This window comes from Streptomyces sp. NPDC046939 (assembly GCF_040644575.1).
In the GTDB taxonomy this organism is placed as follows: Bacteria; Actinomycetota; Actinomycetes; order Streptomycetales; family Streptomycetaceae; genus Streptomyces.
Genome location: NZ_JBEYWV010000018.1, coordinates 1 through 187,503, shown reverse-complemented (window position 1 = coordinate 187,503; position 187,503 = coordinate 1). Strand labels below are relative to the sequence as shown.

General features: G+C 71.5%; 127 protein-coding genes, 1 tRNA gene, 5 pseudogenes and 1 riboswitch. Of the genes and pseudogenes, 76 read left to right on the top strand and 57 right to left on the bottom strand.

What is annotated here, in order from left to right:
- Positions 1-405 precede the first annotated feature (405 nt).
- On the top strand, positions 406-2,577 hold the full coding sequence (locus ABZ877_RS21150) for a 3-hydroxyacyl-CoA dehydrogenase NAD-binding domain-containing protein (RefSeq protein WP_361073419.1): 2,172 nt from the start codon (positions 406-408) through the stop codon (positions 2,575-2,577).
- 22 nt (positions 2,578-2,599) lie between these two features.
- Here ABZ877_RS21150 and ABZ877_RS21145 read toward each other — a convergent pair whose 3' ends face one another.
- Positions 2,600-3,379, bottom strand: coding sequence for a MerR family transcriptional regulator (locus ABZ877_RS21145; protein WP_361073415.1), 780 nt, complete (start codon positions 3,377-3,379; stop codon positions 2,600-2,602).
- A gap of 260 nt (positions 3,380-3,639) precedes the next feature.
- Here ABZ877_RS21145 and ABZ877_RS21140 point away from each other — a divergent pair, with 260 nt between their 5' ends.
- The 3 genes from ABZ877_RS21140 to ABZ877_RS21130 all read left to right on the top strand — a co-directional run bounded on the left by ABZ877_RS21140 (position 3,640) and on the right by ABZ877_RS21130 (position 6,385).
- Complete coding sequence (locus ABZ877_RS21140) at positions 3,640-5,103, top strand: amino acid permease (protein ID WP_361073412.1); 1,464 nt, start codon at positions 3,640-3,642, stop codon at positions 5,101-5,103.
- A gap of 44 nt (positions 5,104-5,147) precedes the next feature.
- Positions 5,148-5,447: a hypothetical protein gene (locus ABZ877_RS21135; protein ID WP_361073409.1), complete on the top strand. Its 300-nt coding sequence runs from the start codon at positions 5,148-5,150 to the stop codon at positions 5,445-5,447.
- A gap of 98 nt (positions 5,448-5,545) precedes the next feature.
- The gene (locus tag ABZ877_RS21130) at positions 5,546-6,385 is read left to right on the top strand and encodes an oxygenase MpaB family protein (protein ID WP_361073406.1); all 840 of its coding nucleotides are present in this window, start codon (positions 5,546-5,548) and stop codon (positions 6,383-6,385) included.
- A 251-nt stretch (positions 6,386-6,636) separates the two neighbouring features.
- Here ABZ877_RS21130 and ABZ877_RS21125 read toward each other — a convergent pair whose 3' ends face one another.
- Positions 6,637-8,112 (bottom strand): M1 family metallopeptidase, encoded by a 1,476-nt coding sequence (locus tag ABZ877_RS21125; protein ID WP_361073403.1) that lies wholly within the window; start codon positions 8,110-8,112, stop codon positions 6,637-6,639.
- Positions 8,113-8,312: 200 nt separating this feature from the next.
- On the opposite strand from ABZ877_RS21125, the gene ABZ877_RS21120 reads away from it, so the two are divergent.
- The 4 genes from ABZ877_RS21120 to ABZ877_RS21105 all read left to right on the top strand — a co-directional run bounded on the left by ABZ877_RS21120 (position 8,313) and on the right by ABZ877_RS21105 (position 15,055).
- Positions 8,313-10,280 (top strand): Xaa-Pro dipeptidyl-peptidase, encoded by a 1,968-nt coding sequence (locus ABZ877_RS21120; protein ID WP_361073400.1) that lies wholly within the window; start codon positions 8,313-8,315, stop codon positions 10,278-10,280.
- A gap of 3 nt (positions 10,281-10,283) precedes the next feature.
- Complete coding sequence (locus tag ABZ877_RS21115) at positions 10,284-11,567, top strand: M14 family metallocarboxypeptidase (protein WP_361073397.1); 1,284 nt, start codon at positions 10,284-10,286, stop codon at positions 11,565-11,567.
- 137 nt (positions 11,568-11,704) lie between these two features.
- Positions 11,705-13,324 carry a BCCT family transporter gene (locus tag ABZ877_RS21110; protein WP_361073455.1) on the top strand — a complete coding sequence of 540 codons (1,620 nt, stop codon included), beginning with the start codon at positions 11,705-11,707 and terminating at the stop codon, positions 13,322-13,324.
- Positions 13,325-13,417: 93 nt separating this feature from the next.
- Entirely contained in the window at positions 13,418-15,055 is a 1,638-nt protein-coding gene (locus ABZ877_RS21105) for an ABC-F family ATP-binding cassette domain-containing protein (RefSeq protein WP_361073394.1), read from the top strand.
- Positions 15,056-15,126: 71 nt separating this feature from the next.
- On the opposite strand, the gene ABZ877_RS21100 is transcribed toward ABZ877_RS21105, so the two are convergent.
- Both ABZ877_RS21100 and ABZ877_RS21095 read right to left on the bottom strand, forming a co-directional pair.
- Complete coding sequence (locus ABZ877_RS21100) at positions 15,127-17,481, bottom strand: Tex family protein (protein WP_361073392.1); 2,355 nt, start codon at positions 17,479-17,481, stop codon at positions 15,127-15,129.
- A gap of 102 nt (positions 17,482-17,583) precedes the next feature.
- Entirely contained in the window at positions 17,584-18,459 is an 876-nt protein-coding gene (locus ABZ877_RS21095; RefSeq protein WP_361073389.1) for a hypothetical protein, read from the bottom strand.
- Positions 18,460-18,575: 116 nt separating this feature from the next.
- Here ABZ877_RS21095 and ABZ877_RS21090 point away from each other — a divergent pair, with 116 nt between their 5' ends.
- Together ABZ877_RS21090 and ABZ877_RS21085 are read left to right on the top strand one after the other, a co-directional pair.
- Entirely contained in the window at positions 18,576-19,541 is a 966-nt protein-coding gene (locus tag ABZ877_RS21090) for a GlxA family transcriptional regulator (RefSeq protein WP_361073386.1), read from the top strand.
- Between the two features lie 22 nt (positions 19,542-19,563).
- Complete coding sequence (locus ABZ877_RS21085) at positions 19,564-20,199, top strand: DJ-1/PfpI family protein (RefSeq protein ID WP_361073383.1); 636 nt, start codon at positions 19,564-19,566, stop codon at positions 20,197-20,199.
- On the opposite strand, the gene ABZ877_RS21080 is transcribed toward ABZ877_RS21085, so the two are convergent.
- Positions 20,186-20,977, bottom strand: a complete 792-nt coding sequence (locus tag ABZ877_RS21080; RefSeq protein ID WP_361073380.1) for an enoyl-CoA hydratase-related protein — start codon at positions 20,975-20,977, stop codon at positions 20,186-20,188. The genes ABZ877_RS21085 and ABZ877_RS21080 overlap by 14 nt on opposite strands.
- A 209-nt stretch (positions 20,978-21,186) precedes the next feature.
- On the opposite strand from ABZ877_RS21080, the gene ABZ877_RS21075 reads away from it, so the two are divergent.
- Positions 21,187-21,732, top strand: coding sequence for an ATP-binding protein (locus ABZ877_RS21075; RefSeq protein ID WP_361073377.1), 546 nt, complete (start codon positions 21,187-21,189; stop codon positions 21,730-21,732).
- Positions 21,733-21,735: 3 nt separating this feature from the next.
- On the opposite strand, the gene idi is transcribed toward ABZ877_RS21075, so the two are convergent.
- The 4 genes and pseudogenes from idi to galE form a co-directional block, all read right to left on the bottom strand.
- Positions 21,736-22,329, bottom strand: a complete 594-nt coding sequence (idi, locus tag ABZ877_RS21070) for an isopentenyl-diphosphate Delta-isomerase (RefSeq protein ID WP_361073375.1) — start codon at positions 22,327-22,329, stop codon at positions 21,736-21,738.
- Positions 22,330-22,433: 104 nt separating this feature from the next.
- Positions 22,434-23,189: pseudogene (locus ABZ877_RS21065) on the bottom strand (class I SAM-dependent methyltransferase); the annotation flags it as partial.
- 182 nt (positions 23,190-23,371) lie between these two features.
- The gene (locus ABZ877_RS21060; protein ID WP_361073372.1) at positions 23,372-24,307 is read right to left on the bottom strand and encodes a cation diffusion facilitator family transporter; all 936 of its coding nucleotides are present in this window, start codon (positions 24,305-24,307) and stop codon (positions 23,372-23,374) included.
- Between the two features lie 191 nt (positions 24,308-24,498).
- Positions 24,499-25,491 (bottom strand): UDP-glucose 4-epimerase GalE, encoded by a 993-nt coding sequence (gene galE / locus ABZ877_RS21055; protein ID WP_361073369.1) that lies wholly within the window; start codon positions 25,489-25,491, stop codon positions 24,499-24,501.
- A 258-nt stretch (positions 25,492-25,749) separates the two neighbouring features.
- Here galE and ABZ877_RS21050 point away from each other — a divergent pair, with 258 nt between their 5' ends.
- From ABZ877_RS21050 to ABZ877_RS20955, 20 genes are all read left to right on the top strand, one after another.
- Entirely contained in the window at positions 25,750-27,522 is a 1,773-nt protein-coding gene (locus ABZ877_RS21050) for a DUF5941 domain-containing protein (RefSeq protein ID WP_361073452.1), read from the top strand.
- On the top strand, positions 27,519-28,271 hold the full coding sequence (locus ABZ877_RS21045) for a phosphocholine cytidylyltransferase family protein (protein WP_361073366.1): 753 nt from the start codon (positions 27,519-27,521) through the stop codon (positions 28,269-28,271). The genes ABZ877_RS21050 and ABZ877_RS21045 overlap by 4 nt, the downstream gene beginning before the upstream one ends.
- A complete protein-coding gene (locus ABZ877_RS21040) occupies positions 28,259-29,326 on the top strand; it encodes an iron-containing alcohol dehydrogenase family protein (RefSeq protein ID WP_361073363.1) in 1,068 nt (355 codons plus the stop codon). Before ABZ877_RS21045 ends, ABZ877_RS21040 begins: the two co-directional genes overlap by 13 nt.
- On the top strand, positions 29,304-30,083 hold the full coding sequence (locus ABZ877_RS21035; protein WP_361073360.1) for a CDP-alcohol phosphatidyltransferase family protein: 780 nt from the start codon (positions 29,304-29,306) through the stop codon (positions 30,081-30,083). The genes ABZ877_RS21040 and ABZ877_RS21035 overlap by 23 nt, the downstream gene beginning before the upstream one ends.
- A gap of 44 nt (positions 30,084-30,127) precedes the next feature.
- The gene (locus ABZ877_RS21030) at positions 30,128-30,973 is read left to right on the top strand and encodes a glycosyltransferase (RefSeq protein WP_361073449.1); all 846 of its coding nucleotides are present in this window, start codon (positions 30,128-30,130) and stop codon (positions 30,971-30,973) included.
- 93 nt (positions 30,974-31,066) lie between these two features.
- A complete protein-coding gene (locus ABZ877_RS21025) occupies positions 31,067-32,002 on the top strand; it encodes an ABC transporter permease (protein WP_361073357.1) in 936 nt (311 codons plus the stop codon).
- Positions 31,995-32,780: an ABC transporter ATP-binding protein gene (locus ABZ877_RS21020; protein ID WP_361073354.1), complete on the top strand. Its 786-nt coding sequence runs from the start codon at positions 31,995-31,997 to the stop codon at positions 32,778-32,780. Before ABZ877_RS21025 ends, ABZ877_RS21020 begins: the two co-directional genes overlap by 8 nt.
- Before the next feature lie 362 nt (positions 32,781-33,142).
- A complete protein-coding gene (gene hpnC, locus ABZ877_RS21015; protein ID WP_361073351.1) occupies positions 33,143-34,054 on the top strand; it encodes a squalene synthase HpnC in 912 nt (303 codons plus the stop codon).
- Complete coding sequence (gene hpnD, locus ABZ877_RS21010) at positions 34,051-35,001, top strand: presqualene diphosphate synthase HpnD (RefSeq protein ID WP_361073348.1); 951 nt, start codon at positions 34,051-34,053, stop codon at positions 34,999-35,001. Before hpnC ends, hpnD begins: the two co-directional genes overlap by 4 nt.
- On the top strand, positions 35,001-35,171 hold the full coding sequence (locus ABZ877_RS21005) for a DUF6380 family protein (protein ID WP_361073345.1): 171 nt from the start codon (positions 35,001-35,003) through the stop codon (positions 35,169-35,171). Before hpnD ends, ABZ877_RS21005 begins: the two co-directional genes overlap by 1 nt.
- Complete coding sequence (gene hpnE / locus ABZ877_RS21000) at positions 35,168-36,598, top strand: hydroxysqualene dehydroxylase HpnE (protein WP_361073342.1); 1,431 nt, start codon at positions 35,168-35,170, stop codon at positions 36,596-36,598. The genes ABZ877_RS21005 and hpnE overlap by 4 nt, the downstream gene beginning before the upstream one ends.
- A 62-nt stretch (positions 36,599-36,660) precedes the next feature.
- Positions 36,661-37,719: a polyprenyl synthetase family protein gene (locus ABZ877_RS20995; protein WP_361073446.1), complete on the top strand. Its 1,059-nt coding sequence runs from the start codon at positions 36,661-36,663 to the stop codon at positions 37,717-37,719.
- A 102-nt stretch (positions 37,720-37,821) separates the two neighbouring features.
- Entirely contained in the window at positions 37,822-39,834 is a 2,013-nt protein-coding gene (gene shc / locus ABZ877_RS20990) for a squalene--hopene cyclase (RefSeq protein WP_361073339.1), read from the top strand.
- On the top strand, positions 39,831-40,481 hold the full coding sequence (locus ABZ877_RS20985; RefSeq protein WP_361073336.1) for a 1-hydroxy-2-methyl-2-butenyl 4-diphosphate reductase: 651 nt from the start codon (positions 39,831-39,833) through the stop codon (positions 40,479-40,481). The genes shc and ABZ877_RS20985 overlap by 4 nt, the downstream gene beginning before the upstream one ends.
- Before the next feature lie 5 nt (positions 40,482-40,486).
- Positions 40,487-41,509: an adenosyl-hopene transferase HpnH gene (gene hpnH, locus ABZ877_RS20980; protein ID WP_361073333.1), complete on the top strand. Its 1,023-nt coding sequence runs from the start codon at positions 40,487-40,489 to the stop codon at positions 41,507-41,509.
- Positions 41,510-41,516: 7 nt separating this feature from the next.
- Positions 41,517-42,683 (top strand): flavodoxin-dependent (E)-4-hydroxy-3-methylbut-2-enyl-diphosphate synthase, encoded by a 1,167-nt coding sequence (gene ispG / locus ABZ877_RS20975; RefSeq protein ID WP_361073331.1) that lies wholly within the window; start codon positions 41,517-41,519, stop codon positions 42,681-42,683.
- Between the two features lie 33 nt (positions 42,684-42,716).
- Entirely contained in the window at positions 42,717-44,624 is a 1,908-nt protein-coding gene (gene dxs / locus ABZ877_RS20970) for a 1-deoxy-D-xylulose-5-phosphate synthase (protein WP_361073328.1), read from the top strand.
- Complete coding sequence (locus tag ABZ877_RS20965; RefSeq protein WP_361073326.1) at positions 44,621-46,006, top strand: aspartate aminotransferase family protein; 1,386 nt, start codon at positions 44,621-44,623, stop codon at positions 46,004-46,006. Before dxs ends, ABZ877_RS20965 begins: the two co-directional genes overlap by 4 nt.
- Before the next feature lie 67 nt (positions 46,007-46,073).
- Complete coding sequence (locus ABZ877_RS20960; RefSeq protein ID WP_361073323.1) at positions 46,074-46,700, top strand: XRE family transcriptional regulator; 627 nt, start codon at positions 46,074-46,076, stop codon at positions 46,698-46,700.
- A gap of 1 nt (position 46,701) precedes the next feature.
- Entirely contained in the window at positions 46,702-46,833 is a 132-nt protein-coding gene (locus ABZ877_RS20955; protein ID WP_361073320.1) for a DUF6126 family protein, read from the top strand.
- Between the two features lie 43 nt (positions 46,834-46,876).
- Here the strand turns inward: ABZ877_RS20955 and ABZ877_RS20950 are convergent, their stop codons facing one another.
- Entirely contained in the window at positions 46,877-47,674 is a 798-nt protein-coding gene (locus ABZ877_RS20950; RefSeq protein WP_361073317.1) for a tyrosine-protein phosphatase, read from the bottom strand.
- Positions 47,675-47,976: 302 nt separating this feature from the next.
- A riboswitch (cyclic di-AMP (ydaO/yuaA leader) is annotated at positions 47,977-48,178 on the top strand.
- Positions 48,179-48,183: 5 nt separating this feature from the next.
- Between ABZ877_RS20950 and ABZ877_RS20945 the strand changes: the two genes are divergently transcribed.
- From ABZ877_RS20945 to ABZ877_RS20865, 17 genes are all read left to right on the top strand, one after another.
- Positions 48,184-48,939, top strand: coding sequence for a LysM peptidoglycan-binding domain-containing M23 family metallopeptidase (locus ABZ877_RS20945; protein ID WP_361073314.1), 756 nt, complete (start codon positions 48,184-48,186; stop codon positions 48,937-48,939).
- A gap of 176 nt (positions 48,940-49,115) precedes the next feature.
- Positions 49,116-49,898 carry an SGNH/GDSL hydrolase family protein gene (locus ABZ877_RS20940; protein ID WP_361073443.1) on the top strand — a complete coding sequence of 261 codons (783 nt, stop codon included), beginning with the start codon at positions 49,116-49,118 and terminating at the stop codon, positions 49,896-49,898.
- 55 nt (positions 49,899-49,953) lie between these two features.
- Positions 49,954-51,138: an MBL fold metallo-hydrolase gene (locus tag ABZ877_RS20935; protein ID WP_361073311.1), complete on the top strand. Its 1,185-nt coding sequence runs from the start codon at positions 49,954-49,956 to the stop codon at positions 51,136-51,138.
- A gap of 251 nt (positions 51,139-51,389) precedes the next feature.
- Positions 51,390-53,255: an ATP-binding protein gene (locus tag ABZ877_RS20930; protein ID WP_361073308.1), complete on the top strand. Its 1,866-nt coding sequence runs from the start codon at positions 51,390-51,392 to the stop codon at positions 53,253-53,255.
- An 86-nt stretch (positions 53,256-53,341) separates the two neighbouring features.
- Positions 53,342-53,776 (top strand): roadblock/LC7 domain-containing protein, encoded by a 435-nt coding sequence (locus ABZ877_RS20925; protein ID WP_361073305.1) that lies wholly within the window; start codon positions 53,342-53,344, stop codon positions 53,774-53,776.
- Between the two features lie 2 nt (positions 53,777-53,778).
- Positions 53,779-54,150, top strand: a complete 372-nt coding sequence (locus tag ABZ877_RS20920; protein WP_361073303.1) for a DUF742 domain-containing protein — start codon at positions 53,779-53,781, stop codon at positions 54,148-54,150.
- A complete protein-coding gene (locus tag ABZ877_RS20915) occupies positions 54,128-54,715 on the top strand; it encodes an ATP/GTP-binding protein (protein WP_361073299.1) in 588 nt (195 codons plus the stop codon). Before ABZ877_RS20920 ends, ABZ877_RS20915 begins: the two co-directional genes overlap by 23 nt.
- 25 nt (positions 54,716-54,740) lie before the next feature.
- Positions 54,741-55,322, top strand: coding sequence for a GAF domain-containing protein (locus ABZ877_RS20910; protein ID WP_361073296.1), 582 nt, complete (start codon positions 54,741-54,743; stop codon positions 55,320-55,322).
- Positions 55,323-55,509: 187 nt separating this feature from the next.
- Positions 55,510-56,538, top strand: coding sequence for an L-threonine 3-dehydrogenase (gene tdh / locus ABZ877_RS20905; protein ID WP_361073293.1), 1,029 nt, complete (start codon positions 55,510-55,512; stop codon positions 56,536-56,538).
- A gap of 29 nt (positions 56,539-56,567) precedes the next feature.
- Positions 56,568-57,764, top strand: a complete 1,197-nt coding sequence (locus ABZ877_RS20900; protein WP_361073290.1) for a glycine C-acetyltransferase — start codon at positions 56,568-56,570, stop codon at positions 57,762-57,764.
- Between the two features lie 52 nt (positions 57,765-57,816).
- A complete protein-coding gene (locus ABZ877_RS20895) occupies positions 57,817-58,728 on the top strand; it encodes a LysR family transcriptional regulator (RefSeq protein ID WP_361073287.1) in 912 nt (303 codons plus the stop codon).
- A 719-nt stretch (positions 58,729-59,447) separates the two neighbouring features.
- Positions 59,448-60,041 (top strand): helix-turn-helix domain-containing protein, encoded by a 594-nt coding sequence (locus ABZ877_RS20890; RefSeq protein WP_361073284.1) that lies wholly within the window; start codon positions 59,448-59,450, stop codon positions 60,039-60,041.
- Positions 60,042-60,094: 53 nt separating this feature from the next.
- Complete coding sequence (locus ABZ877_RS20885) at positions 60,095-60,592, top strand: GNAT family N-acetyltransferase (protein ID WP_361073440.1); 498 nt, start codon at positions 60,095-60,097, stop codon at positions 60,590-60,592.
- 80 nt (positions 60,593-60,672) lie between these two features.
- Positions 60,673-61,623, top strand: coding sequence for an alpha/beta hydrolase (locus ABZ877_RS20880; RefSeq protein ID WP_361073281.1), 951 nt, complete (start codon positions 60,673-60,675; stop codon positions 61,621-61,623).
- Positions 61,624-61,712: 89 nt separating this feature from the next.
- Positions 61,713-62,072 (top strand): MmcQ/YjbR family DNA-binding protein, encoded by a 360-nt coding sequence (locus ABZ877_RS20875; protein WP_361073278.1) that lies wholly within the window; start codon positions 61,713-61,715, stop codon positions 62,070-62,072.
- A gap of 243 nt (positions 62,073-62,315) precedes the next feature.
- A complete protein-coding gene (locus ABZ877_RS20870) occupies positions 62,316-63,596 on the top strand; it encodes an MFS transporter (RefSeq protein WP_361073276.1) in 1,281 nt (426 codons plus the stop codon).
- 93 nt (positions 63,597-63,689) lie between these two features.
- Positions 63,690-63,763 (top strand) — tRNA-Pro (locus ABZ877_RS20865).
- 889 nt (positions 63,764-64,652) lie between these two features.
- On the opposite strand, the gene ABZ877_RS20860 is transcribed toward ABZ877_RS20865, so the two are convergent.
- The 13 genes from ABZ877_RS20860 to ABZ877_RS20800 all read right to left on the bottom strand — a co-directional run bounded on the left by ABZ877_RS20860 (position 64,653) and on the right by ABZ877_RS20800 (position 79,496).
- Entirely contained in the window at positions 64,653-66,074 is a 1,422-nt protein-coding gene (locus ABZ877_RS20860) for a DUF6177 family protein (protein ID WP_361073273.1), read from the bottom strand.
- Positions 66,071-70,078 carry a type VII secretion protein EccCa gene (eccCa, locus tag ABZ877_RS20855; protein ID WP_361073270.1) on the bottom strand — a complete coding sequence of 1,336 codons (4,008 nt, stop codon included), beginning with the start codon at positions 70,076-70,078 and terminating at the stop codon, positions 66,071-66,073. Before eccCa ends, ABZ877_RS20860 begins: the two co-directional genes overlap by 4 nt.
- Positions 70,075-70,995 carry an AAA family ATPase gene (locus ABZ877_RS20850; RefSeq protein ID WP_361073267.1) on the bottom strand — a complete coding sequence of 307 codons (921 nt, stop codon included), beginning with the start codon at positions 70,993-70,995 and terminating at the stop codon, positions 70,075-70,077. The genes eccCa and ABZ877_RS20850 overlap by 4 nt, the downstream gene beginning before the upstream one ends.
- Before the next feature lie 394 nt (positions 70,996-71,389).
- Positions 71,390-72,754 (bottom strand): type VII secretion integral membrane protein EccD, encoded by a 1,365-nt coding sequence (gene eccD, locus ABZ877_RS20845; protein ID WP_361073265.1) that lies wholly within the window; start codon positions 72,752-72,754, stop codon positions 71,390-71,392.
- A gap of 13 nt (positions 72,755-72,767) precedes the next feature.
- Positions 72,768-73,070, bottom strand: a complete 303-nt coding sequence (locus ABZ877_RS20840; RefSeq protein WP_361073261.1) for a hypothetical protein — start codon at positions 73,068-73,070, stop codon at positions 72,768-72,770.
- 106 nt (positions 73,071-73,176) lie between these two features.
- Positions 73,177-73,827, bottom strand: a complete 651-nt coding sequence (locus tag ABZ877_RS20835) for a hypothetical protein (protein ID WP_361073258.1) — start codon at positions 73,825-73,827, stop codon at positions 73,177-73,179.
- Between the two features lie 9 nt (positions 73,828-73,836).
- Positions 73,837-76,182, bottom strand: a complete 2,346-nt coding sequence (locus ABZ877_RS20830) for a hypothetical protein (protein ID WP_361073255.1) — start codon at positions 76,180-76,182, stop codon at positions 73,837-73,839.
- A gap of 2 nt (positions 76,183-76,184) precedes the next feature.
- Complete coding sequence (locus tag ABZ877_RS20825; RefSeq protein ID WP_361073252.1) at positions 76,185-76,583, bottom strand: DUF6507 family protein; 399 nt, start codon at positions 76,581-76,583, stop codon at positions 76,185-76,187.
- Positions 76,584-76,652: 69 nt separating this feature from the next.
- Positions 76,653-76,961, bottom strand: a complete 309-nt coding sequence (locus ABZ877_RS20820; RefSeq protein ID WP_361073248.1) for a pore-forming ESAT-6 family protein — start codon at positions 76,959-76,961, stop codon at positions 76,653-76,655.
- A gap of 20 nt (positions 76,962-76,981) precedes the next feature.
- The gene (locus ABZ877_RS20815) at positions 76,982-77,311 is read right to left on the bottom strand and encodes a hypothetical protein (RefSeq protein ID WP_361073245.1); all 330 of its coding nucleotides are present in this window, start codon (positions 77,309-77,311) and stop codon (positions 76,982-76,984) included.
- A gap of 447 nt (positions 77,312-77,758) precedes the next feature.
- Complete coding sequence (locus ABZ877_RS20810; protein ID WP_361073242.1) at positions 77,759-78,118, bottom strand: hypothetical protein; 360 nt, start codon at positions 78,116-78,118, stop codon at positions 77,759-77,761.
- Between the two features lie 324 nt (positions 78,119-78,442).
- A complete protein-coding gene (locus tag ABZ877_RS20805) occupies positions 78,443-78,634 on the bottom strand; it encodes a DUF397 domain-containing protein (protein ID WP_361073239.1) in 192 nt (63 codons plus the stop codon).
- Positions 78,606-79,496 carry a helix-turn-helix transcriptional regulator gene (locus ABZ877_RS20800; protein WP_361073236.1) on the bottom strand — a complete coding sequence of 297 codons (891 nt, stop codon included), beginning with the start codon at positions 79,494-79,496 and terminating at the stop codon, positions 78,606-78,608. Before ABZ877_RS20800 ends, ABZ877_RS20805 begins: the two co-directional genes overlap by 29 nt.
- A 134-nt stretch (positions 79,497-79,630) precedes the next feature.
- On the opposite strand from ABZ877_RS20800, the gene ABZ877_RS20795 reads away from it, so the two are divergent.
- The 3 genes from ABZ877_RS20795 (at position 79,631) to ABZ877_RS20785 (ending at position 82,638) form a co-directional block, all read left to right on the top strand.
- On the top strand, positions 79,631-80,077 hold the full coding sequence (locus ABZ877_RS20795; RefSeq protein WP_361073233.1) for a hypothetical protein: 447 nt from the start codon (positions 79,631-79,633) through the stop codon (positions 80,075-80,077).
- Positions 80,078-80,339: 262 nt separating this feature from the next.
- Positions 80,340-80,933: an ATP-binding protein gene (locus ABZ877_RS20790; RefSeq protein WP_361073229.1), complete on the top strand. Its 594-nt coding sequence runs from the start codon at positions 80,340-80,342 to the stop codon at positions 80,931-80,933.
- A gap of 1,375 nt (positions 80,934-82,308) precedes the next feature.
- Positions 82,309-82,638 (top strand): deoxyxylulose-5-phosphate synthase, encoded by a 330-nt coding sequence (locus ABZ877_RS20785; protein WP_361073226.1) that lies wholly within the window; start codon positions 82,309-82,311, stop codon positions 82,636-82,638.
- 176 nt (positions 82,639-82,814) lie between these two features.
- On the opposite strand, the pseudogene ABZ877_RS20780 reads toward ABZ877_RS20785, so the two are convergent.
- Positions 82,815-82,942, bottom strand: a pseudogene (locus ABZ877_RS20780) (DNA polymerase III subunit beta); the annotation flags it as partial.
- 191 nt (positions 82,943-83,133) lie between these two features.
- Between ABZ877_RS20780 and ABZ877_RS20775 the strand changes: the two are divergent.
- From ABZ877_RS20775 to ABZ877_RS20765, 3 genes are all read left to right on the top strand, one after another.
- Entirely contained in the window at positions 83,134-83,457 is a 324-nt protein-coding gene (locus ABZ877_RS20775) for a hypothetical protein (RefSeq protein WP_361073224.1), read from the top strand.
- A gap of 35 nt (positions 83,458-83,492) precedes the next feature.
- Entirely contained in the window at positions 83,493-85,025 is a 1,533-nt protein-coding gene (locus ABZ877_RS20770) for a hypothetical protein (RefSeq protein ID WP_361073221.1), read from the top strand.
- Positions 85,026-85,208: 183 nt separating this feature from the next.
- A complete protein-coding gene (locus ABZ877_RS20765; RefSeq protein WP_361073218.1) occupies positions 85,209-85,544 on the top strand; it encodes a hypothetical protein in 336 nt (111 codons plus the stop codon).
- Positions 85,545-85,621: 77 nt separating this feature from the next.
- Here ABZ877_RS20765 and ABZ877_RS20760 read toward each other — a convergent pair whose 3' ends face one another.
- The 5 genes and pseudogenes from ABZ877_RS20760 to ABZ877_RS20740 form a co-directional block, all read right to left on the bottom strand.
- The gene (locus tag ABZ877_RS20760; RefSeq protein WP_361073215.1) at positions 85,622-88,168 is read right to left on the bottom strand and encodes a DUF262 domain-containing protein; all 2,547 of its coding nucleotides are present in this window, start codon (positions 88,166-88,168) and stop codon (positions 85,622-85,624) included.
- Positions 88,169-88,319: 151 nt separating this feature from the next.
- A pseudogene (locus tag ABZ877_RS20755) lies at positions 88,320-88,418 on the bottom strand (FKBP-type peptidyl-prolyl cis-trans isomerase); the annotation flags it as partial.
- 385 nt (positions 88,419-88,803) lie between these two features.
- Complete coding sequence (locus ABZ877_RS20750; RefSeq protein WP_361073437.1) at positions 88,804-89,238, bottom strand: hypothetical protein; 435 nt, start codon at positions 89,236-89,238, stop codon at positions 88,804-88,806.
- Between the two features lie 296 nt (positions 89,239-89,534).
- Positions 89,535-90,644, bottom strand: a pseudogene (locus tag ABZ877_RS20745) (Hsp70 family protein); the annotation flags it as partial.
- 230 nt (positions 90,645-90,874) lie between these two features.
- Positions 90,875-91,297: a hypothetical protein gene (locus tag ABZ877_RS20740; protein ID WP_361073212.1), complete on the bottom strand. Its 423-nt coding sequence runs from the start codon at positions 91,295-91,297 to the stop codon at positions 90,875-90,877.
- Between the two features lie 39 nt (positions 91,298-91,336).
- Between ABZ877_RS20740 and ABZ877_RS20735 the strand changes: the two are divergent.
- Positions 91,337-91,710, top strand: a pseudogene (locus tag ABZ877_RS20735) (Imm7 family immunity protein); the annotation flags it as partial.
- A 961-nt stretch (positions 91,711-92,671) separates the two neighbouring features.
- On the opposite strand, the gene ABZ877_RS20730 reads toward ABZ877_RS20735, so the two are convergent.
- The 6 genes from ABZ877_RS20730 to ABZ877_RS20705 all read right to left on the bottom strand — a co-directional run bounded on the left by ABZ877_RS20730 (position 92,672) and on the right by ABZ877_RS20705 (position 98,751).
- Complete coding sequence (locus tag ABZ877_RS20730; RefSeq protein WP_361073209.1) at positions 92,672-94,525, bottom strand: ABC transporter ATP-binding protein; 1,854 nt, start codon at positions 94,523-94,525, stop codon at positions 92,672-92,674.
- Complete coding sequence (locus ABZ877_RS20725; RefSeq protein WP_361073206.1) at positions 94,522-94,959, bottom strand: lasso peptide biosynthesis B2 protein; 438 nt, start codon at positions 94,957-94,959, stop codon at positions 94,522-94,524. Before ABZ877_RS20725 ends, ABZ877_RS20730 begins: the two co-directional genes overlap by 4 nt.
- On the bottom strand, positions 94,956-95,210 hold the full coding sequence (locus tag ABZ877_RS20720) for a lasso peptide biosynthesis PqqD family chaperone (protein WP_361073203.1): 255 nt from the start codon (positions 95,208-95,210) through the stop codon (positions 94,956-94,958). Before ABZ877_RS20720 ends, ABZ877_RS20725 begins: the two co-directional genes overlap by 4 nt.
- 31 nt (positions 95,211-95,241) lie before the next feature.
- On the bottom strand, positions 95,242-97,092 hold the full coding sequence (locus ABZ877_RS20715) for a lasso peptide isopeptide bond-forming cyclase (protein ID WP_361073200.1): 1,851 nt from the start codon (positions 97,090-97,092) through the stop codon (positions 95,242-95,244).
- A 27-nt stretch (positions 97,093-97,119) separates the two neighbouring features.
- Positions 97,120-97,230 carry a keywimysin-related RiPP gene (locus ABZ877_RS20710; RefSeq protein WP_361073197.1) on the bottom strand — a complete coding sequence of 37 codons (111 nt, stop codon included), beginning with the start codon at positions 97,228-97,230 and terminating at the stop codon, positions 97,120-97,122.
- Between the two features lie 930 nt (positions 97,231-98,160).
- Positions 98,161-98,751, bottom strand: coding sequence for a hypothetical protein (locus ABZ877_RS20705; RefSeq protein WP_361073194.1), 591 nt, complete (start codon positions 98,749-98,751; stop codon positions 98,161-98,163).
- A gap of 191 nt (positions 98,752-98,942) precedes the next feature.
- On the opposite strand from ABZ877_RS20705, the gene ABZ877_RS20700 reads away from it, so the two are divergent.
- The 3 genes from ABZ877_RS20700 to ABZ877_RS20690 all read left to right on the top strand — a co-directional run bounded on the left by ABZ877_RS20700 (position 98,943) and on the right by ABZ877_RS20690 (position 102,745).
- Entirely contained in the window at positions 98,943-100,184 is a 1,242-nt protein-coding gene (locus ABZ877_RS20700) for a serine/threonine-protein kinase (protein ID WP_361073191.1), read from the top strand.
- A gap of 55 nt (positions 100,185-100,239) precedes the next feature.
- Entirely contained in the window at positions 100,240-100,935 is a 696-nt protein-coding gene (locus ABZ877_RS20695) for a DUF6308 family protein (RefSeq protein WP_361073188.1), read from the top strand.
- Between the two features lie 133 nt (positions 100,936-101,068).
- Positions 101,069-102,745 carry a hypothetical protein gene (locus ABZ877_RS20690; RefSeq protein ID WP_361073185.1) on the top strand — a complete coding sequence of 559 codons (1,677 nt, stop codon included), beginning with the start codon at positions 101,069-101,071 and terminating at the stop codon, positions 102,743-102,745.
- Between the two features lie 868 nt (positions 102,746-103,613).
- Here ABZ877_RS20690 and ABZ877_RS20685 read toward each other — a convergent pair.
- Positions 103,614-104,480, bottom strand: coding sequence for a metallophosphoesterase (locus tag ABZ877_RS20685; protein WP_361073182.1), 867 nt, complete (start codon positions 104,478-104,480; stop codon positions 103,614-103,616).
- 328 nt (positions 104,481-104,808) lie between these two features.
- Between ABZ877_RS20685 and ABZ877_RS20680 the strand changes: the two genes are divergently transcribed.
- Genes ABZ877_RS20680 through fabD form a run of 5 tightly spaced genes read left to right on the top strand, consistent with a single transcriptional unit; the run spans position 104,809 to position 131,560 of the window.
- Positions 104,809-116,241, top strand: a complete 11,433-nt coding sequence (locus tag ABZ877_RS20680) for an amino acid adenylation domain-containing protein (protein ID WP_361073179.1) — start codon at positions 104,809-104,811, stop codon at positions 116,239-116,241.
- 47 nt (positions 116,242-116,288) lie between these two features.
- The gene (locus ABZ877_RS20675; RefSeq protein WP_361073434.1) at positions 116,289-120,803 is read left to right on the top strand and encodes a beta-ketoacyl synthase N-terminal-like domain-containing protein; all 4,515 of its coding nucleotides are present in this window, start codon (positions 116,289-116,291) and stop codon (positions 120,801-120,803) included.
- A complete protein-coding gene (locus tag ABZ877_RS20670) occupies positions 120,796-129,213 on the top strand; it encodes a type I polyketide synthase (RefSeq protein WP_361073176.1) in 8,418 nt (2,805 codons plus the stop codon). Before ABZ877_RS20675 ends, ABZ877_RS20670 begins: the two co-directional genes overlap by 8 nt.
- Positions 129,210-130,274: a ketoacyl-ACP synthase III family protein gene (locus ABZ877_RS20665; protein ID WP_361073173.1), complete on the top strand. Its 1,065-nt coding sequence runs from the start codon at positions 129,210-129,212 to the stop codon at positions 130,272-130,274. Before ABZ877_RS20670 ends, ABZ877_RS20665 begins: the two co-directional genes overlap by 4 nt.
- Positions 130,274-131,560, top strand: coding sequence for an ACP S-malonyltransferase (gene fabD / locus ABZ877_RS20660; protein WP_361073170.1), 1,287 nt, complete (start codon positions 130,274-130,276; stop codon positions 131,558-131,560). The genes ABZ877_RS20665 and fabD overlap by 1 nt, the downstream gene beginning before the upstream one ends.
- Positions 131,561-131,588: 28 nt before the next feature.
- Here the strand turns inward: fabD and ABZ877_RS20655 are convergent, their stop codons facing one another.
- The 6 genes from ABZ877_RS20655 to ABZ877_RS20630 form a co-directional block, all read right to left on the bottom strand.
- A complete protein-coding gene (locus ABZ877_RS20655) occupies positions 131,589-132,590 on the bottom strand; it encodes an alpha/beta hydrolase (RefSeq protein WP_361073431.1) in 1,002 nt (333 codons plus the stop codon).
- 139 nt (positions 132,591-132,729) lie between these two features.
- On the bottom strand, positions 132,730-134,130 hold the full coding sequence (locus ABZ877_RS20650; protein WP_361073167.1) for a glucoamylase family protein: 1,401 nt from the start codon (positions 134,128-134,130) through the stop codon (positions 132,730-132,732).
- 253 nt (positions 134,131-134,383) lie between these two features.
- Complete coding sequence (locus ABZ877_RS20645) at positions 134,384-135,586, bottom strand: family 1 glycosylhydrolase (RefSeq protein ID WP_361073164.1); 1,203 nt, start codon at positions 135,584-135,586, stop codon at positions 134,384-134,386.
- A 59-nt stretch (positions 135,587-135,645) separates the two neighbouring features.
- Positions 135,646-136,506, bottom strand: a complete 861-nt coding sequence (locus ABZ877_RS20640) for a carbohydrate ABC transporter permease (RefSeq protein WP_361073162.1) — start codon at positions 136,504-136,506, stop codon at positions 135,646-135,648.
- Positions 136,503-137,483 carry a sugar ABC transporter permease gene (locus tag ABZ877_RS20635; RefSeq protein ID WP_361073159.1) on the bottom strand — a complete coding sequence of 327 codons (981 nt, stop codon included), beginning with the start codon at positions 137,481-137,483 and terminating at the stop codon, positions 136,503-136,505. Before ABZ877_RS20635 ends, ABZ877_RS20640 begins: the two co-directional genes overlap by 4 nt.
- A gap of 213 nt (positions 137,484-137,696) precedes the next feature.
- Positions 137,697-138,944: a sugar ABC transporter substrate-binding protein gene (locus ABZ877_RS20630; RefSeq protein WP_361073156.1), complete on the bottom strand. Its 1,248-nt coding sequence runs from the start codon at positions 138,942-138,944 to the stop codon at positions 137,697-137,699.
- A gap of 164 nt (positions 138,945-139,108) precedes the next feature.
- Here ABZ877_RS20630 and ABZ877_RS20625 point away from each other — a divergent pair, with 164 nt between their 5' ends.
- Complete coding sequence (locus ABZ877_RS20625) at positions 139,109-140,128, top strand: acetylxylan esterase (protein WP_361073153.1); 1,020 nt, start codon at positions 139,109-139,111, stop codon at positions 140,126-140,128.
- Between the two features lie 91 nt (positions 140,129-140,219).
- On the opposite strand, the gene ABZ877_RS20620 is transcribed toward ABZ877_RS20625, so the two are convergent.
- The 7 genes from ABZ877_RS20620 to ABZ877_RS20590 form a co-directional block, all read right to left on the bottom strand.
- Positions 140,220-141,311, bottom strand: a complete 1,092-nt coding sequence (locus ABZ877_RS20620) for a LacI family DNA-binding transcriptional regulator (protein ID WP_361073150.1) — start codon at positions 141,309-141,311, stop codon at positions 140,220-140,222.
- Positions 141,312-141,447: 136 nt separating this feature from the next.
- Positions 141,448-143,613 carry a glycosyltransferase family 4 protein gene (locus ABZ877_RS20615; RefSeq protein WP_361073147.1) on the bottom strand — a complete coding sequence of 722 codons (2,166 nt, stop codon included), beginning with the start codon at positions 143,611-143,613 and terminating at the stop codon, positions 141,448-141,450.
- Positions 143,614-143,834: 221 nt separating this feature from the next.
- A complete protein-coding gene (locus ABZ877_RS20610; RefSeq protein ID WP_361073144.1) occupies positions 143,835-148,082 on the bottom strand; it encodes a trypsin-like peptidase domain-containing protein in 4,248 nt (1,415 codons plus the stop codon).
- A 43-nt stretch (positions 148,083-148,125) separates the two neighbouring features.
- Positions 148,126-148,467, bottom strand: coding sequence for a CU044_2847 family protein (locus ABZ877_RS20605; protein ID WP_361073142.1), 342 nt, complete (start codon positions 148,465-148,467; stop codon positions 148,126-148,128).
- 153 nt (positions 148,468-148,620) lie between these two features.
- Positions 148,621-149,025 carry an FKBP-type peptidyl-prolyl cis-trans isomerase gene (locus ABZ877_RS20600; protein WP_361073139.1) on the bottom strand — a complete coding sequence of 135 codons (405 nt, stop codon included), beginning with the start codon at positions 149,023-149,025 and terminating at the stop codon, positions 148,621-148,623.
- A 176-nt stretch (positions 149,026-149,201) separates the two neighbouring features.
- Positions 149,202-149,720, bottom strand: a complete 519-nt coding sequence (locus tag ABZ877_RS20595; RefSeq protein WP_361073136.1) for an RNA polymerase sigma factor — start codon at positions 149,718-149,720, stop codon at positions 149,202-149,204.
- Between the two features lie 15 nt (positions 149,721-149,735).
- A complete protein-coding gene (locus ABZ877_RS20590; RefSeq protein WP_361073133.1) occupies positions 149,736-151,052 on the bottom strand; it encodes a condensation domain-containing protein in 1,317 nt (438 codons plus the stop codon).
- Between the two features lie 404 nt (positions 151,053-151,456).
- Here ABZ877_RS20590 and ABZ877_RS20585 point away from each other — a divergent pair, with 404 nt between their 5' ends.
- The 3 genes from ABZ877_RS20585 to ccrA all read left to right on the top strand — a co-directional run bounded on the left by ABZ877_RS20585 (position 151,457) and on the right by ccrA (position 165,328).
- Positions 151,457-160,189 carry an amino acid adenylation domain-containing protein gene (locus ABZ877_RS20585; protein ID WP_361073130.1) on the top strand — a complete coding sequence of 2,911 codons (8,733 nt, stop codon included), beginning with the start codon at positions 151,457-151,459 and terminating at the stop codon, positions 160,187-160,189.
- Positions 160,182-164,030: a beta-ketoacyl synthase N-terminal-like domain-containing protein gene (locus tag ABZ877_RS20580; protein WP_361073126.1), complete on the top strand. Its 3,849-nt coding sequence runs from the start codon at positions 160,182-160,184 to the stop codon at positions 164,028-164,030. The genes ABZ877_RS20585 and ABZ877_RS20580 overlap by 8 nt, the downstream gene beginning before the upstream one ends.
- Positions 164,031-164,092: 62 nt before the next feature.
- A complete protein-coding gene (gene ccrA, locus ABZ877_RS20575) occupies positions 164,093-165,328 on the top strand; it encodes a crotonyl-CoA carboxylase/reductase (protein WP_361073123.1) in 1,236 nt (411 codons plus the stop codon).
- Between the two features lie 44 nt (positions 165,329-165,372).
- On the opposite strand, the gene ABZ877_RS20570 is transcribed toward ccrA, so the two are convergent.
- Genes ABZ877_RS20570 through ABZ877_RS20560 form a run of 3 tightly spaced genes read right to left on the bottom strand, consistent with a single transcriptional unit; the run spans position 165,373 to position 167,826 of the window.
- On the bottom strand, positions 165,373-166,089 hold the full coding sequence (locus tag ABZ877_RS20570; protein WP_361073120.1) for an enterobactin synthetase: 717 nt from the start codon (positions 166,087-166,089) through the stop codon (positions 165,373-165,375).
- A 4-nt stretch (positions 166,090-166,093) separates the two neighbouring features.
- Positions 166,094-167,572 carry an AMP-binding protein gene (locus tag ABZ877_RS20565; protein ID WP_361073428.1) on the bottom strand — a complete coding sequence of 493 codons (1,479 nt, stop codon included), beginning with the start codon at positions 167,570-167,572 and terminating at the stop codon, positions 166,094-166,096.
- Complete coding sequence (locus tag ABZ877_RS20560) at positions 167,572-167,826, bottom strand: acyl carrier protein (protein WP_361073115.1); 255 nt, start codon at positions 167,824-167,826, stop codon at positions 167,572-167,574. Before ABZ877_RS20560 ends, ABZ877_RS20565 begins: the two co-directional genes overlap by 1 nt.
- Before the next feature lie 1,049 nt (positions 167,827-168,875).
- Here ABZ877_RS20560 and paaA point away from each other — a divergent pair.
- The 9 genes from paaA (at position 168,876) to kynU (ending at position 176,503) form a co-directional block, all read left to right on the top strand.
- Positions 168,876-169,868, top strand: coding sequence for a 1,2-phenylacetyl-CoA epoxidase subunit PaaA (gene paaA, locus ABZ877_RS20555; RefSeq protein ID WP_361073425.1), 993 nt, complete (start codon positions 168,876-168,878; stop codon positions 169,866-169,868).
- Positions 169,865-170,209: a 1,2-phenylacetyl-CoA epoxidase subunit PaaB gene (gene paaB, locus ABZ877_RS20550; protein ID WP_361073112.1), complete on the top strand. Its 345-nt coding sequence runs from the start codon at positions 169,865-169,867 to the stop codon at positions 170,207-170,209. The genes paaA and paaB overlap by 4 nt, the downstream gene beginning before the upstream one ends.
- A gap of 70 nt (positions 170,210-170,279) precedes the next feature.
- Positions 170,280-171,008: a 1,2-phenylacetyl-CoA epoxidase subunit PaaC gene (gene paaC, locus ABZ877_RS20545; RefSeq protein ID WP_361073422.1), complete on the top strand. Its 729-nt coding sequence runs from the start codon at positions 170,280-170,282 to the stop codon at positions 171,006-171,008.
- The gene (paaD, locus tag ABZ877_RS20540; protein ID WP_361073109.1) at positions 171,005-171,508 is read left to right on the top strand and encodes a 1,2-phenylacetyl-CoA epoxidase subunit PaaD; all 504 of its coding nucleotides are present in this window, start codon (positions 171,005-171,007) and stop codon (positions 171,506-171,508) included. The genes paaC and paaD overlap by 4 nt, the downstream gene beginning before the upstream one ends.
- Before the next feature lie 8 nt (positions 171,509-171,516).
- Positions 171,517-172,692: a 2Fe-2S iron-sulfur cluster-binding protein gene (locus tag ABZ877_RS20535; RefSeq protein WP_361073106.1), complete on the top strand. Its 1,176-nt coding sequence runs from the start codon at positions 171,517-171,519 to the stop codon at positions 172,690-172,692.
- Between the two features lie 61 nt (positions 172,693-172,753).
- Complete coding sequence (locus tag ABZ877_RS20530) at positions 172,754-173,530, top strand: SDR family oxidoreductase (RefSeq protein ID WP_361073102.1); 777 nt, start codon at positions 172,754-172,756, stop codon at positions 173,528-173,530.
- A gap of 48 nt (positions 173,531-173,578) precedes the next feature.
- Positions 173,579-174,433, top strand: coding sequence for a tryptophan 2,3-dioxygenase family protein (locus ABZ877_RS20525; RefSeq protein ID WP_361073099.1), 855 nt, complete (start codon positions 173,579-173,581; stop codon positions 174,431-174,433).
- Positions 174,423-175,247 carry an alpha/beta fold hydrolase gene (locus ABZ877_RS20520; RefSeq protein WP_361073096.1) on the top strand — a complete coding sequence of 275 codons (825 nt, stop codon included), beginning with the start codon at positions 174,423-174,425 and terminating at the stop codon, positions 175,245-175,247. The genes ABZ877_RS20525 and ABZ877_RS20520 overlap by 11 nt, the downstream gene beginning before the upstream one ends.
- Positions 175,244-176,503, top strand: coding sequence for a kynureninase (kynU, locus tag ABZ877_RS20515; RefSeq protein ID WP_361073094.1), 1,260 nt, complete (start codon positions 175,244-175,246; stop codon positions 176,501-176,503). The genes ABZ877_RS20520 and kynU overlap by 4 nt, the downstream gene beginning before the upstream one ends.
- 44 nt (positions 176,504-176,547) lie before the next feature.
- On the opposite strand, the gene ABZ877_RS20510 is transcribed toward kynU, so the two are convergent.
- From ABZ877_RS20510 to ABZ877_RS20490, 5 genes are all read right to left on the bottom strand, one after another.
- Positions 176,548-177,258, bottom strand: coding sequence for a LuxR C-terminal-related transcriptional regulator (locus ABZ877_RS20510; RefSeq protein WP_361073091.1), 711 nt, complete (start codon positions 177,256-177,258; stop codon positions 176,548-176,550).
- A gap of 275 nt (positions 177,259-177,533) precedes the next feature.
- Positions 177,534-180,389, bottom strand: a complete 2,856-nt coding sequence (locus tag ABZ877_RS20505) for an AAA family ATPase (protein WP_361073087.1) — start codon at positions 180,387-180,389, stop codon at positions 177,534-177,536.
- An 81-nt stretch (positions 180,390-180,470) separates the two neighbouring features.
- The gene (locus tag ABZ877_RS20500; protein ID WP_361073084.1) at positions 180,471-182,777 is read right to left on the bottom strand and encodes an ATP-binding protein; all 2,307 of its coding nucleotides are present in this window, start codon (positions 182,775-182,777) and stop codon (positions 180,471-180,473) included.
- A gap of 378 nt (positions 182,778-183,155) precedes the next feature.
- Positions 183,156-186,242 carry an AAA family ATPase gene (locus ABZ877_RS20495; protein ID WP_361073082.1) on the bottom strand — a complete coding sequence of 1,029 codons (3,087 nt, stop codon included), beginning with the start codon at positions 186,240-186,242 and terminating at the stop codon, positions 183,156-183,158.
- A gap of 204 nt (positions 186,243-186,446) precedes the next feature.
- Positions 186,447-187,394 (bottom strand): PfkB family carbohydrate kinase, encoded by a 948-nt coding sequence (locus ABZ877_RS20490; protein ID WP_361073079.1) that lies wholly within the window; start codon positions 187,392-187,394, stop codon positions 186,447-186,449.
- Between the last annotated feature and the right edge of the window lie 109 nt (positions 187,395-187,503).

Below are 187,503 nucleotides of genomic sequence, written 5' to 3'. Positions count from 1 at the left end.
GGGTGTGCCGTCGCCGGTGCGGCATACGTCGTGGCTGGTCGCGCAGTTCCCCGCGCCCCTGAGATGCGCACTTCGTGCGCCATCTCAAGGGGCGCGTCCCCGGGGAGCCTCTCCGGAAGCTTCGCCGGGGGCGCCACAGGAGAAGGCGCGGCGAAGCCGCAAGCCTTCAGGGGCGCGGGGAACTGCGCGCTCAGCCACGACGGCGCTGACAGTCGACGAACCGCGCGCAACCCGGCAGACGCTCAGGGGCGCGGGGAACTGCGCGACCAGCCACGACGCACCCGCACTCGGCCACGAGACCCGCACCCGCACCCGCACTCGGCACGAGCCCCGCACTTGGCGACAACACACCAGGCCCCCGATCCCGCCATAAAACTTCCCGCACGAGACTTCACGGAGAATCACATGACCGCCAGCACCACCATCCACTGGCAGCAGGACGACACCGGCATCGTCACCCTCGTCCTCGACGACCCGAACCAGTCCGCGAACACGATGAACCAGGCGTTCAAGGACTCCATCGCCGCCATCGCGGACCGCGCCGAGGCCGAGAAGGACTCGATCCGCGGGATCATCTACACCTCCGCGAAGAAGACCTTCTTCGCGGGCGGCGATCTGAAAGACATGATCAAGGCCGGCCCGGAAGACGCGCAGGCCGTCTTCGAGACCGGGCTCGGCATCAAGAACTCCCTGCGCCGCATCGAGACCCTCGGCAAGCCCGTCGTCGCGGCGATCAACGGCGCGGCCCTGGGCGGCGGCTACGAGATCGCCCTGGCCAGCCACCACCGGGTAGCGCTGGACGCACCCGGGTCGAAGATCGGCCTCCCCGAGGTCACCCTGGGCCTGCTCCCGGCCGGCGGCGGCGTCACCCGTACCGTCCGCCTCATGGGCATCACCGACGCCCTCCTGAAGGTTCTTCTCCAGGGCACCCAGTACGGCCCGCGGCGCGCCCTGGAGAACGGCCTGGTCCACGAGGTCGCCGCGACCCCGGAGGAGATGATCGAGAAGGCCCGCGCCTTCATCGACGCCAACCCCGAGTCGCAGCAGCCCTGGGACAGGCCGGGCTACCGCATCCCGGGCGGCACCCCGGCCAACCCGAAGTTCGCCGCGAACCTCCCCGCGTTCCCGGCGAACCTGAAGAAGCAGCTCAACGGCGCCCCCTATCCGGCCCCGCGCAACATCCTCGCGGCCGCCGTGGAGGGCTCCCAGGTCGACTTCGAGACGGCCCTGACCATCGAGGCCCGCTACTTCACCGAGCTGGTCACGGGGCAGACCGCGAAGAACATGATCCAGGCGTTCTTCTTCGACCTCCAGGCCGTGAACTCCGGAGCCAACCGCCCGAAGGGCATCGAGCCCCGCAAGGTCACCAAGGTCGCCGTGCTCGGCGCGGGGATGATGGGCGCGGGCATCGCCTACTCGTGCGCCCGCGCGGGCATCGAGGTCGTCCTCAAGGACGTCTCGGACGAGGCGGCGGCCAAGGGCAAGGGCTACTCCGAGAAGCTGTGCGAGAAGGCGGTGAAGCGCGGCCGCACCACCCAGGAGAAGGCGGACGCGCTGCTCGCCCGCATCACGCCCACCGCCGACCCTCAGGCGCTCGCCGGCTGCGACGCGGTGATCGAGGCCGTCTTCGAGGACCCCTCGCTCAAGCACAAGGTGTTCCAGGAGATCCAGCACGTCGTCGCCCCCGACGCCCTGCTCTGCTCGAACACCTCGACCCTGCCGATCAGCCTCCTCGCCGAGGGCGTCGAGCGCCGCTCGGACTTCATCGGGCTGCACTTCTTCTCGCCGGTCGACAAGATGCCGCTCGTGGAGATCATCAAGGGCGAGCGGACCGGGGACGAGGCGCTCGCCCGCGCGTTCGACCTCGTACGGCAGATCAACAAGACGCCGATCGTCGTCAACGACTCGCGCGGCTTCTTCACCTCCCGGGTCATCGGCCACTTCATCAACGAGGGCGTCGCCATGGTCGGCGAGGGCATCGAGCCCGCCTCCGTCGAGCAGGCCGCGGGCCAGGCGGGCTACCCGGCCAAGGTCCTGTCCCTGATGGACGAGCTGACGCTCACCCTGCCCCGCAAGATCCGCAACGAGACCAAGGCCGCCGTCATCGAGGCGGGCGGCGAGTGGACCCCGCACCCGGCCGAGGGCGTCATCGACCGCATGGTCGACGAGTTCGGGCGTCCGGGGCGCAGCGGCGGCGCGGGCTTCTACGAGTACGGCGAGGACGGCAAGCGCGCCGGGCTCTGGCCGGGCCTGCGCGAGCACTTCACGAAGCCGGGCGCGGAGATCCCGTTCAAGGACATGCAGGAGCGCATGCTCTTCGCGGAGGCGCTCGACACCGTACGCCTCCTGGAGGAGGGCGTGCTGACGTCCGTCGCCGACGCCAACATCGGCTCGATCTTCGGCATCGGCTTCCCCGGCTGGACGGGCGGCGTGCTCCAGTACATCAACGGCTACGAGGGCGGCCTGCCCGGATTCGTCGCCCGCGCGCGTGAGCTGGCCGAGCGCTACGGCGACCGGTTCCTGCCGCCCGCGCTGCTCGTGGAGAAGGCCGAGCGCGGCGAGACCTTCAAGGACTAGCCGCGCCCCATGCGGGAGGTGTTCAGCCCTCGGAGCGGAACGCCTCCCGCAGCTCCTCCTTCAGCGACCGCTGGAACGCCGTCACCAGCGCCTGCACCACCATCGGCTGCATGTGGGCCGACAGCGACTTCATCGCCGCCAGGTGCTCGGGGTCCGAGGGGTCGGCCTCCTGCTCGCGGTAGGGGCCCCACACCTCGTCCCGGAACAGCCGCGACAGCTCGTGCGCGGCCTGCCGGGTGTGCTCGAGCAGGACGGTGCGCGCGGCGAGGATCGTCTCGTGCGCGATGGGCACGCCGAGCAACTGCACGCCGAGGCGGAGCAGGCCGAGGTCCACGCGGTAGGCGTCCCCGTTGTCGCCGTTCTCCTCGTACGCGATGACGCCCATGGCGGAGAGCCGGTCGAGGTCGGTCCCCGACAGGGCACGGCCCGCCCGGCGCTCCAGCTCGGCGAGGTCCATGTCCTCCGCCGTGTCCGGCGCCCAGCTCGCCACCACGGCGCGGTGGATGGCCAGGTCGTGGGCGCTCAGGTCGGCGGGCAACTGCTCCAGGTAGCGCTCGATCGCGGCGAGCGTCATGCCCTGGTGCTGCAACTCCTCGATCAGCGCGAGCCGCGACAGATGGTCCTGCCCGTAGTGTCCGACCCGGCGGGGGCCGATCACCGGCGGCGGCAGCAGCCCGCGCGTGCTGTAGAAGCGGATCGTGCGGACGGTGACGCCCGCGCGCGCGGCCAGTTCGTCGACGGTCAGCGTGGGGGAGGAGGCCGTCTCGGCGGCCGCGATGTCCGTCGTGATGTCGGTGGTCATGTCCGCCTCGGGTCGATCGGGTTCAACAGTATTGCTGACACACCGATGTTGTGAAAGTGCTTCGCGCGACCCTTCCCGTGGTCCCTTACCTCGTTGTGAGAAGAACCGCTATGTGATCTGTACCACCGCATCCATGGTGATCTCTGGGGGAAGGTGCACCGTCGGTCCGCACACTGTCAGGGGTGGAGCGGGCCGCTCTCAGTACATCCGGACCCCGGCCGGCTTCCTGTCGCCGGGCACCACAGAGTGGACACCCCCACGTGAGCAAGGACGCCGTGAACACGGCCGTGGACGCATCCCCCGCGGATGCGTCCCGGACGCCCGCCGACGCGGGCGACGCCGGTTACAGCAAGGACCTCAAGGCCCGGCACGTCAACATGATCGCCATCGGTGGCGCGATCGGCACCGGACTCTTCCTGGGCGCGGGCGGCCGCCTCCACTCGGCGGGCCCCGCCCTCGTCTTCGCGTACCTCGTCTGCGGGATCTTCGCGTACCTGGTGGTGCGCGCCCTCGGCGAGATGGTCGTGTACCGGCCCTCGTCCGGTTCCTTCGTGTCGTACGCGCGTGAGTTCCTCGGCGAGAAGGGTGCCTATGTCGCCGGCTGGATGTACTTCCTGAACTGGTCGATGACCGGCATCGCGGATATCACGGCCATCGCGCTCTACACGCAGTACTGGTCGGTCTTCACCTCGATCCCGCAGTGGGTGCTCGCCCTGATCGCGCTCGCGGTCGTGCTCGGCGTGAACCTCGTCTCGGTCAAGTACTTCGGCGAGATGGAGTTCTGGTTCGCGATCATCAAGGTGGCCACGCTCGTCGCCTTCCTGCTGGTGGGCATCTTCCTGCTCGCCACGCAGCACCCGGTCGACGGCCGCACCCCGGGGCTCAACATGATCACGGACCACGGCGGCCTCATGCCGAGCGGCTTCATGTCGGTGGTCCTCGTCATGCAAGGCGTCGTGTTCGCCTACGCGGCCCTGGAGCTGGTCGGCGTCGCCGCTGGTGAGACCGCCGAGCCGCACAAGGTCGTCCCGCGCGCGGTGAACTCGATCATGTGGCGCGTCGGCCTGTTCTACTGCGGCTCGGTCCTCGTGCTCGCGCTGCTGCTGCCCGCGACCTCGTACTCCTCGAACGAGAGCCCGTTCGTCACCCTGTTCAGCAAGCTGGGCATCGGCGGCATCGGCGACATCATGAACCTGGTCGTGCTGACCGCCGCCATGTCCTCGCTCAACTCCGGCCTGTACTCCACCGGCCGCATCCTGCGCTCCATGGCGATGTCGGGCTCCGCGCCCAAGTTCACCGCGCGCATGAACCGCAGCCAGGTGCCCTACGGCGGCATCCTGCTCACCGCGGGCGTCGGCGTCCTCGGCGTCGGCCTGAACTACCTGCTGCCGCACGACGCCTTCGAGATCGTCATCGAGATCTCCTCCATCGGCATCATCGGCACCTGGGTGATGATCATGGTCGCGCACCTGGCGTTCGTCCGCCGGGCCAAGGCGGGCCTGGTGGAGCGCCCGAAGTTCCGCCTGCCCGGGTCCCCGGTCACCGAGATCGTCACCATCGCCTTCCTGCTCCTCGTCCTCGGCCTCATGTGGAACGACGCCGAGACCGGCCGCAAGACGCTCTCCCTCGTCCCGGTCGTCGCCCTCCTGCTCGTCGCCGGCTGGTTCGGCGCGCGCCGCCGCATCGCCCGCGAGGCGACGCGTGAGGCGGCCGGGGACGAGTGACGGCGCCTGGCGTCGCCGGTGTGCCGATCGGGTAGGACACAGGCATGGTGCTGGTTCCGTGGGACGTTCACCTCAAGGCGGGGCAACTGGGGATCAACGCGGCCACCCTGGCGACGGCGCTCCTCGCGTCGCTCCGCCGCCATCCCCGCCCCGGCCCCCGCCCCGGCCCCCCGGCACCTGAACCCGTGGCCCCGCCGCCGCCCCCGCCCCGCGTCCGGGCCCACGTGGTGCCCCCGCACCCCGCCCCGGCCGACGCCACCCACACGGCCGCCGTGACGGACCTGTGCACGTGCGTGGCCGAACTCGCCTCGGACCTGGCGAAGAGGTACGGCGGGGAGATCTGAGACGCCGCCGTACGGGGGCGGCGTCCGGGCCGGTCCGGCACGGGCGCACACTGGGACGTGCACGCACCCTCAGCCCCGTACGCCCCGCAGGACACCCCATGAAGCAGCACGACCCCGACCCGCCGCCCCCTCCGGCCGGCGGGATCCTCTGGGAGACCGCCGGCGAGATACGCGCGCTGCTCGCCCTGCCCGCCGCGTTCGTGCTTCAGGTCGCGCACCGCGCCGTCGGCGCCGGGGTCGACCAGCACTCGGTGTTCCGCACCGACCCGTGGGGGCGCGGGCAGCGCTCGCTCGCCTCGGTGCTGCTGTGGGTCTACGGCGGCGAGGAGGCCGCCGCCGAGGGCCGCAGACTGCGCCGCCTGCACCGCGCCGTCCAGGGCACCGACCCGCGCGGCCGCCGCTACCACGCGCTGACCCCGGCGTACTACGCCTGGGTCCACGCCACCGGCTACCCCGTCGCCCGGTACGCCCGGCGCTACTTCGACCGGCCCTTCACGCCCGAGGAGGACGAGCGGTTCTACGCGGAATGGCTCATGGTCGGGCGTGTCCTCGGCATCCACGACCGGGACATGCCGCAGACGACGGCGGAGTTCTGGCCGTACTACCGCAAGATGCTGGATGAGGAGGTCGGACGGAACGCGGTGGTCGACGAGCTGACCGCCCGCGACCGCGCCGTCCCGCCGCCGCCGGGCCGTCCTGTGCTGCGCCTGCTGTGGCCCGTCCTGCGGCCTGCGCTCACGCGGGGGCTGGCGTTCCTGGCGACGGGGCTGCTGCCGCCGGAGGCCCGCGCGGCGGTCGGCCTGGAGTGGACCCCGCGCCAGGAGCGCCGCCTCCGCCGCTTCGCGGTGCTGGTCCGCGGGGTCGCTCCGCGTCTACCTGAGCGCCTCCGGTACCTGCCGCCCGCGCACCGGGCGAGAACGGCCCCCCGTCTGCCCTGAGGCGGCCGACCGCCGAGTGCGCCTCGCGTGGTGGCTGGTCGCGCAGTTCCCCGCGCCCCTGAGATGCGCACTGCGTGCGCCATCTCAGCGCCCCTGGGGCTGCGGCGGAGCCGCATGCTCCAGGGGCGCGGGGAACTGCGCGAGCAACCACGACGAGACCCGCGCCCGAAGGCCAGGGAGAATGGCGCACGCAGTGCGCATTCTGGGGGCGCGGGGAACTGCGCGACCAGCCCCCGCGCACCCGCGGTCGCTCAGTGCTCCGCATGCACCCCGTTCGTGGCGGCGATCTTCTTCCAGGACTTGGGCTGCGAAGGCGCGGACAAGGCCCCCAGCGCCCCCGCCGAAGGCTTCACCGGCTGGTACAACCACGTGTCGAACAGCGGAGCGAGCCGCTTGCCGGAGACCTTCTCCGCGTACCCCACGAAGTCGGAGACGCTCGCGTTGCCGTACGCGTGCGCCGTCGGCCAGCCCTTGAGGATCTGGAAGAACTTCTTCTCGCCGACCGCGTTGCGCAGCGCCTGTATCGCGACGGCCCCCCGGTCGTACACAGCGGACGCGAACTGGTTGTCGGCCCCCGGGTCACCCGGCTTGACCTGCCAGAACGGGTCGTCCGCCGGGTGCTGCGCGTACACGTAGTCCGCGAGCTCCTGGGCCGTGCCCTCGCCCTCCTTCTCGGACCAGAGCCACTGGCTGTAGCGGGCGAAGCCCTCGTTGATCCAGATGTCCTTCCAGCCGTCGACGGAGACGCTGTCGCCGTACCACTGGTGGGCCAGCTCATGGACGACGACGGACACGTTCGACCCGTTGGCGAACTGCTTCGGCGAGTAGAAGGGCCGCGTCTGCGTCTCAAGGGCGAAGGACGAGGGCACGTTGGGGACGTAGCCGCCGAGCGCCTCGAAGGGGTACTTGCCGAAGACCGTCTCCAGCCACTCGGCGACCTCGGTGGTCCGCTCGACGCTGGCCTTGGCGGCGCCCTCGTTCGCGCCGAGGTCCTTGCTGTAGGCGTTGATGACGGGCAGACCGTCGGCCGTCTTGTCGGTCGTGATGTCGAACTTGCCGACCGCGAGCGTGGCGAGGTACGTGGCCTGCGGCTTGCTGGAGCGCCAGTTGTACCGGGTCCAGCCGAGCTTCGAGCTCTGTGACTGGAGCGTGCCGTTGGAGATGGCCTGGGTGCCGTCCGGCACGGCGACCGACACGTCGTACGTGGCCTTGTCGCGCGGGTGGTCGTTGGACGGGAACCACCAGGCGGCCGCCTCCGGCTCGTTGGCGGCGACGCCGCCGTCCGGGGTGCGCTGCCAGGAGGTGAAGCCCCACAGCTTCACCTCGGAGGGCTTGCCCGCGTACTTCACGACGACCGTGAAGGGGGTGCCCTTGGGCAGCCCGGCCGCGGGGGTCACCTCCAGTTCCTGCACGCCCGTCCTGGTGAACTTCGCCGCTTTGCCGTTGACCCGGACCTCGCTCGCGGTGAGCCCGAAGTCGAGGTCGAAGCGGGAGAGGTCCTGCGTGGAGGAGGCGAGGATCGTCGCCGTGCCCTCCAGGAGGTCCGTTTTCGGCTGGTACTTGAGGCGCAGGTCGTAGTGGGAGACGTCGTAGCCGCCGTTGCCGTACGTCGGGTAATAGGGGTCGCCGATGCCCGCGGCGCCCGGCGTGAAGTCGGCGGCCGATGCCGGGATCGCCAGCATGAGGGAGGCCGCGAGCGCGCCGGGGGCGATGAGTCTGCGGTACACGAAAGCTCCAAGTCGTCGGGGCGGGCCGAGTGTTGATCTCGGCCGCGAGCCTATTCAGCACCGGCCGTCCCGGTCATGTCCATGGCCCCCGCTGTCACACGATCGCCATTCGGCCGACATGTGCCTCCGTGTCCCACACGCCTGTCATCCGTGCGTGCGGCCCTCTGTTGCGCACGGGTCGACCCGTGTACCTTCCCGCCATGCCGATACCCGCCAGACGCACCCGCCAGCTCTGGAGAACGTACGCAGCCGCGGCCGTCGCCGCCCTGTTCGCCGTTCTCGTCCTCCCCGGCACCGCCCAGGCCGCGCCCGCTCCCCGCACGTCGCAGCCGGTCTATTCGTACGAGAACGCGATCCGCGAGTCCGTCTGGGTCGACACCCGCGTCGACGGCGACGACGACGGGAGGAGCGACCGGGTCGCCGTCGACATCGTCCGCCCGCGCGAGACCGCCGCGCAGGGGCGCAAGATCCCGGTGATCATGGACGCCAGCCCGTACTACTCCTGCTGCGGACGCGGCAACGAGTCGCAGCTCAAGACGTACGACGCGCAGGGCAACGTCGTCCAGATGCCGCTCTACTACGACAACTACTTCGTGCCCCGCGGCTACGCCTTCGTCGCCGTCGACCTGGCCGGCACCAACCGCTCCGACGGCTGCGTCGACGTCGGCGGACGCTCCGACGTGCAGTCCGCCAAGGCCGTCGTCGACTGGCTGAACGGCCGCGCCAAGGGCTACACGAGCAGGACCGGCGGCGAACGCGCCCAGGCGTCGTGGACCAACGGACGTACCGGCATGATCGGCAAGAGCTACGACGGCACCATCGCCAACGGCGTCGCCGCCACCGGCGTGAAGGGCCTGGAGACGATCGTCCCGATCAGCGCGATCTCCTCCTGGTACGACTACTACTTCCAGCAGGGCGCCCCGCTCTACGACTCGGGCCCCGAGTGGCTGTCCGACTACGTCGAGAGCCCCGAGGCGCGCGCCCGCTGCGCCGCCGTGCAGCAGCGACTCGTCGACGAGGCGCCCCGCAGCGGCGACTGGACGAAGCTGTGGGAGGAGCGCGACTACGTCAAGGACGCGCACAAGGTGCGGGCCAGCGTCTTCGTCGTCCACGGCATGCAGGACCTCAACGTCCGCGCCAAGCACTTCGGCCAGTGGTGGGACGCGCTCGCGAAGAACGGTGTCGAGCGCAAGATCTGGCTGTCGCAGACCGGCCACGTCGACCCGTTCGACTTCCGCCGCGACGCCTGGGTCTCCACGCTGCACCGCTGGTTCGACCACGAACTCCTCGGCTACGACAACGGCATCGACCGCGAGCCCATGGCCGACATCGAGCGCGCCCCGGACAAGTGGAGCACCGACAAGGTCTGGCCCGCGCGCGGGGCCACCACGACCGCCCTGCGCCCGGCCAGGGGCAGCGCGCCCGGCGTCGGCGCCCTCGGCCTCACGGCAGGACGCGGCACCGAGACGTTCACCGACGACCCGGCGCTGAGCGAGACCGACTGGGCCGCGCGGATCGACACCTCCACGCCGGAGAAGGCCGGGTTCATCAGCCGCCCGCTCGGCAAGGACCTGCGTCTGTCCGGCTCCTCGAAGGTGACCGTCACCGCGACGCCGACCACCACCAGCGCGCACCTGAGCGCCGTCCTCGTCGACCTCGGCCCGGCCACGATCCGCGACTACGCGGGCGCGGGTGAGGGCATCACGACGCTCACCGACCGCAGTTGCTGGGGCGCGAGCACCACCGGGGACAGCTCCTGCTTCAAGAACACGCGCGCCGCCACGACCGACGTCGACTCGACCGTCTTCAGCCGTGGCTGGGCCGACCTCGGCACCTACGCCGACCCTGACAAGGGCCGCCCGCTGACCCCCGGCAAGAAGTACACGATCACGCTCCAGCTCGCCGCGAGCGACCACATCGTGCCGAAGGGCCACCGGCTCGCGCTGATCGTCGCCGGAACCGACAAGGACCTCATCGACCCCCCGTCGACCAAGCCGACGCTCACCGTCGACCTGGCGCGCACCGTGGCCCGTGTCCCCGTCGTCGGCGGCGCCAAGGCGTTCGCGGCGGCCACCGCGCCCGGGGCGCACCGCGCCGCCCCGCACGCGACCGGCGCCGAGGGCCTCAGCCCGTTCCGGCAGGACCGCCCCGTCCCGGGAGGGCGGTGACCGATGACGTCCCACAAGCGCACCCTGGGCCTGACCACCGCCGTGGCGGCGCTCGCCGCGCCGCTCGTGGCCTCGGCCCCCGCGCAGGCCACCGGCACGCCGCCGCGCACCGGCTTCGAGCAGACGCACGGGGCCCGCTGGACCAGCCAGCCCGAGGAGCAGCGCCTGCTCGCCGCCGTCGACAAGGCGTCCGCCAGGGTCTCCGTCGAACGCATCGGCACGACGAAGCAGGGCAGGCCCCTGCAACTCGTCCGCGTCGGCGCCCGGAACGCCGCCACCACCGTGCTGCTGATCTGCAGCCAGCACGGCAACGAACCGTCGGGCCGCGAGGCGTGCCTGACCCAGATCCGCGACTGGGCGTACGCCAAGGACAAGGCGACCCGGCGCTTCCTGGCCCGCACGACGCTCCTGGTCGTGCCCACCGCCAACCCCGACGGGCGCGCCGCCGACACCCGAGGCAACTCCGACGGCGTCGACATCAACCGCGACCACATCGCCCTGCGCACGGCGGAGGGCCGGGCGATGGCGGCCGTCATCCGCGACCACGAGCCCGACGTCATCTACGACCTGCACGAGTACGGGGCCACCCCCGAGTACTACGACAAGGACCTCTTCGACCTCTGGCCGCGCAACCTGAACACCGACCCCCGGGTCCACGACGAGGCCGAGACGCTCTCCCAGGACTACGTCCGGCCCGCCGCCCACGCCGCCGGGCACTCCACGGGCACGTACGGCATCTGGACCGACCCGGTCACCGGAGAACCGGTCAAGCAGACCGCGGGCGACGGACAGGAGCGCATCCTGCGCAACATGTCCGGCATCAAGCACGCGCTCGGCCTGCTCATCGAGAGCCGCGTCGACCCGGGCACACCCGCCGAGGAGGCCGACGAGCCGCTGAACAACCGGCGCCGCCGGGACTCGCAACTCGCGGCGCTGAAGGGTCTCTTCCGCTTCTCCGGTGAGCGCGCCGGACACATCGACGCGGTGACGGACGCGGCCCGCCTCGCCGGGTTCCGCGACACCGGACCCGTCTACGTGGGCGGCGCCGACAACGACCCGGCCGAACCCGCCGAGACCATCCAGGACCCGCCCTGCGGCTACCGGCTCACGAAGGGCCAGTACGCCGAGTACAAGGACGAGTTGGCCCTGCACGGCATCACCGTACGGCCCACGGGCGACGGGGCCTATGTGCCGCTGCGCCAGTCACAGCGGGCCCTCGCCGCGCTGTTCCTCGACGCGCGGGCGCCGTACCACGTGACGGAGGGGACGCCCGACACCAACTGCTGAGCACGTGATGAACCGGTGGGGGACGCGTCCGGTGTGGTAGGTCCTGAAGGGTGTCAACTCCGCAGAAACCACCCACCGACGCGTCCGCCCCCGGCAAGGACGCGACAGGCGGCCGGAGCCCCGCGACCGACCGGATCGTGTTCGGCGTCACCGCCGTGCTCACCCTGGCCTTCGTGATCTGGGGCTCCGTCGCCACCGACAACCTGGAGTCCGTCTCCAGCAGCGCGCTAGAGGGCCTGATCCACAACGGCGGCTGGGCGTTCATGCTCGCCGCCAGCGGCTTCGTCGTCTTCGCACTGTGGCTGGCCATGAGCCGCTACGGGAGGATCACGCTGGGCAAGGAGGGCGAGGAGCCGGAGTTCCGCACCGTCTCCTGGGTCGCCATGATGTTCAGCGCCGGCATGGGCATCGGCCTCATGTTCTACGGCGTGAGCGAGCCGCTCGCGCACTTCACGACGCCGCCGCCCGGCACCGACCCGGCGGACTCCGCCGACGCCATGGAGACGGCCATGGCGACCACCCTGTTCCACTGGACGCTGCACCCCTGGGCGATCTACGCGGTCGTCGGACTCGCCATCGCCTACAGCACGTTCCGGCGGCGCAGACGGCAGACGATCTCCTCCGTCTTCGTGCCGCTCATCGGCGAGAAGCACGCGCACGGGGCGTGGGGCCGGGTCATCGACATCATCGCGATCTTCGCCACGCTCTTCGGCTCGGCGGCCTCGCTCGGGCTCGGCGCGCTCCAGATCGGCTCCGGCTTCGAGGAGCTGGACTGGATGGACAAGGCGGGCACGGGCCTGCTCGTCTCCATCATCGCGGTGCTCACCGTGGCGTTCGTGGCGTCCGCCGTCTCCGGGGTGGAGAAGGGCATCCAGTGGCTGTCGAACATCAACATGGTGCTCGCGCTCGTCCTGGCGGTCTTCGTCTTCGTCGCGGGCCCCACGATCATCGTCCTCGACCTCCTCCCCACCTCGATCGGCGCCTACCTCGGCGACCTGCCCCAGCTCATCGGCCGCACCGAGGCGTCCAGCGGCAAGGGCGTCGCCGACTGGCTCGGCAGCTGGACCGTCTTCTACTGGGCCTGGTGGATCTCCTGGACGCCCTTCGTCGGCATGTTCATCGCGCGCATCAGCCGGGGCCGCACCATCCGCCAGTTCGTCGGCGGCGTCATCCTCGTGCCCTCCACCGTCAGCCTGCTCTGGTTCGCGATCTTCGGCGGTACGGCGATGAAGATGAAGGAGCACGGGCAGCTCAGCGGCGCCACGACGCAGGAGGCGCAACTCTTCGGCCTCCTGAACGAGTTCCCCGTCGCCACGGCCACCAGCCTCCTGGTGATGATCCTGGTCGGCATCTTCTTCGTCTCCGGCGCCGACGCCGCCTCCATCGTCATGGGCACGCTCTCCCAGAGGGGCGCGCTGGAACCGGGCCGGTTCGTCGTCGTCTTCTGGGGCGTCGTGACCGGTGCGGTCGCCGCCGTCATGCTCCTCATCGGCGACGGCTCCGGCAACGCGCTGACCGGCTTGCAGAACCTCACCATCCTCGTCGCCGCGCCCTTCACCCTCGTGATGATCGGCATGTGCGTCGCCCTCATGCGCGACCTGCGCCGCGACCCCCTCATCGTCCGCGGCGACATGGGCCTCGAAGTGGTCGAGGCGGCCGTCGTCGCGGGCCACGAGAAATACGGCGGCGACTTCGAGATCACGATCGGCCCGGGCGAGGGCCCGGAGACGGAGGGCGACCCGATCGGCAGGCATTGAGCCGTGCGGGGCGGTACGTGGTGAACGCACGGGCCTGCTCGAACGGCCCGGTCCCGTCCCGCCCTGTGCCGCACGATTAGGATCACAGCCCTGATGACTGCCACCCTCGTAGCCAAGAACCTCGCCGCCGGGCACGGCGACCGCGCCCTGTTCGCCGGGCTCGATCTCGTCGTCGCGCCCGGTGACGTGATCGGGCTCGTCGGTGCCAACGGCGCCGGCAAGTCCACGCTTCTGCGGATCCTCGCCGGGCTCGCCGCCCCCGAGGAGGGCGAGCTGCGCCTGTCCCCGCCGACCGCGACCGTCGGCCACCTGCCGCAGGAACCGGAGCGCAGGCCGGGCGAGACCGTCCGGCAGTTCCTCGCCCGCCGCACCGGCGTCGACGAGGCCCAGCGCGCCATGGACGAGGCGACCCAGGCCCTGGTGGAGGAGGCCCCGGGCGCCGACGACGCCTACGCCACGAGCCTGGAGCGCTGGCTGAACCTCGGCGGCGCCGACCTCGACGAACGCGCCGAGGAGGTCGCCGAACAGCTCGGCCTGACCGTCGGCCTCGACCAGCCGATGACCTCCCTCTCCGGCGGCCAGGCGGCCCGCGCGGGCCTCGCCTCCCTCCTCCTGTCCCGCTACGACGTCTTCCTCCTGGACGAGCCGACCAACGACCTCGACCTCGCGGGCCTGGAGCGCCTGGAGACGTTCGTACGCGGCCTGCGCGCGGGCACCGTCGTCGTCAGCCACGACCGCGAGTTCCTCACCCGCACCGTCACCAAGGTCCTGGAGCTCGACCTCGCCCAGCAGCAGATCAACCTCTACGGCGGCGGCTACGACGCCTACCTGGAGGAGCGCGACGTCGCGCGGCGCCACGCGCGCGAGGAGTTCGAGGAGTACGCCGACAAGCGCTCCGCGCTCGAAGGCCGCGCCCAGATGCAGCGCTCCTGGATGGACAAGGGCGTCAAGAACGCGCGCCGCAAGGCGACCGACAACGACAAGATCGGCCGCAAGTTCCGCAGCGAGGCCAGCGAGAAGCAGGCCGCGAAGGCCCGCCAGACCCAGCGCATGATCGAACGCCTCGACGTCGTGGAGGAGCCCCGCAAGGAGTGGGAGCTGCGCATGGAGATCGCGGCGGCCCCGCGCTCGGGGTCGGTCGTCGCCTCGCTCAGGGACGCGGAACTGCGCCGGGGCGACTTCCACTTCGGCCCGGTGACGCTCCAGGTCGACTGGGCCGACCGCATCGCGATCACCGGCGTGAACGGCTCGGGCAAGTCGACGCTGCTCGGCGCCCTCCTCGGCCGCATCCCGCTCGACGCGGGCCACGCGACGCTCGGCTCCGGTGTCGTCGTCGGCGAGGTCGACCAGGCGCGCGCCCTGTTCCACGGCCAGGAGTCGCTGCTCGACGCGTTCTGCGCGGCCGTCCCCGAGACGGAACCGGCCGAGGTCCGCACCCTGCTCGCCAAGTTCGGCCTGAAGGCGGACCACGTCTTGCGCCCCGCCGCGACCCTCTCACCCGGCGAACGCACCCGCGCCGCCCTCGCCCTCCTCCAGGGCAAGGGCGTCAACCTCCTCGTCCTGGACGAGCCCACGAACCACCTCGACCTGCCCGCCATCGAGCAGTTGGAGTCGGCCCTGGACTCGTACAAGGGCACGCTGCTCCTGGTGACCCACGACCGCAGAATGCTGAACGCGGTGCACACGACAAGGCGCATCGAAATGAACGCCGGGAGGGTGACAACCCCCTAGGGGCGCGGGGAACTGCGCGACCAGCCACGAACCGGCGCGCGGTTCCCCCCTCACCTCGACCGCGACGGCGCCTAGGCCAGCCCCGCCTTGCGCAGAGCATCCAACATCGCCGAGTTGGCAGGCGCCGGAGCCGACCGCTTGCCCCCACCCTGACCGCCGGAGGCACCCCGGTTCTGCCGGGACTTCTGCTGAGGCGGCCGCTGCCGACCGCCTCGCTCACCCCGCTCCGCGCCGGAGGCCTTCTCGTCGTCCAGACGCAGCGTCAGCGAAATCCGCTTGCGCGCCACGTCGACGTCGAGCACCTTCACCTTCACGATGTCCCCGGGCTTCACGACATCGCGCGGATCCTTCACGAACGTACGGGACAGGGCGGACACGTGGGCGAGCCCGTCCTGGTGGACGCCGATGTCGATGAACGCCCCGAACGCGGCGACGTTCGTCACGACGCCCTCCAGGATCATCCCCGGCTCCAGGTCGCCGATCTTCTCGACGCCCTCCTTGAAGGTGGCCGTCTTGAAGGCGGGCCGCGGGTCGCGCCCCGGCTTCTCCAGCTCCCGCAGGATGTCCGTCACGGTCGGCAGGCCGAACGTGTCGTCCACATAGTCCGCCGGCTTCAGCGAGCGCAGCGTCCCCGTGTCGCCGATCAGCGAACCGACCTGGCCGCCCGTCGACTTCGCCATGCGCCGCACCAGCGGGTACGCCTCGGGGTGCACGGCGGAGGCGTCCAGCGGGTCGTCGCCGCCGCGGATGCGCAGGAAGCCCGCGCACTGCTCGTACGCCTTCGGGCCGAGCCGGGGCACGTCCTTGAGGCCCTTGCGGCTGGAGAACGGACCGTTGGCGTCGCGGTGCGCCACGATGTTCTCGGCGAGCCCGGAGCCGATGCCGGAGACGCGGGCGAGCAGCGGCGCCGAGGCGGTGTTGACGTCCACGCCGACGCCGTTCACACAGTCCTCGACCACGGCGTCCAGGGAGCGGGAGAGCTTCACCTCGCTCAGGTCGTGCTGGTACTGGCCGACGCCGATGGACTTCGGGTCGATCTTCACCAGCTCGGCGAGCGGGTCCTGGAGGCGCCGGGCGATGGAGACGGCGCCGCGCAGCGACACGTCCATGTCGGGCAGTTCCTGCGAGGCGAAGGCCGACGCGGAGTACACCGAGGCGCCGGCCTCGGAGACCATGACCTTGGTGAGGTTCAGCTCGGGGTGCTTGGCGATGAGTTCACCGGCGAGCTTGTCGGTCTCGCGGGACGCCGTGCCGTTGCCGATCGCGATCAGTTCGACCGCGTGCTCCTTGGCGAGCCGCGCGAGCTTGGCGATCGCCTCGTCCCAGCGGTTGGCGGGGACGTGCGGGTGGATGACGTCGGTGGCCACGACCTTGCCGGTCGCGTCGACGACGGCGACCTTCACGCCCGTACGGAAGCCGGGGTCGAGGCCCAGCGTCGCGCGCGTGCCCGCGGGGGCGGCGAGCAGCAGGTCGCGCAGGTTCGCCGCGAAGACCTTGACGGCCTCGTCCTCGGCGGCCGTCCGCAGCCGCAGGCGCAGGTCGATGCCGAGGTGCACGAGGATGCGGGTGCGCCAGGCCCAGCGGACGGTGTCCGCGAGCCACTTGTCGGCGGGGCGCCCCTGGTTCCGGATGCCGAACCGGTCGGCGATGATCGGCTCGTACGAGGAAGGGCCGCTGTCCTCGACGGGCTCCTCGGGCTCCAGGACGAGTTCGAGCACGTCCTCCTTCTCGCCGCGCAGCATCGCGAGGACGCGGTGCGAGGGCAGCTCGGTGAAGGGCTCGGCGAAGTCGAAGTAGTCGGCGAACTTGGCGCCCGCCTCCTCCTTGCCGGGCTTCACCCTCGCGGCGAGGCGCCCGCGCGTCCACATGCGCTCGCGCAGTTCGCCGATGAGGTCGGCGTCCTCGGAGAACCGCTCGGTGAGGATGGCGCGGGCCCCGTCGAGCGCGGCCTGCGGGTCGGCGACGCCCTTGTCGGGGTCGACGAACGCCGCCGCGGCGGCGAGGGGCTCCACCGACGGGTCCTGGAACAGGCCGTCCGCCAGCGGCTCAAGACCGGCCTCGCGCGCGATCTGCGCCTTCGTCCGCCGCTTCGGCTTGAAGGGCAGGTAGATGTCCTCCAGGCGCGCCTTAGTGTCGGCGGCGCGGATCCGCGCCTCCAACTCCTCGGTGAGCTTGCCCTGCTCGCGCACGGACTCCAGGATCGACGCGCGCCGCTCCTCCAGCTCGCGCAGGTACCGCAGGCGCTCCTCCAGGGTGCGCAGCTGGGCGTCGTCGAGGGACTCCGTCGCCTCCTTGCGGTAGCGGGCGATGAAGGGCACCGTCGAGCCGCCGTCGAGGAGTTCGACGGCGGCCTTCACCTGCCGCTCCCGTACGCCGAGTTCCTCGGCAATCCTGCCTTCGATGGACCCAACAGTGGGTGTCGCCACGATCCCGTACCGCCTATGTCGACTGAGGTTGCGCGGCAATTGTGGCAGGTGGCGCCGACAACGGGGGATCAAGGGCGAGCCCGGCGCGCTCCGGGTCGTCCCTCAGGCGGTCTTGCCGATCAGGTCGGCCGGGAACGCGCCGTTGCCGAGCGCCGCGCCGGCGAAGACCGTGGCCAGCTCGGTCAGGCGCGCCACGCCCTCGTCGCCGAGGTGCTCATACGGGGCCCGGTCGAGGGCGTCGGTGCGGGCCTCGACGGCCTTGCGCAGCTCGGTGCCCTCCTCGGTGAGCGTCAGTTCCTCGTCCCCGGTGAGCAGCCCTCGCGCGCGCAGCCGCTCGGCGCCTTGCGCGAACTCGTCCCGGGTCCAGCCGCGCGTGGCGAGAATCCACTTGGGCGCCATGCCCTTGCCGGTCGCGACATGGCTGACCAGCGCCTCCACCGGGTCGAGTTCGGCGGCCAGGAGCGCGGCGAGGTGGCCGTCGCCGCGGTGCTCGCGCAGCAGCGTCGTCGCGTGCCAGTACGCGAGGTGCGGCTCCTCGGGGACGGGCAGGTCGGCGTGGGCGGCGTACAGCGGGCGGGCGTGTCGTGTGCAGCCCTCGGCGGCGCGCAGGGCGAGGCGGGCGGCCTCGGCCATCTCGGGGGAGTCGAGCGCCTCCTCGCCGAGCAGGCGGCGCAGGGTGGAGTCGACGGCACGCGCGCGTGCGGCGAGGACCGTCTCGGGGGACGCGACCTGCCAGACGGCGGGCACGTGCCGGGCGACGAGCTCGTACTTGAAGTTGTAGAAGGTGGAGGTGACCGTTCCGGCGCCGACGGCGCCCATGGCGGCGGAGCGGGCCGCGAAGTAGGCGGCGTTGCGGTCCTCGATGCCCACCTTGGCCAGCTCGGTGCCCAGGTCGGGCGAGAAGTAGAGCGTCGAGTGCAGCGGGTTGAGGACGTTGTGGCAGCGACGTGCGGCGCGCAGGCGCGGGTCAGGGCTCATGCCCGCATGTTACTGACCGGTTGGTACGTGGTGGGAGTGGGCGGAGCCGCCGATGGCAGGAAAGGAGGGGGATTCGTCGTTGTGGCCACGCGCGCGTGCGCCGAAGAATGGTCCGCATGCCGCCCCGCACCGTGCTCGTCCTCCTCCACGACGGCGTCCAGAGCCTCGACGTCACCGGCCCCGTCGAGGTCTTCACGGGCGCCACCCTCGCCGTCGCCCCCGACTCCGCCGGGTACCGCGTCCGCACGGCCTCCGTCGACGGCGCCCCCGTCCGGACGTCCAGCGGGCTCACCCTCGTCCCCGACCACGCCCTCGCCGACGCCCCGGCCCCGCACACCGTGCTCGTCCCCGGCGGCGAGGGCACGCGGCGGCCCCAGCCACGGCTGACCGACTGGCTGCGGGCGCACGCGCCGCGCGCCGAGCGGATCGTCTCGGTGTGCACGGGCGCGCTCCTCCTCGCGCGCGCCGGCCTCCTGGACGGCCGCAGGGTGACTACGCACTGGGCCTACTGCGACCTCCTCGCCCGCGACCACCCCGAGGTCCACGTCGACCCGGACCCCATCTACGTACGCGACGGGCGCGTGGCCACCTCGGCGGGCGTCACGGCGGGCATCGACCTCGCCCTGGCGCTCGTCGAGGAGGACCACGGCCGGGACGTGGCGCTGACCATCGCCCGCCACCTGGTGGTCTTCCTGCGCAGGCCCGGCAACCAGGCCCAGTTCAGCGCCCAGCTCGCCGCCCAGACCGCCCGGCGCGAACCGCTGCGCGACGTGCAGCGGTGGATCGCCGAGCACCCCGCCGACGACCTGTCCGTCGAGGCGATGGCGGCCCGCGCCCGCCTCTCCCCGCGCCACTTCGCCCGCGCCTTCCGCGCCGAGACGGGCCTCACGCCCGGTACGTACGTCGAACGCGTCCGCGTCGAACACGCCCGGCGCCTCCTGGAGGACACCGCCGACGGCGTCGAGGAGGTCTCCCGCGCCAGCGGCTACCGCACGCCCGAGGCGATGCGCCGCGCCTTCCTGAGGACCCTGGGCACGCCGCCGGCGGAGTACCGCCGCCGCTTCCACGCGCCCGCCCACTGAACACCCACCGAAAGGGAACACCGTGCAGATCGCCGTAGTCCTGTTCGACCGGTTCACCGCGCTCGACGCCGTCGGGCCCTACGAGACGCTCGGCCGTCTCCCGGGCGCGGAGCTGGTCTTCGTCGCCGAGGAGACCGGGCCCGTCCGCAGCGACACGGGTACGCTCGCGCTCACCGCGGACAAGACGCTCGCCGAGGTCCCGCACCCCGACATCGTCGTCGTCCCCGGAGGCCCCGGGCAGAGCGACCAGATGGAGAACGAGACGCTCCTCGGCTGGCTGCGCGCCGCCGACGCCACCAGCACCTGGACGACCTCGGTGTGCACCGGCTCCCTCCTGCTCGCCGCGGCCGGGCTGCTGGAGGGGCGGCGCGCCACCTCGCACTGGCTGGCGCTCGACGTGCTGGCGCGGTTCGGCGCGCGGCCGACGGGGGAGCGCGTCGTCGTCGAGGGCAAGTACGTCACCGCCGCCGGGGTCTCCTCCGGCATCGACATGGGCCTGACCCTGCTCGGCAGGATCGCCGGGGACGAGCACGCGCAGGCCGTGCAGCTCCTGACCGAGTACGACCCGCAGCCGCCCTACGACGCGGGCTCGCCGCAGAAGGCGCCCGCGCACCTCGTCGAGGAGTTCCGCACGAAGAGCCGCTTCATCCTGTCGTGACGGAGGGGACGGACGTGCCGGAGGGGACGGCCGTCGGCGGCACCGTCCACCCGAAGCGCGGCGCCCTGCGCTCCAGGAACGCGGCGACGCCCTCCGCGGTGTCGTCGCTGTCGCGTGCCTGTGCGGCCCAGTACGCGTCCCGGTCGGTGCGCCCGGCCGCGAACTCCTTGGCCGCCGCCTGGGTGAGCTGCGAGCGCTCCGCGAGCACGCGCGTGAACAGGGCGACGCGCTCGTCCAGTGCGGCGGCGGGCAGCACCTCGTCGACCAGGCCGGTGCGCAGCGCCCGCTCCGTGCCGATCAACTCGCCGGAGAAGAGCAGGTACTTGGCGGTCGCCGGGCCGACGAGCGCGGCCAGGCGGCGGGTCGAGGAGGCCGGGTAGACGATCCCGAGCTTCGCCGGGGTCACCCCGAACCGGGCGTCCTCGGCGGCGAACCGCAGATCGCACGCGGCGGCCAACTGGCAGCCGCCGCCCACGCAGTAGCCGCGGATCACGGCCAGTGTCGGCTTGGGGAACGCGGCGAGGGCCTCCTCCGCCGCACCCGCCAGATGCTGCGCCGCGCCCGCGCCCGAGGCCAGCGTGGAGATGTCCGCCCCGGCGCAGAACGTGTCGCCCGCGCCGGTCAGGACCAGGACGCGGACGGCCGGGTCGTCCGCGTAAGCGGTGAGGAGCGGCGGCAGGGCCGCCCACATCTCGTCGGTCATCGCGTTCCGCTTCGCGGGGTGGGTGATGACGACGGTGGCGACCCCGTCGGTGACGCCGTGCGTGAGCTGAGCCATGGGCCGGATGCTATCCGCAGGCCGCGCCGGGCGAACACGCACCGTGAACCTCGTACAACAAGCTGAAGAAGTCCTCAAAAGTCGAACTACAAGGACAAGATCAGTCGCTCAACCGACCAGGCGGTACGTCGTCAGCCAAATTTCGTCGATAATCGCCCAGTTATGGTCAGTTCTCCGGTCCGGTCCTGTCCGATGCCAACACTCGAAGCGTGGTGACAATCGAGCGCAGAGGCGGCGACAGGACGATGAGTGACGACGGGTCGGGGGCCCGCGCACTCCCGCACGACCATGGCGGAGCACCTCCCGGCCACGCGGCGCACACGCCGCTGCCCTACGAGGGGGTCTGGCGGTTCACGGCCCAGGCGGTGGACGCCTCGGTGCCCCAGGCCCGCCGGGCGGTACGGGAACTGCTCGCGCGGCAGGGCGTGCCCGCGGGCGACGACCTGGTGCACGGGCTGCTCGTCATCGTCTCCGAGCTCGTCACCAATGCGGTGAAGCACGCGGCCCTGCTCTCGCCCATGCTGGCGGTGGAGGTCGCCGTCGGCGCGGAGTGGGTCCGGGTCTCCGTGGAGGACGACCACCCCTACCGGCCGACGGCGCTGGAGGCCACCAGCGGCCAGACCGGCGGCCGCGGGCTGCTGCTCGTACGGGAGATCACGGCGGAGGCGGGCGGCGTCTGCGACGTCGAGCACACCGCGAGCGGGGGCAAGGTCATCTGGGCCGCCCTGCCCCTCAAGCCCGCCGCGCCCCGCTGAGGGTCACCAGCCCGCCGACGGCCCCGTCAGCTCGCGCACGGCGGGGCGCGCCGCGTCCAGGACGGTCATGAACCACGCCGAGAACGGGTCGGCGGCGTGCCGCGCGGCCAGCTCCTCGGCGGTCACGAACGCCGTCGCCCCGACCTCCTCCGCGTCGGGGTTGAGCGGCGCCTGCACCATCCCGACGAACAGGTGGTTGAACTCCTGCTCGACCAGGCCCGACTCGGGGTCCGGGTGGTTGTAGCGCACCGTGCCGGCCTCCGCCATCAGCGACGGCGAGACGCCCAGCTCCTCGAAGGTGCGCCGGGCGGCCGCCGCGAACGGGGCCTCACCCGGGTACGGGTGCCCGCAGCAGGTGTTCGACCAGACGCCGGGGGAGTGGTACTTGCCGAGCGCCCGCTGCTGGAGCAGCAGCCGCCCCCGCTCGTCGAAGAGGAACACGGAGAACGCTCTGTGCAACTGACCGGGAGGCTGATGCGCCGTGAGCTTCTCGGCGGTGCCGATCGTCCTGCCGTCCTCGTCGACGAGTTCCAGCAAGATCTCTTCTCCGGTGCCGTTCGACGAGCTCTTCGCCGCGGTGGCAGGTGTGATCGGCATACGCATCCTTCGCTTCGGTCCTCGGGTTCCAAGTCTGCCGTACGCGGCGGGCGGTCCCCGACTCAGCCACGTCCCGCATGTCCCGCCCGGCAGCGGCCGGACACGGGCCGCAGCACATAGCCCGTGTATCCGTACTCGGCGCCGTGCTCGCGGCGCATGGCCAGCTCCGCGCGCGTGGCGGCGAGCGCCTCGGCCATCCCGGGCCGCGCCGGATCGGCGGCGTCGGCGCGCTCGGCCAGCGGCCCGTAGTACTCGTCCCAGTCGGACTCGGGCTGGCGATACGTCCCGAGCACGGTGTATCCGGCGTCGGCGCACGCCCGCAGATTGCCCTCGGTGGTGCGGAGGGCGTAATGCGCCTCCCAGAAGGCGCGGGCCTGCGGGGAGGGGTCGTCCGTCGTCCACTCGCACTCGGTGAGCACGAGCGTGCCGCCGGGCGCGAGCAGCCGCCTCCAGCGGGCGAGCGCGGTGTCGAAGCCGATGCCGTACGCGGAGCTCTCGGCCCAGATGAGGTCGTACGAGCCATCCTTCAGGGGGAGTTCGCCCATGTCCGCGTTGACGGCGGTGACGCGGTCGGCGAGCCCCCGCGCGCGTGCCGCCGCCCGCAGCTCGTCGAGGAACGGCTCGTGCAGGTCGACGGCCGTCACCGTGGCACCGGTCTCGGCGGCGAGCAGGAGCGCGGAGCGCCCTGGTCCGCAGCCCAGGTCGAGGACGCGCGGCCGCGCGGGCAGTTCGCCTGCGAGGGAGAGCAGGTGCCGGGTGGTGGCGTCGGAGCCGGGGCCCTGCCGGGGGAGCCCGTGGTGCAGGGCGAAGAAGGAGTCGCGGATCGCGGACTCACGTAGGACGTCGCTGTCGTCGGTCACGGCAGAAAACCTTTGGGTGAAGGGTCCTCGCTCAGCCTTGCTCAGCCTCGGTCGGCGTCGCTCAGGGGAGGACCGGAGAGTGGGGGACGCACCTGTCGCTGCGCACGGCAGCGCTCACCGCGACGACAGTCATCTACCCACCTCCTCAAAGATCGTCGGCCACGCTAGCACGCTGCGTGACGTCAGTGGCAGAGTTTCGCCTCGTGCTCCGCGTGCCCGCTGGGCTCCAGCTGGAAGGTGCAGTGCTCGACGTCGAAGTGGTCGCCGAGGCAGCCCTGCAGCTCGTGCAGCATCTTCTCGTTGCCGATCGTGTTGAGCACGTCCTGGCTGACGACCACGTGCGCGGAGAGCACCGGCATGCCCGAGGTGATCGTCCACGCGTGCAGGTCGTGGACGTCCTCGACGCCGGGCAGCGCCAGGACGTGGCGGCGCACCTGTGCCATGTCGACGCCCTTCGGGGCCGCTTCGAGCAGCACGTGCACCGTCTCGCGCAGCAGCTTCACCGTCCGGGGGACGATCATGAGGCCGATGACGAGGGACGCGATCGGGTCGGCGGCCTGCCAGCCGGTGGTCAGGATGAGCACGGCCGAGACCAGCACGGCGAGCGAGCCGAGCGCGTCGGCCGCCACCTCCAGGAAGGCGCCGCGCACGTTCAGGCTCTCCTGCTGGCCCTTGACGAGCAGGGACAACGAGATCATGTTCGCGACCAGGCCGATGAGGCCGTACACGACGGTGAGGCCGCCCGACGTCTCGGCCGGCTCGATGAACCGCCCGATCGCCTCGTACAGGACGTAACCGCCGACGCCGAGCAGGAGCAGGCAGTTGGCGAGCGCGGCGAGGATCTCGGCGCGCGCATAGCCGAAGGTCGCCTGTTCGCTGGCCGGGCGGTTGGCGACGTGGATGGCGAGCAGTGCCATCGCGAGGCCGAGCGCGTCCGTCGCCATGTGCGCGGCGTCGGCGATCAGGGCGAGCGAGTCGGCCAGGAGACCGCCGACGATCTCCACCACCATCACGGTCAGTGTGATCGACAGCGCGACGCGCAGCCTGCCCCGGTGGGCGGCCGCGGCCGTGCCGGTCGTCGGCCCGTGGCTGTGCCCGTGGTCGTGTCCGGCCCCCATGGAAACCGCCCTCCGTCTCGGTGCGCCCCCGCCGTCCCGGTCCCGGGGCGGCGATCACAGTGAACTACGGGGAGGGGGTATCCGCAAACACTGCAGTGAACACCGTTGTCATTGGCCCCAGCACCGCTCCGACCTGCGCAAACGCCTCACTTGATGCAGGGGGCACCTACGCGGGCCGGGCGGACGGGGCGTCACGCGCGGGACGCCTCCGGGTGGCGCAGGCACCAGCCGGCCCAGGCCGACTCGACCATCTCGCGCACCGAGCGCGTCGCCGTCCAGCCCAGCTCCTTCTCGGCCAGCGCCGAGGAGCCGACCGCGCGCGGCGCGTCCCCCGGGCGGCGCGGCTCGACGAGCGCGGGCGTGCGGTCCCCGGTGACGTCCGCGATCACGTCGATCAGCTCCCGCACCGAGACGCCCCGGCCCGTGCCGATGTTCAGGGTCAGGTCGCCGCCCGCGTCCGGCCGCGCCAGCCTGCGGGCCGCCGCCAGGTGCGCCTCGGCGAGGTCGGCGACGTGGATGTAGTCGCGTACGCACGTCCCGTCCGGCGTCGGGTAGTCGTCGCCGAAGATCCGCGGGGCCTCGCCTCGGGTGAGCCGGTCGAAGACCATCGGGATCACGTTGTAGACGCCGATGTCGGCGAGGTGCGGCTCGCTCGCGCCCGCCACGTTGAAGTAGCGCAGGCAGACCGTCGCCATCCCGTGTGCGTGCCCGGCCGCCCGCACCAGCCACTCGCCCGCGAGCTTCGTCTCGCCGTACGGGTTGACGGGCGCGCACGGCGTCGACTCGGTGATGAGCTCGGTGACCGGGATGTCCGGGTTGCCGTAGACGGCGGCGGACGAGGAGAAGACGAAGCGGCGCACGCCCGACTCCGCGACGGCCTCCAGGAGCGTGGCGAGCCCGCCCACGTTGTCCCGGTAGTACGGCTCGGGCTTCTCCACCGATTCGCCGACCTGCTTGTGCGCGGCGAGGTGCACGACGCCGCTCACCTCGTGCTCGGCGCAGACCCGGCGGACCAGGTCGCCGTCCAGGGCCGAGCCCCGTACCAGCGGGATCCGCGCGGGCAGCCGGTCGGGCACCCCCGACGTCACGTTGTCCAGGACGACGACGCGCTCCCCGGCGGCCGTCATGGCCCGCGCCACATGTGCCCCGATGTATCCGGCTCCGCCGGTGATCAGCCATGTCATGACGCACCACCCTAAGCCGGGCGCGGCCCGGGGCGGGTTTGTGGCACGGGCCCTTGATCGTCAATGATGCACGGGCGGCCTGGACGGAGCAGTCCGCGTGGGACAGCGGCCGATCGGGGCGTGAACGGGCGGTGAACGCCCGCTCGCCCTCATCCGATAGCCTCTGCCGACATGCCGCCCGGCCACCCTGGGGCCTCGGGCGCCTTCATCGTGCATGAGCCCGGCGCGCTCGCGTCGGCACCCAAGGAGTGAGTTCGTCTGTCGACCGCCATTGTCACCGGTCAGCCGGTTCCCGGGTCGTCCCTGGAGGGCGATCTGCGGGCACTCGGCTTCGACGTTCGACTCGCCCCGGACGCGGCCGACGCCGAAGCGGCGCTCGCCGGTGTCCCCGGCGACCAGCGGGTCGCGGTCGTCGACGCGGGGTTCGTGGGCCACGTCCACGCCCTGCGCCTCGGCCTCACCGACCCCCGCTTCACCGCGTCCGCGATCCCCGGCGCCGTCACCGCCAAGCCCGAGGCCCGCCAGGCGCTCCAGCGCGCGGCCGAGGACACCGGGATCGCGCCCGACGCCCTGGCCAAGGGCCTGGAGGCGGCCGGCACCGACGTGCACCGCCCCGAGCTCGGCGAACTCGTCGCCGCCGTCCCCGCCGACCCGCAGGCCCGCAACGAGGCGCGGCAGGCCGTCGCCGCCGTCGACGACGAGGCGATCCGGCTGCGTACGGCGGTCAAGGCGCGGGACGGCTTTTTCACCACGTACTGCATCAGCCCCTACTCCCGCTACATCGCGCGCTGGTGCGCCCGGCGCGGCCTGACCCCGAACCAGGTCACCACCGCCTCGCTGCTCGTCGCCCTGATCGCGGCGGGCTGCGCGGCGACCGGCACCCGGCCCGGCTTCGTCGCCGCCGGTGTGCTGCTGCTCCTCTCCTTCGTCCTGGACTGCACCGACGGGCAGCTCGCCCGCTACTCGTTGCAGTACTCGACGCTCGGCGCCTGGCTCGACGCGACCTTCGACCGCGCCAAGGAGTACGCGTACTACGCGGGCCTCGCGCTCGGCGCGGCGAACGCCACGGGGGATGACGTCTGGGCCCTCGCCCTCGGCGCGATGGTCCTCCAGACCTGCCGCCACGTCGTCGACTTCTCCTTCAACGAGGCGAACCACGACGCGACCGCCAACACCAGCCCCACCGCCGCGCTCTCCGACAAGCTCGACAGCGTCGGGTGGACGGTCTGGGTGCGCCGGATGATAGTCCTGCCGATCGGCGAACGCTGGGCGCTGATCGCGGTCCTCACAGCGGTGACCACCCCCCGCATCACCTTCGTCGTCCTGCTCATCGGCTGCGCCCTCGCCGCCTGCTACACCACCGCCGGACGCGTCCTGCGCTCGCTGACCCGCAAGGCGAAGCGGACCCCGCGCGCCGCCCAGGCCCTCGCCGACCTCGCCGACACCGGCCTCCTCGACGGCGCCACCATCCGCAAGCTGCGGGGCGGCGGCTACGCGGCCCCGCTGCTCGCCGCGATCGCCGCCGTTCTCCTCGTCACCGACGTGGCCGCCTCCGACTACGGGAACTGGGCCTACTTCGGCGCGGCCTGCCCCTACGCGCTCCTGTCCTCCCTCGCCGTCTCCGGGCCCCTCACCGGCCCCCTGGACTGGCTGGTCCCGCCGATCTTCCGGGCCGCCGAGTACGGCACGGTCCTGCTCATCGCCGCCAAGGCGGACGTGCAGGGGGCCCTTCCCGCGGCATTCGGGCTGGTCGCGGCGGTCGCCTACCATCACTACGACACGGTGTACCGCATCCGCGGCGGCACGGGAGCGCCCCCGCGATGGCTGACGCAGGCCATCGGCGGGCACGACGGCAGGACCCTCCTGGTCACCTTGCTGGCCGCGCTGCTCACACCGACCGATTTCACGCTCGCGCTCACGGTTCTCGCCGTGGTCGTGGCACTCGTGGTGCTCGCCGAGAGCATCCGCTTCTGGGTCGCGTCCGCCCGGCGTGGCGCGCCCGCCGTACACGATGAAGGAGAACCCGCATGATCGGCCTCGTCCTGGCCGCCGGCGCCGGCAGCCGGCTCCGCCCCTACACCGAGACGCTCCCCAAGGCGCTCGTGCCCGTCGCGGGCGAGGGAACCGAGAACGAGCTCTCCGTCCTCGACCTCACCCTCAAGAACTTCGCCGAGATCGGCCTGGAGGAAGTCGGCATCATCGTCGGCTACCGCAAGGAGGTCGTCGCCGAGCGCAAGGCCGCCCTCGAGGAGAAGTACGGCCTGAAGCTGACGCTCATCGAGAACGACATCGCCGAGAAGTGGAACAACGCCTACTCGCTGTGGTGCGGCCGTGACGCCATCAAGCACTCGGTGATCCTCGCCAACGGCGACACCGTGCACCCCGTCTCCGTCGAGAAGACGCTGCTCGCCGCCCGCGGCGACGGCAAGAAGATCATCCTCGCCCTCGACACGGTCAAGAACCTCGGCGAGGAGGAGATGAAGGTCGTCGTCGACCCCGACAAGGGCGTCCAGCGCATCACCAAGCTGATGGACCCGGCCGAGGCGACCGGCGAGTACATCGGTGTCACCCTCATCGAGGGCGAGGCCGCCGACGAGCTGGCCGACGCCCTCAAGGCCACCTACGAGCGCGACCCGCAGCTCTACTACGAGGACGGCTACCAGGAGCTCGTCAACCGCGGCTTCAAGGTCGACGTCGCCCCCATCGGCGACGTCAAGTGGGTCGAGATCGACAACCACGACGACCTCGCCAAGGCCCGGGAGATCGCGTGCCAGTACTGACGAGGCTGATTCCCTCGCCGGTCGTCGTCGACATCCGGCCGGGGGCGATCGACGACCTGGCCGGGGTCCTCGCCGACCAGAGGATCTCGTCGTCCACGGGGCGCCTGGCCATCGCGATCAGCGGTGGCTCGGGCGCCGCCCTGCGCGCCCGCCTGGAGCCCTCGCTGCCCCGCGCCGACTGGTTCGAGGTCGGCGGCGGCACCCTCGACGACGCCGTGCAGCTCGCCGACGACGTCAAGAAGGCGGGCCGCTACGACGCCATCGTCGGCCTCGGCGGCGGCAAGATCATCGACTGCGGGAAGTTCGCCGCCGCGCGCGTGGGCCTGCCGCTGGTCGCCGTCGCGACGAACCTGTCGCACGACGGCCTCTGCTCGCCCGTGGCGACCCTCGACAACGACGCGGGCCGCGGCTCGTACGGCGTGCCGAACCCCATCGCGGTCGTCATCGACCTCGACGTCATCCGGGAGGCGCCCGTCCGTTTCGTGCGCTCCGGCATCGGCGACGCCGTCTCCAACATCTCCGCGATCCGGGACTGGGAGCTCGCGGCGCGCGAGCGCGGCGAGGACATCGACGGGCTCGCCGCCGCCATGGCCCGCCAGGCCGGCGAGGCCGTCCTGCGCCACCCCGGCGGCGTCGGCGACGACGGCTTCCTCCAGGTCCTCGCCGAGGGGCTCGTCCTGACCGGCATCGCCATGTCGATCTCCGGCGACTCGCGGCCCGCCTCCGGCGCCTGCCACGAGATCAACCACGCCTTCGACCTCCTCCACCCCAAGCGCGCCGCCAGCCACGGCGAGCAGTGCGGCCTGGGCGCGGCCTTCGCGATGCACCTGCGCGGCGCCCGCGAGGAGTCCCTGCACATGGCCTCCGTGCTGCGCCGCCACGGCCTTCCCGTGCTGCCCGAGGAGATCGGCTTCAGCGTGGAGGAGTTCGTCAAGGTCGTGGAGTTCGCTCCGCAGACCCGGCCCGGCCGCTACACGATCCTCGAACACCTGAACCTCTCCACCGACCAGATCAGGGACGCATACGCCGACTATGCACAAGCCATCGGTAGCTGAGCTCCGCCCGGTCGTTCACCCCGCGGGCGTGAAGGACCGACGCAGCGGCGAGCACTGGGGCGGACGGCTCTACATGCGCGAGATCTCGCTGCGCATAGACCGCCACCTGGTGAACACCAAGGTCACGCCCAACCAGTTGACCTACCTGATGACCGTCTGCGGCGTCCTCGCCGCCCCCGCCCTGCTCCTGCCGGGCGTCTGGGGCGCGGTCCTCGGCGTCGTCGCGGTCCAGCTGTACCTGCTGCTCGACTGCGTCGACGGCGAGATCGCCCGCTGGCGCAAGCAGTACTCCCTCGCGGGCGTCTGGATGGACCGCGTCGGCGCCTACCTGACCGACGCCGCCGTCCTGGTCGGCTTCGGGCTGCGCGCCGCCGACCTGTTCGGCACGGGCCGGATCGACTGGCTGTGGGCGTTCCTCGGCACGCTCGCCGCCCTCGGCGCCATCCTGATCAAGGCCGAGACCGACCTCGTCGCCGTGGCCCGCGCGCAGAGCGGCCGGGAGCAGGTCAAGGAGTCGGCCTCCGAGATCCGCACCTCGGGCATGGCGCTCGCCCGCAGGGCGGCGTCCGCGCTCAAGTTCCACCGCCTGATCCTCGGCATCGAGGCGAGCCTGCTGATCCTGGTCCTCGCGATCGTCGACCAGATCCGGGGCGACCTGTTCTTCACCCGCCTCGGCGTGGCCGTCCTCGCGGGCATCGCGCTGCTCCAGACCCTGCTGCACCTCGTGTCCATCCTCGCGTCGAGCAGGCTGAAGTGAGCACCCCGGCGCGGCCCGCCAAGGTCGGCGCGGTGATCATCACCATGGGCAACCGCCCGGCCGAGCTGCGCGCCCTCCTCGACTCGGTCGCCAAGCAGGACGGCGACCCGGTCGAGGTGGTCGTGGTCGGCAACGGCTCACCGGTCCCGGACGTCCCCGAGGGCGTACGGACCGTGGAGCTGCCCGAGAACCTCGGCATCCCCGGCGGGCGCAACGTCGGCATCGAGGCGTTCGGCCCCTCAGGATCGGACGTCGACATCCTGCTCTTCCTCGACGACGACGGCCTGCTGCCGCTGACCGACACGGCCGAGCTGTGCCGCGAGGCGTTCGCCGCCGATCCGCGGCTCGGCATCATCAGCTTCCGCATCGCCGACCCGGACACCGGCGAGACCCAGCGCCGCCACGTGCCCAGGCTGCGCGCCGCCGACCCGATGCGCTCCTCGCGCGTGACGACGTTCCTGGGCGGCGCCAACGCCGTCCGTACGCGCGTCATCGCCGAGGTCGGCCCGCTGCCGGAGGAGTTCTTCTACGCCCACGAGGAGACCGACCTCGCGTGGCGGGCCCTAGACGCGGGCTGGATGATCGACTACCGCGCCGACATGGTCCTGAACCACCCGACGACGGCCCCGTCCCGGCACGCGGTCTACCACCGCATGGTGGCCCGCAACCGCGTCTGGCTGGCCCGCCGCAACCTGCCCGCGCCGCTGATCCCCGTCTACCTCGGCGTGTGGCTGCTCCTGACCCTCCTCCGCCGCCCCTCGGGCCCCGCGCTGAAGGCGTGGTTCGGCGGGTTCAAGGAGGGCTGGACCTCGCCCTGCGGCCCCCGGCGCCCCATGAAGTGGCGTACGGTGTGGCGGCTGACCCGACTGGGCCGGCCACCTGTCATCTGACAAGCTCACGTCTGCGAGCATGCGGCGCAACGACGGCCGCTGCTCCTCCCCCCGCCCGACCAGGCTGTGCTGTTGAAGACGAAAGTTCCCCTTGTGAGTGAGACAACGCATGACGGACCGGTCGCGGTGACCGCGGCCCCGTCGCCCGACGACGGGCTCTCCCCGGCCGAGCTCGCCGCCAAGTACGGCTTGTCCGTCAGCGGAGCCCGCCCCGGCCTGATCGAGTACGTACGGCAACTGTGGAGCAGGCGCCACTTCATCATCGCCTTCTCGCAGGCCAAGCTGACCGCCCAGTACAGCCAGGCCAAGCTCGGCCAGGTCTGGCAGGTGGCGACGCCCCTGCTCAACGCCGCGGTCTACTTCTTCATCTTCGGCCTGCTGCTCGGCGCCCGTAAGGGCATCCCGCACGACATCTACGTGCCCTTCCTCGTGACCGGCGTCTTCGTCTTCACCTTCACGCAGAGCTCGGTCATGGCCGGCGTACGGGCGATCTCGGGGAACCTGGGCCTGGTGCGGGCGCTGCACTTCCCGCGGGCCTCGCTGCCGATCTCGTTCGCGCTCCAGCAGCTCCAGCAGCTGCTCTTCTCGATGATCGTGCTGGTCCTCGTCATGGTGGGCTTCGGGATCTTCCCGGCCCTGTCCTGGCTCCTCGTGGTGCCCGCGCTGCTGCTGCAGTTCGTCTTCAACACGGGGCTCGCGCTGATCTTCGCCAGGGCCGGCGCCAAGACGCCCGACCTGGCGCAGCTCATGCCGTTCGTCATGCGGACCTGGATGTACGCCTCGGGCGTCATGTTCAGCATCCCCGCGATGCTCAAGGACAAGGACGCGCCGGGCTGGCTCGCCGATGTCCTGCAATGGAACCCCGCCTCGGTCTACATGGACCTGATCAGGTTCGCCATGATCGACGACTACGGGTCCTCGTACCTGCCGCCGCACGTGTGGGCCTTCGCGGCCGGCTGGGCGGTCGTCATCGGCGTCGTGGGCTTCATCTACTTCTGGAAGTCGGAGGAGCGGTACGGCCGTGGCTGAACTCGACAAGACGGCCGGGGCCCGCGTGCCCACGGTCATCGCGGACGACCTGCACATCGTGTACCGGGTCAACGGCACACGGACCGGCAAGGGCAGCGCCACCTCGGCGCTCAGCCGCATACTCAAGCGCGGCGACGAGCGGGGCGTGCGCAAGGTGCACGCCGTACGCGGCGTCTCCTTCACCTCCTACCGGGGCGAGGCCGTCGGCCTCATCGGCTCCAACGGCTCGGGCAAGTCGACGCTGCTGCGCGCCATCGCGGGCCTGCTCCCCGCGGAGCGGGGCAAGGTCTACACCGACGGCCAGCCCTCGCTGCTCGGTGTGAACGCGGCGCTGATGAACGACCTGACGGGCGAGCGCAACGTGATCCTCGGCGGCCTGGCGATGGGCATGTCCCGCGAGGAGATCAAGGAGCGCTACCAGCAGATCGTCGACTTCTCGGGCATCAACGAGAAGGGCGACTTCATCACCCTGCCGATGCGCACGTACTCCTCCGGCATGGCGGCCCGTCTGCGCTTCTCCATCGCGGCCGCCAAGGACCACGACGTCCTGATGATCGACGAGGCGCTGGCCACGGGTGACCGCTCCTTCCAGAAGCGCTCGGAGGAACGCATCCGCGAGCTGCGCAAGCACGCGGGCACGGTCTTCCTGGTCAGCCACAACAACAAGTCGATCCGCGACACCTGCGACCGGGTCCTCTGGCTGGAGCGCGGGGAGCTGCGTATGGACGGTCCGACGGCGGAGGTACTGAAGGAGTACGAGAAGTTCACGGGCAGGTAACCGCCCGCCTTCCCGGCCGCGTCTCATGAGGCCCCACCGGATGCTTCCGGGTGGGGCCTCTGATATGTCTGTAAGTACCAATTAATTGACCTGAACGGTCGCGATCAAGGTCAACGATCGGTCAACTTCCTTGTACGCGAGGAATCTTGGCGTCAATCGGTGTGTTCTTGTGATGCGCGGAACACCCCGCCGTGGCGGCCATCGTTGTACAACGTAAGCTGTACCGGGTCTTATTGGGCGGCGTGTCCGAAATAGGGTCTATTAGGTCCGCAGTGTAGAACGGGAGACGTGACGGCAATGGCTACGGAAACTCTCCAGGTCCACGAGGCTTTCGCCGTCGTTCCGGAGACGGACCGCGCCCGGTGAGCGCACCTTCCCGCGAGCGCCCGGAGGCCCGGCTGAGCCCGGCGAGCGCCACCCTCGACAAGGCGGCCCACGAGAACTTCCCCGTGGCCCCGTTCTTCCTCCCGCGCGCCTGGCGCGACGACCTGATGGCGGTCTACGGATTCGCACGCCTGGTCGACGACATCGGCGACGGCGACCTCGCGCCGGGCGGCGCGGACGCCCGTCTGCTCGGCGTATCACCCGAACGGGCGAACGACCGCCTCGCGATGCTCGACGCCTTCGAGGCCGATCTGCACAGGGTCTTCGACGCGACGCCCCGCCACCCCCTGCTCGCGGCGCTCCAGCCCACGGTCCGGCGCCGCTCGCTCACCCCCGAGCCATTCCTCCGGCTCATCGAGGCCAACCGCCAGGACCAGCTCGTCAGCCGCTACGAGACTTACGACGACCTGGTCGCGTACTGCGAGCTGTCCGCCAACCCGGTCGGCCGCCTCGTCCTCGCCATCACCGGCACCGCGACCCCGGAGCGCGTCCGCCGCTCGGACGCGGTCTGCACCGGCCTGCAGATCGTCGAACATCTGCAGGACGTCGCCGAGGACCTGGGGCGCGACCGCGTTTACCTCCCCGCCGAGGACATGAAACGGTTCCACGTCGAGGAGGCGGATCTCGCCGCCCCGACCGCGGGCGCATCGGTGCGCGCCCTGGTCGCGTTCGAGGCCGAACGCGCCCTCCGCCTGCTGAATGAAGGCACCCCCCTGGTGGGTAGCGTCCACGGCAGGCTGAAGCTGCTGCTGGCCGGGTTCGTGGGTGGGGGGAAGGCGGCGGTCCACGCGATCACCGCCGTTTCGTACGACGTCCTGTCCGGACCGCCCAAGCCCACCAAGCCCAAGCTGCTGCGCGAGGTGGGAGCGACTCTGCGAGGAGAGGGGTGAGCAAAGCCGTGGAGTCTGACCAGCACGTGTCGGCACCGGTGCTCGCCGCATACAGCTACTGCGAGACCGTCACCGGGCAGCAGGCCCGCAACTTCGCCTACGGCATCCGCCTGCTCCCGACCGCCAAGCGGCGCGCCATGTCGGCCGTGTACGCGTTCTCCCGCCGTGTCGACGACATCGGCGACGGCACGCTCGCGCCCGATGTGAAGGCGCTGCGCCTGGAGGAGACCCGGGCGCTGCTCGGCCGGGTCCGGGACGGCGGCGTCGAGGAGGACGACACCGATCCGGTGGCCGTCGCGCTCGCGCACGCCGCGGGCCGGTTCCCGATCCCGCTCGGCGGGCTCGACGAACTCATCGACGGCGTCCTGATGGACCTGCGCGGCGAGACCTACGAGACCTGGGACGACCTGAAGGTGTACTGCCGGTGCGTCGCCGGCGCCATCGGACGGGTCTCCCTCGGCGTCTTCGGCACCGAACCGGGGGCGCGCGAAGCCGACCGTGCGCCCGAGTACGCGGACACGCTCGGGCTCGCGCTCCAGCTGACCAACATCCTGCGCGACCTGCGCGAGGACGCCGCCGACGGCCGCACCTACCTGCCCGCCGAGGACCTCGCCAAGTTCGGCTGCTCCGCCGGGTTCGACGGGCCGCTGCCGCCCGCCGGTTCGGACTTCACCGGTCTCGTGCACTTCGAGGTCCGCCGCGCCCGCGCGCTCTTCGCCGAGGGCTACCGCCTCCTGCCCATGCTCGACCGGCGCTCCGGCGCCTGCGTCGCCGCCATGGCCGGTATCTACCGCCGCCTGCTCGACCGCATCGAGCGCGAGCCGGAGGCCGTGCTGCGCGGCCGGGTCTCCCTGCCCGGACACGAGAAGGCGTACGTCGCGGTGCGCGGCCTGTCCGGGCTGGACGCGCGCACCGTCTCGCGGGCCACGCTCAGGAGGCGCGTCTGATGGACATCCCGGCGTCCCCTGTCGGCTCCGCGCCCAAGTGGCGGGCAACCCTCCACCACGGCGCGGCGTCCCTGCATGCAACGGCCTGCCCGGCTTTCGTCACATCCGTCGAACCCCGCCACACCCTGGCCGTACGCACCATCGACAGCATCGAGGGAGAGGGCGCATGAGCAGTGCCGACACGGCACCGGAAGCGCGCGACGCGGACCACGCCCGGCCCGCCGCGGTGGTGATCGGCGGCGGGCTCGCCGGGGTCACCGCCGCGCTCTCGCTCGCCGACGGCGGCATGGACGTCACGCTCCTGGAGGGGCGGCCCCGCCTCGGCGGCCTCGCCTTCTCCTTCAAGCGCGGCGACCTCACCGTCGACAACGGCCAGCACGTGTACCTGCGCTGCTGCACCGCCTACCGCTGGTTCCTGGACCGCATCTGCGCCACGTCGCTCGCGCCCCTGCAGGAACGTCTCGACGTCCCCGTGCTCGACGCCGCGACCAACCGGCTCGGCCGCCTGCGCCGCACCGCGCTGCCCGTACCGCTGCACCTGGCCAAGAGCCTGGCCATGTACCCGCACCTGTCCCTGGCCGAGCGCGCGAGCGTCGGCCGCGCGGCCCTCGCCCTCAAGGGCCTGGACCCCGCCGACCCCGCGCTCGACGAGCGGGACTTCGGCTCCTGGCTGGCCCAGCACGGTCAGTCGCCGCGCGCTATCGAGGCGCTGTGGGACCTCATCGGCGTGGCGACGCTCAACGCGGTGGCGGGGGAGTCCTCGCTCGGCCTGGCCGCGATGGTGTTCAAGACCGGGCTGCTCTCCGACCCCGGCGCCTCCGACATCGGCTGGGCCCGGGTGCCCCTCGGTGAACTCCACGACACCCTGGCCCGCAAGGCGCTCGACTCCGCGGGGGTACGCACCGCACTCCGTACACGCGTCACCTCCCTCTCCCGTACGGAGAACGGGCGTTGGCGCGTCCAGGTTCCCGAGGGGGCCGGGAGCGCGGACGGATCCGGCCAGATCCTCACCGCCGACACCGTCGTGCTCGCCGTGCCGCAGCGCGAGGCGTACGACCTGCTGCCCGAGGGCGCCCTCGACGACGCCGGCCGCCTGCTGAAGATCGGCACCGCGCCCATCCTCAACCTGCACGTCGTCTACGACCGCAAGGTGCTCAAGCAGCCGTTCTTCACCGCGCTCGGCTCCCCGGTCCAGTGGGTCTTCGACCGCACGGAGGCGTCCGGGGTGACCGAGGGCCAGTACCTCGCCGTGTCGCAGTCGGCGGCGCAGGACGACATCGACGAGCCCGTCGCCGTCCTGCGCGAGCGCTACCTGCCCGAGCTGGAGCGCCTGCTGCCCGCCGCGCGCGGCGCCAAGGTCCACGACTTCTTCGTCACCCGGGAGCGGACGGCGACCTTCGCGCCGACCCCCGGCGTCGGCGCCCTGCGGCCCACGGCCCGCACCAATGCCCCCGGCCTCTACCTGGCCGGCGCGTGGACCGCCACCGGGTGGCCCGCGACCATGGAGGGCGCCGTCCGCAGCGGCAGCAGCGCCGCGGACCTGGCGCTCGCCGCCCTCGGCCGCCCCCGCGGCCATCTGTTCCGGGAGGCGGCGTGAGCATCGAACCCAACCCGGCGGAGACGCCGGCATCGGTCAACCAAGGAGAAACTGTGCCACCTGTGCCCTCGGCCGGAACGGCTGCCGACGCGGTGGACGTGACCGCCCTTCTGGAGCGCGGCCGCACCCTGGCCACGCCGGTGCTCAAGAAGGCCGTGGACCGCCTCGCGCCGCCCATGGACACCGTCGCCGCCTACCACTTCGGCTGGATCGACGCGGCCGGCAACCCCGCCGACGGCGACGGCGGCAAGGCCGTGCGCCCCGCGCTCGCCGTGCTCTCCGCGCAGGCCGCGGGCGCCGCCCCCGAGGTCGGCGTGCCCGGCGCCGTCGCCGTCGAGCTCGTGCACAACTTCTCGCTCCTGCACGACGACCTCATGGACGGCGACGAGCAGCGCCGCCACCGCGACACCGTATGGAAGGTGCACGGCCCCGCCCAGGCCATCCTGGTCGGCGACGCCCTGTTCGCCCTGGCCAACGAGGTGCTCCTGGAGATCGCCTCCGTCGACGCGGGCCGCGCCACGCGCCGCCTCACCACCGCGAGCCGCGCCCTCATCGACGGCCAGGCGCAGGACATCTCCTACGAGCACCGCGAGCGCGTCACCGTCGAGGAGTGCCTGGAGATGGAGGGCAACAAGACGGGCGCCCTGCTCGCCTGCGCCTCCTCCATCGGCGCCGTCCTCGGCGGCGCGAACGACGCCGACGCCGACGCCCTGGAGAAGTACGGCTACCACCTCGGCCTCGCCTTCCAGGCCGTCGACGACCTGCTCGGCATCTGGGGCGACCCCGAGTCCACCGGCAAGCAGACCTGGAGCGACCTGCGCCAGCGCAAGAAGTCGCTGCCCGTCGTCGCCGCGCTCGCCGCGGGCGGCCCGGCCTCCGAGCGGCTCGGCGAACTCCTCGCCGCCGACGCCAAGAACAGCGACTTCGACACCTTCTCCGAGGCGGAGTTCGCCGCCCGCGCCGCCCTCATCGAGGAGGCCGGCGGGCGCGAGTGGACCACCGAGGAGGCGCGGCGCCAGCACACCGTCGCCCTCGAAGCCCTGGACTCCGTCCAGATGCCCGACCAGGTGCGCGCCCAGTTCGCGGCGCTCGCCGACTTCGTCGTCGTACGAAAGAGATGATCATTATCGGCCGCATATGACTCGCGTCGCCGGCCGGTGTCCCGCCAGGGCATCGGCCGACGGTTACCCAGCAGAGAAGAACCACTGCACGAAGGGATAGCCATGACAGCGACGACCGACGGAAGCACCGGAGCGGCAGCTCCCGCAGCGACCTCGGCCACCACTGCCCACCTGACCGACACCACCCCCCGGGCGGCCGGGGCACCCAGCGCCGCCGACCGAGCCATACAGCGCGCCACGGACTTCCTGCTCGCCCGGCAGGACGCCCAGGGCTGGTGGAAGGGCGACCTCGACACCAACGTCACGATGGACGCCGAGGACCTGCTGCTCCGCCAGTTCCTCGGCATCCGCGACCAGGCCACCACCGACGCCGCCGCCCTCTTCATCCGCGGGGAGCAGCGCGAGGACGGCACCTGGGCCACCTTCCACGGCGGGCCCGGCGACCTCTCCGCCACCGTCGAGGCGTACGTCGCCCTGCGGCTCGCCGGGGACGCCCCCGACGCCCCGCACATGGCGCGGGCCTCCGCGTGGGTCCGCGAGCGCGGCGGCATCGCCGCGAGCCGCGTCTTCACCCGGATCTGGCTCGCCCTGTTCGGCTGGTGGAAATGGGAGGACCTGCCCGAACTCCCGCCCGAGCTCATCTACTTCCCGAAGTGGATGCCGCTCAACATCTACGACTTCGGCTGCTGGGCGCGGCAGACCATCGTGCCGCTCACCATCGTGTCCGCGAAGCGCCCGGTGCGGCCCGCGCCGTTCCCGCTGGACGAGCTGCACACCGACCCGGACGACCCGAACCCGGCCAGGCCGCTCGCCCCGGTGACGAGCTGGGACGGCGCGTTCCAGCGGCTCGACAAGGTGATGCACGGCTACCGCAAGGTCGCCCTGAAGCGGCTGCGCAAGGCCGCGATCAACACCGCCGCCCGCTGGATCATCGAGCGGCAGGAGAACGACGGCTGCTGGGGCGGGATCCAGCCGCCCGCCGTCTACTCGGTGATCGCCCTGCACCTGCTCGGCTACGACCTCGAACACCCCGTGCTCAAGGCGGGGTTGGCCTCCCTCGACCGGTTCGCCGTGTGGCGCGAGGACGGGGCCCGCATGATCGAGGCCTGCCAGTCCCCGGTGTGGGACACCTGCCTCGCCACCATCGCCCTCGCCGACGCCGGACTGCCCGCCGACCACCCGAGCCTGATCAAGGCCGCCACGTGGATGCTGGACGAGCAGATCGACCGGCCCGGCGACTGGTCCGTGCGCAGGCCGCGCCTGGAGCCCGGCGGCTGGGCCTTCGAGTTCCACAACGACAACTACCCCGACATCGACGACACCGCCGAGGTGGTGCTCGCCCTGCGCCGGGTGGACCACCCCGACAAGGCGCGTGTCGAGAAGGCCATCCGGCGCGGCGTGCGCTGGAACCTCGGGATGCAGTCGAGGAACGGGGCGTGGGGCGCCTTCGACGTCGACAACACCAGCCCGTTCCCCAACCGGCTGCCATTCTGCGACTTCGGCGAGGTCATCGATCCGCCCTCCGCCGACGTCACCGGGCACGTCGTGGAGATGCTCGCCGTCGAGGGCGAGACCCACGACCCGCGCACCCGGCGCGGCATCGAATGGCTCCTCGCCGAACAGGAGGAGAACGGCGCCTGGTTCGGCCGCTGGGGCGTCAACTACGTGTACGGCACAGGATCGGTGGTCCCCGCGCTCACCGCGGCCGGGCTGCCCACCACGCACCCCGCGATCCGCCGCGCCGTCACCTGGCTCGAATCCGTGCAGAACGACGACGGCGGCTGGGGCGAGGACCTGCGCTCGTACCGCTACGAGGAGTGGAAGGGCCGCGGCGCCTCCACCGCCTCCCAGACCGCCTGGGCGCTCCTCGCGCTGCTCGCGGCGGGGGAGCGGGGGTCCAGGGCCGTCGAGCGGGGCATCGCCTTCCTCACCGACACCCAGACCGAGGACGGCACCTGGGACGAGCCGTACTTCACCGGGACCGGCTTCCCCTGGGACTTCTCCATCAACTACCACCTGTACCGGCACGTCTTCCCGCTGACCGCGCTCGGCCGCTACGTCCACGGCGAACCGTTCGCCGACCGGGCTGCGAGCCCGGTCAAGGGCAGCGGGTGACCGGGGACCCGGCGGCCGGCCCGCTGCTCGTCGCGTGCGCGCTGGGCATCGAACGCCTCGCCCTGCGCACCGGCGGCCGCGCCGGGTCCGGGGCGCCCGTGACCGTGCTCCGTACGGGCATGGGCCCGAGGGCCGCCGAACGGTCCATGACCCGCGCCCTCGAAGGCGCCGCGCTGCGCGACGCCGCCGTGGTCGCCACCGGGTTCTGCGCCGGGCTCGCGCCCGGTATGCACCCGGGTGACCTGGTCGTGGCCGAGGAGACCCGGGACGCGGACGGCAGCACGCCGTGCGTCGACCCGGACCTCCTGGTGAAGGAGCTGGTCAGAGCGGTGCCAGGGCGGACCGTGCACACCGGCCCGCTCACCGGCTCCGACCATGTGGTCCGCGGTCCCGAGCGCGGCGCCCTGCTCGCGACCGGCGCGATCGCCGTCGACATGGAGTCCGCCGCGACCCTGCGCGCGGCCACGGCCGCCGCCGGCGGCGACGGACGTCCGGTTGCGGCCGTCAGGGTGGTCGTCGACGCTCCAGAACATGAACTCGTCCGGATCGGCACGCTGCGCGGTGGTCTCTCGGCCTTCCGTGTGCTTCGGTCCGTCCTTCCCGCTTTTTTCGAATGGCACCGTTCTTTGCCGCTCCCCCGGAGGTGAGCCAGATGGCCATGCCGCTCCGTCAGTCCATCAAAGTTGCGACGTATCTCGCTGAACAGAAGATCCGCAGGCGGGACAAGTTCCCGCTCATTGTCGAACTGGAACCGCTCTACGCCTGCAATCTGAAGTGCGAGGGGTGCGGAAAGATCCAGCACCCGGCCGGGGTGCTGAAGCAGCGCATGCCCGTCGCCCAGGCCGTCGGCGCCGTCCTCGAATCCGGTGCGCCGATGGTCTCCATCGCGGGCGGCGAGCCGCTGATGCACCCGCAGATCGACGAGATCGTGCGCCAGCTCGTCGCGAAGAAGAAGTACGTCTTCCTGTGCACCAACGCGATGCTGCTGCGCAAGAAGATCGACAAGTTCACGCCCTCGCCGTTCTTCGCGTTCACCGTGCACATCGACGGGATGCGCGAGCGCCACGACGAGTCGGTCGCCAAGGAAGGCGTCTTCGACGAGGCCGTGGAGGCGATCAAGGAGGCGAAGCGGCGCGGCTTCCGGGTCACGACGAACTCGACGTTCTTCAACAACGACACGCCGCAGAACATCATCGAGGTGATGAACTACCTCAACGACGACCTCGAGGTCGACGAGATGATGATCTCGCCCGCCTACGCCTACGAGAAGGCCCCCGACCAGGAGCACTTCCTCGGCGTCACACAGACCCGCGAGCTGTTCAAGAAGGCGTTCGCGGGCGGCAACCGGCGGCGCTGGCGGCTCAACCACTCGCCCCTGTTCCTCGACTTCCTGGAGGGCAAGGTCGACTTCCCGTGCACCGCGTGGGCGATCCCGAACTACTCCCTGTTCGGCTGGCAGAAGCCTTGCTACCTGATGAGCGACGGCTACGTGCCCACGTACCGGGAGCTGATCGAGAAGACCGACTGGGAGGCGTACGGGCGCGGCAAGGACCCGCGCTGCGCCAACTGCATGGCGCACTGCGGCTACGAGCCGACGGCCGTCCTCGCCACCATGGGCTCGCTCAAGGAGTCCCTGCGGGCGATGACCGAGACCGTCGCCGCGAACCGCGGGTGACGACGCCGTGAACGCCGGAGAGCCCGTCTCACTGGGCCTCCCCGAGGTACCGGTCCGGCCCCTGGCCGAGCGGCGCGCGAGCCGCCGGATCCAGGTCGGACCGGTCGCCGTGGGAGGCGGCGCACCCGTGTCCGTGCAGTCGATGACGACGACACGGACCGCGGACATCGGGGCCACGCTCCAGCAGATCGCCGAGCTGACCGCGTCCGGCTGTCAGATCGTGCGGGTGGCGTGCCCCACGCAGGACGACGCGGACGCCCTCGCGACCATCGCGCGCAAGTCGCAGATCCCGGTGATCGCGGACATCCACTTCCAGCCGAAGTACGTGTTCGCGGCGATCGACGCGGGGTGCGCGGCGGTCCGCGTGAACCCGGGCAACATCAAGAAGTTCGACGACCAGGTCAGGCAGATCGCGCGGGCGGCCTCCGACGCGGGCACACCGATCCGCATCGGTGTGAACGCGGGCTCGCTCGACCGCAGGCTGCTGGCGAAGTACGGCAAGGCGACGCCGGAGGCGCTGGTCGAGTCGGCGCTGTGGGAGGCGTCCCTCTTCGAGGAGCACGGCTTCGGCGACATCAAGATCTCGGTGAAGCACAACGACCCCGTGGTCATGATCAACGCCTACCGGCAGCTCGCCGCAGCCTGCGACTACCCGCTCCACCTCGGCGTGACGGAGGCGGGCCCGGCGTTCCAGGGCACCGTCAAATCGGCCGTCGCGTTCGGGGCGTTGCTCTCCGAGGGCATCGGTGACACCATCCGCGTCTCCCTGTCCGCGCCGCCCGCCGAGGAGGTGAAGGTCGGCATCCAGATCCTGGAAGCGCTCGGCCTGCGGCAGCGGCGCCTGGAGATCGTCTCCTGCCCCTCCTGCGGGCGGGCCCAGGTCGACGTGTACAGGCTGGCCGACGAGGTCACCGCGGGGCTCGACGGCATGGAGGTGCCGCTGCGCGTCGCCGTCATGGGGTGCGTGGTGAACGGTCCGGGCGAGGCCCGGGAAGCCGACCTCGGCGTCGCGTCCGGCAACGGCAAGGGGCAGATCTTCGTGAAGGGCCAGGTCATCAAGGTCGTGCCCGAGTCGAGGATCGTGGAGACGCTGATCGAAGAGGCGATGAAGATCGCCGAGCAGATGGAGAAGGACGGCGTCGCGTCGGGTACGCCCGGCGTCACCGTGAGCTGAATCCGTGAGAGGCAACGGGAAGGGGGCTCGAACGTGACGATTCTGGAAACCATCCGGGGGCCGCGCGACCTGAAGGCGCTGAGCGAGGAGGAGCTCGGCGAACTGACCGGTGAGATCAGGGAGTTCCTGGTCCACGCGGTCGCGAGGACCGGCGGCCACCTCGGACCCAACCTGGGCGTGGTGGAGCTGACCATCGCGCTGCACCGGGTCTTCGAGTCGCCCGTCGACAAGCTGGTCTGGGACACCGGCCACCAGAGCTACGTACATAAACTCCTGACAGGCCGTCAGGATTTCTCCAAGCTGCGCGGCAAGGGCGGCCTCTCCGGCTACCCCTCGCGCGAGGAGTCCGAGCACGACATCGTCGAGAACAGCCACGCCTCCACCGCCCTCGGCTGGGCCGACGGACTCGCCAAGGCGCGCCAGGTGCAGGGGGAGCGCGGCCACGTCGTCGCCGTCATCGGCGACGGCGCGCTCACCGGCGGCATGGCCTGGGAGGCGCTGAACAACATCGCCGCCGCCAAGGACCGCCCGCTGATCATCGTCGTCAACGACAACAAGCGCTCCTACGCCCCCACCATCGGCGGCCTCGCCAACCACCTGGCCACCCTGCGCACCACCGACGGCTACGAGAAGGTCCTGGCCTGGGGCAAGGACGTCCTCCTGCGCACGCCCGTGGTCGGGCACACGGTCTACGAGTCCCTGCACGGCGCGAAGAAGGGGTTCAAGGACGCGTTCGCCCCGCAGGGCATGTTCGAGGACCTCGGCCTGAAGTACGTGGGACCGATCGACGGGCACGACGTGGGCGCGATGGAGTCCGCGCTGCGCCGCGCCAAACGCTTCCACGGCCCCGTCCTCGTGCACTGCCTCACCGAGAAGGGCCGCGGCTACGAGCCCGCGCTCGCCGACGAGGCCGACCGCTTCCACACCGTCGGCGTCATGGACCCCCTGACCTGCGAACCGCTCGCCCCGTCGAACGGGCCGTCCTGGACCTCGGTCTTCGGCGAGGAGATCGCGAAGATCGGCCGGGAGCGCGAGGACGTCGTCGCGATCACCGCCGCCATGCTGCACCCGGTGGGCCTGACGAAGTTCGCGGAGGAGTTCCCGGACCGCGTCTGGGACGTCGGGATCGCCGAGCAGCACGCCGCCGTCTCCGCCGCGGGCCTCGCGACGGGCGGCCTGCACCCGGTCGTCGCCGTCTACGCGACCTTCCTCAACCGCGCCTTCGACCAGCTCCTCATGGACGTCGCCCTGCACCGCTGCGGCGTCACCTTCGTCCTCGACCGGGCCGGGATCACCGGCGTCGACGGCGCCTCGCACAACGGCATGTGGGACATGTCCGTCCTCCAGGTCGTCCCCGGCCTGCGGATCGCCGCGCCGCGCGACGCCGACCAGCTCCGCGCGCAACTGCGCGAGGCCGTCGCCGTCGACGACGCCCCGACCCTGCTGCGCTTCCCCAAGGAGTCGGTGGGGGCGCCGATACCCGCGGTGGACCGGGTGGGCGGCATCGACGTCCTGCACCGGGCCGAGCACGCGCGCGTGCTGCTCGTCTCCGTCGGCGTCATGGCCCCGGTCTGCCTCCGGGCCGCCGAACTCCTTCAAGCGCGCGGCATCCCCTGCACGGTCGTCGACCCCCGCTGGGTCAAGCCCGTCGACCCGGACCTCGCGCCGCTCGCCGCCGCGCACGACCTCGTCGCGGTCGTCGAGGACAACTCCCGCGCGGCGGGCGTCGGTTCGGCCGTCGCGCTCGCGCTCGGCGACGCCGACGTGGACGTGCCCGTACGGCGGTTCGGCATACCCGAGCAGTTCCTGGGACACGCGAAACGGGGCGAGGTGCTCGCCGACATCGGCCTGACGCCGGTGGAGATCGCCGGGCGGATCAGTACGAGCTTGAACCCGAAGGCCAGTACGGCAGAGAAGGCCGGCAAGGAGAACCACGTATGACCAAGGAGTTCGACCTCGGCAAGCTCCTCGCCGAGCGCGGCGCCGAACGGTACGAGCTGCACGCCAAGCACCTCAACCACCAGTTGCCGAAGATGCTCCACACCATCGGCTTCGACAAGGTGTACGAGCGGGCCGAGGGCGCGCAGTTCTGGGACGCGGACGGCAACGACTACCTGGACATGCTCGCCGGGTTCGGCGTCATGGGCCTCGGCCGCCACCACCCGGTCGTGCGCAAGGCGCTGCACGACGTCCTCGACGCCTCGCTCGCCGACCTCACCCGGTTCGACTGCCAGCCGCTGCCAGGACTGCTCGCCGAGAAGCTGCTCACCCACAGCCCGCACCTGGACCGCGTCTTCTTCGGCAACAGCGGCACCGAGGCGGTCGAGACCGCGCTGAAGTTCGCCCGCTACGCCACCGGCAAGCCGCGCGTCCTGTACTGCGCGCACGCCTTCCACGGCCTGACCACGGGATCGCTCTCGGTCAACGGCGAGGACGGCTTCCGCGACGGCTTCGCCCCGCTGCTGCCCGACACCGCCGTCCCCCTCGGCGACCTCGACGCGCTCGCCAAGGAGCTGAAGAAGGGCGACGTCGCCGCGCTCATCGTCGAACCGATCCAGGGCAAGGGCGTGCACGAGGCGCCGCCCGGCTATCTGCGCGCCGCGCAGGAGCTGCTGCACAAGCACAAGGCGCTGCTCATCGCCGACGAGGTGCAGACCGGGCTCGGCCGCACCGGCGACTTCTACGCCTACCAGCACGAGGACGGCGTCGAGCCCGACCTCGTCTGCGTGGCGAAGGCGCTCTCCGGCGGTTACGTCCCCGTCGGCGCGACGATCGGCAAGGACTGGATCTTCAAGAAGGTCTACTCGTCCATGGACCGCGTCCTCGTCCACTCGGCGAGCTTCGGCTCCAACGCCCAGGCCATGGCGGCCGGGCTCGCCGTCCTCTCCGTCATGGAGGACGAGGAGACGGTCGCCCACGCGCGCGTGATGGGCGAACTGCTCTCCTCCCGCCTCACCGCGCTGACCGACCAGTACGAGCTGCTGAGCGACGTCCGCGGGCGCGGGCTCATGATCGGCATCGAGTTCGGCAGGCCCAAGTCGCTCAAGCTCCGCAGCCGCTGGACCATGCTCCAGGCCGCGCGCAAGGGCCTGTTCGCGCAGATGGTGGTCGTGCCGCTGCTCCAGAAGCACCGCATCCTCACGCAGGTCTCCGGCGACCACCTCGAAGTGATCAAGCTGATCCCGCCGCTGGTGATCGACGAGGCCGACGTCGACCGCTTCGTGGAGGCGTTCACGGCCGTGATGGACGACGCACACAGCGGCGGTGGCCTGATGTGGGACTTCGGCAGGACACTGATCAAGCAGGCGGTCGCCAACCGCTGACTCTCGTCCGAGTTGCCTGAGAGGCAAGAAATTTGCCTCTCAGGCAGGGCTCTGGCTCAATCAAGGTATGAGCCCTGCCCTGCCGGAGGGGACCCCGGCCTCCGCCGAGCTGCCCACCGTCGCACCTCAGTTGCGTGCCCTGCGCCGCCGCGCCGCCCTCACCCTGGAGGCCGCCGCCCGCTCCGCGGGGCTCTCGCCCGCGCACCTGTCCCGCCTGGAGACCGGCCAGCGCCAGCCGTCGCTGCCGATGCTGCTCGCGCTCGCCCGTATCTACGGTACGACGGTCTCCGAACTCCTGGGCGAGACCCCGGCCGACCGTGACGCCGTCGTCCGCGCCGACGCCATGGAGGCGACTGAGGCGGGCGGCTGGACCTACTTCCAGGCCGGCTCCCCGGGCCGCGGCATGCAGGCCCTGCGCGTTCACGTGCCGTACGGCTCGCAGGGCGACATCGTCCGCGTCCACCCCGGCGAGGAGTGGCTGTACGCCCTGGAGGGGCGGCTCCAGTTGCGCCTCGGCGACACGTCCTACCGGCTCGAACCCGGCGACAGCGCCCACTTCGACTCGCTCACCCCGCACCGGATCGCCGCCGCGGACCGGGGCGGGGCCGAGCTCCTCTTCGTCCACACCCTGTTGCAGAGCCCGACCGCCGCGCTGTGCCTCGGCCCGGCCGCCGGCCCGACCCGAGAGGTCTGACATGAGCCAGAACCGGAACATCGAGGACAAGCTGCCCCGCGGCATCTGGGTGCGGGTCCTCGTCTACGTCTTCGCGGGCCACGCCCTGGCCGCGTTCATCTACATGCTGTTCACGCTGGGCGCCAACCGGTAGGGGCCGCCGCCCGGTCTCACCGATCTCACCGGTCTCACCGGTCTCAGTCGAGGAGGCGCTCGCGCAGGCGGTCGCGGTCGGCCGCGCCGAACCCGAGCCCCTCCTCGAAGTAGCGGTCCGTCGTGCCCCAGGTCTCCTCGATGGTCTCGAACGCCGCGCGCAGATACTCGGCGCGGGCGTCGAACAGCGGGCTGAGCAGCTCCATGACCTCGGGGGAGTAGGTCTCCGGCGAGGTGCCACTGCGGCGCACCTTGTAGCGGCGGTGCCTGGCGTTCGACTCCAGGTAGTCCGCCTCGATGGCGTCCCGCTCCACGCCCACGGCGAGCAGCGTCACCGCGATCGACAGGCCCGCCCGGTCCTTGCCCGCCGCGCAGTGCATGAGCGCGGGCACGCTGTCCTCGGCCAGCGCGTGCAGGACGCGGCCGTGCTCGGCGGTGCGCTGGGAGATGATCGCCCGGTACGACGTGATCATGCGGTTGGCGGCGCGGCCCTCGGACAGCAGGGCGCGGAGCTGGTCGATGTTCCCGTCGCGCACCATCCGCCAGAACTCGGCGCCGTCCGCCGGGTCGGTCAGCGGCAGATTCACATTGCGCACGCCCGGCAGCTCGACGTCGGCGCCGTCCAGGCGCTGGTCCGCGGCGTTGCGGAAGTCGAAGATCGTGTGCAGGCCGAGCCCGGCGAGGAACGCGGCGTCCTCGGCGGTGGCGTGCGCGAGGTGCCCGCTGCGGTAGAGCACTCCCGGACGCACGCGCCGGCCGTCCACGGTCGGAAGGCCGCCCACGTCACGGAAGTTGCGCACTCCGGACAGCTCGGGCTCGGTGGACGGGACGTGCTGCGTCACGGGGGCTCCTCCCGGGTCGAATGCGGCCGCGTTGCTCGTGTCAGCGGGCGCCGGTCAGACGATACGACACGGCCTGCGGAACCCACCCCGACAGGAAGGGTGAGCAGGCTCATAACGGTGACGGTACGTGGCGATCTTCCGGTATCGCATTCCGTCGAATTCCCAAGCGGGACAACGGCGGAAAAGGGATGTCATTGACGCTGGGTGACGCGGAAAGCCCTGAGGTGATCAAGAAATCGGCCCCTTCCGCGAATTCGGTGTTTGTCGCCGCCTTTGCCGTTCGATTACGGTCACCTTTCACTCCGGACGGAACGCCTAATCCTGCCGCCGCCCGGATTCCCGAACCACGACCCGTGACGGCAGGAGCGGGGGACCCACAGGCAGAACGCCGCCAGGGATGTCCCCAGCGCGGCTAGGGGTGAAGCCGTGTCCCGTACGACGGGCGCGGCCGGGCAACTCCAGCCCGAACCCGACAGCTCACCTCGTAGGCGACGGAGAGGAAAACCGGCATGCCCGCAAAGGCAAAGCACCGCCGCTCGAAGACCCAGCGCATCACCCGCGCCGCCGCCGTCGTCTCGGCCGGCGGGGCCGCGCTCGCCCTGCCGCTCATCGGCGCCACCGGCGCCCACGCGGCGAGCGGCGACACCACCGCGCGGACCTACACGGTCAAGTCCGGCGACACGCTGTCGAAGATCGCCGCCGCGCAGAAGGTCGACGGCGGCTGGAAGAAGCTGTACGCGGCCAACAAGAAGGTCGTCGGCGCGGACGCGAACCGCATCCTGCCCGGCATGAAGCTCACGCTGAACGGCGCCGAGCAGAAGACCACCACCACCAAGGCCGCCGCCACGACCACGAACAGCTCCGGCTGGGTCAAGCCCGTCGCCGGCTCCACCGGCACGGCCTACCACGCCTCCGGCTCCATGTGGTCCAGCGGCTACCACACCGGCACCGACTTCGTCGTGCCCACCGGCACCGCCATCAAGGCCGTCGGCCCGGGCACCGTCGTCTCGGCGGGCTGGGACGGCGCGTACGGCAACGAGGTCGTCATCCGCCACGCCGACGGCCACTACTCGCAGTACGCCCACATGTCGTCCCTCGGCGTCTCCGCCGGGCAGACCGTGAGCGCGGGCCAGCAGATCGGCCTGTCCGGCGCCACCGGCAACGTCACGGGCCCGCACCTGCACTTCGAGATCCGTACGTCCCCGAACTACGGCTCCGACGTGGACCCGGTCGCGTACCTGCGCGGGCACGGCGTCGCCATCTGACACCACCGCACCTGCGTGTTTCTCGGCGCCCGGAGTTATTCCCCGGGCGCCGAGTGTGTTTTCTCACCCCTCGTCAACCCCTGGTTACGATCGCGTAGGTCACATCCGAAGGTGAAAGATGTGTGGCCGTGGCAAACGAATCGACAGCACTCAGCGGCGCAGTGGTCAGCGGAACGATTCGGTCCTACGCGGCCGTGGGGGACAGCTTCACCGAGGGCGTCGGCGACCCCGGTCCCGACGGCGGCTTCGTCGGGTGGGCCGACCGGCTCGCCGTCCTCCTCGACGACCGCGTTCCCGAGGACACCTTCCAGTACGCCAACCTCGCCGTACGCGGCAAACTCATCGACCAGATCGTCGCCGACCAGGTCCCCAGGGCCGTCGAGCTCGCCCCCGACCTCGTGACCTTCGTCGCCGGCGGCAACGACATCATCCGGCCCGGCACCGACCCCGACGACGTCGCCGAACGGTTCGAGAAGGCCGTCGCCCGGCTTGCCGAGGCCGCCGGGACCGTCCTGGTCGCCACCGGCTTCGACACCCGCGACGTGGCCGTCCTCAAGCACCTGCGCGGCAAGATCGCCACGTACAACATGCACGTGCGCGCCATCGCCGACCGCTACGGCTGCCCCGTCCTCGACCTCTGGTCCCTCAAGTCCGTCCAGGACCGCCGGGCCTGGGACGAGGACCGCCTCCACCTCTCCGCCGAGGGCCACACCCGCGTCGCCCTGCGCGCCGCCCAGGCGCTCGGCCTCGACGTGCCCGCCGACCCGGAGCAGCCCTGGCCGCTCCTCCCGCCGCGCGGCACGTTCGCGGTGCGCCGCGACGACATCCACTGGGCGCGCGAGTTCCTGGTGCCGTGGATCGGGCGCAGGCTGCGCGGGGAGTCCTCCGGGGACCGTGTGACGGCCAAGGGCTTCGTTGACCCGCACCTCATCAAGGCACATCTGGAGTCCGCCTCCTGAAGGTGCGTGCCCGCGGCACATAATGGAAGAACCTGATCGATCAACGGGAGGCGCTGTGCCACGTTCCCTGACCCCAGGGCTGCGCTCGCTGCAGCCCGCAGCCTTCGGCGCCGAGGCCACGGGCGCCCGCCTCGCCCGGATCCGCAGGTCGCCGAATTTCGCGGACGGGCAGTTCCAGAACCCGCAGGGCACCCGCACCAAGCCCGAAGGGTCGATGCTCGACTTCGCCAAGGTCTACTTCCGCAAGGAGGAGCGGGCCCGGCGCGCCCCGACGGGCACCGTCCCCGTCCACGCCACCACCCTCGCCGACCTGGCGAAACCGTCCGCCACCGGCCTGCGCGCGACATGGATGGGCCACTCCAGCGTCCTCGTGGAGATCGACGGCGTACGGGTCCTCTTCGACCCGGTGTGGGGCGAGCGCTGCTCCCCGTTCGCCTTCGCGGGGCCCAGGCGCCTGCACCCGGCGCCGCTGCCCCTGAAGGCGCTCGGCCCGGTCGACGCGGTCGTCATCTCGCACGACCACTACGACCACCTGGACATGCCCACGATCAAGGCGCTCGCCGGGACGGACACCGTCTTCGCCGTGCCGCTCGGCGTCGGCGCGCATTTGGAGCACTGGGGCGTCCCCGCCGACCGCCTGCGCGAACTGGACTGGCACGAGTCGACCCAGGTCGGCGACGTGACCCTGACCGCCACGCCCGCCCGCCACTTCTGCGGCCGGGGCCTGCGCAACCCGCAGCACACCCTGTGGGCGTCCTGGGTCGCGGCCGGACCCGAGCACCGCGTCTACCACAGCGGTGACACCGGGTACTTCCAGGGCTTCGAGGACATCGGCGCGGCGCACGGCCCGTTCGACCTGACCATGATCCAGGTCGGGGCGTACGCGGAGTGGTGGCCGGACATCCACATGACGCCCGAGGAGGGCCTGCGCGCCCACCTCGACCTCCAGGGCGGGCAGCCGCACGGCGTCCTCATGCCGATCCACTGGGGCACCTTCAACCTGGCGCCCCACGCCTGGGCCGAGCCCGGCGAATGGTCCAGGGACGTCGCCGAGGACGCGGGACAGGCCCTCGCCACCCCGCGCCCCGGCGAACCGTTCGAGCCCGGCGGCAAACTGCCCACCGACGCGTGGTGGCGCGGTGTGTCCGAGCCCGTCGTACGGCACTGGAGCCGCGCGGTGCCCCGCGTGCGGGACAACGGTCCGTCCCCCGCCGAGCTGGACCTCGCGGGCGACCGCTGACCTTCCTCTTCCCGCACCCCGGCCGTCCCTGACGGCCGGGGCGTTCTCGTTCCCTCGCGGTCGGCATATTCGGTCTCCCGTGCGAGGACTCATACCAGAGCGGGACCTCGGCCGCCGGAGTTTGGCAACTGCCCACCGCACGTGAGGCGTTGCCGACTACCGTGAGTGCTCGCCGCGCGACGCCCGGTCGATCTTTCCTGCGCCGCTGTGGCCTGCCCAGACCCCGAGGGAACCGAGGACGAGGACCCCGTATGTCTCAGCTCCGCCAGCCTGCCGCCCGTGCGGAACGTCGCGAAGGCGGCCGGCACGGCAGGCCCGCGGGGCGGGCCGCGCCCCGCCCCGCCGAGACCCACATACGGCCCCAGTTGCTGCGCCTCGCCGTCCTGCCGCCGCTCGCGGTGGCGCTCGCGGCGAGCGCGGCCGTCCTCTTCGCCGTACGGTCCAGCGGGGTGCGCCCCGGGCTCGCCCTGTGGGCGGTGCTCGGCGGGGCCTGCGCCGTCACGGTCGCGGGCATCGCCATCGCCGCCTTCGCCGCCGACCGCGCCGCCGCGGCCGTCCGCGACCGGGTCCTCGTACTGCGCCGCACCACCGCCCGCGGCCAGGCCGAACTCCGCGGCCTGGTCGAACAGTTGCGCAAGGGCGAGGCGCCGCCGCCGCGCCGCGCCGTCAAGGCGCCGCCCTCCGGCGCCGACGACATCGAGCAGCTCGCCGCCGACCTGGCCCGCACCCAGGACGTCGCCGTCACCGCCGTCGTCCAGGCCACCCAGCTCTCCAGCCAGGCGGGCAGCCGGCAGAAGGTCGAGGTCTTCGTGAACCTCGCCCGGCGCCTGCAGTCCCTCGTGCACCGCGAGATCTCCATCCTCGACGACCTGGAGAACGACGTCGAGGACCCCGACCTGCTCAAGGGCCTCTTCCACGTCGACCACCTCGCCACCCGCATCCGGCGCCACGCCGAGAACCTCGCGGTGCTCGGCGGCGCCGTCTCCCGCCGCCAGTGGAGCCACCCCGTCTCCATGACCGAGGTCATGCGCTCCGCCATCGCCGAGGTCGAGCAGTACTCCCGGGTCAAGCTCGTGCCGCCCATCACCGGCACCCTGCGCGGACACGCCGTCGCCGACTGCATCCACCTGCTCGCCGAACTGGTCGAGAACGCCACGGTCTTCTCCGCCCCGCACACCCAGGTCCTGCTCCGCGTCAACCTGGTCACCTCCGGGCTCGCCGTCGAGGTCGAGGACCGCGGGCTCGGCATGCCGGTCACCGAGCAGAACAAGATGAACGCGCTGCTCGCCGACCCCGACCAGGTCAACGTGGCGAGCCTGCTCCAGGACGGCCGCATCGGCCTCTTCGTGGTCTCACAGCTCGCGCGGCGCCACGGCATCACCGTACGGCTCCAGTCCAACATCTACGGGGGAGTGCAGGCCGTCCTCGTACTGCCGCAGGGGCTGCTGGGCACGGACGACGTGGACGGCGCGGGCGGCACGAACGGCGCGAACGGCATGGGCCGGGGGGAACAGGCGTCGCACGTCCGCCGGGCCGCCGCCGCGGCGACGGCCGACAGCGTGCTCCCGCCGGGCGCCGCGCCCTCCTCACCGGGGACGGCGGCGGCGTCGGGAACGGCAGGCGCGGCAGGGGCCTCACAGACCGGGCAGCACCCGCTCCCCGACCGGTCGCCCCAGCCGCACCCCCACCCCCAGAACTCCCACCGGTCACAACAACCCCACCCCCCGCAACAGTTGCCCCTCCCGCCCCCCGGCGCCGCCCCCCTTCCGCAGCGCCACGCCGGAGGCCAACGCGCCACCCCCGCCGACGCCCTCCCCGGCATCCGCCCCGAGGAGCGGCAGGTCGTGGAGCACACGACCGCACTGCCCGCCCCGGGCACCGGCGCGGTGCGCGGCACCATCGAGCGCCCCCGCCTCCCGCGCCGCAGAGCCCAGGAGCACCTCGCCCCGCAACTGCGCGGCGGTCCCCTCCCGCGCCAGGACGACGAGGCGCCGGCCGGGCACGACCCCGGGCTCATGGCCGCCTTCCAGCGCGGGATCACCCTCGCCGAGAAGGCCGAACCCCGCGACGTACCACCGCCGGGAGGCGCGGACGGCGACGGCGGCAGCGCCGGATGACCGATGCCCGGGCGGCGCCGCCGCACGGCCCCGCCCGACCCCCGACCAGCACCACACCGAGCAGTCCACCAAGGAGTCGATCCCCCATGGCGAGCGATGTGCCGACGGGTCATGTGTCCGATCTCGACTGGCTGATGAGCGGCCTCGTCCAGCGCGTTCCCCACACCAACAGCGCCGTGCTCCTCTCCTCCGACGGCCTCGTCAAGTCCGTCCACGGACTCGACGCCGACAGCGCCGACCACATGGCGGCCCTCGCCTCCGGGCTCTACTCGCTCGGCCGCAGCGCCGGCGTCCGCTTCGGTGACGGCGGCGAGGTGCGGCAGGTGGTGGTCGAGCTCGACTCCACCCTCCTGTTCGTCTCGACCGCGGGCTCCGGCACCTGCCTGGCGGTGCTCGCGGGCCGCGAGGCCGACGCCGCCGTCCTCGGCTACGAGATGGCGATGCTCGTCAAGAGCGTGCGCCCCTACCTCGTGACCGCGCCCCGCCAGCCCGCCTCCGAGCCTTCGGCGATGAGGAATTGAGGGTGACGGCCCCGCAGGACGGGCCATGGCTCGACGGTGCGGCAGGACGGCTCGTACGCCCGTACACCGTCATCGACGGGCGGACCAGGCCGAGCACCTCGATGGACCTCCTGTCCCTGGTCATGGCCACCGGGGCGACCCCCCTCGGCTACCTGGGACCGGAGCACGGCCAGGCGCTCGACCTGTGCGCGCACCCCACCTCCGTCGCGGAGATCGCCGGTCATCTCGGCCTCCCCGCGGCCGTCACCAAGGTCGTCCTCTCCGACCTCGTCGACTGCGGTGCGCTCACCACCAAACCCCCCACGTTCCACGACAACCCCACTGACCGGTCCCTACTGGAGGCAGTGCTCGATGGACTACGACGACAGCTCTGACCCCTTCCCCACCGCGCTGAAGATCTTGGTCGCGGGCGGGTTCGGGGTCGGCAAGACGACTTTCGTCGGCGCGGTCAGCGAGATCGCTCCGCTCAGCACCGAAGAGCTGCTCACCACCGTCAGCGCCGCGACCGACAACCTCGACGGCATCGAGAACAAGGTCGAGACGACCGTCGCCATGGACTTCGGCCGCATCACCCTCGACCCCGAACACGTCCTGTACCTGTTCGGCACCCCCGGGCAGGAGCGGTTCTGGTTCATGTGGGACGAACTGTCCGAGGGCGCCCTCGGCGCGGTCATCCTCGCCGACACCCGCCGCCTGGAGGACTGCTTCGCCGCCGTCGACTTCTTCGAGGAGCGCGGCATGGGCTTCATCGTCGCGGTCAACGAGTTCGACGGCGGCTACCGCTACGAACCCGAGGAGGTACGGGCCGCCATCGACCTCGACCCCGGCGTGCCCGTCGTCCGCTGCGACGCGCGCATCTCCAGCTCCGGCATCCAGACGCTGCTCACCCTGGTCCGCCACCTCCTCGCCCACGCCGCGCCCGCGGGGGCCCGCGCGTGAGGTGCGCGGAGCGGGGAGCGGACGCATGACCTACGACGCGAACCGGCGGCTGCTGCTGACCCCGGTCGACCGGGAGGGCGCCGAGCGGGCGGTCCTGCTTCGCCGCCTCGATCTGGGGCTGCGCCCGGAGCCGTACTTCGACGCGTTCGCGGACCGGCTCGCCGACGTGACCGGGGCGCCGTACGCCATGGTCAACTTCATCGACGAGAACCGCCAGTTCTTCGCGGGCCTGCACACGCCCGACGGCACCCGGCGCGGCGGTGAACTCGGCGCGACGGCGGCGGCCGGGTCCGCCGGGCCGGGGGCGGGCCGCTACATGGCGCGGGACCACGGCTACTGCCCGCACGTCGTCGTGCGGCGCAAGGCGCTCGTCCTGGAGGACGTCTGCGACTACCCGAGGTTCGCGGGCAACCCGGTCGTCGACGAGATAGGCATCCGCTCCTATCTGGGCGCCCCGCTGCTCGACGACCGTACGGGCCTCGCGTTCGGCACCGTGTGCGTGGTGGACACGGCCCCGCGCGCGTGGGGGAGGGCCGGTCTGACGACGATCAAGGCGCTGGCCGGAGAGCTGATGGAAGTGGTGCGGGGGCGGGCCGTCGGCCTGTAGGAAAGCTGCGGCGCCGGTTAAGAAAACCTCGATGGACCTGGGGCGGCGCGGTACGGAAGAGTCTGGGGTGACGGTCGGATCGGCCGCCGCCCCAGACTTTTCTCGCACTCTCCGCGGTCGGCGGGCCGCTGCGCCCTGCCCGCGTGCGGACGAGGCCACCACAGACGCCACGACAGGAGCCGAGCCGTTGAAGGCACTGGTCAAGGAGAAGGCCGAACCGGGACTGAGCCTGATGGACGTGCCGGAGCCGTCCATCGGCCCCGGCGACGTACTGATCAAGGTCAAGCGGACCGGGATCTGCGGCACCGACCTGCACATCCGCAGCTGGGACGGGTGGGCGCAGTCGGTGGTCGGCGCGCCGCTCGTCCTCGGCCACGAGTTCGTCGGCGAGGTCGTGGAGACCGGCCGTGACGTCGCCGACATAGCGGTGGGCGACACGGTCAGCGGCGAGGGCCACCTCGTGTGCGGCAAGTGCCGCAACTGCCTCGCCGGGCGCCGCCACCTGTGCCGGGCGACGGTCGGCCTCGGCGTCGGCCGCGACGGCGCGTTCGCCGAGTACGTCGCGCTGCCCGCCTCGAACGTCTGGGTGCACCGCGTCCCCGTCGACCTCGACGTGGCGGCGATCTTCGACCCGTTCGGCAACGCCGTGCACACCGCGCTCTCCTTCCCGCTCGTCGGCGAGGACGTCCTGATCACGGGCGCCGGGCCGATCGGCCTGATGGCGGCGGCGGTCGCCAAGCACGCGGGCGCCCGCAACGTCGTCATCACCGACGTCAGCGAGGAGCGCCTCGAACTGGCCCGCAAGATCGGCGTCAGCCTCGCCCTGAACGTCGCCGGCTCCACCATCGCCGACGGCCAGCGCACGCTCGGCCTGCGCGAGGGCTTCGACGTCGGCCTGGAGATGTCCGGCAACCCCGTCGCGATGCGCGACATGCTCGCCAACATGACCCACGGCGGCAAGATCGCCATGCTCGGCCTGCCCTCGCAGGAGTTCGCCGTCGACTGGGCCCGGATCGTCACCTCGATGATCACCATCAAGGGCATCTACGGCCGCGAGATGTTCGAGACCTGGTACGCCATGTCGGTCCTCCTCGAAGGCGGCCTCGACCTCGCCCCGGTGATCACCGGACGCTACGCGTACACCGACTTCGACGCGGCCTTCGACGACGCGGCGAGCGGCCGCGGCGGCAAGGTCATCCTCGACTGGACCGTCTGAACTCCCCCCTTCGCGTTAGGACTTACGGCATGTTCGACAACGTACGCGCAGACCTCCAGGCCACCCTCGACGAGATCGTCGCCGCGGGCCTGCACAAGCCCGAGCGGGTCATCGGCACCCCGCAGTCGGCCACCGTCGACGTGACGGCGGGCGGCCGCCCCGGCGAGGTGCTCAACTTCTGCGCCAACAACTACCTGGGCCTCGCCGACCACCCCGAGGTCATCGCCGCGGGCCACGCCGCCCTCGACCGCTGGGGCTACGGCATGGCCTCCGTCCGCTTCATCTGCGGTACGCAGGAGGTGCACAAGGAGCTGGAGGCGCGCCTGTCCGCGTTCCTCGGCCAGGAGGACACGATCCTCTACTCCTCCTGCTTCGACGCCAACGGCGGCGTCTTCGAGACCCTCCTCGGGCCCGAGGACGCGGTGATCTCCGACGCCCTCAACCACGCCTCGATCATCGACGGCATCCGGCTCAGCAAGGCCAAGCGCTTCCGCTACGCCAACCGCGACATGGCCGACCTGGAGGCCCAGCTCAAGGCGGCGGACGAGGCGGGCGCCCGCCGCAAGCTCATCGTCACCGACGGCGTCTTCTCCATGGACGGCTACGTGGCGCCGCTCACCGACATCTGCGACCTCGCCGAGCGCCACGGCGCCATGGTCATGGTCGACGACTCCCACGCCGTCGGCTTCGTCGGCCCCGGCGGCCGCGGCACCCCCGAGCTGCACGGCGTCATGGACCGCATCGACATCATCACCGGCACCCTCGGCAAGGCCCTCGGCGGCGCCTCCGGCGGCTACGTCGCGGCCCGCGCCGAGATCGTCGCCCTGCTGCGCCAGCGCTCGCGCCCGTACCTCTTCTCGAACAGCCTCGCGCCGGTCATCGCCGCCGCGTCCCTGAAGGTCCTCGACCTCCTGGAGACCGCCGGTGACCTGCGCGAACGCCTCGCCGCCAACACCAAGCTCTTCCGCAGCAGGATGACGGCGGAGGGCTTCGACATCCTGCCCGGCGACCACGCGATCGCCCCCGTCATGATCGGCGACGCGGCGGTGGCGGCCCGGATGGCCGAGCTGCTCCTGGAGCGCGGCGTCTACGTGATCGGCTTCTCGTACCCGGTCGTGCCGCAGGGCCAGGCCCGTATCCGCGTCCAGCTGTCGGCGGCGCACTCGACGGAGGACGTGAACCGGGCGGTGGACGCGTTCGTGGCGGCGCGGGCGGAGCTGGGCTGACGCACCTTGTGGCCGGTGACGGGCGCTCCGGACGGTTGGGGATAATCAGGGCATGATCGAAGCGCGGCGACTGCACATCCTCCGGGCGGTGGCCGACCACCGCACGGTCACGGCGGCTGCCGCCGCGCTGTACCTCACCCCGTCGGCCGTCTCCCAGCAGCTCACCGCCCTGGAGCAGGAGACGGGCCACAAGCTGGTCGAGCGCGGGGCGCGCGGCGTCCGGCTCACCCCCGCCGGTGAGATCCTGCTCACCCACACGAACGCGGTCCTCGCCCAGCTGGAGCGCGCCGAGGCGGAGCTGGCGGCGTACAGCGCGGGTGAGGCGGGCACGGTGACGCTGGCCTCCTTCGCCACAGGGATCGGCCTGGTCGTCGGCCCGGCCCTGGCCCGCCTCGCGCACAGCTCGCCCGGCATCCGCGTCCGCGTGCAGGACGCCGAGGGCGACGCGAGCCTGCCCATGCTGCTCGAACGCCGCATCGACGTGGCGGTCGCCGTCGAGTACCGGGGCGCGCCCGGCGCCGACGACGACCGGATCACGCGGGTGCCCCTCTACGCGGAGCCCTTCGACGCGGTGCTCCCGGTGACCCACCGCCTCGCCGACCCCGACCGCGTACCGCTCGTCCCGGTCGCCGAACTGGCGAAGGACACCTGGATCGGCCCCTACCCCGGCAACCCCTGCCACGACGTGGTCGTCCTGGCCTGCGAACACGCCGGTTTCTCCCCGCAGTTCGAGCACTCCTCCGACGACTTCCGCGCGGTCGTCGCCCTCGCGTCGGCGGGCGCGGGCGTGGCCCTCGTCCCGCGCTCGGCCCTGGTCGGCATGGACCTGAGCGAGGTCGTCGTCCGCCCGATCGAGGGGGTGGCGCCGACGCGAAAGGTGTTCGCGGCGGTCCGCCACGGAGCGGAGACGCATCCGCTGATCCGGCCGGTGCTGGGGGCGCTGGGGGAGGCGGCGGGGGGTTGAGGCGGCGCTGAGGTGTTTGGTGGCTGTCTTGTGGGTGGGTGGCTAGGTGGCCTGGGGGTGTTTGGTGGCGGTTTTGTGGGTGGGTGGCTAGGTGGCCTGGGGGTGTTTGGTGGCGGTTTTGTGGGTGGGTGGCTAGGCCGCCCGGTGGTGTTTGGTGGCTGTCGTGTGGGCGGGTGGCCAGGCTGCCTGAGGTCTTCGGTGGCGGTCTTATGAGGGGCGAGGCCGCCGGAGGCGTCTGGTGGCGGTCTCATGGGCGGGTGGCGAGGCCGCCGGGAACCTCTGGTGGCTGTCTCATAGGCGGTGGCCCAGGCCGCCCGAGGCCTCTGGTACCTGTCTCATGGGTGGGTAGCCCAGGCGGCCCAGAGGTGTCTGGTGGCTGTCCTAGGGGCGGGTGGCGAGGCCGCCGGAGGCCTTCGGTATCTGTCTCAGGGGCGGGTGGCCGCGGCCGCCCGAGGTAGGTGGTACCTGTCTCATGGGCGGGTGGCCCAGGCGGCCCGGAGGCGTCTGGCGCCTGTCTTATGGGCGGGCGGCTGAGGCGGCGCTGAGGTGCCTGGTGCCTGTCTTATGGGCGGGTGGCCCAGGCGGCCCGAGGTAGGTGGTACCTGTCTTATGGGCGGTGGCCAGGCCGCCTGAGACCTCCGGTACCTGTCTCATGGGCGAGTGGCAGGGGCGCCTGAGACCTCTGGTGTCTGTCTCATATCTGGGATAGCGTGCCGGATATGAGATCCCCGGATGTGCGTGACGATGCCGAGGAGGGGGACCCGGTCGACGTGCGCCTGGGTGCTCGCCTGGCCGAGCTGCGGGCCGAACACGGTTACTCCCTGGGCGAGTTGGCGGACCGCAGTGGCGTGAGCCGCTCCACCCTGTCCCGCGCCGAACGCGCCGAGATCAGCCCGACCGCCGCCCTCCTGAACCGCCTCTGCGCCGTCTACGGACGCACCATGTCGCAACTGCTCAGCGAGGTCGAGTCGGCCCCGGCGCAGGTCCTCCGCGCCGCCGAGCAGCCGGTGTGGCGCGACGACGCGAGCGGCTTCGTGCGCCGCTCGGTCTCCCCGCCCCTCGCGGGTCTGCGCGCAGAACTGATCGAGGGCCACCTGGAGCCGTACGCCGACATCGCCTACGACCGCCCGCCCGTCCCCGGCCTCGAACAGCACATCTGGGTACTGGACGGCCGCCTCGACCTGACGGTGCAGTCCACCACCCACACCCTCACCACCGGCGACTGCCTCCGCTTCCGCGTGTGGGGCCCGACGCACTTCCACTGCCCGGGCCCCGAGGGCGTGCGGTACGCGCTCGTGGTGGTGGCCCCGTGACCGCGGACATCCACCGCCTGACGCCGGAGCAGTTCACGTCGTACGCGGACGACCTGGGCGCACTGCTGGCCGACACGGTGAACGAGGGCAGCTCACTCGGCTTCCTCGACGGGCTGACCCCGAGTTCGGCCGCCGACTGGTGGCGCGCGCGGACGCCCGCCGTCGAGCGCGGAGAGCTGACGGTCTGGGCCGCGGTGGACGCACACGCGGGCCGCTGCGTCGGCACGGTCTCCCTGGCGCGCAGCGACAAGGCCACAGGCCGCCACCGGGCCGAGGTGATCAAGCTGATGGTGCACAGCGCGGCACGCGGCAAGGGACTGGCCCGCGCCTTGCTCGCCACTGTCGAGCGGGCGGCGGCCGAGGCGGGCGTCTCCCTCCTCGTCCTCGACACGGAGACGGGCAGCCCCGCCGAGACCCTCTACCGCGCGGAGGGCTGGACCGAGGCCGGCGTCATCCCCGACTACGCGGCCGACCCGGCGGGGACGCTGCGTCCGACGACGGTCTTCTACAAGCACCCCGCACAGCCCATCGTGGCCGCCCGGCAGGTATGACGGAGAACGGGGCAGGGGAGGTGCAGAGAGCCGTGAACAGTGATCCGCACCAGCGACGACGACCGACCAGGAGCCGCCCCATGACCGACCCCGCGTACACCACCAGCGCGCTGAGCACCGGCGACGGCGCGACCGTGGCCACGTACACCTGGCTGCCCGAGGGCGGCAGGCCGCGCGCGTTCGTGCAGATCGCACACGGCGCCGCCGAGCACGGCCTGCGCTACGACCGCTTCGCGCGCTTCCTGACCGCCCAGGGCTACGGCGTGATCGCCTCCGACCACCGCGGCCACGGCGCCACCGCCGCGAGCACGGGCGGCCTCGGCGTGACGGACGACGCCGAACCCGGCACGGTCGACGCCTGGATCGCGATCGTCGAGGACATCAAGGCCATCGGCGACCAGGCCCGCGCCCTCCACCCGGACGTGCCCTTCGTCCTGCTCGGCCACAGCCTCGGCTCCCTCCTCGCCCGCGAGTACGCGCAGCGCCACGCGGACGACCTGATGGGACTGATCCTCTCCGGTACGTTCCGCTCCCTGCCCGGCGCCGACAACGAGGCCTCGATCGCCTCCCTGGAGGCCGACATCGCCCGCACGGGCCGCGCCGCACCCTCCTCCTACGTCACCGACCTCTTCGCCTCCTTCAACGACCCGTACCCGCACCGCACCGGCTTCGAATGGCTCTCGCGGGACGAGGCCGAGGTCGACGCGTACGTGGCCGACGAACGCTGCGGCTTCCCCTTCGCGGCGGGCCTCACCCTCGACTGGGTCCGCGCCGTACGCCGCATCAACGACCCGGCGAACCTGGCCCGCATCCCCGCCGACCTCCCCATCCACGTGGCGGTCGGCACCGAGGACCCCTGCAACCAGCGCATGACCCTCGTCCACGAACTCCTGGAGGACTTCCGCTACGTCGGCGTCACCGATCTGACCTGGCGCGGCTACGAAGGCGCGCGCCACGAGATCCTGAACGAGACGAACCGGGACGAGGTGCAGGCGGATCTGCTGGCCTGGCTGGACAAGAGGGTGCCGTAGCGGGGTGGGGCGCCGAAACCGTCCGGGCGACCGGCAGGCCGAGGCACGACGAAACGGCGTTGTCAGTGCCTGGGGTTACGGTGCCTCCCATGCCGGATGCCGAGGATGTACGCGCCATCGCCCTGTCCCTGCCGGAGACGACGGAGAAGATCGCCTGGTCGATGCCGACGTTCCGGGTCGCGGGGAAGATGTTCATCACGCTGCCCGAGGAGGAGACGTCGATCGCCGTCCGCTGCCCGAAGGTGGACCGCGACGAGCTGGTCCTCGCCGAGCCCGACAAGTTCTGGGTCGCGGAGCACGAGGCGTACTCCGCCTGGGTCCGCGCCCGGCTCGCCGCCCTCGACGACACGGACGAACTACGGGCAATCCTCACCGACTCCTGGCGCCAGGCGGCCCCGCCCCGGCTCCTCGACGCGCACCCGGAGTTGGCGCAGCCGCCCGTGGACTGAGATCTCGTGGGGCCGGAGCGGATGCACATGACATGATCCGCTGCGGACGAGGGCGGGGCGCTGGGCGAGGGGCGGAGGAGCATGGCCGGGGCGGGAGGGACGGACGGGACCGGGGGAGGTAGCGACCGGCCGGGGGACGCGGGGGCAGAGGACGGGGCCGGGGCCGGGAGGGGGACCGGGTTTCACCCGCTCGGCACGGACACGGGCACGGACACGGGCACGAACACGGACGCCAGCGCGGGCATGGGCACAGTCACAGGCATCTGGTCCCGCGACTTCGGCCTGTTCTTCACGGCGCGGGCCGTGGCCAAGCTGGGCGACACGATGCTGCCCGTCGCGCTGGCCGCGGGCCTGTTGCAGTACGGGTACGGCGCGGGCGCGGTAGGCCTGGCGATGGCGGCGTCCGTCGCGTGCTTCGCCGGACTCGTGATCTTCGGCGGAGTCTTCGCGGACCGCTTGGACACCCGCTGGCTGATGATCGCGGCCGACGCCACGCGCTTGGTCACTCAGTCCTTGGCCGCGGCGATGTTCTTCACGGGCCATGTGGTGCTGTGGCAGATATGCGTGATCGGCGCGGTGAACGGTGCGGCGTCGGCGCTCTTCCAGCCCGGGGTCGCCAGCACGGTGCCCCGCCTGGCCCGAGACGTACAGGCGGCGAACGGGGCGATCCGCGTGGCCGAGTCGGGCTCCCAGTTGGCGGGCCCGGCGGTGGCGGGTCTGCTGGTGGCGTTCGCGTCCCCGGGCGTGGTCTTCGCGGCGCACGCGGCGACGTACGCCCTGAGCGCACTCTGCTTGCTCCTCCTGCGCCTGCCACGGCCCGCTGCCGATGACGCCACTGGCGTGGCCGGCCGGGGTTTCGTGGCGGACCTGACCCAGGGCTGGCACGAGTTCCGCGCCCGCCCGTGGCTGTGGGGCGTGATCGCGGTCTGGTGCGTGCTGATGATCGGCGCGTCGGGCCCGGCGGTACCGCTGGTCGCGACCCAGGTCACCCAGGAACACGGCCCGCGCGCGTACGGCCTGGTCAACTCGGCGCTGGGCGCGGGCACCGTGATCGGCGGCCTGATCGCCCTGCGCCTACGCCCCCGCCACATGCTCCGCGCCGGCTCAGTGGCTCTGTTCGGCTTCGCCTTCTTCCCGGCGTCGGTCGGCGCGGGCCTCGGAGTGCCCGGCATGATGGCGGGCTGCGCGGTGGCGGGCGCGGGCATGTCGTTCTGGGGAGTGATGTGGGCAACCAGCGTCCAGACGCAGGTCCCGCACGACGTCCTCAACCGCATCCACGCCTACGACGTGGCGGGCTCCCTGGCGATGGCCCCGGTGGGCCAGGCTCTGGCGGGCCCGGCCGCGAACACGTTCGGCACGCAGAACGTCCTGCTCACAGGCGGCGCGATCACGCTGGCCTGCGCGACAGCCCTCCTGACAATCCCTCCGATCAGAAACCTACTCCGAGCGGACCCGCAACCGGTCCGCGGCCCACTCCCGCCCCAACGCTCACTCCAGGCCCCACCGCGCCGTGCCCCCCACTGACCCCGTCCCCAAAGCCATGCGCGACCACACCCCCGAGTGCGGTATGGTTTCTGTGCACGTTCGGCCAGGGGGAAAGCCCAGGTCAGCGGGTATCGGGACGTGGCGCAGCTTGGTAGCGCACTTGACTGGGGGTCAAGGGGTCGCAGGTTCAAATCCTGTCGTCCCGACTAGTTCGAACGATCGAACGTCGCAGGTGAAGGGCCGTTTTCGAACGGCCCTTTTCTGTTGCCCGCACGCTCCCGGTGGGAGCGTGGCGAGGGGGAGCGGGCTCCCAGTGTCCCCTTGTCTGTTTGCTCCCACTCACGCCGATGCGCACATGATCGATTCCTGGCGCGGGCGTGCACATTCTTGCCCGGCCTGCGACCTGTGGCTGCCCGTCGTATGGGTGGGTTTCTGGTTATGGGCTGGCGCTCTTGCTGCCGGTGGGAGTCGCTCCCAGTGGGAGTGGGGTCGGAAGCGGTGACACCATGCCTGAATTGTGGGTTATGGAAGCGTGCGAAATCTTGACCCCAGTTTCGATTCGGGTTCGGCGGAATACGTCGTTTGGAAGCGGTTGTTGCGCGATTTATGGAGTAGATGAAGGCGGCCGGAAGCGGTTCGACGACCTGGGATCAGCGCGAGGATGCTGAAGTGGCGACGGCGTGTATGCCTGACTCGCTACCCCTTGCAGCAGGTCCGACGTGTTGCACCAGCAACACAACCGATGAAGCGCAGCTTGGAATAGGTGGTGGTCGGTGGGGGACGCTGCGCGATGCCAAGGCTCAAGGTGTCTTTCAGCTCCGTACGTTGACGCGGTTCATCGAACGCTCTGTTGTCGATGAGGGCTAGAACATGGGTGAACGTCCGGTGACCGGTGCTCGGTGGGTGCCGTGCGAAATCGCCGGGCATGCTCGATGTAGGGACTGCCGATCTCGTCGACCTGCCCGGCGTGTGCGTGGTCGGACAACAATGCGATCTCTTCCCCACGGTCCTCATACGACATATGACCTTCCGTTCCTGAGGGCGGCTCGCGAGTTCTCGCTTCAAGGGCGCGTCGCACGGGCACGGACGGCACGCTCAGCCTGAGGTCCCCGAGCGGGATCTGAGGTGTGTCGTGAGGTGCTGGAGCGTGGTCCAGGCCGCCGGGTCGGTGCCGTCGCCGAGGGGGTAGTGCAGGGCTGGGGCGGCGGGCGGGCCGAGTTGTACCGGCTTCATGGCGACCGGAGGTCTGCGGGCGTACGCGAGTCCGATCGCCTGTATGTCCCTGGCGCCGAGCGTGAAGGCGACTGGAATCGGGGGAGCGGTGAGACGGGGGGACAGGGTGAGGTCGGCGGGGGCGGTGGTGAGGGTGGTGAGCATGGTGGTCAGGCCGGAGGTGATGACGAGTTCGGCCGCGAGTGCTTCGATCGTGTCCAGCGGCACGGAGCGCCCTGCTGTGTAGCCGACGGTGAGCGTGACGTCCTCCGCCACGCCCGCCGTGGTGCGGGTGGTGCGGTGGGTGGCGATGGCCGGGTGGCCGGGTGTGCCGGTGACGATGGTGTGGGTGGGATCGGGGGCGCGGTCGCGGGCCAGGTCGGTCATCTGGCGTGGTGACCACGGGAGGTTGACGGGCTCGGCGGTGCCCCAGCCGCAAGGGGGTTCGCCGGTGAGGTGACGCCAAGCTGTCTCCAGGGCGCCGCCGAGCAGGAGGTCGGTGTCTGCAAGCTGGAGGGTGCGGAAGCTCAGCGTGAGCTGGTGCTCGTCAGTGGCAGTTGCTCCGGCTGCGAAGGCGTCGGCGACCTGACCGTTGCCGGTGGGGGTGAAGGTGCCGTCCAGCCAGATGAGCTCGGCGCCGGAGAGGCCGTCGTAGTAGCCGCCTCCGGGGATTTGGACGACCCAGCGGTTGGGTGCCCCGTGCAGGGCTGTGCGCAGGGGGAGGGTGAGGCGTACGTGGGGTGGGGTGACGATGTGCAGGGCGCGGTCGGCGGCGGTCACCGCGCGCAGGACGTCGGAGAGCCAGGCGGTCAGGGAGAGGACAGGGCGGTCGGCCAGGACGACCGCGGTGGAGTCGGTGAGGACGTCGATGGCGGGGAGGGCTCCGTGCGGTGCGGGTGTCGCGGTGACGTCGGCGCGGTCCGGGGCGGGTTCGACGAGTGCGGTGCTGGTGGTGTCGCGTGGCCAGGTGGCTCCGCCGAGCAGCAGGATGAGGCGCCCGCAGACCGAGGCGGCCAGGGGCTCGGCTTCGGGGACGGCGGTGGAGGCGCGGATCTCGGTCCACCAGTACGGGATCTGGGGTGGGGTGATGTCGGGGCCGAGGAGGCGTTGGGCCTCGCCGGGGGTGTGGACGAGGACGGGGGCCTCGACCGAGACGAGGGGGCGGCCGGAGGCGGTGGACAGCTGGATGACCGCGTCGTCGTGGGTGGTGGACAGGTGCAGGTCGGGGCCGCCGGCGTGGAGGGCTGCCACGAGTGCCGCGGTGTCGGGCATCTTCGGGGTGAGGGCGATGAAGTCCTGGGTCATGCCGGGGTCTCCGTGTACTCGCCCTCTGGGGCCAGCGCGGTCTGGATCAACTGGTGGCGGCGGCCGCGGCGGGCCAGGGTGCCACGGCCGGGCGGCTGCGCGGAGGCGTACAGGCCGGGCAGAAGCTGGCCCTCGCTGCGGTCGCCGGTCATTACCAATGCGCTGGCGCCGGTTTCCCGCAGCGCGGTGAGGAACTGGTCGTACAGGGCCCGGGAGGCACCGGCGACGCGGCGGGTGACCACGAAGTGCAGGCCGATGTCCTGGGCGGAGGAGATGTAGGGAAGGAAGGGGGCCAGGGGCTGCTGTCCTGCGGTGGAGAGGATGTCGTAGTCGTCGACGAGGATGACGATGCGCGGGCCGGCGAAGGAGGGCTCGGCCTCCGTAGCGTCCGGGTCGGCGACCTCGGGGAGGCGTTTCTCCAGTTCGGCGGCGATGCCGGTGGCGAGGGCGGCGGCGAGCTTGGCGTTGTGGGCGTAGCCGCCGCGGTAGGGCTCTGGAATGACGCCGCGCAGGCCGCGGCGCGGGTCGAAGATGCCGAAGACCAGTTCGTCGGCGCTGTGGCGCTCGACGAGGGACCGGGAGATCAGTTTGAGGAGGTTGGTCTTGCCGCATTCGTTGTCGCCGAGGATCAGCAGGTGCTGATCGGTGGTGAACAGGTCGAGGAGGGTGGGGGAGAGGGTGTCCTGGTCGACGCCGATCGGTACGGTGTGCGGCTCGGCGGCGGGGGACGGCAGGCGTTGCGCGGGCAGCACGGCGGGCAATACCCGTACAGGAGCGGCCAGTTCGCCATGCCAGGTGGCGCGGATGGTCCGGGTGGCCTCCTGCAGCGCCGGGCCGAGGCTGTCGGCGGTGGCCCGCGTGTCGATGCGGGGCAGGGCCGTGTGCGCGAAGAGCTTGTCCTGGGTGAGGGCCCGGCCCGGGGCGTCGGCGGTCAGGGTCTCGGAGAGCTTGCGCTCGATGGAGGAGTCACTGGGGTCGTTCAGGCGCAGCTCGATGCGGCTGCCGAACATCGATTGGGTAGCGATGCGGACGTCGTTCCAGCGGAGCATGCCGGCCACGATGTGGATGCCGTAGCCGCTGCCGCGCTTGAGGAGGTCGGCGACCGCGTCGTCGAGGTGGGCGAACTCGTCGCGCAGCGCGCCGTATCCGTCGATGAGCAGCACGATGTCGGTGGAGCCCAGTTCGGGCAGGCGGCCCTGGGCACGCAAAGTACGCAACTGGTCGATGGAGTCGATGCCGTGCTCGCGGAAGACCGTCTCGCGGGTGTCGAGCATGGCGCGGACCTCGGCGACGGTCCGCGCGGCGCGTTCGCGGTCGGCGCGGCCCGCGATGCCGCCGACGTGCGGCAGGTCGGCCAGCGCGCTCAGGCCGCCGCCGGCCAGGTCAAGGCCGTAGAGGGCGACGTCGTTCGGGGTGTGGGTGAGTGCGAGGGAGAGGGCGAGGGTGCGCAGCAGGGTCGTCTTGCCGGATTGCGGGCCGCCGATGACGGCAGTGTGTCCGCCGGCTGTGTTCAGGTCATGCACCCAGGGGCCCTGCCACTGCCTGGCCGGGTCGTCCAGGACACCGAGCGGCACCCGCAGCGGCCCTCGGGTCAGGGCCAGGCGCAGGCCGTCGGACGTTGCCTGAAGGGGGCCCGCGGCCGTGTCGAGCGAGACACTGGCGGGCAAGGGCGGCAGCCAGATGCGGCGTACCGGCTCGGCGGCCTCGGTGAGTTGGCCGACCGCGGTGGACAGGACGGTCGGACCCGTCTCACGCTCCTGCATCGCCGGTACGGGCCCCTCTTGCGGTGTGGTTGCCGGCGTTTGGGGTGTGTTGTAGGCCGAGTAGGGCCAGACGAGCGGTGCGGTGTCGGCAGCCTTCTCGCGCAGGGCGGGGCCGCGGTAGGCGCCGGAGACGTAACCCGCCTTGAACCGGGTGTAGGTGGAGGTGTCGACCTTGAGGTAGCCGAAGCCCGGCAGGGGCGGCAGGTGGAAGGCGTCCGTGGTCTCCAGGACCGTACGGGACTCGTCGGCGGAGAAGGTGCGCAGGCCGAGGCGGTAGGACAGGTAGGTCTCCAGGCCCTTGAGTTTGCCGCCCTCGATGCGCTGGCTGGACAGCAGCAGATGCACTCCGATGGAGCGGCCGATCCGGCCGATGGACAGAAACAGGTCGATGAAGTCCGGCTTGGCGGTCAGGAGTTCGCCGAACTCGTCGATGACGACGAAGAGGTGGGGGAGCGGGTCCAGGTCGGGGCGTTCGCCGGCGCGCAGGGCGCGGTAGTGGCCGATGTCGGCGATGTTGCCTGCGTCCTTCAGCACCTGCTGGCGGCGTTTGATCTCACCGGCCAGCGAGGTGTGGACGCGTTCGACGAGACCTGCCTGGTTCTCCAGGTTGGTGATGACACCGGCGACGTGAGGCAAGTCGGTGAAGGGAGCGAAGGTGGCGCCGCCCTTGTAGTCGACCAGGACCATAGCGAGGTCGTCGGGGGCGTGCGTGGTGACCAGGGCGAGGACCAGGGTGCGCAGCAGCTCGCTCTTGCCGGACCCGGTGGCGCCGACACACAACCCGTGCGGTCCCATGCCCAGTTCGGCGGATTCCTTGAGGTCGAGAAGGACCGGCTGGTGGTGGTCGTCGACGCCGATCGGCACGCGCAGGAAGTCGCGCTCGCCGCGCGGTGACCACTGGCGGGGCAGGTCGAGGGCGGCCATGTCGTCGACGCCCAGGAGTTGGGGGAAGTCGACCGGGCCGGAGACCGGGGCGCCCTCGGCGGCCGACTCGGCGGACAGGCGCAACGGAGCCAGCATCCGGGCGAGCCCCTCGGCGGCAGCTTGGCTCGCCTCGTCGGCGAGTCCTTGGGTGCGCACGGTCTGCTGCGGACGCAGGTCGTCCACGGTCACGTGCTCGCCGTCGACGGTGATGCGGACCGCGACGTGGTCGGGCTCGTGCCGCTGTTCGGCCAGGAGGTGTACGACTGTGATGCCCATGGCGTCGAGCGGGACGGCCGTGTCCGGGCGGGGCAGGTCGGTGGCGTTCTCCCCGTGGGTGTCGTGGAGGACGAGGAGTCGGTCGGTCAGGTTGAGGGCCTTCTTGTCGGCAAGGCCGCGTCGCACCTCCGCGGCGTAGGAGGCGCGTCGTTTCAGGTCGCTGCCGATGACGTGAGCGAGCTGGGGCAAATCAGGCGCGATACGGCGCACGGCGCCGGCGCCCTCGGGGGCGTGCGGGTCGAGGACGTGGGGAAGCCACTTGGCCCACTCCCACTCCGCGATGTGTTCGCCGGGCACGGCGAGCGCGAGCGCCGCGTCGTCCGGGGCGTGCGTGACCGCTGTCTGCATCAGCAGGGCGCGGGCGATGCGGAGCACGCCATCACGGTCGCCGACGATGCTGACGTTGCCGGCCCGGTCCAGCGGTACCGTCAGCGGATGGTCCGGCGTGATCGCGTAACGCGCTTGGAGAGCGCGGGCCTCGTTCAGCATGAACGGATCCGGTGGGGTCATGGCCCCACCGGACGCGTTCTGCGCGATGGCCAACTCCTGGATCGGCACGTCGCCGGTCCCGATCCGTGTCTGGAGGAAGTCGGCATCGGAGCGGCGCCGCTCCCACAACCGTGCCGGATCGCGCACCAGGTCGTACAGGGCCGCCGGGGCCGGGTGCAGGAAGCGAGCGGCCCGGCGGCGCTCGTTCTCCGCCTGGGCCAGCTCGGTGCGCAACTCTTCGAGGTACTCCAGGTAACGCTCGCGCTGGGTACGGCGCTGGCGCTGCGCCTTGCCGCGCTGGGACAGGAACAGCGCAACCGCGCCGAGCAACGCGATGACCAGGACGACGGCGCCGAGTCCGGCGAACTGGCTGGAGCGGATCACGGTCATCATCACGACCGAGCCCATGACGCCCGCCATGGGCAGCAGCGCGGTGGCCGCGGTGCCCGTCTTGCCTTCGGGCAGGTTCGGTGGCGGCTCGATGGTGCGCGGCTCGACAGGCGGCAGCGGGCGGTGCGAGCGCGCCGGGCGGTGGATGAGGTGTTGAGTCATCGAACGCGTACCGCCCGCTGCATCGCCTCGGCGGCCAGTTCGGTCGCGGCCCGCCGGGTGGCCTGTCCGAGTCGGTCGGTACGGATCGGACCGCCGCCCGACAATTGCCGGTCGTAGGGGAGATGGATCACGGTGACGCCTGTCTCGCGAAGATGGGTCAGGGCCGTGGACAGCGCCAGGCTCGGATCGTTGCTGTTCGTGGTGAGCGCTACGACGGTGGAGGCGAGCGCGGCATGCGGCAACTGGCCGAGCCAGTCCAGGACGGTCCGGGTGCCGTTGACGCCCTCGGCGGTCTGGGGGGCGACGACCACCCGGGCGTGCGCGGTGTCCATCGCAGTCCGCGCCACCTCGCCCGGCAGGGACTCGCAGTCCACCACCGTCACCGCGAAGTAGCGACGCAGCGCGAGCGTGACCGTGCGGTAGGTGGGGATGTCCAGCGGTGCGCTGAGCCGGCCCTGGCTGGCGGGCAGCAGCCACCCGCCGTCCGCGACGGGCACCAGATAGCCGGTGACGTCGGTCAATTGCATGGACGGGGTCAGGATCTGGGCCAAGTCGGCGCAGGCCCAGCGCACCGATTCCGCCCCGAGCCGGACCGGCAGCGTGCCCAGCGCGGAGTCCGCGTCCAGGGCCAGGACCGGATCGTGGCGGTAATGGTTGAGGGCGCGGGCCAGCAACGCGGCGGTGGTGGTCTTGCCCACGCCCCCGCGGATCGAGGTCACCGCGATCACGCGGCCGGTGGTCACCGGCTGCTGCAGCAGCCCGGCGAGCCGGGTCTCCTCGGAGACCTCACGCGCCGCGGACGACGTCAGCTTGCGCAGCGACCGACCAGTGCGGCGGGCCACCGAATCGCCGTGCTGCGGCGTGCCCAGCGCGAGGGCCAGACGGGGGTCGAGTGTGGGTACGGACTCTGGCGTCACGGCCGGGGGCCGGCCTCGACGGGAGGGGCCGGACGTGCGAGGCACGGCCCGCTGGGCAGAGGTGGGCGTGGCCGAAGGTGACGGCACCTGGGGCTGGACGGGAGGTGTCGGCTGTGCCTCGTGCGAGGTTGCCTCTGGAGAGGACCGCGGGTGCGGTGCCGGGGGAGCCTGTGGGTGCGGGGCAGGCTGCGCCACATTAGGGACGGCTACCGGCTGGGACGGCGGATGCGGCTGCCCGGGGTGCGGGCGCTGCTCTTCCGGTCGGCAGGCGGGCAGGGGCGAGCGGCCGTCAGTGGATCCGGCTTGTTCAGTGGGCTTGGGCTGCTCGGCGGACGCGCTGAGTTCCCGCAGTACGTCGTTCTGCCACCGGCCGGAAGAAGTCATCACCCACACCTCACGCGAAGGTACCCAGCAGCCGCCCGTACACCCCGAACACCCCGAGCACCAACGGGAACAGAGCGATCACACCGACTGACTCCAGCACGTCCCCCAGCTTGCGCAGCCGGACCCGGACGTGCTCGGCCGGCTGCACCGCGAGCACACCCAACGGCACCAGCGCCAGGAGTACCAGCAGGGCGAGCGGCCCCGTGGCGCCGTGCCGCTCCGACCACAACCACACCAGTCGCACCACCACTACGCAGGATGCGACCAGCAGTGCGACTACCTCGGCCACCAATGGATAGGCCCGTGCCCGCAGGGCGAGCACCAGCGCGACGGCCACGGCGAGCAGCACCGTCCACACGGTCACCGTACGCACCACCATGATTCCGGCGACCATCCCGCATACAGCCATGACCACCGTCGCCAGCGCCAGCCCCCGGTGCGAAGCCGCGATTGCGGTCGTCACCTGCAAGCGGCTCACCGACGAGCCCGACGAACGCCGGTCATCGAGCCCCGACAGCCCCGATGCCATCAGCGCAAGCCGCGGCAGTACGCCCAACGCGACCACGGAAACCACCGCCATGACCGCTGCCGCACGCGCCGAACCGACGACCTCCTCGCCATTCGACTGCACCGCGAGCGCGAACTCCCAGCACACGGCCGCTCCTGCCAAGGCTCCGGCACCGATGAGCGCACCGCGCCCGAACGGCGAGAACCACCCGAGCAGCGCCAACGCCGCCACCACTACCGCGGCCTCAGTGCCCCAACGGACTGCCCAGGACGACCCTTGAGCGTCCACGAAGGCCCACGCGGCCAGCACCCCTACGGCAGCCCCGGCACTGATCAGCGCGGTGCCGAGCCCCTTGCGCCCGGCCCGGCCGAGCAGTGCGCCTGCCGCGGATGCCATGACCGCGGCAACACCCAGGGCACTCGCGACATCCTTCGTCTCGTACCCCGCCCGTGCCATGAGGGACGCGACCACGGCGAAGACGACACACGTGACAGCGGCGACGATGCGGCGCGCCCGCGCACTCCACCGCCAGACCCGCACGTCTACATCATGGGCTGCCTCGTCACTTACGTCGTGCACGACCGGAGCGGACGGAGCGTCTTCGAGCCGCACCAGGCGCAGTGTGGCACCGTCCGGCACGCCGGCTTCCGCCAGCGACACGTCCGGTTCCAGAGCGCTGCCGTCGGACAGCACCAAGTGACGCGCCTGCGGGCGTTCGCCGACGCGGTCGTCCAGCAACCGCATCACTTCGGGCAACAGCAGACCGACCGGCTCTTGCGACGGCAGCACCAGATCGATGCGGCGCCGCTCACCGACCAAGGTGATACGGCTCAATGCCGTGCGAACGGCAGTCTCCTGGGAAATCACGCGTGCGAACCTATCATCGGGTCGAATCCCCGCCCTTCGGAGATCCGGCGGCGGAAGGCGTGGGAGCGGATGGTGTCGACGCGGGCACGGATGTCCCGTATCCGCCTTTCCCGATCACTCGATGGGAAATGAACGACCACCCCACGCATCCGGCGCACAGGACCGCCGAGATCACCAGACCGGCGAACGCCTTTCCGAGCCGCTCATCGAGGCTGCGTCGGTGGCGCCGGGCGCCGAACAGCACGGCATCACGCAGCCGTCGACGGCGGACTGCCACCGACTCAAGGAGCTGACTGTCGTAGTCCTGGGCTGGCACAATGCAATTCCAGTTCGATCAGAAAACTTACAATACGAATTGCGTAGCTAGGTGCAATACTCGCACCTGTGATAGCGCGCTGTGAGTGGCCATAATCGGCTGGCAATCAATGAAGCCAGTCCGTCAGGTCGGGGCCCATCCCGTTCTCGTCCGCATCTGGATCGGCGACCCCGTCCACGGTTGCCGCACCGAAGTAGGTGGGTTCCCCTGGCTCGGGCGACACTCCGAGTAGAGACGAGAGATCCTTCAGTGCGTCGACGAGTCGAGGGGCGTTGTTCTCGCGGACTTGAGGGTGCGGGCGGCCGGAATAGTCGTACAGGCCCCAAATGTCGTAATGGGTTGAAAGCTCCGCTGAAAGCCCCGTGGGTGCGGTGGAGATGGACAGGTCCAGGAGGCGAAACTCTGTCCGACGTTGGCCTTGCTCGTCAAACCACGTTCCCGCACCGAGTACCTCGACGTCAGAGATATGGGCGGCAGGGTATGACGAGGGGCGGCTGCCTCGTACCCGATCCGAAAGAAGTGGATCGCCGAGCGGCACGTTCGTCAGGTCGATAGTGGTTTGGATGCCCGTAGTCCCAGCGCCCATGACGCTCCACACGTACTGCAGCTGGTTGGGAACAAGAAGCTCGTACCGGGTCAGCACGTCCGTCATGCGTGCGGCTAGTGACAGAGCCGACTCGAGGCCAGGTGTGTCAAATTCGTCAAGGTCCCAATACCAGGAACCGCGTTCCTTTGGTGAGCGCGTCAAAGACGACATGGTCTTTCCTTACGGGAATGCAGGGCCATTCGGGGGCACGGTGATGGATCCATCATTGAAACGAAGGATGAAGGTCGCTCCTGCATCTTGTGCCCGGAACTTCGCCGTATTGAACATGCGAGGCGTCAGATCCCGCATCGACTGATGAACATCCAGGATCGCAACGCGATGAGTCACTCCCTCGTAGTTCAGTTGCCGGGCAGCCTTCTCTGCCGCTTTTTTTATTCCATTGATGTTGTCAACGTCTTTGAGTTGATATCCGTAGTCAATGGAGCCGTCGGAGTGCCGGGTGTAAACGTCGAGGTCGAATGTGTGCGTGTCCAACTCGACTCCGACACGTGCGATACCGTGCTCCTGAAGATCCGTAGCCAGCCTCATGGCCATGTACGCGGCTGGAACCATGCTCTTCGGGTTGGCCTTGCTGGGGCCGTTCTTGCACATGTCCAGCAGCTTTCTGTAGCCCTCGATCTCTCGCAGGTGCCCCCGCGCGATCATGTCAGCGACGCCGGCCCCGTACTCGTCCTTCCGAAGAGCGCGAAGCACCTTTTGCTGCTCAGCTTCGGGCATCTTCGAGCGGGACAACTCGTCGAGGACGCCAGCTTCCTGAGCAGGATCCATCCGCCCCGTATGCGCTTGAGCAAGATCGTCGGTGTGCTTGCTGTACTCGGCAGGGTCGATGTCCGGAGGACCGTCGCCGACTTTACTCGAAGATTGCCTTTCGCCGGGTGCGCCCGAGGAGTGTGCTGGTTCAGGACCTTGCGCTAAACCTTCATCGTGTCCAGGACCTGTATCGGTGCCGCCGTGTCCGCCGCCTCCTGATGTGCCCTCGATGCCTTCGTGCGCAGCTGCTCCGCTGCCGTGGCCGGGAGCTGTGTTGCTCGCCGAGGTACCGTGTCCGGCGTTTCCTGAGGCGACTCCGTCTGCGTGACCGCCGACCGCGGGTCCTGTTTCCGGCACCGAGTTGGTGGCCCCGTGCGCACCGACCAGTTCGGGGCTGCGCGGATTGTTGCCCATGGCCTCGAGCCGTGCCCGATCTGCGGCCGATACTTCACCAGCCGCCTGGTCCACGTGCTGACGCAAACTGCCGTCCGCGTTCAGAACGTGACCCTCGCGGGTGAGATAGACGAGTTCCCCGGTGGCGTTGTCCACGTAAGGAACCGCCGTGTCCGGAACTTTGGGGGACTTGAGGGCGTCGGCCCGCTTGAGCAGGTCGGAGGTGGCGCCGGAGTGGAGGCTCTTCAGCGCGGTGAAGGTGTCACCGACCTTGACGAAGGCAAGCTTGCCGGCCTTGCCGACGTACGTCATGGGATCGACGACGCGAGCGACCTTACCGGTGACGGACAGGGTGCGGGCAACCGCTCCGGCCTTGCCCGCCCCGGAGGCGGCGCTGCCGGAACCTCCGGTGAAGACGGCGGTGAGTCCGTTGAAGACGACCTGGCCGGCCGCGCGTGCCGGGTTCGTCTTCCAGGTGTCCCATGCGACCAGGCTCTTGGCGGTCTGCTTGTAGACCTGGCGGGAATCTCGCAGCCAGGAAGGCAGTTTGTTGTCAGGAATCAGCCACCAGGTGCCCATGGTGGCACTGGAGAGCACCACGGCGGTGCCGAGCTTCCCGAGGTTCTTCCACGCCTCGCCCGCTTCCGCCCACCCGTCGACGCCCACCAGGGTGCCGAGGCCCCTGACGGTGCCCCACACGCCGTCCACGATGAAGCCGTCCCAGACGAGGCTCTTGAGCTGGTGGCCCAGCCAGGCCAGCCCTTCGTACTCGCGCTCCGCCGACGAGCCCCACGGAGTGTCCTCCGCGTGGTCGAGGTCTCCGGCCTTGTAGCCGTACATGTTCTCGCCGTGCGACCCGTCGTCCGTGGTCAACGGGGTGCCGCCGATCAACGCCATGATTTTGTTGTAGGCGGTGCGTTCGGCGGCCTGGAACGCGGTCACGGTGTGGTTCACGTCGTGCCACAGGTCATTGTTGTGGTCGACCTTGTCCTGGTCCTTGCGCCAGTCGTCGTCACCGTTGACCGAGTTGACGAACGCGGTGGCGTCCGCCTTGAGCGTCTCCAGCTTCTTGACCAGCGGCTGCACCTCGGTGCTGTAGGCGGACAGCGCGGTGGCGACCTGCTCCAGGTCGTCGGCGAACGCGTCCGTCTTCGTCTTGACCGGCAGTGTCGTGGCGAACAACTGGTCCGCCTCCGGCGCCTTGTAGAACGCGGACAGCCCCTGGAACTCGGTGTGGACGTCCGAGCCGGCCGAACGGAACTCGCCGGCGTGCGTCGTCAGATTCGTGACGTCGGTGTCCAGGGTCGCCAGGTCGCCGATGAAATGCGGGATGCCCGACGGGCCGATCAGTTGCTCGCTCACCGCTACCGTCCCTCCGTGCGACGCCCGCGCTCACCCGCACCCGGCATGTCGATCGGCGGCTCCTTGGACGCCTCCTCCTGCGCGTTCGCCGCCTGCTCGACAGCACCGTGGATGTAGGCGGTGGTGGCGTCGGCCGCGCCGTTGAGAGACTTTCCGGTGCGCTTCGCGATGTAGACCAGGTCCCGGTTCCAGTGCTGCGCGAACTGGGCGAGCGCCGCCCCGACCACCCCCGTGGTGCTCGTGTACGGGCCGTACTGGCTGGTCAGCGTGCCAGCTGCGGAGGACGCCGACTCCAGGTCGCTCTGCATGGCGCCGCCCGCCTTCGACATGTTCTTCGCCGCGGTGCCCGACTTGGAGAGCACACTGGACACCCCGGCCGGGTCGATGTCCCACCCCGTCACGACAAACCCCTCATCCCCGTGATCCCCGTAGACGCGGGGTGCTGCCCCCGCCTTTCATCTCGCGGCTGGTCAGCCGATGTTGTCGACGGCCGCCTTCGCCCTGGCCAGCGTGGCCTGCGCGGTGACGTCATTCTTCTCCAGCGTGGTGCGCACGAGCCGGATGATGTCGCGGACCTCGTTGGCCGCCCGGTTCCAGCGAACTTCCTTGCCGTGATACTCCTCCGAGACACCGTCGGCCTGGTAGTCGGCCATCGCCGTCTTCACAGCGCTGTCACGGTCGGCGAGCACGGTCTCCAGCCGACCGATGATGCCCTGCAGCCCGCCCTGCACCTCGGCGGAGGCACCGGTGTCGTACGAGCGCCGGTCCTGAGTCCCCATGATCTGTCTCCCCGTTCGGTTCAGCCGTGGAAGCGGGCCGCGTCGAAGTTCGCGGCGCTCATGTTCTGCTGCGCGTTGTCGGACTGCTCCGCATCACCCGTACTGAAGGCGGTGTCCATGCCGGACTGGCCACCCAGAATCGAGGACAGCGAGCCGTTCAGCGCCGCCGTGATCTCGTCCGCGTGCAGCTTGAACGAGTCGAACATCGCCTTGCCCTCACCGTTGAACTTCCCCTCCAACGGCTGCGCGGCGGCGATCAACTGCTGGATCAGCGTGCCCAGATCATTGCTGGACCCGTCCGTGCTCCTGGTCAGCGTCGACAGAGTCGTCGACCCCATGTCGAACTTCATCGCTCCCCCTTGGTCAATCCGAACCCGGTGCAGTCGTCGCACATCGCGCTGCGCGTGGGCACCGTACGTCTCACAGTTCGCCCAACATCCTCTCCCATGTCCGGTTGCAGCGGCAACGCGGTTGGGCCGTCGTGGCGCGAATCGTGCACCCGGCCCTGGGCACCGGCGCGGGGATGTCCCTGGTTTGAGGGTTCGCTGAACCGCCGTCGTGGCGTGCGGTAGCCCCGCCTTCCGGCCCGCTCTCACCCTTCCGTCACCGCCCGCGCCGCGCCGCCCCGATCCGCGCCGTGCGCGCCCGCCCCGCCGCTGTGGCATACCCGTTGTGGTTGCGCACATGGCCGCGTCCCGAGCGGCCCCGCTTTCGCGGTTCCTCTCGGGACGCGGCACAGACTAGACGGCCGGTCTTCGGTTGCGCGGTGCTTGCCTAGCAGCGGAAAGCGGCCTCGCCTACTGGGTCGAGTACGAGAAGGCGGTGAAACCGAAGTTGGAGTTCGAGCTGCCCGGTGCCACCGAGGTGGTCGAGCCGGTGCAGTTCGAACCCGAGTAGAAGGTGACCGTGTCGGTGGACGCGCTGCTGTTCGTCGCTGACTGCGCGCCCAGAAGGCTGAGGGGCGCCGAGAACGGCTGGCAACCGCCGTTCGTGTCGATGAGGGCCTCCGAGGCGCCCAGGAAGTTCGGAAGCAGGTAGGCGGTGCCGGTCACGGACTGCGCTCCGGTGGGAGCGGCGGAGGCCGGGACGGCGACGCCGATGGCGAGTGCGGCCGTGGTAGCCGCGAGCACAGAGCCGATCTTGAGCGTACGGAACATCGTTGTTCCTCTCGTGGGTTGTTGGCCGCACGCGCCAGGGGACGTTCGGCGCATATATCTACGGCCGTTCGGTCCATTCGAACGTAACGCCGGTGTTTCCCTGTGGCTACGGGTTGCGGCGGGTGCGATGCGGTATGTCCGATTCCGTGCCGGTCATATGCGCCGGGCCAATGCTGCGCTGCTGGTGGGGTGTCAGAAACTGACCGATGCCGACAAGTTCAGGTCAGCGGAGGCGAAACGTTTCGGCCACGGGGGCCGCTCACATGCGAGCGCCCCCGCTCCGGTGAGAGAGCGGGGGCGGTGTGCGGTACCTGCCTTGGGGTGTCAGGCGTCGAAGCGGTCGGCTCGAACGTCGGCGATGAACCCGAGCCATGCCGAACCGGTGAATGCGAGCTTGGGTCCGTCGGTGTCCTTGCTGTCGCGGACGTATACGACGTCGGATGCAGGTTCGGCTATTTCGATGCATGCTCCGTTGTCGCCGCTGTAACTACTCTTGCGCCAGTGCAACGTGTCCATTGCGCGCTGCCCGCCCTTCGATTTCTTGGATGATCTTGGTGATGAACGCGCGGGTGTCTGCGGGGGATAGCGCGGTGGCTTGCAGGTGCGCGTAGGTCTCGCGGAAGGTCTGGAGGTCGGCGGGTTCCTCTAGGAACAGATCGCCGCCGAGCGTTTCGACGTAGACGACGGGCGGTGCTGAGTCTCCGAACGACAGGACCGCGAACGATCCCATCATCGAGGCGTGCGCGCCGACGCTGAACGGGATCACCTGGATTGTCGTGTTCGGTTCGTCGCTGGCTTCGAGGAGTCGGGCCAACTGTTCGCGGCGAACGTCCGTGCCTCCCACGTCGTAATGCAGCGCGGCCTCTCCGATGACGGCCCAGAGGGGAGCGCCGCGTTGAGTAAAGGCGGTTTGTCGTTGCATGCGGGCAGTAACGCGCGCCTCGACTTGCGCAGGGGTTGACCCCGGCAGCCGCTCGGCGTGAGCGCGTGAGTAACGCTCGGTTTGGAGAAGGCCGGGCACGAGGGACGGTTCCCATGACTTGATCGATAGCGCTCCCGATTCGAGGTCGATGTACTCGCCGTAGCGGTCCGGGATGCGGCCCCGCAATGGTCGCATCCAGGCGGGGTCACGAGGCCGGGCGGCGAGCGCCAAGAGTTCTTCGGCTTCCTCGGGGGAGGCGTCGAACTTTTCGATGATGCTGCGCACGTTGCTTCGGTGCGGACTGCTCTTGCCGCCCTCCATGGCAATCCACGTGGAGCGGTTGACGCCGATCAGTTCGGCGGCCTCGCTCTGGGTCAGCCCGGCGCGCTTCCGGAGGCGCTCAACGATCTTGCTGAGCCGCCGCAGCCGGACGGTGCGGGACGCGGATGTCGACATGAGTCCAAGCGTAACCCGTGTCGGGAGTCCAACAGTCGGGTTTCCGACTGTTGCGTTTTGGCCCTGTGAGGGTGCACACTCAGAGCAGCCGACGAGGAGCGTCCCGGACGCATCCCGAGCTTAGGAGGTTGCGCATGGCGGCCACGCAACAACCCGTGTTTGCCCCCGGATTAGGTGACCAGGGGGGGTTTCCCGGCACCGCCCAGGGGCAGACGTGGCAGGCGCCCGCGCCCGTCCCGGAGGAGCCGATAGGCCCCGACGAGTTCGCCCAGCAGCTCAACGACATGCGCGCCTTGACGGAGCGGTTCCCGCTTTGGTTCGTGTGGTTTCGGGGACACCGCTGGACCGCGACCCGGTACACGGGCGAAAGGTTCGAAGGGGGCAGCGCGGCGGAGATCGCCGCGCGACTCGGCGGAGGCAAGCCCGCACCGCCTGAGCACGGGAACCCGTTGGCCACCGGACCGTGCCCCGTGCCCGTCTCCGTTGCGCAGATGGGGCAGCGCGGGATTCCGCAGATGGGCCAGCCGTGGCAGGTATCCGGCGCGGTGCAACCGATGGCCCAGGCCAGCGGCGCGGCGTAGATCGAGAGCAGGCGCGGCACGCACGGTTTGGGCGTGCCGACCGTTGAGCGCGCGGCGGTGCGGAGGTCCGCCCCGGCCTGTCGGCTCCCCCTCGGGGCCGGGTGTGGTTTCCCGCGCCGCCGCGCTTGTCCAAACCCATGTACCTGATCGACTGGGAGGACCGACCCTTGACCCTCGTGATGTATGTCCTTGATCGGCTGCTGCCGGGCACGGGTTGCCGCAGACTCCCGGCCCCGTCGCGACGCGGGAAGGGAAGTCCGGCATGGAGCTTGTGACCTACTGGTTCCGGTGCACGGCCGAGCCCAGGGCGGTGCCCGAGGGGCGGAAGTTTGCCGCTAATGTGCTGCGCGACTGGGGTTTCGACCGCATGACGGACTCCGTGACTCAGATCGTGTCCGAGCTGGTGACCAATGCGGTACAGGCCACCGGCACGACGGACATCAAGCCGAGCCATCTGGTGCGCGAGACGCTGCCGGTCGTTGCTGTGCGGCTGCGGGTGACCGGCGCGAGGCTGGTGGTCGAGGTCTACGACACCGGCCGGACCCTGCCCAAGATGCGGACGCCCGAGCCGGATGCGCTGGGCGGGCGGGGCCTGCCTCTGGTGACGCTGCTCAGTGAGCGCTGGGACTCGCACCGCCACCCCGCCGGGGGCAAGGTTGTCTATGCGGTGCTGCCGCTGGTGTCAGCTCCGGTGACGGACGCGGGCGCGGAGTCGGAGCCGCCCCCGGAGGTGTTGCCGGGCTGGGAGCGTGAGCCGAGCGGGAAGCCCGAGGTTCGGCCCGATGCCGCCCTACTGACGCGGCTTGAGCGCCTGTTGGAACTCCGGTTCCGGGGACTTGTGGCGCTTGGCCGGTGATCGCCGCGAGGTCGCCCCGGAGGGCCGTTGCCTTCCGGGGCGTCAGTGCGGGGGTGCCGGTCACGGGGTGGAGGCGTGATCTGGGTGGGCGGGGGGCCGCGAGCGCCGCGAGCGCGAGGCAACGCCACCGGCGCGGCAGGAGCGCCGTATTCCGGTCGCCTGCGCGGACAGTGTGACGTCGGGATGACTGTTTGAGACCGCAACAGGCGACTTCCGCAGTTTCAGACTGACGGCGTTGTTCACCGCAATAACATCCGAGCGCGCCAGGCGTTCAGCCGTTCATCGGCCTGTCTGTGCCGACTGCGGGCACTCGGACGTCACCGGTTGCCAGAGTCCACACCGGAACTGTCGCCTTGCGGTAGTCGATCATCGTCTCCCCGTCTCCCCTTGCCAGAACAAGAACCGTACGGAGTGGAAGCGTCCGGAAGGTGAGGGGCAGTGAGCGGGACCCACAGCTACGGCTTACCGCGGGAGGCTGAGCCGGGAGTGCTCGGAACGACAAGCGGGCATGCGAATCTCGGTGTTTCGTTGAACTCCGTGCAGTTTGCGTACTGGTCGAGCACTCGTTGTCAGCCGCCCGGTACGCCAGGAGCTCACTCAGGCTTTTCATCCCGCAGCATCGGGTTTGAGTGCCATGGCGACAAAGGTCGCGCAGAGCGGCCGCAACAACGCTGTCGTCCTCCCGTTTCGGCCACGTGCCGGTTCGCGGCCGGGGACGAAAGCGTGTGCACGCAGGGGAGTGTGCAACTCTGAAAGAGGGGGACTCGTATGGCCCAATAGGCTGCGGAATCATCCTGGCCGCTCTGCTGCTCATCGGCGGCTGCGGCGCGTTGATCAATGACGACAGCGATGATTCGTCCTCCAACTCGTCCTCGTCCTCCGTGATCGATGACGCGACCGAGACCGTAACGCTCGGCGACTACGTCGGAATGGGCCCTCAGGAGTCGCTGGACGCGGCTCAGGCCGATGGCTTGACAGGCGCGGGGAAGTCGGTGAGCGTCGACGACACGCTCACGTTGCACACGGTGAACGTCAGCGAGGCCGAGAGCTGCGACGACCCGACCGCGGTAGGGGACGAGGCGTCGGATCCAGCAGCGGCGGCTCCAGTAGTGGCTGGTCCAGCAGCGGTGGCTCCAGCGACGACAGTTCTGGCGGCAGCGGCTTCGACGATTCGCCGTAGGCCCCGACCGGCGCCTTCGCGCAGTGCAACGACGGCAGTTACAGCTACTACGCGCACCGCCGGGCACTTGCTCCCAACATGGTGGCGTCGCTGTCTGGCTCAACCCGAAGCTCCCTTTTCCGAAGGCGTCGTCCCCGCGCCGGGAATGGACGAAAACATGTCGAGTGGTGAGCCGATGATCCTTAGGCTGGCCTCATGCCATCCGGAAAGACCTCCTTCGTCTGCCTGCCCTGCCGGGCTTCGTACAAGCAGCCCTACGACAGGGACAGGCAGCGGAGCTGCCCCCGCTGTGCGCAGCCGCTGATCCATGTGGGTTCCGCCTTCGCCGCGCCCCGCCGCCGGGACACGGCGGCCTGGCGGACACTGTCCGTGCTGCTGAACGCGGGCGTTCGCTTCCACAAGAGCTGCTGTGGCGGACCCGGGTACCGCCCCCGCACCCCGAGCGAGGTCCGCGAGCGCATGACGTACGCACGGCGCAGCGGTGAGCCCTTCGCCAGGGCGCTCGTACGCTACGAAGTGCCCTGAAGCGTCCTGACGACGTGACCGGTCCCGTGCCGCCGGCTCGTCCGGGTCGTGCGAAAGGGCCCGAGAAGCATGCACGTACTTCCAGTTCTCCAGGCGCACCGGTTCTCCAGGCGCACCGGCATCAGGATCGAGAGGGCGTTCTCGTCGCCGGGTCGACGGATCGCGATCGGAGCGGCGGCCAAGACGAGTCGGATATCGGCCAGGGCATGCCGGTCCGACGCGACCGGGTCAGCAAACGGGCCTCCTGCAACTGCCCAGGCTCGTGCCAGTGGTAGACGCTGAGCGAGTCCACTCAGGCGGGGACCGAAGGTCGAGTGCCAGACCCGAGCCGGCCCGGCTTGGCTCGGGCCTGCGGCTCAGACAGGGTGGCCGCCTTGACCGCCATAAGGTCGTGATTCTCCTTGTGGACTCTGTCCATGAATCGCATACTGCTCTAACTTGCGCCGATATCGCCCGACAGGCTGCGCATGCCCAGGCGCTCCTTTGCGAGGTTTCATGTACGACCACCGTCTCGTACAGACGGCCGTGATCGGCCACGAGGACTCCGACCACCCCGTCATCCTGCCGATGGACGCGCACGAACTGGACCGGTGGCGCTCTGCCCATCCCGCTTACAGTTACTGGTGCGGGCTGCAACTGGGTGGCTGTGGCGGCGAACTGAGCGACCGGCGCTACACCACCAAGGTGTGCCACTTCGCCCACCACCCGAGCGCGCCTGTGTGCCACCGTGCGGCCACCGGCGAGTCGAGCGCCGACCACCTTTTCATCAAGCGTGGTGTGCAACGCCTGCTCAATCGTGGAAGTTGCGTGGACAAGTAAGGACGCGGGACCTTGGGACCGGCCCCGGCGACGCGGTGGACGTGCACCTTCCCGGGAGTCGCCGGCGCCTGCGTTTCCAGCTTGGCGACCTCGACCACCGAGCCTGGCGCCGCGCGGACGATGAACTGGCCGCTGACGCCGACGGCATCGACTGGATCTTTGCCTCCGAAGGCCCGGTCATACAGCAGGTCCTCGGCCGTAACGGCTACTGCCTACGTGTCCGCTGTGAAACGGTCGGCGGCGAACGGCGTGTGCACATCGGCGCTGAGGCCCGGGACCGCACGGTCGACTGGACCCCGCTGGAAGACTGCGCACTGACACCCGGCGGCATCGTCACCCCGCACGTCGAGCGGATACGTCTGTCCCGCCCTCGGCCGGAGCCTGTTGCCTTCCCTCTTCAGGGCGGCTGGACTTTCGCACTCGTGTCCGACGCCGAGAGCCCGGCCGACTCGCCGTTCTCTGCGGAGGACCGGCATCTGCTGGTCGCGGACGTGAAACCTGTCGACAGCCCCATCGTCCGCGGACTGGTCTCACTTCCGGGCGACACCGAGGCTCCGTCGGCGGAACACGTCTACCGCGTGCCCGATGGCGGACGCATTCTCGTGGGAGATGACGGGCCGGGCTGGGCGGTCGAGGCGAACCGCTACGTACGGCTCAACGCCCATGAAGCGCAGCGGACCGGCCTGTGGACGCCGCCTTCGGTACTCGGGCCGGAGGCTGTCACCCCGGAGCATGTGAGCCGGACAGTGAGATCGGTGCTGTCTCCGGCCAAGGCCAGGTCCGAGAGGGACATCGCCTTTCCGGCCGGGAAGAGGTCAGGATTCGACCGCGAAGTCCCCACTGTCCGTGAGCAACTCACCCGCCCCGAACTGGTCACCGCGCTGCGGGACGCTCTGGCGAACCACGCCCGTCTCCACTCCACGACGACGTGGGAGACCCTGGCCCGCACAGTCAGTTCCGAACTGGAGAGGTACTCCCACACGGACCGGCGATACCTGCTGGTCGAGGTGGACAGCCCACTGCGTGAGCACGCACCGATCCTGTCCGCCCTGATTCGCGAGGGTGACGGGCCGCTTCCGTACCTGTCCAACGTCCTGTCCCAGCTCGGCGTGGCCTATGCGGGCCCCTCGACCCGGATCAAGCGCTGGGCAGCTGTCGAGACCGAGCGGGCCTTCGCCGCTTACGGGACACCGCGGCGAACCATGCCGTCACGTTTCTCGTTGCAGCCGGAACAACCGCCCTTGAAGCGGCGCACGGCTGTGGGCACGACCACGAACCGGGCGAAGTCCCCGAAGTCGCAACGTGTTCCGGACCGGCGGATCGCCGTGGCGGATGCTCGGGGCAGGGCGAGCGCCAAGGACACGGGCGAGGTGCGGCACTTGCGTGCGCTTGCCGTGGAAGCCACCGACCTGCTGCGTGGTCTGGACAAGCCGACCCGCAAGCGCGTGCGGAAGATACTCGCCGAAGCGCAGACATGGCTCGCTCATCATGACGGTTATCGCCTGTCGACGGTTCAGAGTCAGCGTGCGGCCGGCAGGAGTGCGCACCACCACGTGCGGCTGCTCTAAGGGGAGCTGAGGACCGTACGGGACAGTGCGCGGGCGCGAAAGCAGGGAACAGACAAGGGAGCCAAGGCGTCGGCGAGGGAAAAGCGTCACCGGCAGAGGGCCGAGACGGTGGTGACGAGACAGCTCTCCATGCCTCGTCCGCCCGTGGCTCCTCCAGCTCCGGCAGATCCTGTCGGCCGCGTCATGCGGCAGCTGAAGGGAGCCGCGATGCAAGGCAGGACGATTCCGCTTGAGGAGCTGAGCTGTGACGGGCCGGTCTCGGTCGTGCAGTACCTGCTCACTGCCGTTGACCGAGGGCCTTCTGCCGACGTTGCCTTGCTTTCATCCCTGGTCACGCAGGCTTCTGGTGATCCGGTCTCCTTCTTCCGTTCCATTCTTGAGCGGGTGAACCTGGCCGTTCCGCGAACCGACGAAGCCCTGCTGCTGGTGTGGAAGCGTGAGCAGGACCGCGCCTTCGCCGCGTACGCCAGCCCGCCCCGCCCCCTGCCGCCGCGTCTCGTACCCAAGGTGTCCGTCTGACGACCACATACGTCGGGCCGGGGTAACTGGAGGTGACAGCGCGGTCGGCCCCCTCGCCCGAGTTGGATCCGGTGTTCTTACTGCCTTCGCGCCAAATCCAGTGCAGCCGTATGCACGAACCAGTCCAGCACCCCGCAGATCTCCTCGCTGTGCTCCGCGAAGACCCGGACGGGGAACGACGGGCGCAATTCCAGCTTCGCATCGGGCAGGTCGATGCCGTCGATCTTGTTGAGGCGGCGCAGCAGTTCGCGGCGCTGTTCCGTGTCGTCGAAGGGGCTGCGGGTCTTGAGGTACGCGAAGACCACCTCGACCGTTCCGCTCACGGGGTAGATGCCGAAGGGCCACAGCACATGCGGGCGCTCGCTCGTGCCGACGTCCAGTTTGGGGAAGCAGCTCGTCTCCTTGTTCCGGCCGTAGGTGACATGGCCGCCCTGACCGCGCCAGAAGTCGAGTACTGCCTCCGCCCCGGTGACGGCCTCTGGCGCGTGTTCTCGCAACTGCGCGCGGAAGCGCTCGGCCGCGGTCGCGTCCTCCTCGTCCGGCAGGGGATCAGGCGTGACCGGCTGAGCTACATCCTTGCCCAGCAGGATGGCCAGCTCGGGAGCCATCAGGCGCTGTGAGCGGTCCGCCCGGCCCGCGGCGTCGAATTTCACTCCCTCACTCAGAAGCAGTTCCATCGGTGGCTGCCGGTCCACGCCGTCCGGCCAGCGGAAGGAAGGGGACACCTTGCCTTCCGAGGTCAGGACCCGGTAGGCGCCGATGACGGACGAGTTGGAGCCCAGGTAGGTCCCGACAGGCACCGGGTGGCTGCCGATCAGTTCGGCGACATCGCCGTACGACGTCCAGGTGCCGCTCGGCATCACCACCAGAGCCGCCCGCAGTTCGGCCCAACCCGGCCACTCCTCACCGACCGGCTTCACACCGCCGATCGGGCCGGGCCACAGTTCGACGGCGCGCTCCGTCAGGCGGTCGGCTCGGGCGAGGATCTCCGCCTTGCCCCAGCGTTCCGCCGAGGCGATTTCCAGGTTCATGCGCAGGGCGCTGGACTCGAGGATCTGCTGCTTGCGCTGGAAGGGGTGGTTGGAGAGCTTGGAATTGTCGCCGGTCAGCGTCAGGTTGCCGAGGGTGTGGACCAGCGAGTCGTGCAGTTCCTGCGGGGTCTGGTTCGGTTCCGTCTCGTCGGCGAGCAGCTCGAACCACTGAGGGGCTGGGCGCTGCGGGAGGACGTGCTCCACGCTGAGGGAGGCTTTGGTGAAGTCGACGGGCTCGGTGGAGCGGTAGCTCTCCTCCAGGCGGCGAAGAATGTAGCTGCGTTGCGGAGGGCGACCGCTCCAGTAGAACGGCTTGCTGCGGGCCGCCTCGCGCAACTCCTCGTCGCTGGGCCAACGTCGGCGTCGGCTGGACAGGAACCGCCGGACCGCCTCGGCCGCCGGTCGGTCCGTCTCCAGCTCCTTCGGAGCTTCCATGAAGATTCGGTTGAGGCCGGTGGTCGGTGTCTGGCAGATGAGACGTCGTACAAGGTACGACTCGACGTACAGCAGGGCCTGCGCCGCGTCCTCGGGCGTGGTGCGTCCAGCATCCACGAGGTCGAGCAGGTGCAGGGCGAGCGGGTAGTGAGTCTGACCGCCCCAGGTCGCCAGGCGCTCCAGTACCGCGCGCAGCGCGGGGGAGGAGGCGCGTTGCGGCTCGATGATGTGAAGAAACCGCCTGCCGCGCTCGGCCAGTTGCTCGATCTCGCGCTGCAGCGCCTCCTCGTCGTTGGCCAGCGGCTGCAGCCGTCTCTGCTGCTCCCGGTAGATCTCGCTCTGCTTGGCCTTGTTGTGGCCGCGGACGATCAGGTCCAGCCAGACCAGCGTTTCGAGGTTCTTGGGGCCGAGGTTCTGCTGCATGGGAAGCCACAGTTCGTCGTAGACGCGTTCACCACGCTTGGGCAGGAGCATGAACACGTAGTTGCGCAGCAGGTCGCTCTGGCTGAGTCCGACGCCCGTGTTGTTGATCGACTCGAAGATTCGGTAGACGTTGTCCCCCGACTCAGCGGTGATCTCCACGATCGAGAGCAGGTCCTTCAGGACGGTCTCTACGGTGCTGATCCAGTTCGCCCCACCCGTTTCATGGCCCTCGACGAGCGCACCGCGGAAGAAGCGGTAGGCCGCACCGATGTTGTCGCTCCCGCCGGCCTCGGCACGGGACTGGACGCAGGCGATGAACGCCTCGCGGTCGGCCTGGGTGGGAAGCAGGCGGTAGTGGTCGAGGCCCTCCTGGAACTCGTTCACCAGCACCTGACGGTGTGCTCTGGCCACACCGCGCTCGTCACCCGCGTCCTTGAGGTGGTCGCGCAGGGCGGTGAACGCGAGCATCAGCGTGGTCAGCCGCTGCTGTCCGTCCACGACGAGCCAACGCTGCACACCGCCGGCCTGGATCTGACCGGGGGCGAGCACCACCGAGCCGAGGAAATGCGGGGCAACGGTCTCCCCGGCGAGATGCTGGTCGACGAGCTCGCCGATGTCCTCCCAGAGCCGCTTCAGCTGTTCCCTGCCCCAGCTGTACGTGCGCTGGTACAGCGGTACCTGGAACTGCTTCTCCCCCTGGACGAGCTTCAGGAAGGTGATCTCCTGGGCGCGCATGCGCTTCCTTTCCCCCTGATGGTGCTCAGATGTTGCTGGTCTGTCCGTCGACGTGGTTCCGGGACAGGATGCCGGTCGCGTCGAACGCGTCCGCAACTGACGGTAGTTGATTTCGGCGGTTCTTCAGTACCTCGCCCACCATGCCGGATTACACCTCAGCCCCGCCCCCGACGATCAGGTTCCGGACAGTCAGCTCTGTAGGAGCGTCACCCTCCGCGACGTCGACCTCGGGCTTCGTCCGTTCAGCCACAGCCGGCTCATCACTTTCCGTAGACACCAACGTCACTCGGCTGCGCAAGCCGCCGACGCCGGGGCCGGTCAGGAGCACCTCGGCCCCGTGCGGTGGGTCGAAGAAGCCGACCTGCCGCCCAAAGCGGGTGATGCGGGTCAAACGCCAGGCGGTGCCCTGGATGCCGCTCTCCGCGGTCTGACCGGAGTCGACCGAGAAGTGCTGTCCGATCCGGACCGTCCCTCCGATGCAGCGCACCACGCAGATCACCCCGTCGGCGCCGCGGGACTCGATGGAGAGCACTTGCATGTGCCCGTGCTGTGGCGTCGGGTACTCCTCCGAGTGGATCGATCTGTGACCTCCGGTACGCGGGCCCCCTGCCGCACTGCGCAGGAAGGGCAGGGCGTCACTTCCGTTGTGCGGGCGCCGCAGGGTTCGGTATGCGTCGGTTGAAGACCCACACTCCCTGTGAGTGGGTTGCCCCCATGACACGCCCCGCATCCCGCAGCCAGGGGTTGGCCCGCTGAAAGGGCGCGAAGTTGTCGTTCGAGACGATCACCCCGCCCACCTCATCGGCGATGCTGATCACCAGCGCGTCGCCCCTGCCCTCGGTCCCGGCCGGGGGCTGCACCACGGTGCCCTCGGCTATGGCCGCCTCCACCAGGGGGCGCTCCTCGATGGTGACGTCGTGCCGGAGGGTGGCGTCGACCACTACGTGGATGTCCCGCTGGGGGTGCTTGAACCGCAGGGACCGCACGGCCGCCTCCAGGGCTGCGAAGCTCGGTCTGCCGCCGGCCGCGCGCGGCGGTCGCCCGTTCCAGGCGAGGTTGGATCCATCGATGACGAGCGGCGCCGTTCGGCCTCGCCGACCGCCGACTTCGCTGCGGAACGCGGGGGAGCGGGCTTGGCCTCACCCCTGCCCTGCCGCTCCTTGGGCCGGTCTTGCTGCGGGTGGGTCGGGGTGGCAGCGGGCCGGGCGGACGGAGTGAGGGCGAGGAGACGGTCGAGCTCCTTCCTCACCTCAGGCGGCACGTTCTTCCCGTCCCCGAACACCTTGACCTCGCCGTCGAGCAGGACCTTGCCGGTCTTCTGGAGGGTCGCCCTGACGGTCAGCAGACCTTCCTTGCTGTAGGTGTACTCCAGGTCGAAGACACCGTCCTCGGCCTTGCGGCGCTCGGGGTACGTCAGGACGAGATCGGTCAGCTTGACGTTGTCAGGATGGCTGACCTCACGGTCCGGGTCGCCCTCCCAGACTTCGACGGTCAGCTGCGAGACGTTGTCCCTGGTCGGCTCGTACGACTTCACGCGCTGTTGCGGCAGCCGCTGGTTGCGGTCGATGAGGGCGCTGAAGTGGCGCCTGCCCTCGCGGTCCTTGGTGACGGTCCCCAGCGCGTGTGTGTTGACCACGCGGATGATGCTCTTCAGCTCGCCGTCCATCGCGGCAGCGCTGATCGCTGCGCCCTCGGCCACAGCAGTCATCGGGTCGCACAGGGCCGCGTCCACGAGTTCGCAGTCGAGAGCCTCCGACACAGCGGCGCGGACGGCGGGGATCTGACTGCTGCCGCCGATCATCAGCACCGCCGTGAGGTCGTGCGGATCGATGCGCGCCTGCTCCAGGCACTCCTCCACCGGGACGAGCGCACGGTTGATGAGGTCCTGGATGGCCTCCGAGAACTCGTCCTGTCCGATGTCGACGCGGGCGCCGTCGGGGGTGGGGATGCCGACCGATTCCTGGTGGGACAGAAGGATCTTGGCCCGCTCGATCTCCAAGGCGAACGACCGCTTCTCGGAGTCGCTCCAGCGCCCGCGTGCGGGTGCCCGGTCGAGGACCATGCGGCGCAGGCGGGCGTCGATCTCCAGGCCACCCAGGCGGTTGACGCCGCGGCTGGCCTTCTCGTCGAAGAAGCCGTCGTCGTGCAGGAGGAGGGTCGCGTCCATTGTGCCGCCACCCCAGTCGAAGACGAGGAACTCACCGTCGACCTCCATCTCGTGCGCATAGGCGATGGCCGCCGCCGTCGGTTCGTTCAGCAGGGTGCGGACGGTGATTCCCGCGGCTCGCGCGGCCTCGCGCGTCCGGAAACGGGCCGCCCCCGTCGCGTTGGCGGGCACGGTGACGACGGCTTCGCGGATCTCGGTCGCGGCCTCGTCCTCGGCCGCCCCGGCAATGGCGTGGAAGACGCCGGCAGCGGCGGTGGTCGCGGCGAACCGCTCACCGCCGAGTTCGACGAACGGCTCCTCGCGCAGCATCCGCTTACACGCCTCGACGGCCTGCTCGGAGCGGAGCTTCGCCTCCCATCCGAACAGCGTGCCCGGCCGCAGCGAACTCGTGCCGACGACCGACGGGTAGAGCAGCTCGAACCCCCGGCGCCCCCAGTTGGCGTCCAGGCCCTGCCCGCCGATCTCCAGTACCTCGACGTACTCGCTGTTCCACTGTGCCACGACGGAGTTGGTGGTTCCGAAGTCGATCCCGGCTGTTGTCATGCTTCCTCCCCTGCCCGCACACCCGCAGGTCCGGCAACGCGCCGCAGCTGCCCCGCGAGAATGACCTTCCCCGTCAACTCGTCCACATAGGCCGGACTCAGCAACTCGAAGGCGTCTCCCTCGCCCTCGGTCACCACGAACCGGTCGTTCTCCGCCGGCTCCGTGATCCGTAGCAGCCGTAGCTCCCGCAGATGCTCCGTCATCGCACTTTCGACGACTTGGCGACTCGCCCCGGCCCGGGACCAGAGCAGCGCGTCGATCTCGGCAAGATGCCCGGCGAACTGGGCGCGGGTGCGGAACTCATCCAGGACGGCTCTGCGTATCGCCGCGGTGAGCGCGCCGGCCGCAGGCACTTCCGCGGCCCCCGCAGCCTCGAGCGCTGTCGGGACGCGGGCCGCCACCCCCTTGATGACCGTCAAACGCGTCGAAAGAGGAGTATGTAAGCGTTTTACGGCTGGTGCGGCATCGCGGCGTCACCGGAGAAGGCCGACACCAACACTCTGGACGAGGGCCTCGCCGCATTGCGAACGAGGGTCGAGGTGATCAACTGGTCCGCGGGGTAGGCAGCTTTGCGCGCCCACAATGGGGAGTGGTTCGTGCGTGTCGATGGACTGGCCAATCGTAGGTGCGACGAGGCCGAGGAACTCGACATTCTGGCCGCCTTCATCGCGGAGCGCTTTCCCGGTGCGTGGGCCTCGTGTGCGAGCGCTCGGACGACCTTCCGGCGCCGCCGGGGCCGGGCGCGTTCAGGGTGCGGGTGTTGGCTCGGGGCGAGGTCACGACGCGACTTGACCCGTTTCTGTCATCCACCCGTCCGCTCATCAAGGGCTGACTGTGGCGATGTGACGGGGATCGGTGCCGAGCCCCCGGGGGTAGTCGCAAACCACGTGTACCAGACGCGGCGAGCCGCAGGATGTGTCGTGTGTCGTGTAAGCGTCCGCGAAGAGCCCCCTGCGTTCGTCGGCCCACGCGGAAGGACGACCGCACCGCTGGGGGGCGAGAGGTCGCAGGGTAAAATCCTGTCGTCCCGACTAGTTCGAACCATCGAACGTCTCAGGTGAAGGGTCGTTTTCGAACGGCCCTTTTTCTGTTTTGACGGCTCTCATATGGGATTAAGGAAGTGGGAGCGTGCTCCCGCCGTACCCTTGGCGGTTCGCTTCCACTCGGGACGGTGCGCGCATTTCGATTCCTTGCGCAGGCGTTCACATTCATGCCCGACTTGTGACCTGCGGCTCCAGTCATATGGCGGATTTCGGTTATGTGCTGGAGCTCTTTCTGCTGCTGGGAGCTGCTCCCAGTGGGAGCGGGTCGGGAGCGGTGACAACATGGCTGGGATTCGGATTATATGGGCGCGCACAATTTTGACCGGAGTTCCGATTCCGGCGGGAGTATGCCGGTTCTCGGGAGCGGCTGCTGTGCGATGTCGTCGCGGCGCACGCTGCATTCAGCGCGTTCTCCGGTTAGTGCCTAGCACTCGTCACGGTTGCAAGCGAGTCCTCAGAACGTCGTGCCACGAAGCTAGGAGCTCGGCCGCCATGACGCTTAAACGACGCTCGCGGCGCTCATTTGACGCTTGTTCAGATGGAGCGTCAGGTGATTCGCGTCGCTGGCCAGCTGGCCTGATGGGGAAGTCCGCGAGGCAGGGGTGCCGGAGATTTCTGGTGTCAAAAAAATCATGCTCAACCGCACCGCGCTTGACCGGCAGGAACCATGTCCAGGTCCGCTACCGCCGGGCCGTTGGCCCGTGCGTGGTCCGGCTCTCGGTCCGGTCGGGCCGAGAGGACGGCACGGCTTCACCCCGATGCCCCCGCTCGGTTGCCGCTTCCGGGGTGCACGCCAGGCCTGAGCATCTGGCTCGCGGCCAGTTCGCGGTAGAGGGCGCTGTCGGCCAGTAGCTCCTCGTGGCGGCCGCCGGCGGCGGTGCGGCCGTTGTGCAGCACGATGATGTGGTCGGCGTGCTGCACGGTGGACAGGCGGTGTGCGATGACCAGCAGAGCGCACTCCTGGGCGGCATCCTTCATGACGGCGGTGAGCGCCGACTCGTTGATCGCGTCGAGGTGGGAGGTGGGTTCGTCCAGCAGGAGCAGCGTGGGGCGGGCCAGCAACGCGCGGGCGAGGGCGACACGTTGGCGTTCGCCGCCGGAGAGGGTGCTGCCGCGTTCACCGATGACGGCGGTCAGCCCGCCGGGCAGCCGGTCGACGACTTCTTCGAGGCGGGCCAGTTCCATGACGCGCCGGATCTCCGCTTCTGGGGCGTCGGGCACGGCGTAGGTGATGTTGTCGCGCAGGGTGCCGCGGACGACGTGCGCGTTCTGGTCGACGACCGCGATGCGTCGGCGGCATGCGGCGCGGGTGAGTTCGGTCGCGGGCCGCCCGTCGAAGAGCACGTGGCCCGCGTCCGGCTCGTAGAACCTCGACACCAGGGCGAACAACGTGCTCTTGCCGGCTCCGGAAGGGCCCACCAGGGCGACGTGCTGCCGGTGCGCGACGGTGAACGAGACCCCGCGGAGGACCGGCCGGTCCGGGTGGTAGCCGAAGCGGACGTCGCGCAGGGTGAGGGCGGGCTGCTCGGGGGTGTCGGACGGCCCGGCCGGCGGGCGTGTGCGTACGGGGGCTCTCGGGGTCCGCGGTGCGGTGGGCTCGGCGGGCAGCCGGAGTGTCTGGTCGATGCGCTGGTAGGCGCCCATCCCGCGTTGGATGAGGCCCATGGCATGGAAGACGGACGACAGCGGCAGGACGAGGTACGAGGCGTACAGCAGGAAGGCGACGAGGTCGCCGAGGGAGCCGGCGTGGCCGTTGACACGCAGGCTGCCGACGACCAGGACGATGAGGAAGGAGCCCTGGACGGCGAGTTCGACAGCGGGGCTCATGACGGAGGCGATCTTCGCGGTGCGTACCCCCGCGCCGTAGGCCGCCTCGACGCGTGCGCCGATGCCCGCCGCCTCGCGCTCCTCGGCGCAGTGCACGCGGACCATCGGCAGCGCACCGAGGGCGCGTTCCAGGTCTGCGGCGATGGCACCGACCGAGTCCTGCATCTGTTCCGACGCGCATCGGATGCGCTTGAGCAGCGAGGCGACGACCAGGGCCGCCGCGGCCACGGTGACGGCGACCATGAGCAGCAGCAGGGGGTCGAGCCACGCCATGAGGACGATCGCCCCCGCGGCGACAAGGCTTCCCGTCACCAGATCGACGAGGGCCTGCGACACGACCTCCCGCAGCAAGGTGGTGTCGGCCGTCACCCGGGAGATGAGGTCGCCGCCCCGCTGGCGGTCGTACTCCCTCATCTCAAGGCGGAGCAGCCGCCCCACCAGTCCGTGCCGGAGCTGTCGTACGACACGTTCGCCCATCCGCTCCAGAAGGAAGCGCCCGGCGGCTCCCGTCGCCGCCTCGGTGACGAACAGCGCGCCAAGGAGTGCAAGGAGCGGCCAGATGACCTGTCCACGGCCGCTCGCGTCCACGACGTGCTTGGCGACGAGCGGTTGGGCCAGGCCCAGGGCGGAGCCCACGAGGGTCAGTACGGTGGCGACGGCGATGGCGCTCCGGTGCCCGGCGGTGAGCCGGTACATCGTGGCCACCGCCGTCCGGGTGGATCTGTCTCCCTCGGCGATCCGGGCCCGGCCGCCGTTCGCGACCGTCGTGCCGGTCATCGGTCCGTCGGTCGTGACAGCGGGGCGACGGCCACCAGCCGGGCGAAGTAGCCCTCCGGTACCCCCTCGCCGACGGGGCGGTCCTCCGCTTCGATCCAGGCGTGCGCGGTGAAGGGCGGGACGACGCGTACGCCTGTGCACCAGGTTGGCCACGTTCCGCCGAGCCGACACAGCAGTGCCGCCCCCAGGGAGCGCGGCAGGCACCCCTTCGGTCCGGCGCAGCGCAGGCTGGCGGCGCACATGGCGTCGCGCGCGTTCTGGGCCTGCGCCGTGGTGGCCGGCGCGGCACCGCGCCGCAGGATGCCGAGTACGGTGCGGATGGTGCGGGGCGGCAGGAGGGCGAGGGCGACGGCGGGGAGCAGGACGAGGCGGGCGGCCAGGCGTCGGGCCAGGGGAACACCGGTGGGTCGTTGCAGCGCGCTGGGTGTCGTCATGAGGCGAGCCCCGAGGTCCGCAGCTCCCGTACGAGCGTCTCGACGTCCCGCACGGCCTGCGCCTGGTCGATGTCGAACTCCCGGACCAGGGCGGCGGCCGCGTCCGACTCCTCGCCGCCGTCGAGCAGCGTCCGCACGACCAGGGTGGCGGTCGGATTCAACTCCCAGTAGGCACCGGCCCGTTCGTCCAGCAGGACCGTGCCGTAGTCGGTCTCGGCCGTGGAGACGTCGTCGCCGAACCGCAGGGGCATGTGGGGGCCTTTCTGACGTGGACTGTGGTGGTCAGGGGTGGGGGACATGGGCGGCGCTGCGGGCGCGTCCCCGCAGCCACACCTCGGCGGCGATCGTGGAGTAGAGGATGGCGTCGGACAGCCCCGGAGAGGCGGGCCGCCGGGCGAGGCGGCGCAGTTCCGCGCCGTTCACCAGGCCCAGCTCCTCCAGCCGCGAGTTCTCCCACAGTGCGAGGAGGTCGGCGCGGTGTTCCCGCAGCCCGTTGGAGGCGTCCATGGAGGCCGTGGCCTTGTTGGCCCGCCGCAGACATGTCTCGGGCACGATCCCGCGCATCGCGGCGCTCAGGACGGGCTTGTACGCCCAGGGCGTGACGCGCTCGCTCGGACGTACGGCGAGACACTCCTCGATGACGTGGTCGTCGAGGAAGGGAGAGGCCATCGGCAGACCGGCGCGGGCCGCCATCCGGTCCCACTGCCGGATGACGCGGGTGCACGAGCGGATCTGTTCCAGGTCGGTGTGCAGACCACGGTCCGGATGCAGCGGCGAGGTCGCCGCCGCCGCCGTGAGCAGTGCCCGGCGGGCCATCTGTTCGGCGTCGGGCGTCACCCAGTCGAACAGGCGCGGAGCCATGCCCCAGCCGAGACCCGTCGCGACGGACGGGGCAAGTGGGCCGCGCAGTTGTCCGGCGGAGTCGGCGAGCCACTTCCCGTACGGCCGGGAGTCGGCGAGAGCGCGGGCCGTGCCGGCGAGCGGCCACTGCCACAGCGCCCGGAACCCTCGTAGCTGCCGTACGGCGAACAGCGGGCGGGTGCGTAGCAGCCGGTGGTAGTACGCCTCTGAGCACCAGGCCACGTGGTCGCCGCCGATGCCGGTCAGATGCAACCGGCTGCCGCGTGCGGCAAGACCGGGCAGATGGTGCAGGACCCGGGAGCGGTCCATAACGCCGATGGTGGGCTCGTCGAGGAGGTCGTCGATGGCGAGCAGATCCTCGTAGACCAGGGGCGAGGCGTCGGCGTCCCAGACCACCTGTTCGACGTCCGGGAGGTGGCCCATCGCCTGTTCGGCCCAGTGCAGGTCGGTGTCCGCCGGATCGCGTCCCGGCCAGGTACTGGCCACCACGTGGGCCGGCGAGCGGTTCGCGAGGAAGCAGACAGAGGTCGAGTCAAGGCCGCCGGAGAGATCGCAGCTGACCACGCCGCCCTGCCGTGTACGGGCGTCGACGGCCTCCTCCAGCGCCTTGCGGATCAGGGGCGCCGCTTCGGCGAGCGGCCGTACCGGCTCCGGCGGCGTCCACCACCGGGTGTGCCGCACGGTGCGCCCGTCCGCGGTGACGACCACGGCGTCCTGCGGAGGAACGGCGGTGACCGCGCGCCACAGGGACGTCTCGAACAGCGGATACGGGGCGGGCCACAGCAGCCTTACGGCCAGCTCTTCCACGTCGGGGTCGCGGCCCAGGACGGCGGCGAGCGTGTCGGCGCGCGTGGCGGCCACCCGTACGCCATTGATCTCCGCGTGGAAGACGAGTCGCAGTCCGGAGGCGGTGCCCTGCATCCTGATCTGTCCGTCGAGGGCGCCGACGAGGTGGAAGCTGCCGGGAAGGGACCGGGCCAGTGCGTCGAGTTCCGTGAGATCGCGCAACCGTGCGACCCGGCGCCGCAGTTCGTCGGCGTCGACGGGGCAGCAGCCGACGACGGCCACGGCGGCCCCGCCGACGGTCGCCGTGACCATGTCGTCGGCGTGCCAGTGGCCGACCAGCCAGGGCCGGCCCGACGCATGCGCGAGGACCCGGCTTCCGGGGTGGGTGAAGGAGCGGGCCGCGGCGGCCGCGTCCGCGTGGTCGGTGAAGACCGCGAAATGCGCGTCGCCGGGGCCCGTCCCCGCACTTTCGTGCAGTTCAGTCATGACGTCGAGTCAAGAACCGTCGCTCAGTCAGTTCTTGCTCAGGATCAGCCGGTCGTTGCCGGAGCGCTGAAGGAGCCCCGTTTCCTTCCGGAAGGTGCCGAGCCGGACGAGCGTCGGTGCCTCGTAGGTCTTCTTCATGACTACTCCTCATGTGCGGGTTTCCGAATGTGCGGGTTTCCGACCACCTCCCTGAGCGACGGCTCCGGGACTGCCCGGCGTGCTGTCGGTCTGCCCGAGACTCATCGGCAACCCCGGGCCAGGAAGTGGGCGCAGCACCTAGCTAGCTGCAGACCGTGAGCCCAGGGCAAGAGCGCTTAAGAAGCTCGGATAATATGAGAAATTTGGCATCCTCGGAATGCGTGCACACTCCCCGGACTTGCCTTTGCGCGGCATTGTTTTCGAGCGTCGGGTATGCGCTTCTTCAAAGAAGCGTTTCGACCTGAATCCAGGCAGATGCCTGCTGTTCCTCTCTAAGTACGTCCGACGCCGGTCACGGGCAGCGCCGCCGGGCGCACGCCTGGCTACCGGACGTGCGCCGCTTGCCTTCGCTCCGTCCTTCTGGCTGCCCCCGGACATCTCGCCGGGCGCCGAGCGCTGGCGCGGAACCGGGCGGCGCTCTGGGGGGGGCGGGGTTGCAGCTCGGTGGACATGGACGGGCAGGTGTTCGGTGAGCCGGTGACGCGGCGCACGCCGACGCCTGACCGGCGGCACGTCCCGGTCCCCGTCGCGTTCGGGCCACCGCGTTCGGCCAAGGATCCCCGGGGGCCTGTCATGGGTCCTTCTGACTCTTCTCCGACACCGGCTCGGGCTCATGGGCCGGTCGCGCGACTTCCTCAACACCACGGTGACGGCCTTCGCCGAGGAGCCCACGATCTTCGCACGACTCGGGGCGCGCTGCGTCGGCAGCGTCAAGCGGTGCTTCCAGTACGTCCGTGACAAGCTGTTGCACCTTGCGTGTGCCGACTGCCGCCCTCGCCCGAAAGGGTCCCTGTGAGGGCCATCTACCGGCGAGATGGACCCACTTGACCCGGAGCACTGCACAGTGATCGAGGCGGACAGCGCCGCCGGTCAGAAACCCATCGGGCGGGGATGCGGCCTCGCTGTAGGGTCCGCCGACCAGACAAGGCGGAGTTCGACGTTCTCGGAGCCGGCGAGGGACTGAATCAGGCGGGCCGCCCAGCCGTTCCAATGGACGAAGGTCCTGTTGTCCGTCAGACGGAAGCACGGAGCGTCACGGGGGATCCGGTCCGGGTCGAACACGGCGCGCTCGATCTCGCCGGTCGCGGTCGGCGCCGAGGACTTCCCGCGGTCGAGGCAGTCGGCCACGACATCGGGGATGTAGGCGCTGAAGTCGTCCGGGCCGCCGTTCGGCGCGTGAACGGGGATGTACGTGCCGAACGGCTCGAACGCGGCGCGGGTCTCCTCAGCCAGCTCCCGGCCGAGGACCGGCACGACCGTGTGTCCGCAGGGGTAGCCGGACACCGTGCCGCCGGGATCTCCGTGCCACTCGGCGAGGAGTCTGTCGGGCCGTGCGTGGGCGCTGCTGTCGATCTCCCACCGGATGAGGGGGAGCGCGTCGACCAGCAGCCCCTTGTAGCGGTCGCCGAAGGCCGGAGCGATGCGGAAGATGTCGAGCGCGGGCTCGGCGGGGAGGATCATGGTGCCGTCCATTCTGGCCTTCGCCCTGCCCGGACAAGCGCCCGGGCGGACCGCCCAACCGGAATGGGCCTTGGCAATGACCTGGGGCACCCGCGCCTGAGACCCACGTCGGACCCGCATTCCCGGTCCGGTGTGCGCACCGCCCACGTATCGTGTCCCTGCGCCTGGTGGGCCGGGGAGGGGACAGCGACATGAGCGGGGACGAGGCGCAGCCGGGCGTCGGTATGCGGGTGGGTCCGTACATGGTGCAGCGTGCGCTCGGTGAGGGCGGAATGGGGGCCGTGTATCTGGCCCTGTCGCGTGGTGGGCGGCCGGTCGCCGTGAAGGTGGCGCACGCCGAACTGGCCCGGGACTCCGCCTTCAGGGAGCGGTTCCGCGCCGAGGTGGAGGCCGCACGGCGGTTGGGTGGATTCCACACGGCGCCCGTGGTGGACGCCGATCCGGACGCGGAGCGGCCCTGGCTGGCCACCGCCTACATTCCCGGACCGACCCTGGCCGGACTGCTCGCCGAACAGGGGCCTATGGACGACGCCCGACTGCGCGGTCTCGGAGCCGCACTCGCCGAGGCACTGCAGGCCATCCACGCGTGCGGGCTGGTCCACCGCGACCTGAAGCCAGGCAACATCATCATGGCCACCGACGGCCCGCGCGTGCTCGACTTCGGCATCGCCCGCGCCGTCGAGCACTCCCGGCTCACCATGACGGGCACCGGCATCGGGACACCCGGCTTCCTCGCCCCGGAGCAGGCCGAGGGCCTCGAAGTGACCGGTGCCGCCGACGTGTTCGCCCTCGGCGCTGTTCTGGTCGCAGCGGCGGGCGGCAGCGCTTTCGGCGGCGGTACTCCAATGGCGCTGATGTACCGCTCCGTGCACCACGACGCCGACGTCAGCGCGGTCCCGTCCGCTTTGCGGCCGATCGTGACCTCCTGCCTGGCCAAGACTCCGGCGGAGCGCCCCACGCCGGAGCAGGTGCTGGAGGCTCTGGCCTTGCCCGTGCCCCTCGGCCCGGTCGTGCCCCCGCCGACCGTCAGCCCGGCGCTCGCCCCGCACGCCGCTCCGACGGCACCGGTTGCCGCCGCCCCCATGCCGCCTCCCTATATCCCGACCGCCGTCGTATCACCGGCGAACACGAAACATCAGGAGGAAGCGGAGCTCCTGGCCACGGACCGCAAGAACGGAATCGTGGCCGACAGCCGCGGCATCTCCCTCGGCAGGGACGGCACCACCATTGATCTGCCCTGGCCACACGTCACCCAGGTCCTCTACGACCAGACCATCCGCACCTTCGGCTACAGCCTCACCGTGACCGTTCAGACGAGTACGGGCGAGCGATACGCGTGTGAGGTGAGAACACGTCAGGCCGAACGGCTGGAAGCGTGGATCGACGCGTTGGAGGCTCTGCTCGAACGCCACCTTCATCGACAGCACGGATGAACACCACTGTGAGCGAAGCCCTACCGCCTGCCCACCACAGAGAAGGACTCGCGCCATGACGTCCGGCCCTGCTCCCGACCACCACCTCCTGAAGCGCCTGCACGACATCGCCTCCGCGGAACGGACCGTCCAACATCTGCGTCGCTATTTCGGCCTCGACCCAGGCCCCGGAGAAGTGCCCTACACGGGCAGCCGCTTCGAGCATCTCGCGGGAGGCGGTGATCGACCGGAGACCGCGAACTGCTTCACCGCCGATGACCTCATAGCCGTAGAACGGCTGTCGGTGCGTGTGCCGCAGGAGCTCATCCTGGAGCTTCTGGAAGGATCCCTCGGCTCGCATCTGTCGAACCTTCTCAGCGAAGTCCCGACGGACCTGGACCTGGCCGACGCGGATGTCTCCCTCCTGCAACAAGGATCCTCGGCTCATGCCGCGTACGACGCGCTTCGCGCGCGGCACGGTCTGGGTCGGACGAGGGTCGCCAAACTCCTCGCCCGTAAACGTCCTCGACTCCTGCCCGTCTACGACAGTGTTGTGGGTTGCGCGGCCGGATATCCCGATTCCTGGTGGTGCGCCCTGCACAGCGTGCTCCGCGCCGACAACCAAGCGCTCCACCGTGCGTATGCGGGCCTGCGCAGCGATGCCGGTCTACCGGAAACCGTCAGCGTGCTGCGAGTGATCGACGTCGCAGTGTGGATGCGGCACCACGACGACCACGACAGCAAGAGGCCTACGAAGTGCGTCTGGAGGTGACCTCGCCGAGGGCGCGGGGCGCTGCGACAGCTGTGCCAGGACGGGCGGTGCGTTTCCGGCGTCGAGCCGTAGAATCCGGCGATGCACGTCGGTGTCGTCCGGTCGTGCGCTCGCTCGCGGGGGAGGATATTGCATGCAGGACCATTCGGAGTCGTCGGGAACGGAAACCGGGGAGAACGACGCGGACACCGCTTCAACGACCGCATCGACGGTCATCGCAGAGGTACTCCCGGGCGTCGCCGTCGTCTTCGGTGAGAAAATTCCGGAACTCAGGCCCGATCTGCTCGACTTCGGTCTGGTGTCGAAATCCGACCGCATGCAGATCTCCACAGCCCTCGCCTCGATCGGAAACACGGCGACCGTGGCGGGCAACCTTGGGAACGCGTTCGCGAGCGCGCAAGGAATCTTCAGAATCAGTGGCGCGACACAGGCCCTGCTGAAATCTGGTGCAACGCTCGCCGTCAAGGACGGCGCGAACCTTGGAACAGTGATGTACCAGGGGCGTATCGTCGCTCAAGCCCGCTTCATCCCCGCGACGTCGGTGAGCGCCGCACAGACCGTGGCCATGATCGGACCGGCGCTGGCCATGGTCGCCTTGCAGATGCAGCTCAGCGAAGTCACGCGTCTTGTCAGGACCAACATCGCGCTGACGAGCCAAGTGCTGTCGACCGTTCGCAAAGAACAGTGGGCCGAACTGTCGGCGCTCGTCGCCACGGTCGATCGCGCAGTCGATCAAGCACGTGAGATCGAGGCCGTTCCCACCTCCCTGTGGGAAAGCGTCGCGAGCAGTGACGCGATCTTGCGTAAACAGCTCGAGCTGTACAGGAACAATGTCGAAGACCACGTGGAGCAGATAGATCGGGCTGACACGCGTCACCGCCGTGAATACCTGCAAGCGAATGCGGAGGCGATCGTCTTCGACGCCTTCGCTCTCCTGGACTCTTTGAAGGCATGGACCGGATACAAGGCGCTGCACGTCGGAAAAGCGAGAGACGCCGGACAGGGTGACGCGGCCGAGGCGCGGCTCGTCGAGGTCATCGTGCGTGATACCCGCGCCGAACTCGACTCGGCTCTCGCCGACACGACGCGCCTCGTCGACGCCCTGACGCGAGAGCTCCACATCCTCGCCGAGCTTCCCGGACGCGAAACGCTGTCATTGCCGGGGAAGCGCAAGGACGCGAAGGCAACGCGTGAGATCGCCGCCCGTCTTCTGGAAGCGGTCGAGCCTCTTGCCGACGCTCTTCGACCGCCGGTGCCACAAATCGGAACCCCCAACGTGGTCTGCGCACCCCAAGCGCTTGATCTCGAGCCGTACCTTCGCGTCCTGCGATGGTCTCTCGCGAACGACGAGACGCTCCGAGTCATCGGTTTCCCCGAGCAAGCCGAAGCCCTCGTCCCGATCGCCGCGATCGTCGGCGGAGCGAAAGGGAAACTGGCCGCGGCGAGGGACAAGGCCGTGACAACGGCCATGGTTGCTATCACGGATCACCGCATCATCACGGCCAGGACAAACGCGTTCCTCGGACACGGCGAAACCCGTCAGGACATCCCGCTCGACCAAGTCCGATACGTCCGTGCAGCCACCACACCCAGCAAGGGTGCGCGATCGTCCATCGACTTGATCACGCGCGACGAGAACATCCGATGGCTGTTTCCTCCCGGCACCGACAACGCGCATGTGGACGCGCTCGCCGGCGTGCTCGCCGAGTCGATGATCATCCCCGACAGCGAACGCGATGCGTTGCAGCGCCAGCGATACGCCGTCGAGGGGAAGAAGGGCCGAGTACCGGCACAGGACCCGCTGAAGTGACGGAATCGGCGGCGACGCCTCGCGGCATCACCTGAAACCCGTCCTGTATGGGGTTGAGGCGCTTGCTCTGCATCGGACCGAGCCCGACGAACGGTGTGAGTATGCCCCGTGGCCCGACATCGGTCGTAGCGGGGCCGGACCGCGGGGGTCGTGCAGGGCCGCGACTGCGGACAGGGGAAACGACTCACTTCGGGGAGCCCAGTTTGAGGGTCAGGCTCGAGTGCGAAGCTCAATGTGGTGTCGGCGTCCTTGACGCGTGTTGAACCGCCCACCTCGCGGTGGTGAACCAGGGCACCTCACGGCCGTCGCCCTGTGCAGGCGCCCCTATGTGGCAGCCTGATCCTTTTGTGACTGAGCGTGCATGCGTGCTCCCGTACGCGCATCGCCGCAGCAAGATCTCCGCACCCGGCGCGAATCCGCCGTTCGGCTGAAGGGGCATAAGTGGTACCCGCCCGCCTCCCGACTGGGCGGTGGACCGACTCGGCGTCAGGCCTTTTCCACGCTGACGGTCCTCACTACGGGGTCGTCCCTAGCGGCCCGGCGCCCCGGGCCTCCGCTGGTAAGGGGAACATCGGCTCAGCGTCGATACCGATGGTGGGGATATGACGGGCGTGGGCCAAAGTCCCGGCGCTGTATGCGGCGGAGTGGGTCATGCTGCCGATGGTGCTGGGTGGCCGGCACGGGGTACCCCGTTCGTCCAGGAGTAGCGAAGCGGGGGGACGACGAGTGCGGTGGGGGCGTCGGGGACTCGGTGCGTCGTTGGGTTATGGCCCGCGCGGCGAGTGCCTCTTTCTGCTGGAGCGGGGGATGTCGGTCCGGTGGCTGGAGGACTGCGTGGCCCGTGCGGCGGCGGGCAGCGGTGATTTGGTTATGGGGTGGCTTGCGTGGCCGTTGCCCGGGGCAGGATTTGTCGGGCCAAGTCGGTGCGCAGGCCGAAGCGGCGCCATTCTCGTGGGTAGCCGAGGGACACTTCCTCGAAGGGCACGCCGTCGTAGACGGTGCTGCGGGGGATGTGCAGATGCCCGTACACGACGGACCGTACGTCGAAGCGGGTGTGCCAGTCGGCCGTGCGCACGGTTCCGCACCACTGCGCGAACTCCTGGTGGGTCATCACCTCAGTGGGCCGACGCACCAGTGGCCAGTGGTTGACCAGGATCAGCGGTGGCTGGCCGGGGCCGGAGACGTCGGTCAGTCGCCGTTCGCTCTCCTCGACGCGCGCCGCGCACCAGTCCTGCCGGGTCGGGTAGGGGTCCGGGTGGAGGAAGAACTCGTCGGTGCACACGATGCCGGCCTCGTAGGCCTTCTCCAGGGATTCCTCGCGCGTCGTGGTGCCCGGGGCCAGGAACGTGTAGTCGTACAGGAGGAAGAGAGGGGCGATACGTACCGGGCCGCCCGCTCCGTGCCACACGGGGTAGGGGTCCTCGGGGGTGATGACGTCGAGGCGGCGGCAGAGCTGCACCAGTGCTTCGTAGCGGTGAACTCCACGCAGCGGGCTGGTCTCCTGCTTGACGGTCCACAGTTCGTGGTTGCCGGGAACCCAGATCACCCGTGCGAAGCGCTCTCGCAGCAGGGTCAGGACCCACTCGATGTCCGTCATCAGTTCACCCACGTCACCCGCGACGATCAGCCAGTCGTCGGGCGACGTCGGCTTCAACTCGGCCACCAGCGACCGGTTCTCGGCGTATGAGACGTGGAGGTCGCTGACTGCTCGTATCACGCCTTCGCGCTCTGGCATGTGATCAGGGTAGAGCGCCCGTGCGCGGGGTGGGCAACGCGGTGCCTCAAGTGCTGTGCCGGGGACGCCATTTCGGCGTGCATCCCGCGACGTTCGCGTCCCGTTCATTGAGCGCCGGCCCGCTGCGGGAGCCGTAGGGGAGGCGGCCTGTACAGGGGTGCGCTGTTCAACCATGATGCTCGCAGAACTGTCGTGGTCGGGGGGCACGAGTGGTATCCGTAAGCAATGCGAAGCCCGTTTCGTGTGGGCTTGGGTGGACTCCTTGCGTTCATCTGCGTTTCCCTGACGTGGCGTCACGTCCAGGTGACGTGGCAGGAAGGAGTTCGGTATGAGCCTTCGCGCGCTCGCTCGCATGTATGCCGACGGCGAGATATCGACGACCGAGGCGCTGGGGGAACTCGGCAGGCGTCTGGACATCCCTTTGTCCGAGGGGCAGCGCGGTTTGTGGGCGCTCGCCAAAATGGAGCCGGGGACGTACGCGTACAACGTTCCGGTGTGCCTTTCGTTTCCGGACGTGGATACCGAGGCGCTTCAGGCCGCATTCCGCGACACGCTTTTCCGGCATCCGCTCCTCTCGGCCACGGTGCGCGAGACCGATGACGGGCCGCGTCTGTCCCATGGAGATGTGGATGGCTTCTCCGTCGAGTACGTGGACATCTCCGATGTGCCGTCCGATCGAGTGCTGGATTATCTGAAGGAGAGGGCTCGGCGGCCGTTCGAGGTGGGCGGGGGGCCCTTGACCAGGCTGGCTGTCCTGCGTCGCTCCGCGTCCGAGGCGTACGTTCTGCTGGTCGTTCATCACCTCGTGATCGATGGGGTGTCGGGGCGTCTCGTCGTCGACACCCTGTTGAGTTCGTACCGGGCTCGGGTCCAGGGGCGGGATGTGCCGGTCGAGGTGGGCTCCGCCTCGTTCGGGGAGTTCGTCGCGTGGGAGAGGGACGTACTCGCCGGTGAGCGCGCCGAGGAGGATCGTGAGTTCTGGGTGCGGGAGCTCGACGGCGCGGGTGTTCTCACGGGGTTGCCCTCGCAGGTGGCTTTGGAGCCGGACGCGCCCCATTTAGGCGAGGTGCACACCAGTCGGCTGTCGAAAGAGCAGGCCGACGCCGTCGCGGCCTTCACCGCATCGCACGAGATCAGCCCAGGCATCTTCTTCCTGGCGGCCTTTCTGACCTTGCTGCACCGATACACCGGAAGCGAGGACCTCGTCATCGGGATGCCGGTGGCCGGGCGTCCGATGGAGCAGTTCGACCCGATCGTGGGCTGCTTCGTCAACACGCTGCCCGTCCGGAGCAGGCCCAACGCCTCCGAAGAATTTCTCTCGTTCGCCCGGCGCATACGGTCCACGGTGCTCGAAGTGCTTGAGCACGGGAGCTACCCGTTCCACCGGATCGTCGACGATCTCGGTGCCCGGGGCGTGAATCCGCGGTCGCCTCTTTATCAGGTCGTGTACAACTATCAGGATTCCGCTCTCTCCGGATATCTGGGCGAGCGGGCTTGCGCCACCGGCGAGACGGAGTTCGAGCTCGTTGACGGGCTGTATCAGCTCGGTGAATACGATCTCACGGTGGACGTGGCTCCCGGTGACGGGTTTCTGGTGAACTGGAAATACCATCCCGACGCCTTCTCGGCCGACGCCGTCGCGGGCATGGCGGAACACTTCGCCACCCTGGTGGGCAGCATTCTCGACTCGGACGGGCGGTCGCCGATAGGGAATCTGGACCTGCTTGGCGGTGAGGAGCGGCGCCTCCTCACCGAGGAATGGAACCGCACCGAGGTCGACTTTCCCGCGCATAGGACGTGCTGGGATCTCTTCGCGGAGCAGGCGGAGGCGAACCCGGACGCCCCGGCGGTCACCTGCGGGGAGCGGACTCTCACCTATCGCGACCTCGCGGAGCGCAGTGCGGCGTTGGCGCGGGCGCTTCCCCGTCAAGGTGTCGGCCCCGGGGACGTCGTAGGGGTCTGCTACGAACGGTCGCCCGACCTTGTCGTGGCCCTCCTCGCCGTCATGAAGCTCGGCGCGGTGTATCTGCCCCTGGACAGCCGACTGCCGACCGAACGCCTCTCCTACATGGTCGAGGACAGCGGCGCACAACTCGTCCTCTGCCATGGGGCGGTGATGGACAGGCTCGCCGCCATGGGGTCGCGGAAAGCGAGGCTGTATCTGACGGATCGCCGCCAGGATGATGAAGTCGCCCAGGCAGGGGCAGGGGCAGGGGCAGGGGCACGGGCAGCGGCTGGGGGGACGGCCGGCCATGCGCCGGACTCGCGTGCCTCGACATCTTCAGCCGCCTACATCATCTACACCTCGGGCAGCACAGGTAAGCCCAAGGGCGTCGTGGTTCCGCACGCGGCGCTCACCAATTTCCTGCTCGCCATGGCGCGCACGCTGGACGTGGCGTCCCATGACCGGCTGTTGGCCGTCACCCCGCACAGCTTCGACATCGCCGCCTTGGAGCTCTACCTTCCGCTGATCACCGGCGGGCAGGTCTGCGTCTGTGAAGCGGACACGGCCGCCGATGCCACCTTGCTGGCCGACAAGATCGCTGGCTGGCGGCCCACCGTCATGCAGGCCACTCCGGCGACCTGGGCCATGCTGGTGCGCGTCGGGTGGCGGAACACCGAGGGCGTCAAGGTGCTGTGCGGCGGCGACGCGTTGTCCGACAGCCTGAAGGATCAGCTCGTGGCGCGCGGCGAGGCCTGGAACCTGTACGGGCCCACCGAGACGACCATCTGGTCCGCGGCCAAGCGGCTGCGCCGTGAGGAGCCGGTGACCATCGGCAGCCCCATCGCCAACACCCAGCTGTACGTCCTCGACCAGAACATGAGTCCCCTGCCTGTCGGCGTGACCGGTGAGCTGCACATCGCGGGCGCCGGGGTCGCCCTGGGGTACCACCGGAAGCCGGAGCTGACGGCCGAGCGCTTCCTGGACAACCCGTTCGCGCCCGGACGGCTGTACCGCACCGGTGACCTCGCGCGCCGACTGCCGAACGGCGAGATCGTCGTCCTGGGCCGGATGGACAACCAGGTCAAACTGCGCGGTCATCGCATCGAACTCGGCGAGATCGAGGCGGTGCTCAATGCCCGTCCGGAGATCGGCCGAAGCGTCGTTCTACTCGAAAAGCAGGCCGGGTTGTCGGACAGGCTCACGGCCTATTACACCGGGAACACGGTGCATTACACCGGGGACGGGAACGGGGGCGCGCCGGTCGACGTTGCGTTGTTGCGTGCGGAGCTTGCCAAGACCCTTCCCGCCTACACGGTGCCCGCCGCGTTCGTGGCCCTGGACGCCTTTCCGCTCACGGCGCACGGCAAGGTCGATCGGGCGAAGCTGGCCGAGGCGGCTCGGACGGTGCCGCCCCCGGCCGCCGACACCCCGGTGACAGACAACCCGGCCGCCGAAAGTCCGGCGGCCGCGCCCGACGTCGAGCGGACCGTGCGCGGGATCTTCGAGGAGGTGCTCGGCTCGCGCGACATCGATCGTGCCGCGGGCTTCTTCGACATCGGCGGCGACTCGTTCGCGGCCATCGAAGCGGTGGAGCGGATCAACCGCGAGTTCGGCTGCTCGGTGCGACCCACTAGCCTTTTCGCGCACCCGTCCGTCGCGGCGATGGCCCGGCACCTGACGGGGCTGCTGCCTGCTGAGCAGGCACCTGCGGCGCAGCCGGTCGAGCAGCCCTTGCGGCAGCCTGGTCCGCGCCGTGCCACTCCAGCGGCCGATGACCCCCGGCTCGATGATGCGATCGCGGTGATCGGCATGTCCTGCCGGTTCCCGGGCGCCATGGACCACCGCGCGTTCTGGTCCGCGCTCGTGGAGGGACGCAGCGGCGGCACGTCATGGTCGGTCGAGGAACTGCGCGCGCTCGGGGTGCCGGAGGAGCTGATCAGCCGACCCGGATATGTGCCGCAGCGGTCGGTCGTGGACGGCAGGGCGGAGTTCGACGCGGCGTTCTTCGACATCTCTCCCCGTGACGCCGAGTTCATGGACCCACAGGCGCGCTTGTTGTTGCAGCACGCGTGGCAGGCGCTGGAGGATGCCGGATACCGCCCGGAGGACGTTCCCGAGACCAGCGTCACCACGTCCACGAGTACGAACTTCTACCAAGCCCTGCTCCCAGCGCTGATGGCGAACGCGTCGGGCCCGCGGGTCCTGGCGAGCTCGGAGACCTACGCCGCCTGGCTGTTCGCGCAAGGCGGCACCGTGCCCACGATGATCTCCACGAAGCTGGGGCTGCGTGGCCCCAGCATGGCGGTGAGCACCAACTGCTCCTCGGCGCTGAGCGCGGTGCACGTCGCCTGCCAGGGGCTCCTGGCCGGCGATGCCGACCAGGCGATCGTCGGCGCGGCCAGCCTGTTCTCCTCGGGAGAGCTGGGATACGTGCACCAGCCGGGCCTGAACTTCTCGAGCGACGGGCGCAGCCGCGCGTTCGCCGACGGCGCCGACGGCATGTCCGGCGGTGAAGGTGTCGGGGTGGTCGTCCTCAAGCGTGCCGCCGAGGCGATTGCTGACGGCGATCACATCTACTGCCTGATCCGCGGCATCGCGGTGAACAACGACGGCGGCGACAAAGCAGGGTTCTACGCGCCCGGTGTGCGCGGCCAGACCGAGGTGATCCGCAAGGCGCTGGACAAGGCGGGCACGGACCCGTCGACGATCAGCTACGTCGAGGCGCACGGCACGGGCACGAGACTCGGCGACCCCATCGAGGTCGCCGCCTTGACCGAGGCGTACCGGCACTACACGGCACGCAGCCAGTACTGCGCCATCGGCTCGGTGAAGAGCAACATCGGCCACCTGGACGCGGCCGCGGGGATCGCAGGACTCATCAAGGTGGCCCTGTCCTTGCGGCACGGCGAGGTTCCGCGGACCCTGCACTGCGACGTGCCCAGCTCGGAGATCGACTGGGACGAGTCGCCGTTCTTCGTGGCCGACCGGAATCTGCCGCTGGACGGCGACGAGCCCGCACGGGCGGGGCTCAGCTCCTTCGGGATCGGCGGCACCAACGCGCACGCGGTACTGGAACAGGCGCCGGTCGACGCGCGGGCCGCCGGACGCCCCGGGCCTCAGGCGGTGGTCCTCTCGGCCCGCGACAAGGAGCGGCTCGGCGTCCTCGTGCGGCAGCTTCTGGCGTTCCTTCCGGGATACCGGGACGCGCACGGTGACCTGGCGTCGCTCGCGTACACGCTCCAGGTCGGGCGGCGGGCGATGGCCGAACGCGTGGTCTTCGTCGCGGCCGACGTCGACGAGCTGATCGCGACGGTTCAGGAGTACGTCGAGCACGGGGCGCCCGGAACGGTCTTCGAAGGTACGGCCCGACGGCCCGAGGACAAGCTGCTCGACCTCTTCGACCGACCCGGGGAGCTACGAGACCTGGTCGCCAGGTGGGTCGAACACGGGGAGTGGGACAAGATCGCGCCCCTGTGGGTCAACGGCGTCGATGTCGATTGGCGCGCTTACCACGGTGCGAACCCGCCGGTACGGGTCAGCCTGCCGACGTATCCGTTCGCCGGGAAACGGTTCTGGCCGACTGCCGAGGCGGTGCCGGTGCCGGTGCCGGTGCCGGTGTCGGGTTCCCGGGCCGCCGAACTGTTCGACGCGGCATCGTTGCTCGTGGCCGCGGCCGGGCCCGAGAGCGTCGATGCGTTCCTGGCCGGTCGCACGTCCGCGACGGAGGAGATGGACAGCGTTTCGCGCCCGCTCGTGCTCGCACAGCTCGTGGCGGCGGGACTCTTCGACGCGCCCGTTCGTCGTGACCTGAGTGATCTGAGTGAGCTGAGTGATCAGAGTGAGCTGGGTGATTTGAGTGACGTGATCCGGCAGAGGATCACGCCGTCCTTCGTTCAGTGGCTCGACCGTACGGTGACCGTGCTGCTGCATCACGGAGAACTCGTGCACGAGGGCGCGTTAGTGGCGCCCAGGAAGGGTGCGCCAGATCTCGAACAGGCGTGGCGCGCCTGGCGTGCGTGGACGGACGCCCATGCCGAAGATCCGGAGCTGGCGGCCAAGACCGGCCTGATCGAGCGCATGATCGAGGCCCTGCCCGCGATCCTGTCCGGGCGGACGAAGGCCACGGCGGTCATGTTCCCCGGCGGCTCGTTCGAGCTGGTCGAAGCGGCGTACCGGGGGAACCCTACGGCCGACTACTTCAACGACGTGACGGCCGACGCGGTGCGTGCGGAGGTGGACGCCCGCCGCCAGGACGGGGTCCGGCTGCTGGAGATCGGAGCAGGCACAGGCAGCACCAGCGAGCGCGTTTTCGCCCAACTGGCGGGCCGCGATGTCGCCGAGTACCGCTACACGGACGTCTCGAAGGCGTTCCTGATCGATGCGGAGCGGCGGTTCGCCGGCCAGGTGCCGTACGTGTCCTTCGCGATCTTCGACGTGGAGCGGGAGCCCGGCGCACAGGGGCTGGTCGCGGGTCACTACGACATCGTCATCGCCAACAACGTTCTGCACGCCACGAAGGACATCGTGCAGGCAGTGCGTCATGCCAGAGCGCTGCTGCGGCCCGGCGGAGTCCTTGTACTCAACGAACTCGCCCGGAACGACTGGTGGTCCCACCTGACCTTCGGGCTCCTCGAAGGCTGGTGGCGGCCCACGGACGGAAGGCGTATCCCAGGCGGACCCGCGCTGTCCTCGGACTCGTGGCGCGAAGTGTTGCGGGAGTGCGGGTTCGACACGGTCGAACTGTTGGCGGAGCCCGCCCGCGAGCTGGGCCAGCAGGTGCTGCTTGCGCGGGCCGGGTCGTCCGTTCCGCGCCGGGATCCGCGGCCTGCCGAGCCCGCTTCGATCGAGGAGCACGTCCGCGCGGCCGTTGAGCGGATCCTCGCCGAAACGCTGAAACTGAGCGCGGACGATCTCACGGCCGACAAGCCCTTCGCCGACTACGGACTGGACTCGCTCACCGGCGTCTCCCTGGTGCACCGGCTCAACGAGTCGCTGGGCACCGACCTCGATCCGAGCGTGCTGTTCGAGAACCCGTCGGTCAGGCGGCTGACGAGGTTCATCGTGGAAGAGGAGGGCGCCGCCGTTGTGGCTGTGGCGCCTGAGCCGGTTGCGGCACCCGGGCTGTCTGGGGCACCTGAGTTGTCCGCGTCGGCCGGGCGGTCCCTGGGACCCGAACTGTCTGCGGCGACCGGGCGGTCTGCGTCGAACGAGCCGTCCCCGACGACGGCGCGGGCTGGGCAGCCTGCGCCGACTGGGCCGATCGGGCTGACCGAGCCGACTGGGCTGACCGAGCCGACTGGGCCGACCGGACCGACCGAGCCGAGCGCGCGGACCGGGCCGACCGCGCGGACCCAGCGCAGCGCGCAGACCGTGCTGACTGCGCCGATCGCGCAGTCTTCGCCGACCGGGCCGACCGGGCCGACCGGGCCGACCGGGCCGACCGGGCCGACCGAGCCGACCAGGCAGTCTTCGCCGACTGGGCCGACCGCGCCGCCCGGGCAGTCCTCGCCGACCGAGCCGACCGTGCGGACCCAGCACAGCGCGCGAACCGTGCTGACTGTGCCGACCGCGCAGTCTGCGTCGACCGGGTCGACCGTGCAGACCGCACGGACCGAGCCGAGCGCGCCGCCCGCGCCGACCGTGCCGCCCGCACTGTCTGAGTCGACCGAGCCATCCAAGCCATCTAAGCCGTCCAGGCCCTCCAGGTCCTCCAGCCCCTCCAAGCCGTCCAAGTCGGCCAAGTCGGCCCAGATCCCCGACCGTGGCCGCGAGCCCGTCGCCATCGTCGGGATGAGTGGTCGGTTCCCGGGCGCCAGGGACGTCGACGAGTTCTGGAACCTGTTGTCGTCCGGCCGGGACGCCGTCTCGAAGGTGTCTCGTTGGGATCTCGCATCGCTGGGCAGCGTCTGCCTGGACGGCGGTCTCCTGGACGGCGTCCACGAGTTCGACCCGCTCTTCTTCGGGATCTCCGGCGCGGAGGCCCTCTACATGGAGCCGCAGCAGCGGCTGTTCCTCCAGGAAGCGTGGCGCGCGCTCGAGGACGCGGGCCACGCGGGCGAGTCGCTCGACCGCGACCGGTGCGGCATCTACGTGGGCTGCGCCGCGGGCGACTACCTGGACATGACGGGGCCGTCCGACTACCCGGGCCAGGCGCTGTGGGGCAACATGAACTCGCTCGTGCCGTCCCGCATCGCGTACTACCTGGACCTGCACGGCCCGGCGATCGCGGTCGACACCGCATGCTCCAGCTCGCTGGTCTCCCTCTACCTGGCGTGCCAGGCGCTGTGGGCGGGCGAGGTCACCTCGGCGATCGCGGGCGGGGTCTACGTCCAGAACTCGCCGCGGCTGTACCTGGCGGCGTCGCGGGCCGGGATGCTCTCCCCGACGGGCCGGTGCCGCTCCTTCGACCAGGCGGCCGACGGATTCGTGCCTGCCGAGGGCGTCGGCGCCCTGATCCTCAAACGGCTCTCGGACGCCGAGGCGGACGGCGACCACATCCACGGCGTGATCCGCGGAATCGGGATCAACCACAACGGCACCACGAACGGGATCGTCGCGCCGAACGGCACCTCACAGGAACGGCTGATCCGGCAGATCTACCAGGACTTCGACATCGACCCGGCGGGGATCGGGTTGGTCGAGGCGCACGGCACCGGAACCAAGCTCGGCGACCCCGTCGAGTTCCGGGCGCTCGATCGCGCGTTCCGCGGCTTCACCGACGCCGAGGGGTTCTGCTCGCTCGGTTCGACGAAGGCATCCATCGGCCACGCGCAGGCAGCGGCCGGCGTGATCGGCGTCATCAAGGCACTCCTTGCGCTGAGGCATGAGGTGATCCCTGGTCTGCCCCACCACACGGAGACGAACTCCAGTGTGACGTTGGACGGCAGCCCGTTCTTCGTGCATACGGAGCCGAGGCGGTGGGACGTGCCGGAAGGCGGCAAGCGGCGCGCCGCCGTCACGTCGCTCGGCGCGAGCGGAACCAACGCCCACGCCGTCATCGAGCAGGCATCGCAGCCGCCCACGCCACCGCGGAGCGGACAGGACGGGCCCCGTTTGATCGCGCTGTCCGCGGCGACGGAGCACGCCTTGCGCGAGCAGGTGGACCAGCTCGCGCGCCACTGCCGCGAGCACCCGGACCTCGGCATCGGCGAGGTGAGCCACACACTCCTGCTCGGCCGCAGGCACCTGCGGCATCGATGGGCGTGCGTGGTCCGGGATCTCGCGGAACTGGAGAACCAGTGCACTGCCTGGCTCTCCGGGCAGGACGACGATCCGGTGCAGAGCGCGGACGCCGGATTGCAGGCGCTGGCCCGACAGTTCCTCGACGGGGGGTCACCGGATTTCGCCGAGTTGTTCCGCGACCGCCGCTATCGCCGCGTCCCGCTGCCGGGCTACCCCTTCGAGCGGGAACGCTACGCGCTGCCGACCCGCGCGACGGCGAACGACAATCCGCAGCACAACAACGGACCGCAGCACGACGCACCGCAGCACGACGAGGCAGTCCTCACCGGCGACGAGTTCTACCTGCGTGAACACCAAGTCCAGGGAACCGGAATCGCCCCGGGCGCCATGTATCTGCAATGGGCAGCGGCGGCGGCAAGCCGGACCCCGAGTGACGCGGTGCGCCTGGACGACATCGTCTTCCTGCGGCCCCTCGCGGTCCCGGGCGCACCGCGCACACTGCGAGTGGATCTCCGCGCGGACGGCGACGCCACCCGTTTCACGGTGTCCTCCACGGAGCCCGCCGGAGACGACGAGCCCGTTCTCCACTGCCAGGGCGAAGTGTCCGCCACAACCGCCACGACCGCCGCGCCGACGACCGCAGCGCAGGCGCTCGATCTGCCCGCAATGCTCCGGGAGTTCCGGCCCACCGCGTTCGACCCCTCCCGGTTCTACGCCGAGTGGCGGGAACGCGGTATCGCCTACGGCCCCACGTTCCAGGGGGTCGTGGCGGTGCACCGGAGTGACGACGAAGACGCGGTGCTCGCCCAACTGCGCCCGCCCGGCGCGGCGCCAGGAACCATGGACGGCCCCGCCCCGCACCCAGCGCTGGTGGACTCGGCGATGCAGTGCATGCGACTGCTCGACGGCAACGGCGACGGCGACGATCAAGTCGGGTTGGTGTTCACCATCAAGTCGGCCGAAGTCCTCGCCCCCGGAGCGACCACGATGTGGGCCCTGGTACGCCGCGCCCAGGACGCGCGCGGCGCGGACCGGATCGACATCGACCTCGCGACCGACGACGGCACGGTGTGTCTGCGTCTGCGCGGCATCGCGGGCCGTCGAACCGAGCGGACACCGGACCCGGCGGACGACGCCGTCACGCTGCTGCCGGTGTGGGATCCGGCCCCCCTTCATCAGCGGACGGAATCCGCGCCGTGGCCGCAGAGTCCCGCGTCAGTGGGCGTCATCGCGTCCCCAGGACAGGCGCGGGACGTTCTCCTCGCGCGCTGCCCGGGCGCGCACATCATCGCGGACCCGGCGCAGAGCACGTACGACAACCTGGAGAAGGCCATCCGGTCGGTCCCGGAACTGGACCATCTGATCTGGGTTGCGCCTGCGGCCGCCGACGACCGGTCCGGTGCGAGCGTCGTCGAGAGCCAGTCCAGCGGCTCCCTGCACGCCTTCCGCACGGTGAAGGCGCTTCTGGCCGCAGGGTACGGCGATCGCTCATTGGGGCTCACTCTGATCACCGAGCGGGCGCACCCCGTCCATGAGACCGAGGCCGTCGACCCGACACACGCCGGGGTCGCCGGTCTGGCGGGGTCGACCGCGAAGGAATACCCGAACTGGCGGGTGCGGGTGGCGGACGTCGAAGACTACGGCGCGCCCTCTCTCGCCGCGGTGCTCGACCTGGACGCAGACCCGGACGGCAACCTGCGTATCCGCCGCGACGGCCGCTGGCACGAGCAGCGGCTGATGACTGTCGAGCCGGCCGCGCCGACATCGTCCCGGCTGCGGCAGGGCGGCACGTACGTCATCGTCGGCGGGGCGGGCGGCCTCGGCACGGCCATCAGCGCGTACCTGGTTCGCCGGTACCGCGCTCAGGTGGTGTGGCTCGGACGCAGGCCGCAGGACGCGCGGATCGAAGCCGCCATCGCGCAGGCGGCCGGCGCGGACGGGCCCGCACCGCTGTACCTGCGGTGCGACGCCACCGACCTCGCGTCCCTGCGCGCGGCGAAGGACGAGATCGTACGGCGGTTCGGCGCGGTGCACGGCGTCATCCACTCGGGCCTCGTGTTCGAGGGGGCGAGTCTGGCCCGGATGAGCGAGGCGCAGTTCGAGGACGTGCTGCGCGGCAAGGTCGACGCGAGCGTTCGGTGCATGCAGGTGTTCGGCGGTGAGTCGCTCGATTTCGCCTTGTTCCTGTCCTCGATCAACTCCTATCTGAGAGCCATCAAGCAGGCGAACTATGCGGCCGCCTGCACGTTCCTCGATTCCTTCGCACTGACGGTGCGACGCCGCTACGGTGCTGAGGGCAAGGTGCTGAACCTGGGCTACTGCTTCAACAACGCGCCCACCGGGCGCGAACGGAACGCGGTGGTCAGAGCGCAGGCGCCGCTCATCCAGCCGGACGAGCTGACGGCGGCGATCGAACGGCTGTGCGCGGCGCCGGTCAGCAGGCTGACCTTGATGAAGTTCAGTCCCGCGCTTAACGACCGGGGCATCGTGCTGGGCGACGACGAAGTCATCCTCCCCGCAGCCCTGCCGCCGAACGCTGTGCCCGCCGACATCCAGGAAACGGCGGCGGTGCCGGACGGCGTACTGGAGCGGCTGCGCGCCCGCACCGCAGAGCTGACCGCGCTCACGATCTGACCGCGCTCGCGACGATCTGATCGCGGCCTTCGAAGGAGCTGGTGATGATGAAGCGGCTGCTGCTCGACTTCCTCTGGTCCCACCTGTACGCGCTCGGCGCGTTCCGTGAATCCGGGCAGACTCCGGAGGCCGCACGGGAGTCGGCGGGCCTCGCGCCGGGGTATGACGCGTGGTTCGAGGAGTGCCTGCGCGTCTTCGAAGCGGCCGGATACATCGAGCGACGGGACGGCAGAATTCTGCTCGACGCTGCCGTGCGGGACCGGCCGCTCGAACAACTGTGGCGCGAGTGGGAGGCAGTGAAGCCCGCATGGCAGGAGAATCCCGATCTCGCGGCCACCCACCTGCTGGTGGAGACCACCTTGCGTGCGTTCCCCGACATCCTCAGCGGACGGCGACCGGCCACCGAGGTCATGTTCCCCGGGGGATCGCTTGAGCTGGTGCAGAACGCCTACGCGACCAACCCGGCGTCGGCGTTCTTCAACCGCGTGCTGGCCACCGACCTGGTGGCGCGGCTGGAGCGGCGGTCACGAGCCCGGACGGCGGAGGACGCCGCACGGATCCTGGAGATCGGGGCGGGCACGGGTGCCACGAGCGCCGTCGTCCTGGACGCGCTGCGGTCCGCGCGCCTCGACGTGCGCGAGTACTGCTACACCGACATATCGAGGGCCTTTCTGCACCACGGGGAGCGTTCGTTCGGTGCGGAGAATCCTTGGCTGACCTGCGAAGTCCTGGACATCGAGCGCCCGGTGGCGGATCAGGGGTTCGCCCTCGGCGGGTACGACGTCGTGGTCGCCGCCAACGTCCTGCACGCCACCCGCGACATCCGCCACACCCTGCACAACGCCAAGGCGCTCCTCAAGCCCGGCGGACTGCTGTTCCTGAACGAGCTGACCGCGAACAACCTGCTCAGCCAGTTCTCGTTCGGCCTCCTCGACGGTTGGTGGCGCTACGAGGACCCGCACCTGCGCATCCAGGGCAGCCCGCTGCTCTCCACAGCACACTGGCGGCACGTCCTGACGCGGGAGGGATTCCGCGCGATCACCCTGCCCGCGCAGGAGGCCGAGGATCTGGGACAGCAGATCATCGTGGCCGAGAGCGACGGCGTCATACGGCAGGCGACGGCCGTACCGCGCCCGTCAGCGCCGCAAGTGGCGCCGGGACGCGAGAGTCCCGCGCCAACCGTGGCCGATCACAGCGCCGGGAGCGAGCCCGGAGATCGTCTGCGCGCCCATATCGAGGCGGTCGCGCTCGATGTGCTGGCAGCGGCGTTGGACATCCCGCGGACGAGGATCGGGCGGGACGAACCCTTCTCCAACTACGGGCTCGATTCGATCTTCGCGGTCAACGTGGCCCGCACCCTCGGCGGGACGCTCGGCATCGACCTCGACATCACTGTGCTGTTCGAGCACAACACCCTCGCCGAACTCGGCGAGTTCATCGTCTCCGAATACGCCGAGGAACTGCGGGATGCGCTTCCGGCAGAGCCCGCACCGCCGGACCGGACGCCTACTCCTGTCCAGCCTCAGTCTGAGTCTCAGCCTCAGCCCGATCTCGACGATGAGGCCGCGCTCGACGGCATGGCGATCGTCGGCATGTCCGCACGTTTCCCCGGGGCCGACGACGTCGACGAGTTCTGGCGGATCGTCGAGCAAGGCAGACGGTGCATCACCGCGCCGCCGGAGAAGCGTGCGGACTGGGCTTCCTACGGCGACGAGGCAGCCGCGCTGCGAGGCGGATTCCTCGATGGCGTGCACGAGTTCGACCCGCTCTTCTTCCGCATGTCGATGACCGAGGCGCGCCAGGTGACGCCGGAGCTGCGCCTGCTGCTGATGGCGTCGTGGAACGCCGTCGAGGACGCGGGCTACCGGCCGGCCGAGCTGCGGAAGCGGCCGACGGGCGTGTTCGTCGCCACGACGCAGAGCGAGTACCGGCCCGCGGCCACGGACCTGATGAGCCTGCCGTCGCCCGCGATGGTGCCCAACCGGATCTCGTACCTGCTCGACCTCAACGGCCCCAGCGAGCAGTACGACACGACGTGCTCGTCCTCGTTCGTGGCCCTGCACCGGGCGATCCGGTCGATCCGCGACGGCGAGTGCGAGCAGGCGCTCGTCGGCGGGGTGAACCTGGTGATGTCGCCCGCGGGGTTCGGCGGGATGCGGGCCGCGGGGATGCTCAGCCCGAGCGGCGACGTCCGGCCGTTCCAGCAGGACGCCGACGGTACGGCGCGCGGCGAGGGCGTCGCCGCCGTACTGATCAAACCGCTGCGACGGGCCGTGGAGGACGGGGACTTCATCCACTGCGTCGTACGCGGCACCGGTGTGGCCCACGGCGGCAGAGGGGTGTCCTTCACGGCACCGAACATCAGGGGGATGAAGGCCGCCGTCGCGCACGCCTACGCCGACGCCGGGCTCGATCCGGGCGCCGTGGACTACATCGAGACCCACGGCATGAGCTCGCTCCTGGCGGACAGCGCGGAACTGGCGGCGCTCGGCGCCGGACTCCGCAGCAAGGACGACAGCAAGGCCGACAGCGAGGACGGCAGTAAGGACGGCAGCGAGGACGTGACGTATCTGGGCAACCTGAAGCCCTGCATCGGTCACACGGAGGTCGTCTCCGGACTGGCCGCCCTGGTGAAGACCGCGCAGGCCATGCGGCACGGCGTGATCCCGGCGCTCCCGGGCTTCGGGCGGCTGCACCGCGACCTCTCCCTCAAGGGGACGCGGCTGCGCATCGCCGCGCGGAACCTGCCGTGGCCCGAGCGCACCGACGACGCCGGTCGGCCGCTGCCGCGCCGCGCGGGCCTGCACAGCTTCGGGATCGGCGGCGTCAACGCGCATGTGGTGCTGGAGCAGCACGTCGCCCCCGTGGACCGGGACGACGACCCGGGTCCGCAGGTCCTGGTGCTCTCGGCGCGGGGCGTCGACGCGCTGCGCGAGCGGGCGCGCCGCCTGATCGACCGGTTCGTCGCGGCGGATCCGCGCTCCTGGGCGGACATCGCGTACACGTTGCAGGTCGGCCGGGAAGCGATGAGCTGCCGACTGGCGTTCGTGGCGCGGAGCACCGACGACGCCGCCCGCGTTCTGGGCGGTTGGCTCGACGGCGACCCGGACACGCTCGCCCGCGTGGCGTTCGCCGACGGCGTCGATCCCACTGCCGCCGCCGAGGGCGACGGGATGCCGCCGCGGCTCGACCAGGTGGCGGAACAGTGGGCCGAGGGCACGTCCGTGGACTGGGACCTGCTGCATCACGGCGCTCGGCGCAGGCGGATCCCACTGCCTGGATACCCCTTCGCACGGCTGACGTGCTTCACCGAACAGGCACAGGCGCAGGAGCAGCCGCAGCCGCAGGAGCAGGCACCGCGGCCGGATCAGGCATCACCCACCCTCGTCGGCCCTCCGGACGCCGAAGCCTTCGTCGCCGACCTCGTCGCCTCGGTTCTCGGCCTGTCGCGCGACGAGATCGACGGCACGAGGTCGCTCGCCGACTACGGTCTCAACTCCCTGCTCCTGGTCGCGATGCTGGGCCGGATCCGCAGCGTGTTCCCGGAATTCCAGCCGGGATGGTGGCAGCCGCACGACACGCTGAACGACGTGGTCGCGAGGCTGCCCGTGGCGGCGGCCCGCGCCACGCGCGCGTCGGCCCCGGAACTGGTGCACCTCAACGGGGCGACCGAGGGCCGGCCGGTGTTCTGGATCCACGGCGCCCTCGCCGGCGTCGAGTCGTACCGCACGATCGCCGAGCGGATCGACCGCCCGTTCTACGGCATCCAGGCCCGGGGCCTGCTGACCGAGGACGCGCCGATCGAGGGCGTCACGGCCATGGCCGAGTACTACACCGGGATCATCCGCTCGGTGCAGCCCGAGGGACCGTACGACATCGGTGGCTTCTGCCTCGGCGGCATCGTCGCCTATGAGGTGACCCGGCGGCTCCAGGCGCAGGGCCAGGACGTGACCTCGTTGACGATGGTGGACTCGCCGGACGAGACCGGTCTGGCGAAGTCGAACGCGAACGGGTTCCAGTCGGCGCGGAGCGCGGCTCTGCAGGTCGTCAACTCCCTGCTCTGGCCGCCGGGGGAGAAGGACCCTGCGGCCCTGCGCGACCGCCTCATCCACCGGGACGAGGTCGCGGAGGAGCTGGACGAGGACGCGTTCGTCCTGCGGCTCGCGGACTTGGCGGCCGGGCGTGGGCTCGCCATGAAACCTGCTCAGATCGCACGGTTCATCCAGCGCAATATGGCGATCCAGCTCGCCTACCGGCTCGGCGAGCACACCATCAGGCCGCTGCCGCGACCGGAAGCCGTGGTGTGCACCTACTTCCGCAACCGGCGCGGGCTCTTCCTGGGCGAGACCGAACCCTACTTCCAGGTCGTCGGCGAGACCTTCTCCCTCGACCACGTGAACTACCAGCAGGACTGGGAGCGCGAGCTGCCGGGACTTCGCCTGGTGGAGATCGACGCCGCGAACCACATGACGATTCTCAACGACGCGGGACCGCTCGCCGCGATCGAGGAGACATGCCTGGCGCTCTACGCGTCCGACGAGATCGGGGCTCCCCGTGACTGACCAGACCGCCGCCGCCCGGACGTACGGCCGCCACGAACCGGTGGCGATCGTCGGCATCGGCTGCCGACTGCCGGCCCGGATCGAGGACCCGACCGCACTCTGGCAGGCACTGCTCGGCGGCGTCGACGCGGTGCGCCAGGTGCCTGCCGACCGGTGGAACGCCACCGCGTGGGCCGACGCGGAGGCGTCAGGACGGGCGGCGAACCGCCGAGGCGGATTCCTCGACGACGTCACGGGATTCGACGCGGAGTACTTCGGCATCCCACCGGCCGAGGCACGGCAGATGGACCCGCAGCAGCGGATCGCCCTGGAGGTGGCGTGCGCCGCCGTCGAGGACGCGCGACGTTCCACGGCGAGTCTCGCGGGCACGCGGACCGGCGTCTTCATCGGCGCGATGTGGCAGGAGTACGCCCTGTTCACGCAGGGCGCGGCCGAGGCGATCCACGCCCACTCGGCCATCGGCTGGGACAACTCGGTGATCCCGTCCCGGATCGCCTACGCGCTGGGGCTGCGCGGCCCCGCGATGGGCGTGACGACCGCGCAGAGCTCCTCCTTGGTCGCGGTGCACCTGGCCGTGCAGAGCCTGCGCTCCGGCGAGTCGGACTTCGCACTCGCGGGCGGCGTCAACCTGATGCTGCACCCGAACACCTCGGTGGCCATGACGAAACTCGGCACCCAGAGCCCCGCCGGCCTGTCCCGGGCCTTCGACGGCGACGGCGACGGCTACGCCCGGGGCGAGGGCTGCGCCGTGGTCGTGCTGCGCCGGCTGTCCGATGCCCTCGCCGACGGCGACCGCGTCTACGCGCTGGTGCACGGCAGCGCCGTCAACAACGACGGCGCGACCGACGGCCTGACCGCCCCCGGCCACGAGGCGCAGACGGAGGTGCTGCGCTCGGCGTGGGAGAACGCGGGCGTCGCGCCGTCCGCGGTGGCGTACGTCGAGGCGCACGGCACGGGCACGCCCCTGGGCGACGTGACGGAGGCGGGCGCGCTCGGCACCGTGTTCGGGGCCGACCGGCCCGCCCCGCTGCGCATCGGCTCGGCGAAGACGAACTTCGGCCACCTCGAACCGGCGGCCGGCGCGCTCGGGCTCATCAAGGCCGCGCTCGCCGTGCACCATGGCGTCATCCCACCGAGCCTGCACTTCCGCACGCCGAACCCGCGCATCGACTTCCCCGCCGAACGCCTGGAAGTGGTCACCGAGGCAACCGCGTGGCCGGGCGGGCCGCGCTTCGCTGGAGTGAGCAGCTTCGGATACGGCGGAACCAACGCGCATGTCGCCGTCGGCGAGGCGCCCGGGACCGCGCCGGTGCCGGACCCGCCGGACGCGGACGGCCCGGTCTGCCTGACCGTGTCCGGCACGAACGCGCACGCGCTCGCACGCAACGCCGCACGCCTCGCCGACCACCTCGGACAGTCGTCGCCCGAGGCAAGGCTGTCCGACGTCGCCCACTCGCTGGCGACGACACGCACACAGCACCCGACGCGCGGCGTGGTCATCGCAGGAACGACGGACGAGGCGGTGGCCGGTCTGCGGGCACTCGCCTCGGACGAGAGCCACGACGCGGTGGTGACGGGCGCGGCCGTCGAACGCGGTCGCGTCGCGTTCGTCTTCCCCGGCCAGGGCGCCCAGTGGTGGGGGATGGGCCGGTCGCTGTGGGAGCAGAACGACGCGTTCCGCGAGGCCGTGACGGCCTGCGACGACGCCCTCGCCCCGTACACCGGTTACTCGGTCGCCGCGGTGGTGCGTGGGCAGGACGACGGTTCCGCGCCGTCCTTCACGCGCACGGACGTGGTGCAGCCCGCGTTGTTCGCCATGTACGTCGGTCTCGCCGCGATGTGGCGCGCCTGGGGCGTCGAGCCCTCGGCGGTCGTCGGCCACAGTCAAGGTGAGGTGGCCGCGGCGGTCGTCAGCGGGGCGTTGAGCCTGGCGGACGGCGCCCGCATCGTGGCGTTGCGCGCCCGGGCCGTGCACGCACACGCGCCGGACGGAGCGATGGGGCTCGTGGAGCGCCCGGTCGGTGAGGTCCTGGAGAAGCTGGCGCCCTACGGCGAGGCGCTGTCCGTCGCGGTGGTGAACACCGCGCGGTCGACCGTCGTGGCCGGGGACGCCGAGGCGGTGGACCGCTTCCTTACGGAGATGGAGGCCACCGGCGCGTACTGCCAGCGTGTGGACGTGGATTACGCGTCGCACAGCCCGCACATGGACGCGCTGCTGCCCCCGCTGCGCGAGCAGCTCACCGGGCTTGCCCCCACGGACGCGGGGATCGCCTTCTATTCGAGCGTGACGGAGCAGCGGGCGGCCGGTCCCGAGCTCGACGCGGACTACTGGTGCCGCAACTTGCGCGAGCCGGTGCGCTTCGACCGCGCGCTTGAACGCCTGCGAGCGGACGGGTTCGGGGTCTTCGTCGAGGTGAGCCCGCATCCGGTGCTCCAGATAGCCCTGGCGCAGGGAACCGAGGCCGACGGGTCGGCCGTCGTGGTGGGCAGCCTGCGCCGCAATCACGGCGGGATCGAACAAGCGCTGCGGGCGCTCGGAGAGCTGCACGTCCAAGGGGTGCCGGTCCCATGGAAACAAGTGTTCTCGGCGTTTGATACGCGCCGGGTGGACCTTCCGACGTATGCGTTCGAACACCGCAGCTACTGGCTGGACGAGCACGACGACCCGATCCCGGTCGCCGACAGTGCTTCGTGGCGCGCGGACGTGATGGCGCTGCCCGGACCCGAGCGCCTGGGAGCGATGGTCGCGCTCGTCACGGAGGAGGCCGCGGCCCTGCTCGGCCGGCCCGCGGAAGGCGTGCGCCCCGACGCGACATTGCGTGACCAGGGTTTCGACTCGCTCATGGTGGTCGAGCTGCGCAACCGGCTCAGCGCACGGACCCGGGTCGCGCTGCCCACCGTACTTGCCTTCGACTACCCCACACCTCAAGCGATCGCGGCACTGCTGCTGACGCACGCGGAGGAGCGGTACGAGGCCCCGGACGTCTCGACCGACGTCGCGGCGACGCCCAGCCGGTCCGACGACGACTCCGACGATGACGACCCCGTCGTGATCGTGTCCATGGCCTGCCGGCTCCCGGACGGGATCGACACGCCCGAAGCGTTCTGGGACCTGCTCGTCGACGGCCGCGAAGCCTCGTGCCCGTTCCCGCGGCGCTGGGACGGCTGGGATCTCAGCACGCTGGAGGAGACGGAGCGCGACGCCACCGGCAGGCGCTTCGAACGCAAGGGAGGATTCGTACGGGACGTCGAGGACTTCGACGCGGCGTTCTTCGGGCTCAGCCCGCGTGAGGCGCTGTCCCTCGACCCGCAGCAGCGGCTCGTCCTGGAAGTCGTGTGGGAGGCGTTCGAACGCGCCAATCTGCCCGCCGCCTCCCTCGAAGGCAGCAACACGGGCGTCTACCTCGGCGCGATGAGTTCGGACTACGACGTCGCCCGGCGCTGGGACGTCGGGAGCAGCGACGGCTACAAGATCACCGGCAACGGGTCGAGCCTGATCTCCGGGCGCGTGGCCTACACCCTCGGTCTGTCCGGCCCCGCGCTCACCGTCGACACCGCGTGCAGTTCGTCGCTCGTGGCCCTGCGCCTGGCGTGCGAGGCCCTGCGCAGCGGCGAGTGCGACCTGGCGCTCGCCGGCGGAGTGACCGTGATGAGCACCCCGCAGATCTTCGTCGAGTTCAGCCGTCTCAACGGGCTCGCGGCCGACGGCCGCTGCAAGAGTTTCGCCGACGAGGCCGACGGGACGAGCTGGGCGGAAGGCTGCGGCGTCCTGGTGCTCAAGCGCCTCTCGGACGCGCGGCGCGACGGTGACCGTGTCCTGGCCGTGGTGCGGGGCACCGCCATGAACCAGGACGGCCGGGGCCAGGGGCTCACCGCGCCGAACGGCCTCGCACAGCAACGCGTGCTGCGCGGCGCCCTGGCCGACGGGGGACTGACCCCGGCCGACATCGACGTCGTCGAAGCGCACGCGACCGGCACCGTGCTCGGCGACCCCATCGAGGCCGGCGCCCTCTCCGCGGTGTTCTCGGGCCGCCTGCGCCCCTTGCACCTGGGATCGGTCAAGTCCAACATCGGCCACGCCCAGGCGGCCTCCGGCGTCATCGGCGTCATCAAGATGGTGCTGGCGCTCCAACACGAGCGGCTGCCCCGCACCCTCCACGCGGAGAAGCCGAACACTCGCGTCGACTGGAGCGGCGGCGAACTGGCGCTCCTGCAAGAGCCGAGGCCGTGGCCGCGGACACGGCGGGTCCGGCGCGCCGGCATCAGCTCCTTCGGTATCAGTGGCACGAACACGCACGTCATCATCGAAGAAGCACCGTCGACCGCACCGGCGCCCGCACCGGCGACCGCACTGGCCACCGCACCGGCGACCGTCGACGCGGACCAGCCCGGCGAGGATCTCGTCCACCCCTTGGTGATCTCGGGCACCGACGCGGACGCCTTGCGTGCGCAGGCCCGGCACTGGGCCGACTGGCTCCAGACGCGGCCCTCCGCGCCGATGCGGGACATCGCCTACACCTCCGCCGTCGGCCGTACGCACTTCGACGCGCGCGCCGTGGTTTTCGCGGGCAACGCCACGGATGCCGCCGAAGCCTTGCGGGCGGTCGAGCCTGCCTCCGGCACGGCGCGGGGGAAGGTCGCCTTCGTCTTTGGCGACGGCGACGGCGACGGCGGTGGCGGTGGCGGTGGCGGTGGCGGTCAGGATGCGCAGCCGCCAGGGACGAGCCGGAAACTCCTTGAGCAGAGTGCGGTGTTCCGCGACACCGTGGCGGAGTGCGACGCGGTCCTCTCGCCGTTGACCGGCTGGTCCGTGCTCAAGGTGTTGCGCGGCGAGGAGGACGCGAACGGTGAGGACGTGCTGCCGTGCATACTGTTCGCGACCTCCCTCGGACATGCGGCGCTGTGGCGCAGCTGGGGCGTGGAACCGGCGGCGGTGGTGGGCGACGCGCAGGGTGAGGTCGCCGCCGCGGTGGTGAGCGGGGCGCTGAGCCTGGAGGACGGCGCCCGCGTCGTCGCCCGTCGTGCTCGCGCGCGCTCGGGGGACGCGGACGGCGGCGCGATGCCAGGGATCGTCCCTTCCCGGGCTTCCATCCCCTTCCATTCGAGCCGGACCGACCACGCGTTGGAGCGGCTGCGCGGTGACGGCTTCGGAGTCTTCATCGAGGTCGGTCCGCCCGCTGATGAGAGTGGATCGGGCGGGATGGACCAACTCTGGCGAGCGGCCGCCACGTTGTTCGAGCGGGGCTTCCCTCTGGACTGGGAGCGCGTCCTCGGATCCCGTGGCGCCCGCAAGGTCGACGTCCCGACGTACGCGTTCCAACGCCAGCGCTTCTGGCTCGGCGAGCTACCGGCCGGGCTCGTTACGGTGACAGGCAGTCAGCCCACACACGAACACCCGTGGTTCGGCGCGATCACGACTCTCGCCGGCGGCGGCGGTCACCTGTTCACCGGCCGGCTGTCGCTGGACGACTCCCCGTGGCTGGCCGATCATGTCGTCGGCGGGCAGGTCTACGTGCCGGGCGCGGGCTTGATCGACGCCGCGCTGTTCGCCGCCCGGACCGCGGGCGCCGACGCCGTGGCGGACCTGACGCTGCTTGAGCCGGTCGTCCTCCTTCCGGGCCGCGCGCTGCGCATTCAGGCCACCGTCGGCGATCCGGACGCGCACGGGCGGCGCCCCTTCGCGTTCCACAGTCAGCCCGAGGACACGGACGAGCCGCTGACCTGGCAGCAGCACGTGACCGGAGAGTGCGTGACCCACGCGCGCGCCGACGCCACGACGCCGCCGCCGGACATCGAGAACTGGCCGGTGCCCGAGGCCCAGCCGCTCGACGTCGAAGCCTTCCACGGACGAGCCCTCGCGAACGGGCTCGACTACGGCCCGGCTTTCCGGGGACTGCGCGAACTCGCCCGCCGCGACGGCGTCTACTACGCGCGGGTGTCCCTTCCGGACGCGCTGGACCCGGCCGGCCACGGCCTGCATCCGGCACTGTTCGACGCGGCACTGCAGGTCGTCGTCGCCGGGCTGATGGAGGCGGGTGCGGCTCATGGGCCGCTCGTCCCGTTCATCTGGTCGGACGTCGAGCTATTCCGTGCCGGGGGCAGAGAACTGACCGTACGCGTGTCGTTCGCGTCCGGCGGGGACGAGGGCCTCGCCCCTGCCACCGTGTGGCTGACGGACCCGGCAGGCCACCTGGTGGCCCGGATCGGCGGGCTCCAGTTCCAGCACGGCAGACGTCGCGGACACCCGTTCGCCGAGCACCTCTACCGCGTCGGCTTCGCACCCGTGGACCCCGTGGACCCCGTGGCCGAGACCTTCGACCCTGCGGGCAACCTCGTGGTCGGTGACGCCGAGTTGGGCGCGGGGCTCGGCGCCGACGTCGTACCCGACCTGGACGCCCTCGTGAAGCGGCTCGACGTCCGGGCGGACACGCCGCGACGGCTGCTGTTCGCGCTGCCTGGCGGCGCGTCCGCTCAGTGGTACGACGCGGAACGCACCGCCGCCGAAACGCTGCGGACGCTTCAGTTGTGCCTCGGCGATGCCCGGCTCCAGGGCACCGAACTGGTCTGGATCACCCGTGACGCCGTGTCCTCGAACCCCGGCGACGGGGTGGGCAATTGGGCCGATGCCGCCGTGTGGGGCATGGTGCGTACAGCCCGCACGGAACAACCTGAGCGCGTCCTGCGCCTGATCGACCTCGATCCCGGTACCCCGGACTTCCGGCCCCTGGCACGCGTGATCGCGAGCGGCGGCGAGCCGGAGTGCGTGCTGCGCGGCGAGACCGTTTACGTGCCACGGGCGAGGCCGACCGCAGGCGAGGTCGACGCGCTCGTCCTGCCGGATGAAGGAAGCTGGCACCTGTGTCAGCGGGAAGACGATCAGGTCGATGTGGCCGCCGCCCCGCACGACGAGGGCGCGCCGGAGCCGGTCGGGCCGGGGGAGGTCCGCGTCGAGGTGCGCGCCGCCGGGGTGAGCCCGGGGCACGCTCAGGTCCTGGGGTTCGCGGGGATCGTCGTGGAGGTTGGTAGCGGCGTCACCTCCCTGCGCCCGGGTGACCGGGTCATGGGCAGTGCGGCAGGCGCGCTCGGCAATCGGATCAGGGTGGACGCTGCCGCCCTCAGGCCGATGCCCGCGAACCTCACCTTCGCGCAGGTGGCCGCCGACCCTTCCCCGTACGACGCGAAGCCGGACAACAGGACGTTCAGCGCCTTCGACGTACGCGACGCGCCGTACGCCCTGCGCCACGCGCGGCAGAATGCCGCACATAGGACCGTGCTGACCTTGCCACGCGCCCTCGACCCGGACGGCACCGTGCTGATCACCGGCGGTCTCGGCGAGCTCGGCAGCGCGCTCGCCGCGCACCTGGTCCGCGCGCACGGAGCACGGCGGCTCGTGCTGCTGTCGCGGCGCGGTGGCAACGCCCCCGGAGCCGGTACGTTCGTGCGGGAGCTGGAAGCCGCGGGCGCCGAGCGGGTGGACCTGGTCGCGGGCGACGTCGCGGACCGGGCCGCAGTGGCCGCCGTACTGGATGGGATCGACCCACACCACCCCCTCACGGCCGTGTTCCATCTCGCCGGCGTGCTCGACGACGGCCTGGTGGAGGGCTTCACCGCGGAGCGGCTGCACCGGGTGATGGCACCCAAGGTCGAGGGCGCACGCCTCCTTGACGAGTTGACGGAGCGCCTTGACCTGGCCGCGTTCGTCCTCTTCTCCTCGGCGGCCGGAACGCTGGGCACAGCGGGACAGAGCGGGTACGCCGCGGCGAACGCGACGCTCGACGCCCTGGCGGCGAACCGGCGCAAGCGGGGCCTGCCTGGACTCAGCCTCGCGTTCGGGCTCTGGGAACAGGCCGGAGTGGGCATGACCGCCCACCTCGGCAAGGCCGAGCTCGGACGCCTGCGGCGGCAGGGGATCGGCGCGCTGACCTTGGCCGAGGGCCTGCATGCCCTGGACGTGGCGCTCGCGCGGCCCGAGCCCCACCTGATGCCCGTGCGCCTGGAACTGGCGTCGTTGCGCCACGCACTCGGCGACGCGGAAGCGCCTCCCTTGCTGCGCGACATGCTGAGGCGCACCACTGACAGGCGGGACGCCGAAGTCACCGAGACCGAGGAGTCGTTCGACACGCGGATGGCGACCGCCTCCGAAGCCGAACGAGCGGCTCTCCTGCTCGGCCTCGTCCGCAGCGAGGCCGCCGACGTACTCGGCCTGCCCGGACCCGACAGCGTGCCGGCCGACAGAGCACTGCGTTCCCTCGGGATCGACTCGCTCACCATGGTCCAGTTGCGCAAGCGCCTCGCCAAGCGGCTGGACACCACGCTGCCCGCCACCCTGGTGTTCGACCACCCGACCCCCGACGCGATCGTCGGGCTCCTGCTCCACGACGCCACCACCCTGAAAGGCAACGAGAAGTGAAGACAGAGGCCCTGTTCATCGCGGGTGTCGCCACCTACCTGCCCCCGGCGACCAAGGTGGAACAAGCCGTCTCCGACGGCCGGTTCGACGCCCAGGACGCCGAGGACACGCAGCTGGAGTCGGTCTGCGAGGCCACGGACGAAGCCCCGCCCGAGATGGCGGTGGCCGCCGCCAGGAACGCCCTGGCACGGTCGGGCCATCGGGCCGAGGACGTCGCGCTGCTGCTGCACGCCTGCGTGTACTTCCAGGGCCTCGAGCTCTACCCGACGGCCTCCTACATCCACCGCGAGGTGCTCGGGGACCATTCGGCGCTCGCCTTCGAGGTCAAGAACGCCTCCAACGGCTGCATGACCGCGCTGGACATCGCGGCCCGCTCCCTCGCCGCCACCGACGACGTGGCGGCCCTTGTGACCACCGCCGACAAGGTCAGTCCGCCCGCGATCGACCGCTGGAACAGCGACATCGGCATCGTCCCCGGCGACGGCGCGTCGGCGATGGTGCTCAGCAAGAGGTCCGGGTTCGCCCAGGTGCTGAGCACCTCCACGGTGTCGGATCCCACCCTGGAGGGCCTGCACCGTGGCGACGCGCCCTTCACGCCTCACCACGACCCCACGCACCCCGTCGACCTGCGCGTGCGCAAACTGCAGTACCTGGGAGACGTGGAGCTGGACGAGTTCACCCGCCGATTCCGGGCCGGTCTCAGCAGTTGCGTCGAGCGAGCCCTGCACGACGCGGGCGTCCGTCAGAGCGACGTGGCCCGGTTCGTCGTTCCGCACTTCGGGCGCACCGTGCTGCAGCGCGAGGTCCTCGCCGCACTCGACATCGACCTCGACCTCACGACCTGGTCCTGGGGCCGCACCGTCGGCCACCTCGGCGCGGGCGACCAGATCGCCGGACTCGGCCACCTCGTGGAGGAGCGGGCCGTGGACGCCGGCGACCTCTGCATGCTGCTCGGCGTCGGCGCGGGCTTCACCTGGACGTGCGCCGTGGTCCGGATCGTAGAGCTTCCCGAATGGCCGACGCCGCAGGCCGACATCGATCTCGGGGGCGGAAGGATCTGATGCGCTGCTACGTCTTCCCAGGCCAGGGCACCCAGAAGAAGGGGATGGGACGCAGCCTGTTCGCACGGTTCCCCGACCTCCGTGACCGCGCCGACCGGGTGCTCGGATACTCGATCGAGGAGCTCTGCCTGGACAACCCGGAACGACGGCTGGCCGAGACCGCGTACGCGCAGCCCGCGATCTACGTCGTCAACGCGCTGCACTGGGCGGCGGCGCAAGAGGACCTGCCGCCCGCCGACTTCTTCGCGGGACACAGCCTCGGCGAGTACAGCGCACTGTTCGCGGCCGGCGCCTTCGACTTCGAGACCGGCCTGACGCTGGTGCGACGCCGCGGGGAACTGATGAGCCAAGTCAGCGGCGGCGCGATGGCCGCGGTCGTCGGCGTCTCCGAGCGGATCGTCGAGGAGACCCTGAAGCGGCACGATGCCACGGGCGTCGTCATCGCCAACTACAACGCGCCCGAGCAGTTCGTGCTCTCCGGCAGCCGGGAGGAACTGGCGCGGCTCCGGCCGGTCTTCGAGAAGACGGAGGGCGTCCGGGGCTTCGTCCCGGTCCGGGTCAGCGGCCCCTTCCACGCACCGGCGATGGCCCCGGCCGCCGCGCGCTTCCGCGAGGTGCTGGCCTCGGTCGACGTGGGCGAACTGCGGACACCGGTCATCTCCAACGTGACCGGCCGGCCCTTCGGCCCCGATGCGCGGGAAGTCCGCGATCTGCTCGCCGAGCAGATCGCCAAGCCCGTCCGCTGGACCGACTGCATCGGATACCTGCGGGACGCGGGCGTGTCGGCCTTCACGGAACTGGGCGAATCGAAGGTGCTGACCTCGCTCATCGACCGGATCACCGCCGCGGAGGAGCCCGCGCCCGACCCACGCCGGGACCTGGACCCACGCCAGGACCTGGACCCGCGCCGGGACCTGATCGAGCGGATCAAGCGCGAGGTCCTCCAGCCGGAGATCGGCGACGAGGCGCTGGGCTTCGCCGACGACGCGTCGTTCCGGCAGCTCGGCCTGAACTCCATCATCTACGTCCGCCTGGCCCGCCGCGCCGGGAAGGTCTTCGGCGTCCCGCTCAAGCCGGACGTCATCTTCCAGCACCGTTCCTGCGCCGCCCTGGCGGACCACCTCCTGACCCGCGACGACCTCGACGGAGCCGCCGCGGCGCCCGAGGCCCCGCCCGCGCCCCTGCGCGAGTACCAGGACGAGCGGGTGACGGCCCTGCTGCGCGACTGCGCGAACGGGTCCCTCAGCGTGGACCGGACCGTCGAGGCGATCCGCGCCCTCGCGTGACGAGCGCGGAACGCGCCCATGGGCGCCCTCACGTCGCGCTGCGTTCGCTGGCCTTGCTGTACGCGCGTGCCACGGCGGGCGCGTGCTCCTCCTCGGGGCGTCCCGCGCGGAGCAGTTCGCGCCACTGCTCGACGCTCCAGTCGCCGGGAGTGGTGGTGGCGATGAAGTCCTCCAGGAGCCGGACGAACCGTGCGGGGTCGGTGTGGTGGGGGAAGTGCCCGGCGCCGGGGAAGATCTCCAGCCGGCTGCCGGGCATCGCCTGGTGGGCGAGATGCGCGTGGGCCACGGGCAGCACGCTGTCGCGGTCGCCCCAGACGAGGAGGGTGGGTATGCCCTGGACCAGATAGCAGCGGTCCAGCATGGTGATCACTTGGCCGCGCCAGTCGGCGACGGCTCGCAGCGTCCGCGTGAAGGCGGCGCGGGAGCTCTGGTCGGGCAGGGCGTCGACCACGTTGACGAGGTCGGCCGCGTCCACACCGAGCCCGGTGTCCAGCAACTGGAGGGTGCGGATGAACGCGCCGATCTGCCACCGCGCGCCGGGCACCTTCAGCAGGCCGAGCGCGAGCCCCGCGCCGGGCAGCGTCGCGGCCCGCAGGATGGGGGTGACCTGGCGTCCGACCCCGCCTGTCGAGACGAGGACCAGCCGGTCGACGCGCTCGGGGAACTGGTAGGCGAACTGCATGGCGACCCCGCCGCCGAAGGAGTGCCCGACGAGGGTGACGCGGTCGATGCCGAGTACGCCGAGGAGGTCACGGAGACCGTTGGCGTACGCGGCGACCGAGTAGTCGGCGCGCGGCTTCGCCGAATCGCCGTGCCCGAGCAGGTCGGGAGCGAGGACGGTGTGCCGGCGCGCGAGGGCCGCGATGCAGTCCTCCCACTGCGCGGAGGTCGCGCCGACGCCGTGGATGAGCAGGACGGCGGGGCCTTCGCCGGTGATCCGGTAGGCGCGGCGGTAGCCGTGGACGGTGGAGAAGGTGAGCGTGCTGCCCCCTCGCGGCGCACAGGTGGCCGGGCCGCGGACCGGAACGATGCGCCAGGATCGTTCCCCACGTGAGCGGTTGTCCGCGGGTGTGCGTGCGGGATCCAGTTCCCCGGGCCCCGTACGCCGAGTGTACGAAGCACGGTGCGGCGGAGGGTTTCGTGCGGGTTGCGGCTGGATTCCGGTCGGCTCAGATGGAGAAGCGCTCCTTCCTCAGGAGGGGGCGCACCCGCGAGGCGAAGCCGCCCGTGCGGAAGGGCCGTTGCAGCAGACCGGGGCTCAGCTCCTGGGCGAGGGCCGCTGCGATCATGCCCTGGTCCAGGGCCAGCACGAAGTCGCTGACCCGGCCCGTCGTCACGTTGACCGAGTCGCGGAAGCCGTAGCGGTCGTCGTACGCGCCGAAGTCCGCGTCGAGCGCCTGGAGGTTCGCGAGCGCCTCCGCGCGGGCGTAGGGAAACGCGAGGAAGGAGGCGTGCGGGGTGACGACGCCGAGGGAGTTGTAGCCCTCTTCCTGCATGCCGAGGGCGTCGACGCCGTACTCGCGGTAGCCGCCCTCGGGGATGTTGGCGGGGGAGAAGCCCCAGTAGCCGTACTCCGCCTCCACCAGCCCGTGCTCGATCTGACTACGGACGTAACGGGTGTGCGTCACGCCCCATGAGCGCGGGGACCACTCCGCCTCCGGCACGAACAGCGGCACCATCAGCGCCTCGAACATCGACCCGCCCCATGTGGGCACCAGCTTGCGGCCCCGGTAGGTGTAGTGGCCCTGCCAGACGCGGATCCCGTCGAACGTGCCGTACGAGCCCTCGGGTTCCTGCTCCTGGCCCGCGCCGGGCGGCATCGTGCGCAGCAGGTGCCAGTAGTGTTCGGTGGGCAGGCTGCCGTCGGCGATGCCGAGGTAACTGGCCATCCGCGGCTCGGTGTTGAGGGCGCCGTAGTGGTGTCCCGTCGGTTCGCCCTTGCCGGGCTTGTCGGGCCAGAAGCCGCCGCGGAGCTGACCGGGGCCCGCGACCGGGTCGGCCGCGTCGTAGGGCGTGTAGTAGTACGACCAGTCGGCGTCGGCGAGCAACCGCGCGACGCGCGGGCGCAGCGCCGGGGAGGCGTGGGCGGCGATGCGCAGGCCCGTGACGAGCCAGGCGTTGTCCACGGAGGACAGGAACGGCCGGACGGTGTCCCCTGTCTCGGGCCACGCCGTCAGGACCGACCCGTCATGGGCGTCGTACCAGTTGAACCAGAACCCGTGCGCCCGCTCCAGCTTCTCGACCGCCGCGACGGTCCGCGCGAGCCTGCGCTCCATCGTGGCCCGGTCGATGACACCGAGACCACCGGCGGCGGCCGTCGACCAGAGCCCGCAGCCGATGTTCGTCGGCGAGGTCTGCACGGACGGCACCGGGGCGCCGGACCCGCTCGCGTCGGCCTTGTCCGCGACGAGGCCGAGCCCGGTGGTCATCGCCTCGATCGAGCGGTACGTCGAACGGAACCAGGTGCGCAGCAGCGACGGAGCGGGGGCGGCCGAGGCGAGCGGCGTGGCGCCCAGTGCCAGGGCGGCGCCACCGGCGCTCGCCGCGGTCAGGAACGTACGGCGGTCCATGAAGGTCCTTCTTCCGAAAGGGGGAGATGGAGAGACGGGGAAGGGAAGTTCGTGGTGCTCGTGGTGCTCGTGGTGCTCGTGCGGGGGAGAGGGGAGGGCGGGGCCGGCGCATGTCAGGGGTGCGCCGACCCCGCCCGACGGCCCGCGAGGTCAGGTTCGCGGGCCTCAGGGGCGGGACAACGGGGGACTGGGTCCGGCCCCAGGCCGGTGGTCGTGCTCGGTTTGCCGGTCGTGCTCGGCTTTCCGGTCGTGGTCAGAGGCGCGGCAGGATCCGCTCCCGGCCGAGTCCGCCCAGCCAGTGGGCGGCGGGCTTGGGCGTACGGGCGAAGGTCTCCGGGTCCCAGCCGATGAGGCCGAACGTCGCCTCGTAGGTGCCCCACTCGTAGTTGTCGAGGGCGCTCCAGGCGAGGTAGCCGCGGACGTCGAGCCCGTCGTCGAGGCAGGCCGCGACGGCGTCGAGGGCGCCCGCGTAGTAGTCGACGCGGCGCTGCTCGTCGGCCGTGGCGATGCCGTTCTCGGTGACGATCAACGGCATGTCCGGGCCGATGACCTCGGCGGTGTGCCGCAGCGCGTGACCGACGGCCTCGGGGTAGTACTCCCACGACGTGAGCGTGCGCTCGGCGTCGGCGGGGGCCGGGACGGGGCCGTCCGTGCCGATCTTCGTACGGGTGTAGGACTGCACGCCGATCCAGTCGTCGCCGCGCGCCGCCTCGATGAAGACGTCCTCGCGCGGATGGCGGTACGCGGCCGTGACCTCCTCGGCGCCGGGCAGCGCCTGGTAGACCTGGTTGGCGATGGTCCAGCCCACCTGTATCTCCGGGTCGACGGCGCGCACCGCCTTCACCGCGGCGTGGTGCGCCGCGATGACCGCGTGGGTGGTCTCCTCGTCGGGGAAGGGCAGACCGGCGGGCGGAAAGCCCTGGTCGCCGCGTTTGGCGAGCCCGGCCATCACGGCGATCATGTTCGGCTCGTTGATGGTGCACACGTGGCTGACGCCGTCCGCGATGATCGGCGCGCACTCCTCCACGTACCGTGCGAACAGTTCCACGGCGCCGTCGGCGGTGAAGCCGCCCAGGTCCTCGAACCACTGCGGGATCGTGAAGTGGTGCAGCGTGATCATCGGGCGCAGGCCGCGGGCGAGCGCGCCGTCGACCATGCGGCGGTAGTGGGCGATCTCGGCGCGCGAGAAGTGGCCGCGGGCCGGTTCGATGCGAGCCCACTCGACGCTGAACCGGTAGTCGGTGAAGCCGAGTTCGGCCAGCAGGTCCATGTCCTGGTCCCAGCGGTGGTAGCTGTCGCAGGCGTCCAGGCTCGGCTGGTGGATCTTCGCCGCCGGGTCGTGCTCCTTGCGCCACCAGTCGCTGTTGACGTTGTTGCCCTCGATCTGGTGGGCGGCGGTGGAGGCGCCCCACAGGAAGCCGTCGGGGAAGGGCGTGCGGGCAGGGGTGGACGTCATGGTGGTGCCTGTCTTTCTGCGTGCGTGGGGGATGGGCTACGTGCGTGGGGGAGGGCCGGTCACTTCATGCCGGCGGTGGCGATGCCCTGGGTGAAATGCCGTTGCAGGACGGCGAAGACGAGGAGCACGGGCAGGACGACGAGCAGCGAGCCCGCCATGAGCATTCCGTTGCCTCCGCCGACCGTGCGGTTCGGGTCGTTGGCGAACGTCGCGAGGGCCACCGGGAGGGTGTACTTGTCCGGGTCGTTGGTCGCGATGAGCGGCCAGATGAAGTTGTTCCAGGACCCGAGGAACGTGAAGATCGTCAGCGTCGCGAGGGCCGGCTTGACCAGCGGGAGCACGATGCGCCAGAAGATGTACCACTCGCCCGCGCCGTCCATCCGGGCCGCTTCGAGCAGCTCGTCCGGGATGGACTGCATGAACTGCCGCATCAGGAAGACACCGAAGGCGCCGGCGGCGAAGGGCAGCACCAGACCCGCGTAGGTGTCCAGGAGGTTGAGCTGGTTGACCAGGACGAACAGCGGCAGGACCATCAGGTTCGCCGGCACCATCAGGGCGGCGAGCACGACGCCGAAGACCTTCGAGCGGCCGCTGAAGTTGAGCTTGGCCAGCGCGTAACCGAGCATCGAGCAGAACAGCAGATTGCACACGGTCACGAGGACCGCGACGATCACCGAGTTCAGGAAGTAGCGGCCCATGTCGAGCTGGTCGAGCAGATCCCGGAAGTTCCGCAGGGTCCACTCGGACGGGATCCACACCGGAGGGCTGGCGGTGAGGTCCTTCTTCGTCTTGAAGGCGCTGAGCGCCATCCAGAGGAAGGGCGCGGCCATGACCAGCAGGCCGAGCGAGGCGACGACGTAGAGCAGGGGCCTGCGGGCCCGCCCGCCGGAGCGGCGGCCGGTGGGGGTGACGGCGCTCATTTCGTGTTGTCCTTCATCAGTCGCAGTTGCAGCACCGTGATGCCCATGATCACGACGAAGAGGACGTACGCCATCGCGCTCGCGTAGCCCATGTTGAAGAAGCTGAACCCCTGCTTGTACATGTCCAGCGACACGGTCAGCGTGGCGTCGGACGGGCCGCCCTGGGTCATCACGAACGGCTCCTCGAAGACGTTGAGGTAGCCGATCGTGGTGATGACCGTGGCGTACAGCAGCGTCGGGCGCAGCAGCGGCACGGTGATCCGGCGCAGCTCCTGCCAGGTGTTCGCCCCGTCGAGCCGGGCGGCCTCGCGGACCTCCGTCGGGACGGCCTGCAGACCGGCGATGATCAGGACCATCACGGTGCCGAGGTTGCGCCACACCGCCATCAGGATCAGCGACGGCATGGCCCAGGTCTCCGAACCGAGGAAGTCCGGTGCCGTGAATCCGAGTTCGTCGCCGAGTCCGGCGATCAGCCCGTCGGACGGATCGAGCACGAACCGCCACACGATCGCCACGGCGACGATGGTGGTGACCACGGGAGCGTAGAAACCGACGCGGAAGAACGTGCGGGCCCGGTCGATCCCGTTGTTGAGCAGCAACGCGACGAACAACCCGAGACCGATGGTCAGCGGCACCCCGACGACCACGAAGTACGCGGTGTTGAACAGCGCCCGCAGGAACTGGTCGTCGCTGAACAGCTTCACGTAGTTGTCGAAGCCGACGAACTCCGCGTCGAGCGGTCGCCGGACGTTGCGCTGCGCGAAGTCGGTGAAGCTCATCACGAGCGTCGCGACGATCGGGAAGAGCATGAAGACCGCGAACAGCGCGAGGAACGGGGTGGAGAACAGCCAGCCGGCCAGGTTCTGCTTCCCGGTCGAGCGCCTTCCGCGCCGCTTCCTGCCGCCGCCGTCCTGGGGCTCACCGTCCGGAGCCTCGACGGCTCCGGACGGCGCGGGAGTGGGTGTCGTGGTGGACATGGTCCGTCCTTCGGGCTTCCGGCGTCCCGCGCGCGTCCTGGTCGGGAGGGGGAGCGTGCGGGGAGCCGGGGTGGGGGACTTGCTACTGGAGGCGGCGACGACCGCCGCCTCGATGGTGCGGTCGCTTCCGCACGAGCGAACTTCTGCCCGGGCTGCTTCCGCACGGGTGAACTTCCGCAGGAGCTATTTCCGCGGGAGCCACCTCTGTACGAGCTACTTCTGTACGAGGCCTTCGATCTCGGTGTTGGCCGCGTCGAGCGCGCTCTTCGCCGAGGCCTTGCCCTGGGTGACCTTCTCGATCGCGGTGTCGACCTTCGAGGTGATCTCGGTCCACTTCGGCTGGGCCGGGGCGGCCTTCGCCGACTCCATCTGGGTCTTCCAGATCTTCAGGTTCGGGTCGGTGGCCAGCTCACCGGAGTTCCAGGCGTTCACGTTGGCCGGGAGGTCCTTGGTGCGCCGGTACCAGTCGGCCTGGCCCTTGGTGCCGGTGAGGTACGTGACGAACTCCTTGGCGGCGGCCTTGTGCTCGCTGTCGGCGGAGATCGTCAGCGCCGAGCCGCCGGCCATGGAGGCGGAGGTCTCGTCGGCGGGCACGTTGGCGACGGCCCACTTGCCCTTCAGGTCCGGGTAGTTGTCGTCCAGCAGACCCATGTGCCAGGGGCCGCCGAAGAACATCGGTACGGAGCCGTTGTCGAAGTCCTTGGTCACGTCGTAGCCCGGACGCACGGACTTCTCGCTCAGGCCCTCCTTGAAGTAACCGCCGTAGTTCTCCAGGGCCTTGACTGCCTGCGGGCTGTTGGCGACAGCCTTGCCGTCCTCGGTGACGAGCTCGCCGCCCGCCGAGTACAGGAACTGGTAGAAGCTCTGCACGGTGTCGAGGCCGCCCGGCTGGATGGACAGGCCCCACTTGGTGCCGGCCTTGTCCTGGAACTTCTCGGCGGCCTGCCGCAGCTCGGCCATGGTGGCCGGCGCCTTGTCGATGCCGGCCTTCTTCGCCAGGTCGGTGCGGTAGAAGAGGGCGCGGGTGTCGACGTACCACGGCACACCGTAGACGTCACCGTCGTACCGGCCCTGCTTCCAGCCTGCCGGGAAGTAGTCCTTCTCCTTGAAGGTCTTGGTGTCCACCTTCTCCAGGGCGCCCATGTCCGCGAACTCGGTGAGGTAGCTGCCGCCCATCTGCATCACGTCGGGCAGGTTGTTCGCGGCGGCCGCGGAGACCAGCTTTTGGTGGGCGACGTCCCAGCCGATCGGGGTCACCTTGACCGTGATGTTCGGGTTCGCCTTCTCGTAGACCTTGGCGACGTCGGCGAGCTTCTCGCCCTCGGTGCCCATGGCCCACACCGTGAGCGTCTGCTTCGCGTCGGCCGTGACCTGCTCGCCGCCGGAGCCGCCGCAAGCGGTCAGGGTGAGTGCGGACGCCAGGGTGACGCCGATCGCGGCGGTGGTGGTTCGGCGGTTCATGGACGGCTCCTCCTTGAGCGGACCGTGGAATGTAAGCGCTGTTTGTAAGCGCATACATAACTCTGTAAGAACCCCACTCGTGTGGCAAGAGGGGCTTGGTCACGCTCTTGTAACGGCAGCGACATCCTGGTCGGTGGTTTCCAAGGTCTTTTAAGGTCTCCGTCATGACGCACAGCACGGTCACCGACGGAGGCCGCTCGGCGCGCGACTTCGCGCACGACTTCCCCTTCGACCCCTCCTACGGCCTGGGGCTGGACGAACTGCTGCGCGTCCCCGCGCCCGAAGCGGCGCCGACCGACTTCGACGCGTTCTGGCGCTCGCGCCACGAGGCGGCCCGCGCGGTGGACCCGAAGCCCGAGGTGGGACGGCTCGTGGAGGTGCGGGACGGGGTACGCGTCCACGAGGTGTCGTACGCCTCCGTGGGCGGCGTCCGGCTCGGCGGCTGGCTCGTGCTGCCCGCCGAGGGGGAGGCGGAACACGGCTTCGTCATCGGGCACGGCTACGGAGGCCGCGACCAGGTCGGCCCCGACGTGCCGCTGCCGATGCCCCGGTCCGCGGCGATCCTGCCGTGCGTGCGCGGAATGGCCGACCGCGGCCTGCTGCCCGGCGTACCGTCGCTCGCCGCGGAGCACGTCCTGCACGGGATCGCCGCGCGGGACACCTATGTCATCGGCGAATGCGTCGCCGACCTGTGGTGTGCCGCGTCGGCGCTGCTGGAACTGGTGCCAGGACTGGACGGGCCGCAGCCGCGCCTGGGGTACCTCGGTGAGAGCTTCGGCGGCGGCCTCGGCGCGCTCGCGCTGCCGTGGGACGAGCGGTTCGCCGCGGGGCGGCTGACCGTGCCGACGTTCGGCAACCACCCGCTGCGGCTGACCCTGGAGTGCGTCGGCAGCGGGGCGGCGGTACGCCGGTACCACGCGGAGCACCCCGAGGTCGTCGATGTGCTCGGCTACTTCGACGCGGCGACGGCGGCCGCCCGGCTCTCCAAGCCGGTATTGGTGGCCGCGGCGCTCTTCGACCCGTCGGTGCCGCCGCCCGGCCAGTTCGCCGTGTACAACGCGCTGGCCGGGGAGCGGGAGCTGAAGGTGCTGGAGGCCGGACACTTCGAGTACGAGGGCACGCGGACGGAGCGGGCCGGACTGGACGCCGCGACCGCGGACTTCTTCGCCCGTATGTTGACGTGAGGTGAAGCGCGCTGGGTGACGGGGCGTGAGGCGTCGTGGCGTGAGGCGTCGGGGCAACCCGCACGCAGCCCCGGTGGGGTGCCTGCGTTGCCTAGTTCACGTGCCCCGCACATCCGCAACTGGCCCGGCGGACGACCGACACCGGCAGCACCTTCGAGACCGGCCTGGCGCCCCGGTGCCCGGTCAGACGGCGTACGAGCAGCTCCACCGCCTCCTCGCCCATCTGCCGCATCGGCTGGTGCACGGTGGTGAGCGCGGGCCGTACCAGGCGGCCGAGCGCGATGCCGTCGAAGCCGGTGACCGCGATGTCCTCCGGCGCCCGTACGCCCCGGCGCTCGAAGGCGTGCAGGGCGCCGACCGCCAGTTGGTCGTTGGCGAACAGCACGGCCTGCGGCCGTTCGCCGGGCCGGTCGAGCAGGGCGTCGGCGGCGCGGGCGCCCTCGGCCTGCGTCATCATGCCGACGCTGACATCGGGTTCGTCGGGCGCGGGGATTCCGGCGGCGCGACACGCCTCCACGTACCCGCGGAAACGGGCCCGTACGTCCGGTGAGTCCTCGGCGGCGCCGACGTAGGTGAGCCGGCGCAGTCCGTGGTCCTCGATGAGATGGCGGGTGAGGTCGCGCTGGCCGTCGGCGTTGGCGACCTCCACGTGGTCCATGTGGTCGAGGTCGTCGGACTCGCGGGGCCCGGCCAGCATGACCACCGGCTGGCGCTGCGCGATGACCTCCAGGTCCTCCGTCGGCACGGTGCGGGCCATCACGGCGAACCCGTCGACGCGACCCGCCACCTTCGCCACCTGGCTCTCCGGGCCGCCCTTGGACGAGGCCGCGATCAGCAGCGCGTAGCCGTGGCGGCGTGCGGCCCGTTCCATGCCGCGGATGATCTGATCGGCGTAGAGCATCGCGGCGTCGTCCTCGGCCTCGTCGCCCGCGCCGTGCTCCGCCTCCGACTCGATGTCCGGGTCGGAGTAGTCGGGCAGGCACAGGCCGAGCACGCCGGTGGAGCGGCTGGCGAGGCCGCGGGCGTTGCCGCTGGGCACGTAGCCGAGTTCCCGGGCGGCCGCGAGGACCCGCTCGCGGGTCTGTGCGCGGACCGTGTCGGGGGTGCGGTAGACGCGGGACACGGTGGCGATGGAGACGCCGGAGCGTTCGGCGACGTCGTACACCGTGGGAGCTGAGCTCACTGGGTGGGATCCCCTGAGTCCGTTGCGGCCCGGCAGGGGCCTGAGCCTATGAAAGCGCATTCACTTTAGGCGGGTGGCGTCGTCGGGGCAAGGGAAGTCGATCACGAGGCGCGCGGGCTGCTCCAGGAGACACGGCCTACGCCGTGACCGCCCCCTTGAGGTGGAGGGTGAGGTCGTTGGAGGGGTCGAAGCGGGGTTGGAGCGACAGGGGGCCGTGCGTGGCGTGGGTGAGGGTGCGGGCGGGGTGGGTGTCGGTGCGTTTGCGGTCGACGTTGTCGCCGGTGAGGCGGCCGAGGGGGATGGGCCCGGTGTCGGTGGTGACGGTGATGTGCCAGGTGGTGGGGGAGCCAACGTGGCGGGTGAGCAGGTCGCGGTAGGGGATGGTGCAGGCGAAGTGGCGGTGGTCGCTGGCGATGACGGGTATGTCGTGGACGGCCGTCGGTGCGTCGGGGGCGGTGAGGGTGAGCAGGGTGGGGGTGCGGGCGTCGCCGTGGAGGGTGGCGGCGAGGGTGAGGTGGTCGTCGCCGACGCGGACCTGGGTGAGTTCGGCGTGGGCGCGGCGCAGCCAGGTGCGCAGGGTCAGGGCGCCGCCGGTGGTGGTGTAGGGGATCCAGGCGGAGACGCCGTGGGGTGCGGTGAGGAGGGGGAGGGTGAGGAGGCGGGCCTGTTCGACGAGGGTGACGGCGAGGCGGGCGCGTTTGCCGTCGTCGGCACGTTCGACGTGGAAGTCCCAGCGCCCTTCGGCGAGTTGGTGCTCGGCGCGGGCGAGGGTGGCGGTGAGGGGGCCCTTGCCGGAGGGGGGCGGGGTGAGGGGGAGGGTGAGGCGTTCGCCGGGGCCGGTGCCGTCGGTGCCGCGCAGCCGGGCGGTCAGGGTCAGCTCCCGGCCCGTGACGCCGCCGCGGGCCAGGCTGATCAGGAGGGAGCCGTCGGCGGTGGCGCGGCAGGTGGCCTTGGGGCGCAGTGCCTTGAGCGGTGTTGGGGCCGCCTGGACCGGGGTCGGCTTGGCGGCCGGTTTCACGGCTGTCGCGGTGCGGCGCAGGGGGCGGACCAGCGCGGCGGCGGTGCGGCGCAGGCGCCGGACGGCGGTCGGGGTGGGTTTGATGACGGCGCGGGCGGCGGGGGCCTTGGGCGCGGGCGCCGGTGCGGGCAGCAGGCCGGGGCGCAGTTCGCGTATGACGTCCTCGAACTGGGCGGAGACGGCCTTGGGCGCGTAGGTCTGGGCGGTGGCGCGGGCGGCGGTGCCGAGGGCGCGGCGGCGGGCGGGGTCGTCGATGAGCTTGGCCAGCGCGGTGTGCAGGGCGGCTTCGTCGTCGACGGGTATGAGCAGGCCGTCGGTGCCGTCGGTGATGATCTCGCGTGGGCCGATGGGGCAGTCGGTGGAGATGACGGGGACGCCGCAGTGCATGGCCTCGACCAGGGTCAGGCCGAAGGACTCGGCCTTGGAGGCGGACACGGCGATGGCGGCCTTGGCCCACTCGGTCTCGATGGGGGAGTGCGGGCCCATGAGGAAGGCGCGGTCGCTCAGGCCGAGGTCGTCGATGAGGGTACGCAGCCGGGCGCGGTCCGGGCCGCGGCCGTAGACGCGCAGGTTCCACTCGGGGCGTTCGTCGGCGAGGTGGGAGAAGGCGCGGATGAGGACGTCGAACCGTTTGTCCTCGTGGAGGCGGCCCGCGGCGACGATGAGCCGGGACTGCCCGTCGGAGGGTTCGGTCCTCGGCACGGGGACGACGTTGGGCAGGCAACGCAGCACGCGCGGCGTCTTCGGCAGCAGTTCGTTGTGGGTGGCGGCGTCCTGCGCGGTGACGGTGAGGTAGGCGTCCAGCCGCGGGATCGCGGCGTCCATCGCCTCACGTACGGCGGGCTCGTGGGAGGAGTACGTCATGTGCTCCTGCCCGATCCGCAGGAAACCGGCGTCCGGGGCGAACTGCGCCAAGTAGACGAGGAATCCGGGGCGGGTGGCGATGACGATGTCCGCGTCGGTGGCGGTCAGGTACTGCTCGACGCGCAGGTCGGCGAGGCGGGTGAAGACCTTCAGCGACCCCTCCGGCTCCGGCAGCAGGGCGCTGGGCTGCTGGTGGAGGGGGTGGTCGGTCTCCCGGGTGTCGGAGTCCTTGCGGATGTCGATCAGCGGGCGCAGCCGTACCTTCGCGCTGACCGGCAGGTGCGGGGTGTCCACGCCGCGGATGACCGAGACGATCTCGACCTCGTGGCCGCGCCCGGCGAGCGCGCTCGCGAGGTTGGCGGTGGCGCGGATGGTGCCGCCGATGCCGTAGGCGTTGTGGATGAGAAAAGCGATCTTCATACGTGTGCGGACGCGTACCGCCCGGAAGGCGCCACGCGCGCCCCTCCCCTGGCATGCATGGTGATGCCGACCCGGACGGGACGGCTGCTCGCGTCGGTGAAGCGCGAGGCGTCCCCTTGTTCGAGTGGAGAAAATATGACCACTTTGTGAACTTGCTGTCAACGAGGGGCGTCGCGCGGACGGCACGGGCGGAAGCGAGGCGCAGGGTCCCGCTCTGTGGATCAGCAGGTCTCGCGGTAGGGGACGTCGGCGATGTGGGCCTCCCATTCCTGCTCGGTGAGGGAGCCGCTTCTGGCGCAGAGGTCCTGGAGCAATGTCGCGGGCGACACGGTGTGTGTGAGAAACCTGCCGTGCTTGTCCACGCTCGTCAGTGTCGAACCGTCGGGTGCGAAAGTGACCGCGACGACCGAGGCGAAGGGGTCCATGGTGACCGTGAGCGGAGGGCCGAGTCTGTTGTGGCCGCGGCTGTCCCACACGGTCATCTGCGCCTGCTCGCCCGCCTCTTGCTGGAGCGTGGCGAAGAGGCGTCCGTCGGGCGAGACGGCGATGGTGCGGTCGGAGTCGCTGGACACCGCCCCGGTGCGCAGGTCCTCTCCTGCGGGCAGCAGGGTTCGGGCGTCCAGGGTTCTGAGGTAGGGCTGGTAGCCCTGCGGATAGGAGTAGACCGTGGAGCCGTCGTCGCTGATGGCGTTCATCTGCAGGTTCCCGGCGCCCTTGGTGAGGATGCGGCCGGAGGGGAACGCGACCCGCCCGAAGTTGGGCGCGGCGATCACGGATGTGCCGCTGGGGTCGAAGAAGACGGCCGCGCCGTTGCCGTCGTAGCCGAGCTTGGCGCGGACGTCCCGGATCCGGTGCCTGGTGGTCAGGTCCCAGAACCTGAGCGCGTTGGTCCCGTCGGGCATCACCGCCTGGGCCGCGAACGACCGGTTGTCGGGTGAGAAGGCGACATCCTGCAGCGCCCCGCTGCGCTGTTTCTCATCCAGCGGAGTGCGGAAAGTGCCGAGCTTGTTCTTTGTGCGCAGGTCCCAGATCTCGACTTCGGCGACGCCGCTCTGGACGGCCAGGAGCCGTCCGTCGGCGCTGAGGGTGGGGTTGCCGACTGCCGGGCCCGGACTGGGGAGTGTGGCTCGTTTCGTGCGGGTCGGCAAGGACCAGATCTCCATGTCGCTGCTGTTCAGGAGCGCGAGGGTGCGCCGGTCGTCGCTGACGGCGCTCACTGTGTAGAAGGCGCCCGTTCCCTTCGGCGCCTTGGTGACTCTGGTGGTGTCGAGTGAACGGACGGCGCCGTCGATGCCGACGCACCGCAGTTCGGAAGCGTCGGCGTTGAACACCAGCCCCGAGTCGCTGAAGCACTCGCTCTCGGTGGTCGAGTAGTGCATGAGGGGCGTCGTCTGACCCAGTAGAGCCGTTCTCCAGACGACACCGCCCTGTGCGAGGTACTGGCTGTCCTGGCTGAAGCGGAGGGGATACAGAGAGGGGTCGTCACCCCTGGTGAACTCCGAAGCCCAGTAACCCTCCTTGCGGTAGTACACGTGGACCCTCCCGCTCTTCCCGGGCAGGGCGGCGAGTTTGCCGTCCGGGCTGAAGACGACCGGGCCGGGGATCTCTGTGCTGCTCAGCTTGAGGTCCGGAACGGGGACCTTCTCCATCGTTCGGGTGTCGTACCAGGTGAACGGCTGCCCTTTGCCGTCGGGGCGGGGCAGGGAGAGTATGCGTTCGTCCGGTGAGAACGAGGTGTTCCAGACAGGGAAGGCTCCCCCTGCCATGCCTGGCATGGTGATGATCTTCTTGGCCGTGCGGGTGTCCCAGATCGTCATGGTGGGCTTCGCGTCGGCGTCGAGCCCCTCGGTCCGCAGATAGGTGCCGTGCGGGCTGAGCGCCACTCTCGGCAGATGCACGTCCCGGCCGCTGGGGTAGGTGTGCGTGCCGAGGGGACGTGCGTCGGTGGCGTCGAGGAGGCGGGTCCTGCCGTCCTCGGTGCTCACGGCGGCCGTTCTGCCGTCGTCGGACAGCGTGACGTAGCGAACTGTGGACCGGGCGTCGTAGTGGCCGGTCTGCCGGCGGGTGTCGACGTTCCAGATGCCTACTCGGGTGCCGCCGGCGGCGATGAGGGTGTGCCCGGTCCCGTCGAGGGCGGAGGTCGAGACGACGAAGCCGGGAAGCCTGAGGACCTCGTTCTCCTGCTGATTGCTCAGGGTGAACAGTGCGGCCCGCGACTCGGGTGTGTCGCCGAGGCGGGCGGAGGCCACCGCCAGTCGTCGGGCGAGCCGGGGGTCGGTGCGGCGAAGCGACTCGGCGACGCCCGCCACCTGGGCGGAGGCCGCGCGGTCGCGCTGACCGACGACGGTCTGCCGCTGCTGGAAGGCGATGCCGGCGGCGATCAGGGCGAGGGTCAGTGCCGTGGCGAGGAAGACGTTGAGGCGTTTGGTGCGGCGCAACTGTGAGCGCTGATGCTGCCGACTGGTCTCGAGGAGCGCGGTGATGTCCTCCGGGAGCGGGCGCTGCTCCGCCCATTCCTCTCCCTCCGCGAGGAGGGAGCCGTTCAGGAGGTCCCCGGGGTGCCCGCTCCGCGCGCGGCTGGCCTGCTGGTCGGTGGCGCGCTGCAGCCAGACGTGGAACTGCCGGTCCTCGGCGACCCAGTCACGCAGGTCGGCCCAGCCGCGGATCAGCGCGTCATGGATGAGTTCCGCCGCCGGTTCGCCAGGGGGCTCGCCGACGGGTGTGGCGGCGCCGTCGGTGGTGATGATGCGGTAGTGGGTGAGCGCCGCGACGGCGTCGTCGAAGGCGTCACCGGTGCCGGTGCCGGTGCCGGTGACGGGGTCGGCGGCCAGGGCGCGCAAGCGGGTGAGGGGGACGCGCCGACGGGTGGCGGGGATGCCGCCGGCCTCGTCGGCGGGCCGCACGAGGGCGGTGAGGATCCGTCGGGCGGTGGGCCGCTGTTCCGGGGGCAGCTGGTCGAGGGCGTGGTTGCACAGGTGCGAGAGGCCGCCCGTCACCTTGCCCAACTGCTCGTAGGCCTCGTGGGTGAGGCGGCCGCCGCCGTCGCGGCGCGAGCACAGTCGGCGCAGAGTCAGTTGCAGAGGCGGGAGCAGTGTGACCGGTGCCTGCCGTGTCACCGGGTCGGTCTCCAGCATGTCGTCGACGATCCGGTCCGCGAGGCCGGGTGCGAGAGGCAGACCGACGGCAGCGGCGGGCCGCGTGATGATCTCTTGCAGGTCGCGGCGGTTCAGCGTCTCGGGAACGTTGCACAGCCCGGGCAGGGCGGCGGTCATCAGGTCGGGGGCGAAGCTGCTGAGCGGAGCGTAGAAGTCGTTGCGCATGACCAGGAGCACGGTGACGGCGGCGTGGGACCCGCTCAGCTCCACGAGCTGGTCGACGGCGCGCAGACGCCGGTCCTCGGGGGGTGTCCGCGAAGGGCCGCCCGACTGGGTGAGGAGTTCCTCGAACTGGTCGATGACGAGGAGCAGATGGTCGTGGTCCGGCTCGGCGTCGAGGCGGGCGCGCACCGCGCTCGTCAGGCCGTCGACCGCCGCGCCGGGGAGGCCGGAGTCCGCCAGCTCGGCGAGGAGGTCCTGGCCGGGGCGGGCACGGAGGGTCAGCCAGCGGTCGCCGCCCGGGATGCCGCCCTTGGCGAGGGCGGGCAGCACACCCGCGTTGACCAGGGAGGACTTTCCCGCCCCTGAGGGGCCGAGCAGCATCAGCAGCCGTCGGTTCCCCCGCAGTGCCGTGAGCACGCGCTCCACCGCGGCCCCACGGCCGTGGAACCAGTCGGCCTGCTCGTCGGTGAACGGCTCCAAGCCCGGATACGGGCATGCCGTGTCCTCGGCCAGCTCGGGCCGCACGTCCCGCAGCACCTCGGCCGGGGTGGCGAAGGCGACGCCGAGCCCTTTCAGGTACCGGTCGGGGGAGGTGATCGAGGTGACCATGCCGATCGTCAGGCCGGTCAGCGCGTCCACGACCGGTCCGCCGCTGAATCCGGTGGTGAGGTCGTTGGCCTGCGTCAGCTGCAGCAGCCGTCCCGTGGCGCCGCTCCCGGGCACCACACCTCCCGCCACGCCGTAGCCGAAGCGGCCGCCCGGGGGCGCCTGGGCGGGGAATCCGTACGACAGGACCCGGTGCCCGTGGGAGCCCGCGCTCGCGCCCACGGGCATGCTCCGGGCCCCGGGCGGCACCGAGTGGAGGCGGAGCACGGCGACGTCCTCGGCATCCGGCGCCCGCCACTGCCCGGTGACCACCTCCGCCGTGACCCGCGGTGTGTCCGGCAGGAGGGGGAAGAGCACCTCCACCTGTCCTCCGGGGCGCTGCCCCGCGGCCTCGACGACGTGCGCGCAGGTGAACCCTGCCCCGTCCGCGGTCAGGAACCCCGCCCCGGCGACGCCTCCGCCCGGCGCGAGGACTTGGAAGACGCCTTCGTGGAGGGCCGGTCCGGCCGCGCCGGCGAGGCTGTTCGCGTCCCTCCCGGAGGTCATCAGGCGGCCGTTCCGGCCCTGTGCGGACGCGCTCCTCGCTTCGTCACGGTGTGTCCTGCCCGGAGTCGCCGCGCTCCCACACCATGCGGACCTTGAGGTGGAGGGCGGCCTCCCCGGCCGTGATCACCGCGCCGGCCTTCGCCGACAGATTCACCCCGAACTCCACCTCCACCTCCTGGGGGCCCGCCTGCCTCAACTGGTCGAGGACCGCCCTCGCCGTCTCGCGTACGGGTACCAGCGACTCGTGCAGGGTCCGGGGCAGTTCGCGCACCGCGTCGCCCAACCGCCCCGCTTTGACCGGCCCTTCCGACTCGGGGGCGTCCTCCACTTCCTCCAGCAGGATCGCCCCGCCGCCTTCCAAGGGCATCCGCACAAGAGCGGGCACCGTCCACCTCCTGGGAACCTCCGCAATGGATCTGAGCCATTGAACCGGGAAACGTCCCCTGTCGGCCGCTGGTCTCTCCGCTTCCTCAGCAACCACCACATGCGGATCAGCCGGTCCCGGGGGCGGGGTGCGAACGGGCGTTCCGTACGAGCGTCAGGCGTTCGTCCACCCGGACGTGCCGGAGTACACGTCCACCAGGTCCACCACGAAGACCAGGGTCGAACCCGCGGGGATCAACGGTGACGGCGACTGCTTGCCGTAGCCGAGACGCGGGGGAACGATGACCTCGCGCCGGCCGCCGACCTTCATCCCCCTCAGCCCCCGGTCCAGGCCCTTGATGACCTTGCCGCCGCCCAGGGCGAATTTGAGCGGCTCGCCCCGGTCCCAGGAGGCGTCGAACTCCTGCCCGGACTCGAAGGTCACCCCGACGTAGTGGACCTTGACCACCATGCCAGGTCGCACCTCGGGTCCGTCCCCGACGGCCAGGTCCCGGACGGTCAGCTCGGCGGGGGCGTCGCCCTCCGGAACACTGACCTCGGGCTTCGTCCGGTCACTCATCGCCGCCTCATCATTCTTCGTCGGAGGCCCTCGCGCGGGCCGGTCGGTCGCATGCACACCCATGCAACGGGTGATCACGCTACCGAGGGGTCCCGGCTCACCATGCCTCGCGCCGGTGGCCCCACCGACCGCGGCCCATCACAGAAAGCCCCGACGGTGGCAGGCCGGGGCCCCGCTCACGCCGCCGACGGCTGCCAAGCCTCCTGGAAGCGGCGGCGGGCGCGGTGGAGGCGGGAGCGGACCGTGCCTATGGGGAGGGAGAGGGTCTCGGCCATCTCCTCCTCGTTGAGGCCGTACGCGCGCAGGGTGAGGACCTGGCGGTGGGCGTCGGAGAGGCGGTCCAGGACGTCGGTGATGTGCACGGCGTCCAGCGAGTTCGTCGCCCGGCCGACCTCCAGGTCGGAGCAGGCCGTCTCCGCACCGCGCCGCTTCACGGTGCGGACGGCCTCGCGGACGGTCACCGAGCGCACCCAGCCGTAGAACGCCGCCGGTTCGCGCAGCGAGCCCAGGCCGCGGTAGACGGCGAGGAGCGCTTCCTGCGCGGCGTCGGCCCCGTCGTCGTGGGTGATGGAGCGGCAGATGCGCGCGACATACGGGGCGATGTCGGCGAGCAGGGTGTTCATCGCGCGCTCGTCACCCGCCTGCGCGCGCCTGAGCAGCGCCGGGAGGGTGGGGATGTCGCTGACGGTGTTCATTCGCGGGAGCGCTCCTCAGGGAAGCCGATGGGCGGTTACGAGGTCCGGTTCCGCGGTGTCCGTGAACGCGAGCAGCCCCTCGCGGACGTCGTCGCGGAACGCCCGCATGAACGACGGGCTGAAGCAGGACGTGAAGTGGGGGAACTCGACGGCCAGGCGGCCCTCGAAGGAGACCACGCACGCCATGACCGGGCTGCGGCCCGCCTGCGGGAAGTAGTTCTCGCGGGCGGGGACCAGCCGGACGTCGGTGGCCCGCAGGCCCTCGGGGAGGCGGGGGCCGGGGACCACGCCCATGTTCGTGACGATCACGGTGGCCAGTTGCAGCGTCGGGTGGCGGGGGATCTCCGGTGTGATTCTCAGCTCCTGCGTGTACTCCCCGGCGTCGATGAAGTTCCTCAGGCGGGTGTGCAGAAGCCGCGCCAGTTCCACCGGTTCCGTCTCCGGGGAGACCTCGGCCGTCTGCAGATGGGTGGTGACCGCGGCCACCATCACGGACGCCGGCAGCGGCGGTGTCAGACGGGAGCGCAGGTCGACCGGTGACAGGCAGCCCAGGGTGCGCGCGCCGTCGCCGTCCAAGCGGCGGCGGGCCGCGCGGACGACCGCGGCGCTCACCAGCGCGTGCACGGAGACACCCGTCCGGCGGGCGGTCTCCCGGAGCCGGGTGGTCTCCTCCTCACTCAGCGTCAGCCGGCGGGTCTCGATGTGTCCTTCGGCGGGCGCCGGGTGCGGTACGTCGTACGCGACCAGGTCCACCTGGTGTGCGGCCGCCTGCTCCACGCGCCGTTCCAGGTACTTCGCCGTGTCGGCCTCGTCGCTGTGCGGCAGCAACTCGCTGACCGGGCGGGGCCATTCGGCCTCGTCCTCGGGGTTCGCGTCCGCGTTTCCCTCGGACAGGCTCCGGTAGCGGTCCCACAGGCTGTTGTGCAGCGCGATGCTGCTGTGCCCGTCCGTGATCGTGTGGTCCACCACCAGGACGAACAGGTGCCGGTCCCCCTCCGGCGCGCTGACCAGCACCGCGCGGGTCAGCGGTCCGCCGACCGGCAGCGGGGCGTTCAACTCCTCGGCGTAGGCGTCATCGAGGTCGCCGGTGCGTGTGACCAGGCGGGGCCTCGCGTCCTCCGAGAGCAGCCGCAGGGCGTGTCCGGCCGGGCCGGCGGGCACGATCCGGGTCCGCAGGGTCGGGTGCGCGGCCGTGACGGCGTCGAACGCGGCCGACAGGATCTCCGTGTCGACCTCTCCGCTCAGCGTGCAGGAGAGGACCGCTCTGCTCCGCTGGCCCACGTACAGCGTCTCGGCCGGACACAGCGCACGTTCATTCATGCCGTCAGTCATGTTTCTCGTCCATTGTCTTCCGCGTCTTCCGCGTTCGTGTTTTCCGTTCTACGGTGACGAGCCCCGGCACCGCAGGTCATGCGCAGGGAACAGGAGTTCAGGAAAAAGGAGATCAGGAATCCGGCGTCGCCATGAGAGTGCATGTCGCCTGGTCGTCCGGGCAACCTGACGGCATGGTCCGGTCGTATATCGCGTGATTTCCCTAGACTCCCCCCGCCCGTCGGCACGCTCGCTTTAGGGGAATCACTGGATTCCCGTTCCTCCGGACCGGTCCGCCTTGACCCTGACCTGCCGGGTCGATCACCGTAATGAGCCGTCAGAACCGGTGGTGGGGTGCGTCCCGTCCGACCGGGCCGGATGTTCCGCGACCGTGTGATCACGGCTTGTCACGTGAGGGATGTGCCATGTCACTCCACGAGGACGATCGTCGACCGCTGACCGGAGCCCAGGAGGGTCTTTGGTACGCACAGCGGCTTTCTCCGGACAGCGCCGCCTACAACACCGGAGAGGCCGTGGAAATACACGGTCCTATCGATGCCGAGCTGTTCGAGAAAGCGCTGCGGCGCGCTGTCGGCGAGGCCGACACATTCGCGCTGCGTTTTCTCGACACGGACGACGGGCCCCGATGCGTGACCGCGCCGGACGCGGACGACTGGCCCCTGCACCGCGTCGACGTCAGCGGCGCGGACGACCCCGGGAGCGCCGCCTGGGAGTGGATCCGTACCGACCTCGCGGCGCCCGTGGACATCGACAAGGGGCCGCTGTTCTCGCACGCCCTGCTCACCCTCGCGCCCGACCGGCACCTCTGGTTCCTGAGGGCCCATCACATCCTGCTCGACGGCTACAGCTACAAGCTGCTCGGGCGTCGACTCGCCGACACCTACAACGCGCTGGCCACGGGCGAGGAGCCGGCCCCCACCGTCTTCGCCCCGGTCGACCGGCTCCGGACCGACGAGGCCGCCTACCTCGCCTCCGACCGGTACGAGCGCGATCGCGCCCACTGGGCCGAGCGGCTGGCAGAACTGCCCGAGCCCGCCCGCCTCACCCGCCGGACGGCCGCACCCGTCGCCCCGTTCCTGCGCCGCACCGCCGAACTGTCCTCCGCCGAGGCCGGGGCGCTGAACGCGGCCGCCGCCCGGCTCGGCGTCACCCGCACCGACCTGCTGGCCACCGCCGTCCTCGCCTACCTGCACCGGATGACCGGCGCCGAGGACCTGGTCCTGGGCCTGGCCACCATGAGCCGCCTCGGCAGCGCCGCGCTGCGCACGCCGGGCACCGCCTCCGACGTCCTGCCGCTGCGCGTGCCCGCCGCCCCCGGCACAGCCGTCGCGGAGCTGGCGCGCACCGTCGCCGCCGAACTGAAGGCGGTACGGGAGCACCAGCGCTACCGGGGCGAGTTCCTCCGCCGCGACCTCGGCCTGCTCGGCACCGGCCGCCGCATGTACGGGCCGGTCCTCAACATCGTCCCGTTCACGGAGACACTGGACTTCGGCGGGCACGCCGCCACCTGGCACCACCTGTCCGGCGGCGCCGTCGACGACCTCCAGGTCTCCGTACGGCCCGGGGCGGAGCCCGACGGACTGTGGCTGGCCTTCGACGCCAACCCGGCGCTGTACGAGGAGGACGAACTCGCCCTCCACCGCGACCGGTTCCTGCTGCTCCTGCGCCGGCTGACCGCCGTCGAACCGGCCTCGGCGCTGAGCGACCTCGACCTGCTGCTGCCGGGCGAGCACCCGCGGGACACGCCCGCGCAAGCCGCCCCCGAACCCGTCACCGGCACCCTCAGCGAACTGTTCGAGCGGTGCGCCGCCGAGGTGCCGGAGCGGACCGCCGTGACCTGCGACGGCGAGAGCCTCACCTACGCGGAGCTGGACGCCGAGGCCAACCGGCTCGCCCGGCTGCTGGCCGAGCGGGGCGCGGGCCCCGGGCAGGTGGTGGCCCTCGCGATGCGGCGGGGCCCCGGCCTGCTGCCCGCCCTGCTGGCCGTCCTGAAGACGGGCGCCGCCTACCTGCCCCTTGACACCGGCCACCCGGCCGAGCGGCTGCGTCTGGTGGTCGAGGACGCGCGGCCCGTCCTCCTCGTCACCGACGCCGACCGCGCGGAGCTGCCGTTCGCCGCCGACGTCCCCACGGTCTCCCTCCACGATCCGCGGGTGCGGCAGGACCTCGCCCACCGGGCGGCCGACGCCCTGACCGACGCCGAGCGCGGCGGCCCGCGCCGGCCGTCCGACATCGCGTACATCATCCACACCTCCGGCTCCACCGGACGCCCCAAGGGCGTACCGGTCCCGCACGCGAACGTCGTCCGCCTCTTCACCGCCGCCGCGCACCACTTCGACTTCGGCCCGGACGACGTGTGGACGCTGTTCCACTCCTACGCCTTCGACTTCTCCGTCTGGGAGATGTGGGGCGCCCTGCTGCACGGCGGCCGCCTGGTCGTCGTGCCGTACGCCGTGAGCCGCTCGCCCCGGGACTTCCTGCGGCTGCTGCGCCGCGAGGGCGTCACCGTCCTGAACCAGACGCCGTCCGCGTTCGAGCAACTGGTCGACGCCGACGCGGAGTCGGCGGCGGAGACCGGCGCGCTGCGCTACGTCGTCTTCGGCGGGGAGGCGCTGCGGCCCGAGCGGCTGCGCCCGTGGGCCGACCGGTACGGGCTCGACGCCCCGCAGCTGGTCAACATGTACGGCATCACCGAGACCACCGTGCACGTCACCCACCACCGTCTCACCCGCGCCGACCTGGACGACGCCCGCCGCGGCAGCGTCATCGGCACGCCGCTCGCGGACCTGCGCGTGCACCTCCTCGACCCGGCGGGACGGCCGGTCCCGACGGGCGCCACCGGCGAGATGTACGTGGCCGGGCCCGGGGTGGCCGTCGGCTACCTGAACCGGCCCGACCTCACCGCCGAACGGTTCCTCGACGACCCCTTCGGGCCGCCCGGCAGCCGCATGTACCGCTCCGGCGACCTGGCGCGCCGCCGCGCCGACGGCACCCTCGAATACCTCGGACGGTCCGACGCGCAGGTGCAGTTGCGCGGCTTCCGCATCGAGCCCGGCGAGATCGAGGCCGTCCTCGCCCGCCATCCGGGCGTCACCCGGGCCGCCGTCGTCGTCCGCCGCGCCGACAACGGCGCGCGGCAGCTCGTCGCCTACACGGTCACGGCCGGGGACACCGCGCCGGACCCCGCCGACCTGCGCGCCCACGCCGCGGCGCACCTGCCCGAGCACATGGTCCCGGCGGCCTGCGTCCCCGTCGACGCGCTGCCGCTGACCGCCAACGGCAAGCTCGACGTCGCCGCCCTGCCCGCGCCGGACTTCACCGCCGCCGCGGCGGGCGCCCGCCCCACCACACCCCGCCAGGCGCTGATCTGCCGGCTGTACGAGGACGTGCTGCGGCTGCCCGGCGACACCGTGGGCGTCGACGCGAACTTCTTCGACCTCGGCGGCGACTCCCTCTCCGCGACCCGGCTCCTCGCCCGGCTGCGCGCGGAGACCGGCACCGAGGTGCCCATCACCGCCCTGTTCGACGGGCCGACGCCCGCCGCGCTCGCCGAACGGCTCACCGCCCAGGGCGACACGGTCCGTCCGCTGCCCGCCCTCGGGGACGTGGTCCGGCCGGAGCGCGTACCGCTCTCCTTCGCCCAGGAACGCATGTGGTTCCTGAACCGGCTCGACGACGGCGCCGCCACCTACAACATCCCGCTCGTCGTCCCGCTGCGGGCGCCCGTCGACGCGGAGGCGCTGCGGGCGGCCCTCGGTGACGTCGCCGACCGGCACGAGAGCCTGCGGACCCTGTTCGCCGAGCACGACGGAGCGCCGTACCAGCGCATCCTGCCGCCGGGGGAGCTGCGGCCCGGGCTGCGGTGCGTGGACTGCCCCGCCGAGGAGATCGACGCCCACGTCGCCGCCGCGTCACGGCACCGCTTCGACCTGACCCGCGAAGGCCCGCTCACGGCGGCCCTGTTCGGCAGCGGCCCTGAGCGCACGCTGCTGCTCGTCCTGCACCACAGCGCGGCCGACGGCTGGTCGCTGCGCCCCTTCGCCGACGATCTGAGCACCGCCTACGAGGCGCGTCGCGCCGGCCGGGCGCCCGTGTGGGACGCGCTGCCGGTGCAGTACGCGGACCACGCCGTGTGGCAGCGCGCCCTCCTCACCCCCGAACCGGAGGGCCCGGGGCGTCTCGAACGCCTCACGGCCCACTGGCGCGAGACGCTGGCGGGCCTGCCGCAGGAGTGCACCCTGCCCGGTGACCGGCCGCGCCCGGCGTCCCCGCGCGGCGAAGGCGCGCACGTCACGGAGACGGTGGACGCCGGACTGCACCAGGGACTGCTGCGGCTCGCGGACCGCACGGGCGCCAGCCTGTTCATGGTCCTGCACGCGGCGGTCGGCGCCCTGCTCACCCGCTGCGGCGCGGGCGAGGACATCGTCGTCGGCACCCCGGTCGCGGGCCGCTCCGAACCCGCCCTGGACGAGGTGATCGGCCTGCTCACCAACACGCTGGTCCTGCGCGCCGACACCGCGGGCGACCCCGCCTTCCGCGACCTCGTCGACCGGGTGCGCGCACACGACCTGCGCGCCCTCGACCACCAGGACCTGCCCTTCGACCGGCTGGTGGAGGAGGTGAACCCGCCGCGCCACCCGGCCCGGCACCCGCTCTTCCAGGTGATGCTGGCGCTCCAGAACAACGCGCGCGCCGTCCTCCGCCTCGACGGGCAGGAGCTGCCGCTGCGTCCCACCGCCACGGGCACCGCCAAGTTCGACCTCTTCGTCGACGTCCTCGAACGGTACGACGACGAGGGCGCGCCCGACGGCCTCGACCTGCACGTCGAGTACGCGACCGACCTCTACGAGGCCGGGACCGCCGAGGCGTTCGCCCGCGCCCTGCACGAGGTCCTGACGGCCGTCTGCGCCGACCCCGACATCCGCGTCCACGCCCTGCCGGCGCCCACCCCGCGTACCGCCGACGCCGCGCCGGACGACGCCCGTGCCGCCGTGGCGGAGGTGGAGCGCACGGCGCTGTCCGTCCCCGGCATCCGCGACGCGGTCGCCCTGCCCGGGCCGCACGGCGAACCCCCGCGCCTGTTCGTGGTGCCCGGCCGGGCGGACGCCGCCGAGCGCGTCGAACAACTCCTCGGTGCCGAGGGGAAGGACGCCGTCCGCGTCACCGCGGTCGCCGTGCTGCCCCGTACCGCCGACGGCTCCGTCGACGCCGACGCCCTGCGCGCCCTGCCCCTCGTCGACCGCACGGCCGCCGACTCCTGGCGCGAGCGCCTTTCCCGTCTCCCCGGTGTCACCGCCGCCGACGTCACCGTGGAGGAGGTCCCCGAGGAACTGCCCCGCCGCCACGCCGGCGCCCCGCGCCGCTCCGGTCCGCAGGAGCCGACGGAAGCACAGGTCACGACCGGGCCTTCCGCCGCCCGCGTCCCGGCCCTGAGCGAGGGCCCGGAGTTCGCCGGGCCGTCCGCGTCCAGTTGGGCCGAGGCGCTGGTGCGGGCCGCGCAGAGCCCGTACGGCGAGGTCGTGCACGTCCACGCCGACGGCAGCGAGCACCGGCGCACATACACCTCGCTGGTCACGGAGGCGTCCCGCGTCCTCGGCGGGCTGCGGCGGGCCGGGCTGCGCCCCGGCGACAAGGTCATCCTCCAATGCGACGCGAGCGAGGACTTCCTCGCCGTGCTGTGGGGCTGCGTCCTCGGCGGCTTCGTCGCCGTGCCGCTGACCGTGCCTGCCTCGTACACCACCGCCTCGGCGGCGCTGGCCAAGCTGGAGGGCATCTGGAAGATGCTCGGCCGCCCCTGGATCGTCTGCTCCCCGGGCCGCGAGGCGGACCTGCGGGACCTCGCGGAGCGGCACGAGTGGCCCGGCCTGCGGCTGACGACCGCCGACGTGCTGCGCGAGGCACCGGAGGACCGCGACTGGTACGAGGCGCGCCCCGACGACCTGCTGCTGCTCCTGATGACCTCCGGCAGCACCGGTCTGCCCAAGGCCGTGCGCCAGAGCCACCGCGCCGTGCTGACCCGGTCCGCCGCGACCGCGCAGCTCAACGGCCTCGGCGAGCGCGACACCACCCTCAACTGGATCCCGCTCGACCACGTCACCGGCGTCGTGATGTTCCACCTGCGCGACGTCTACCTGGGCTGCCGCCAGATCCACGCGCCCACCTCCTGGATCCTGGAGGACCCGACCCGCTGGATGGACCTCGCCGACCGGCACAGGGCCACCGTCACCTGGGCGCCCAACTTCGCCTTCGGGCTCCTGGCCGAGCAGGCCGACCGCTTCCGCGACCGCGCCTGGGACCTGTCGCCGATGCGGCTGGTCATGAACGCGGGCGAGGTCGTCGTCGCCTCCGCCGCCCGCCGCTTCCTGCACACGCTGAGGCCCTTCGGGCTGCCGCAGGACGTGATGCACCCCGGCTGGGGCATGTCCGAGACCTGCTCGGTGGTGACCGACGCCGTGCTGCCGGGCGAACCGGACGGCTCCGACGAGTCGTTCGTGAGCTGCGGCCGCCCCTACCCGGGCTTCGCCATGCGCGTCGTCGGCGAGGACGGCACCGTGCTCGCCGAGGGCGAGGCCGGCCGGTTCCAGGTCCGCGGCGCCTCCGTCACCAGCGGCTACTACGACAACCCGGCGGCCAACGCCGAGGCGTTCACCGAGGACGGCTGGTTCGACACCGGCGACCTGGCGTTCCTGCGCGACGGCGAGCTGTACATCACCGGCCGCGCCAAGGACGTCATCATCGTCAACGGCGTCAACCACTACAGCCACGAGATCGAGTCCTGCGTCGAGGAACTGCCCAGCGTCGTACGGAGCTTCACCGCCGCTGTCGCCGTGCGCTCCGACCCCTCTGCGGCCACCGACGAACTCGCGCTCTTCTTCCACCTCGCCCCGGGCCAGGACCCGGCCGCCGCCATGCGGGAGATCGCGGGCAAGGTGACCCGCGAGATCGGCGTCAGCCCCGCCTTCCTCGTCCCGGTCGCCGAGGACGCCATCCCGAAGACCGAGATCGGCAAGATCCAGCGCACCAAGCTGCGCAAGAGCTTCGAGGCGGGCGCCTTCGACGAGGCGGTCCGCGAGGCGCAGGTGCTGATGGGCACCGCCGCCACGCTGCCCGACTGGTTCCTGCGCCCGGTGTGGCAGCGCGCCGAACGGCACCGGCCCCGCGCGCACGCGGCCGGGCGCCACACCCTCGTCCTCGCGGGCGGCGACCCGCGCGCCCACGACCTCGCCCGGCGGTTCGCCGAGGCGGTACGGGCGGACGGCGGACTGTGCACCGTCGTCTCCGAAGGCCCGGCGTACGAGCGGACCGACGCGGCGCACTACCGGCTGCGGCTCACCGAGGACTCCGCACACACGGCCCTCCTCGCCCAGTTGGACGCCGACGGGCGGCCGGTCGACGCCGTCGTGCACCTCGGCGGGCTGCACACCGGCGCGGCCTCGCCCCTGGACGACACCGGCCCCGGCTCCCTCCTCGCGCTCGCCCGCGCCCTCGCCGCCCGGCCCGGACCGCAGCGCCCCGTCGACCTGCTGTACGTGAGCGCGGGCGCCCAGGCCGTGGCGCCCGGGGAGGACGCCGCCCCGGCGCACGCCATGGCCGGGGCCCTGCTGAAATCGCTCGCGGAGGAGTTCGGTTGGCTGCGCGGCGTGCACGTGGACCTGGCGCCCGACGACGCCGAGGGGATCGTCCCCGTACTCCTCGCCGAGGCGGCGGACGCGTCGCCCGACGCCGAGGTCGCGTGGCGCGACGGCCACCGGTACGTACGCCGTCTGGCCCCGCTGCCCGACGAGCCGCCGCGCGCCGAACCGCCCGCCGACGCCGACGGGTTCCACCTGGTCACCGGCGGCCTCGGCGGCGTCGGCGGAGAGGTCGCGGCCCATCTGCTGAAGACGCCCGGCACCCGCCTGCTGCTGCTCGGCCGCACCGAGCTGCCCGCCGAGGACGCCTGGCCGGAGCACCTGGCCGGGGGCGGCGCCACGGCCGACCGTATCGAGGTACTGCGCCGCCTGCGCACCCTCGGCGAGGTCCGCTACGCGTGCGCCGACGTCACCGACGAGGCGCAGGTGCGGGCCGCGGTGGACGAGGCCGCCCAGGCGTGGGGCGCGCCCCTGACCTCGGTGCTGCACCTCGCCGGGGTCCGCGACGAGCGGCCCGTGCGGGAACTGGACGCCGCGTCCTGGCACCGGGCCGTGGAGGCGAAGGCGCACGGCGCGTGGACGCTGCACCGCGTCGCCGCCGACCACCCGGTCACCGCCTTCACCACCTTCTCCTCCGTGAACGGCAGCTTCGGTGGCGCCATGAACGCCGCCTACGCCGCCGCCAACGCCTTCCTCGACGCCCTCGCCCTGCACCGCCGCGCCCACGGCCTGCCCGCACAGAGCCTCGCCTGGAGCCTGTGGCACGAACGCGGGATGAGTCGCGGGTACGGGCTCGCCGCGCTCGGCGAGGCCCGCGGCTACCGGGTCCTCGACACCGCCGCCGCGCTGCGCTCCTTCGACCTGGCCCGCACCGTCGACGAGCCGCACCTGCTGATCGGCGCCGACCGCGGCGCCCCCTGGGTGCGCAGCCACGTCGCGGGCCCCGCCCGGCAGGTACGGCGTCCGGCCGCGCGGGTCGCGCTGGAGGAGGGCACCGACCTGGGCGCCCTGTACGGCGCGGCGGCCGACGCCGCCCGGGCCGTCGGCCTGGGTGACGCGTGGGTGCTGCGCTCGGCGGGCAGCTCCGCGCGGCCGGCCGACCCGGACACGGGGGAGCGGCTGCGGCGCCTGGAGAGCGACCTGGCCCGCCTGTGGTGCGGTGTCCTGAGCCGCGACCGGGTGGGCCGCGACGAGAACTTCTTCGACCTCGGCGGCAACTCCCTGCTCCTGGTCGCCGCCCAGACCGCCATCAACAAGGAGTTCGGCTGCGAACTCCCCGTCGTCGACCTGTTCGCGCACCCCACCGTGCGCGACCTCGCCCGCCACCTGTCGACGCTGACGAGCGCCGGGACCGCCCCGGCGGCCGCCGAGCCGACGCAGCGGCGGGACGCCCCGGCCGGCCCGGAGCCGAGCGGTCTGGAGAAGGCCAAGCAACAAGCACAGCGGCAGCGCGCGGCCCGGGCCCGCCGCTCCGCCCGGCACGGGAAGGACCGAGGGAATGCGTGACACCACCTCCCCGCAGGACGAGCAGGACGAGCAGGGCGAACAGTACGAGCACGAGGAGACGCCCGCCGTCGCCATCATCGGCATGGCGGGACGCTTCCCCGGCGCCGACGACCTGGACGCCTTCTGGGACAACCTCGCGGCGGGCCGGGAGTCGGTGCGGCCCGTCACCGACGAGGAGTTCCTCGCGGCGGGCGGCGACCCCGCCGACCTCGACGACCCCTCCCTCGTCCGCATGGCGTCGGTCGTCGACGGCATCGACCGCTTCGACTCCGGGTTCTTCGGCTACAGCCCCGCCGAGGCCGCCGTCGTGGACCCGCAGCAGCGCCTGCTCCTGGAGACGGCCTACCACGCCCTGGAGGACGCGGGCTGCCTCGGCCCCGCCGCCGGTGAGGCGGCCGGCACGGTCGGCGTGTACGCGGGCAGCGGTGACAGCCGCTACTACCCGGGCCACGTCCACCCGCGCTTCGCCGGACAGCCAGGATCGGTGGCGCTGGTGCACGCGGCCACCGCCAACTCCCTCGGCACGCTCGCCACCCGCGTCTCCTACGAGCTGGGCCTCACCGGCCCGAGCGTCTCCCTGCAAACGGCCTGCTCCACGGCGCTCGTCGCCGTGCACACCGCCTGCCAGGACCTCCTCGACTACCGGTGCGACACCGCGCTCGCCGCCGCCGTCTCCCTCAACCCCTCCGCGCACCTCGGCTACCGGCACGTGCCCGACGGCCCCTTCTCGCCCGACGGCCACTGCCGCGCCTTCGCCGCCGACGCGGCCGGCACCTCCTCCGGCGACGGCGTCGGGGCGGTCGTCCTCAAGCGCCTGGAGGACGCCGTCGCCGACGGCGACCGCATCCGCGCCGTCATCCGGGGCAGCGCCGTCAACAACGACGGACGCCGCAAGGTCGGCTTCAGCGCGCCCAGCTCGGCCGGGCAGACCGAGGTGATCCTCGCCGCCCAGGCGCAGGCGATGGTCGACGCGGGCACCATCGGCCTGGTCGAGGCGCACGGCACCGCCACCAAGCTCGGCGACCCCATCGAGGTGTCCGCGCTGACCGAGGCGTTCCGGCAGACCACGGACCGCACCGGGTTCTGCGCACTCGGCTCGGTGAAGACCAACATCGGCCACCTCGGGGCCGCCGCCGGGATCGCCGGGCTCATCAAGGCCGTACTCGCCCTGGAACACCGGCAGATCCCGCCGAACGTGCACTTCGAGCAGCCCAACCCGCTGATCGACTTCGCCGCCGGACCGTTCCGGGTGCCCACCGCCCTGGAGGAGTGGCGGGCGGACGGCCACCCCCGCCGGGCCGCCGTCAGCGCCTTCGGCATCGGCGGCACCAACGCCCACGTCATCCTGGAGGAGGCGCCGCCCGTCACGCCCGCCAGGACCCGCCCGGCCGAGGACGGCCGCCGCCTGGTCCTCCCGCTGTCCGCGCGCACGGCGGGCGCCCTGCGCGGCCAGGCCGACGCCCTCGCCCGCCACCTCGAACACCGCCCGGACCTGCGCCTGGACGACGTGGCGCACTCCCTGCGCACGGACCGGCCCGCGCTGCGCCACCGCCTCACCGTGACCGCCGCCTCCCGCGACGAGGCGCTGGCCGCCCTGCGCACCGCCGCCCCCGCCACACCACCCCTGACCGACGAACCCGCCCGCGTGGCCTTCCTGCTGCCCGGCGGCGGCACCCAGTACCCCGGCATGGGGGCGGAGCTCTACCGCGACCACGCCGTCTACCGCGACATCATCGACGAGTGCGCGGGCATCCTGCGGCCCGTCCTCGGCGGCGATCTGCGCACCACCCTGTTCGACGACCCCGAGCCCGACAGCACCGCCCTGTTCGCCGGTCTCGTGGCGACCGAGTACGCGCTCGCCCGCACGCTCATGGAGGAAGGGGTGCGCCCGGACGCCCTCATCGGGCACTCCCTCGGCGAGTACACCGCCGCCTGCCTCGCCGGGGTCATGGACCTCGACGCCATGCTGCCCCTCATCACCGAGCGGATCCGGCTCATCGCCTCGGCGGGCGGCGCGACGGTCGGCGTCGCGGCCCCGGCGGAGGACGTGCTGCCGCTCCTCGGCGACGACCTGTCCCTGGCCGCCGTGAACGGGCCCGCCGCGTGCACCGTCGCCGGACACGCCGACGCGGTCACGCGCTTCGAGGCCGAACTCACGCGCAGGGAGCTGCCGTTCCGCCGGCTGCGCATCCCCGCCGCCGCGCACTCGCACGTCCTGGACCCGGTCCTGGAGACGTTCGAGAGCCACCTGCGCACCGTCACCCTGCGCCCGCCGCGCATCCCGTACGTCACCAACGTCACCGGGACCTGGGTCACCGACGAACAGGCCACCTCCGTACGGCACTGGCTCGACCACACCCGCAACACCGTCCGGTTCACCGACGGCGTCACGTCCCTGTGGGAGCGCATGGCCCCCGTCCTGGTGGAGATCGGCCCCGGCGACACCATGACCAAGCTCGCCGCAGCGCAACTCGCCGATCACACACCGGCCACCGTCACCACCATGCGGCACGCCAAGGCCGACGCCCCGGACGGCTTCGTCCTCACCGAGGCGCTCGGCCGCCTGTGGAGCGCGGGCGTGGACGCCGCGCTCCCCGACGTGCCGGGCGAGCCCACGCGCGTACCGCTGCCCGGGTACGCCTTCGAACGGCACCACCACTGGATCGACGCCCCCGGCGCCCGTACGGGATCCGACGAGACGGACGCCCCCGCCGCGACCGGACCGGCCACGGGCCTCGCCCCGCGCCCCCGCCTGACGACCGAGCACGTGCCGCCGCGCACCGAGCGCGAACAGGCCGTGACCCGGCTGTGGGAGGAGACCCTCGGCATCGGCGGCATCGGCGTGCACGACAACTTCTTCGACCTCGGCGGCGACTCGATGCGCGCCGTGCTCCTCGCGGGCCACCTGCGCCGCGCCGGGGTCCTCGACATCCCCGCCGCGACCCTGCTGGCCGCGCCCACGGTGGCGGGCGTCCTCGCGGCGGCCGACGAGACCGGTACGGAAGGAGGCGAGCAGGGGGCCGCCGCACTGGGCCCGCTCCTGCCGCTGCGGACGGAGGGGAGCGCCACGCCGCTGTTCTGCGTCCACCCGGGCGCGGGCGTCTCCTGGCGCTACACCGGCCTCCTGCCCCACCTCGGCGGCGACCAGCCCGTGTACGGCATCCAGGCCGCGGGGCTCGACGGCACCCGGCCGCCCGCGCCGGACGCCGCCGCCATGGTCGCCCACTACGTCGGCCTCGTGCGCGAGGTGCAGCCGCAGGGCCCGTACCGGCTGCTCGGCTGGTCCTACGGCGGCTTCGTGGCGCACGCGATGGCCTGCGCGTTGCAGGAGAGCGGCGAGCGGGTGGAACTGCTCGCCATGCTCGACGCGCCCCAGCCGCACGGCGCCGCCTACGCCCCCGACGCGGCCGAACGGCAGGTGGCGGCGCTCCTGATGCGGGTGGCCGGGCTGCCCGTCGAACCGGGCGCGGAGCTGCCGGAGGTCGACGCCGTACTGGACCGCATCGACGCGGCGGTCACGGCCGACGCCGCGAGCGCCCCCGTCACGCGTGCCGAGGCGGCCGCCATCGCCGAGGTCATGCGCAACAACCTGCGCATCGCCCCGCAGTTCGCGCCCGGCGTCTTCCAGGGGGACGTGCTGTTCTTCAGCGCCCAGGAGGAGGCGGGCGGCTCCGGGGACCTCGCGGTCATGCCCGGCAAGGCCGATGCCTGGCGCCCGTACGTCGACGGCACCCTCCACGACCACCGGGTGCCCTGCGGCCACTACGAGATGACCGAACCCGAGCCCGTCGCCCGTATCGGCGCGGTCGTCGCGAAGGCGCTGCGACCGGCCGACGCCTGACCGTCCCGACCGTCTCGTCCGTCTCGTCCGTTCGTCCCCGTCCCGCTCACGAAGGGTCTCCCGTGCACGCGACCGCGACCAAGAACCTGTACGAACTCGGTGACGCGCCGCCCCTCGGCACCGCGCCCAAGCAGATGTACGCCTCCCTCATCCGCCAGGAACGCTACGGGCAGCCCGTCGACGCCTTCCGCACCGAGGTGGTCGACGTGCCGCCCGTCGGGCGCGGGCAGGTGCTCGTCAAGGTGATGGCGGCCGGCGTCAACTACAACAACGTGTGGGCGGCGCTCGGCGAACCGCTCGACGTCATCGCCGCGCGGCAGAAGGCCGGCGCCACCGAGGACTTCCACATCGGCGGCTCCGACCTGTCCGGCATCGTGTGGGCCGTCGGCGAGGACGTGCGGGGCGTCGCGCTCGGCGACGAGGTCGTCGTCCTCGCCAGCCGCTGGGACGAGTCGGCCGAGGACATCCGCCTCGGCGCCGACCCGGCCTTCTCCACCACCCAGCGGGTGTGGGGGTACGAGGAGAACTACGGCTCCTTCGCACAGTTCGCGGTCGTCGACGACTACATGCTGCACCCGAAGCCGAAGAAGCTGTCCTGGGCCGCGTCCGCCTGCTACATGGCGACTGCGGCGACGGCCTACCGCCAGCTCTTCGGCTGGGAGCCGCACACGGTACGGCCCGGCGACCCCGTACTGATCTGGGGCGGCGCGGGCGGTCTCGGCTGCATCGCCATCCAGCTCGTCCGGCACGTCGGCGGCATCCCCGTCGCGGTCGTCTCCAGCGAGGAGCGCGGCGAATACTGCATGAAGCTCGGTGCCCAGGGCTGGATCGACCGGCGCGAGTTCGACCACTGGGGGCGGCTCCCCGACACCTCCGACCAGGAGGCTATGGGGCGCTGGCTCAAGGGGGCGCGCGCCTTCGGGCGGCGGTTCTGGGAGGTGCTCGGCGAGCGCCGGGCCCCGCGCATCGTCCTCGAACACTCGGGCGCCGACACCATCCCCACGTCCATGTACCTGTGCGACAACGGCGGCATGGTCGTCATCTGCGGCGGCACCACCGGCTACAACGGCGACGTGGACCTGCGGTTCCTCTGGATGCGGCAGAAGCGCCTCCAGGGCTCCCACGTCGCGAGCGCCCGCGAGGCCCGCGAGATCACCCGCCTCATCGACCAGGGCGTCGTCGACCCGTGCCTGTCACGGACGTTCGGCTTCGAGGAGATCGGCCTGGCCCACCAGCTCATCCACGACAACCGGCACCCGGCGGGGAACATGGCGGTTCTGGTCGGCGCGGAGGAGTGAGCATGCCGTGACCCGCCGGGGAGCGTCACACGCGCCCCGGCGGGTCACTCGTGCACGTAGCTGAAGACGCCCGGTCCGACCGGAGCCACGCGGACGTGCACGGCGCGTTCAGGGGCCGCGCGCAGTGCGACCCGCAGACCACCGTCCCCGTACGGCTGTGCCCGCAGGTCGCGCAGGCTTGAGGCGTCGGCGTCGGCGTCGGTGTCGGGGGAGAGGCGCAGGGCCTTCCACGCCGCTTCCTTCGCCGAGAACAGGGACGTCACCGTCCAGGCGCCGCGCAGCAGATGCTCCTCGTCCTCCCGCAGCACCAGCCGTGCCGCGGCGGCGGGCAGCGGGCTCAGCTCCACGTCACAGCCGAGCGGCGTGTCCCGGCCCGGCGCGCGGGCCACGGCCACCGCGACGCCCGCGCTGTGCGAGATCGACGCCGCGCGTCCGGGCGGGAACAGCGGCAGCCGGCCCGCCCGCGGGATCTCACCGCAGTCGAGGCCCACCGCGCGCAGGGCGCGCCGGGCGGCGAGCCGGCCCGCCAGGAACTCGCGCCGGCGGTGCGGGAGCATGGCCGCCGCGCCGGCCTCCTCGGCGGGCCCCGCGGGGACCGCCTCCGGATCCGCGATGGAGGCGACGCCGAGGCCGAGCCCGGCCGCCGTGCGCAGGACCGGCCGCAGCAGCGCGAGTTCCGCGAGGACCCCTGCCCGCCACCGGTCGTGCGCGACCAGGCGGGCCGTCACCGACGGCCCGCCTGGATGTGCCTGCGTGGACATGCCCTCAGGCCCGCAGCAGCTTCTTGACGATCTTCCCGGCGGGGTTGCGCGGCACCTGCTCGATGAACTCGACGCGTCGCGGGCGCTTGTAGGGCGCGAGCAACTGGGCCACGTGGGACAGGAGTTCGGCGGTGCCGGTCCCGTCCTCCGCCACGACGTACGCCAGCGGCACCTCGCCGTAGTCCTCGTCGGGCATGCCGACGACCGCGGCGTCGCGGACGGCCGGATGGCTCATCAGGGCGCGCTCGATCTCCGAGGGGTAGACGTTCTGGCCCGCCCGGATGATGAGGTCCTTGCTGCGGTCCACCAGATGGATACGGCCCGCCTCGTCCATGAAGCCCAGGTCGCCCGTCTTGACCCAGCCGTCGAGGAAGATCTCCTCCGTGGCCGCCGGATCGTTCCAGTAGCCCTGCATGAGGCCCGGGCCGCGCACGACGATCTCGCCGATCTCCCCGCGCGGCAGCTCCCGCCCGGCCCCGTCGACCGCGCGTGCCGACATGCCCGGGACGACGCGGCCGCAAGGGATGCGGGCGGTCACGTCGCCCGGAGTGGGGTGCTCGTCGGGGCCCAGGGTGACGAACGGGCCGCCGACCTCGGTCATGCCGTAGACCTGGCGGAAGCCGCAGCCGAGGCGCTGGACGGCCTCGGCGTACACGTCGAGGGGCATCGGGGCGGCGCCGTACAGGATCTCCCGCAGCGAGGACAGGTCCGTCGTGTGCGAGCCCTTCGCCTGGAGCATGAAGCGCAGCATCTGTGGGACCAGCCACATGTGCGTGGCCCCGTGCCGTTCCACCGCGGCGAGGGCGCGCTGCGGGGTGAAGCCCGGCATCAGCACCACCGTGGCACCGGCGGCCAGGTACGTCAGGGACACGACCATGCTGCCGTGGTACAGCGGGCAGCAGTTGACCATGACGATGTCGTCGGTGGGGCGGGCCATCACCAGCCAGCCGAGGGCGATCGCCCGGAACGACGCCGAGTCGACCGTGACGCCCTTCGCCTGACCCGTCGTTGCCGACGTGTGCAGCACGGCGATCGGGTCGGTGTCGGCCACGACGGGCAGGTCACGCTCCGCCGCGAGGGTGCCGAGCGCCGCGAACTCCGGCTTGTCCAGGGCGATCCTGACGCGCACCGACGCAGGAAGCTCCGGGTGCCGGTCGAGCAGATCGGACTCGCCGAGTACGGCGACCGCGCCGACGCGCTCGACGATGCCCGTCACCTCCGGACCGGCCAGGCTGTGGTTCAGCGGCACGAACAGGGCGCCGAGCCGGGCCAGCGCGAAGTAGCTCTCCAGGACCTCGATGCGGTCCTTGGACAGCACGGCGACCCGGTCACCGCGCCCGATGCCCGACTCGGCCAGGCCGCGGGCCAGTTCGGCCGTACGGTCGTGGAACTCGGCCCAGGTGACGCTGCGCACCTCGTCGACCAGCGCCGTCCGGTCCGGGAAGCACTGGCGGTTGCGCTCAAGGAGCTGCGTCAGCCACATCACGCACCGCCGGGAGCGCCCGCGACCGCACGCCCGGCCACGAACCGCTCGTAATCGGCGATCGTACGGAGCCCCTCCATGTCCTCGGCGCTGATCTCCACGCCGAGCCGCTGCTCGACGAGCAGGACCAGACGCACCAGGTCACCCGAGTCGATGCCGCTGGCGGCGAGGTCGACGTCGTCGCCGATGGCGCCGGGGTCGGCGTACTCGGCCGTGCCGGTGAGTTCGACCAGCAACTCCCTGATGGTGCTCATGGCTTCCCCTTTCGCTGCGGCACGCCGGCCGCCCTGTGGGCCTGATGTGTCACCCGATGCAGAGGCGCGCGGAACGCGTCACCATCCCTCGGCGGTGACGTGACCTTTGTCACGCGCCGTCCGTGCACGGGCGGGGATAGCGGGGCCCGTGCGCGTCCTCTTTCCGTGACGGAGGTTCCGCCCCGCGACTCGTGACCGCGCGGCGGTGTCGACGCTGAGGGAGTGATGCGAGTGCCCAGGCAGTGCGTGCGGGTCCCGGCCTACCGCCGACGCGGCCCCGCCACGACACGGACCGGCCGCGGCGCCGGTGCGGGTCGTGCCATGGCGGGGACGGACACGGGCGGCCCGGCATGAGCGCGCCGCACACGGCAATGGCCGGGGCACCCCCCACCGCCCGGGACGAGGCGCTCACCGACCGGGGGAGCGAACGGCCCGCCGCCACTGGGGACGAGTCGTCCGCTGCTCAGAGCGGCGAGCCGTCCGCCACCGGTTCGGGAGAGCTGTTCGCTTCTCTTCGGGATGAGGCGTCCGCCGCCCAGCGGAGTGGGTCGTCCGCCGCCGGGGACGAGTCGTCCGCTGCTCAGCAGGGCGGGCTGTCCGCGGACGCTCAAGAGGGGGCGTCGGCTTCCGCTCGGGTCGGGACGCCCGCCGTCCCCCGGGACGAGCCGATCGCCCAAAGGCCGGGCGAGTCGTCCACCGGCCAGCGGCGTGGATCGTCCGCCGCCGGGGACGAGTCGTCCGCTGCTCAGCGCGGTGAGCCGTCCTCCACCGGTTCGGGAGAGCTGTTCGCTTCTCTTCGGGACGAGGCGTCCGCCGCCCAGCGGAGTGGATCGTCCGCCGTCGGGGACGCGTCGTCCGCTGCTCAGCAGGGCGGGCTGTCCGCGGACGCTCAAGAGGGGGCGTCGGCTTCCGCTCGGGTTGGGACGCCCGCCGTCCCCCGGGACGAGCCGATCGCCCAAAGGCCGGGCGAGTCGCCAGCCGCCCAGCAGGGTGCATCGCCGGCCACCCCGCAGGGCACGCCACCCGTCGACCCGCGACCCGCGCACGACATCCCCCAGGACGAACTCCTCGCCCACTTCGACGCGCTCATCGCCGCTCGCGAGACCATTGAGCCGCGGGACTGGATGCCCGACGGGTATCGGCGGATGTTGTTGCGGCAGATCGCCCAGCACGCCCACTCCGAGATCATCGGGATGCAGCCCGAGGGGGCCTGGCTGACCCGGGCGCCGTCGTTGCACCGGAAGTCCGTGCTCATCGCCAAGGTGCAGGACGAGGCGGGGCACGGCCTGTACCTGTACTCGGCGGCCGAGACGCTGGGTGTGGACCGGGCCGAGTTGCTCGACGCCCTGCACCGGGGCCAGCAGCGGTTCGCCGCGACCTTCAACCACCCCGCGCTCACGTGGGCGGACACCGGCGCCGTCGCCTGGCTGACGGACGGCGCCGCCGTGATCAACCAGGCGCCCTTGTGCCGGACCTCGTACGGCCCCTACGCCCGTGCGATGCGGCGCGTGTGCCAGGAGGAGGCCTTCCACGTACGGCAGGGCTACGACCTGATGCGCGCCCTGTGCGAGGGGACACCGGAGCAGAAGCGGATGGCGCAGGACGCGGTGGACCGCTGGTGGCTGCCCGCCGTGGCGCTGATGTTCGGCCCGCCGGACACGGAGACGGCGGGCGGGGCCGACGCGCGTACCGCCGCGCTCGGCGCCGCCGTCTCCCGTCGCGCCATCGCCTGGGGCATCAAGCACCACACCAACGACGAACTGCGCCAGCGCTTCGTCGACAGCGTCGTCCCGCAGGCCGAACGCCTCGGCCTGACCCTCCCGGACCCGGCGATCCGCTGGAACGAGGAGCGCGGCCACTACGACTTCACCCCGGTCGACTGGGCGACGTACCGCGACGCGCTCGGCGACGACACGCACTGGGCGCGGCAGCGCATCGCGCACCGCCGTGCCGCGCACGAGGACGGCGCGTGGGTGCGGGAGGCCGCCGCCGCGTACGCCGCCCGGGAGGACGCCCGCGACGGTACGGAGGAGCCCGCATGAGCACCAGCACGCCCGCGAGCACGGGACGCGAGGGCGCGCCCGCGTCCTGGGAGGTCTTCCTGCGGCCCCGCCGGGGCCTCGCACACCAGCACATGGGATCGGTCCGGGCCGACGACGCGGACATGGCGCTCGGCCGCGCCCGCGACCTGTACGTCCGCCGGGGCGACCCGCTGTCGCTGTGGGTGGTCCGTTCGGACGCCGTGCACGCGGTGTCCCCGGACGAACGCGACCCGTACTTCGGCAACGCCCGCCACAAGCCGTACCGGTACCCGGAGCAGTACGCCCCGCTGACCGGCTCCGGCCAGGAGGAGAAGGGGGACGACGGTGTCCACGGTCAGTGACACGGTCAGTGACGCGGCGCCCGCGACGGAGGCCGTCCGCACCGGCCCCGACCCCGACCTCGCCACGCACCTGCTGCGCCTCGGCGACGACGCGCTCGTCCTCGGGCAGCGTCTCTGCCAGTGGATCACGCGGGCGCCGACGATCGAGGAGGACCTGGCGCTGTCCAACATCGCCCTCGACCTGATCGGCCACGCCCGGACCCTCCTCACCCGCGCCGGGCGGCTCGACGGGACCGGCCGCACCGAGGACGACCTGGCCTACACCCGCTCCGACCGCGAGTTCACCAACGCCCTCCTGACGGAGCTGCCGAACGGGGACTTCGCGGTGACCGTGGCCCGCCAGCTCGCCTACACGCACTACGCGGTCCTGTACTACGAGGCGCTGGCCGCCTGCCCGGACGCCGACCTCGCCGGGTTCGGGGCGCGGGCCGCCAAGGAGGTGGCGTTCCACCGGCTGCACGCCGACAACTGGACGCGTCGCCTCGGCCTCGGCACGGCCGAGAGCGCCCGGCGCATGCAGGCCGGGCTCGACCGCGTATGGCCGTACACCGCCGAACTGTTCGACGAGGACGAGGTGGTGAACCGTCTCGTCGCGGCCGGTACCGTCCCCTCGCCCGCCCCCTTGCGGCAGACATGGGAGCAGCGGGTGGGCGAGGTCGTCACCCGCGCCGGGCTCACCGTGCCCGCGCCCCGCTGGCAGGCGCGCGGCGGGCGGACCGGTCTGCACACCGAGGAGTTCGGGCCGCTCGTCGCCGAACTGCAGTCGGTGCGCCGTCAGTTCCCGGGAGGCACCTGGTGAGCGCCCGCCGCTGCTCCACCGAGGAGGTCCGGGCGCGGGTCGAGGCGCTGCCGGACCCGGAGTTGCCGATGATCGGCCTCGGCGACCTCGGGGTGGTCCACTCCGTGGCGCCGGACGCCGACGGAGTGCTGGAGGTGGAGATCACGCCGACGTTCCTGGGCTGCCCGGCGCTGCCCGCGATCACCTCCGCCGTCGAGGAGACCCTCGCCGCCTGCGGCCACCCCGACGGACGCGTACGGCAGGTGTTGTCACCGCCGTGGTCGACGGACCGCATCACCCCGGCCGGACGGGAGAAGCTGGCGGCGCACGGCATCGCGCCGCCCGCCCCCGCCACCGCCGGGGCGGGCGGCCCGGTCCTCGTCGAGCTCGGCGGGGTGTCCTGCCCGCACTGCGGATCGCGGGCCACCCGGCCGCACAGCCCCTTCGGCGCGACCCGCTGCCAGTCGGTACGGCGGTGCACGGCGTGCCGGGAGACGTTCCCCCACCTGAGCGGGGTGTGAGGCCCACCATGAACACCGCCACTGTCACCACCGGCGCCACCGTCACCACCGCGCCCCGTCCCTCGCGCACCGGCTGGCACCGGCTCGCCGTCACCGACGTGCGCCGACTGACCGAGGAAGCGGTCGCCGTCACCCTGGACGTCCCCGACGCACTGCGGGACACCTTCGCGCACCGCCCCGGCGACCACGTCGTCGTACGGCACCGGGTCGCCGGCGGCGAACTGCGCCGCAGCTACTCGGTGTGCCCGCCGCCCGGCGACCCGGACGCCTTCCGCCTGGTGATCAAGCGGGGCGCCCCCGACGGCTTCGGCGCGTACGCCACGACCGCCCTCGCCCCCGGCGACCGCCTCGAACTCTCCCCGCCCGTCAACGCGTTCGCCCTGCCGGACCTGCCCGGCGCGCACCACGTGCTCGTCGCGGGCGGCTCCGGCATCACCCCGCTGCTCGCGATGGCGGCGGCGGTGCTGCGCGCGGACCCCGCCTGCCGGGTCTCCCTCGTCCACGCGGTGCCCACGACCGCGACGGCCCTGCTCGCCGACGAACTCGCCGAGCTGAAGGACGCGTTCGTCGACCGGTTCACCGCGCTGCACGTCCTCACCCGCGAGGACCGCCCCAGCGAACTGGTCAGCGGACGCGTCGACACCGCGAAGCTGCCACGGCTGCTCGCCGCGCTGGACGCCCGCCCGGGGCCCGGCACGACGTTCGCCCTGTGCGGGCCCGACGGCCTGGTCACGGCGGTGCGGCAGGCGTTGATCGCGTGGGGCGCCGACCCGGCGGCCGTCCGCACGGAAATCTTCACGGTCGCCCCCGGCACGCGGCAGGACACACGGCAGGACACGCGCCGCGAACCACCGGCCGAATCAGTGACCGAACCCGTGACCGGCACACCGCCCGGCGTCAGGACCGCCCGCGTCACCGCGCTGTTCGGCGGACGCCGCGCCGCCGTCACGGTGGAGCCGCAGGAGGATGTGATCCTCGACGCGCTGCTGCGGGCGCACCCCGACGTGCCGTACGCCTGCCGCGACGGTGTGTGCGGCAGTTGCCGCGCCAAGGTCCTGACCGGCGAAGTGGCGTTGGGCGGCGGCCAGTACGCCCTCGACGCCGACGACCTGGCGGCGGGCTACACGCTCGTCTGCCGGGCCCGGCCCCGCAGCCCCGAGGTCACGCTCGACTTCGACGCCTGACCGGTGCCCGTACCCGTTCAGCCGTACCCGTTCACCCGTACTCACGCGCTAGGAGCAGCAGTTGACCACCGACAAGCGGCACGAGGGCAGGACCGCGCTGGTCACCGGCGGCAGCCGTGGCATCGGCCGGGCCATCAGCAGACGCCTCGCCCGGGAGGGCGCCCTGGTCGCGGTCCACTACGGACACGACCACGAGGCGGCCGAGCGGACGGTCAAGGAGATCGACGCCGAGGGCGGCCGCGCGTTCGCCGTCCAAGCCGAACTCGGCGTGGCCGGAGACGCCGCCACCCTGTGGGACGCCTTCGACCGGGCCCTGGCCGAGCAGGGCGCCGAGCCGGGCCTGGACATCCTCGTCAACAACGCGGGGATCACCGTCCCGCGCACCATCGCGCACGTGACCGAGGAGGACTACGACCGGGTCTTCGCGATCAACACCAAGGCGCCCTTCTTCATCGTCCAGCGCGGGCTCGACCGGCTCCGCGACGGCGGCCGCATCGTCAACATCTCCTCGGTGGCCACCCGCGTCGGCTTCCCCGCGATCATCGCCTACACCATGACCAAGGCCGCCCTGGACTACCTCACCCTCGCCCTCGCCAAGGAGCTGGGCCCCCGGGGCATCACGGTGAACAGCGTCGCGCCGGGCTACACCGAGACGGAGATCAACCCCACCCTCGCGATCCCGGAGATCCGGCAGCGCTACTCGGACGCCTCCGTCTTCGGCCGCCTGGGGCAGCCGGCGGACATCGCCGACGTCGTGTCCTTCGTGGCGAGCGACGAGGCCCGCTGGGTGACCGGCCAGTGGATCGACACCTCGGGCGGCGCCCACCTCGGCGTCTAGAACCACACCACCGCCGCCGCACCGCCGCACCGCCGCACAAGGAGAGCCATGACCGACCGTACGTCCGCCCTCGCCGAGCCGGCCGCGGACGAGACCCTGACCCGGCCCTTCCACGGACCGAGCCCCTACGACGACTACGTGCACGCGTCCGTGCTCAACTCGCTGCAGCAGCCGCTGACCGAGGCCGCGGACGAGATGGGCTTCCTCGTCACCACGCAGGTGATGGAGCTGTGGTTCACGCTGGTCGCGCACGAGTGGCAGACGGCCCGGACGGCGTTCGCCAAGGACGACCTCGACGCGGCCCTGGACGCGCTGACCCGCAGCGCCCGCGCCCTGACCGCGCTCAACGCCTCCTGGAAGCCCATCGCCGCCCTCACCCCCGCCCAGTTCAACGGATTCCGCGCCGCGTTCGGCCGGGCGTCGGGCTTCCAGTCCGCCATGTACCGGCACATGGAGTTCCTCCTCGGCCAGAAGAACGCGGGCCTGCTCAACGGCCACCGGGGCGACCCCGCCGTCCACGAGGCCCTGGCCGAGACCTACCGCGCGACCTCCCTCTACGACGAGGTGCTGCGCTTCCTGCACCGGCAGGGACTGCCCGTGCCGGAGCACGTCCTGGAGCGGGACGTGACCGCCCCGTACGCCGCGGACCCGGCCGTGGTGGAGGTGTGGCGCCGCGTCTACGAAGGGCCCTGCCCGGAGCAGCGCCGGCTGACGGCCCTCGCCGAGTCGCTCACCGACATCGCCGAACTGGTGGCGCGTTGGCGCTTCGACCACGTCATGGTCGTACGCCGCGCCATGGGCGCGAAGCCGGGCAGCGCGGGCTCCTCCGGCCTCGCCTGGCTGGAGCGGCGCGCGTCCCGCCCGGTCTTCCCCGAGCTGTGGGAGGTGCGCGGTGAGCTCTGAGCGGACCATTTCCGCGTTCGCCGCCGAGGAGGAGCGGCGGGTCCTGAGCCTGAAGCCGGTCCTGGCCCCGGTGCACGGCCGCTACGGGGACCATCCCCACCAGGTCTACGACTCCTGGCCGGCCGATGACCCCGACGCCCCGCTGGTGATCCTCCTGCACGGCGGCTACTGGCGCTACGACCGCATGCACCTCACCCCGTTCGCCGCCTACCTCTCCCAGCAGGGCTTCGACGTCCTGCTCCCCGGCTTCCGCAGGTCGGGCGGCGCGGGCGGCTACCCGGAGACGTTCGACGACGTCGCGCGGATCGTGGACACCCTGCCCGAGGGCCGCCCGTACGTCCTCGCCGGGCACTGCTCCGGCGGCCACCTCGCCCTGTGGTGCGCGGCCCGGGGACTGCTCCCCGCCGACTCGCCCTGGCACACCCGCACCCTGCCGACCAGCGTCCTCGCGCTCGCCCCGCTGACCGACCTCGCCGCCACCCGCCGCGACGACCTCAGCAACGGCGCCGCCGTCCAACTCCTCGGCGGCGAAGACGTGTTCGAGGAGCGGATGGGCTCCGTCGACCCGCTCACGCTGCTGCGCGACGCGGGCACGACCGGGGTGCCCACCGTGCTGCTGCACGGCGCCGTCGACGAGGAGGTGCCGCTGAGCCAGTTCAGCGACTACGCGGCCGTCCACCACGACCTGCGGACGGTCGTGCTGCCCGGCACCGGCCACTACACGCTCATCGAGCCGGGCGCGCCCGGCGCCCGCGCGGTCGCCGACACCCTCCGGGAGATGGCGGCGGCCCACAGAGAGGCGGTGCGACCGTGACGACCGTCCCCGTCGCGCCCGCCACGCTCGGCGAGGAGGCCGCGCGGCTCGACGCCGCCGACCCCCTGGCCCCGCTCCGGGACCGCTTCCTCCTGCCCGAGAGCGTGGTCTACCTCGACGGCAACTCCCTCGGCCCGCTGCCCGCCGCGGTGCCGCCGGTCCTCACCGACGTCGTGCACCGCCAGTGGGGCACCGGTCTGATCCGCTCGTGGAACGAGCACGGATGGTGGGACGCGCCCCTCCGGGTCGGCGACGCCATCGGCCGTCTCATCGGCGCCGAGGCCGGGCAGACGGTCGCGGGCGACTCGACGAGCGTGCAGCTGTTCAGCGCGCTCGGCGCCGCCGCCGCGCTGCGCCCGGACCGGCCCCTGCTGGTCACCGACCCCGGCCACTTCCCGACGGACCGCTATCTGGCCGACGCCGTCGCCCGCAGGGAGAGCCTGGAGGTCCGACACGTACGACCTGCGGACCTCGAACGGTTCCTCGCGGCCGAGGGCCACCGCGTCGCCGTCGTCAGCTACTCGCCCGTCGACTTCCGCACCGGCGAGCTGTACGACATGCGGGCGCTCACCCGCGCCGCCCACCGCGCCGGCGCGCTCGTCCTGTGGGACCTGTGCCATGCCGCGGGCGCCTTCCCGGTGGACGTCGACGACCTCGGGGCCGACCTGGCCGTCGGCTGCGGCTACAAGTTCCTCTCCGGCGGGCCGGGCGCCCCCGCCTTCCTGTACGCGGCGCGCCGCCATCACGAGGCCCTGCGGACGCCGCTGACCGGCTGGACCGGCCACGCCGACCCGTTCGCCATGGCCCCCGGCTACACACCGGCGCCCGGGATCGCCCGGGCCCGTATCGGCACCCCGCCGGTGCTGTCCCTGCTCGCGCTCGAAGCGGCCCTCACCGCCTTCGACGGCGTCGACCTGGGCCAGGTCCGCGCCAAGAGCCTGTCCCTGACCGGCTTCTTCCTGCGGTGCGCCGGTGAACTCCTGGAGCCGCTCGGCTTCGAGGCGGTGACACCGGCCGACCCGGCGCGCCGCGGCAGCCAGGTCTCCCTGCGCCACCCGCACGCGTACGGCCTCGTGCAGGCGCTGGCGAGGGACGGGGTGATCGTCGACATGCGCGCCCCCGACCTGCTGCGGTTCGGCGTCAACGCCCTGTACACCACGCACCGGGACATGGTGACGGCCGCGGCGCGCCTGCGGGACGTCGTGCGCGGGAACGCGTACGACCCGGCGCCGCAACCGTCGGGCCGGGTGGTCTGAGGCGGTGGCCGTGCCGTCCCGGACGGCACGGCCACCCGCTCCGCCTACTTGACGAACTCCGGCGGCACCCGCGGCGGCCAGAGCCCCGCCGACAACATGCCGAGGCCGTGCGCGCGGGCCACCAGCGCGGCCCGGTTCGGCACGTTGAACTTCCGCAGCATCACACCGACGTGGTACTCGACGCCCTGCCGGCTGAGGTGGAGCCGGGCCGCGAGCTGGACGGTGGAGGCGCCGCTCGCGACGCCTTCGAGCACCTGGGCGTCGATCTTGCTGAGCAGAGGTGCGCCGCGCTGCGCCGCCGGCGCCTCGCCGCCCTCGCCGGGAACGTCCTCGTCGGGCCTGACCAGCACGATCACACCGGTCAGCTCACCGGAGACACCGTGCACGGCGGCGGCGGACAGCTCGCAGGAGAAGAGGCGCCCGCCCGCGGTGCGGCCCACGACCCGTTCGGTGATGTGGTCGCAGCGGCCTTCGGCGAGGCGGGCGAAGTGCCGGTCGAGGACGGCCGGGGCGCTCGGGTGCAACAGGTGGTACAGGTGGCGTCCGCAGGTCTCGGCGGGGGTGCGGCCGAAGAGCCGGCAGAAACCGGGATCGGCCCCGACGACGTCGAGCCCCGGGCCCAGGTGGGCGGTGCGGGACGGACGGCGGGGCGCGGTGCGGCGGCGGTCCTTCGGCGGGTACGCGCTTGTGGCGGTACGGGGCGCGGGCGTTACATCCTCGGTGGCATGCGGGACACGGGTGGTTGTCGCTGTCATGAGGACCAACGTCTTTCTCGGTCAGAAGTGGGGGGTTCGGGGCGAGCAGTGTCCCCGGAGGCCCGGATGCCTCCGGAACCACTCCTGGTCGCCTGTCGAGGAGCGTAGAAATCGCCCGAGACGCTGGTCAAGCGGGTGCGTGTGCGGCCCCGAAACACTGTGGTCCTGGGTTCGGTGGTGCGGTCCGCGCCCCTCGCGTCATGGTGCGGTCCGGGTGAGCCGCGTCACCGGAGGCGGTTCGGTTCGGGGGAGGGGCGGGTGGGGCCATCGGCCGGTCAGGCGGGTCCCGCGTCGGGGAGGGCGGCCGACAGGTCGGGGCGGCCCTTGATGCCCAGTTTCCGGTAGCTGTTGGTGAGGTGCTTCTCCACCGCGCGCACCGATATGGACAGCTCCTCGGCTATCTCCTGGTTCCGCAGCCCGGAGGCGGCGAGCCGCGCCACCTTGTGCTCCGAGGGGGTGAGCGACGCGCCGGACGCGGGCCGCGCCGGGGCGCGCTCCCCGGCGTGGCCGCGCATGCTCTCGTGCAGCCAGGTGGCACCGCACTCGATGGACAGGCCGAGGGCCCGGCGGAGCAGCGCCCTGCCGCGTGCGCGCTGGCGTGGTTCGACACGGCGTCCGAGCGCGTGCAGCGCCAGGCACAGTTCGTACGGTCCGGCCCCCTCCAGGAGATCGACGGCCTCTTCGAGGAGCTCCGTGCCGCGGCGGCCCGGCGTCACCCGGCCCAGCATCACGAGGGCCCGGCCGAGGCCGGAGGGGGCGCCCCACGCCCGGGACCGCTCGACCTCGCGGCGGCTGAGCCCGACGGCGGTCGCGGTGTCGCCGAGCCGCCGGTGCATGAGCGCGGCGTGCCCGGCCCAGGGGAGGATCACCGGGTTGTCCCAGCCGATCTGCTCCTGGCGGTGACCGGCCATCAGATAGTGGTCGAGCGCCGCGCGGTGGTCGCCCGCGCGGGCCGCGACGTGCCCCTTGGCCATGGCCACCAGGGCGGCGAGGTACTGGTTCTCCTCGTGGAGCCCGTGCCGGGTCAGGATGCGTTCGGCCAGCTCCGGCGCGGCCGTCCGCAGCGCCACGACGGCGAGGACTGCCGCGCTCACGGCCGGGAGGCCGTCCGGTTCCGCGTCGGCCGGGCCGTCGGTCTCCCACAGCCTCTCCCGGGCGCCCGCCATGTCGCCCTCGGCGAGCGCGATCAGCGCCTGTTCGGCGCGGATCACCGCCATCTCGACGTCGCCCCTGCGGCTCTCCGCGCTGCGGTAGGCCTCGCGCAGCCAGGAGGCGACCCCTTCGGTGCGGTCCGCCGCCGCGAGGACGTTCAGCGCGAGCGGCAGGGCGGTGTGCGTGTGCGCGGGGGAGGGCGGCTCGTGCTCCAGCAGACGCGTGGCCAGGTCCGCGAGTTCGGCGGCGGGCACGCTGTTGGTGACACCGGCGATGTGGATCAGCACGGTCAGCAGCTCCCGCCGCCCGGCACTGTCCATCGACGGCCGCGGCCCCAGGTCCGCGAGGCGCCGCAGCGACGCCTTGACGCGTCCGGGGTCCTGCGACCCGAGCAGACGTTCCCGCGCCTCCAGACGCAGGGCCAGCTCCTCGTCCACGGCGTCGGCGGTGCCGGACGCGGCCAGTTCGGCCGCCACCCGCCGCACCATGTCGTCCACGGGGAACGCGACGGGGGCCATGAGGGCGGGGCCGAGCCGCGTGAGAGCCGCCGCCCGCTCCCGTACGCCGCTCAGCATCGGTACGGCCTCCATGACGTGGCGCACCGACGGCGTCGTCGCGAAGCTCCGCTCGACGGTGGCGAGGTCGATCAGCAGCCGGGCACGGTCCGGCCCCGCCGAGGCGCTGTCCAGGAGGGCGCGGCGCAGATAGCGTGCGGCGTCCCGCGGCGCGCCCCGGCGCAGGGCGCTGTCCGCCGCCGTGCGCAACAGGTGCAGCGCGTCCCGGTCCTGCGGGGTGACGACGTTCATCAGGTGCTCCGCCGCCTGCTCGGCCGGGTGCCCCGAACGGTGCAGCAGCTCGGCGGTGAGGGCGCGCAGCGCCGCGCGCTCGGCGGGCGGCACGCTCTCCTCCACGGCGTCCCGCACGACGGACGAGGTGAAGGCCGGGTGCGGGACCTCGGTGACCAGGCCGTTCTCCCGCAGCACGCGCAGGGCCTCGGCGCGGCGCACCGCGTCCAGTTCCGTGAGTTCGTCCAGCAGATGCGGCGCGGTGTCCCGGTCGAGCGCCGTGACGGCGAACGCGGCCTTGCGGACGTGGCCGGGCAGCGCGTCCAGATGGAGCCGCAGGCGCTGGCGCAGCAGCGCGGGCCGCAGCGCGGCCACGTCCGCCGCGTGCCGCGCGAGGGGCCGCAGACCGTGGAAGACGGCCTCGGCCAGCACGGAGGTGAGGAACAGCGGGTTCCCCCCGGACCGTTCGCGGCACGCCCGTACGAACGTGTCGTCCGCCGGGGCGCCCAGGTACTCCTCCACCAGGGACCGGGTCCCCTCGTGCCCCAGGTCCGCCGGGACCACCGTGTGCCGGGCCAGGGCCAGCACCTCCCGTACGAGGGGCTGTTCGGCGCGCAGGTCCCCGGCCAGCACGCCGCACACCAGCAGGATCCGCCGGACGGGGACGGTACGGGCCAGGTGCCAGAGCATCCGCAGGGACTCGGCGTCGGCCCAGTGCACGTCATCGACCAGCAGCACCACCGTACGGTCGCGGGCCAGGCCCGCGACCAGCGCCGTCAGCCCCGCCAGAGCCCGGTTCAGCTCCTCGGCGGGCCAGGGCGTCGGACGGACGGCGGGCGCGTCCTCGGCCAGGACGGCCCGGGCGCCCTCGGCCGTCCCCCGGAAGAGGGCGCGCGCCTCCTCCCCGGGGACGCGGCTCAGCACCGGCTCGATCAGCTGCCGTACGACGCCGAAGCCGAACTCCGTCTCCGAGGGCGCGCCCTGGGCCCGCAGGACCAGGGCGCCCCGGTCCGCCCCCAGGTCACCGACGGCCTCGAGCAGCTCCGACTTGCCGGCGCCCAGACGGCCACGGACCACGAGGAGCGCGCCGCGCCCGCCGTCGGCGGCGTCCAGAGCGGCGCGCACGGATCTGACATCGTTATCTCGCTCCAGCAGCACGGTGCTGTGCTCCCCTTTCCGGGCCGGGGCCTTCATGTCCGGCGGGCGCTGGGCTCCGGCCGTACGGGATCAGTCCGAGAACCGCGCGGCGGTCACCGGGCGGCGCGCCGCACGCCCCTACGGGTCCGGCGCGGCCGGGCCCTCCCTGGCCAGCGCGAGCTGCCGCACGGCCAGCGCGCGCAGGGCGGGTTCACGCAGCAGCGCGGCGGCCCGCTTCAGCAGCCGGACGGCCGTCGGCCCCCGCGCCAGCGTGCCCGAGGCCAGATCGGCCAGGCCGCGGACGGCCGGGGTCCCCCAGGCGTCGGCCACGTCGCGCAGCTCGGCGCTGAACCGTGCCGCCTCCGCCGTGCGCCCGGCCCGCGCGTGCGCCACGACCCCCACGCAACGCCACGGCACCAGCAGTGGGTTGGCCCAGCCCCGCGCCAGCAGCCACCGGCCGCACTCGCGCAGATCGGCGCCCGCCTCGTCGGGCCGGCCGGCCGCCAGGTGGACGACCGCGCGGGCGAACAGCAATTGCGGCCAGGCGACTTGCTGCCGGAACCCCGGAGGGCAGTCGGCCGCGACGACGCGGGCCGCCTCGTCGAGATCACCGGCGGCCAGCGCGAGCCGCGCCCGCAGCGACCGGCACAGCGACTCCATCGCCGGATACCAACGGCCCGGCGGCATCGCCTTGTCGGCCATCTCCAGATCCCGCCCCGCCCGGCCGGTGTCCCCGCGGCGCAGGTGCATCTCGCACCGGGCGAGCAGTACAAGCCCCACGAGCGGCGGCACACGACGGCGGCGGGCCTCGGCGAGACACCCGTCGAGCCCCGCGAGCGCCTCCTCCGTCAGACCGGTGGTGGCGAGCGCCAGACATGTGAACACCCGTGGATACAGCGGCAGATCGCGGTCGGGGGAGGCGAGGACCGCCCGGCCGAGCTCCCGCACCCGGGCGGCGTCCCGCCCCGACACGGCCGTCCGCCACACCACCGCCGCCAGACCGCTCGGATCGTCCGGGTCCTCCGGCAGCGGCTCGGTGTCCGGCAGCAGACCGTCCAGGCCGCCCGCGTCCACCTGGGCCTGCTCGGCGAACCACAGCAGCGCCCGCAGCATCCGCCGCTCCCGCCCGTCCGCGTCCGCCGCCCGGCACGCGCTCGCCAGCGCCTGCCGCGCCGCGCCCGCGTCCCCCCTGGCCAGCAGCAGATCGGCGGCCAGGGCGCGCTGCCGGGGATCGGGCCGGTCACCCGTCAGGTGCAGGGCCTGGACGAGGAAGCGGTCCCCGGCCTCGGGATCGGTCAGGCAGGCCGCCGCGCCGAGCTCCACCAGTACGGCGACACGCTCCTCGGTGCTCAGCGGCTCCCGCAGGACACGGGTGAGGCACCGTGCCGCCTGCCGGTGCTCGCCCCGGGCCCGGTGGGCGGCGGCCGTCCGGCGCAGCACGTCGACGGCCCAGGCGGCGCCCGAGGGCCGGGCGGGCAGTAACAGCCCGGCGAGCCTGTCGTCGCCCAGCGCGGCCCGGTGCCCCAACTCCGCCGCCCGCTCGAACAGTTCGCGGCGTTCGGCGTCGGGCATCGCGGACAGCACCCGCTCGGCGCTCACCACATCCGTCAGCCGCGGCCGGGCGTCCCCGGTGACGAGCCCCGCCGCCCGCAGACCCCGCAGGTGGGAGGCGGCGGGCGCCCCGTCGAGCCCGGCGAGCGCGTAGACGAGGTGCAGCGGGAAGAGGTCACGGCACACGGCGAGCCCGCGCAGCAGGGCCAGCGGGCCGGGGCCGAGACCCCAGGTCGGCTCGGCGGGCGTACGCCACTTCCCGTCGCGGTCGACGGCCGAGGGGTCCGCGGCGGGACCGAGCCGGACCACGTGCCCGTGCACCGTCGGCGAGGACAGCAGGGTCAGGAGGCCGGTGCAGCGCGGGGCGGCGTCGGGCGCGCCCCCGTCCACCGTGACGACGACGGACAGGCCGGTGCCCCGCATCCGCCGCAGCACAGCGGTCAGCACGTCGAGCGAGGCGGCGTCCGCCCACTGGGCGTCGTCGACGACGAGGACCAGCGGCCGGTGTCGCGCCGCCCGCAGGAACAGCTCCGCGAACTCCTGCACGCGGACGGAACGGGGCGGCTCCGCGTCGGCCTCCTGGCGCAGGGGCGCGACGAGCCGGGGCCCCGGCAGCCGGGCGGCCAGCTGCTCGACCACCCCGTACGGCCAGTCCTGCTCGGCCGGTGTCCCGCGCCCGGTCAGGACCGTGGCACCCGCCAGCGTCGCCAGGGCGGTCGCCCGCCGGGTCAGGGAGTCACGGACCGGCCCGCGTGGACCGGTCACCGCCACGGCGGAGGAGCGCCCGGCCCGCAACCCGGAGGCGAGCCGCCGCACCACGGCCCGGGCGTCACCGGGCACCGCCACGACGTCGCCCCCTCGGGGCGGCGGTTCGGCGATCACGGGTGCGGTCATGCGGGGGGAGCCGGGTGGTGGGCGGCGGGCGGGACGTCGGTCATGGAGGCGTGGACGGACGCGTCCATGGGTGAGGGAGACAAAGCGCATTCCGGGCGTTCAAGGGAATGGCGCATACCAGATGATGCCTCGCAGTCCGTTTCGCCGCCGCGCCGATATACCGATATGCCGATATGCGGATCTTGATCGTGGGATCAGCAGACCATAGGGGGCACGGTTCGGGCAAGCAGCCAGTGGGCGGGGCCCGGTGGGTGACCGACGCGGGCGGGAAGTCGGGCGGGAACGGAGGGGGTGACACGTATGAGCGGGCACGGTCCGGGCAGGGACCGCGGACCGGAGCCCGCATCCCCCGCCCGCCTCACCCAGGCCCGTGACGCGTCAGGCGGAGGCGGTCCGCGCGAGAGCGGCACGCAACTCCCGCCGCCCGGACAGCCCGAGCTTGCGGTAGACCGACGTCAGATGCACCTCCACGGTGCGCTGCGTGACGAAGAGCGCCGCGGCGATCTCCGGATTGCTCAGCCCCTCGCCGGCGTGCCGGGCCACCTGCATCTCACTGGGCGTCAAGGACGCGGGCCCGCTCGACACCGGCCTGCGCGGCCGGGCCCCCGTCGCGAGCAGCGCCTGCCGCGCCTCCCGGTGGAGCGGGCGGGCCTCCAGCACGTACGCCTTGTCCAGCGCGGGCCGCAGCACCTTCCGGGCGGCGTCGACATGCCCGAGGGAGTACAGCACCTTGCCGCGCGCCACCTGCACCCGGATCAGCTCCAAGGCCATCGGGGTGCCCGTCAGCACCGCTTCCGCCTCCTTCAGCAGCGGCAGTGCGTCCCGGCCGCCGCGGACGGCGGCGAGCAGCCCGAGGCCCGTCCCGAGAGCGCCGGGCAGATCGGCGTCCCGGGCCGTCGACACGGCGCTCTCGGCCAGTTCGCGGGCCCGTTCGGCCTCCCCCACGGCGAGGTGCGCGCTGCCGGCCCAGAACCACCACGGGGACACCGCCGGACTGGTGCGCCCCCACTCCCGCTGGCGCGCACCGCACTCCAGCAGGTCGGCGAGCGCCTCCTCCGCCCGCCCCTGTACGAGCCTCAGCCGGCCCCGCGCACACAGGAACTCGTTCCATGACCAGGCGTCCACGGCAGCCGCCTCGAACCGGCGCTCGGCCAGCTCGGCGGCGCCCGCGAGATCCCCCCGGTCCAGCAGCGCGTGGACGCGGACGGCGGACGGCAGGGCGAAGATCAAGCTCGTCTGCTCCTGCGGTGCGCGCGGCGCGGACGCGAGGGCGGCGCCGGTCGCGGCCAGCGCCTCGGCGGGCGCCCCCAGCCTGCGGGCGGCGTCGGCACGGAGTGAGAGCAGGCTGACGAACGAGGGCTCCGCCTGCGTCCCGGAAGCCGTCTCGACGAGCCGCCGGTAGACCGGATCGGCCTCGTCCGGCCGGTCCGCGTACATCAGCGCCGTCGCGGCGGTCGTCAGGAACACCGAGGAGTCCGACGCGGCCGACCCCCGCTCCACCACCCGCCGCGCCGCCTCCAGCGCCTCGGCGACCCCGTCCGCGCGGGCGACGCGGACGACCGCCCGCCCGGCGAGCAGGGCCCGCTCGCCCGGAGTACGACCGGGCAGACCCAAGTCCAGGGCGGTCTCGTCCATCGACGCGCGATAGGACCGCCGGTCCCAGGCCGACAACAACAGCCGCTGAGCCTCCAACAGCCTGCCGCCCTCCCCGTCGGCCCCACCGAGCCCGGCCGCGTGCTCCTCGAGCAGCCGTACGGCATCCGGCGCGCGCTCGGTACGGATCAACGCCCCCGCCAGCGCGGTGACCACGGCGAGCCGCCGCCCCGGATCACTGAGCCCCCGCAACGCACCCCCCAGCCGCCGCACCCCGACATCAGGACACACCCGAGCCTCAACGAGCCCCAGCTCGACGAGCAACTCGGGGTCGGGGCGGGGGTGTGTCGGTTCGGGGTGGGCGGAGTGTGGGTCGGCGTGGGGCTCAGGGTTGGCGGCGCTCTGGAGACTGGGCGAGCCCGAGGTGGCGGCGCCTCGGGTGTGCTGCGGTTCGGAGCTGGCGGTGCCTCGGGCTTCGGGCGATACGGACTTGTCCGCGTCTCGGGTGTCGGGCGATAGGGACTTGTCCGCGTCTCGGGTGTCGGGTGAGTCGGGCTTGTCCCGGTCTCGGGCGTCCCGTGCCACCGAGGTAGCCGCGCCCTCGGCGCCCGGCGGCAGGCACAGCCGCAGCAGCTCCACCGCCCGGGGCAACTCACCCTGTGACGTCGCCCGGCGTGCCGCCTCCCGCAGGACCGTGACCGCCCAGACCTCCGTGACCGGCTCACTGGCCGCCCGCAGGTGATCGGCCACCCGCTCCGCGCAAGCGCCGCCGTCGAGGAGCAGCCGCGCGGCCGTGCGGTGCGACCGTACGCGCTCCCCGGACGGCATGTCCGCCAGCACGGCCTCACGCACCAGACGGTGGCCGAAGGCCCAGTCACGCCCGTCCGGCGTGGCGGTCACCAGGCCGACGGCGGCCACCGTACGGACGGCACGCACGAAGCCGTCCGTGTCCAGCCCGGCCAGCCGCGCACACATCTCGGCCGGGGCCCCGTCGTCCAGCACAGCCATCGCCCGGACGGCGGCGAACGCGTCAGCGCCCTCGTCGCGCAACACCCGCAGCACGGGCGCGCAGAACCGGACAAGGGAGCTCCCACCCCCGGCGTCGGCCAGACACCCCGCACCGATCGGCCGCCCATCGCCCCGCAAAGCCCGCAGCAGCCCGCTGAGCAGCAACGGATTGCCCTGAGTCACGGCAAGACAAGCTCGTTCGAACTCCTCGTCAAGGCCACCGGAGGCCTGCCGCACGACCCGCGCGACACCGTCCGCGCTCAGCGGCCGGGGCCGTAGAACATGGCACCGCGGCTGCGCGGCCACCTCGTCAAGGAGCGGCGAACGCGCCCCGGTCCCGGTACGCCGGGCCACCGCCAGCAGCACCGGCGCATCGGCCAGCCGCCGCGCCGTGTACGCCAGCCACCGCAGCGAGGCGGTGTCCGCGTGCTGCGCGTCGTCGACGAGGAGCAGCAGCGGTTGCCGCGCGCCGAGACGGCTGACGTACCGGTGCAGTTCTTGCAGCACGCCGTACGACACGTCCCCGTCAGAGCAGGGCTCGTACTCCGGGACGGCACTGTCCGCCGACAGGGGCCGCAACAGCCGACGCACCACACCGAACGCGGAGGCCCGCTCCTCGGGGTCACATCGCACCGCGAGGACCCGCAGCCCCACGTAGCGCCCTTCCTCACCGAGGCGGCGCATCAGCGCGCTCTTGCCGACGCCGACCGGCCCGTCGACGAGAAGCAGCCCCGACCGCCCGGCAGCGGCCTGCCGGACGGCACCGGAGAGCACGGACACCTCGTGTTCCCGCTCAAGAAGCGACGCGTGAGACCTGGACCCGGCCGCCCCGACGCCCCTGGACCCGCCCGTGCCCCCGCTCATGTCCCCTCCCCATCGGACGCCGGAAGCGGCCGGCGCTTCACGGAACACCCGCACAGTTCCCCAGAACAAGCCGAACAAGCCACGGATGTCCGCATGCGGCCAGGCCAATCCGGGGCGACGGCCTCCATCATCGCCCCGGAGCGACTGGGCGGTGGGGTGTTCAGCTACGCGGGGCGCCGACTACGGGGTCTTGCAGCGAGACCCTCACTCCCGCTCTCCCCCCACGACCACCGGCGACGGCCTCCCGCAGCCGAACGCCGATTCCACGAAGCACTGTTCGTACGCCGCCTCCGCGCCCGCCTCAAGTGCATGGTCAAGGGAGGCCGGGGTCGGGGGCGGGGTCCGGCGGGACCAGCCGGTGCGGAGGAGGGAGACGATGAAGCCCGCCAGGAACGCGTCGCCGCAGCCCATCGTGTCGCGCATGGTCGCGGGGTCCGCGGGCCGGGCCGGGACCGTCAGTGTCGTGCGGCCGTCGTGGACCATCGCGCCGGACAGGCCGCGCGTGGCGAGGGCCATGCCCGCGCCGCGCCCCACCACGTCGGCGAGCAGCGCACGCGTGGCGGCTTCGGTCAGGTGGGAGCAGGACAGGAGCGCCAGGTCGACGTGGGGGCAGACGCGGTCGAGGTAGGCGGGGGTGCGGTACTCGTCCTCGTCGGAGAAGTCGAAGCTGACGAGGGGGCCGGCCGCGGCGAGGCGGGGGAGGTGCGCTTCGGTCGCGGAGTAGACGCTGGAGTGGACGAGGCTGAACGACGCCGCGTACGCCAGCAGCGCGGGGGTCGGCTCCCACCCGCCCTGGACCGTGCTCTCCGTGTAGCCGAGGAACGTGCGGTCACCGTCCTTCGCGTGCAGCGTCGAGACCGACGTCGTGCCGGGGAGGACCGGGCTGCGCTCCACCGACACGCCCTGCGCCGCCACGCTCGCGCGCAGGTAGGCGCCGAGTTCGTCGTCGCCGAACATCCCGAGGTACGCGGCGTCCAGGCCGAGGCGTCGGGTGTAGACGGCGACGTTGACGCAGTTGCCGCCGGGGTAGTCGGTGCCGCGGTCCAGGAAGCGGTCGATGGTGTTGTCGCCGAAGCCGAGGACGCTCGGGCCGGACCGGTCGTCGTGCGGGGGCAGGCCGTGCGGGGTGTTCAAGCGGTAGGGGGCGTTCAACGAGATCTCCCGGGGGTGCGGGCGCGCCGCGAGCGCGCGCGGCGTCCGCCGTCGGGGGGGGGGGGGGGGGGCGCGGGGCGCCCCCGCCCGGGAGGGAGGGGGAGTGGGG

Bases quoted from the DNA above. Each gene is read 5' to 3' on its own strand.
- ABZ877_RS20585 (WP_361073130.1), top strand. From the start codon at position 151,457: ATGTCACTCCACGAGGACGATCGTCGACCGCTGACCGGAGCCCAGGAG.
- ABZ877_RS21135 (WP_361073409.1), top strand. From the start codon at position 5,148: ATGGTGCTGGTTCCGTGGGACGTTCACCTCAAGGCGGGGCAACTGGGG.
- ABZ877_RS20800 (WP_361073236.1), bottom strand. From the start codon at position 79,496: ATGTCGACATCCGCGTCCCGCACCGTCCGGCTGCGGCGGCTCAGCAAG.
- ABZ877_RS20535 (WP_361073106.1), top strand. From the start codon at position 171,517: ATGAACACCGCCACTGTCACCACCGGCGCCACCGTCACCACCGCGCCC.
- ABZ877_RS20790 (WP_361073229.1), top strand. From the start codon at position 80,340: ATGGAGCTTGTGACCTACTGGTTCCGGTGCACGGCCGAGCCCAGGGCG.
- ABZ877_RS20955 (WP_361073320.1), top strand. From the start codon at position 46,702: ATGAGCCAGAACCGGAACATCGAGGACAAGCTGCCCCGCGGCATCTGG.
- ABZ877_RS20915 (WP_361073299.1), top strand. From the start codon at position 54,128: ATGGACTACGACGACAGCTCTGACCCCTTCCCCACCGCGCTGAAGATC.
- ABZ877_RS20860 (WP_361073273.1), bottom strand. From the start codon at position 66,074: ATGACCCAGGACTTCATCGCCCTCACCCCGAAGATGCCCGACACCGCG.
- ABZ877_RS21095 (WP_361073389.1), bottom strand. From the start codon at position 18,459: ATGAGCCCTGACCCGCGCCTGCGCGCCGCACGTCGCTGCCACAACGTC.
- ABZ877_RS20580 (WP_361073126.1), top strand. From the start codon at position 160,182: ATGCGTGACACCACCTCCCCGCAGGACGAGCAGGACGAGCAGGGCGAA.
- ABZ877_RS20565 (WP_361073428.1), bottom strand. From the start codon at position 167,572: ATGTGGCTGACGCAGCTCCTTGAGCGCAACCGCCAGTGCTTCCCGGAC.
- idi (WP_361073375.1), bottom strand. From the start codon at position 22,329: ATGCCGATCACACCTGCCACCGCGGCGAAGAGCTCGTCGAACGGCACC.
- fabD (WP_361073170.1), top strand. From the start codon at position 130,274: ATGCGCTGCTACGTCTTCCCAGGCCAGGGCACCCAGAAGAAGGGGATG.
- ABZ877_RS20525 (WP_361073099.1), top strand. From the start codon at position 173,579: ATGACCGACCGTACGTCCGCCCTCGCCGAGCCGGCCGCGGACGAGACC.
- ABZ877_RS20630 (WP_361073156.1), bottom strand. From the start codon at position 138,944: ATGAACCGCCGAACCACCACCGCCGCGATCGGCGTCACCCTGGCGTCC.
- hpnE (WP_361073342.1), top strand. From the start codon at position 35,168: ATGAGCAGTGCCGACACGGCACCGGAAGCGCGCGACGCGGACCACGCC.
- ABZ877_RS20710 (WP_361073197.1), bottom strand. From the start codon at position 97,230: ATGAAGAAGACCTACGAGGCACCGACGCTCGTCCGGCTCGGCACCTTC.
- ABZ877_RS20640 (WP_361073162.1), bottom strand. From the start codon at position 136,506: ATGAGCGCCGTCACCCCCACCGGCCGCCGCTCCGGCGGGCGGGCCCGC.
- ABZ877_RS21090 (WP_361073386.1), top strand. From the start codon at position 18,576: ATGCCGCCCCGCACCGTGCTCGTCCTCCTCCACGACGGCGTCCAGAGC.
- ABZ877_RS21105 (WP_361073394.1), top strand. From the start codon at position 13,418: ATGACTGCCACCCTCGTAGCCAAGAACCTCGCCGCCGGGCACGGCGAC.
- ABZ877_RS20730 (WP_361073209.1), bottom strand. From the start codon at position 94,525: ATGACCGGCACGACGGTCGCGAACGGCGGCCGGGCCCGGATCGCCGAG.
- ABZ877_RS20715 (WP_361073200.1), bottom strand. From the start codon at position 97,092: ATGACTGAACTGCACGAAAGTGCGGGGACGGGCCCCGGCGACGCGCAT.
- ABZ877_RS20815 (WP_361073245.1), bottom strand. From the start codon at position 77,311: ATGAAGTTCGACATGGGGTCGACGACTCTGTCGACGCTGACCAGGAGC.
- ABZ877_RS20725 (WP_361073206.1), bottom strand. From the start codon at position 94,959: ATGACGACACCCAGCGCGCTGCAACGACCCACCGGTGTTCCCCTGGCC.
- ABZ877_RS21120 (WP_361073400.1), top strand. From the start codon at position 8,313: ATGCCGATACCCGCCAGACGCACCCGCCAGCTCTGGAGAACGTACGCA.
- ABZ877_RS20795 (WP_361073233.1), top strand. From the start codon at position 79,631: ATGGCGGCCACGCAACAACCCGTGTTTGCCCCCGGATTAGGTGACCAG.
- ABZ877_RS20680 (WP_361073179.1), top strand. From the start codon at position 104,809: ATGAGCCTTCGCGCGCTCGCTCGCATGTATGCCGACGGCGAGATATCG.
- ABZ877_RS20760 (WP_361073215.1), bottom strand. From the start codon at position 88,168: ATGCGCGCCCAGGAGATCACCTTCCTGAAGCTCGTCCAGGGGGAGAAG.
- ABZ877_RS21005 (WP_361073345.1), top strand. From the start codon at position 35,001: ATGGACATCCCGGCGTCCCCTGTCGGCTCCGCGCCCAAGTGGCGGGCA.
- ABZ877_RS20590 (WP_361073133.1), bottom strand. From the start codon at position 151,052: ATGACTGACGGCATGAATGAACGTGCGCTGTGTCCGGCCGAGACGCTG.
- ABZ877_RS20610 (WP_361073144.1), bottom strand. From the start codon at position 148,082: ATGACCTCCGGGAGGGACGCGAACAGCCTCGCCGGCGCGGCCGGACCG.
- ABZ877_RS20615 (WP_361073147.1), bottom strand. From the start codon at position 143,613: ATGAAGATCGCTTTTCTCATCCACAACGCCTACGGCATCGGCGGCACC.
- ABZ877_RS20880 (WP_361073281.1), top strand. From the start codon at position 60,673: ATGACCGACCCCGCGTACACCACCAGCGCGCTGAGCACCGGCGACGGC.
- ABZ877_RS21080 (WP_361073380.1), bottom strand. From the start codon at position 20,977: ATGGCTCAGCTCACGCACGGCGTCACCGACGGGGTCGCCACCGTCGTC.
- ABZ877_RS20875 (WP_361073278.1), top strand. From the start codon at position 61,713: ATGCCGGATGCCGAGGATGTACGCGCCATCGCCCTGTCCCTGCCGGAG.
- ABZ877_RS20560 (WP_361073115.1), bottom strand. From the start codon at position 167,826: ATGAGCACCATCAGGGAGTTGCTGGTCGAACTCACCGGCACGGCCGAG.
- ABZ877_RS21115 (WP_361073397.1), top strand. From the start codon at position 10,284: ATGACGTCCCACAAGCGCACCCTGGGCCTGACCACCGCCGTGGCGGCG.
- ABZ877_RS20495 (WP_361073082.1), bottom strand. From the start codon at position 186,242: ATGAGCGGGGGCACGGGCGGGTCCAGGGGCGTCGGGGCGGCCGGGTCC.
- eccCa (WP_361073270.1), bottom strand. From the start codon at position 70,078: ATGACTCAACACCTCATCCACCGCCCGGCGCGCTCGCACCGCCCGCTG.
- ABZ877_RS20705 (WP_361073194.1), bottom strand. From the start codon at position 98,751: ATGATCCTCCCCGCCGAGCCCGCGCTCGACATCTTCCGCATCGCTCCG.
- ABZ877_RS20625 (WP_361073153.1), top strand. From the start codon at position 139,109: ATGACGCACAGCACGGTCACCGACGGAGGCCGCTCGGCGCGCGACTTC.
- ABZ877_RS20635 (WP_361073159.1), bottom strand. From the start codon at position 137,483: ATGTCCACCACGACACCCACTCCCGCGCCGTCCGGAGCCGTCGAGGCT.
- ABZ877_RS20720 (WP_361073203.1), bottom strand. From the start codon at position 95,210: ATGCCCCTGCGGTTCGGCGACGACGTCTCCACGGCCGAGACCGACTAC.
- ABZ877_RS20835 (WP_361073258.1), bottom strand. From the start codon at position 73,827: ATGTCGTCTTTGACGCGCTCACCAAAGGAACGCGGTTCCTGGTATTGG.
- ABZ877_RS21150 (WP_361073419.1), top strand. From the start codon at position 406: ATGACCGCCAGCACCACCATCCACTGGCAGCAGGACGACACCGGCATC.
- ABZ877_RS20820 (WP_361073248.1), bottom strand. From the start codon at position 76,961: ATGGGGACTCAGGACCGGCGCTCGTACGACACCGGTGCCTCCGCCGAG.
- ABZ877_RS20965 (WP_361073326.1), top strand. From the start codon at position 44,621: ATGACCAAGGAGTTCGACCTCGGCAAGCTCCTCGCCGAGCGCGGCGCC.
- ABZ877_RS20650 (WP_361073167.1), bottom strand. From the start codon at position 134,130: ATGGACCGCCGTACGTTCCTGACCGCGGCGAGCGCCGGTGGCGCCGCC.
- ABZ877_RS20695 (WP_361073188.1), top strand. From the start codon at position 100,240: ATGACGTCCGGCCCTGCTCCCGACCACCACCTCCTGAAGCGCCTGCAC.
- ABZ877_RS20600 (WP_361073139.1), bottom strand. From the start codon at position 149,025: ATGAGTGACCGGACGAAGCCCGAGGTCAGTGTTCCGGAGGGCGACGCC.
- ABZ877_RS20645 (WP_361073164.1), bottom strand. From the start codon at position 135,586: ATGACGTCCACCCCTGCCCGCACGCCCTTCCCCGACGGCTTCCTGTGG.
- ABZ877_RS21145 (WP_361073415.1), bottom strand. From the start codon at position 3,379: ATGACCACCGACATCACGACGGACATCGCGGCCGCCGAGACGGCCTCC.
- shc (WP_361073339.1), top strand. From the start codon at position 37,822: ATGACAGCGACGACCGACGGAAGCACCGGAGCGGCAGCTCCCGCAGCG.
- ABZ877_RS20925 (WP_361073305.1), top strand. From the start codon at position 53,342: ATGGCGAGCGATGTGCCGACGGGTCATGTGTCCGATCTCGACTGGCTG.
- ABZ877_RS20595 (WP_361073136.1), bottom strand. From the start codon at position 149,720: ATGAACACCGTCAGCGACATCCCCACCCTCCCGGCGCTGCTCAGGCGC.
- ABZ877_RS20775 (WP_361073224.1), top strand. From the start codon at position 83,134: ATGTACGACCACCGTCTCGTACAGACGGCCGTGATCGGCCACGAGGAC.
- ABZ877_RS20960 (WP_361073323.1), top strand. From the start codon at position 46,074: ATGAGCCCTGCCCTGCCGGAGGGGACCCCGGCCTCCGCCGAGCTGCCC.
- ABZ877_RS20765 (WP_361073218.1), top strand. From the start codon at position 85,209: ATGCGGCAGCTGAAGGGAGCCGCGATGCAAGGCAGGACGATTCCGCTT.
- ABZ877_RS21035 (WP_361073360.1), top strand. From the start codon at position 29,304: ATGCACAAGCCATCGGTAGCTGAGCTCCGCCCGGTCGTTCACCCCGCG.
- ABZ877_RS20910 (WP_361073296.1), top strand. From the start codon at position 54,741: ATGACCTACGACGCGAACCGGCGGCTGCTGCTGACCCCGGTCGACCGG.
- ABZ877_RS20700 (WP_361073191.1), top strand. From the start codon at position 98,943: ATGAGCGGGGACGAGGCGCAGCCGGGCGTCGGTATGCGGGTGGGTCCG.
- ABZ877_RS20685 (WP_361073182.1), bottom strand. From the start codon at position 104,480: ATGCCAGAGCGCGAAGGCGTGATACGAGCAGTCAGCGACCTCCACGTC.
- ABZ877_RS20675 (WP_361073434.1), top strand. From the start codon at position 116,289: ATGAAGCGGCTGCTGCTCGACTTCCTCTGGTCCCACCTGTACGCGCTC.
- ABZ877_RS21130 (WP_361073406.1), top strand. From the start codon at position 5,546: ATGAAGCAGCACGACCCCGACCCGCCGCCCCCTCCGGCCGGCGGGATC.
- ABZ877_RS20505 (WP_361073087.1), bottom strand. From the start codon at position 180,389: ATGAAGGCCCCGGCCCGGAAAGGGGAGCACAGCACCGTGCTGCTGGAG.
- paaB (WP_361073112.1), top strand. From the start codon at position 169,865: ATGAGCACCAGCACGCCCGCGAGCACGGGACGCGAGGGCGCGCCCGCG.
- ABZ877_RS20690 (WP_361073185.1), top strand. From the start codon at position 101,069: ATGCAGGACCATTCGGAGTCGTCGGGAACGGAAACCGGGGAGAACGAC.
- ABZ877_RS20805 (WP_361073239.1), bottom strand. From the start codon at position 78,634: ATGGACACGTTGCACTGGCGCAAGAGTAGTTACAGCGGCGACAACGGA.
- ABZ877_RS20510 (WP_361073091.1), bottom strand. From the start codon at position 177,258: ATGACAGCGACAACCACCCGTGTCCCGCATGCCACCGAGGATGTAACG.
- ABZ877_RS20785 (WP_361073226.1), top strand. From the start codon at position 82,309: ATGCCATCCGGAAAGACCTCCTTCGTCTGCCTGCCCTGCCGGGCTTCG.
- ABZ877_RS20945 (WP_361073314.1), top strand. From the start codon at position 48,184: ATGCCCGCAAAGGCAAAGCACCGCCGCTCGAAGACCCAGCGCATCACC.
- ABZ877_RS20570 (WP_361073120.1), bottom strand. From the start codon at position 166,089: ATGTCCACGCAGGCACATCCAGGCGGGCCGTCGGTGACGGCCCGCCTG.
- ABZ877_RS20895 (WP_361073287.1), top strand. From the start codon at position 57,817: ATGATCGAAGCGCGGCGACTGCACATCCTCCGGGCGGTGGCCGACCAC.
- ABZ877_RS20870 (WP_361073276.1), top strand. From the start codon at position 62,316: ATGGGCACAGTCACAGGCATCTGGTCCCGCGACTTCGGCCTGTTCTTC.
- ABZ877_RS21030 (WP_361073449.1), top strand. From the start codon at position 30,128: ATGGGCAACCGCCCGGCCGAGCTGCGCGCCCTCCTCGACTCGGTCGCC.
- galE (WP_361073369.1), bottom strand. From the start codon at position 25,491: ATGACATGGCTGATCACCGGCGGAGCCGGATACATCGGGGCACATGTG.
- ABZ877_RS20890 (WP_361073284.1), top strand. From the start codon at position 59,448: ATGAGATCCCCGGATGTGCGTGACGATGCCGAGGAGGGGGACCCGGTC.
- ABZ877_RS20900 (WP_361073290.1), top strand. From the start codon at position 56,568: ATGTTCGACAACGTACGCGCAGACCTCCAGGCCACCCTCGACGAGATC.
- ABZ877_RS20930 (WP_361073308.1), top strand. From the start codon at position 51,390: ATGTCTCAGCTCCGCCAGCCTGCCGCCCGTGCGGAACGTCGCGAAGGC.
- ABZ877_RS21060 (WP_361073372.1), bottom strand. From the start codon at position 24,307: ATGGGGGCCGGACACGACCACGGGCACAGCCACGGGCCGACGACCGGC.
- ABZ877_RS21045 (WP_361073366.1), top strand. From the start codon at position 27,519: ATGATCGGCCTCGTCCTGGCCGCCGGCGCCGGCAGCCGGCTCCGCCCC.
- ABZ877_RS20810 (WP_361073242.1), bottom strand. From the start codon at position 78,118: ATGTTCCGTACGCTCAAGATCGGCTCTGTGCTCGCGGCTACCACGGCC.
- hpnH (WP_361073333.1), top strand. From the start codon at position 40,487: ATGGCCATGCCGCTCCGTCAGTCCATCAAAGTTGCGACGTATCTCGCT.
- ABZ877_RS20500 (WP_361073084.1), bottom strand. From the start codon at position 182,777: ATGACCGCACCCGTGATCGCCGAACCGCCGCCCCGAGGGGGCGACGTC.